188 protein-coding genes, 5 pseudogenes and 1 riboswitch (2 of these 194 only partly in view) are annotated in these 230,686 nt (G+C 71.9%); of the genes and pseudogenes, 92 read left to right on the top strand and 101 right to left on the bottom strand.

Annotated elements, in window-relative coordinates:
• The 11 genes and pseudogenes from BM290_RS08725 to BM290_RS08775 all read left to right on the top strand — a co-directional run.
• Positions 1 to 1,154, top strand: the 3' portion of a protein-coding gene (locus BM290_RS08725) for a carbohydrate-binding domain-containing protein (protein WP_093611852.1). Its footprint begins 688 nt before the window's first position; only the last 1,154 of its 1,842 coding nucleotides appear in the window; its start codon lies off the left edge, out of view; the stop codon is at positions 1,152 to 1,154.
• A gap of 174 nt (positions 1,155 to 1,328) precedes the next feature.
• Positions 1,329 to 2,222: a helix-turn-helix domain-containing protein gene (locus BM290_RS08730; RefSeq protein ID WP_239143230.1), complete on the top strand. Its 894-nt coding sequence runs from the start codon at positions 1,329 to 1,331 to the stop codon at positions 2,220 to 2,222.
• A gap of 63 nt (positions 2,223 to 2,285) precedes the next feature.
• A complete protein-coding gene (locus BM290_RS08735) occupies positions 2,286 to 3,239 on the top strand; it encodes a phosphodiester glycosidase family protein (RefSeq protein ID WP_093611856.1) in 954 nt (317 codons plus the stop codon).
• A 5-nt stretch (positions 3,240 to 3,244) separates the two neighbouring features.
• The gene (locus tag BM290_RS08740) at positions 3,245 to 4,309 is read left to right on the top strand and encodes a bifunctional glycosyltransferase family 2/GtrA family protein (protein WP_093612441.1); all 1,065 of its coding nucleotides are present in this window, start codon (positions 3,245 to 3,247) and stop codon (positions 4,307 to 4,309) included.
• A 13-nt stretch (positions 4,310 to 4,322) separates the two neighbouring features.
• Positions 4,323 to 5,792 (top strand): GGDEF domain-containing protein, encoded by a 1,470-nt coding sequence (locus BM290_RS08745; protein ID WP_093611858.1) that lies wholly within the window; start codon positions 4,323 to 4,325, stop codon positions 5,790 to 5,792.
• Positions 5,793 to 5,931: 139 nt separating this feature from the next.
• Positions 5,932 to 9,726, top strand: coding sequence for an AfsR/SARP family transcriptional regulator (locus BM290_RS49070; protein ID WP_218163285.1), 3,795 nt, complete (start codon positions 5,932 to 5,934; stop codon positions 9,724 to 9,726).
• A gap of 91 nt (positions 9,727 to 9,817) precedes the next feature.
• Positions 9,818 to 12,319 (top strand): ATP-binding protein, encoded by a 2,502-nt coding sequence (locus BM290_RS08755; protein ID WP_093611860.1) that lies wholly within the window; start codon positions 9,818 to 9,820, stop codon positions 12,317 to 12,319.
• Between the two features lie 49 nt (positions 12,320 to 12,368).
• Complete coding sequence (locus BM290_RS08760) at positions 12,369 to 12,908, top strand: carboxymuconolactone decarboxylase family protein (RefSeq protein WP_093611862.1); 540 nt, start codon at positions 12,369 to 12,371, stop codon at positions 12,906 to 12,908.
• Between the two features lie 55 nt (positions 12,909 to 12,963).
• Positions 12,964 to 13,911, top strand: a pseudogene (locus BM290_RS08765) (ATP-binding cassette domain-containing protein); the annotation flags it as partial.
• A 245-nt stretch (positions 13,912 to 14,156) separates the two neighbouring features.
• Positions 14,157 to 14,942, top strand: a complete 786-nt coding sequence (locus BM290_RS08770; protein WP_093611866.1) for an ABC transporter permease — start codon at positions 14,157 to 14,159, stop codon at positions 14,940 to 14,942.
• Positions 14,943 to 15,493: 551 nt separating this feature from the next.
• Complete coding sequence (locus tag BM290_RS08775; protein WP_143133670.1) at positions 15,494 to 15,904, top strand: peptidase associated/transthyretin-like domain-containing protein; 411 nt, start codon at positions 15,494 to 15,496, stop codon at positions 15,902 to 15,904.
• A gap of 165 nt (positions 15,905 to 16,069) precedes the next feature.
• Here the strand turns inward: BM290_RS08775 and BM290_RS08780 are convergent, their stop codons facing one another.
• Together BM290_RS08780 and BM290_RS08785 are read right to left on the bottom strand one after the other, a co-directional pair.
• The gene (locus BM290_RS08780) at positions 16,070 to 16,711 is read right to left on the bottom strand and encodes a response regulator transcription factor (RefSeq protein WP_093611870.1); all 642 of its coding nucleotides are present in this window, start codon (positions 16,709 to 16,711) and stop codon (positions 16,070 to 16,072) included.
• A complete protein-coding gene (locus tag BM290_RS08785; RefSeq protein ID WP_093612444.1) occupies positions 16,708 to 17,946 on the bottom strand; it encodes a sensor histidine kinase in 1,239 nt (412 codons plus the stop codon). The genes BM290_RS08780 and BM290_RS08785 overlap by 4 nt, the downstream gene beginning before the upstream one ends.
• Before the next feature lie 110 nt (positions 17,947 to 18,056).
• Between BM290_RS08785 and BM290_RS08790 the strand changes: the two genes are divergently transcribed.
• Entirely contained in the window at positions 18,057 to 18,812 is a 756-nt protein-coding gene (locus BM290_RS08790; RefSeq protein ID WP_093611872.1) for an ABC transporter ATP-binding protein, read from the top strand.
• Between the two features lie 893 nt (positions 18,813 to 19,705).
• Positions 19,706 to 21,190 (top strand): annotated as a pseudogene (locus BM290_RS51035) (ABC transporter permease); the annotation flags it as partial.
• A 282-nt stretch (positions 21,191 to 21,472) separates the two neighbouring features.
• Here the strand turns inward: BM290_RS51035 and BM290_RS08800 are convergent.
• The gene (locus BM290_RS08800) at positions 21,473 to 22,714 is read right to left on the bottom strand and encodes an EAL and HDOD domain-containing protein (RefSeq protein ID WP_239143226.1); all 1,242 of its coding nucleotides are present in this window, start codon (positions 22,712 to 22,714) and stop codon (positions 21,473 to 21,475) included.
• Between the two features lie 153 nt (positions 22,715 to 22,867).
• Here BM290_RS08800 and BM290_RS08805 point away from each other — a divergent pair, with 153 nt between their 5' ends.
• From BM290_RS08805 to BM290_RS08840, 8 genes are all read left to right on the top strand, one after another.
• Entirely contained in the window at positions 22,868 to 24,415 is a 1,548-nt protein-coding gene (locus BM290_RS08805; protein WP_093611878.1) for a long-chain-fatty-acid--CoA ligase, read from the top strand.
• A 137-nt stretch (positions 24,416 to 24,552) separates the two neighbouring features.
• Positions 24,553 to 25,830: a hypothetical protein gene (locus tag BM290_RS08810; RefSeq protein WP_239143225.1), complete on the top strand. Its 1,278-nt coding sequence runs from the start codon at positions 24,553 to 24,555 to the stop codon at positions 25,828 to 25,830.
• Positions 25,827 to 26,762: a glutamate ABC transporter substrate-binding protein gene (locus tag BM290_RS08815; RefSeq protein ID WP_239143224.1), complete on the top strand. Its 936-nt coding sequence runs from the start codon at positions 25,827 to 25,829 to the stop codon at positions 26,760 to 26,762. Before BM290_RS08810 ends, BM290_RS08815 begins: the two co-directional genes overlap by 4 nt.
• Entirely contained in the window at positions 26,759 to 27,961 is a 1,203-nt protein-coding gene (locus BM290_RS08820; RefSeq protein ID WP_093611884.1) for a hypothetical protein, read from the top strand. The genes BM290_RS08815 and BM290_RS08820 overlap by 4 nt, the downstream gene beginning before the upstream one ends.
• Positions 27,958 to 30,273 carry a serine/threonine-protein kinase gene (locus tag BM290_RS08825; protein WP_093611886.1) on the top strand — a complete coding sequence of 772 codons (2,316 nt, stop codon included), beginning with the start codon at positions 27,958 to 27,960 and terminating at the stop codon, positions 30,271 to 30,273. Before BM290_RS08820 ends, BM290_RS08825 begins: the two co-directional genes overlap by 4 nt.
• A 19-nt stretch (positions 30,274 to 30,292) precedes the next feature.
• Complete coding sequence (locus tag BM290_RS08830; protein ID WP_093611888.1) at positions 30,293 to 31,411, top strand: PP2C family protein-serine/threonine phosphatase; 1,119 nt, start codon at positions 30,293 to 30,295, stop codon at positions 31,409 to 31,411.
• 12 nt (positions 31,412 to 31,423) lie between these two features.
• Entirely contained in the window at positions 31,424 to 32,689 is a 1,266-nt protein-coding gene (locus tag BM290_RS08835) for a vWA domain-containing protein (protein WP_093611890.1), read from the top strand.
• A 2-nt stretch (positions 32,690 to 32,691) separates the two neighbouring features.
• Positions 32,692 to 33,345, top strand: a complete 654-nt coding sequence (locus BM290_RS08840; protein ID WP_239143229.1) for a double zinc ribbon and FHA domain-containing protein — start codon at positions 32,692 to 32,694, stop codon at positions 33,343 to 33,345.
• 17 nt (positions 33,346 to 33,362) lie between these two features.
• On the opposite strand, the gene BM290_RS08845 is transcribed toward BM290_RS08840, so the two are convergent.
• A complete protein-coding gene (locus BM290_RS08845) occupies positions 33,363 to 34,148 on the bottom strand; it encodes an inositol monophosphatase family protein (RefSeq protein ID WP_239143223.1) in 786 nt (261 codons plus the stop codon).
• Positions 34,149 to 34,275: 127 nt separating this feature from the next.
• Between BM290_RS08845 and BM290_RS08850 the strand changes: the two genes are divergently transcribed.
• From BM290_RS08850 to BM290_RS08860, 3 genes are read left to right on the top strand one after another with little or no spacing between them, the layout of a single operon-like run.
• Positions 34,276 to 36,000 (top strand): AMP-dependent synthetase/ligase, encoded by a 1,725-nt coding sequence (locus BM290_RS08850; protein ID WP_239143222.1) that lies wholly within the window; start codon positions 34,276 to 34,278, stop codon positions 35,998 to 36,000.
• Positions 36,001 to 36,009: 9 nt separating this feature from the next.
• Entirely contained in the window at positions 36,010 to 36,399 is a 390-nt protein-coding gene (locus BM290_RS08855; protein WP_093612450.1) for a VOC family protein, read from the top strand.
• Positions 36,400 to 36,432: 33 nt separating this feature from the next.
• Entirely contained in the window at positions 36,433 to 37,173 is a 741-nt protein-coding gene (locus tag BM290_RS08860) for a hypothetical protein (RefSeq protein ID WP_093611893.1), read from the top strand.
• A gap of 9 nt (positions 37,174 to 37,182) precedes the next feature.
• On the opposite strand, the gene BM290_RS08865 is transcribed toward BM290_RS08860, so the two are convergent.
• From BM290_RS08865 to BM290_RS08875, 3 genes are all read right to left on the bottom strand, one after another.
• A complete protein-coding gene (locus BM290_RS08865; protein WP_239143221.1) occupies positions 37,183 to 37,518 on the bottom strand; it encodes an STAS domain-containing protein in 336 nt (111 codons plus the stop codon).
• A gap of 191 nt (positions 37,519 to 37,709) precedes the next feature.
• Positions 37,710 to 38,543, bottom strand: coding sequence for an ATP-binding protein (locus tag BM290_RS08870; protein ID WP_093611896.1), 834 nt, complete (start codon positions 38,541 to 38,543; stop codon positions 37,710 to 37,712).
• A 544-nt stretch (positions 38,544 to 39,087) separates the two neighbouring features.
• The gene (locus BM290_RS08875) at positions 39,088 to 41,841 is read right to left on the bottom strand and encodes a DEAD/DEAH box helicase (RefSeq protein ID WP_093612452.1); all 2,754 of its coding nucleotides are present in this window, start codon (positions 41,839 to 41,841) and stop codon (positions 39,088 to 39,090) included.
• A gap of 80 nt (positions 41,842 to 41,921) precedes the next feature.
• Between BM290_RS08875 and BM290_RS08880 the strand changes: the two genes are divergently transcribed.
• Positions 41,922 to 42,665: an HAD family hydrolase gene (locus BM290_RS08880; protein WP_373871000.1), complete on the top strand. Its 744-nt coding sequence runs from the start codon at positions 41,922 to 41,924 to the stop codon at positions 42,663 to 42,665.
• A gap of 177 nt (positions 42,666 to 42,842) precedes the next feature.
• On the opposite strand, the gene BM290_RS08885 is transcribed toward BM290_RS08880, so the two are convergent.
• The 7 genes from BM290_RS08885 to BM290_RS08915 all read right to left on the bottom strand — a co-directional run bounded on the left by BM290_RS08885 (position 42,843) and on the right by BM290_RS08915 (position 47,770).
• Positions 42,843 to 43,034, bottom strand: coding sequence for a hypothetical protein (locus BM290_RS08885; protein ID WP_093611900.1), 192 nt, complete (start codon positions 43,032 to 43,034; stop codon positions 42,843 to 42,845).
• A gap of 41 nt (positions 43,035 to 43,075) precedes the next feature.
• Positions 43,076 to 43,975, bottom strand: a complete 900-nt coding sequence (locus tag BM290_RS08890; RefSeq protein WP_093611902.1) for a diacylglycerol kinase family protein — start codon at positions 43,973 to 43,975, stop codon at positions 43,076 to 43,078.
• Positions 43,976 to 43,986: 11 nt separating this feature from the next.
• The gene (tatC, locus tag BM290_RS08895; RefSeq protein WP_093611904.1) at positions 43,987 to 44,952 is read right to left on the bottom strand and encodes a twin-arginine translocase subunit TatC; all 966 of its coding nucleotides are present in this window, start codon (positions 44,950 to 44,952) and stop codon (positions 43,987 to 43,989) included.
• Between the two features lie 9 nt (positions 44,953 to 44,961).
• Complete coding sequence (gene tatA / locus BM290_RS08900; RefSeq protein ID WP_093611906.1) at positions 44,962 to 45,336, bottom strand: Sec-independent protein translocase subunit TatA; 375 nt, start codon at positions 45,334 to 45,336, stop codon at positions 44,962 to 44,964.
• Positions 45,337 to 45,467: 131 nt separating this feature from the next.
• On the bottom strand, positions 45,468 to 45,710 hold the full coding sequence (locus tag BM290_RS08905; RefSeq protein WP_093612454.1) for a hypothetical protein: 243 nt from the start codon (positions 45,708 to 45,710) through the stop codon (positions 45,468 to 45,470).
• 16 nt (positions 45,711 to 45,726) lie between these two features.
• A complete protein-coding gene (locus BM290_RS08910; RefSeq protein WP_093611908.1) occupies positions 45,727 to 46,719 on the bottom strand; it encodes a helix-turn-helix transcriptional regulator in 993 nt (330 codons plus the stop codon).
• Between the two features lie 61 nt (positions 46,720 to 46,780).
• Complete coding sequence (locus BM290_RS08915) at positions 46,781 to 47,770, bottom strand: helix-turn-helix transcriptional regulator (RefSeq protein ID WP_093612456.1); 990 nt, start codon at positions 47,768 to 47,770, stop codon at positions 46,781 to 46,783.
• A 67-nt stretch (positions 47,771 to 47,837) separates the two neighbouring features.
• Here BM290_RS08915 and BM290_RS08920 point away from each other — a divergent pair, with 67 nt between their 5' ends.
• Entirely contained in the window at positions 47,838 to 48,809 is a 972-nt protein-coding gene (locus tag BM290_RS08920; RefSeq protein WP_239143219.1) for a cation diffusion facilitator family transporter, read from the top strand.
• Positions 48,810 to 48,819: 10 nt separating this feature from the next.
• Positions 48,820 to 49,902 carry a DUF3866 family protein gene (locus BM290_RS08925; RefSeq protein WP_093611912.1) on the top strand — a complete coding sequence of 361 codons (1,083 nt, stop codon included), beginning with the start codon at positions 48,820 to 48,822 and terminating at the stop codon, positions 49,900 to 49,902.
• Here the strand turns inward: BM290_RS08925 and BM290_RS08930 are convergent.
• The 10 genes from BM290_RS08930 to arc form a co-directional block, all read right to left on the bottom strand.
• Entirely contained in the window at positions 49,878 to 51,356 is a 1,479-nt protein-coding gene (locus BM290_RS08930) for a GGDEF domain-containing protein (protein WP_239143218.1), read from the bottom strand. The genes BM290_RS08925 and BM290_RS08930 overlap by 25 nt on opposite strands.
• A gap of 115 nt (positions 51,357 to 51,471) precedes the next feature.
• On the bottom strand, positions 51,472 to 52,119 hold the full coding sequence (locus tag BM290_RS08935) for an O-methyltransferase (protein WP_093611914.1): 648 nt from the start codon (positions 52,117 to 52,119) through the stop codon (positions 51,472 to 51,474).
• A 56-nt stretch (positions 52,120 to 52,175) separates the two neighbouring features.
• Entirely contained in the window at positions 52,176 to 52,376 is a 201-nt protein-coding gene (locus BM290_RS08940) for a hypothetical protein (protein ID WP_093611916.1), read from the bottom strand.
• Positions 52,377 to 52,445: 69 nt separating this feature from the next.
• The gene (gene pafA / locus BM290_RS08945) at positions 52,446 to 53,804 is read right to left on the bottom strand and encodes a Pup--protein ligase (RefSeq protein WP_093611918.1); all 1,359 of its coding nucleotides are present in this window, start codon (positions 53,802 to 53,804) and stop codon (positions 52,446 to 52,448) included.
• Between the two features lie 106 nt (positions 53,805 to 53,910).
• Entirely contained in the window at positions 53,911 to 54,708 is a 798-nt protein-coding gene (gene prcA / locus BM290_RS08950; RefSeq protein WP_093611920.1) for a proteasome subunit alpha, read from the bottom strand.
• A gap of 30 nt (positions 54,709 to 54,738) precedes the next feature.
• Positions 54,739 to 55,578 carry a proteasome subunit beta gene (gene prcB, locus BM290_RS08955; RefSeq protein ID WP_093611922.1) on the bottom strand — a complete coding sequence of 280 codons (840 nt, stop codon included), beginning with the start codon at positions 55,576 to 55,578 and terminating at the stop codon, positions 54,739 to 54,741.
• Positions 55,579 to 55,721: 143 nt separating this feature from the next.
• A complete protein-coding gene (locus tag BM290_RS08960; protein ID WP_093611924.1) occupies positions 55,722 to 55,937 on the bottom strand; it encodes a ubiquitin-like protein Pup in 216 nt (71 codons plus the stop codon).
• 102 nt (positions 55,938 to 56,039) lie between these two features.
• Complete coding sequence (gene dop / locus BM290_RS08965) at positions 56,040 to 57,557, bottom strand: depupylase/deamidase Dop (RefSeq protein ID WP_093611926.1); 1,518 nt, start codon at positions 57,555 to 57,557, stop codon at positions 56,040 to 56,042.
• A 47-nt stretch (positions 57,558 to 57,604) separates the two neighbouring features.
• Positions 57,605 to 58,795 (bottom strand): acyltransferase family protein, encoded by a 1,191-nt coding sequence (locus tag BM290_RS08970; protein WP_093611928.1) that lies wholly within the window; start codon positions 58,793 to 58,795, stop codon positions 57,605 to 57,607.
• Between the two features lie 59 nt (positions 58,796 to 58,854).
• Positions 58,855 to 60,636: a proteasome ATPase gene (arc, locus tag BM290_RS08975; protein WP_093611930.1), complete on the bottom strand. Its 1,782-nt coding sequence runs from the start codon at positions 60,634 to 60,636 to the stop codon at positions 58,855 to 58,857.
• Between the two features lie 174 nt (positions 60,637 to 60,810).
• Here arc and BM290_RS08980 point away from each other — a divergent pair, with 174 nt between their 5' ends.
• Positions 60,811 to 61,104, top strand: coding sequence for a ferredoxin (locus BM290_RS08980; RefSeq protein WP_093611932.1), 294 nt, complete (start codon positions 60,811 to 60,813; stop codon positions 61,102 to 61,104).
• Positions 61,105 to 61,116: 12 nt separating this feature from the next.
• Here the strand turns inward: BM290_RS08980 and BM290_RS08985 are convergent, their stop codons facing one another.
• From BM290_RS08985 to BM290_RS08995, 3 genes are all read right to left on the bottom strand, one after another.
• Complete coding sequence (locus BM290_RS08985; protein ID WP_093611934.1) at positions 61,117 to 61,707, bottom strand: hypothetical protein; 591 nt, start codon at positions 61,705 to 61,707, stop codon at positions 61,117 to 61,119.
• Positions 61,708 to 61,801: 94 nt separating this feature from the next.
• Complete coding sequence (locus tag BM290_RS08990; RefSeq protein WP_093611936.1) at positions 61,802 to 62,737, bottom strand: tRNA (adenine-N1)-methyltransferase; 936 nt, start codon at positions 62,735 to 62,737, stop codon at positions 61,802 to 61,804.
• 10 nt (positions 62,738 to 62,747) lie between these two features.
• Entirely contained in the window at positions 62,748 to 63,851 is a 1,104-nt protein-coding gene (locus BM290_RS08995; protein ID WP_093611938.1) for a site-2 protease family protein, read from the bottom strand.
• 413 nt (positions 63,852 to 64,264) lie between these two features.
• On the opposite strand from BM290_RS08995, the pseudogene BM290_RS49590 reads away from it, so the two are divergent.
• The 3 genes and pseudogenes from BM290_RS49590 to BM290_RS09015 form a co-directional block, all read left to right on the top strand.
• Positions 64,265 to 64,543, top strand: a pseudogene (locus BM290_RS49590) (RecB family exonuclease); the annotation flags it as partial.
• 495 nt (positions 64,544 to 65,038) lie between these two features.
• A pseudogene (locus tag BM290_RS50925) lies at positions 65,039 to 65,680 on the top strand (RecB family exonuclease); the annotation flags it as partial.
• 504 nt (positions 65,681 to 66,184) lie between these two features.
• On the top strand, positions 66,185 to 66,892 hold the full coding sequence (locus BM290_RS09015) for a response regulator (RefSeq protein ID WP_239143217.1): 708 nt from the start codon (positions 66,185 to 66,187) through the stop codon (positions 66,890 to 66,892).
• Positions 66,893 to 67,567: 675 nt separating this feature from the next.
• Here BM290_RS09015 and BM290_RS09020 read toward each other — a convergent pair.
• The 5 genes from BM290_RS09020 to BM290_RS09040 all read right to left on the bottom strand — a co-directional run bounded on the left by BM290_RS09020 (position 67,568) and on the right by BM290_RS09040 (position 71,050).
• Positions 67,568 to 68,362, bottom strand: a complete 795-nt coding sequence (locus BM290_RS09020; RefSeq protein WP_093611944.1) for a DUF4097 family beta strand repeat-containing protein — start codon at positions 68,360 to 68,362, stop codon at positions 67,568 to 67,570.
• 229 nt (positions 68,363 to 68,591) lie between these two features.
• The gene (locus BM290_RS09025) at positions 68,592 to 69,059 is read right to left on the bottom strand and encodes a hypothetical protein (protein WP_093611946.1); all 468 of its coding nucleotides are present in this window, start codon (positions 69,057 to 69,059) and stop codon (positions 68,592 to 68,594) included.
• A 49-nt stretch (positions 69,060 to 69,108) separates the two neighbouring features.
• Entirely contained in the window at positions 69,109 to 69,744 is a 636-nt protein-coding gene (locus tag BM290_RS09030) for an HAD family hydrolase (RefSeq protein ID WP_093611948.1), read from the bottom strand.
• A 69-nt stretch (positions 69,745 to 69,813) separates the two neighbouring features.
• Positions 69,814 to 70,521 carry a neutral zinc metallopeptidase gene (locus BM290_RS09035; protein WP_093611950.1) on the bottom strand — a complete coding sequence of 236 codons (708 nt, stop codon included), beginning with the start codon at positions 70,519 to 70,521 and terminating at the stop codon, positions 69,814 to 69,816.
• A gap of 64 nt (positions 70,522 to 70,585) precedes the next feature.
• Positions 70,586 to 71,050 carry an RICIN domain-containing protein gene (locus tag BM290_RS09040; protein ID WP_143133671.1) on the bottom strand — a complete coding sequence of 155 codons (465 nt, stop codon included), beginning with the start codon at positions 71,048 to 71,050 and terminating at the stop codon, positions 70,586 to 70,588.
• 236 nt (positions 71,051 to 71,286) lie between these two features.
• Here BM290_RS09040 and BM290_RS09045 point away from each other — a divergent pair, with 236 nt between their 5' ends.
• The gene (locus tag BM290_RS09045; RefSeq protein ID WP_093611954.1) at positions 71,287 to 72,054 is read left to right on the top strand and encodes an ABC transporter ATP-binding protein; all 768 of its coding nucleotides are present in this window, start codon (positions 71,287 to 71,289) and stop codon (positions 72,052 to 72,054) included.
• Positions 72,054 to 74,588: an ABC transporter permease gene (locus BM290_RS09050; protein WP_093611956.1), complete on the top strand. Its 2,535-nt coding sequence runs from the start codon at positions 72,054 to 72,056 to the stop codon at positions 74,586 to 74,588. Before BM290_RS09045 ends, BM290_RS09050 begins: the two co-directional genes overlap by 1 nt.
• 577 nt (positions 74,589 to 75,165) lie before the next feature.
• On the opposite strand, the gene BM290_RS09060 is transcribed toward BM290_RS09050, so the two are convergent.
• From BM290_RS09060 to BM290_RS09070, 3 genes are all read right to left on the bottom strand, one after another.
• On the bottom strand, positions 75,166 to 75,606 hold the full coding sequence (locus BM290_RS09060) for an SRPBCC family protein (protein WP_093611958.1): 441 nt from the start codon (positions 75,604 to 75,606) through the stop codon (positions 75,166 to 75,168).
• Positions 75,603 to 75,932, bottom strand: coding sequence for an ArsR/SmtB family transcription factor (locus BM290_RS09065; protein ID WP_093611960.1), 330 nt, complete (start codon positions 75,930 to 75,932; stop codon positions 75,603 to 75,605). The genes BM290_RS09060 and BM290_RS09065 overlap by 4 nt, the downstream gene beginning before the upstream one ends.
• 62 nt (positions 75,933 to 75,994) lie before the next feature.
• A complete protein-coding gene (locus BM290_RS09070) occupies positions 75,995 to 76,549 on the bottom strand; it encodes a hypothetical protein (RefSeq protein ID WP_093611962.1) in 555 nt (184 codons plus the stop codon).
• Between the two features lie 124 nt (positions 76,550 to 76,673).
• Between BM290_RS09070 and BM290_RS09075 the strand changes: the two genes are divergently transcribed.
• On the top strand, positions 76,674 to 77,543 hold the full coding sequence (locus BM290_RS09075) for a PAC2 family protein (RefSeq protein WP_093611964.1): 870 nt from the start codon (positions 76,674 to 76,676) through the stop codon (positions 77,541 to 77,543).
• A gap of 50 nt (positions 77,544 to 77,593) precedes the next feature.
• Here BM290_RS09075 and BM290_RS09080 read toward each other — a convergent pair whose 3' ends face one another.
• The 3 genes from BM290_RS09080 to BM290_RS09090 all read right to left on the bottom strand — a co-directional run bounded on the left by BM290_RS09080 (position 77,594) and on the right by BM290_RS09090 (position 79,350).
• Positions 77,594 to 77,785: a DUF397 domain-containing protein gene (locus tag BM290_RS09080; protein WP_093611966.1), complete on the bottom strand. Its 192-nt coding sequence runs from the start codon at positions 77,783 to 77,785 to the stop codon at positions 77,594 to 77,596.
• Between the two features lie 23 nt (positions 77,786 to 77,808).
• Positions 77,809 to 78,732 carry a helix-turn-helix domain-containing protein gene (locus BM290_RS09085; protein ID WP_093611968.1) on the bottom strand — a complete coding sequence of 308 codons (924 nt, stop codon included), beginning with the start codon at positions 78,730 to 78,732 and terminating at the stop codon, positions 77,809 to 77,811.
• A gap of 111 nt (positions 78,733 to 78,843) precedes the next feature.
• A complete protein-coding gene (locus BM290_RS09090; RefSeq protein WP_342352042.1) occupies positions 78,844 to 79,350 on the bottom strand; it encodes a DUF6232 family protein in 507 nt (168 codons plus the stop codon).
• A 226-nt stretch (positions 79,351 to 79,576) separates the two neighbouring features.
• Here BM290_RS09090 and BM290_RS09095 point away from each other — a divergent pair, with 226 nt between their 5' ends.
• Positions 79,577 to 80,368 carry a GntR family transcriptional regulator gene (locus BM290_RS09095; protein ID WP_093611972.1) on the top strand — a complete coding sequence of 264 codons (792 nt, stop codon included), beginning with the start codon at positions 79,577 to 79,579 and terminating at the stop codon, positions 80,366 to 80,368.
• A 591-nt stretch (positions 80,369 to 80,959) separates the two neighbouring features.
• On the opposite strand, the gene BM290_RS09100 is transcribed toward BM290_RS09095, so the two are convergent.
• Entirely contained in the window at positions 80,960 to 82,327 is a 1,368-nt protein-coding gene (locus BM290_RS09100) for an alpha/beta fold hydrolase (RefSeq protein ID WP_093612460.1), read from the bottom strand.
• A 110-nt stretch (positions 82,328 to 82,437) separates the two neighbouring features.
• On the opposite strand from BM290_RS09100, the gene BM290_RS09105 reads away from it, so the two are divergent.
• Positions 82,438 to 83,604, top strand: coding sequence for a sensor histidine kinase (locus tag BM290_RS09105; RefSeq protein ID WP_093611974.1), 1,167 nt, complete (start codon positions 82,438 to 82,440; stop codon positions 83,602 to 83,604).
• Positions 83,605 to 83,891: 287 nt separating this feature from the next.
• Complete coding sequence (locus BM290_RS09110) at positions 83,892 to 84,548, top strand: response regulator (RefSeq protein ID WP_093611976.1); 657 nt, start codon at positions 83,892 to 83,894, stop codon at positions 84,546 to 84,548.
• Between the two features lie 460 nt (positions 84,549 to 85,008).
• Here BM290_RS09110 and BM290_RS09115 read toward each other — a convergent pair whose 3' ends face one another.
• From BM290_RS09115 to BM290_RS09140, 6 genes are all read right to left on the bottom strand, one after another.
• Positions 85,009 to 85,290 (bottom strand): hypothetical protein, encoded by a 282-nt coding sequence (locus BM290_RS09115; RefSeq protein ID WP_093611978.1) that lies wholly within the window; start codon positions 85,288 to 85,290, stop codon positions 85,009 to 85,011.
• A 221-nt stretch (positions 85,291 to 85,511) separates the two neighbouring features.
• Entirely contained in the window at positions 85,512 to 86,756 is a 1,245-nt protein-coding gene (gene mshC / locus BM290_RS09120) for a cysteine--1-D-myo-inosityl 2-amino-2-deoxy-alpha-D-glucopyranoside ligase (protein ID WP_093611980.1), read from the bottom strand.
• Between the two features lie 438 nt (positions 86,757 to 87,194).
• Entirely contained in the window at positions 87,195 to 88,010 is an 816-nt protein-coding gene (locus tag BM290_RS09125) for an SCO1664 family protein (protein ID WP_093611982.1), read from the bottom strand.
• On the bottom strand, positions 88,007 to 88,597 hold the full coding sequence (locus BM290_RS09130; protein ID WP_093611984.1) for a DUF3090 domain-containing protein: 591 nt from the start codon (positions 88,595 to 88,597) through the stop codon (positions 88,007 to 88,009). The genes BM290_RS09125 and BM290_RS09130 overlap by 4 nt, the downstream gene beginning before the upstream one ends.
• A 109-nt stretch (positions 88,598 to 88,706) precedes the next feature.
• Entirely contained in the window at positions 88,707 to 89,399 is a 693-nt protein-coding gene (locus tag BM290_RS09135; protein WP_093611986.1) for a histidine phosphatase family protein, read from the bottom strand.
• Complete coding sequence (locus BM290_RS09140) at positions 89,399 to 90,451, bottom strand: LLM class F420-dependent oxidoreductase (RefSeq protein WP_093611988.1); 1,053 nt, start codon at positions 90,449 to 90,451, stop codon at positions 89,399 to 89,401. Before BM290_RS09140 ends, BM290_RS09135 begins: the two co-directional genes overlap by 1 nt.
• Before the next feature lie 139 nt (positions 90,452 to 90,590).
• Here BM290_RS09140 and BM290_RS09145 point away from each other — a divergent pair, with 139 nt between their 5' ends.
• Both BM290_RS09145 and BM290_RS09150 read left to right on the top strand, forming a co-directional pair.
• Positions 90,591 to 91,589 (top strand): aldo/keto reductase, encoded by a 999-nt coding sequence (locus BM290_RS09145; RefSeq protein ID WP_093611990.1) that lies wholly within the window; start codon positions 90,591 to 90,593, stop codon positions 91,587 to 91,589.
• 52 nt (positions 91,590 to 91,641) lie between these two features.
• The gene (locus BM290_RS09150) at positions 91,642 to 91,833 is read left to right on the top strand and encodes a DUF5703 family protein (RefSeq protein WP_093611992.1); all 192 of its coding nucleotides are present in this window, start codon (positions 91,642 to 91,644) and stop codon (positions 91,831 to 91,833) included.
• A gap of 203 nt (positions 91,834 to 92,036) precedes the next feature.
• On the opposite strand, the gene BM290_RS09155 is transcribed toward BM290_RS09150, so the two are convergent.
• Both BM290_RS09155 and BM290_RS09160 read right to left on the bottom strand, forming a co-directional pair.
• Complete coding sequence (locus BM290_RS09155; RefSeq protein WP_093611994.1) at positions 92,037 to 92,717, bottom strand: hypothetical protein; 681 nt, start codon at positions 92,715 to 92,717, stop codon at positions 92,037 to 92,039.
• Between the two features lie 22 nt (positions 92,718 to 92,739).
• Positions 92,740 to 94,047 (bottom strand): M20/M25/M40 family metallo-hydrolase, encoded by a 1,308-nt coding sequence (locus BM290_RS09160; RefSeq protein ID WP_093611996.1) that lies wholly within the window; start codon positions 94,045 to 94,047, stop codon positions 92,740 to 92,742.
• An 81-nt stretch (positions 94,048 to 94,128) separates the two neighbouring features.
• Between BM290_RS09160 and BM290_RS09165 the strand changes: the two genes are divergently transcribed.
• Both BM290_RS09165 and BM290_RS09170 read left to right on the top strand, forming a co-directional pair.
• The gene (locus tag BM290_RS09165; protein ID WP_307837921.1) at positions 94,129 to 94,710 is read left to right on the top strand and encodes a hemerythrin domain-containing protein; all 582 of its coding nucleotides are present in this window, start codon (positions 94,129 to 94,131) and stop codon (positions 94,708 to 94,710) included.
• Between the two features lie 125 nt (positions 94,711 to 94,835).
• A complete protein-coding gene (locus tag BM290_RS09170) occupies positions 94,836 to 95,816 on the top strand; it encodes a LysR family transcriptional regulator (protein WP_093612000.1) in 981 nt (326 codons plus the stop codon).
• Positions 95,817 to 95,862: 46 nt separating this feature from the next.
• On the opposite strand, the gene BM290_RS09175 is transcribed toward BM290_RS09170, so the two are convergent.
• A complete protein-coding gene (locus tag BM290_RS09175) occupies positions 95,863 to 98,406 on the bottom strand; it encodes an ATP-dependent Clp protease ATP-binding subunit (RefSeq protein ID WP_093612002.1) in 2,544 nt (847 codons plus the stop codon).
• A gap of 358 nt (positions 98,407 to 98,764) precedes the next feature.
• On the opposite strand from BM290_RS09175, the gene BM290_RS09180 reads away from it, so the two are divergent.
• From BM290_RS09180 to BM290_RS09205, 5 genes are all read left to right on the top strand, one after another.
• On the top strand, positions 98,765 to 99,136 hold the full coding sequence (locus BM290_RS09180) for a hypothetical protein (RefSeq protein ID WP_093612462.1): 372 nt from the start codon (positions 98,765 to 98,767) through the stop codon (positions 99,134 to 99,136).
• 892 nt (positions 99,137 to 100,028) lie between these two features.
• Complete coding sequence (locus BM290_RS09185) at positions 100,029 to 100,289, top strand: hypothetical protein (RefSeq protein ID WP_093612004.1); 261 nt, start codon at positions 100,029 to 100,031, stop codon at positions 100,287 to 100,289.
• A gap of 4 nt (positions 100,290 to 100,293) precedes the next feature.
• Positions 100,294 to 101,214 carry a hypothetical protein gene (locus BM290_RS09190; RefSeq protein ID WP_093612006.1) on the top strand — a complete coding sequence of 307 codons (921 nt, stop codon included), beginning with the start codon at positions 100,294 to 100,296 and terminating at the stop codon, positions 101,212 to 101,214.
• A 474-nt stretch (positions 101,215 to 101,688) separates the two neighbouring features.
• The gene (locus BM290_RS09200) at positions 101,689 to 104,586 is read left to right on the top strand and encodes an FtsK/SpoIIIE domain-containing protein (RefSeq protein ID WP_093612008.1); all 2,898 of its coding nucleotides are present in this window, start codon (positions 101,689 to 101,691) and stop codon (positions 104,584 to 104,586) included.
• Positions 104,583 to 105,296 (top strand): hypothetical protein, encoded by a 714-nt coding sequence (locus tag BM290_RS09205; RefSeq protein WP_093612010.1) that lies wholly within the window; start codon positions 104,583 to 104,585, stop codon positions 105,294 to 105,296. Before BM290_RS09200 ends, BM290_RS09205 begins: the two co-directional genes overlap by 4 nt.
• Here BM290_RS09205 and BM290_RS48190 read toward each other — a convergent pair.
• A complete protein-coding gene (locus BM290_RS48190; protein WP_177319640.1) occupies positions 105,283 to 105,432 on the bottom strand; it encodes a hypothetical protein in 150 nt (49 codons plus the stop codon). The genes BM290_RS09205 and BM290_RS48190 overlap by 14 nt on opposite strands.
• Positions 105,433 to 105,463: 31 nt before the next feature.
• Between BM290_RS48190 and BM290_RS09210 the strand changes: the two genes are divergently transcribed.
• A complete protein-coding gene (locus BM290_RS09210) occupies positions 105,464 to 106,264 on the top strand; it encodes a DUF72 domain-containing protein (RefSeq protein WP_093612012.1) in 801 nt (266 codons plus the stop codon).
• A 94-nt stretch (positions 106,265 to 106,358) separates the two neighbouring features.
• Here the strand turns inward: BM290_RS09210 and BM290_RS09215 are convergent, their stop codons facing one another.
• The 4 genes from BM290_RS09215 to secA2 all read right to left on the bottom strand — a co-directional run bounded on the left by BM290_RS09215 (position 106,359) and on the right by secA2 (position 110,748).
• Positions 106,359 to 106,781, bottom strand: coding sequence for a TraR/DksA family transcriptional regulator (locus BM290_RS09215; RefSeq protein WP_093612014.1), 423 nt, complete (start codon positions 106,779 to 106,781; stop codon positions 106,359 to 106,361).
• 196 nt (positions 106,782 to 106,977) lie between these two features.
• Complete coding sequence (locus tag BM290_RS09220; protein WP_093612016.1) at positions 106,978 to 107,610, bottom strand: nucleoside/nucleotide kinase family protein; 633 nt, start codon at positions 107,608 to 107,610, stop codon at positions 106,978 to 106,980.
• Positions 107,611 to 107,613: 3 nt separating this feature from the next.
• Positions 107,614 to 108,180 (bottom strand): winged helix-turn-helix domain-containing protein, encoded by a 567-nt coding sequence (locus tag BM290_RS09225; protein ID WP_093612018.1) that lies wholly within the window; start codon positions 108,178 to 108,180, stop codon positions 107,614 to 107,616.
• A 276-nt stretch (positions 108,181 to 108,456) separates the two neighbouring features.
• Positions 108,457 to 110,748: an accessory Sec system translocase SecA2 gene (secA2, locus tag BM290_RS09230; RefSeq protein WP_093612020.1), complete on the bottom strand. Its 2,292-nt coding sequence runs from the start codon at positions 110,746 to 110,748 to the stop codon at positions 108,457 to 108,459.
• A 171-nt stretch (positions 110,749 to 110,919) separates the two neighbouring features.
• Here secA2 and BM290_RS09235 point away from each other — a divergent pair, with 171 nt between their 5' ends.
• The 4 genes from BM290_RS09235 to BM290_RS09250 are packed head-to-tail and all read left to right on the top strand — an operon-like array spanning position 110,920 to position 115,273.
• Positions 110,920 to 111,660 (top strand): ATP-binding protein, encoded by a 741-nt coding sequence (locus BM290_RS09235; RefSeq protein WP_093612022.1) that lies wholly within the window; start codon positions 110,920 to 110,922, stop codon positions 111,658 to 111,660.
• Positions 111,627 to 112,631 (top strand): chemotaxis protein CheB, encoded by a 1,005-nt coding sequence (locus BM290_RS09240; protein WP_239143215.1) that lies wholly within the window; start codon positions 111,627 to 111,629, stop codon positions 112,629 to 112,631. Before BM290_RS09235 ends, BM290_RS09240 begins: the two co-directional genes overlap by 34 nt.
• A 21-nt stretch (positions 112,632 to 112,652) precedes the next feature.
• Positions 112,653 to 114,491 (top strand): CheR family methyltransferase, encoded by a 1,839-nt coding sequence (locus BM290_RS09245; protein WP_093612024.1) that lies wholly within the window; start codon positions 112,653 to 112,655, stop codon positions 114,489 to 114,491.
• 53 nt (positions 114,492 to 114,544) lie between these two features.
• Positions 114,545 to 115,273: an ATP-binding protein gene (locus BM290_RS09250; RefSeq protein WP_093612026.1), complete on the top strand. Its 729-nt coding sequence runs from the start codon at positions 114,545 to 114,547 to the stop codon at positions 115,271 to 115,273.
• A gap of 26 nt (positions 115,274 to 115,299) precedes the next feature.
• On the opposite strand, the gene BM290_RS09255 is transcribed toward BM290_RS09250, so the two are convergent.
• Entirely contained in the window at positions 115,300 to 116,436 is a 1,137-nt protein-coding gene (locus BM290_RS09255) for a SigB/SigF/SigG family RNA polymerase sigma factor (protein ID WP_093612028.1), read from the bottom strand.
• A gap of 392 nt (positions 116,437 to 116,828) precedes the next feature.
• A complete protein-coding gene (locus BM290_RS09260) occupies positions 116,829 to 117,956 on the bottom strand; it encodes a hypothetical protein (RefSeq protein WP_177319641.1) in 1,128 nt (375 codons plus the stop codon).
• A 615-nt stretch (positions 117,957 to 118,571) separates the two neighbouring features.
• On the opposite strand from BM290_RS09260, the gene BM290_RS09270 reads away from it, so the two are divergent.
• From BM290_RS09270 to BM290_RS09285, 3 genes are all read left to right on the top strand, one after another.
• A complete protein-coding gene (locus tag BM290_RS09270; RefSeq protein ID WP_093612034.1) occupies positions 118,572 to 118,895 on the top strand; it encodes a hypothetical protein in 324 nt (107 codons plus the stop codon).
• Positions 118,896 to 122,263: 3,368 nt separating this feature from the next.
• A complete protein-coding gene (locus BM290_RS09280; protein WP_093612038.1) occupies positions 122,264 to 122,785 on the top strand; it encodes a hypothetical protein in 522 nt (173 codons plus the stop codon).
• Between the two features lie 178 nt (positions 122,786 to 122,963).
• Positions 122,964 to 124,448: a glutamate-cysteine ligase family protein gene (locus BM290_RS09285; protein WP_093612040.1), complete on the top strand. Its 1,485-nt coding sequence runs from the start codon at positions 122,964 to 122,966 to the stop codon at positions 124,446 to 124,448.
• Here BM290_RS09285 and BM290_RS09290 read toward each other — a convergent pair.
• The 6 genes from BM290_RS09290 to BM290_RS09315 all read right to left on the bottom strand — a co-directional run bounded on the left by BM290_RS09290 (position 124,385) and on the right by BM290_RS09315 (position 132,792).
• Positions 124,385 to 124,801 carry a cobalamin biosynthesis protein gene (locus tag BM290_RS09290; RefSeq protein ID WP_093612042.1) on the bottom strand — a complete coding sequence of 139 codons (417 nt, stop codon included), beginning with the start codon at positions 124,799 to 124,801 and terminating at the stop codon, positions 124,385 to 124,387. The two genes, BM290_RS09285 and BM290_RS09290, sit on opposite strands and share 64 nt — an antisense overlap.
• A complete protein-coding gene (locus tag BM290_RS09295; RefSeq protein WP_093612044.1) occupies positions 124,798 to 126,138 on the bottom strand; it encodes a cobyrinic acid a,c-diamide synthase CobB in 1,341 nt (446 codons plus the stop codon). The genes BM290_RS09290 and BM290_RS09295 overlap by 4 nt, the downstream gene beginning before the upstream one ends.
• On the bottom strand, positions 126,132 to 126,731 hold the full coding sequence (gene cobO / locus BM290_RS09300) for a cob(I)yrinic acid a,c-diamide adenosyltransferase (RefSeq protein WP_093612046.1): 600 nt from the start codon (positions 126,729 to 126,731) through the stop codon (positions 126,132 to 126,134). The genes BM290_RS09295 and cobO overlap by 7 nt, the downstream gene beginning before the upstream one ends.
• Positions 126,732 to 127,219: 488 nt before the next feature.
• Positions 127,220 to 129,520, bottom strand: coding sequence for a VWA domain-containing protein (locus BM290_RS09305; RefSeq protein WP_093612048.1), 2,301 nt, complete (start codon positions 129,518 to 129,520; stop codon positions 127,220 to 127,222).
• 33 nt (positions 129,521 to 129,553) lie between these two features.
• Positions 129,554 to 129,671, bottom strand: a riboswitch (cobalamin riboswitch).
• Between the two features lie 170 nt (positions 129,672 to 129,841).
• The gene (locus tag BM290_RS09310) at positions 129,842 to 131,398 is read right to left on the bottom strand and encodes a gluconokinase (protein ID WP_093612050.1); all 1,557 of its coding nucleotides are present in this window, start codon (positions 131,396 to 131,398) and stop codon (positions 129,842 to 129,844) included.
• Positions 131,399 to 131,508: 110 nt separating this feature from the next.
• Complete coding sequence (locus BM290_RS09315; protein ID WP_093612052.1) at positions 131,509 to 132,792, bottom strand: citrate synthase; 1,284 nt, start codon at positions 132,790 to 132,792, stop codon at positions 131,509 to 131,511.
• A gap of 173 nt (positions 132,793 to 132,965) precedes the next feature.
• Here BM290_RS09315 and BM290_RS09320 point away from each other — a divergent pair, with 173 nt between their 5' ends.
• Positions 132,966 to 133,775: a universal stress protein gene (locus tag BM290_RS09320; protein ID WP_093612054.1), complete on the top strand. Its 810-nt coding sequence runs from the start codon at positions 132,966 to 132,968 to the stop codon at positions 133,773 to 133,775.
• 29 nt (positions 133,776 to 133,804) lie between these two features.
• Positions 133,805 to 136,135 carry a putative bifunctional diguanylate cyclase/phosphodiesterase gene (locus tag BM290_RS09325; RefSeq protein WP_093612056.1) on the top strand — a complete coding sequence of 777 codons (2,331 nt, stop codon included), beginning with the start codon at positions 133,805 to 133,807 and terminating at the stop codon, positions 136,133 to 136,135.
• A 7-nt stretch (positions 136,136 to 136,142) separates the two neighbouring features.
• On the opposite strand, the gene BM290_RS09330 is transcribed toward BM290_RS09325, so the two are convergent.
• The gene (locus BM290_RS09330; RefSeq protein WP_093612058.1) at positions 136,143 to 136,784 is read right to left on the bottom strand and encodes a hypothetical protein; all 642 of its coding nucleotides are present in this window, start codon (positions 136,782 to 136,784) and stop codon (positions 136,143 to 136,145) included.
• A gap of 89 nt (positions 136,785 to 136,873) precedes the next feature.
• Here BM290_RS09330 and BM290_RS09335 point away from each other — a divergent pair, with 89 nt between their 5' ends.
• The 4 genes from BM290_RS09335 (at position 136,874) to BM290_RS09350 (ending at position 141,578) form a co-directional block, all read left to right on the top strand.
• Positions 136,874 to 137,647, top strand: a complete 774-nt coding sequence (locus tag BM290_RS09335; protein WP_093612060.1) for an exodeoxyribonuclease III — start codon at positions 136,874 to 136,876, stop codon at positions 137,645 to 137,647.
• Positions 137,648 to 137,711: 64 nt separating this feature from the next.
• Positions 137,712 to 139,364 (top strand): SpoIIE family protein phosphatase, encoded by a 1,653-nt coding sequence (locus BM290_RS09340; protein WP_093612062.1) that lies wholly within the window; start codon positions 137,712 to 137,714, stop codon positions 139,362 to 139,364.
• Between the two features lie 49 nt (positions 139,365 to 139,413).
• Complete coding sequence (locus BM290_RS09345) at positions 139,414 to 140,466, top strand: cobalamin B12-binding domain-containing protein (protein WP_093612064.1); 1,053 nt, start codon at positions 139,414 to 139,416, stop codon at positions 140,464 to 140,466.
• A gap of 869 nt (positions 140,467 to 141,335) precedes the next feature.
• Positions 141,336 to 141,578, top strand: coding sequence for a hypothetical protein (locus BM290_RS09350; RefSeq protein ID WP_093612066.1), 243 nt, complete (start codon positions 141,336 to 141,338; stop codon positions 141,576 to 141,578).
• Positions 141,579 to 141,703: 125 nt separating this feature from the next.
• On the opposite strand, the gene BM290_RS09355 is transcribed toward BM290_RS09350, so the two are convergent.
• From BM290_RS09355 to hrpA, 3 genes are all read right to left on the bottom strand, one after another.
• Positions 141,704 to 142,453, bottom strand: coding sequence for a LamG-like jellyroll fold domain-containing protein (locus BM290_RS09355; protein WP_093612068.1), 750 nt, complete (start codon positions 142,451 to 142,453; stop codon positions 141,704 to 141,706).
• A 65-nt stretch (positions 142,454 to 142,518) separates the two neighbouring features.
• The gene (locus BM290_RS09360) at positions 142,519 to 142,893 is read right to left on the bottom strand and encodes a DUF6401 family natural product biosynthesis protein (RefSeq protein WP_093612070.1); all 375 of its coding nucleotides are present in this window, start codon (positions 142,891 to 142,893) and stop codon (positions 142,519 to 142,521) included.
• An 81-nt stretch (positions 142,894 to 142,974) separates the two neighbouring features.
• The gene (gene hrpA, locus BM290_RS09365; RefSeq protein WP_093612072.1) at positions 142,975 to 146,877 is read right to left on the bottom strand and encodes an ATP-dependent RNA helicase HrpA; all 3,903 of its coding nucleotides are present in this window, start codon (positions 146,875 to 146,877) and stop codon (positions 142,975 to 142,977) included.
• Positions 146,878 to 147,004: 127 nt separating this feature from the next.
• On the opposite strand from hrpA, the gene BM290_RS09370 reads away from it, so the two are divergent.
• Positions 147,005 to 147,379, top strand: coding sequence for a response regulator (locus BM290_RS09370; RefSeq protein ID WP_093612074.1), 375 nt, complete (start codon positions 147,005 to 147,007; stop codon positions 147,377 to 147,379).
• A gap of 7 nt (positions 147,380 to 147,386) precedes the next feature.
• Here BM290_RS09370 and BM290_RS09375 read toward each other — a convergent pair whose 3' ends face one another.
• Together BM290_RS09375 and gsmA are read right to left on the bottom strand one after the other, a co-directional pair.
• Positions 147,387 to 149,729 carry an ATP-binding protein gene (locus tag BM290_RS09375; RefSeq protein ID WP_239143214.1) on the bottom strand — a complete coding sequence of 781 codons (2,343 nt, stop codon included), beginning with the start codon at positions 149,727 to 149,729 and terminating at the stop codon, positions 147,387 to 147,389.
• Between the two features lie 22 nt (positions 149,730 to 149,751).
• The gene (gene gsmA / locus BM290_RS09380; RefSeq protein ID WP_093612076.1) at positions 149,752 to 150,852 is read right to left on the bottom strand and encodes a sporangiospore maturation cell wall hydrolase GsmA; all 1,101 of its coding nucleotides are present in this window, start codon (positions 150,850 to 150,852) and stop codon (positions 149,752 to 149,754) included.
• Between the two features lie 179 nt (positions 150,853 to 151,031).
• Here gsmA and BM290_RS09385 point away from each other — a divergent pair, with 179 nt between their 5' ends.
• Both BM290_RS09385 and BM290_RS09390 read left to right on the top strand, forming a co-directional pair.
• Positions 151,032 to 151,946, top strand: a complete 915-nt coding sequence (locus tag BM290_RS09385) for a phosphatase PAP2 family protein (RefSeq protein ID WP_093612078.1) — start codon at positions 151,032 to 151,034, stop codon at positions 151,944 to 151,946.
• A 266-nt stretch (positions 151,947 to 152,212) separates the two neighbouring features.
• Positions 152,213 to 152,737 (top strand): YflT domain-containing protein, encoded by a 525-nt coding sequence (locus tag BM290_RS09390; RefSeq protein WP_093612468.1) that lies wholly within the window; start codon positions 152,213 to 152,215, stop codon positions 152,735 to 152,737.
• A gap of 250 nt (positions 152,738 to 152,987) precedes the next feature.
• Here BM290_RS09390 and BM290_RS09395 read toward each other — a convergent pair whose 3' ends face one another.
• Positions 152,988 to 153,779: a SigB/SigF/SigG family RNA polymerase sigma factor gene (locus BM290_RS09395; protein ID WP_093612080.1), complete on the bottom strand. Its 792-nt coding sequence runs from the start codon at positions 153,777 to 153,779 to the stop codon at positions 152,988 to 152,990.
• Between the two features lie 245 nt (positions 153,780 to 154,024).
• On the opposite strand from BM290_RS09395, the gene ppgK reads away from it, so the two are divergent.
• Complete coding sequence (gene ppgK / locus BM290_RS09400; RefSeq protein WP_093612082.1) at positions 154,025 to 154,828, top strand: polyphosphate--glucose phosphotransferase; 804 nt, start codon at positions 154,025 to 154,027, stop codon at positions 154,826 to 154,828.
• Positions 154,829 to 154,840: 12 nt separating this feature from the next.
• On the top strand, positions 154,841 to 155,305 hold the full coding sequence (locus tag BM290_RS09405; RefSeq protein ID WP_093612084.1) for a PPOX class F420-dependent oxidoreductase: 465 nt from the start codon (positions 154,841 to 154,843) through the stop codon (positions 155,303 to 155,305).
• Between the two features lie 151 nt (positions 155,306 to 155,456).
• Here BM290_RS09405 and BM290_RS09410 read toward each other — a convergent pair whose 3' ends face one another.
• Complete coding sequence (locus BM290_RS09410; protein WP_093612086.1) at positions 155,457 to 156,044, bottom strand: hypothetical protein; 588 nt, start codon at positions 156,042 to 156,044, stop codon at positions 155,457 to 155,459.
• Between the two features lie 452 nt (positions 156,045 to 156,496).
• On the opposite strand from BM290_RS09410, the gene BM290_RS09415 reads away from it, so the two are divergent.
• The 4 genes from BM290_RS09415 to glgB all read left to right on the top strand — a co-directional run bounded on the left by BM290_RS09415 (position 156,497) and on the right by glgB (position 163,789).
• A complete protein-coding gene (locus BM290_RS09415; RefSeq protein WP_093612470.1) occupies positions 156,497 to 158,461 on the top strand; it encodes an alpha-1,4-glucan--maltose-1-phosphate maltosyltransferase in 1,965 nt (654 codons plus the stop codon).
• 92 nt (positions 158,462 to 158,553) lie between these two features.
• Positions 158,554 to 160,311 carry a maltose alpha-D-glucosyltransferase gene (gene treS, locus BM290_RS09420; protein WP_093612088.1) on the top strand — a complete coding sequence of 586 codons (1,758 nt, stop codon included), beginning with the start codon at positions 158,554 to 158,556 and terminating at the stop codon, positions 160,309 to 160,311.
• The gene (locus BM290_RS09425) at positions 160,308 to 161,612 is read left to right on the top strand and encodes a maltokinase N-terminal cap-like domain-containing protein (RefSeq protein WP_093612090.1); all 1,305 of its coding nucleotides are present in this window, start codon (positions 160,308 to 160,310) and stop codon (positions 161,610 to 161,612) included. Before treS ends, BM290_RS09425 begins: the two co-directional genes overlap by 4 nt.
• Before the next feature lie 71 nt (positions 161,613 to 161,683).
• Positions 161,684 to 163,789, top strand: coding sequence for a 1,4-alpha-glucan branching protein GlgB (gene glgB / locus BM290_RS09430; protein WP_093612472.1), 2,106 nt, complete (start codon positions 161,684 to 161,686; stop codon positions 163,787 to 163,789).
• A gap of 140 nt (positions 163,790 to 163,929) precedes the next feature.
• Here the strand turns inward: glgB and BM290_RS09435 are convergent, their stop codons facing one another.
• On the bottom strand, positions 163,930 to 164,457 hold the full coding sequence (locus BM290_RS09435) for a GNAT family N-acetyltransferase (protein ID WP_093612474.1): 528 nt from the start codon (positions 164,455 to 164,457) through the stop codon (positions 163,930 to 163,932).
• A 48-nt stretch (positions 164,458 to 164,505) separates the two neighbouring features.
• Between BM290_RS09435 and BM290_RS09440 the strand changes: the two genes are divergently transcribed.
• Positions 164,506 to 164,898, top strand: a complete 393-nt coding sequence (locus tag BM290_RS09440) for an MmcQ/YjbR family DNA-binding protein (RefSeq protein ID WP_093612092.1) — start codon at positions 164,506 to 164,508, stop codon at positions 164,896 to 164,898.
• Positions 164,899 to 164,901: 3 nt separating this feature from the next.
• Here BM290_RS09440 and BM290_RS09445 read toward each other — a convergent pair whose 3' ends face one another.
• Complete coding sequence (locus BM290_RS09445; RefSeq protein WP_093612094.1) at positions 164,902 to 165,771, bottom strand: hypothetical protein; 870 nt, start codon at positions 165,769 to 165,771, stop codon at positions 164,902 to 164,904.
• 5 nt (positions 165,772 to 165,776) lie between these two features.
• Positions 165,777 to 166,496 (bottom strand): PP2C family protein-serine/threonine phosphatase, encoded by a 720-nt coding sequence (locus BM290_RS09450; RefSeq protein ID WP_093612096.1) that lies wholly within the window; start codon positions 166,494 to 166,496, stop codon positions 165,777 to 165,779.
• A gap of 422 nt (positions 166,497 to 166,918) precedes the next feature.
• Between BM290_RS09450 and BM290_RS09455 the strand changes: the two genes are divergently transcribed.
• Positions 166,919 to 169,294, top strand: a complete 2,376-nt coding sequence (locus BM290_RS09455; RefSeq protein WP_093612098.1) for a Tex family protein — start codon at positions 166,919 to 166,921, stop codon at positions 169,292 to 169,294.
• Positions 169,295 to 169,336: 42 nt separating this feature from the next.
• Here the strand turns inward: BM290_RS09455 and BM290_RS09460 are convergent, their stop codons facing one another.
• Positions 169,337 to 171,139, bottom strand: coding sequence for a serine/threonine protein kinase (locus tag BM290_RS09460; RefSeq protein WP_093612100.1), 1,803 nt, complete (start codon positions 171,137 to 171,139; stop codon positions 169,337 to 169,339).
• A 190-nt stretch (positions 171,140 to 171,329) separates the two neighbouring features.
• Here BM290_RS09460 and BM290_RS09465 point away from each other — a divergent pair, with 190 nt between their 5' ends.
• The gene (locus BM290_RS09465) at positions 171,330 to 171,578 is read left to right on the top strand and encodes a PspC domain-containing protein (RefSeq protein ID WP_093612102.1); all 249 of its coding nucleotides are present in this window, start codon (positions 171,330 to 171,332) and stop codon (positions 171,576 to 171,578) included.
• Here BM290_RS09465 and BM290_RS09470 read toward each other — a convergent pair.
• From BM290_RS09470 to BM290_RS09480, 3 genes are read right to left on the bottom strand one after another with little or no spacing between them, the layout of a single operon-like run.
• On the bottom strand, positions 171,575 to 172,156 hold the full coding sequence (locus BM290_RS09470; protein WP_093612104.1) for a TlpA family protein disulfide reductase: 582 nt from the start codon (positions 172,154 to 172,156) through the stop codon (positions 171,575 to 171,577). The two genes, BM290_RS09465 and BM290_RS09470, sit on opposite strands and share 4 nt — an antisense overlap.
• Positions 172,157 to 173,632, bottom strand: a complete 1,476-nt coding sequence (locus BM290_RS09475; protein WP_093612106.1) for an NADH-quinone oxidoreductase subunit NuoF family protein — start codon at positions 173,630 to 173,632, stop codon at positions 172,157 to 172,159.
• Positions 173,629 to 175,413 carry a translation initiation factor III gene (locus BM290_RS09480; protein ID WP_093612108.1) on the bottom strand — a complete coding sequence of 595 codons (1,785 nt, stop codon included), beginning with the start codon at positions 175,411 to 175,413 and terminating at the stop codon, positions 173,629 to 173,631. The genes BM290_RS09475 and BM290_RS09480 overlap by 4 nt, the downstream gene beginning before the upstream one ends.
• 382 nt (positions 175,414 to 175,795) lie before the next feature.
• On the opposite strand from BM290_RS09480, the gene BM290_RS09485 reads away from it, so the two are divergent.
• Both BM290_RS09485 and BM290_RS09490 read left to right on the top strand, forming a co-directional pair.
• Positions 175,796 to 176,596, top strand: coding sequence for a hypothetical protein (locus tag BM290_RS09485; RefSeq protein WP_093612111.1), 801 nt, complete (start codon positions 175,796 to 175,798; stop codon positions 176,594 to 176,596).
• A gap of 99 nt (positions 176,597 to 176,695) precedes the next feature.
• Positions 176,696 to 177,322, top strand: coding sequence for a DUF3455 domain-containing protein (locus tag BM290_RS09490; protein ID WP_093612113.1), 627 nt, complete (start codon positions 176,696 to 176,698; stop codon positions 177,320 to 177,322).
• Here BM290_RS09490 and BM290_RS09495 read toward each other — a convergent pair.
• The 3 genes from BM290_RS09495 to BM290_RS09505 all read right to left on the bottom strand — a co-directional run bounded on the left by BM290_RS09495 (position 177,298) and on the right by BM290_RS09505 (position 181,524).
• A complete protein-coding gene (locus BM290_RS09495) occupies positions 177,298 to 177,918 on the bottom strand; it encodes a hypothetical protein (protein WP_143133674.1) in 621 nt (206 codons plus the stop codon). The genes BM290_RS09490 and BM290_RS09495 overlap by 25 nt on opposite strands.
• Positions 177,919 to 178,006: 88 nt before the next feature.
• Complete coding sequence (locus BM290_RS09500; RefSeq protein WP_093612117.1) at positions 178,007 to 179,779, bottom strand: glycoside hydrolase family 6 protein; 1,773 nt, start codon at positions 179,777 to 179,779, stop codon at positions 178,007 to 178,009.
• Positions 179,780 to 180,852: 1,073 nt separating this feature from the next.
• Positions 180,853 to 181,524, bottom strand: a complete 672-nt coding sequence (locus BM290_RS09505; protein ID WP_093612119.1) for an HAD family hydrolase — start codon at positions 181,522 to 181,524, stop codon at positions 180,853 to 180,855.
• 97 nt (positions 181,525 to 181,621) lie between these two features.
• On the opposite strand from BM290_RS09505, the gene BM290_RS09510 reads away from it, so the two are divergent.
• Both BM290_RS09510 and BM290_RS09515 read left to right on the top strand, forming a co-directional pair.
• Entirely contained in the window at positions 181,622 to 183,145 is a 1,524-nt protein-coding gene (locus tag BM290_RS09510; protein WP_093612121.1) for a sensor domain-containing diguanylate cyclase, read from the top strand.
• A 243-nt stretch (positions 183,146 to 183,388) separates the two neighbouring features.
• Complete coding sequence (locus BM290_RS09515; RefSeq protein ID WP_143133675.1) at positions 183,389 to 184,168, top strand: hypothetical protein; 780 nt, start codon at positions 183,389 to 183,391, stop codon at positions 184,166 to 184,168.
• A 305-nt stretch (positions 184,169 to 184,473) separates the two neighbouring features.
• Here the strand turns inward: BM290_RS09515 and BM290_RS09520 are convergent, their stop codons facing one another.
• On the bottom strand, positions 184,474 to 185,616 hold the full coding sequence (locus BM290_RS09520; protein WP_093612125.1) for an acyl-CoA dehydrogenase family protein: 1,143 nt from the start codon (positions 185,614 to 185,616) through the stop codon (positions 184,474 to 184,476).
• Between the two features lie 45 nt (positions 185,617 to 185,661).
• Here BM290_RS09520 and BM290_RS09525 point away from each other — a divergent pair, with 45 nt between their 5' ends.
• The 3 genes from BM290_RS09525 to BM290_RS09535 all read left to right on the top strand — a co-directional run bounded on the left by BM290_RS09525 (position 185,662) and on the right by BM290_RS09535 (position 192,795).
• A complete protein-coding gene (locus tag BM290_RS09525; RefSeq protein WP_093612127.1) occupies positions 185,662 to 188,610 on the top strand; it encodes a glycine--tRNA ligase in 2,949 nt (982 codons plus the stop codon).
• A gap of 34 nt (positions 188,611 to 188,644) precedes the next feature.
• A complete protein-coding gene (locus tag BM290_RS09530; protein ID WP_093612129.1) occupies positions 188,645 to 191,488 on the top strand; it encodes a DUF7824 domain-containing protein in 2,844 nt (947 codons plus the stop codon).
• A gap of 203 nt (positions 191,489 to 191,691) precedes the next feature.
• Entirely contained in the window at positions 191,692 to 192,795 is a 1,104-nt protein-coding gene (locus BM290_RS09535; RefSeq protein ID WP_093612131.1) for a glycerophosphodiester phosphodiesterase, read from the top strand.
• Between the two features lie 660 nt (positions 192,796 to 193,455).
• Here BM290_RS09535 and BM290_RS09540 read toward each other — a convergent pair.
• The 4 genes from BM290_RS09540 to BM290_RS09555 all read right to left on the bottom strand — a co-directional run bounded on the left by BM290_RS09540 (position 193,456) and on the right by BM290_RS09555 (position 197,792).
• Positions 193,456 to 193,755 carry a hypothetical protein gene (locus BM290_RS09540; protein ID WP_093612133.1) on the bottom strand — a complete coding sequence of 100 codons (300 nt, stop codon included), beginning with the start codon at positions 193,753 to 193,755 and terminating at the stop codon, positions 193,456 to 193,458.
• 11 nt (positions 193,756 to 193,766) lie between these two features.
• Positions 193,767 to 194,993, bottom strand: coding sequence for an inorganic phosphate transporter (locus BM290_RS09545; protein ID WP_177319642.1), 1,227 nt, complete (start codon positions 194,991 to 194,993; stop codon positions 193,767 to 193,769).
• Positions 194,994 to 195,153: 160 nt separating this feature from the next.
• Positions 195,154 to 196,416: an aspartate aminotransferase family protein gene (locus BM290_RS09550; protein ID WP_093612476.1), complete on the bottom strand. Its 1,263-nt coding sequence runs from the start codon at positions 196,414 to 196,416 to the stop codon at positions 195,154 to 195,156.
• A gap of 29 nt (positions 196,417 to 196,445) precedes the next feature.
• On the bottom strand, positions 196,446 to 197,792 hold the full coding sequence (locus BM290_RS09555) for an aminotransferase class I/II-fold pyridoxal phosphate-dependent enzyme (RefSeq protein ID WP_093612137.1): 1,347 nt from the start codon (positions 197,790 to 197,792) through the stop codon (positions 196,446 to 196,448).
• 190 nt (positions 197,793 to 197,982) lie between these two features.
• Between BM290_RS09555 and BM290_RS09560 the strand changes: the two genes are divergently transcribed.
• Genes BM290_RS09560 through BM290_RS09590 form a run of 7 tightly spaced genes read left to right on the top strand, consistent with a single transcriptional unit; the run spans position 197,983 to position 204,720 of the window.
• A complete protein-coding gene (locus BM290_RS09560) occupies positions 197,983 to 198,825 on the top strand; it encodes a nitrilase-related carbon-nitrogen hydrolase (protein WP_093612139.1) in 843 nt (280 codons plus the stop codon).
• On the top strand, positions 198,822 to 200,222 hold the full coding sequence (gene hydA, locus BM290_RS09565) for a dihydropyrimidinase (protein ID WP_093612141.1): 1,401 nt from the start codon (positions 198,822 to 198,824) through the stop codon (positions 200,220 to 200,222). The genes BM290_RS09560 and hydA overlap by 4 nt, the downstream gene beginning before the upstream one ends.
• A gap of 13 nt (positions 200,223 to 200,235) precedes the next feature.
• On the top strand, positions 200,236 to 201,234 hold the full coding sequence (locus BM290_RS09570; protein WP_093612143.1) for a TIGR03842 family LLM class F420-dependent oxidoreductase: 999 nt from the start codon (positions 200,236 to 200,238) through the stop codon (positions 201,232 to 201,234).
• Positions 201,231 to 202,073, top strand: coding sequence for an ABC transporter permease (locus tag BM290_RS09575; RefSeq protein WP_093612145.1), 843 nt, complete (start codon positions 201,231 to 201,233; stop codon positions 202,071 to 202,073). The genes BM290_RS09570 and BM290_RS09575 overlap by 4 nt, the downstream gene beginning before the upstream one ends.
• A complete protein-coding gene (locus BM290_RS09580) occupies positions 202,070 to 202,828 on the top strand; it encodes an ABC transporter ATP-binding protein (protein ID WP_093612147.1) in 759 nt (252 codons plus the stop codon). Before BM290_RS09575 ends, BM290_RS09580 begins: the two co-directional genes overlap by 4 nt.
• A complete protein-coding gene (locus BM290_RS09585) occupies positions 202,825 to 203,580 on the top strand; it encodes an ABC transporter permease (protein WP_093612149.1) in 756 nt (251 codons plus the stop codon). Before BM290_RS09580 ends, BM290_RS09585 begins: the two co-directional genes overlap by 4 nt.
• Positions 203,581 to 203,589: 9 nt before the next feature.
• Positions 203,590 to 204,720 (top strand): ABC transporter substrate-binding protein, encoded by a 1,131-nt coding sequence (locus BM290_RS09590; protein ID WP_093612151.1) that lies wholly within the window; start codon positions 203,590 to 203,592, stop codon positions 204,718 to 204,720.
• A gap of 15 nt (positions 204,721 to 204,735) precedes the next feature.
• On the opposite strand, the gene BM290_RS09595 is transcribed toward BM290_RS09590, so the two are convergent.
• The 6 genes from BM290_RS09595 to BM290_RS48195 all read right to left on the bottom strand — a co-directional run bounded on the left by BM290_RS09595 (position 204,736) and on the right by BM290_RS48195 (position 211,822).
• Positions 204,736 to 205,512: a hypothetical protein gene (locus tag BM290_RS09595; RefSeq protein ID WP_093612153.1), complete on the bottom strand. Its 777-nt coding sequence runs from the start codon at positions 205,510 to 205,512 to the stop codon at positions 204,736 to 204,738.
• Between the two features lie 14 nt (positions 205,513 to 205,526).
• A complete protein-coding gene (locus BM290_RS09600; RefSeq protein ID WP_239143210.1) occupies positions 205,527 to 206,426 on the bottom strand; it encodes an SCO6745 family protein in 900 nt (299 codons plus the stop codon).
• Positions 206,414 to 206,926, bottom strand: a complete 513-nt coding sequence (locus BM290_RS09605) for a hypothetical protein (RefSeq protein ID WP_093612157.1) — start codon at positions 206,924 to 206,926, stop codon at positions 206,414 to 206,416. Before BM290_RS09605 ends, BM290_RS09600 begins: the two co-directional genes overlap by 13 nt.
• A gap of 20 nt (positions 206,927 to 206,946) precedes the next feature.
• Positions 206,947 to 209,229: a putative bifunctional diguanylate cyclase/phosphodiesterase gene (locus tag BM290_RS09610; protein ID WP_093612159.1), complete on the bottom strand. Its 2,283-nt coding sequence runs from the start codon at positions 209,227 to 209,229 to the stop codon at positions 206,947 to 206,949.
• The gene (locus tag BM290_RS09615) at positions 209,226 to 211,064 is read right to left on the bottom strand and encodes a diguanylate cyclase domain-containing protein (RefSeq protein ID WP_093612161.1); all 1,839 of its coding nucleotides are present in this window, start codon (positions 211,062 to 211,064) and stop codon (positions 209,226 to 209,228) included. The genes BM290_RS09610 and BM290_RS09615 overlap by 4 nt, the downstream gene beginning before the upstream one ends.
• 137 nt (positions 211,065 to 211,201) lie before the next feature.
• On the bottom strand, positions 211,202 to 211,822 hold the full coding sequence (locus BM290_RS48195; protein ID WP_177319643.1) for a hypothetical protein: 621 nt from the start codon (positions 211,820 to 211,822) through the stop codon (positions 211,202 to 211,204).
• A gap of 173 nt (positions 211,823 to 211,995) precedes the next feature.
• Here BM290_RS48195 and BM290_RS09630 point away from each other — a divergent pair, with 173 nt between their 5' ends.
• Positions 211,996 to 213,408: a serine/threonine-protein kinase gene (locus BM290_RS09630; protein WP_093612167.1), complete on the top strand. Its 1,413-nt coding sequence runs from the start codon at positions 211,996 to 211,998 to the stop codon at positions 213,406 to 213,408.
• Between the two features lie 699 nt (positions 213,409 to 214,107).
• Here the strand turns inward: BM290_RS09630 and BM290_RS09635 are convergent.
• Complete coding sequence (locus tag BM290_RS09635) at positions 214,108 to 215,118, bottom strand: LacI family DNA-binding transcriptional regulator (RefSeq protein WP_093612169.1); 1,011 nt, start codon at positions 215,116 to 215,118, stop codon at positions 214,108 to 214,110.
• Between the two features lie 91 nt (positions 215,119 to 215,209).
• On the opposite strand from BM290_RS09635, the gene BM290_RS09640 reads away from it, so the two are divergent.
• Genes BM290_RS09640 through BM290_RS09650 form a run of 3 tightly spaced genes read left to right on the top strand, consistent with a single transcriptional unit; the run spans position 215,210 to position 218,208 of the window.
• The gene (locus BM290_RS09640; RefSeq protein ID WP_093612171.1) at positions 215,210 to 216,193 is read left to right on the top strand and encodes a GlxA family transcriptional regulator; all 984 of its coding nucleotides are present in this window, start codon (positions 215,210 to 215,212) and stop codon (positions 216,191 to 216,193) included.
• A gap of 17 nt (positions 216,194 to 216,210) precedes the next feature.
• Positions 216,211 to 217,182, top strand: coding sequence for a type I glyceraldehyde-3-phosphate dehydrogenase (gap, locus tag BM290_RS09645; RefSeq protein WP_093612173.1), 972 nt, complete (start codon positions 216,211 to 216,213; stop codon positions 217,180 to 217,182).
• Positions 217,183 to 217,191: 9 nt separating this feature from the next.
• Complete coding sequence (locus tag BM290_RS09650; RefSeq protein WP_093612175.1) at positions 217,192 to 218,208, top strand: LacI family DNA-binding transcriptional regulator; 1,017 nt, start codon at positions 217,192 to 217,194, stop codon at positions 218,206 to 218,208.
• A gap of 608 nt (positions 218,209 to 218,816) precedes the next feature.
• Here BM290_RS09650 and BM290_RS49605 read toward each other — a convergent pair.
• Positions 218,817 to 219,119, bottom strand: coding sequence for a cupin domain-containing protein (locus BM290_RS49605; protein WP_239143216.1), 303 nt, complete (start codon positions 219,117 to 219,119; stop codon positions 218,817 to 218,819).
• Positions 219,120 to 219,179: 60 nt separating this feature from the next.
• A pseudogene (locus tag BM290_RS49610) lies at positions 219,180 to 219,383 on the bottom strand (helix-turn-helix domain-containing protein); the annotation flags it as partial.
• A 351-nt stretch (positions 219,384 to 219,734) separates the two neighbouring features.
• Here BM290_RS49610 and BM290_RS09660 point away from each other — a divergent pair.
• Complete coding sequence (locus tag BM290_RS09660; protein ID WP_203779026.1) at positions 219,735 to 220,532, top strand: class I SAM-dependent methyltransferase; 798 nt, start codon at positions 219,735 to 219,737, stop codon at positions 220,530 to 220,532.
• Between the two features lie 141 nt (positions 220,533 to 220,673).
• Here the strand turns inward: BM290_RS09660 and BM290_RS09665 are convergent, their stop codons facing one another.
• Positions 220,674 to 222,911: a polycystic kidney disease 1-like 3 gene (locus BM290_RS09665; protein WP_093612181.1), complete on the bottom strand. Its 2,238-nt coding sequence runs from the start codon at positions 222,909 to 222,911 to the stop codon at positions 220,674 to 220,676.
• Entirely contained in the window at positions 222,908 to 223,327 is a 420-nt protein-coding gene (locus BM290_RS09670) for a hypothetical protein (protein WP_093612183.1), read from the bottom strand. The genes BM290_RS09665 and BM290_RS09670 overlap by 4 nt, the downstream gene beginning before the upstream one ends.
• 255 nt (positions 223,328 to 223,582) lie before the next feature.
• Here BM290_RS09670 and BM290_RS09675 point away from each other — a divergent pair, with 255 nt between their 5' ends.
• Positions 223,583 to 224,227: a hypothetical protein gene (locus tag BM290_RS09675; protein WP_143133676.1), complete on the top strand. Its 645-nt coding sequence runs from the start codon at positions 223,583 to 223,585 to the stop codon at positions 224,225 to 224,227.
• Here the strand turns inward: BM290_RS09675 and BM290_RS09680 are convergent.
• From BM290_RS09680 to BM290_RS09705, 6 genes are all read right to left on the bottom strand, one after another.
• The gene (locus BM290_RS09680; protein ID WP_093612187.1) at positions 224,224 to 224,982 is read right to left on the bottom strand and encodes a DUF6584 family protein; all 759 of its coding nucleotides are present in this window, start codon (positions 224,980 to 224,982) and stop codon (positions 224,224 to 224,226) included. The genes BM290_RS09675 and BM290_RS09680 overlap by 4 nt on opposite strands.
• Before the next feature lie 198 nt (positions 224,983 to 225,180).
• Positions 225,181 to 226,422 carry a hypothetical protein gene (locus tag BM290_RS09685; protein ID WP_093612189.1) on the bottom strand — a complete coding sequence of 414 codons (1,242 nt, stop codon included), beginning with the start codon at positions 226,420 to 226,422 and terminating at the stop codon, positions 225,181 to 225,183.
• Positions 226,423 to 226,545: 123 nt separating this feature from the next.
• Positions 226,546 to 227,157 carry a fascin domain-containing protein gene (locus BM290_RS09690; RefSeq protein ID WP_093612191.1) on the bottom strand — a complete coding sequence of 204 codons (612 nt, stop codon included), beginning with the start codon at positions 227,155 to 227,157 and terminating at the stop codon, positions 226,546 to 226,548.
• Positions 227,158 to 227,294: 137 nt separating this feature from the next.
• On the bottom strand, positions 227,295 to 228,608 hold the full coding sequence (locus BM290_RS09695; RefSeq protein ID WP_093612193.1) for a pectate lyase family protein: 1,314 nt from the start codon (positions 228,606 to 228,608) through the stop codon (positions 227,295 to 227,297).
• Positions 228,609 to 228,819: 211 nt separating this feature from the next.
• On the bottom strand, positions 228,820 to 229,938 hold the full coding sequence (locus BM290_RS09700; protein WP_093612195.1) for a Gfo/Idh/MocA family protein: 1,119 nt from the start codon (positions 229,936 to 229,938) through the stop codon (positions 228,820 to 228,822).
• A gap of 174 nt (positions 229,939 to 230,112) precedes the next feature.
• Positions 230,113 to 230,686, bottom strand: partial view of a mannitol dehydrogenase family protein gene (locus BM290_RS09705; RefSeq protein WP_093612197.1) — the 3' end only. It continues 890 nt past the right edge of the window; only the last 574 of its 1,464 coding nucleotides appear in the window; its start codon lies beyond the right edge, outside the window — the gene reads right to left on this strand; it ends in the stop codon at positions 230,113 to 230,115.

A 230,686-nucleotide genomic window follows, 5' to 3' on the forward strand; every position in this document is an offset into this window, starting at 1 on the left:
CGGTCACCGGCGGGACGATCACGATCACCGCGGGCGGCGACGGCGTCAAGGCCGACAACACCGAGGACGCCGACTCCGGGTACGTGTCGGTGTCCGGCGGCACGATCACGGTGACCAGCGGGGGCGACGGCGTCGACGCGGCCACCGACATCGTGGTCACCGAGGGCACGCTCACCGTCGAGGCGGGGGGCGGGCACGGGACGAAGCCCACCGGCGACACCTCCGCCAAGGGCCTCAAGTCCGGGGTGATCACGGTTCTCGAGGGCGGCACGATCGCCGTCGACGCGTCCGACGACGCGGTGCACACCGACGGCGCGGTGCACTTCAACGGCGCGACGGTGACCGTGGCCAGTGGCGACGACGGGGTGCACGCCGAGGGCCAGCAGATCATCGACGGCGGGTCGCTCGAGGTGACCGCCGCGGTCGAGGGCCTGGAGGCGGCCGAGTTCGTCCTCAACGACGGCACGGTACGGGTGACCTCCAGCGACGACGGCATCAACGGCGCCGGCGGCACGAGCACCTCCGAGACCGCCGACCAGGGCGGCCAGCAGGGCGGTCAGCAGGGCGGCGGCTTCCCGGGCGGTGGCGGCGGGCCCGGCGGCGGCGGTGAGGAGGTCGGCGACTTCTCGGTGACGATCAACGGGGGCAGCCTGGTCATCGACTCCGACGGCGACGGGCTCGACTCCAACGGCGTCGCGTCGATCACCGGCGGCACGGTGGTGGTGAACGGACCGGAGGGCAACGGCAACGGGGCGCTCGACGTCAACGGCGCCTTCACCGTCAGCGGCGGCACGCTGCTCGCCGCGGGCAGCGCCGGCATGGTCGTCACCCCCGGCGCCGACTCGGCGCAGGGCTGGATCTCGGCGACGCTGGACAGCGCGATCGCGGCCGGCACCACGGTGCAGATCACCGATGCCGGCGGCGCCGTCGTCGCCACCTACGTGACCGGCAAGTCCGTGCAGAACATCACCTTCTCCTCGTCGAAGATCACCAGCGGTGAGACGTACACGATCAGCACCGGCGGGACCGCGACCGGGACGAGCACCGGCGGGCTGGCCGCCTCCGGGTCGCTCGGCTCGGCCACCGGGGTCGCCACGGTGACCGCCGGGCAGGCCCCGGCCGGCGGCGGCCAGGGCCGTCGCGGCGGCCGCTGACCACCCCTCCACCCCCCGGTGCGGCGCCCGGGACCGGCGACGGTCCCGGGCGCCGCTGTCGTGACCGGACCGTCGCTCTTCGAGTTGACCTCCAGCGCGGGACGGGCGCTTCCGTGAGTATGCTGATGCGGATCGCCATCCCAGGATCCACAGAGGACTCTCGAAGAGGTCCACGTGCCCGATGAAGTGCCCGACAACGACGACAACGGCTTCAGCCACAACAGCGGGGCGACGGTCCGCCGGCTACAGCTCGGCGGTCATCTGCGTGCCCTGCGACGGGCCAAGGGACTCACCCGTGACCAGGCCGGCTACACGATCCGGGCGAGCGAGTCGAAGATCAGCCGGATGGAGCTGGGTCGCGTCAGTTTCAAGGAACGTGACGTCACCGACCTGCTGAAACTCTACGGCGTGGAGGACCCGGCCGAGCACCGGCGGGTGCTGGCGATGATGCGCGAGGCCAACGCGCCCAGCTGGTGGCAGGCGTATGGGGACGTCCTGGACACCTGGTTCCAGAACTATCTGGACCTCGAGCAGGCGGCCGAGCTGATCCGCACCTACGAGATCCAGTTCGTGCCCGGCCTGCTGCAGACCGACGCGTATGCGCGGGCGGTGATCAGGCTCGGTCACGAGGACGGCGGGCCGGAGGAGATCACCCGGCGCGCCCAGCTGCGGATGGCCCGTAAGCAGGTGCTGCAGCGGCCGGACGCGCCCCGGCTGTGGGCGGTCCTCGACGAGGCGGTGCTGCGCCGGCCGATCGGCGGTCGTGACGTGCTCCGCGAGCAGATCGAGTATCTGCTGGAGATCTGCGAGTCGCCGCGGGTCCGGCTGCAGGTCATGCCGTTCGAGAAGGGCGGGCACGCGGCGGCCGGGCAGGCGTTCAGCATCCTGCGCTTCCCGCACGCGAAACTGCCGGACGTCGTCTACATCGAACACCTCACCAGCGGCCTCTACCTGGAGCGCCGGGAGGAGGTCGATCGGTATGCGGCGGCGATCGGCCGGCTGTTCATCGAGGCGGAGCTCCCCGCCCGTACACCGGAGATCCTTCGCGCGCACCTGGACCGGCTGTAACTCACGATTCACCCATGGGCCGGGCACAGGAGGTCCACAAGCTCCGCCGGTTGACTGCGATGCGTGACGACGAACCCCGTACCCCAGAAGCCCCGCCGGATCAGCCGCCGCGGTCTGCTCGCCGGCGGGCTGGGCCTGCTCGCGGCTGCCGGAGGCGGTAGCGCCTGGGCCCTCGACCGCTACGTCCTCGACCACGTGGAGGTGTCCGGCGCCTCCCAGCTGGCCGCACAGAACGTGGTCGCGGCCGAGGCGGACGGCACCGGCACAGCGACCGCCAGCAGTTACTCCAGCGACACCGCCACCATCGAGATCAAGAACGTGGTGACCGGTACGGGCAGCGACAAGGTCACCTACTACGTGGCCGACGTGCGGGTCACCGACGCGACGATCGTCCGGTCGGCGTTCGCCAACGACCAGTTCGGCGAGAACATCGTCGCGAACCCGTCGGCGATCGCCGCCTCGGTGCGGGCGGTCCTCGCGATCAACGGCGACTACTACGGGTTCCGGGACACCGGCATCGTGATCCGCAACGGGGTCAAGTTCCGTGACTCCGGCGCCCGGCAGGGGCTGGCGCTCTACGCCGACGGGTCGATGAGGCTCTACGACGAGACGACGACCGGCGCCGACCAGCTCATCGAGGACGGGGTGTGGAACACGCTGTCGTTCGGGCCGGGGCTCGTCCAGGACGGCAAGGCGATCTCCGGGATCGACCGGGTCGAGGTCGACACCAACTTCGGCAACCACTCGATCCAGGGCGAGCAGCCCCGCACCGGGATCGGCATCGTCGACACGAACCACCTGCTCTTCGTCGTCGTCGACGGGCGCAGCAAGGGCTACAGCCGGGGCGTCACGATGCCCGAGTTCGCGGAGATCTTCACCGGGCTCGGGGCGCAGGTCGCCTACAACCTCGACGGTGGCGGGAGCTCGGCGATGATCTTCCAGGACAAGCTCGTCAACAACCCGCTCGGCAAGGGCCAGGAGCGCGGCACCAGCGACATCCTCTACGTGGCCGGGTGACGGAGATGATCGTGCTGATCCCCGCATACCAGCCCGACGACCGGCTCGTCCACCTCGTGTCACGCCTGAGCCGCCATCGGATCCTCCTTGTCGACGACGGCTCCGGTCGACCGTACGCCCCGGTCTTCGAAAGGGCCCGCCTCGCCGGCGCCGAAGTGATCACCCTGCCGGCCAACCGCGGTAAGGGTTTCGCCCTGAAGACCGGCTTCGCGCACATCGCCGCCCACCATCCGGACGAGGACGTGGTCTGCGCCGACAGCGACGGGCAGCACCGGGTCGAGGACATCGAGGCGGTCGCCGCGCGGCTCAGCACCTCACCGGCCGCCATGGTGCTCGGGGTGCGCCGGTTCACCGGGCCGGTGCCGGCCCGCAGCCGGTTCGGCAACGCCGCCACCCGCGTCCTGTTCCGCATCATCACCGGGCTCGCGGTAACCGACACGCAGACCGGGCTGCGCGGCTATCCGGCCCGCATGCTGCGCTGGCTGGACCGGGTGCCCGGCGACCGTTTCGAGTACGAGCTGAAGCTGCTGCTGCGCGCCGCCCGCGAGCGGCTGCCCGTCGAGGAGGTCGAGATCGCCACCGTCTACCTCGACGGCAACAGCTCGTCACACTTCCGGCCGGTCATCGACTCGGCGCGGATCTACGGGCCGCTGCTCGCCTTCGCCGGGTCGTCGCTGCTCGCCTTCGCCGTCGACGCCGCGCTGCTCGCCGTCCTCGTCTCCCTGACCGGCCGGCTCGTCACGTCCGCGGTCACCGCCCGGCTGATCAGCGCCACCCTCAACTACACGGTCAACCGCACCGCCGTCTTCGGTGGCGGCGGCCGGATCCCGCACCGGCGGGCCGTGCCCCGCTACGCCGCCCTCGCCGTCGCGTCGCTCACCGCCAACGTGCTGCTGCTCGAATGGCTCACCACGGCGACCGGCTCGCTGGCCGTCGCCAAGGTCGTCACCGAACTGGCGCTGTTCCTCGCCGGATTCGCGGTCCAGCGGATCTTCGTCTTCGGCCGGCGAAACGTCGAGAGCGGCACCCCTATCGCACCCGAACGGCAGCCGGCGGGCACCCGGGGCTGAGCAATCTGGGCTCATGTACTCCCGTCGCGTGGCGGCCTGGCAGTTGTGCCTCGCCGCCGGCACCGTGCTCATCGGCGTCTACTTCCTGCTCGTCCATGCCGGACTCTGGCCCGGCGTTCAGGTGGCGCTCTACGTCAGCGCCAACGCCACCCTGGTCCTCGCCGCCCTCGCCACCGCCCGGCGGCACCCGTCGATGCGGGGCATCATGCTGCTGCTCGCCGGCTCCGCCGCGGCCGGGGTCACCGGGGACGTCCTGTTCTACTTCGACGCTCTGGTGCACGGCGAGCCGCCGTACCCCGGCATGCCCGACCTCTTCTACCTGCTCGCCTACCCGCTGATGGCGATCGGCCTGCTGCTGATCATCCGGCGGCGGACCCCCGGCTGGGACAGCGCCAGCATGATCGACGCGGCCATCGTCGCCATCGGCGCGGGGTACCTGGTCTTCCAGTTCCTGATCGTGCCGCTCGTCGACTTCGGCGACAAGTTCACCTCTCTGGTGTCGGTCGCCTACCCGGTCGGTGACCTGATGCTCGTCGTCGTCGGCGCACGGCTCATGCTCGGCGCCGGGCCGCGCACCGCCGCGCTGCGGTTCACCGGCGCCTACCTCGGGCTGGTGCTGGTCGCCGACGCCTTCTACGGCTACCAGACACAGACGGAGACCTACCAGGCCGGCAACTTCCTCGACGCGTTGTGGATGGGGGCCAGCTTCGCCTTCGCCGCCGGGCTCCTGCACCCGTCGGTGATCAAGATGATCAGCACGTCGAACACCGCGACCCCGGACGCCACCCCAGGCCGCCTCGCCGTCCTGGCGATCGCCGCGGTCACCGCGCCCACCTCGATCGTCATTCAGCACTACGCCGGCGGCCAGGAGCACGTGGTCGCCGCCGCGGTCGTCTGCAACCTGCTGTTCCTGCTGGTCATGCTCCGGATGGCCGGACTCGTCCAGGCCCAGCGGCACGCCGCCGTCACCGACGGGCTCACCGGCCTGCGCAGCCGCCGCTTCTTCGAACAGGCCCTCGGCAACCAGGGCGAACGGTCCGCCAAGAACGGCGTGCCGGTCAGCGTCCTGCTCCTCGACATCGACCACTTCAAGAGCGTCAACGACACGTACGGCCACAACGGCGGCGACCGCGTCCTCGTCGAGGTGACCCACCGCCTGCGCGAACTCGTCCGGCCCGGTGACGTGGTCGCCCGGTACGGTGGCGAGGAGTTCGCGGTCCTGCTCCCCGACACCAGCACCGAACAGGCCGGTGAGGTCGCCGAACGCATCCGCCGCGGTGTCAGCGCCGCCCCCATCGCCGTCGACGAGTCCCGCCTGCACACCGTCACCGTCTCCGTCGGCATCGCCGGCATGCCCGCCGCCGGGACCACGGAGGAGCTGGTGCTGGCAGCGGACCGGGCGCTGTACGCGGCGAAGAACGCCGGCCGCAACCGGGTCGCCAGCGCCACGGACGCGTCACCCGCCGTCCCGGTCGCTGCCTGACCCCGCGGCGTGCCCGGGATTCCTCTGAGGACGCGTCCGGTTCCTTCTCCGGGCCGCCTCCTCGGGCTGCTCCTCTTGCGGGCCGCCCTGGCCGTCCCAGGTTCTCGCCGGAGAAGGCCGAGGCGGCAGAATCGTCGGCATGCGGTTCGGCATCCTGGGTCCCGTCCGGGCGGAGCTGCCGGACGGGACCCCGATCCCGCTCGGCGGCCCCCGCCTGCGGGCGCTGCTCGCGATGCTGCTGCTCGACGCCGGCCGGCCGATCCCTGCCGACCGGCTCATCGACGGCCTCTACGGCGACGCGCCGCCCGCCGGGGCCGCCAACGCGCTCCAGTCGCAGGTGTCCCGGTTGCGGCAGTCGCTGCCGGTCGAGCTGGGACCGGGCGGGTACCGTCTGGCCACGGATCGCGACGACGTCGACGTCCACCGGTTCGTGGCGCTCGCCGCCGACGGGCGGCGAGCCCTGGCCTCCGGCGACCACGAGCGGGCGGTCACCGTTCTGCGGCAGGCGGCGGGCCTCTGGCGGGGAGAACCCCTCGTCGATGTACGCGACGCGCCCTTCGCCCAGGCCCAGGCCGCCCGCCTGACCGAGCTGAGACTGACCGCGCTGGAGGACCGCTACGCCGCCGAACTGGGCCGGCCCGCCCCGCTGCCACCCGAGGCGATCACCGAGCTCCGTGATCTGATCGCCGCGCACCCCCTCCGCGAACGCTTCCGAGCCCTGCTGATGCGGGCCCTCGTGGCGGCCGGTCGTCCGGCCGAGGCCCTCACCACGTTCGAGGACGCCCGCCGAACCCTGGCCGACGAACTCGGCGCCGACCCTTCCCCGGAACTGTCCGCCCTGCACACCGCCGTGCTCCGCGGTCACGCCGCTCCGGGGCGCACCACCGGTCAGGGCTTTCCCGGTCACGGCGTGCCCGGTCGGGGCGTTTCCGGTCACGGCGTTCCCCATGCGGACATTTCTGGCAGCGGGGACGGGTGGGACGGCTATCGGAGCGGCCCGGTGCGGCACGGTGTTCCCGCCCAGCTGACCAGCTTCGTCGGGCGGGACCGGGAGCTGGTCCGGGTCGCGGAGATGCTGCGTAGCCGTAGGCTGGTCACCCTGCACGGGCCCGGCGGTGCGGGGAAGACCCGTCTCGCCGCGGAGGCAGCGGCCCGGCACGACGGCGACGTCTGGTTCGTGGAGCTGGCCGGCGCCGGACCCGACGGGGTGCCGTCCGCCGTCCAGGCCGCGCTCGGCCTTCGCGACGTCCTGGTCAACCCGCCCCGGCAGTCCACCGCCGCGCCCGGCGTGGTCGACCGGCTGGTGGCCGCGCTCAGCGACCGTCAGCTCCTGCTCGTTCTCGACAACTGCGAACACGTCGTCGACGCGGCCGCCATTCTCGCGGCCCGCCTGCTGGCCGGAGCGCCCGGCCTGCGGATCCTCGCCACGAGCCGGGAGCCGCTCGGCATCACCGGCGAATCGTTGCTCCCGGTCGCCGGTCTGCCGGTCCCACCCGAGTCCCCGGCCGGTCCTCCCTCCGCGGCCACCGGCGACCGGGCCCCTTGGGCACCCGCCACGGATCCAATCCCCTCGGCGGGCATCACGTCTCCGGCCGCCTCGGGAGCCGCCACGAATCCGGCCGCTCCGGGAGCCGAGCCGAACACGGCCGGGCCGGGACCCGGACCCAACACGGCCGGGCCGGGACCCGGACCCAACACGGCCGGGCCGGGACCCGGACCCAACACGGCCGGGACGGGACCCGGGCCGAACACGGCCCCCTCGGCGGGGGCGGAGCTGGCGGGGTTTCCGGCGGTCCGGCTCTTTCTGGATCGGGCCTCGGACGTGATGCCTGGGTTCACGGTCACCGCGGGAAACGCCGACGCCATCCGTCGGCTGTGCCGGACCCTCGACGGGCTGCCGCTCGCCGTCGAACTCGCGGCGGCCCGCCTGCACGCGCTGCCGGTCACCGAGATCGCCGCACGGCTCGACGACCGGTTCCGGCTGCTGTCCGGGGGCAGCCGCACCGCCGCCGGACGGCACCGCTCCTTGCAGGCGGTCGTCGCCTGGAGCTGGGACCTGCTCACCGAACCGGAACGTGTGCTGGCCCGCCGGTTCACCGTGTTCACCGGCGGGGCCGGCCTCGACGCCGTCGAGCGGGTGTGCGGCGCCGGGCCGGATGCGGTCGTCGACGTGCTCGCCGGGCTGGTCGCGAAGTCGCTGATCGAACGGGACGGGGACCGCTATCGGATGCTGGAGACGATTCGGGCGTTCTGTGCGGAGCGTCTCGCCGAGTCCCGGGAGCAGGAGCGTATGCACCGGGTTCACGCGGAGTACTTTTTGGAGCTTGCGGCGCGGGCCGACCCGTACCTCCGCGGGTTTGATCAGATCGCCTGGCTGGACCGCCTCGACAACGACCGGGACAATCTGCACGCCGCGATTCGCCGCAGTGTCGCGCAAGGCGCGGCACCGACGGCGTTGCGGCTGGTCGCCGCGCTGTCCTTCTACTGGTGGCTGCGGGGGCTGCGCAGCGAGGCCGCGACGCTCGCCGATCTCACCCTGCGCGGGGCCGGCCCGGAGCCACCGGCCGGGCACGTCGAGGAGTACGTGCTGGGCGTGTTCACCGCCGCGCTCGGCAACGGTGACCGGACCGCCCGCCCCGCCGCGCGCTGGGCCGACTACATGCGGACGCTGACAGCGGCGCCCGCGCACCCGTTCCTGCTGTACCTGTCGGCGATGGCGGTCGGCCCGCCGGCCGGTGATCCGGCCGGGATCATGGAACTCAACCGCCGGCTCCGCGCCCAGATCGCGGGTGACCCGTGGAGCCAGGCGCTCGGCGGGATCGGCGCGGGCTGGATGGTGATGTTCTCCGGTTCGGACCCGGAGCTGGCCGGCCCGGAGTTCCGGTCGTCGCTCGACGGGTTCCGTGCTCTCGGCGACCGCTGGGGCACGATGCTCGCCCTCTCCGGCCTCGCCGAGCTGGCCGCGTGGCGTGGCGACCCGGCGGCGGCCATCGCCCCGACCGCAGAGGCCCTGGAACTGGCCCGGGAACTCGGCTCCACCATCGACGTGGCCGACCTGCTCCGTGGTCGCGCCCAGGCCCGGATGGACACCGGCGACATCGCGGGCGCGGCCGCCGATTTCACCCGTGTCGCCGAGCTGGCCCGTTCCGCCGGCGCCCCGGAGCTGGTGGCGGCGGCGTTGCTCGGTCTCGGTTCGCTGGCGTTGGCCCGGGTCGCGCCGGCTCCCGCCACGTCGTCCGCCCACACCGCTCCGCTCCCGGCCGCTTCCTCCCGCGGCGCCGGCTCGTCCCCGCCCACCCGGGCGCCCTCCTCCGCATCCGCCGACGCGGCCCGCTCGTCTGCCGCCGGCACCGGCTCCTTGCCGCCCGCGGAGGCGGAGCAGGGCACGGCCTTCCTTCCGCCCGCGGAGGCGGAGCAGGGCACGGCCTTCCTTCCGCCCGCGGGTGCGGAGCAGGGCACGGCAGCGCGCGGCGATGCCGGTCGGGAGGCCCTGGCCGAGGCGCTGCGGTACTGCCACGAAGCCCTCGCCGCCTGCCCCGCCGGCTGGTACAGCGCCGACGGGACCCGGATGACGATCCTGGTGATGCTGGGCCGGATCGCGGAACTCTCCGGGGATCGGGCCGCCGCTCAGGCGCGCTACCGGGAAGTGTTCACCGTGCGTGCCGGGATGCTCGGCTTCCAGGTGATGGCGGAGGCGCTCGACCGGCTCGCCGGGCTGGCCGTCACCGCGGGCGACCCGGATCGGGCCGCCCGCCTGCTCGGAGCCGGCACCGCCCTGGGTCTGCGCGCCGGCCCGGAGGCCTCCGAACCGGGCCGGACCGCCGCCTCGGCCGCCCGCGCCGTGCTCGGCCCGCACCGGTTCGCCGAAGCTCTGGCCCGAGGGGCGGGCCTCACTCCCGACGAGGCCGTCGACCTCTCCCTCGCCCCGTTCTGAGCGAAGCCGGATCGCCTGAGCCGAGGGCGGCCGGGAGCTGACAGACCTCGGCCGGGCGGGAGAGGGGGCGAGGCGTCGTACGATTCCGGCGATGGAGCTGTGGGAACGGGGCGATGCGCTGGCACAGCTGGACGAGCTGGTGCGGGAGAGCCGTCGTTCCGGGCGGGTGGCGCTCGTCGCCGGGGAAGCCGGGATCGGGAAGTCCACCCTGGTCGCCGCGTTCACGCGGCGTTGCGGGCCACGGGCGCGGGTGCTGCAGGGTGTGTGCGATCCGCTGGTGACTCCGCGTGCGCTGGGACCGGTGCACGACATCGGGCGGCAGGTCGGCGGCCGGCTGGCCGAACGGCTGGGTGCGGGCGCGGATCGGGGCGAGGTGCTGGCCGCCCTGCTCGACGAGTTGTCGGGGCCCCGCGCACGGCCGCTACCGGTCGTGATCGTCGAGGATGCGCACTGGGCCGATGAGGCGACGACGGACCTGCTGGTGTTCCTGTCGCGGCGGATCGGGCGGCTCGCGGCCATGCTCGTCGTGACGTTCCGCGATGACGAGGTGGGGCCGGAGCATCCGCTGCGGGTCGCGCTGGCGGCCATGCCACGGGAGGTGGTGCGCCGGATTCCGCTGCCGCCGCTGTCCGAGGCGTGTGTCGCCGAGCAGGCGGCTCACCTCGGCCGGGATGCCGCGGAACTGTTCCACCTCACCGGCGGCAATCCGCTCCTGGTGACGGAGCTGCTCGCCGCGACCCCGACGACGGCCGAGGCGTCCCGGGCCGGAACCCCTCCGGAGAGCGGGACCGAGGTGGGGCAGCGGAGCCCGGCAGCCGTTCAGGATCTGGTGCTCGCCCGGCTGCGGGGGCTGCCGGAACCGGCCCGGGCGCTGGCCCGCCTCGTCGCGGTGATCCCGACACGGGCCGAGGCCGCGATTCTCGGCGGGCGGCTGCGGGAGGTGCAGCAGTGTCTGGACTCGGGGGTGCTGACCCGGTCGGGGGACGGTGTCGCGTACCGGCATGAGCTTCTGCGCCGGGTCGTCGAGGAGTCGCTGTCGCCGGTGGCCCGGGTCGCGCTGCACCGGGAGGCGCTCGACCTGCTGGAACGTGCCGGTGACGTCGATCCGGCCCGGCTGGCCCATCATGCGCGGCCGGCCGGTGACAGGGCGGCGGTGCTGCGGCACGGCACTGCGGCGGCGGTGCGGGCCGCCGGGCAGGGCGCCCACCGCGAGGCCGCGGCCCATTACCGGGCGATGCTTGCGTACGTGTCCGGGCTGCCTCCCGCGGAGGGTGCGAAACTGCTGGAGGCGTACGCCGTACAGGCGTATCTGTCCGGTGTCGCCGCGGAGGGCCTGCCCGCCTGCCGTGACGCGCTGCGGGTGTGGCGTGGTCTCGGCGACCGGGAGCGGACCGGTGACTGCCTGCGGTGGATCTCCCGGCTGGCGTGGTGGAGCGGCCGCGGCGCGGAGGCCCGGGAGGCGGCGGCCGAGGCGGTGGCGGTGCTGGAGCCGGGACCGCCGGGCCGGCCGCTGGCGATGGCGTACAGCAACCGGTCGCAACTGCACATGCTGGCGTACGAGCCGGACGCCGCGGTGGAGTGGGGTGAGCGGGCCCGGAAGCTGGCGGCCGACCTCGGCGACACCGAGACGGAGCTGCACGCACGTGTCAACATGGCCAGCGCCCGCATGCTGTCGGGCGACCACGCCGCCGCCGGGCAGTTGCGTCACCTGCATCGCGAGGCGTCGGCGGCCGGCCTGACCGATCACGCCGCCCGCGCCCTGGTGAACCTGGCGTCCGCGCTGATCGAGCAGTCCACCACCACCGATGCGCCGGCCGCTGTGGAGGAGGCTCTCGGCTACGCCGTCGAGCACGATCTGGAAGGGTACGTCCAGTATCTGCTGGGTCTGCGGGCGATGATCCGGTTCGCAGCGTGGGACTGGGCGGGCGCCCTGACCGACGCCGAAGCCTCGCTCAGCCGGCCCAGCCGGGGCGGGGTCGCGGTGCTTCCGGCGCTGGTGGTGCGGGCCCGGATCCGGTCGGCGCGGGGTGACGACAGGGCCCTGGCCGACCTGGACACGGCGGCCGCGCACGCCTACGGCCTGGCCGAGCTGCAGTGGACGGCCCCGGTGGCGGCGGCCCGCTCGGAGTACTTCCGGCTGGCCGGGGACCGGGAGCGGGCGACGGCGGAGGCACTTCCGGTGTACGAGGAGGCGGTCGCTCGTGGGCACCGGTGGTTCGCCGCGGAACTGGATCGTCACCTCCGGCTGGCGGGGGACGCGCTGGTCTCCGTACCACCTGAGGTGTTGACCGCTCTTGATCGGGTTGAGGCTGTCCGGGCGGCGGCCTGGTTGCGGGCGGAACTGCGCCGGCAGGGGGTGACCGGGGTGCCGCGGGGGCCGCGCCCGGCGACCGCGGCCGACGAGGCGGGTCTGACGGCCCGGCAGGCGCAGGTGCTGGCGCTGCTCGCCGACGGGTTGTCGAATGCGGACATCGCGGCCCGGCTGACGCTGTCGGTGAAGACCGTCGAGCACCATGTCTCGGCCGTTCTCGCCAAACTCGGCGTGACCAGTCGCGGTCAGGCGGCGGCCGCGGCCCGACGACGCCCAAGTTAGGGGATTTCCCCCACGAGCGAGGGCCGGATCGCCGGTACGGTCGGCGCCCATGACGCTGCTGCAGACTCCGGAATCCTCGCCGCTCTACGACGCCGACCGGGAGCGGATGGGGTATGTCGCGAACTATTCGCGGGTGTTCGCGCTGGCCCCCGACGTGCAGGCGGGCTGGGCCGCTCTGTCGAAGTCGCTCCGGTCGGCCATGGATCCGCGCCGGTACCAGCTGGTGACGCTGGCCGCGGCCCGGCGGATCGGCTCACGGTACTGCTCGTTCGCGTTCGCCACCGCGTTGCGGGAGACATTCCTCGACGACGCCGGCCTGCTCGACGCGGTCACCGGCCGGTCCCGGCTGGCGGCCGTCGACGTGGCGGTCATGGAGTTCGCGGAGATCGTGGCCGGCGATCCGGCAGCCGTGACACCGGCCGACGTGGACCGGCTGCGGGAGCACGGCCTGTCCGAGACCGACATCTTCCACGTGATCGCGGCGGTCGCCGCCCGGCGGTTCTTCACCACCGTCCTCGCGGCGACCGGGACGACGCCGGACGACGTCTACGACGCGCTGGATCCGGAGCTGCGGAGGGCGCTGCCGTAGCCCGCCGTCAGCGCGCGGTGCGCGGCTCGTCAGCGGACACCGCCAGCCTGGGCGCATGACATCCACGATCGTGGCCCGCGGGCTGCGCAAACGGTATCGGGGCGGGCGGGGGACGACCGCTCTCGACGGGTTCGACCTGGAGGTTCCGGCCGGCATCGTCCACGGGCTGCTGGGGCCCAACGGGGCCGGGAAGACCACCGCCGTACGGGTCCTGTCGACCCTGCTCGGCTTCGACGCCGGCCGGGCGGAGGTGGCCGGCGCCGACGTGGCCCGGCAACCCGGCCTGGTCCGCGAGCGGATCGCCCTGACCGGCCAGTACGCGGCCGTCGACGAGTTGCTCAGCGGCCGGCAGAACCTGATCCTCTTCGGCCGGCTGCACCACCTGGGGCGTCGCGAGGCCCACCGGCGCGCCGACGAGTTGCTCGAACGGTTCGGGCTCACCGACGCCGCCGCCCGGTCCGCGAAGGATTACTCCGGCGGCATGCGGCGACGCCTCGACCTGGCGGCCGGCCTCCTGCGGCGGCCCCGGGTGCTGTTCCTCGACGAGCCGACCACCGGCCTCGACCCGCGCAGCCGCAACGAGGTGTGGGCCGCCGTCCGCGGCCTGGTCGCCGACGGGACCACGGTCCTGCTGACCACCCAGTACCTGGAGGAGGCCGACCAGCTGGCCGGCCTGATCTCGGTCGTCGACGCCGGCCGGGTCGTCGCCGAAGGCACCCCGGACCAGCTCAAGTCGGCACTCGGCGCCGACCGCCTGGAGGTCGTCGTCCGCGACGCCGCCCGCCTCACCGACGCGGCAGCGATCCTGGCCCGCATCACGGCTGCCGAACCGGTCGTCGACATCGACCGGCGGGGGTTGCGCGTACCCCTCCGGAACAACCGGGTGGAGACGCTGGCCGCAACCATCCGGGCCTTGCAGGAGGCCGGGATAACCGTCGCCGACATCGGCCTGCACCGGCCCACCCTCGACGAGGCCTTCCTCCAGCTGACCGCCCACCATCCCACCTCACCCTCCACAGCCGAAGCCGCTGCGGCCGCGTCTTCACCCACCGCCGCCGCCTCGCCCTCACTTACCGCCGCCGCCGCGTCTTCGCCCACCACCGCCGCCTCGCCCTCGCTTACCGCCGCCGCCGCCCCGCCCTCACCCACCGCTTCCGCCTCGCCCTCGCCCACCGCCGCCGGGTCTTCGCCCACCGCTTCCGCCTCGCCTTCGGTCGGGGCTCCCGTCTCGTCCTCGGAGGTGGGGGCATGAGGGCGGCACTCGCGGATGGCCGGGTGATGGCCGGGCGCTACCTGCGGCATGTGGTGCGGGCACCCGAGGAGATCGTCATCTATTTCAGCCTGCCGATCATGTTCGTGCTGGTGTTCGGATACGTGTTCGGCAGCGGCATGTCGGTGCCCGGCGGCGGCGGATACCGTGAGTTCCTGATCCCGGGCGTCTTCGTGATGACCATGCTGTACGGCATCGGCGCGACCGCCACCGGCATCGCCGTCGACGTGGGCCGCGGAGTGCTGGACCGGTTCCGTTCGATGCCGATGGCGAGATCCGCCCTGATCACCGGCCGGGTCACCGCCGACCTGGCCCGGGCCCTGCTGGAGACCGCGGTCCTGATGGTGTGCGGGCTGCTCGTCGGCTGGCGCTGGCACCAGGGCATCGGCACCGTACTGACCGCGATCGCCCTGCTCCTGCTGCTGCGCCTGGCCCTGAGCTGCGTCGGCGTGGCCCTGGGCCTGGCCACCCCGAACCCGGACACGGTCTCGATGATCGTCTTCCCGCTGGCGTTCCCGCTCAGCGCCGTCTCGAACGTCTTCGTAGCCCCCGAACTGATGCCCGGCTGGCTCGGTGCCGTCTCCGAGTGGAACCCGATCTCCGCAACCACCACAGCTCTGCGCGACCTGTTCGGCAACCCGGGCCTGGGCTCCGACTCCTGGCCGGCCGAACACGCGTTGCTGCTGGCCGTCGCCTGGCCGATCGCCCTGATCGCCGTCTTCGGCCCACTCTCGGTCCGCCTCTATCGCAGGCTGGGCCAGTGACCTCCGCGGTAGGAGCGGGGCCTGCAGACGCCGTTGCGGCCACCCCGCCATGGAATCGCCGGTGGCGCGGCGGGCGGCATGACGAGCGCCTGGGTTAACGCGCTGCAGGTGGGCGGGCGCGGCAACGCCCCGCCCACCCGCAGCGTTTCCGGGACACTCGGGTGGAAGCGTCCCGGGTGGGACCGCACTCCGGCCAGGCGGTCCGATCGACCACGCTCAGGGCGGCGAGCGTGGTCACGCCTTGCCAGGCAGTGTGCGCGTCTCGTGTTACGGAACGCCACCCCTGCCACAGCGGACAAATACCTCAAAAACCCACGAGATAGGCATTTCTCCTGCGAAGATCAACTCGTTGACGTGATCTACAGCGGGGGTTTGCCGTGCGCAACGAGGAGAGCCGGAGCACGCCGGTCATCAGCAGGCCGGTGCCGCGACCGGCCACCAGAGGGCCCCAACCGGCCCGCCTCGCTCTCGCCGAACCGGGCCGAACCGGCACCCTCCCCCTGGAACTCGTCCGCCGCGACATCGCCGGCGATCGCCCCGGCGTCCCGCTGATGCTGCGAATTCGTGTCCTCGACGCTTTCGACGCCACCCCCGTCGCCTCGGCCGTGGTGGACCTCCGCCACCGCGAACCCACCGGTGACGGCGAACTCCGCGGCGCCCAGGTCACCGACTCCGAAGGCTACGCCGAGTTCCGCACCGTCCACCCCGGCCGCGAACCAGGTCAGCCCGTCCACATCACCACCTCGGTCCATGTAGGCGGTTACCTGGCAGGCGGCCGAACCGTGACCTACTCCGGCTCCCTCTACATCCCGGAACAGATCGCAGGCCAGGTGGTCGCGGGCCTGCCTCCCGCGGAAGACCCCGAGCCCACCACCGGCGGTCCTCTCCACGTGGTCCCGCGGGACCGTTTCGACCTGGCCGCCGGCCTCTTGGCCACCGTCACGGTAACCGTCGGCAACTGACTCATCTCCCCCGCTCTCACGCCTTCACCACGCCAGCCTCAAGCAACCGGCCCATTTCTCGTCAGCGCCGACAGTCCGTCCCGTTTCCGATCAACTCCGTCCCGTTTCCGATCAACGTCGAAAGGCGCTCCACCCCCTCATTTCCGCGCCGGCCTGCCCCGGTGATCATCCGCGCAGGTAGGCCAGCACGGCACGAACCCTGCGATGGTCGTCGCTGTCGGGTGGGAGGTCGAGTTTGGCCAGCAGGCTGTTGATGTGTTTGGAGACCATCGCTTCGGTGACGACCAGTTCCCGCGCGATGCCAGGGTTCGAACGGCCCTCGGCCATCAGCGCCAGAACCTCGCGCTCCCGGCTCGTGAGCCGATGCAGCGGGTCGCGACGGCGGCCCAGCAACTGGCGAACCACCTCCGGGTCGACCACGGTCCGGCCGGCCGCCACGTCCTCGATCGCCTTCACGAACTCGGTGACCTCCCCGATGCGGTCCTTCAACAGGTAGCCGACGCCCGCCCCGTCATCGGAGTCGATCAGCTCAGCCGCGTAGGTCTGCTCGACATACTGACTGAGCACCAGGACCGGCAGCTTCGGGTCGGCCGTGCGCATCTCGATCGCCGCCTGCAAGCCCTCGTCGCTGAACCCGGGTGGCATCCGCACGTCGGTGACGACCACGTCCGGCCGGTGCTCGGCGACCGCCTCCCGCAGGGCGACGGCATCCCCGACAGCGGCGACCACCTCGTGACCGAACCGGCGCAGCATGCCGGCCACCCCCTCCCGGACGATCACGCCGTCCTCCGCGATGACCACCCTCATGCGACCGCCTCCGGAATCGGGATCTCCACGCGCAGCAGCGTAGGGCCACCGGCTGGGCTGGACAGGTTCACCGAGCCGTCGAGGACCGCCACCCGATCGGCGAGTCCCATCAGGCCGGAGCCGTTCGCCGGGTCGGCTCCGCCACGGCCGTCGTCACGGACCTGCACGATCAGCCGCTCGCCCGTCAGGTAGGCCTCGACGCCCGCCCGCTCGGCCCCGGCGTGCTTGGCGACGTTGGTGAGCGCCTCGGACACCACGAAGTAGGCGGTCACCTCGACGGCTGACGGCAGCCGCCCGGGCAGCCGCAGGTCGAGGTCGACGGGCAGCGGCGCGACGGAGGCGGCCTCCCCCACGGCCGCGGCCAGGCCACGGTCGGTCAGGATCTTCGGATGAACGCCCCGGATGAGCTCCCGTAGGTCGGTGAGCGCCTGTTTGGCCAACTGGTGAGCGGCCGCGAGCGGCTCGGCGCCGGGCGCACCGGCCGGGACCTCGAGACGCGCCATGCCGAGCTGCATGCTGAGCGCCACGAGCCGCTGCTGGGCGCCGTCGTGCAGGTCACGCTCGATGCGCCGGCGCTCCACCTCGAAGGCGTCGACGAGCCGCGCCCGGGACCGGGTCAGCTCGCGCAGGCGGGCGTCGTCGGGCGGGGTCAGCATGGCGCGGGCCATCGCGGCGCGGGCTCCGGCCCAGGCGATCACCGGATAGGCCAGGATGGGACCCAGCAGCAACCCGGCGAAGACAGCCGGCAAGGTGGAGGACAGCGGCTCGTCAGCGATGCTCCACGGCGCGCCGATCGAGATCGCCAGGGTGTAGGCGACACCGACGAGGACGAGCAGATCCATCCAGCTCAGCATCGCCGCCGCGAGCGCCGCATAGAACAGCTCCCGCCAGGTCGCCTCCTCCCGCAGCCGCAGGGTGACCCACGCGCGGAGGCCGGCCCGCGGCGGCGGAACATGCGGGTCGGGCAGCTCGTCACGGTCGACCAGCCGGAGCCGCCGCCGCTCGACGCGGGCCACCACGATGCCGGACAGCAGACACCCCACGTAACCGGCGACGCCGACCAGCACCGCGGCCAGCAGCGTGCCGACGACGAGCATGGCGACGACCGTCACGATGGTGGCGACGCCGAGCAGGGAGCCGCTCGCCAGGTAGGCGAGGGAGCGCCATGGCCAGGACGAACGCAACAGCGCGACCGGCCGCAGGGTGAGCGCCTCGAGCGCGTTGCGGGGTTGCATGTCCGGCACGCTACCGGCCGTACGCGCCGGTGTCGGTAGTGCTGGGTTTACCTTCGAATGTGGACTCCGCGTGACTGTGCCGGGCTCGCCGGAACGGTTTTCTGGTCGGCATGACGGATCACGGCACACCAGCTGTCGAGCTACGGGCAGCGACGAGGACGTATGGCACCGGCGAGCGCGCGGTCACCGCGCTGGACCGGGTGGACGCCCGGTTCGAGCCCGGCACCTTCACCGCGGTCATGGGCCCCTCCGGGTCCGGCAAGTCCACGCTGCTGCACTGCGCGGCCGGGCTCGACAGGCTGTCCGGCGGCGAGGTCGTCATCGACGGCGTCCCTGTCGGGAACCTGAGCGAGCGGGCGCTGACCCGCCTTCGCCGCAGTCGTGTCGGTTTCGTGTTCCAGGCGTTCAATCTGGTGCCGGCGTTGACCGCGGCGCAGAACGTGGCGTTGCCGCTGCGCCTGGCCGGTCGCCGTCCCGAGCCGGGCGCGGTGACGGCGATGCTGGCCGAGGTGGGTCTGGCCGGCCGCGAGCGCCACCGGCCGTCGGAGCTGTCCGGTGGCCAGCAGCAGCGGGTGGCGATCGCCCGTGCCCTGGTGTCCCGGCCGGCGGTGCTGTTCGCCGACGAGCCGACCGGCGCGCTGGACGCGGCGTCCGGCGCCGCGGTCCTGCGGCTGCTCCGTGCGGCGGTGGACCATCACCGTCAGACCATCGTCATGGTCACCCACGATCCGCTGGCCGCGGCCACCGCCGACCGGGTGCTCTTCCTGGCCGACGGCCGGGTGTTCGACGAGCTGCCCGGAGGCGCCGGCGCCGAGCGGATCGCCCTGCGCATCGCCCACGCACAGCACACGGTGGTGGCCCGATGACCGCGGCGTGGGCAATGGTCAGGCATCGATTCGCGAGTTTCGCCGGCACGTTCGTGGCGGTGTTCCTGGGAGTGGCCGTCGTCGCCGGGTCGGCGGCGCTCCACCTGAGTTCCCGGCCACAGGCCCCGGCCCGCTACGACGAGGCCCCGGTGCTGATCACGCCACCCGATCCGGGCACCGGCGACGACCGGGACCGCCAGTCCTGGACAGCGGAGCAGGCGGCCGCTCTGTCCACGCGTCTCGGCGAGCTGGAGGGTGTGACGGCGGCCGTCCCCGATCCGTGGTTCTACGTGCAGCGAGTTGAGGGCGGCCGTCCAGTGGGCGACCCCCAGACCGCCCTGCAGGACGGTCATGCGTGGTCGTCCGCCACCCTCGGCAGCTACCGGCTCACCGGCGGCCGTGCTCCCTCCGCCCCGGGTGAGGTCGTCCTCGGCACCGCGTCCCCAGCCGGCACCCCGCCCTCGCAGACCACGGCCGGCGGCACCCGGGCGTGGACTCCGGGCGGGGAACCGAAGACGGGCAACACGACAGGGCCTACCAGCGAATCCCCGGCCAGGCGGACCACCTTTGGTCAGCAGGCCGGGCCGGGTCGGGCGACTGCTTCGGGGACGGTGGAGGTGCTCACTTCGGCCGGGCCGGAGGAGTGGCGGGTCACGGGCACCGTCGACGGGCCCGGGTTCTACGTATCGGATCGGGAGGCGGCGAGACGTGCCTCCGGTGTGCGGGTGCTCGGTCTGACCGTGACCGGAGATCCTCAGCGGGTGGCCGACGCGGCCCGCGCCGTGGTCGGGGCGGCGGGAGTGGTGCGGTCCGGTGCGGAGCGGGACGCGCTGGAGCCGAATGCCGTCACGCGGATTCGGTGGATCGGCGCGCAGCTGCTGATCGCGCTGGTGATGCTGGGCGCGTTCGCGACCGTGTTCGTGGTGTCGTCGACGTGTGCGCTGAGCGCGGCTCAGCGGCGGCGCGAGTTGGGGCTGCTGCGCGCGGTCGGGGCGACGCCGGGGCAGGTCCGGCGGATGATGTATGGCGAGACGGCCCTGATCGCCCTGGTCGCCGGGCTGCTCGGGGCTCCGGCCGGCATGGTGGCCGCTCCGTTGCTGGCCGATCCGATGGTCAGGACCGGCCTGGAGCCCGCCGGTTTCACCGTGACGTGGCAGCCCGCGGCGTTCGCTGGGGCGGTGGTGCTGGGCCTGTTCGTGGCGCTGGCCGGGGTGACCGCCGCCGCGCGCCGGGCCAGCCGTATCTCGCCGCTGGACGCGCTCCGTGAGGCTGCTGCCGATCCGCGGTCGATGACCCCTGCCCGCTGGGTGGTGGGGCTGCTCTGCGGAGCAGCCGGCGCGGCGCTGCTGGCAGCGATGCCGTCACTGCCGCTGGAGACCCGCAGCAGCGCCGGGCTGGGCGCCGCGATGCTGCTGTTGTCCTCGGCCGCTCTGCTGTCGCCGGTGCTGATCGTGCCGCTGGTGCGGGTGGTGGCCCGGCCGTGGCGGAGCACCGCTACCGGGATGCTGGTCCGGGAGGGCACGCTGACCGGTGTTCGCCGGGTCGCGTCGACAGCGGCGCCGGTGCTGGCGACCGTCGGGCTGACGGTCTTGCTCGCCGGCACGGTCGCGACGATCGAGGTGGCCACCGGCATCGACGAGACGGCCCGGTATCCGGCGGGCAACGTGCTGGTGCCGGACGGCACGCCCGGGCTGTCGGCGGCCGCGGTCACCGCTCAGGGCGCCGAACCGGAGCTCACCACCCGGGTCCTGATCAGCCGCGGCGACCGGACGTCGGGCATGTCGGTGACCGGCCGCGGTGACGCCCTCATTCTGGACCGGATCAGCGCGGCACAACTGGGTGCGAGGGGCGGAGACACGGTCACGATCCGGTTCGCTGACGGGGTGGAGGCGAAGCTCCAGGTCGCCGGTGTGGAGGACGAGTCGAGTGTTCCGCGGTCTCTGGTCCGGCAGCATGATCCGGATGCTCTGACCGGCATGCTCGTGCTGACGAAGGAGGCGGTGGCGGTTCCGGGGGCTCGCAGTGTGCCGATCCACGAGTTCGTCATGGCGGAGATCGACGAGGAGGGGCAGTTGATCGACCTGTTCCTGCTGGCGCTGATCGGGCTCACGGCGGGATACACCGCCATCGCGGTCGGGAACACGCTGCTGATGGCCACCGCTGCCCGGCGGAGTGAGTTCCGGGCGCTGCGGCTCGCCGGAGCCGGGACCGGTCAGGTGCTGCGAGTGGTCACCGTGGAGGCGCTGCTCACGGTGGGAGTCGGCGCGATCCTCGGCGGGCTGGTCGCCGTCGTCTCACTGGCCGGCGTGCGGGCCGCCGTCGAGGACGAGATCGGCCGCGACATAACGCTCGTCGTTCCATGGGGCGCGACCGCGGCGGTCACCGTGTTGTGCGCGGGCCTCGCCGTGATCGCCACCGCGTTCCCCGTCCTCAAAACCGCACCCGCCAACTCGTGAGCCGTTCGACCTCGACGAGCCTGGGATCGACGGCATGTGACCGCGGTGGCTGAGGCCGGGGACAGGTCGACGTGGATAGACCCGACGCGGGCCGCCCGAAGCGAGGACCCGCAACGGGCAAGGATGGACAGCCCAGACGCGGGGCCTCCGGGCGTCGGCGGCGCTTGGCGGTCCGGGGCGAGGAGACCGGAACGGGCGGGGCGGTCAGACCAGGCGGGGGGCTGCCGGGCCTCGGCGGCGCTTGGCCGCTGGGGTTGGGGAGAAGCGGTGGGCGGCGGTGAGGGTTCGGGTGGACCAGCGCATCGCGTCCAGGGACAGGCCGGCCAGGTCGTCGGAGCCCCACTCGCCGTCCTCGTAGGCGCGGACGGCCCGCAGCACCTCGCCGAGGCGGCCCGTGCCGACGGTCACGGCGTCGGACACCTCGGTGGTGAGGGGCAGCTGTTCGGCCATGGCGGCGGTGGTCGTGCCCATCAAGCCGGCCATGCCGGTGACCAGGCCGGCCACGAAGGCCGCGCCCGGGTCGGCGCGGAAACGCGGGGCCAGGCTCTCGCACAGGCGGGCCTGGGCGAGCGCGGTGAGCAGCTGCTCCTCGGGGGCCTCGGCCACGTCGTCGACGACCATCAGGGTGGCCCACCGGCGGATCCGGTTGAGGCCGACCAGCATCACGGCCTGCCGGACCGACGAGATGCGGCTGACCACGCCGGCCGCGACCGAGTTGCTGACCCGCAGCACACGGAGGGCGAGAGCCGGGTCGCTGACGATGATCGAGGTGATCTTCTCGAGGGGGACGTCGGGGGACATGAGGGCGGCGACGAGTTCGAGCCGGCGCAGCCGGGACGGCGACAGGCTGGGGGTGCTGAGGACCTGGGGGCGGCTCAGCGCGTACCCCTGCCGCAACTCCATGCGGTAGCGGTCGGCGATGGCGACCTGTTCCTCGGTCTCCAGACGTTCGGCGACCAGCTCCAGGCCGGGGTATTCGCGGCAGGCCGCGACGATCTCGTCGAGGCGGCTCAGGTCGCCGTCGAGGAGGTCGAGTTTGACGTAGGACGCGAGACCGAGGAGCTGTTCGTGGCCGGAGCCCCAGACGAAGTCGTCGAGGGCGATCTTGTATCCGGCTTCGGAGAGGGCGGTGAGCCCGGCGATCACTTCGTCGTCGACGTAGACCGTCTCCAGCACCTCGAGCACCACCTGTTCGGGGCCGAACGGCAACGGGAGCCGCCCGGTCACGAACTCGCGGGTGAGGTTGATGAAGCACGGCCGGTTGCCGGCCACTTCGGCGATGCCGAACTCGGTGAACGCGTTCACCATGACGGCGCTGGTGGCGTATGTGTCCTGCCGCCCTGACGCGACGTCGTCCATACGGCCACGGAACAGCAGTTCGTAAGCCACGACGACGCCCTGGACGTCGAAGATCGGCTGACGCCCCACGTGTACCGCATCCAACACCGGGATTCCCACGCCGGTGCATTCGGCAGGCAAACAGCCGACCTAATGAAAGAGGGAAGGAAACAAAGACGAAACGGAGCCTTCCACCGGCGCGGGCGCGCATGTTGGGATGAGTCAGCCGTCATGAACCCCCGGTGAGAAGGATGTCACCCCATGCTCAACCTCTCCGTTCTCCTGGAGGACAGCGCCCGCAACCACCCGGAGCGCGCCGCCGTCGTGCTGGGCGCGCAGCGCCTGACGTACGCGCAGGTGAACGCCGCGGCGAACCAGGTGGCCGGGCTGCTGCGCTCGCGGGGCGTGCAGCCGGGTGACAAGGTGGCCCTGACCTGCCCGAACCTGCCGTACTTCCCGATCGTCTACTACGGCATCCTGAAGGCCGGCGCGGTCGTGGTGCCGCTGAACGTGCTGCTCAAGGGCCGTGAGATCGCGTATCACCTGCGGGATTCGGGCGCCCGGGCGTACTTCTGTTTCCAGGGCACGCCGGAGCTGCCGATGGGCGCCGAGGGGTTCGCCGGCTTCAACGACGTCGAGGCGGTCGAGCATTTCTTCCTGATCACCGCGGATCCGGCGGCGGCGTCGCCGATCGAGGGCGCGGAGACGCTGGGCGCGGGCCTCGCGGGGCAGCCGCCGGTGTTCGAGACGGTGCAGCGGGCCGAGACCGACGCCGCGGTGATCCTCTACACGAGCGGGACGACCGGCCAGGCCAAGGGCGCCGAGCTGTCGCACTCGAACCTGGTGCTGAACGCGCTGACCTGCAACCGGCTGTTCGGCACGCAGCCGGCCACCGACACGCATCTGCTGGTGCTGCCGCTGTTCCACTCGTTCGGCTCGACGGTGAACATGAACGCCGGTTTCTCGACGGCGTCGACGCTGGTGCTGCTGCCCCGTTTCGACCCGGACGCCGCTGTCGCGCTGCTGCAGAGCGAGAACGTGACCTTCTTCGCGGGTGTGCCGACGATGTACTGGGGTCTGCTCAACGCCCTGAAGGAGAGCGTGGACGTCGAGCGGATCGCGGCGAACATGCGCATCGCGGTCTCCGGCGGGTCGAGTTTGCCGGTGGAGATCATCAAGGCGGTCAAGGAGAGGTTCGGGGTCACCATCCTGGAGGGGTACGGGCTGTCCGAGACGTCCCCGGTGGCCACCTTCAGCGCTCCGGGCAGCGAGCCGCGTCCCGGGTCGATCGGCATCCCGATCTGGGGTGTCGAGGTGAAGCTGATCGACGGCGACTGGAACAGCATCGACAAGCCGGACGAGATCGGTGAGATCGCGATCCGTGGCCACAACATCTTCCGTGGCTACATCGGCCGGCCGGAGGCGACCGCCGAGGTGATGCGGGACGGCTGGTTCCGTACCGGTGATCTGGCCCGTCGTGACTCCGACGGCTGGTACTACATCGTCGACCGCGCCAAGGACATGATCATCCGGGGTGGCTTCAACGTCTACCCGCGGGAGATCGAGGAGGTCCTGCTGATGCACGAGGCGGTGTCGCTGAGCGCGGTGATCGGCGTCCCGCACGAGCAGCACGGCGAGGAGATCAAGGCGTTCGTGATCCTGAAGCCGGGCGCCACGGTCACCGAGGAGGAACTCGTGGCGTGGAGCCGGGAGCAGATGGCCGCCTACAAGTACCCTCGGATCGTCAAGATCGTCGAGTCTCTGCCCATGACGGCGACGGGCAAATTGCTCAAGCGCGAACTGAGTTGAGAAACCGGTGAACGAGGCGCCCGGCGGACGGTCCGCGGGGCGCCTCTTGCCGACGAGGGGCTTGCGCTCATGACGCACAGTGGACGTGCGATCCCATAGCGCAGACAGGCAGTTGGAACGGGGAGAGGCGACCCAGCGTGACAGCAGTTCAGGCGCCCCCACGCGCGGCGTTGACCCGCCTCGCCGGGCTGCGGCACACCTCGCCCGGCCGCCTTCAGCTGCTGCTCGCCGTCCTGCTCGTGCTCACCGCCCTGACCGGCCTGGTCACCGGCCTGACCGCGGCCTCGGCCGCCACCGGCACCGGTGATCTGCGGGATCGGGCCCAGCCGCTGCTCGCCGAGGCGGAGACGGTCTGGTCGTCGCTCGCCGACGCCGACGCCACCGCCGCGCAGGCGTTCATCACCGGCGGCCTGGAGCCGCCGAAGCTGACCGACCGCTACAACGAGAAGCTGGCCGATGCCGCGGCCGCCCTGACCTCGGCCGCCCGCCGGGTGCCGGAGGGCAGTGCGGGCGCCGAGGCGATCCGGTCGATCACGACCGGTCTCAGCGACTACACGGCGCTGGTCGCGACCGCCCGGGCGCTGAACCGGCAGGGCAAGCCGGTCGGCGCGTCCTACCTGTCGACCGCCTCGCAGCTCAACCGGGACACGTTACAGCCGCAGGCGCAGGCGCTGTTCCAGCAGGCGCAGCGGGAGGCGTCGGACGGCTACGCGGGGGCGCGCAGCTCCTGGTGGCTGATGCTGCTGCTGGTGCTGCTCATCGTGCTGGGTGTGGCGCTGATCGCGACGCAGGCGCATCTGAGCCGTACCACCCATCGCACGTTCAACGTGCCGCTGCTGACCGCCTCGGCGCTGACGGTGCTGCTGGCGGTGGTCTGTGCCGGGGTCTTCGCGCACCAGCGGGCCCGGCTGGACGGCGCGGACCGGGACGGTTCGGCCCCGGCCGAGGCGCTGGCCGAGAACCGGAACCTGGTGCTGCGGGAGCGGGCCGACGAGGCGCTCACCCTGGCCGCCCGGGCCGGGCGCGGCAAGCTGGAGGACGACTTCACGACGCTGCGGCAGCGGTTCTCGGTGACCGGGCCGGAGTTCGACGAGGTGGCCGGTCTGATGGCGAAGGCCGGCACCCAGCACGACGCCTACCTGGCGGTGCACGACGAGATCCGCCGGCTGGACGACAACGGCGACTACGAGGGCGCGGTACGCAAGGCGGTCAGCGAGGAGACCGCGGCGACGTTCGACGCGGTGACCAGGACCCTGAGCGACGCGCTGACCGATCGGCGGGCGGCGTTCGACGACCAGATCCGCTCGGCGGGCCGCGGGCTCGGCGTGCTGACGATCCTCGGCCCGCTGCTGGCGCTGGCGATCGGCGTGTGCGCGGCGCTGGGACTGCGAGCCCGGCTGGAGGAGTACCGGTGACCCGTACCCCCGTTGCCCTTGCCCTGTCGGTGATGCTCGCCGTGACCGGGCTGACCGCCTGCACCACCGCGGAGCCGCCGGCGAAGCCGCAGGTCAGCGTCGCGCCGTCGGCAAGCTCCGCGCCCGCGCCGGCGTCCCGGCCGTGCGACGACCCGCGGGCCAGCCTCCGGCCCGCGGCGGGACTGCAGATCTCGCCGGCCAGCTACATGCAGAAGATCAAGGAGCGGGGCCGGCTGATCGTCGGCACCAACCAGGGCACCGTGCTGTTCAGCTCGCGGGACCCGTTCACCGGCCGGATCGAGGGTTTCGACATCGACGTGGCACGGGAGGTCGCGCGGGCGATCTTCGGTGACCCGGACCGCCTGGAGCTGCGGATCGTCCCCAACGCCGAGCGGATGGACAAGGTCGAGGGCGGCACCGTCGACATGGTGGTCAGCACCATGACGGTCAACTGCGCCCGCCGGGAGCGGGTCGACTTCTCCACCGTCTACTACGAGGCCGGGCAGCGGCTGCTGGTCGGCAAGGACTCGCCGGTGCAGCGGATCGAGGACCTGGGCGACCGGCTGGTCTGCTCGGTCGCCGGCTCGACCTCGCTGGACAATCTGACGAAGGTGAGTCCGCCACCGAAGCTGGTCGTGCGGCCCGACTACGGTGCGTGCCTGGTCGCCTTCCAGCTGGGTGAGGCGGAGGCGGTCTCCACCGACGACACCATCCTCGCCGGGATGGCCGCGCAGGACCCGTACGCCAAGGTGGTCGGCCCGAGGTTCACCGAGGAGCCGTACGCGATCGCGATCGCCAAGACGCATCCGGAGTTCACCCAGTACGTCAACGCGGTGCTGGAGCGGATGCGCGCCGACGGCACCTGGGCGAAGATCTACAGCCGCTGGCTCGGTGGCAGCGCCCCGGCACCCCCCGCGGCACGGTACCGATGACGACGATGCACGCCGCCGAGACCGAGCTGGCGCGCCTGGAGAAGGCGGTCGCCGCGATCGCCGCGAACCTGGTCGAGCTGGACCAGAACCCGGACCGCCAGGAGCTGGGCCGGATCAAGCTGACCGGCCGGACCGCCACCGCCTGGGCCGACGCCGGTGACGCCCTGGCCCGGCTCTGGCAGGGACATCGCCAGCTGGGCGAGGTGATCGACCGGGCGCGGGCGCTGCGCTCGCAGCGCCGGATGAGCGACGCCGACCGGGCCGCCTTCCAGCAGGAGGTGCTGGGCAGCTCGATCACCCTCTCGACAGCGACGGTGCCGCTGGCGCAGCGCGGGCTCCTCGGCTCCGGCCAGGTGATCTCCACGTGCACGCCGGCGGAGCTGCTGGCCGCGATGGAGGCGGCGTTCGCGACCGCGGTCGCTGTCGTCACCAGCGCCGGCGAGGCGTGGCGGCGGGCGACGCCGGCCGCCGCCGAGGCCGCCGACGCGCTGCTGCACGTGCGGGACCTGACCCGGCAGACCGCGGGCGGGCTGGCCGCCGAGACCGATCGGCTGCTCGACGAGGCGGACCGGCTGCTGGGCGATCTCACCGGGACGCTGCTGTCGGATCCGCTCGGCGCGGACGTCTCCGGCCTGGAGCGGGTGCGGGCGCTGATCGCGCGGGCGGACGCGGAGCGGACCTCCGCGGCCGAGCTGCGGGCCTCGCTGTCGCAGCGGCTGCGCGACGCCCGGACCGTCGTCGCCGAGATCGAGGCGGCACAGACGTCCGCGGACGCGGCCCGCGAGGCGGTCGACGGGCGTTTCCCCCCAGACAAGATCATCGTGGTACGGGGTGCCGATCCCCGCCCCGAGCTGGCCGCGATCGACGCGCTGGCCGCCGCCGGGCACTGGGCGCTGATCAGCCCGCGCCTGTCGGCGTGGAACCGGCAGGCCAGGGAGCGGCTGGCGGCGCTGCGGTCGGCCCAGGCCCACCACACCGGGCTGCTCGCCGAGCGCAACGAGCTGCGCGGCCGCCTGGACGCCTTCCGGGCCAAGGCGCTGAGCCGGGGCCTCGACGAGGATCCGCAGCTCAGCCCGCTCGCCCAGACCGCACGTGACGTCCTGCACCAGGCGCCCTGTGATCTCGCCGCGGCACGGGCCGCCGTCGAGAGATACCAGGACGCGCTCTCCGCCACCATCGCCGCCCGGGAGGCCCGATGACCTGCCAGCGCCCCAACTGTTCCGGCACGATCGAGGACGGCTACTGCGACACCTGTGGCCTGGCCCCGGCCGCCGCACCGGCAGCCACGCCCGCCGCCGCGCCCGTGCCGGTCGCGGCCACGCCCGTCTCCGGCGGATGTGCCCGGGCCGGCTGCGACGGGACGATCGAGGACGGGTACTGCGACACGTGCGGGCTGGCCCCGGTCGCCGGCACGCCCGCCCCGGCGCCCACGCCCCGGCAGGGCACCGCCGCCTCCTCCCGCAGCAGCAGCGCGCTGTCCACCCGTACCCGGGGAAGTGGCCGGACGTCGTCGAGCTCCCGCACCGGGGCGTCGGCCCGGCGCTTCGGCGGCGGCCTGGTGGAAATCGCGCCGATCCGCACCGCGGATCCGGCGACCGCGGTGATGGCCGTCGCCGAGGTGCCGGAGTCGAAGCGGTACTGCGCCAAGTGCGGCAAGCCGGTCGGCCGGGCCCGCGGCGACCGCCCGGCCCGCTCGTCCGGCTTCTGCGCCAACTGCGGCGAGGCGTTCAACTTCACCCCGAAACTGGTCAAGGGCGACCTGGTGGCCGGGCAGTACGAGGTGGTCGGCCCGCTCGCGCACGGCGGCCTGGGCTGGGTCTACCTGGCCGTGGACAAGAACGTGTCGGACCGCTGGGTGGTGCTCAAGGGCCTGCTCAACTCCGGTGACGAGGACGCCCTGGCCGCCGCGGTGGCCGAGCGGCGGTTCCTGGCCGAGGTCGAGCACCCGAACATCGTCAAGATCTACAACTTCGTCGAGCACGACGGCGCCGGTTACATCGTGATGGAGTATGTCGGCGGCAAGTCGCTCAAGGACCTGCTCAAGGAGCGCCGCGGGGCCGGGGCGGCCGACCCGCTGCCGGTCGACCAGGCGCTCGCCTACGTCCTGGAGATCATGCCCGCCTTCGGCTACCTGCACGAGCGGGGCCTGATCTTCTGCGACTTCAAGCCGGACAACGTGATCCAGTCCGGCGACCAGATGCGGCTGATCGACCTGGGCGGCGTGGTGCACGTCGACGACCAGGACGCGGCGATCTACGGCACGGTCGGATACCAAGCGCCGGAGATGGCCACCGACGGGCCGTCACCGCAGTCCGACCTCTACACCATCGGCCGTACGCTGGCCGTGCTCACCACCGACTTCCGCGGTTACCAGAGCACGTTCGCGCACAGCCTGCCGGATCGTGGCGAGTTCGAGGTCTACCAGAAGCACGAGAGCTTCTACCGGCTGCTGCGGCAGGCCACGCACACCGACCCGGACCAGCGGTTCGCCGACGCCGCCGAGATGGCCGAGCAGATGCTGGGCGTGCTGCGCCAGGTGCTGGCCGCCGACGGCACCCCGCGGCCGGCGATCTCCCGGTTCTTCACCGGCGAGCTGCGCACCGATCTGCGTGACGACCGGCCGCGCCGGCAGGACCTGCCGACCCCGCTCGTCGACCTGAGCGACCCGGCGGCCGGCATGATCGCCTCGATCACCGCGGCCGACCCGAAGACGGTGCTGGCCCAGCTCGACGCCGCCCCGCAGGACTCGGCCGAGGTGGGGCTGCGGCGGATGCGGGCGCACATCGACCAGGGCGACGCCGAGGCCGCGGCCCGGGTCCGCGACGCGATGGAGCCGGACTGGCGGGTGGACTGGTACGACGGTCTGCTCGCGCTCGCCACCGAGGACTGGGCGCGTGCCCGGCAGCGGTTCGACGCGGTGTGGTCGGCGCTGCCCGGCGAGCTGGCCCCGCAGCTGGCGCTCGGGGTCACCGCCGAGCTGGCCGGCGACCCGGCCACCGCGTGCGGATACTACGACGTGGTCAGCCGCACCGATCCGGCGTACACGACGGCAGCGGCCGGGCTGGCGCGCTGCCGGATGGAGAGCGGGGACCGGGCCGGGGCGGTCGAGGCGTACAACCGGGTGCCGGGCACGTCGTCGGCGTACCCGATCTCGCAGATCGGCGCGATCCGGGCACTGGTCCGGTCGCACCGGGCCGCGGTCGTCGACGTGGACTCGCTGACCACCGCGGCCGGGCTGATCTCGCGGCTCGAGGTGGAGGCGGCGCAACTGGCCACCCTCCGGGCCGAACTGCTCGAGCAGGTGCTGCGTACTCTCGGCGGCGGCGCCAAGATCGCCGGGGCCGACCTGGCCACGGTGATCGGCGGCGAACCGGCGGAACGGCAGCCGGAACGAGACGTGCGGTTCGCGCTGGAGTCGGCGTACCGGGAGATGGCCCGGGCGACGCACGGCACGGAGAAGATCCGCCTGGTGGACCTGGCGAACGCGGTACGCCCGCGGACGCGTACGTGAGAGGGGCGGAACCGCGCTCATGACCCTGACGACCGACTGTGCCTCCTGTGAGGACGAGCTGGCCTCCGGCGCTACCTACTGTGAGGTGTGCGGGCGTAGGCTCGCGGAACCGCCCGTTCCCGAGGCCGCGGCCGGCCCCGCGGCGCCGGCCCGCAAGGACTGCGCGCGGTGCGGGGCGGCGGGCTCCGTGGGCGACGACGGGTACTGCGAGGAGTGCGGCATGATGGCCGGCCGATCCCGCGATCATCTGGAGGCCGACGGCGGCCCGGCCGGCGCGGCGGTGAGCGACCGCGGGCGGCGGCACCACCGCAACGAGGACGCCATGTGGCTGGCGGTCGGCGAGGACGCCGCCGACGTGGTGGTCTGCGACGGCGTGTCGGCGTCGTTCGACCCGGACGCCGCCTCCGACATCGCCGTCCGCGCCGCCGGGGAGCTGCTGGCCGGCGCCCGGCACCCGGACGTCCCGTTCGTCACCGACGGCACGGACGAGACCGTCGACCTGGACAGCCTGGAGCGTCCGGCGGGCGCGGTCGGGCTGGCCGGCGCGGTCGCGCACGCCATCACCGGCGCCGCCGCCGCTGTCGCGTCGCTCGCGCACACCGGCGACCCGCGCCGCGCCGCCGCCAACCCGGCCTGCACGATCGTGGCGGCCGCGGTGCGCGGGCCGCACGTCGGCTACGGCTGGGTCGGCGACAGCCGGGTCTACTGGCTCGGCCCGCAGGGCCCGGCCGAGCAGCTCACCGAGGACGACTCGTGGGCCACCCACGTCATCGCGCTGGGCGCCGACCCGGTGTCGGCGATGAACGACCCGAAGGCCCACGCCATCACCGCCTGGCTGGGCGCCGACGCCGGGCCGGTCCGGCCGCGGGTGCGCTCGTTCACCGCGACCGAGCCGGGGCACCTGCTGCTGTGCAGTGACGGCCTGTGGAACTACCTGGTCGACCCGGCCGAGCTCGGCAATCTGGTACGGGAATGCCTCACCGCCGCGAACAGCCTGCTCGGAGCAGCGCGGGCGATGGTCGCGTACGCGAACGCGGCCGGCGGCGCCGACAACATCACGGTCGCGGTGATCCCGGTCCGCCCGGCGGCCACCGTGCCCGAGCCGGAGACCATCGACCTCGACACCACCAACGCGTAAGGAGTCCCGAGAGTGTCCTACACCGCCGAGGCCTTCCAGAACGAGTACCTCGCCCTGGGCGCGAGTGAAGTCAACGCGATCGTGACCGTCACGTCGAGCGGTGGCGAGGGCGGCCGCCGTACCGGTGGCGCGACCGAGATCATCATCGTCGACGCGTCCGGCTCGATGCAGGCCGAGGGCCGGATCGGCGCCGCCCGCCAGGCCGCCAAGGCCGCCGTCGAGTGCATCGACGACGGTGTCCACTTCGCCATCATCGCCGGCGTCAGCACCGCCCAGCAGCTCTTCCCGGAGCCGGGCCGGCTGGCGGTCGCGTCGCCGCAGACCCGGGCCGCGGCCGCCGTCGCCATCGACCGGCTGCAGGCCAACGGCGGCACCGCGATGGGCGCGTGGCTGCTGCTGGCCGCGCAGCTGTTCGCGCAGCGGCCGGGCGACATCAAGCACGCCATCCTGCTCACCGACGGCGACAACGGCGAGCGGTACGGATACCTGGACAGCGTGCTGGACCAGATCAAGGAGCAGTTCATCTGCGACTGCCGGGGCGTCGGCGCGAACTGGAAGGTCGCCGAGCTGCGCAAGATCGCCGACCGGATGCTCGGCACCGTGGACATCGTGGCCAAGCCGATGGAGCTGACCGCCTCCTTCCAGCAGATGATCACCGCGGCGATGGGCAAGACCTCCGCCGACGTGCAGCTGAAGGTGTGGACGCCGGTCAACGCCTCGGTCCGGTTCGTCAAGCAGGTGGAGCCGCAGGTCGCCGACCTGACCGGCAAGCGGGTCGAGGACGGTCCGCGGGCCGGCCGCTATCCGCTCGGCTCGTGGGGCCAGGAGAGCCGCGACTACCACATCTGTGTCGACGTGCCGGCCGGCGGCTCCGGCGACGAGATGCTGGCCGCCCGGGTGCACATCATGGAGGGTGACACCGAGCACGCCCGCGCCCTGGTCCGGGCAGTGTGGACGGACGACACCGCGCTGTCCACCCGGATCAACCGGCAGGTCGCCCACTACACCGGGCAGGCCGAGCTGGCCGACGCGATCCAGGCCGGCCTGGCCGCCCGCGAGGCCGGCGACGACCGGACCGCGACCATCAAGTTCGGCCGGGCCGCGCAGCTCGCGCACGCCAGCGGCAACAAGGCGACCGAGGAGCTGCTGGCCAAGGTGGTGGAGATCGAGGACCCGGTGACCGGTACGGTCCGGTTGCGCCGCAAGGTGGCGGCCGAGGACGAGATGGCGCTGGACACCCGCTCGACCAAGACCGTGCGGGTGGGTCGCGGCCAGTGACGATGTACACCTGCCCGAAGGGTCACGCCTCGGCCGAGGGTGACTTCTGCGACACGTGCGGGACACGCATCGACGGCGCCGCCCCGGCCGCGCCGCTGCTGTCGGTGCCGGTCACCGAGCAGCCGGCCGCCCCGGTCAAGGAGAAGTGCCCCAACTGCGGCTATCCGCGCAGCGGCCCGTTCCGGTTCTGCGAGGACTGCGGGTACGACCACAGCACCGGCCGGGTCCCGCAGATCGATCCGCCGCCGGTGGTGGCGCCCGCCGGCCCGTGGACGGCGACCGTCGCCGCCGATCCGGACTACTTCGCGCTCAACGACATCCAGGGTGTGGCGTTCCCGGCCGGGTCGATCCCGCAGACGATCCCGCTGGCCCCGCCGCAGGTGCGGATCGGCCGGCGCAGTGCGTCGAAGGGCACCACGCCGGAGATCGACCTGGGCGCGGCCCCGTCCGACCCGGGCGTGTCGCACAACCACGCGCTGCTCACCTTCAGCACCGACGGGACGTGGCTGGTGTCCGACGTCGGCTCCTCGAACGGCACCTGGATCAACGACGAGGAGCAGCCGCTCGGCACCGGCCAGTCGCGCACCCTCAAGGACGGCGACCAGGTGCACGTCGGCGCCTGGACCACCATCACCCTGCACGCCCCGACTGTTTGACCGAGCACGGCCAGGGTCTAACTCAGCACGGCCAGGGCGGCGTCGCCGAGCTCCGCGCTGCGGCTGTAGAGCGACGCCCCCGGGCCGGGGGTGGTGCGCCCGTCGAGGCCGCGGTAGTCGCCACCGGCCTCGGTGACGATCAGCGACGTGGCCGCGAAGTCCCAGATCTTGCCGCTGGTCTGCACCGCCACGTCCAGGTCGCCGCGGGCCACGAGCAGGCCGGGATGCAGGGACCAGGGCCGCTCGGCGGCGGCGTCGATGAGCGCGGCGACGTCGGCCCGGTCCCAGTCGGGGACGACACCGAGCCGGCTGATCGACAGGTCGGGCGCGCCCCCACCGGCGACCGCGATCTTCTGCTCGCCGGTGATCCGGCCGTCGTGGATCTCGGCCTGCCGGGCGCCTCCACCGCGTACCGCCCAGAAGATCCGGCCCTGGGCGGGCAGCGCCGCGACGCCGACGGTGATCTCGCCGCGCTCCTCGAGGGCGATCAGCACCAGCCAGCGGTCGTCGCCCTCGACGAACAGGTGGGTGCCGTCGATGGGGTCGATGATCCACCGGCGGCCGCCGTCGCCGGCGGTCTCGCCGTGCTCCTCGCCGAGGATCGTGTCGCCGGGGCGGGCGCCGGTCAGCACCTCCCGGATCCGGTCCTCGACGGCCCGGTCGGCGGCGGTCACCACGCTGCCGTCCTGCTTCACCTCCCGGGGCAGCCCGGCGAGCGCCGCGAAGTGCCGCAGGCCCTCGGCGGCGCCGGCGAGCGCGGCCTCCTGGGCGAGTTCCAGATCGTCAAGAATGTAGTCGGCCACGCGTCCATCCTGCCCGCGCCGCCGCGCAGGGGTTGTCAGGTGACCGATAAGTTCATGAGAAATAAGCCCCGAGCCGTCCGGCAGGCTGCGCCGGCCGGTCGAGGCCCCCTGCCACCGAGGAGTCCGCGTGACCGAGTGCGCCGCGCCCGCGGCCGAGGAAGCCCTGCTCACCGAGTTGCGGCGGGACAGTCCGCCGTCGTTCGGCGCGATGTTCCTGGCGCGCTCCGGCCGTACCCCCGAGGATGTCGCCTATCGGAGGCCGGACCCGGCGGCCGGCGACGGATCGTGGGCGCCGCAGACCTGGGCCGACACCGCGCAAGCGGTCCGAGAGATCGCCGCCGCTCTGATCACGCTGGGCCTGCGCCCGCAGGAGCGGGTCGCGATCGTCTCCGCCACCCGAGTCGAGTGGATCGAGGCGGACTTCGCGGTGATGTGCGCGGGCGGCGCCACCACCACTGTCTACCCGTCGTCGTCGCCGGACGAGGTCGAGCACATCCTCACCGACTCGGGCAGCCGGTTCGCGTTCGTCGAGAACGCGTCGCACCTGGCCAAGGTCGCCCCGCACGTGGAGCGGGTGATCAGCTTCGACGAGCTCGGCGAGTTGCGTGCCCGCGGCCGGGAGGCCCTCGCCGCCGACCCGGAACTGGTCGACCGGGTCACCGCGGCGGTCCGGCCGGACGATCTGGCGACGCTGATCTACACGTCCGGCACCACCGGAAAGCCGAAGGGGGTGCGGATCACCCACGGCGCCTGGGTCTACCAGGGGCTGGCGATCCAGGCGATGGGCATCGTCCGGCCCGACGACGTCGGCTACCTTTGGCTGCCGCTGTCCCACGCGTTCGGCAAGGCGCTGCTGGCGTGCCAGCTGTCGGTCGGTTTCGAGTTCGCCGTCGACGGCGACGTGAGCCGGATCGTGCAGCGGCTCACCGAGGTCCGGCCGACCATCATGCCGGCGGTGCCGCGGATCTTCGAGAAGGTGTACGCGGGGGTGACCGCGGCCGTCGGCGGCGGGCTCAAGGGCCGGCTGTTCCGCTGGGCGGTCCGGGCCGGGCACCGCAACCCGCTGGCCGACCTGCTGCTGGCGAAGGTACGGGCCCGGTTCGGCGGCCGGATGCGCTACTTCATCTCTGGCGCGTCGGCCCTCTCCCCCGACATCGCGGCCTGGTTCGGCGCCATCGGGCTGCCGGTCGCCGAGGGCTACGGCCTCACCGAGTCGTGCGCCACCACGATCTTCAATCGGCCGGACGACCCGGAGTACGGCACCGTGGGCCGCCCGTTGCCGGGCACCCGGGTGCGGATCGCCGAGGACGGCGAGATCCTGCTGAGCGGCCCCGGGCTGATGAGCGGCTACCACCACCGCGACTCCGGCGACGTGCTGGTCGACGGCTGGTTGCACACCGGCGACATCGGCGAGATCACCGCGCGCGGCTCGCTGCGGGTCACCGACCGCAAGAAGGACCTGATCAAGACCTCGAACGGCAAGTACGTGGCCCCGCAGCTGATCGAGGCCCGGTTCAAGGCGCTGTGCCCGCTCGCCGGCCACGTGATCGTGCACGGCGACAACCGCAAGTACGTCACGGCGCTGATCGACCTGGATCCCGACGAGGCGGCGAAACGGCCCGGCTCGGACGACTATCCGGCGTTCGTGCGGTCCCCGGAGATCGTCGAGGAGGTCTCCCGCGCGGTGGACGAGCTGAACGCCGGCCTCAACTCGTGGGAGACGATCAAGAAGTTCGTGATCCTCGACCACCACCTCGACGTGGAGAGCGGCATCCTCACCCCGTCGATGAAGATCCGCCGCCGCGCCGCCGAGGACCGTTACCGGTCGCAATTGGACGGTCTCTATCAGTAGGGTGTGATCATGCATCGCAGCCGCCTCTTCGGCATCTTCATCGACACCCCGTCCGCCGAGACGCCCGCCGCCGCATCGTTCTGGGCCGGCGCCTTCGGGGCCACCGCCACGCCGGTGCCCGGCGAGGAGGAGTTCATCGCCCTGGTCGGCGCGCTGCCGGGGCTCGCCGTCGACGTGCAGTCGGTCGACGACGCGCCCCGATACCACGTCGACATGGAGACCGACGACGTGCCGGCCGAGACCGCGCGGCTGCTGGCCCTCGGCGCCACCATGGTCGCCGACCACGGCGGCCACAAGACACTGCGCGCCCCCGGCGGCCACCTGCTGTGCGTGGTGCCGGTGCAGAGCGACCAGCGCCTGTTCGAGACCACCGCGCGCACCTGGCCGCCGATCGATTAGGCTCACCGCCGCAATCGATCATGAAGGATCCTCATGAAGTGGTACCACGCTGCGCTGGTGACCGCCGCCGTCCTGGCCACCGCGGGTTGCAGCACCCCGGAGAGCCCCGCTCCGGCCGCACCGGCCCCGGCAACATCCCCACCGGCGCCCTCCCCCGGCCCGGCCGGCCCCAGCCCCCGCGAGCAGTTGCTCGCCGCCCTGGAGAAAACGAGGAACGCCACCTACCGGTTCACCACCGACGGCGAGGCGCCGGACGCCAAGAAGGTCACCGGCTCCGGCGTCCACGACCCGAAGGCCCGGCGGATCTCGGTGAAGTACACGCTGACCGGGACCGGATCCACGCAGCGGATCGTGATCGGCAGCGACCTCTACTCGCGCTCGGCGGACGGCGAGACCTGGGTCCACCTCGACCTCAAACGGATCAAGGCGGATTCGCCGTACGCGTACGACATGACCGACCCGACCGGCCTGTCCCGGTTCACCAAGGCGATCGACGAGGTGGCGAGCATCGGGCCGAACACGTATGGCGGGACCATCGACATCGACAGTGACCGTTTCCTGCCGGTGGGCACACCGGCCGTCTCGGTACTGGGCGGCGGCGGCGCCTTCACCGCCACCACCGACGCGGCCGGCTGGGTGACCTCGATCAAGGTGTCGCTGAAGGACGGCACGGACACCCTCGAGATGACCACCACGTTGAGCGCCCACGGCAAGGCGTCGGGCATCCGGAAGCCCGCGAGATCGGGCGAGGCGATGGACTTCTACTACGACTGAGGCGCCCGGTCAGACACCGTCGAAGAGGTCGGCGGCCCGGGTCGCCCGCAGCAGCCACCGCAGGTGCGGCTGCGGATCGTGCAGGTGACAGGTGGCCTGGCGGGACTCGGCCACCCGGCGGGCCGCCACCAGCATCCGCAGCCCCGCCGCGTCGCAGAAGTCCACCCCGGCCACGTCGATGTGAATCTGCCGGACCGGGTCGCTCAGCCCGATCAGGTCGTACAGCCGGGTCAGGTCGAAGAGCTGGCTCTGCAGGGCATCCACCGACATCGCGTCGAGACTGCCCCGCAAGGTGATCAGCAGACGGTCGCCGTCGCGTGCCCCGTCGATCCGCGTCGCGGTCACCAAAGCGCCACCTCCCGCCCGGAACGGTCGCCGTCGCGTGCCCCGTCGATCCGCGTCGCGGTCACCAAAGCGCCTCCTCCCGCCCGGAACGGTCACCGCCACGTGCCCCGCCGATCCGCGTCGCAGTCACCAAAGCGCCACCTCCCGCCCGGAACGGTCGCCATCGCGTACCCCGCCGATCCGCGTCGCAGTCACCAAAGCGCCTCCTCCGGGCGGGAACGGACGATGGCCCACACCAGTTTGCCGCCACGGGCCGGCAGCGCGCCCCACGACGAGGCCGCCGCGCTCACGATGCGCAAACCCAGCCCGCGGTCCGACAGCGACGGCCCGAGCGGCCCCGGCACCGGGTCACGCACCCGGGGCAGCACCGTGCCACCGTCGTAGACGGCCAGGTGCAGGGCGGCCCCGGCGCCGGCGCCACGCGACGACACGATCACCTCGATATCGGTACCCGCATGCTCGGCGGCATTCACCACCAGCTCGGAAATGACCAGTCTCGCCCGTTCACACAGATGACGCAGGCCCCAGCCGGCGCAGGCCTCGGTGACCAGCGAACGGGCCTGCACCGCCGCCGCCGAGTCGGGCGGCAGCGCCAGATGCATCCGGTCCGGCAGCGGATGCGCGCCGGCCAGGGCGGCCCGCGCCTGCGGCACCGACGCATACAGCACCAGCCAGTCCCGCGCCCCGAGACGCCGCAGCCGGCGGGCCAGCGGCGTGGCCGCCGGCACACAGACCGCGATCACGATCGGCGGCTCCATGGCCGCGCCCTGCGAGCAGGCGGTCAGCCACAGCGGGGCGCTCACCGCGTGCGGATCACGCAGATGATGCAGGTCGACGATCACGCCGGTGGGGTGCTCGGCCAGGCACTTGTCCAGCACCGTACGGGCCTGCGCGGACAACCGGCGATCCCAGCCGCCCCACACCGACAGCTCGATGACCGCGGTGTCCGCGTCGATGACCGCCAGCACGGACTCCGCCACCACGCCACCGGACCAGCCGATCAGATGCGGTGAGCCCGCGCTCATGTCCCCTACTTCCGGACCTCCGGTGTCTCGCGGTGCGCCGCGACAACAAATGAACCCCGCCAATGCCGCCGCCGCAATTCTTGAATCATGCCAATGACAGCGTCAACGGAGATTCACCATCCGCGACGATCGCCCGCACCCGGCGGCCCAGCCGTCGCACCCGGCCGCCGCCCTTTCGCGCGCCCGGACGCCCTTCCCACTCAACCGGGCCCTTCCGTCGCGCGCGGCGATCCCAGCCCGCGGCCGCCCACACCCCCGGGCGCCCACACCCCCGGCCGCCTCTCCCCCGCGCACGGCGATCCGACCCGCCGCCGCCCGCACCGTGGCCGCCCGCCAGCCGCCCCTAGCGCGCGGCGATCCGACCCACGGCCGCCCACACCCCCGGCCGCTTCTCCCCCGCGCGCGGCGATCCGACCCGCCGCCGCCCACACCGTGGCCGCCCGCCGGCCGCCCCTAGCGCGCGGCGATCCGACCCACGGCCGCCCACACCGTGGCCGCCCCTTCGCGGGCGGCCGGCGGGCGGCCGGTCATCGGTGTGCACCGGTCACAGAGCGCTCTGCAGGGCCAGCACCCCCCGGTTGACCGCGGTGATCGCCTTACGCGCCGTCTCCTTGACACTCGGCGACGCCGCCGACGCCTCCTTGATCTGGCCGAGCAGGTCGAGGACCTGCCGCGCCCAGCGAACGAAGTCACCGGCCGGCATGTCGGCGTCGTGGTGCCCGCTGGCCAGCACCCGGGCCAGCGGCTCGCCCCGCGCCCAGCGGAACATCGGCCAGACGAATCCGGGATCGGGCTCCCGCGTCAGCGACAGACCGTACTCACTCTCGTCGGCGGCGATCTCGCCCCACAGCTTGGCGCACGCGTCGACCGCGGCGCTGATCGGGCCCTTCGGCACCGACGCCCGGTCGTCGCCCTCACGCCGCGACTCGTAGAGCACCATCGACACGGCCGCGGCCAGCTCGTCGGGCGCCAGACCGTCCCACACGCCCTGGCGCAGGCACTCGGCGACCAGCAGATCGGCCTCCGACCAGATGCGCCCGAGCATCCGGCCGGCGTCGGTCACCTCGCCGTCGGCGGACAGGTAGCCGCGGGTGGTCAGCACCGCGCACACCTGGTCGAACGTCCGGGCCAGCGACCCGGTCCGCCCGGCCACCTTGGCGCGCAGCGTGTCGGTGTCACGCTCCAGCCGGTGCCGCCGCTCGGCCCAGCGGGCGTGATCCTCCCGCTCCGGGCACGCGTGGCACGGGTGCTGCCGCAACCGCACCTTGAGCAGGGCGACCTCGGCGTCCTCCCCGGGGTTGGCCCGGCTGCGGCCACTGCGGCGGCGGTCGGGATGACGGTCCAGGCCGGTGGCGCTCACCTGCGCGGCCAGATCACGGCGAGCGCCCGGCGAGCGGTGGTTGAAGTTGCGGGGCACCCGCACCCGGGCCAGCACCTCCACCTCGCCGCCGAAGTCGCCGGGACTGACCCGGCCGGCCCACCTGTCCTGGGTGAGCACCAGCGGCCTCGGCTCACCGAACCCGGCGGCCGACGGCTCCAGCACCACGGCCAGCCCGGCCCGGCGGCCCTGCGGCACCCGGATCACGTCACCGATCCGCAGTTTCTCCAGGGACGAGACGGCGGCCGACCGGCGCTGCTGGACGCCCTGGCGGGACAGGGCCTTCTCCCGGTCGGCGATGGCCACGCGGAGCCCGAAATACTCGTCGAAGTCGCCGTGGTGGCAGGCGGCGTCCGCACCATACGTCTGCATGGTCTCGACGTTGCGCTGCACCTGCCGGGCCAGGCCGACCACCGAGCGGTCCGCCTGGAACTGGGCGAACGACGACTCCAGCAGCTCCCGCGACTTCTCCGCGCCGACCGTGCCGACCAGGTTGACCGCCATGTTGTACGACGGCCGGAACGACGACCGCAGCGGATAGGTCCGCGTGGAGGCGAGCCCGGCCACGTGCCGCGGATCCACGTCGGGGCTCCACAGCACCACGGCGTGGCCCTCGACGTCGATGCCGCGGCGCCCGGCCCGGCCGGTGAGCTGCGTGTACTCCCCGGGGGTCAGGTCGACGTGGGCCTCGCCGTTGAACTTGACCAGCCGCTCCAGCACCACACAGCGGGCCGGCATGTTGATCCCCAGCGCCAGCGTCTCGGTCGCGAAGACCGCCTTGACCAGGCCCTTGACGAAACACTCCTCGACCGCCTCCTTGAAGGCGGGCAGCATGCCGGCGTGGTGGGCGGCGACGCCCCGCTCCAGGCCGTCGAGCCACTCCCAGTAGCCCAGCACCGACAGGTCGTCGGCGGGCAGGTGCGCCACCTTGGCCGACACGATGCGCCGGATCTCGGCCCGCTCGTCGGGGTCGGTGAGGCGCAGCCCGGCGTTGAGGCACTGCTGGACCGCGGCGTCGCACCCCGCGCGGCTGAAGATGAACAGGATCGCCGGGAGCAGCCCGGCCCGCTCCAGCCGGTCGACGACCTCGGCCCGGGGTGGCGGCTGCCAGCGCTTGCCCCGCCCGCCGCGCCAGCCGGAGGCGGCCCGGTCGGTGAACTCCATCCGCCGGTCCATCTCGCGGGTGTACCGCAGCAACTCGGGGTGGACGTCGTGTTTCTTCGCCGCGTCGGCGTCGTGGAACAGGTCGAACATCCGCCGCCCGACGAGCATGTGCTGCCAGAGCGGGACCGGCCGGTGCTCGCTGACCACCACCTCGGTCTGGCCGCGGACGGTGACCAGCCAGTCGGCGAACTCCTCGTAGTTGCTGACCGTCGCCGAGAGCGAGACCAGCGTGACCGACGCCGGCAGGTGGATGATCACCTCCTCCCAGACCGCGCCACGGAACCGGTCGGCGAGGTAGTGCACCTCGTCCATCACCACATACGCCAGATTGCGCAGCTGGTCGGAGCCGGAGTAGAGCATGTTGCGCAGCACCTCGGTGGTCATCACCACCACCGGGGCGTCACCGTTGATCGCGTTGTCGCCGGTGAGCAGGCCGACCTTGTCGGCGCCGTAGCGCGACACGAGGTCGTGGTATTTCTGATTGGACAGCGCCTTGATCGGGGTGGTGTAAAAGCACTTGCGCTCCCCGTCACGCAGCGCCAGATGCACCGCGAACTCGCCGACCACGGTCTTGCCGGCGCCGGTCGGGGCGCAGACCAGCACGCCGCTGCCCCGCTCCAGGACCTCGCACGCCTCCCGCTGGAAGTCGTCGAGGTCGAAGCCCACGTCGAGCATGAAATCTTCGAGCGCCGGATAGGTGGCGACCCGCGCCGCCCGCCGCTTGGATGCCGAATATTTCTCGGCGGGACTCGTCATGAACACCAGGCTAGTTCGTGGGTATGACAAAACGCAGCACGGTTATGGGGCCGTCAGCGACGCCGACACGGGTCGGTAAGGTGCACCACGTGCCGCATGCCTCGAATCCACCTGTCCCACCGGCGCGGCCTGTCGAGGCCGTCCTGTTCGACTTCCACGGCACGCTCGCTCAGGTGGAGGACGCGCTGGCCTGGGTCGTCGCCGCGGCCGCCGCCTGCGGCACCGAGCTCGACCGGGGCCGGGCCACCATTCTGGCCGACCGGCTGACCACCGCGGGCCGGGCCGGCGGGCCGCTGCCGCACCGGGTTCCCCCGCATCTGGCCGAGCACTGGGCCGACCGCGATCTGTATGCGCACAGCCACCGCGCCGCCTACACCGGACTGGCCGCGACCGTGCCGACCGACGTGGAGGGTCTGGCCGACGCGCTGTATGAGAGGCTGCTCGTGCCGGACGGCTGGGTGCCGTACCCCGATGCCGAGCCGACCCTGCGCAAGCTCCACGAGGCGGGCGTCAAGGTCGCCGTGGTCAGCAACATCGCGTTCGACATCCGGCCGCTGTTCGCCGCGTGGGGGCTGGACGGGCTGGTCGACGCGTTCGCGCTCAGCTACGAGGTCGGGCGGATCAAGCCGGACCCGGCGCTCTTCTGGCGCGCCTGCGGCATGCTCGGCGTGGACGCGGAGCGGGCGCTGATGGTCGGCGACACCCCGGCGGACGCGGGCGCGGTCAAGGCCGGCTGCGCCGCGTACATCGTGCCGGCCGCCGACGCCGGCAAACCGAACGGGCTGTCCGCGGTGCTGTCACTGGCCCTGTCCCACCAGGCGTGACACCAGGAACGTCCCACCGTGGACGAGCGGTCACCGGTGACAACCGGCACCTCCCGCGCCCGGGAAGCGGTCGGCCCGGGAAGCGGTCGGCCCCGGGAAGCGGTCGGCGCGGGAAGCGGTCGGCGCGGGAAGCGGTCGGCCCGGCAAGCGGTCGGCCCGGGGAGCGGTCGGCGCGGGTCAGGCGTAGCGGTCCAGGACGGTTCCGCGGCGGCCCTTGCGCCCGGCGGTCTCGGCGACCGCGGCCGGCGACTCGTCCTGGGTGTTCACGGCGGCCTCGGCGATCGCCTTGAAGGCGTCCTTGGCGCTGCCCAGCGCCGACGTGGCGTTACCGAAGAGCGAGGCGGCGCGGGGTCCGATCGAGTTCGTCATGCCCTCACGTTCGGCCCGTCCCCGGGAATCTGACCCGTCACTCAGCGGAGCAACCGAACCGCACCCGGCACACAGCTCACCTCGACGGGCAGCGGGCCGAGCCGCTCGCCGTCCGCGTACGCCACGATCCCCTCAGCCATGATCCGCACCTCACGCGCCCGCCGCACGGTGACCCGCGGATCACGCACGTGGGTCCCCCCGCGCAGCCGCGGCTTGAGCCGCATCAGATCGAGCCGGCCCAGCGGCGCCGCGAAGAGGACGTCGAGCAGCCCGTCGGCCGGGTCCGCGTCGGGCAGCATCCGCATCCCGCCGCCATAGCTCGCACAGTTACCCACCGCAACGATCTCCGCGGGGAAGGCGAGCTCCTCGCCGTCCAGCGTCAGCGTGTACCGCCGGGCCCGCAACCGGGCCAGCTCCAAGACTATCGCCAGGTCGTAGCGGCGCGGCCCGGTGGGCCGGCGCATCCGGTTGGCACGCTCGTTGACGAGCGCGTCGAATCCCGCGGCCATCACCGCGCAGAACCAGCGTCGCTCACCGTGAGCATCCACGGTCCGGGCGAGATCAAACCGGTGGGCACGGTCGTCCCGCAGCGCCACGGCGATCCCGGCTGCGGCCGCCAACGGATCAGGGGGTACGCCGACCGCGCTCGCGAAGTCGTTGCCGGTCCCGGCCGGCACCACCCCGAACCCGGCCGGCTGCCCGGCGACCGACTGCAGGGCCCGGTGCACCGTGCCGTCCCCGCCGACCGCCACGACGGCCGCCGCCCCGTCCGCAACCGCGGCATGACAGGCGGCCTCGGCTTCGATCCCGCTGCCGGCGGTGAGGATCCGCACAGCGTGCCCGGCCGTACCGAGGGCCTCCACGACCCCCGGAAGCAGACCGCGGTGCCGGCCGCGCCCCGCCGAGGGGTTGGCCAGCACCGCGATGAAGTCACTCACGATCCGGAATTAGATCAGGTCATGTCGTCGAACTTGCGCTCGATCGGCCTCGGCCGCTCCACGGGTGTCGGAGCGTCGATCGCCGTCGGACCGTCGATCGGGTCGGACGCGCCGACCGGCACCCGCTCCTCCGGCAACTCCGAGATCTCGTCGTCGTCGAGCCCGGCGTAGATCTCGGTGCCGCGGCCCTTGCGCTTGTCGTTGAGGAACGCCACCCCGACGGCGATGAAATACAGCAGGGTGAGGCAGGCTGCCAGCAAGGTCATGCCGAACGGCCCGGGGTCGGGAGTGGCGATCGCGGCGAACGCGAACGACAGGAAGATCACGGTCCGCCACCAGCTGAGCAGCCGGGGCGCGCTCACGACGCCGGTGAAGTTGAGCATGAGCAGGACCAGCGGGAACTCGAACGCCGCCCCAAAGATCATGATCATGCTGGTGACGAAACCGGTGTAGGAGGTGATCTCCAGCTGCGTCGTCTGGCCGAGGACACCGGCGGTCATGATGAATTCGAGGCTGTGCTTGATGACGAAGAAGGCCAGCGTCGCGCCACCGATGAACAGCGGTGCCGCGATCGCGACGAACACGTACGCCCATTTGCGCTCGTGCCGGTGCAGGCCGGGCGCGATGAACGCCCACAGCTGGTAGAGCCAGACCGGCGCGCCGACGATCAGACCGAGCCAGAGCGCGATCTTCAGCTTCAGGATCAGCTGGTCGGCCACACCCAGGATCAGCCAGTTGCACTGGCCCTGGCCGACCTTCCCCAGCGTCCATGACGTGTCGAGGCCACAGTAGGGCTCGGCGAGAAGGTCGAAGACCCGCTCGGAGAGGATGAAACCGACGATCAGGCCGGCCACGATGCCAAGAGACGCGAAGAACAGCCGGTTACGAAGCTCCCGAACGTGCTCGATGAGCGTCATGGAGCCGTCGGAAGCCTGCTGGAACTTGGTGGGTCCCTTTTTCTTACGCAGGCTCAGTGCCATCGGCCCGGGTCAGCGGTCGTTGGTGCGGTGCTGCACCGGGTCGACGAAGGGCTGCGCCGGCGGCGGCTGGTAACCCTGCGGGGCCGGCTGCTGGTAGCCCTGCGGCGCGGGCTGCTGGTAACCGGCCGGCGGCGGGGGCGCCTGCTGGTAGCCGGGCTGCTGGTAGGGCTGCTGGACCTCACCCTGCAGCGGGGTGCGGCTGTGCTGCGGCTCCGCCTTCTCCGCGACGTTGTTGTCGTCGTCGACGAGGCCCTTGGTCTCCGCCTTGATGATCCGCAGCGAACGGCCGAGGGAGCGCGCCGCGTCGGGCAGCCGCTTCGCGCCGAAGAGCAGGATCAGCACAACAACCAGGACGATGATGTGCCAAGGCTTGAGCACACTCATGGGATGACTCCAGTCGGTCGGATCAGGGTGCCGGTCCATCGTACGTGTGGATCCTGACGATTTTGCCGTGCGGATCCCTCAGGTTTCTTATGATCTTGGTAAGCCCGGGACAACAGGGCGGTAACTGCCCGTCACCTGCCGCGGCCCGCCTTGATCTCCTCGACCTTCGCCTGCGCGCGCTCCGCCCGCTCCTGAAGGCCCTGCACGGTCGTCTGCAGCCGCTCGGCGCTCTGCTGCAGCACGAGGGCCTCGTCGCGGCGGCGCTCCAGCTTGCGCGCGGCCCGGCGCAGCGCGGGCAGCCGCCCGATCACCCGGGACGCGGCGAAGATCAGGACGAACAGCGCGATCACCACCACGGCGATCCAGACCCACATCAGCACGCGGCCCACCCTATCGGCCCGCGACCGGGTCCGCTCCGAGCCCGGTCGGCGCGGCGTACTGGTCGAGGGCGGTGGCGGCCTGGGCCCGGATCCGGTCGAGCAGCTCCGGCGGGCCGATCACGGTGACGTCGCGGCCCTGCCCGGTGAGGAAGCGCTGCGCCCAGCCGAGGTCGGTGACCCGCATCGTGACCAGCCACTCGGTGCTGTCCTTGACGACCTCCTCGACCGGGTAGTACTCGGTGATCCACCGGCCGCCGCGACCCACCCGCAGGGTGACCAGCGGCAGCTCCGGGCCGGGGCGGAAGACGCCGCCGGTGACGTCGTGCGGCACCGCCTCGACCGGGGGCGCGGACGGCTCGTCGAGCTCGGTGAACCCGTCGATCCGGTCGATCCGGAAGAGCCGGGTCGCCTCGGCCCGGCGGCACCAGGCCTCCAGGTAGTTGAAGCCGCCGACCATCAGCATCCGCATCGGGTCGACGACCCGGTCGGTGGTCTCGTCGCGGGCCGCGGTGTAGTAGGTGAGCCGCAGCGCGTGGCCGGAGTCGACGGCCCCGCGGACGGCGGCCAGCTTCTTCTGGTTCGCCGGCAGCCGGACCGCCACCGGCGCGTCGGCCAGGTCGCCGGCCGCGCTCTCGATCTTGGCCAGCGCCCGCTCGATGGCGTCGCGGGTGCCGATGCCGGGTGTCTCGGCGAGCATCCGCAGCGCCACCACCAGGGCGAGCGCCTCGTCCGGGTTGAGCCGCAGCGGCTTGTCCATGCCGGCGTCGTGGCTGATCGTCACGTGGTCGCCGTCGATGGCCATGTCGATCAGGTCGCCGGGGCCGTAACCGGGCAGCCCGCACACCCAGAGCAGCTCCAGGTCCTCGCGCAGCTGCCGGTCGGTGACGCCCAGGTCGGCGGCCGCCTCGGAGATGAGGATGCCGGGCCGGGCCAGCAGGTAGGGCACCAGGTTGAGCAGGCGCCCGAGCCGGTCGCCGGACGGGGTCCGCACGGTGCTGCTCATGCCGCCACCTCCGCAGCGCTGTCGCGGCGCCGGGCAGCCGGCGGCCGGTGCGAGGAGCCGATCATGCCGTCACCGCCGGGACCTCGTGCCGCGTGATCAGTTCCTTGAGGTGCTGGATGACCGCGTCAAGCAGCTCGGGCGGCCCGTCGGCGCGGGCGTCCGGGCCATAGCCGGCGATGCGCGAGGCCAGCCAGTCCACATCGCCGTAGACGATGGTCAGCCGGTCGCCGTCCGGGCCGGGCACGACGTCGGCGGCGAGCCGGCGCAGCCCGGCGGCCCGGCCGTGGCGGACCGTGACGGTGGCCCGGCCGTTGCGGGCGATCGGGCCGGACGAGCGGGCCACGTGGCTGATCAGGTCGGCGCCGGCGGGCGGCTCGAAGGCGCCGCCGCGGCCGGTGGCGCGCACGTCGCCGACGATCCGGGACAGCCGGAAGCAGCGGGTCGCGTCGCGGTCGCGGTCGTGGCCCACCACATACCACCTACCGCGCCAGCAGACCACGCCCCACGGCTCCAGGCGCCGGGTGCTGGGCTCGTCGACCTCGGGCACCCGGTACTTGAAGGTGACCGCGCGGCGTTCCCGGGCGGCCGACGTGAGCGGCCCGAACGCGGGGTCGACGGTGACGACCGGCTCCACCCCGAGGGTGGCCTGCGGGTCGACCTCGACACCGGCGGCGCGGAGCTTGGCCAGGCCGGACGAGGCGGCGGCGGCCAGACCGGCGTGCTGCCACAGGCGGGCGGCGATGCCGACGGCTGCGGCCTCGTCCGGTTCGAGAAGGATGTCGGGCAACGCGTACTCGCGCTGGGCGATCCGGTAGCCGGGCTCCTGGTCGAAGATGCTGGCCGTCCCGGTCTCCAGCGGCACGCCCAGGTCACGCAGCTCGGCCTTGTCCCGCTCGAACTTGCGCTGGAACGCCTCGTGGTCGCGTGGGTCGGACGGATCGTGCTCGTAACCGGGCACGGTCGCGGCGATCTGCGCGGCGGTGAGGAACCGTCGTGTGGACAGGAGGCAGATGACCAGGTTCACCAGGCGCTCGGTGCGAGTGCGCGACACGGCCGCAACGCTAGCAGGCGCCCCGGGGCGACGGTTATCCGTCACGGCGCCGGGGAAGACCGCATTCGTGACCACCGCTGAAACCTCTGTTCCCGCGCCCGCCGAGCCCTCCGCCGAGTCGGAGAGCGTCGGCACCGTCCTCGTCGCCGGAGCCGCCAATCTGGCCATCTCGGTGGCGAAACTGGTCGCCGGCCTGCTCTCCGGGTCGGCCGCGATGCTGTCCGAGGCGGCCCACTCGCTCGCCGACACCGTCACCGAGGTGTTCCTCTACGTCGCGCTGCGGCGGGGCACCAAACCGGCCGACGAACAACACCCGTTCGGGTACGGCAAGGAGAGCTGGGTCTGGGCGTTCATCGCCGCGATCTTCACCTTCGTCGCGGGCGCCGGCTTCTCGATCTACCACGGCGTCATGACGATCATCGAGGGCGAGCACACCGGGAACTACCTGGCCTCGTACATCGTGCTGGCCGTCGCGTTCGCGGCCGAGAGCGTGTCGTTCGCCAAGGCGCTCAAGCAGGTCCGCGGCGCGGCGAAGCAGTGGAACACCACGGCCGGCGGCTACCTGCGGCACACCTCGGACACCACCGTGAAGGCGGTCTTCTTCGAGGACCTCGCGGCGCTGGCCGGCCTGGTGCTGGCCGCCGTGGGGCTGGGCCTGGCGCAGGTGACCGGCTCGGAGGTGTGGGACGGCGTCGCGTCGATCGTGATCGGCCTGCTGCTGCTCGTGGTGGCGGTGGTCCTGGGGCACAGCAACGCGTCGCTGCTGGTCGGGCAGGCGGTGCCGCAGCGGATGCACGACCGGATCGCCGCGGACCTGGCCGGCGTCGACGTGGTGACGGCGGTGCCGACGCTGTTCACCATGCGGATCGGGCCGGGCGAGATCCTGGTGGCGGCGAAGGTCGACTTCGCCGACGACGTGCCGGCCGGTGACATCGAGACGGCCTGTGACGAGGCGGAACGGCGGCTGCGCGACACCTATCCGGGCATCCGGTACGTGTTCCTGGACCCGACCAGGGGACACGGCGGCCAGAACGGATAGGGTCGCGGCCATGGTGCGATGGCGGTCCGGGACGGTGCGGTCGGTGCGGCGGAGCTGGCACGGCGCCGTCGAGCTGGACGTGACGACCGACGACGGGCCGTTGCGCGCGCTGGCCTACCCCGATCTGGTCGGTGCGCCGGAGCCCGGCGACCGGGTGCTGCTCAACGTGGGCGCGCTGGTGATGGGCCTGGGCACGGGTGGGTATGCGCTGGTGGTGGCGATCCCGGACCGGCTGCCCGCCGACCCGGCCGACGACGGGTCCACCCGCGACGCCGGTCACCTGGTGAAGGCGCGGTATACGCCGTTGCAGCCGATCCGGCTCGGTGTCGACGAGGAGGCGTCCCCCCATCGGGCGGTGCTGGCCACGGCCGAGTCGATCGAGGGCATGCCGGTGGTCACCGCCGACCTGCACTCGGCGTTGCCGGCGATCCTGGCCGGAGTCCACGCCGACCGGCCGGGCGCCCGGGTCGCCTATCTGATGACCGACGGCGGGGCGCTGCCGGCCTGGTTCTCCCGCACGCTCGACGGGCTGCGCGGGCATCTCGCCGGGACGGTCACCACCGGGCAGGCGTTCGGCGGCGACCTGGAGGCGAGCACCGTGCACACCGGGCTGCTGGCCGCCCGGCACGTGCTGCACGCCGACGTGACGATCGTGGCGCAGGGGCCGGGCAACCTCGGGACCGGGACGACCTGGGGTTTCTCCGGGGTGGCGCTGGGTGAGGCGGTCAACGCGATCGCGGTGCTCGGCGGGCGGCCGGTCGGGTCGTTGCGGATCTCCGACGGCGACGGGCGTGAGCGGCACCGCGGGGTGTCACATCACAGTCTTACGGCGTACGGAAAAGTCGCTCTCGTCCCCGCCGACCTGCCGGTCCCGGACGGCCTGCCGCAGCCGCTCGCCGCGGAGGTGGAGGCCGCGCTCGCGCCGCTCACCGCGCGGCACCGCCTCGTCCGCGTGCCCTCCGCGGGCCTGGACCGGGCGCTGCGCGACTGCCCGGTGCCGCTGTCGACGATGGGCCGCAAGCTGGACCAGGACCACGGCTACTTCCTGACGGCCGCGGCCGCCGGGCGTCACGCCGCGAGCCTGCTGGCCTGACCGGCTACCTCGACCCGGTTACGGCCGGCCGCCTTGGCCTCGTAGAGCGCCGCGTCGGCCCGTTTGAGCAGCTCGTCGGAGGTCTCGACGCCGTCCCAGACGGCCAGCCCGGCGGAGAAGGTCTGCCCGAGCGGGGTGGCGGCGAGGGCCCGGGCCATCGCCCGGCGGGCGTCCCCGACACCGGCGGCCGGCAGCAGCACCACGAACTCCTCGCCGCCGAACCGGGCGATCACGTCGACGTCGCGCAGGGTGGCGTGCCACGCCGCGCTGGCGGCCTTGAGCAGCTGGTCGCCGGCCGGGTGGCCGAAGGTGTCGTTGTAGCGCTTGAAGTGGTCGAGGTCGAGGATCGCCACGGCGACCGGCTCGCTGTTGCGGCGGGCCCGTTCCAGGGCGCGGGGCAGCTCGTCGTTCCAGGCGCGCCGGTTCGGCAGGCCGGTCAGCTCGTCCGAGCGGGCCAGCTCGCGCACCTGGCGGGCCTGTCGTTCGACGTGCCGGATGAGCAGCGCCATCCGTGCGACCACCAGCAGGAACAGCACCGCCGAGCAGGCCGCGATGCTCCAGCCGTCGGCCACCTCGCCGGACGCGGTCTGCGCGGCCAGCACCGCCGGGGCGATCAGCGACGCGCCGGCGAGCAGCGCCAGCAGGCCGATGCCGAGCCCCGCGGGGCGGGCGTCCGCCGGGGCCGCCACCTCACGGGCGCCGCGGTGCAGGCAGGCGACACCGAACAGGACGAACGCCACCAGGAACACCGATTCCAGGCCCCGCTGCACCCAGGGCAGCTCGAGGACCTCGCCGGTGACGCCCAGGTTGTCGAGCACCACCCAGGCGCAGTCGCCGACCAGGAAGGCGGTCAGCGAGCCGGTGATCCACCAGAACGGGGCGCCCCGGCTGCCACCACTGCGCAACAGCCGGCTGGTCATCGCGATCAGGAGAAGATCACCGATGGGGTACGCCACCTCGGTCGCGTGGGCGAGCCGGTCCATCGGGTCGCCCAGGTTCACCGGCGCGATCACGTACACCCAGGCGAGCAGGCCGAACCCGGTGGTGATGGTGGCTGCGTCGACGAGCGCCGGCCAGTCCGAGCGCGGGTCGCGCCGCCGGATCAGGACGGCCAGAGCGGCCGCGCACGCCGGGTAGAGGCCGAGGAAGAACGGGTCGGCCGGGGTCGGCAGGTCGACCAGCCCGTACCAGGCCTCGGAGACGGACGCGACAGCGATGCCGGTGGAGTTGCTGAACACGCCGGCCGCGAACAGCCACCACGGCAGCCGCTCCGGGCGGGGCAGCCGGTGGGCGCCGACCAGCAGCGCCGCGACGCCGGCCCAGCCGATCCCGACCTGCCAGCCGGTGAGCCACCACATCTCGTCCGGGAGGAACTGGTACGCGGCGATGGCGAGGGCCGCCATCGCCGCGAAGACCGTCGCCGGCCGTCCGGCCCGTACGCGCTGTTCCGACACGCCTACCAGGAGACGCCTCGGCGGGACCATCCCGGGTGACCGGCCGGGTGCGAACCGGTTGCCTCAGCCCGCCTCCGGACCAGGGGCGATGCCGGCCCAGGCCGGCATCGCCATCTCAGCCCCGCTTGCGGATGAGGGTGACGCCGTCGCGGACCGGCAGCATCACCGAGTCGACGCGCTCGTCGGTGACGATCCGGTCGTTGAGGCCGGCCACCGCCCGGTCGGACTCGTCGCGGGGGTCGAGGACCCGCCCGTCGCGCAGCACGTTGTCGAAGACCATCAGGCCGCCCGGCCGCAGCCGCGGCACCAGCGCGTCGTAGTAGTCGGGGTAGCCGGTCTTGTCGGCGTCCACGAACGCGAAGTCGATCAGCGGCTCCGCGGGCAGGGCACGCAGCGTGTCGAGCGCCGGCGCGATCCGCAGCTCGATCCGGTCGGTCAGCCCGGCTCGCTGCCAGTAGTCGCGAGCCATCGCGGTCCACTCGTCGGAGACGTCGCAGGCCAGCAGCCGGCCACCGGGCCGCAGCCCGCGGGCGATGCAGATCGAGGAGTAGCCGGTGAACGTGCCGACCTCGACGGCGTACTCGGCGCCGGTGAGCCGCACCAGCATGGTCAGCAGGGCGCCCTCGTCGTGCGAGACCTGCATGCCGGCGGCGCCCGGCAGCTTCGCCCAGGTCTCGGCGGCCAGGTCGCGCAGCACGTCGTCAGCGGGCGTGCAATGGGTGAGCAGGTAGTCGCCGACGGCGGGATCGATGATGTCAGCCATACCGGACAGCCTGCCGCAAACCCGGCGGCCGCGTCTGCCCCGTCGCGCAGCTGTGCTCAGGCGCTCAGGATCAGATAGGCCCAGCCGGCCACGAACAGCACGAGGATCAGCGCGAGCACCCAGGTGGGCACCCGATGGTTGCCCTCACGGTTCTCCTGGATCTCACGACGGATCTTGTCCCGGCGGCGGTCCAGCCGGTTGAGCCGCACCTCGGCCTCGGTGCGCTCGGTCGGTTCAGGCAGGTCAGGTGTCGTCATAGCCGGGCCAGCCTAGCTCGCCCGGGTGGCCGGCGCCCGCCCCGGTCGGGGTGGACGCCGGCGACCGCGTCACATGCTGGCGATCAGGCGCTCCACCCGCTCGTCGTAGGCCCGGAACGGGTCCTTGCAGAGCACGGTCCGTTGCGCCTGGTCGTTGAGCTTCAGGTGCACCCAGTCGACGGTGAAGTCGCGCCGCTTCTCCTGGGCGTGCTTGATGAACTCGCCGCGCAGCCGTGCCCGGGTGGTCTGCGGCGGCGTCTCCTTCGCCTCGAAGATCTGCAGGTCGTTGGCGATCCGGTCGACCTGCTTGCGCTTCTCCATCAGGGCGTAGAGGCCACGGCCACGGCGCACGTCGTGGTACGCCAGGTCGAGCTGGGCGATCCGCGGATGCGACATCGGGATCTCGTGCTTGGCCTGGTAACGCTCGATCAGCTTGTACTTCGAGACCCAGTCGATCTCGCGGGCCACCGGGTCGAGATTTTCCGACTCGATCGCGTTGAGCACCCGGCCCCACAGCTCGACGACCCGCTTGGCGACCGGGTCGCCACCGCGCCGCTCGACGAACTCGGTCGCCTTCGCCAGATACTCCTGCTGGATCTCCAGCGCGGAGACCTCCTTGTTGTTGGCGAGGCGGATCTTGCGGCGGCCGGTGACGTCGTGGCTGACCTCGCGGATCGCCCGGATCGGGTTTTCCAGGGTCAGGTCACGCATCACCACGCCGGCCTCGATCATCCGCAGCACGATGTCGGCGGAGCCCACCTTCAGCAGGGTGGTGACCTCGTTCATGTTCGAGTCGCCGACGATCACGTGCAGGCGCCGGTAGCGCTCGGCGTCGGCGTGCGGCTCGTCACGGGTGTTGATGATCGGCCGGGACCGGGTCGTGGCGCTGGAGACGCCCTCCCAGATGTGCTCGGCACGCTGCGACAGGCAGAACACCGCGCCCCGGGGCGTCTGCAGCACCTTGCCGGCCCCGCAGATCAGCTGGCGGGTCACCAGGAACGGGATGAGCACGTCGGCGAGCCGGCCGAACTCGCCGTGGCGGCTCACCAGATAGTTCTCATGGCAGCCGTACGAGTTGCCGGCGGAGTCGGTGTTGTTCTTGAAGAGGTAGATCTCCCCCGCGATGCCCTCGTCGTGCAGACGCTTCTCCGCGTCGACGAGAAGGCCCTCCAGGATCCGCTCGCCGGCCCGGTCGTGGGCGACCAGATCGGTGACGGAGTCGCACTCGGGGGTCGCGTACTCAGGGTGGGAACCGACATCGAGGTAGAGGCGGGCGCCGTTGCGAAGGAACACGTTGCTGCTGCGTCCCCAGGAGACCACTCGGCGGAACAGGTAGCGGGCCACCTCGTCGGGCGACAGCCGCCGCTGCCCCCGATAGGTGCACGTGACTCCGTACTCGGTCTCGAGGCCGAAAATTCGCCGTTCCATGTCAGAACACTACCGGCAGAAACCGGTTCAGCGGCACCCACAACCGGCCCTTTCCATGATTGCGGGGCGTGGCCGGCACGACCACGCCCCGCAATCGTCACGCGAACTACTTCTCGGTGTCCTCCGAGGCGGCCGACTCGGTCGGCTTGCCCTCGGCCGGAGCGGGCGGCGCCGCGTCCACCTCGCCGAGGTCGGCCTCGGACACCGCCTCGTGCCCGAGCAGGGTGGTCAGCGCGGCGCCCGAGATCCGCCGGAACGCCCGGCCCGGCCGCCGCCGGTCCAGCACGGCCACCTCGAGCTGCTTGTCGGTCAGCTGGCGGGGCTGCCCGTTCTCCCCGCCGACGCTGCCCAGCGCCTCGGACGCCAGGGCCAGCGCCACGGTCAGCTCGGCCGTCGCGTCGTGCCGCTCGCGCAGCACGTTGCCGATCGCCTCGGCCTGGCCGCCCATCGCCATGAAGCCCGGCTCGTCCATGACCGAGCCGTCGTAGGTGATCCGGTACAGCTCGTCGGACTCGGGCGAGGCGCCGACCTGCGCGACGCAGATCTCCACCTCATACGGCTTCTGCGTCTCGGAGAAGATCGCACCGAGCGTCTGGGTGTACGTGTTGGCCAGGGCCCGGGCGGTCACGTCGCGCCGGTCGTAGCTCAGGCCGACCATGTCCGCCATCCGCACGCCGCCGCGCCGCAGCGCCTCGAACTCGTTGTACCGCCCGACGGCCGCGAACGCGATCTTGTCGTAGATCTCGCTGATCTTGCGCAGGGTGGTGATGTTCTCGGCGACCAGCAGGATGCCGCCCTCGTAGGTGAGCACCACGGCCGACCGGCCGCGGGCGATGCCCTTGCGGGCGTATTCCGAACGGTCCCGCTGGACCTGCTCGGGTGATGCGTAGAACTGCATGGCCACGGGTGGCTACCTTCCTCTCGCCAGTGCGGGTCAGCCGCCCGGGTTCTCGTGACGGCCGGCGACGACCCGCTCGGCCACCGTGGTGATCTCTTCGTCGCTGAGCCGGTGCGTGCCGTTCGCCGTGGCGGTCATCACCACCGGGTAGATCTTGCGGATCACGTCCGGCCCGCCGGTCGCGGTGTCGTCGTCGGCCGCGTCGTACAGCGCCTCGACGGCCAGGGCGATCGCGTCCTCGGTGCTGACGCCGGCCCGGTAGCGCTTCTTCAGGGCCGCCTTGGCGAACAGCGAGCCCGAGCCGATCGCCTCGTAGCCGGTCTCCTCGTAGAGGCCGCCGGCCACGTCGAAGCTCCAGATCCGGCCGGGACCCACACCCTCGGCCGGGGACAGGTCGAACCCGGCGAACAACGGGACCACGGCCAGGCCCTGCATGGCCGCGCCCAGGTTGCCCCGCACCATCGCGGCCAGGCGGTTCGCCTTGCCGTCGAGCGAGAGCATGGCGCCCTCGATCTTCTCGTAGTGCTCCAGCTCGACCTGGAACAGGCGGATCAGCTCGATGCCGATGCCGGCCGTGCCGGCGATGCCGATCAGCGAATACGCGTCGGCCGGGTGCACCTTCTTGATGTCCCGGCTGGCGATCAGGTTGCCCATGGTCGCCCGGCGGTCACCGGCCATCACCACACCGTCGGCCGTCGCGATCGCGACGATCGTGGTGCCGTGCGGCGCGATGTCGGCGGACAGGCCGGGCGGCAGCGGCCGGCGGCCCGGGAGCAGCTCCGGGGCGGCCTGACTCAGGAACTGCGTGAAGGAGGACGTCGAAGTGCTGGTGAAGAAATCCGGTAGACGCCCGGATGGATCAAAGCCCGTCGCCACGTGGTTCCTTTCAGGTACGTGCAGTTGAGGCACACTATCCCGCCGGAGCGTGCGGGCGCGCTCAACATCATCGACATGTGGTGAGGAAATGGCGGACGCCGCCGAAACGGCGGCGTCCGGTCATTCAGAAACGGACAAAGACGTCACTGACCGCCCTTTTGGACATAGCCTCGGACGAACTCCTCAGCGTTCTCCTCCAGGACCGAGTCGATCTCATCGAGGAGATCGTCGACGTCCTCGGTGATCTCGGCGTGCCGTTCCGCTACCTCGGGATTGGCCTCGACGGTGACGTCCTCGATCTGCTGGTCGCTGGAGCCCTTGCTGCTCTGCGACTGACCACCTGTGTCTCGGGTTGCCATGGATGTCCCCCTTCTCAGCCGTCCCCGAAGTCCTGCAACATCGGGTTGGGAAAAACCTACCTCGCGCCTATGACGAAACGGCCCGCCGGAACGGGTGTTTTATTACCGGCTCGTGATCACCTCGAGCAGATCCTTCGCGCTCTCACACGTGTCGAACAGCGCGCCGACATGCTTCTTGGTACCGCGTTCCGGCTCCATCATGGGCACCCGGACCAGGGACTCCCGGCCCACGTCGAAGATCACCGAGTCCCAGCTGGCGGCGACCACCTCGGAGGCGTACTGCGCGAGGCAGCGGCCCCGGAAGTAGGCCCGGGTGTCCTCCGGCGGCTCGTACATGGCGCGCTGCGTGACGTCGGGGTCGAGCAGGGTCTTCATCGATCCACGGGCGACCAGGCGGTGGTAGAGGCCCTTCTCCGGCCGCACGTCGGAATACTGCAGGTCGACGAGCTGGAGCTTGGGCGACGACCAGCCCAGGTTCTCCCGCTCCCGGTAGCCCTCCAGCAGGCGCAGCTTGGCCACCCAGTCCAGGCTGTCGGAGAGCAGCATCGGGTCACGGCCGAGCTTGTCGAGCGCGTCCTCCCACCGGTCCAGCACGTCGGCGGTCTGCTCGTCGACGTCGGCGCCGAGCCGGTCGTCGACGAACTGGCGGGCCCGCTCGTAGTAGGCCCACTGCAGGTCCAGCGCGGTGAGCCGGCGGCCGTCACGCAGCCGCATCAGGTGCTTGAGCGCCGGGTCGTGGCTGACCGCCTTGAGCTCACTGACCGGGTCGGCGATGCCCAGCTCGCCGGTGAACACCTTCTCCTCGATCATGTTGAGGATCAGGGCGGTGGTGCCCACCTTGAGGTAGGTGGAGATCTCCGACAGGTTCGCGTCGCCGATGATCACGTGCAGACGACGATACTTGTCGGCGTCGGAGTGCGGCTCGTCACGGGTGTTGATGATCGGCCGCTTGAGGGTCGTCTCCAGCCCCACCTCGACCTCGAAGAAGTCGGCACGCGAGGAGATCTGGAAACCCGCGCCGCTGCCGTCCTGGCCGATGCCCACGCGACCGGCGCCACAGAAGATCTGCCGGGTCACGAAGAACGGCGTGAGGTGGGCGACGATGTCGGCGAACGCGGTCTGCCGGCGCATCAGGTAGTTCTCGTGCGCTCCGTACGACGCGCCCTTGTTGTCGGTGTTGTTCTTGTAGAGCTGAATCCGGTGGGCGCCCGGGATGGTGGCGGCGCGGCGCGAGGCCTCGGCCATCACCCGCTCGCCCGCCTTGTCCCACTTGACCACGTCGAGCGGGTTGGTCACCTCGGGCGTGCTGTACTCCGGGTGGGCGTGATCGACGTAGAGGCGGGCACCGTTGGTCAGTATCACGTTGGCCAGGCCGAGATCCTCGTCGGCGAGCGCCTCGGCCGGGTCGTAGGCGGCGCCGGAGTAGGTGAAGCCGCGGGCGTCACGCAGCGGCGACTCCTCCTCGTAGTCCCACCGGGCGCGGCCCTTGCTGCTGAGCTCGGGACGGGCGCCATAGGCGTTGACCACCTGGGACGACGTGACCATCGGATTGGCTCCGGGCTGACCGGGAACCGAAATGCCGTACTCGACCTCGGTCCCCATAATCCGTCGAACGCTCATGCGACCACCCTGTCCGCCACGAAGCTGCGCCTGCTCATGCATCGAGCCTAGACGCTTTCATATCGCTTTCCGAAGCTCCCCGTACGCGCGTCTGTACCTTGCGTGGCGATGTTGATCACGATGTCCCGCCGGGCGAGAGCCTGCGCGGGCCGTTCGATCCAGCGATGGCCTGCCCAGGCCACGGCCGGTGCGGCGATCAGGAAGGCGACCGCGGTGAGCACCGGGTCGGGGGTGCTCCAGCGGATCACCGCGAGCACCGGCAGGTGAAGCAGATAGAGCGAATAGCTGATCGCCCCCAGCCCCACGAGGACCTTCGGGAGCCGGCGGCCGCGCAGCAGGAAGGCGATCGCGAACGTTCCCGCGACCGCGGCCGCCACGCCCGGTGACGTCCGTACCGCCGTCCCCGCGGCGACCAGGCCGAGGACCACGACCGCCGCCGGGCGTGCGGTCTGCCGGTGCTGCGCCCGGTAGATCACCGTCCCGGCGAACATCACCGCGAGCATCTGCGTGGCCTGCGCCGACGACGCGCTGGTCACCTGGTCGGTGGCATGGCCGTTGAGAAGCGGCAGGGCGGTCGCGGCGATCCCGGCGGTCCCGGCCGCGAGGACGAGACGTCGCTTTCCGCTGAGGTACGCCCAGAGCACCGCCCCCAGCAGCACCACGGCCACCACCGCGGTGATCCGGCGGGCCACGACGCCCCCGCCGAGCAGATCGCCGGGCAACCGGGCCGCCGCCAGCACGGTGAGCCCGGCCGCCCACCAGGCGCTGTCCCGGTGCCGGCCCCATCCGAACAGCCCGGCCACGACGAGGTAGAAGACCATCTCGAAGGAGAGCGTCCAGAACGGGCGGAGCACACCACGGGTGCCGATCAGGTCCTGGAGCATGGTCATGTGCCCGAGGACGCTCGCCGTGGTCTCGCCGGTCAGCTGATCGGGCATGCGCATGATCCCGGCCGCGGCCAGACCGATGGTGATCAGGACAGCGGCCAGGTACGCCGGGTAGATCCGCAGCAGCCGGCCGATCCAGAAGCGCCGCAGATCGCCGTGCCGCTCCAGGGACATCGGGATGACGTAGCCGCTGACCAGGAAGAAGAGCAGGACGCCGTACTTGCCGAGGTCGACGACGGCGTAGATCCGCAGGTGCGGGTCCCGGCCGAGGACGACCGGGCTGAGATGGAAGACGGCGACGACGGTGGCGGCCCACCCGCGGAGGGCGTCGAGCCAGGCCAGACGGGTCATACGGGATGAACGAGAGCGGGGCCGGAGGGAAACCCTCCGGCCCCGATCGTGGACCGGTGTTACAGGTACTGACCGGTGTTGGTCGCGGTCTCGATGGACCGGCCGGCCTCGGCGCCCTTGCCACCGGAGACGAGCGTGCGGATGTAGACGATCCGCTCGCCCTTCTTGCCGGAGATCCGGGCCCAGTCGTCCGGGTTCGTGGTGTTCGGCAGGTCCTCGTTCTCCCGGAACTCGTCGACGCAGCTGTCGAGCAGGTGCTGCAGCCGGAGACCCTTCTTGCCGGAGGTGAGGAACTCCTTGATCGCCATCTTCTTGCCGCGGTCGACGATGTTCTGGATCATCGCGCCGGAGTTGAAGTCCTTGAAGTACAGGACCTCCTTGTCACCGTTGGCGTAGGTGACCTCCAGGAAGCGGTTCTCCTCGGTCTCCGTGTACATCCGGAGGACGACCGCCTCGATCATCGCGGCGACCGTCGCGTCCCGGTTGCCACCGTGCTCGGCGAGGTCGTCCCCGCTGAGCGGCAGGTCCGCCAGGATGTACTTGGCGAAGATGTCCTTCGCCGCCTCCGCGTCCGGGCGCTCGATCTTGATCTTCACGTCGAGCCGGCCGGGTCGCAGGATGGCCGGGTCGATCATGTCCTCCCGGTTGGAGGCGCCGATCACGATCACGTTCTCCAGGCCCTCGACACCGTCGATCTCGCTGAGCAGCTGAGGAACGATCGTGTTCTCCACGTCACTGGAGACACCCGAGCCACGGGTCCGGAAGATCGAGTCCATCTCGTCGAAGAACACGATCACCGGGGTGCCCTCGCCGGCCTTCTCCCGAGCCCGCTGGAAGACCAGGCGGATGTGCCGCTCGGTCTCACCCACGTACTTGTTGAGCAGCTCCGGGCCCTTGATGTTGAGGAAGTAGCTGGTGTGCTTCTCCTCGCCACGCCGCTCGGCGATCTTCTTGGCCAGCGAGTTGGCCACCGCCTTGGCGATCAGGGTCTTGCCACAGCCGGGCGGGCCGTAGAGCAGGATGCCCTTCGGCGGGCGCAGCTGGTGCTCCCGGAACAGGTCGGCGTGCAGGAACGGCAGCTCGACCGCGTCGCGGATCTGCTCGATCTGGGAGTGCAGGCCACCGATGTCGCTGTAGTCGACGTCGGGCACCTCCTCCAGGACCAGCTCCTCGACCTCGCTCTTCGGGATCCGCTCGTACGCATACGCCGAACGGGGCTCGATCATGAGCGAGTCACCGGCGCGCAGCTTGTCGATGTCGAGCGAGTCGGCGAGGAACACGATGCGCTCCTCGTCGGCGTGCGACATCACCAGCGCCCGGTCGCGGGGGCCGCCGGACGGGTTGTCCAGCACCTCCTTGAGCGAGACGACCTCGCCGGTGCGCTCGAAGCCGAACGCGTCGACGACGTTGAGAGCATCGTTCAGCAGGACTTCCTGTCCGCGCTGGAGCTCGTCGGCGGCGAGTGACGGTGAGACCGCCACCCGCAGCTTGCGGCCACCGGTGAACACGTCCACCGTGCCGTCCTCGTGTGCCGCCAGGAACACGCCGTAGCCGCTGGGCGGCTGGGCGAGCCGGTCAATCTCTTCCTTGAGAGTGACGATCTGGGCCCGGGCTTCCTTGAGGGTCGCCACGAGCCGCTCGTTGTTCTCGGTCACTCGGGCCAGCTGCGCCTGCGTTGCCGCGAGCCGTTCCTCGAGCTGCCGGACGTGTCGGGGGCTCTCCGTCAACTTCCGCCGAACCAGGGCGAGCTCTTCTTGCAAGAACGCGACCTGGCTGGAGAGATCGTTGACTTCCTTCTCCGCTCGCGCGGCGCGGGAGTCCGCTTCGTCGCTACGTGCCACGTCCCACCTCCCCGGGGGGCTCGAACGTTATGGCTCAACACTAGCCGTTCAGAAACCGTTTTTGACCCATGCAACACCCTCGTCACCGACTCTTGATCGATTGGTGCGACGGCGGCTGAGCCGGTCGGTCAGAGTTCGGGTACCGTCGGCCCCGACGGGTTGCGGGAGGTAGATGTGTCGGCTGACACTGATGAGCTGCGGGTCTGGATCGATCAGGATCTCTGTACCGGTGACGGACTCTGCGTTCAGTACGCCCCGGAAGTGTTCGAACTGGACATCGACGGCCTCGCCTATGTAAAAGACCACACCGGCGAGTTGCTGCAGGCTCCCGGCGTGCGCGCGGACGTGCCGCGGCAGCTGCTGCTCGAGGTCATCGACTCGGCCAAGGAGTGCCCCGGCGACTGCATCCACGTGGAGCGGGCCGCCGACGGGGTCGCCGTCGCCGGCCCGCTGAGCTCCGGTGAGTGAACCGGACTGAGTTCACAGGGTGGGACGGCCGACCAGGGACGCGACCACCCGGGAGAACTCCTCCAGCCGCGCTATCTGCCCGGCGCCGCCGTCGTCGAGCGTCTTGCCGAAACGCAGCGCGTCGTGCCGCAGCGGCGCCCGGCCCTCGTCCTCGCCCACCCCGGGCGGCGGGACCGCGTCGTCGACCGAGCTGAGCAGCAGGTAGACGTCGATGCTGTCGACCCGGGCCTGCCCGTTCGGCGTACGGGTGAGCCGCCGCCGGCAACCCACCTCGGTCACCGTCGACAGCGGCACCACCCGCAGCGACGACGTCATCGCCCCGACCGGGCCGTCACCGGGCGCCACGTCCTCGCCGTGCCACAGGACCAGCCGGCTGCCGTCACAGACGACGACCTCCTGCCACACCCCGTTGACCTCGTTGACGAAACGCTCCAGCGTGAAACACAGCACCTGCGCGCCCCGCAGGACCCCGAAGAGCGCCTCCAGGGCCACCTCGGGGTCACGCAGATAGGCCCGGGCGGCCGAGTCCAGATCGGGATAAGGCGACCAGTCGGGGAAGACCGCCGGCATCTCGTTGCTGCCGCCGAACGGTGGAGAACTCATCGCGCCGCCTTAGCTGCGAGCTCGCTCAACGCGCCCACTCCTGTCCTCCCGGGGCCTGGCCCCCACGGAACCTACCGGACGAAAGATACGGCGGTCACTCCCCCGCCGCTTCGACGGCCTGGGCCGCCAGAGCCGCCTGGGTGGCCTTGCGGATCGCGTACGCCTCGGCGCCCTTGCTGGGTTTGCGGCGCCGCGGCGGCGCGGTGACGCCGGGGGCGAGCTTGCGGGCCGACACCAGGAAGGCGGTGTGCGCGATCATCCGGTGGTCCGGCCGGACCGCGAGACCGTCCGCGTGCCAGTCCCGGACCAGCGACTCCCAGGCCCGCGGCTCGGTCCAGCCGCCCCGCTCGCGCAGCGCCTCGACCAGCTCGGACAGCTGCGGGGTGGTCGCCACGTAGCCGACGAACACGCCACCCGGGATGAGCGACCTCTCGACCATGTCGAGCGCCTCCCACGGGGTCAGCATGTCCAGGATGATCCGGTCGAAACCGGTGATCTCGTTGCCCGCCACGTCACCGTTGTGCAGGTGCCACGCCGGGTGCGGCCCGCCGAAGAACGCCTCCACGTTCTTCCGGGCGATCGCCGCGAAGTCGTCGCGCAGCTCGTAGCTGTGCACCTCGCCGGAGCTGCCGACGGCCCGCAGCAGCGAGCAGGTCAGCGCGCCCGAGCCGGCGCCCGCCTCGAGCACCTTCGCGCCGGGGAAGACGTCACCCATCGCGACGATCTGCGCCGCGTCCTTCGGGTAGATCACCTGCGCGCCGCGCGGCATCGACAGCACGTAGTCCGACAGCAGCGGGCGCAGCGCCAGGTAGGCGGTGCCGCTGGTGGCGGTGATGACGCTGCCGTCCGGCAGGCCGATCAGCTCGTCGTGCTGCAGAGCGCCGCGGTGCGTGTGGAACGCCTTGCCGGGCTCCAGCACGATCGTGTGCATCCGGCCCTTCGGGTCGGTGAGCTGAACGCGGTCGCCCTCCCGGAACGGCCCACGGTGCGCGGGGACGTCGTCGACGACGGTGGCTGGGGTAGTGGTCACTGCTCTTCTCTCAGGAGGTTGCTGGTTTTCGGCTCGCGCGCCGTGGTTCCAGCACGGCGGCCACGTCGGCGACCCGCAGGACACCCACGACATCCTCGCCTGCGGTCACCAGGTACTGCGCGCCAGGGTGGGCCTGCAGCGCGCGGACCACCTGCTCACCGGTGAGCCCGAGCGGCAGCGAGGTCAGCGCGTCGCGGGACCGGGCCACGCTCTCCACGCTCACCCAGGGCCGCCGGTCGACCGGAACCCGCTCGGCGGCGACCGGGTCGACCAGTGCGGTGAGGCTACCCGCCGAGTCGGCGACCGCCAGCACCACGTCCGGCCGGGGGTCCTCCGCGCGGCGACGCTGCGCCTCACCCAGCGGCGTCCCGGCCGGGACGGCGAGCACCGGCCGCACCAGCGCGCCGAGATCCACCAGCGGGAACCGCCCGGTCATCCGCCCCAGCCGGATCGACTGGCCCGCGCCCTGCCACAGGGTCAGCACCACCAGCAGCACGAACACCAGTCCCAAGCCGGTGATCACGTCGATCCGGTACAGCACCGTCGCCACCGCCGCGGTCAGCAGCGCCAGCGCCCGGCCCGACCAGCCGGCCGCCACCGTCGCCCGGTTCCGATCCTTCAGCACCGCCCACAACAGCGCCCGCAACGCCCGCCCACCGTCCAGCGGCAGACCCGGCAACACGTTGAAGAACGCCACCAGCACATTGCTCAACGCCAGCTGGAAGGCGATCTGCCCGGCCAGCGTGTGACCGGGCAGCGCCACCGCGGCGACCGTCGCCACCCCGCCGAGCAGCAGCGACACCGCCGGGCCGGCCAGCGACACCAGCGCGTCCACCCGCGGGGCGGGAGCGTCCCGGTCCATCTCCGTCCAGCCGCTCAGCAGCTCCAGAGTGATCCGGCGCACGCCGATGCCGAACCGGCGGGCGGTCAGCGCGTGCCCCAGCTCGTGCAACAGCACCGACCCCAGCAGACACCCCACAAACCCCAGGCCGACGAGGTACGCCCAGGGCTGCGCCAGATCGAGCTCGGTGCGCGCGTAGTTCCCGTACACCACGGTGACCAGCACCGCGAGCAGCAGCATCGACCCGTTCGCATACACCGGGATGCCCGCCACGTGCCCCACCGGCCGCCCGCCCCCACCCGGCGGCCCCGGCGGCGACCCGCCCTGCGGCCCCTGCGCCGCTCGGCTCTGCTCCACGCGATCGATGCTACGGACACGCCCGCCCGGGACCCACCCCGCGTTTTTCGTCGTACCCCTGGCCTAGCCTCTGTGACATGACGGCGCTCTCTCCCATGGCGGCCCAGCCGGTGTCCCCCACCCCGCAGCCGGTGCCCGCCCAGTCCGGCGGCTCTGCCTCGGCCGAGGGCCAGGCCACCTCCCCGGCGCCCTCCACCGAGGGCCAGGCCACCAGTCCGACGCCCTCCACCGAGGCCACCTCTCTGCCCCTTTCTGCGGGCGGGCAGGCCGCCGTTCCCGTCTCGCCCGCCGGCCGCGCGCGGCGTCCCGAGGCCCCGTCCGGCCCTTCGCTGTCACCTTCCCGGGCCGCCGACTTCAAGACCTGCCCGCTGCTGTTCCGTTTCCGCACCGTGGACAAGCTGCCCGAGACGCCGTCGGCCGACCAGATCCGCGGCACCCTGGTGCACGCCGTCCTGGAGCGCCTGTTCGACCTGCCCGCCGCCGACCGCACCCCGGAGGCGGCGGCCGCCCTGGTCACCCCCGAGTGGGAGCGCCTCCTGGAGCAGGAGCCCGAGCTGGCGGCCGTCTTCGCCACCGACCCACCAGCCAGGGGCCGCCCGGTCCGCACCACCCCTTCCGCCGAGTCGACCGGCGGGTCGGCCGCCGCGTCGTCCTCACCCGGTTCCTCGGCTCACGGTGACGCCTCCGGCGACCCTGCCGCCCCTTCGGCATCGGCCCTCACCCCCGGCGACACTGCCGCCCGTCCGGCATCAGACCTCGCCGCCGGCGACACTGCCGCCGATCCAGCGTCGGCCCCTAGCAGCAGCGCTGTCACCGATCCAGCGTCGGCCCGCGCCACCAGCGACACAGCCGCCAATCCGACGCCGGGCCTCCCCGCCAGCAGCACTGCCGCCGGCCCAACGCCGGGCCTCCCCGCCAGCAGCACTGCCGCCGGCCCAACGCCGGGCTTCACCACCGGCGACACTGCCGCCGGCCCGACATCGGGCCTCACCACCGGCGACACTGCCGCCGGTGCGGCGTCGGGTCTCGCCACCGGCGCCGGCCCTGCTGATGGGCTCATGCGTGATCCGGCCGCGATCGCGGCCGAGATCGACGCGACCGGGCAGGCGGCGCTGATCGACCTCCCGGCCGGCGCCGCCGAGGCGGCCCGGATCGCGGCTTTCCTGGCCGGCGCCCGTGACCTGCTCGCCGGTTATTTCGCCGTGGAGGACCCGCGCCGCCTGCAACCGGCCGAACGGGAGACCCTCATCTCCACGACGATCGGCGAGGACCTGCTGCTGCGCGGCTACATCGACCGCCTCGACGTCTCCCCGGCGGGCGATCTGCGAGTGGTCGACTACAAGACCGGCGGCGCGCCACGTGAGGCGTTCGAGGGGCGGGCCCTGTTTCAGCTGAAGTTCTACGCCCTGGTCCTGTGGCGCGCCCGCGGCGTGGTCCCCCGGGCGTTGCGGCTGCTCTACCTGAAGGACGCGGAAGCTCTCGACTACAGCCCCGAGGCGGGCGAGCTGGAACGCTTCGAACGCACGCTGATCGCCCTCTCCACAGCGATCGAGCGAGCGAAACGCGACCGCGACTTCCGCCCCAAGCCGAGCCGCCTGTGCGGCTGGTGCAGTCACCAGGCCCTGTGCCCCGAGTTCGGCGGCACTCCGCCCCCGTTCCCGGAATCCGTCTCGACCAGCGCTTTCACCCCTGACACCGAGCCGGACCGGGTGGGCGCCCTGCTACGGGACGATCCCCTTGGCTGACTCCGGCCCGCCCGCACACGCACAGCCAGTCGCCGCCCATCCGGCCACCGGCTGTGCTCTTGAGGACCCTCACCGAAGCGCGGACCGCACCCCGAGAGACCCTCACCGAGGAGCCGACCGCGCTCCCGATGACTCTCACCGAAGCACGGGCCGTACTCCGAGGGGTCCTCACCAAGGCGCGGGCCGCGCTCCGAATGACCCGGGCCGAAACGCGGGCCCTACTACGAGCGGTCCTCACCGAAGCACGGGCCGCGCTCCGAGGGGCGCTCACCGAAATGCCGACCGCGCTCCGAAGAGCCCTTACCGAAGAACGGGCCACGCTCCGAATGACTCGCGCCGGAGTGCGGGCCGTACTTTGGAGGAATCCCGTCGAGGCGCCGACCGCGCTCCGGAGACCTCTCGGCGAGGTGCACATCACGCTCCGGAGGACCCCCGCCGAAGTACGGATCGCGTTCCGGCGGGTCCTGACCGAGATGCGGGCCGGGCCGGGTGGAGAGTGATGAGGTGAGCGGGCCACTTCGGGTTCTGCTGGCGGATGCCGCTCCCCTGCAACGAGCCGGGCTGCGGACCGTGCTCACCGGTGGCCAGGCCGTCCCGCCGAAGGGGGACGGCCGCCCGGACACTCGGGAGATCGTCGTCGCCGGGGAGGCCGGTGACGGTGTTGAAGCCGTCGATCTGGCCCGCCGCCTGCTGCCTGATGTGCTGATCACCGATGTGACGCTGCCCCGCCTGGACGGTCTCGCTGTGGCCCGGGCCGTCTCCGAGTCCCGGCTCGCGGTGCGTGTCCTGATCCTGACCGGCCACGACAGCGACGACGAGGTGATCGCCGCGATCGTCGCCGGAGCCGCCGGCTATCTCTGCAAGGACGCCGCACACGACGAGCTGGTCGCCGCCGTGCACGCGGTGGCGGCGGGCGGAGCGGTGATCACCCCGCCGGTGCTGGCCCGCATGCTGAACCGCCTGGCCGGAACCCTGTCCGCCGGCACGGCCGACGTCGGCGCCAGGCTGTCCCCGCTGACCGGCCGGGAGCGCGAGGTCCTGATCCACGTGGCCCGGGGCCGCAGCAACAGCGAGATCGCAGCGACTCTCCGAGTCAGCGAGACCACAGTGAAAACCCATGTCGGGCACGTGCTCACCAAGCTGCGGCTGCGCGATCGCACCCAGGCCGTCGTCCTCGCCTACGAAACCGGCCTGATCCGTCCCGGCACCTGACCGATCGCCGCCCGAATGACGCCGGCTGGCCGACGTCTCAGCGCCACCCCTGCCGGCCACCACCCGAGTGAAGTCCGCTGAACCTACGTCTCAGCACCACTCCGCGCCGGCCACCCGTCCGTCGAGCAGGCTTGACCGACCTCTCAGCACCACACCACCTCGTGCCGGACCATCGCCCCGGGTGGAGCACTGACCGACGTCACCACACGGCGCCAATCGCCCCCGAGTGGAGCGGCTGACCCGACATCACCTCACGGTGCCAATCGCTGCCGAGTGGAGCGGCTGACCAACGTCACCCGATACCGGTCACCGCCCGAGCGGAGCCGCTGGCCAACGTCACCTCACGGTGCCACTCGCTGCCGAGTGGAGCGGCTGATCCGACGTCACCCGGTACCGCTCACCCCCGAGCAGAGCCGCTGGCCAACGTCACCTCACGGTGCCACTCGCTGCCGAATGGAGCGGCTGATCCGACGTCACCCGGTACCGGTCACCGCCCGAGCGGAGCACTGACCAACGTCACCTCACGGTGCCTGCCGCCGCCCCGGGTGGAGCCCGCTGAGATCTCACAACCGCCCCGTGTCGGCCACCGACCCGGCGGGGTCTGACGGGAGCGACGACCAGCCCGCGCCAGGCTGAACGCGACCCGGGCCGGAGGGCGCGGCGGGACCGGGCCGGTCAGGCCGCCCGCTGGATGTGGATGTCGCCGGAGGCGGTGCGGACCTTCAGTTCCAGGGTCGCTCCCGTCTGCGCGGTGGTGTCGCCGGGAGCGGCCAGGGTGTTGACGTTCCGGCCGGAGGAGGTGTTCAGGTCGAGCCAGACGCCGGTGCCGGGGGCCACACCCACACGGACATCCCCCGAGGAGGTACGGATCTTGGCCTGGCCCTGGCGCAGCCGGCGCACCTCGATCTCGCCGCTGGCGGTGGTGGCTTCGAGGAAGTCGCCGACGGAGCCGAGACGGATGTCGCCGCTCGACGTGCGGGCGGTGACGTCACCGGTGACGTCACCGATGGTCAGGTGGCCGGAGCTCGTCTTGAGGGCGACGGCGCCGCCGGCCCGGCCGACGGTCAGGTGGCCGCTGGCAGTGGTGATGCGGGCGTCGCCGTCGACGTTCTCGACTTCCGAGTCGCCGGAGGAGAGGTCCAGGTCGACGCGGGCGTAGCGGCCGGTGGCGTGAACCGCGGCGGCGGCGCTGCGGCCGGTCAGGGTGCTGCCTTCCGGCACCCGGATGCGGATGGCGAGGCTGTGGCCGCGCCGCCAGAGCGCTCCGCGCCGGTCGGGGACGTGCACCACCAGGGTGTCGTCCTCGAGCGCCACCTTGACCTGGGCGGCCAGGTCGCGGGCGGCGCTGCTGTCACGGATCGGGCTGATGTCGACCTGGATGGTCTCACCGTGCCCGGCTTCGACGTCGACCCGACCGCTGAGGGCACGGAGCGAGACGGTCACGGGTTCGGTGCGCGGGTACTCGTACATCTGAGGTCTCTCCTCGAAGAACGAAGGGTGCGGGCCCCGGAAACCGGGTGGATCGAAGGCCGGCCGGCGAGGCCCGGCGAAGGACGCCGGGACCGCAAACCGGGAGGAACCAGGAACAGGGCATCGAGACCCGGCGAAGTACGCCGGGACGGCAAACCGGAAGAACTCGCGAGCCGTCGGTGAGGACCGGCAAAAGCCGCGAACCGCCACACGGAAGGATTGAAGGCCGTCAGGCCTGGAAGAAGCCGGTGACCCGGCGGCTGCCCGGGCCCTTGGACCGCCCGGGATCGATGGCGCTGGTGACGGCCCGGACCAGCCACGCGTTGACGGAGATCCCTTCGGCGGCGGCGGTCTGCTCGACGTGCGTCTTGAGGCTTTCCGGCATGCGCAGGGTGAGCCGGGCCAGGTCGCCACCGGTGTCGGTGAAGGCGGGTGGTGACGGTGGCGTCTCGGGCTCGGCGCCGGTGACGACCAGGTCGGCCTCGCGGCCGCGGAGCCGGACCTCGACGACCGGCCCGCTGAGCCGGGTGGTGATCTCGGCGGCCGCGTCGGAGAGGGCTTCCAGCAGCGCCAGCCGGGCGGACGATTCGAGCGCGCCGCCGAGCAGGTCGGCGGCGCGGACGGTGTCCGGGCCGGCGGGCGCGGCGACGGCGGCGAGGTCGGCGCGGAGCCCTTCGAGGTACGGCGTCAGGTCCATGCCTTCACTATGACGTCATAGTGACGTCACTTTCAAGTGCCAAAAGACGTCAGAGTAGAAGACCGGCCAGGAACGCCGGGTCCACGCCGGCCAGCGTCGACCGCAGGTGGACCCCGTCGACCGGCGTCAGCTCCAGCTCGGCGGGGACCGCGAGCACCACCGCCCCGGCCGTGGACGCGCTGGCCACGCCGCTGGGCGAGTCCTCGATGGCCACGCAGGCACCGATCGGCACGCCGAGCAGCGCGGCCGCCGTCCGGTACGGCTCCGGGTCCGGTTTCGGCCGCTGGACCTCGTCGCCGCAGACGACGACGTCGAAATTCTCCGCGCCGAGGGTCCGGAGGGCGACCTCGACGAGCCGGCGCCCGGTGGACGTCACGAGCGCCGTCGGGATGCCGGCCGCGCGAACCGCGTGCAGCAGCTCCATCGCGCCGGGCCGCCAGACCAGGCCGTCGGCGAACAGCTCCTGGACGCGCACCGTCAGCCACTCCACGTCCGGCCGCTCGGGCCGGTCGGGCTGCCCGATCTCGTCGCGGAAGATCTGCATGCTGCGGGCCATGCTGGTGCCGACCATGGCGAGCCGGGCGGCCTCGGACAGGGCGCCACCGGCCAGCTCGGCGAGCTCACCCAGGGCCACGCCCCAGAGCCGCTCGCTGTCGACCAGCGTCCCGTCCATGTCGAAGAGCACAGCGGCAGGGTCCATGCGGCCCATTCTCCGGATCGGCAGACGGCGAGCCGAACGAATGTGACAGTGCCCTCAGATGCCGCAGGCCTCCAGGGACTGCTCGTACCCGTTGGCGAACGACTGGAAGCGCTGAGCGGGCGAACCGTGCGAGCCGGGAGCGAACCACGGCTGGTTCGGATCGTCACCGACCGCTTCGAGCCCGTCGGCCAGCTCCTGCGTGTCGCCCTCGTCCATGACCGACGGATTGGCCCGGACCATGTCGCCGATGTAGGCGCCGGCCATGCAGTCGGCCTGCAGCTCCTGCTCGATGGTGAACTCCTTGCGGATGCCGAGCCGGGCCTGGATCGCGTGGGCGTACTCGTGGCCGAGCAGGTAGTACACGAACGAGTCGCCGATCTGCCGGAACGCGCCGAACGCCCAGTTCACGTCGTAGGCGATGAAGTCCCCGGCGGAGCAGTACACCGCGTTGTTGCGGGGCAGCGGCTGGTCGGCACAGTCGACCTCGCCGTCCTTGCGGTACGCCAGAACGTCCCGGACCGGCTCGAACCCCGACCCGAGACGTTCCGACCAGTACCGTTCGGCACTCGCGACAGCGCCGCGCATGTCGTTGGCGAACTCCTCCGGCGTGTCGGTGCCCTCCAGTTCGGACGAGCTGGGCGACGGCGCGGGCGCGGACTGGCGGGACGGCGGCTGCTCGGCCACCGGCAGGCAACCAGCAGTGGCCAGAACTGCCGTCAGTGCGAGGAGACAGGTCCCGAGACGTACCGGTCGAATGCGCATCAGGGTCCTCCGAGGCGGGGTTATCAGGCTATGCCCGCCCCGCCACCGGAGCACACCATCGATGTCAGGGGTAGACCTCGCGCCACCTCATGTAGCGGTTGGCCATGTTGCAGCCGTTGGTGTAGAGATCCCCGGAAGCGTTCCCGTCGAGGCAGTATCCGGTGGCCACGTTCTGGAACACGCCGTACGACGAGGTGGTGCTGATGTCGCGCCACTGCTGGTACTGGTTACCGGCCCCGCACGGTCGCGTGTAGACCTCGCGGGCGGCGTTGCTGTCCAGGCACAGGTTGGTGGCCACGTTGCGGAAGATGCGCGGCCGCGGGAAGGCGCCGTTCCACCGCTGATAGAGGTTGGGCTGCCCGCAGCCGCGGGTGTACGCGTACTGGTTGGCGTTGCTGTCCAGGCACCGGTTGGTGCCCATGCTGACCCAGGTCATGTTCGCCTCGATCGCCGAGGCCGGTGTGGCGGACAGACCCAGGATGCCGCTCAGCACCGCCAGGATCATCGCTGATGTGACGAATCGTCGCACTTCGTTACCCCCGTGAAAGACATCGATGACCTTGGACACTAACAGTCGGCGGGCTCCGGGACAGGCCCTGTTCCGGGCCTCCGGACCGGGGCTTCCTCAGGGGCATCCCTGAGCCGCGGGTAAGTGCGCTCCTCAGGGATTTCTCCGCGTCGGCATCCCCCGCCGGGCGGACGCCGCGCGCCGCGTCCGCCGCAACACTGGGCCGGACGGATTGACGGACCACAGGGGGAGACACGGTGGCAGCGACGAATGCCGGCGGGCCGGTGGCGGCGCGCGCGGACGGCATCTGGAAGGTCTACGGCTCGGGCGAGGCCCGGGTGGCGGCGCTCCGGGGGGTCAGCGCCGAGTTCGGCCGGGGCCGGTTCACGGCCATCATGGGGCCGTCCGGCAGCGGGAAATCGACATTGATGCACTGCCTGGCCGGGCTCGACACGGTGAGCGAGGGCACCGTGCACATCGGCGGCACCGAGATCAGCACCCTCGGCGACAAAGCCCTGACCCGCCTGCGCCGCGACCGGATCGGCTTCATCTTCCAGCAGTTCAACCTGCTGCCGACGCTCAGCGCGGCGGAGAACATCCGGCTGCCGCTGGACATCGCCGGCCGCAAGGCCGACCCGCAGTGGTGGGACACGGTGATCGGCACGGTCGGCCTCAAGGACAGGCTGTCGCACCGGCCCAGCCAGCTCTCCGGCGGCCAGCAGCAGCGGGTGGCGTGCGCGCGGGCGCTGATGGGCCGCCCCGACGTGATCTTCGCCGACGAGCCGACCGGCAACCTCGACTCGCGGTCCGGCGCCGAGGTGCTGTCGTTCCTGCGGTCCAGTGTCCGCGAGCACGGGCAGACCATCGTGATGGTCACCCACGACCCGGTCGCGGCGAGCTACGCCGACCGGGTGGTGTTCCTGGCCGACGGGTCCATCGTCGACGAGCTGGCCGACCCGACCGCCGAGACGGTGCTCGACACCATGAAGCGGCTGGACGCCCCGTCCGACTCGGTGATGCTCTGATGCTCCGCGCGACCCTGAAGAGTCTGCTCGCCCGGAAACTGCGGCTGGTCCTGTCCGGCCTCGCGGTGATCCTCGGCGTGATGTTCGTGTCCGGCGCGCTGGTGCTCACCGACACGCTCAACCGTACCTTCGACTCGATCTTCTCCGACGTCTACGCCGCGACCGACGTCTCGGTCACCGCGAAACCCAAGGTCGAGGTCGCCGAGATGGACGGTGAGGAGGTCTCCGCGCCGCTTCCGGCGTCCGTCGTGGAGACGATCAAAACCCAGGAGGGGGTACGGTCGGCAACCGGCCGTGTCGATGCGGACGGAGCCCGCGTGATCGGGACCGACGGCAAGGTCCTCACCTCGTTCGGCCCACCCCGGATCGGTTCCAACTGGACCGGCACGGACGAGTTGATGGAGCTCCGTTCCGGCCGTGGCCCGGAGTCCCCGGACGAGATCGCCATGAACGCGACCACCGCGAAACTGGCCGGCTACACCGTCGGCGACCGTGTGCCGGTCCTCACCCAGCAGCCGAAGCGGGAGTTCACCCTGGTCGGGATCTGGGGTTACACCGGCGGCCGGGACAGCATCAGCGGCGTGCAGGAGGTCGCGTTCACCACCCCGGTGGCGCAGGAGCTGATGCTCGGCGAGAAGGACGTGTTCACCTCGGTGACGGTCGCCGCCGCCGACGGTGTCACCCCGGACCAGCTGCGTGACCGGCTCGTCCCGGCGCTCGGCGGCGCCTACGACGTGAAGACCGGCGACCAGCTGTCCGCGGAGAGCTCGGCGGACCTGAAGGAGGGCATGGGCTTCTTCAACCAGATCCTGCTGGGCTTCGCCGGGATCGCGCTGTTCGTCGGCATCTTCCTGATCCTCAACACGTTCTCGATCGTGGTCGCCCAGCGCACCCGTGAGCTGGCGCTGCTGCGGGCCATCGGCGCCTCCCGCCGCCAGGTGATCAACTCGGTGCTCGCCGAGGCCGTGGTGGTCGGCGTGATCGCCTCGGTGCTCGGGCTGCTCGCCGGGGTCGGCGCGGGCGCCGGTCTGGGCGCGCTGTTCAGCTCCATGAGCGGCGGGATGGATCTGGCCCCGATCGGGGTGCCGCTGTCCGCGGTGATCAGCTCGTTCACGGTCGGCATCCTGGTCACCGTGGTGGCCGCGGTGATGCCGGCGCTCCGGGCGTCACGGATCGCCCCGGTCGCCGCCATGCAGGACGTGGCCACCCCGGACCGCCCGCTCACCAAGCTCACCGTCGCCGGGACGGTCGTCACGGCGGCCGGCGCGTCGGCCCTGGGCACCGGCCTGTTCGTGGCGAGCGGGAACACCGCCCTCTACCTGATCCTCGGCGGTGTGCTGGTCACGTTCGTCGGTGTCGCCCTGCTCACCCCGCTGATCAGCCGGCCGGTGGTGGCGCTGCTGGGCCGGTTGTTCTCGTGGTCGGTCCCGGGCCGGCTGGGCCGGCTCAACTCGGGCCGCAACCCACGCCGCACCGCGATCACGGCGGCCGCCCTGATGGTCGGCATCGCCCTGGTCACCGGTGTGACGGTGGTGATGGACTCGGCGAAGAGCAGCCTCAAGGCGGAGGCCGCGCGCATCCTCAAGGCCCAGATCATGATCAGTGGCGATCAGGGTGGGCCACGGCCGCCGACCTACGATCCGGCCGTCGTCGACCGGGCCGCCGCGATCCCCGGGGTGCGGGCGGCCGCCGGCCTCTACAACGACCTGGTGGCGATCGGCGACGACCGGACGTATGTGGCGGCCACCGAGGACCTGTCCCGGCTCGCCGAGTCGTACGGCACCACGGCCGCGCGGCTGACCGCCGACCAGATCGCGGTGAGCGCGCCCGAGGCGTCCGAGCACGGCTGGCAGACCGGGTCGCGAGTGCCGATCCAGACGTCCCGGGGTGAGGCCCGCACGTACACGGTCGCCCTGGTGTTCCCGGAGAACGCACTGCCCGGCAGCATCATCCTCCCGTCCGAGGCGATCAAGGGCTTCGGCATCACCCAGCCGGTCCTCGGGTTCATCCGCCTCGACGACGGCGTCCCGGTGTCGGCGGTGCTGCCACAGGTCAAGGCGCTGGTCGCGGACAGTCCCGAGGTGTCCGCCACCGATCAGCAGACCTTCGTCGACAGCCAGGCGGCGGTCTTCGACCAGATCATCCTGATGATCCAGATCCTGCTGGGCCTGGCCATCCTTATCGCCGTCCTCGGCGTGGTCAACACCCTGGCCCTGTCCGTCCTGGAACGCACCCGCGAACTGGGCCTCCTCCGCGCCGTCGGCCTGGGCCGCGCCCAGACCATGCGCATGATCACCGTCGAGGCCGTGGTCATCGCGGTGTTCGGCGCCCTCCTCGGCGTCACGGTGGGCGCCGGCATGGGCAGCGCGGTGGCCCGAGCCCTGAAGGACGACGGCATCACCCAGATCGTCCTCCCCTGGGACCGGATGGCCACCTACCTGGCCTTGGCCGCTCTGGTCGGCGTCATCGCAGCCGTCGTCCCCGCAATCCGAGCAGCCCGCCTGAACGTCCTGAACGCCATAGCCCACGACTGACGCCCCTCCCGGGACCACTAGGGGGAACCCGGCCCCACTCACCCCGGCGCACTCGGCACACCCGGGAAGCCCGGGAAGCCCGACAAACCCGGGAAGCCCGGGAAGCCCGGGAAGCCCGGGAAGCGGGGAAGCCCGACGAGCGGGGAAGCCCGACGAGCGGGGAAGCCCGACAAGCCGGGGAAGCCCGACAAGCCGGGGAAGCCGCCCCGAGTGCGAGCCGACCCACCCACCACCTCGGCCCGCCCATCACACGGCCCAGCAGGCCTGGTGATTCAACCAATCGTGGCCCCGGCACGGCCGGGGCCACGATGCCCCCGTCACAGTTCGGTCCGACGGGCGAACAGCACTGGTGATCAGGTGGGAGCGCGTACGGGTGCGCCGCTGGGTGGCGGCGGGACCGTGGCGGGAAAGGGCGGCGGTGGGGTGGTGGGCGTCGCATATGCCCGGCGGGCGCCGGGCGGCCGGGAGTGGGCAGCGCCGTCGCCTCGTGGGGGCGAGAGGGGTAGGTCGGTGGGGCGGTTCCGTCCGTACCCCATAGGGATCGTCAACCCCCGCCGGGCGGTGAGCGGACCGCTCGTCAGGAGAGGATCTTGTCGAGTTTGGTGAAGCTGGAGCCCCAGCCTTCGCGGGCGCCGTCGGCCATCTCGGTGGGGAACGGGCTCTGCGTGACGACCAGGCGGGTGCGGCCGCCCTCCTCGTCGTGGAACTCGATGGTCAGGCGCAGCTTGTCGGCGCCGAAGTCGGGGATGTGGCTGACGTCCTCCTCGCCGACGAGCAGTTCGTTCTCGACGACTTCGACGAACGTCGCGTTCACCGGGGAGGACATCGCCGGATCGTCGTCGTTGACCATGGTGAAGACCTGTTTGCCGCCGGGGCGCACATCGAGTTCGACGGTGTCGCGCGGCACCGACCAGCCGACCGGCCCGAACCACGCGGCCAGCTGGTCGGGGTCGGTGAACGCCCGATACACCAGGTGGCGCGGGGCGTCGAAGATGCGGGTGATGACGAGATCGGTCACGAGTCGTCCTCCTGGAGGCGTTTGAGGTGGGCGTCGAGGCGGGTGAAGTTGTCGTCCCAGAACCGGCGATACCGCTCCATCCACGCGGTGGCCTCGCGCAGCGGCGCCGCCTCGAGACGACTGGACCGCCACTGCGCGGACCGGCTGCGGGAGATCAGGCCCGCGGCCTCCAGCACCTTCAGATGCCGGGAGATCGCCGGGAGGCTGATGTCGAACGGCTCGGCCAGCTCGGTCACGGTGGCCTCGCCCTCGGCGAGGCGGGCCAGGATCGCGCGGCGGGTGGGGTCGGCCAGCGCCGAGAAGATCACGCTGAGCCGGTCGGTCACTTCACTTAACTCCTTCGTTAATTAACGAACGAGTTAAAAGCTAACCGCGCCTCCGGCGTCTGTCAAACCTTGCTGGGGACGCGGCGGTGCAGCTCGGCGAGGAGGACCTCCGGTCCGGGTGACATCAGACCCACATCGATGATGTACGCGAACTCGCCGCCCCGTCGTCGCACCCGGGGCGGGCCACCCTTGCCGGGAAGCTCGGAGGCGTAGTCCTCGGCGATCGGGACGATCACCAACTCGGTGAACGGCCCCCGGCCGTGCAGGGCCACCGCGGCGATGCCGGACCACGGCAGGTGGATCGGGCGCCGGCCGGTCGCGGCGAAGTCGAGTCCGTGCACCGACGTGTGCAGCCAGCCGAGACGGCGCCAGACGGCCAGCATCAGGGCGGCCGCGACGACAGCCGGGACGATCAGGGTGAACTCGGCGAAGACCACGATGTCGGCGGGGCGCGGACGGTAGCCGGCGGCCACCCGTACCCCCAGGGTGATCAGCAGCATCGGCAACCAGGCGGCGGCCAGGACCCAGAGCGCCGTCACATAGAACATGCCGCGCGCCTGGAAGAAGCTGACGGTGTCGTCGGTGGGCCCGAGCACCTGATCCACATGGTCGGCCATATGACGATTATGCCCGTATAAATGCGACTTGGTGGGTGGTATCGATGATGAGGCTGATCGATGCCTCAGGTGGCCCGGCGCGGCCGCCGGGTAGGTTCCCGCGGCCGCACGTAGGCTGTGTTCCATGACTGAGTTCGACGGCCTTCCGCTGCTCCGATCCCCCGTGGCCATCGCCGCCTTCGAGGGGTGGAACGATGCGGCGGACGCTTCGACCGCGGCCGTGGAACACCTCGAGCAGGTCTGGGAAGCCCGCGAGGTCACCAGCATCGATCCCGAGGACTTCTACGACTTCCAGGTCAGCCGGCCCACCATCACCATGGCCGAGGGCGAGACGCGGAAGATCGAATGGCCCACCACCCGGTTCACCGTGGCCAGCCCGCCCGGCGCCGACCGTGACGTGGTCCTGATCCGCGGCATCGAGCCGAGCATGCGGTGGCGCACCTTCTGCGAGAACGTGCTGGAGATCTGCCACAGTCTCGAGGTCAACCGGATCGTGCTGCTCGGGGCGCTGCTGGCTGACGTGCCGTACACCCGGCCCCTGCCGATCAGCGGCACCGCCAGCGACCGCGACACCGCCGAGAAGTACAAGGTCGTGCCCACCCGCTACGACGGTCCGACCGGCATCGTCGGGGTGCTGCAGGAGGCGGCCACCCGCGCCGAGCTGGACGCGTTGTCGTTCTGGGTGCACGTGCCCCACTACGCCAACAACCCACCCTGCCCCAAGGCTACGCTGTCACTGCTCAGCCGCATCGAGGACGTGCTCGACCTGCCGGTGCCGATGGCCGACCTGGCCGAGCAGGCCGACGAGTGGGAGAAGCGGGTGCGCGCCGCCGCCGAGCAGGACGCGGAGCTCGGGGAGTATGTGCGGGAGCTGGAGGAGCGGGTCGGCGACGCGGGGATCCAGCCGCTCACCGGTGACGAGATCGCCAGCGAGTTCGAGAAGTACCTGCGGCGGCGCGGCGGCTCGGCGGGCCCGACGGCCGGCTCCTGGTAGGAGACGGAGGATCGGGCGGCCCCGCCGGGACGCCCGATCCGGACGAACCGCTAGGACGACTTCCCGATCGCCAGAACACGTTCCTGGAAACCGGTCCACTCCCGAAGAGTGAAGACGACCGGCGGCAACTCGGGGTTCTTGCTGTCACGCAACTTCACGAGATCGTCGACGTGCGCGATCTCCACACATGATCCAGAAGCACAGAAGGTGCTGCGCCGCCACGCCGTTGTGGTGTCTTCCATCTCAACCTCTCTCCACGGAAACCTCAGGACTCCTTGCCCTGATCTTGGCCGAGGGTCCTGGCTATCCGTGCTCTGAGGTCGAAAACCCGAGCCAAAACCAATGTTCTGCTCGCCTCCTCGTCGAGCGCCCGGCGCCAGAAACGGTCGAAGACGTCACGGTGGTAGGCGACCTCACCGGCATCCTCGACGATCTCGTCATGTAGATACGTCTCTCGATACAGCACGGCATCGTCGGGCTGATCGCTCAAGTCCAGGACGACGAAGGCCCCGAACGTCCCCATCAAGGTGCCGTTGTCCATCGGCAGCACACGAATGTGCATGTTAGGCCGCTGCGCCACCTCGGCGAGATACTCGAACTGGTCGGCGGTGATCGCCGGATCACCGACCACCCGCCACAGGGCCGACTCATCGAGCAGCAGCAGATAGTCCGGGCCACCGGGCCGCGTGATCATGCGCTCGCGCCGGGTCAGACGGACGTCACGCAGCACCCGGCGCGCGTCGTCACTGAGCATCCGGTCGAACCACGCCAGCGTCGCATCAACGACCGCCGAGGTCTGCAGATGCCCCGGCACCAGAGTGGACTGATACTCCCGGATCGAGGTCGCGGCCTGCTCGAACTGCAACAGCTGCAGAAGCCCCGGCGGCAGATGGTCGCGGTGCTCTGGGGCCGTCCAGTAACGCTCCCGGCGGGCGACCCGGGCCTGCTCGACCAGCTCGGTGATCAGCGCCTCGTCGGTGAGCTGATAGATGTCGACCAGGACGGCGCGCAGATCAGTGGGCGAGATCGTGACCTCGCCCAACTCGATCCGCTGCACCTTGGAAAGGGACCAGCCCAGCTTCTTGGCGACCTCGCTCTGGCTGAGACCGGTGCGCTCCCGGGCCGCGCGCAACGCCAACCGCACCCGCCGCCGCGACACTGCGGGAAGGTCGTCACGCGCGACCGACATTCAGCCCCCACCAACCCAAAAGCCGCTAATCACCCTTGATTGCGACACTGCAGAGTGCGGTATTGCTCAAGACCGCCGAAATATACCGCAGACCGTATGGTGAACCACCCGTCACGCCTCCGCGTATTCGAGCGATCTCACCAGCCCCCGGCAGAACCCGGCGAACTCCCTCTCGTCCCGCGACGAGAAGACCTCCACCACGGCGCCGCGGTACCCGGCTCGCACCTGCCACCAGCACGCGTTGCGCGGTCGCAGGCAGACCACCGCGCCGGCGCTCAGCGCCCCGGCGACCACGACCGTCAGGAGCATCGAAGCGGGACCCACCACGGGCACCGCCACCACGGCCGCCACCAGCGCCGAGACTCCGGCGATGTGCCGCCCGGCATCGTCCGCGCCGGGATCGAACCGGACGATGTGGACGTCGCTCATCTCGGCCACCATGAACAACCGGCGGTGCTCCCTGGACACCTCGACGACATGGTGAGTGATGACGGCGCGTGGACCTCGGTAGAAGACCGGCAATTCCCATCCCTCCTCTCGGGCTTGCACACCCTCGCGGGTTGCACACAGGAGGAGGACTGCATGAAGATGGCTTTTGACACGGCTCTCCTCCTCCACGGACGAGAGGCCTGGGCGGCGGCCAGCGGCTACTGGTCGCCGCCTCTTTGTGTGACCCCCACATCCCTTAACGTCAATTCAGTATGGGCCTGATCGCCCCTGTCCGCCAGATGCCTGACAGCCTTGTAGCTGATAGACGAATTCATTCACGGTCGGCCGGGCGTGTCGACTCGCTGACCTCTCACTTCCTGACGCATCCTAGGAACCTAGCTGGAAGGAGTCGGTCATGAGCATCAATCCGGGCGCCGCCGAGTTCCCGCATCGGCAGATCGCGGCCCAGCTGCGGGAACGCATCCGGCGCGGCGACTGGCAGCCGGGCGAACGGCTGCCGTCCATCCCCGCCATGGCGGAAATGTTCGGCGTCGCCAAACAGACCGTGCAGCGCACCGTCGACCAGCTGCGGGTCGAGGGCATCCTGATCACCAAACCCGGATCGGGTACGTACGTGCGCGGCACCCGCCGCCGCCTCAACCGCCTCTCCCGCGGCCGGTACGGCGCGCACCGTGGCTACCACGCCGATCTCGCCGCCCGATACCGCCAGCAGCTCACCGGCGTCGGCCGGGAAGCCGCGCCGCCCGAGGTGGCCGACGCCTTCGGGGTCCGCGACGGCACGGAGATGCTGGTCCGGCGGCATGTGGTGCGCACCGACGACGCCACCGTCGAGGTCGGCGCGTCGTGGTTCCGGGTCACCGACGCCAGCGGCACCTCACTGGAACGGCACGAAGCCTTCGGGCGGCCCCTCTACCAGGAGGCGGAGGAGGTGCTCGACCGCCGGTACACGTCGGCGACCGACACGATCAGCGCGCGCCAGCCGAGCCGGGAGGAAGCCGAGATCCTGCAGATCCGGCCGGACACGCCGGTGCTGCATCTGCTGCATGTCGCCTTCGACGAGACCCGCAAGCCGATCGAGGTGGCACAGGCCACGTGGCCGGGGCCGATGACGACGCTCACCGAGGAGTACCGCATTCCGGGGCCGACTCCTGATCCCGATCCGGATCCCGGTCTGGCGCTGGCCTGATCTCGGCGTTTCCCTGGCGGCCGGCCGGTCCCTTCCGGCCTGCCGCCACCGGTCGGTCGGCCGGTCCCTATCGGGCGGCCAGCCCCTGCCGGTCAGCCGGTCCCTGCCAGGCGGCCAGCCCCTGCCAGGCGGCCAGCCCCTGCCAGGCGGCCAGCCCCTGCCGGGCGGCCGGTCCCTGCCGGGCGGCCGGTCCCTGCCGGCCAGCCGGTCCCTGCCGGGCGGCCGGGCCCCTGTCGGCCAGCCAGCCCCTATCGGTCGGCCGATTTCTGTCGGGCGACCGGGACTCGAACGGGGCCGGCGCCCTCACGGTCGGCCCCGTATGGAGAACAACCTCGTGACTTGCCTATCGCCGCTGCTTCCCAAGGCTGGCCTCGTGCCGCTGGCCACTCGCGACTTATCCCTCGCCGCTCGCTTCTCTGGGCTGGTTCCCTCGTCCACGGCTACTCCTCTCACGCTTCGTCTCGCAGAGGGAGGCTTTCGCTCTCTGCGGTCGGCAGCCCTCTTGGTATAGGCCCTCTGCGGCCGAGTTTCGGCGGCCGGGTCCATTGCGCACCCCACTCGGGCGGGGTGTGGTCGGTGGCACGCCTCGGGTCAGGCCGGCACCAGGGCGGCCAGCGTCTCGATGAAGTGGCCCGGTTCCTCGGCCATCGGGCGGTGGCCCGCCTCCGGGAATGTCACGAGCCGTTTGTCGGGTGATCGCAACGCCGCATACCAGGACGCGAACGGCACGGCCAGGCCGCGCATCTCCCGTCCGCCCTGTACGAAATACGCCGGGATCAGCAGGTCCGGCACATCGCGGTGCAGGTCCACGTCCTGCAGGCGTGGGTAGAGAGCGTCCCAGGTGTCGAGCATCGTCGTCATGAAGTGCGCCTTCTGCAGGAGCGTGTATTCCTCGACGCCGAGGTCGAACGGTGGGGCCGGCAGCCCATAGGCCTGCGTGGCGTACAGCAGGAACGGCTCGTAGTCGTAGGCGCGGGGCCACGGTGGCGGGCCCTGCCGTTCCAGTTGCTCCACCAAGCCGGTCCGACCACCGGCCCGCGCCCAGGCCAGCACGTCGGTGTAGAACATCCGGTCCGAGTCGCGCAGGTTCACGGCCTGGCCGGTGCCGATGTAGGCGGTGTACCGCTCGGGGTGCCGCCGGGCGGCCAGGATCGCCGGGATCGATCCGCCGGAGTGGCCGAGCAGGACGATCCGGTCCCGGCCGAACCGCTGCCGCAGATGATCGGTGACGGTGAGGATGTCGGCGACCTCACCGTCCAGGCTGATCGTGGCGGATCTGCCCAGCGCGCCCGCCGACGCTCCCCCACCGCGCCGGTCCAGAGTGGCGACCACGAAGTGGTCCTCGAGACCCGCGAGACGGGTGCGCATGGTCCCGGTGTCCGAACCGCCGGGTGGTCCTGGGACATACAGCAGCACCGGCAGGCGTGGGGACCTGCCCCGGATCATCACCGCGAGGTCGCCGGCCCGGCTCAGCTCGGCGATTCCACCGGGCACGGCATCGGTACGGGCGGGCACCGCGACAGCGACCGCCAGTCCCACCGCCAGTGTCGTGGCCAGCCCTGTCACCACCCGGCCGGCGACCCGGCGCGCCCTGGTCCGGGCTGGGCGGCGGTGCCCGAACGCGGCGCCGATCGCCATCGGGAGCAGGGCCAGCAGACCGTGCATCCCGCGGCCGGTGAGCAGGACGAGGATCCCGATCGGGGTGGCGCGTGGCAGGTCCACGGACGGGCCGGACACCGCCGCCCGGGCCAGCTCCAGCACGGACACGTACACCACAGGGGTCAGGAGGATCGCCCACCGCGACCGCGCCGCCCACCCGGCCAGGACGCCGACGCCGGCGCTGATCACGACCGACCACAGAGCCTCCGCGCCGGTCAGCGGCCCGCGCGGCGTCCACAACGCGGCGATCACGCCCCAGGCGGCGGGTAGGAGGAGCGCGGCGATCCGGATCGGTGTCATGCCGGGAAGCTTGCGTCGCCGATGGTCGATGCCGCAGCGGCCGAAGGAATAGACCAGGAACATACTTTGGTAGCTGCCAGAAATACTTTAGTCAGACCTAACCTTGCCGCATGTTCTTCGCGCTCCTGGTGCCCGATCCCGGCTCGAGCCGGGCCAACTTCAGGGACCGGGTCGCCGACACCATCGCCGTCGTCCTCGCCCTGTTCTACGGCACGGTGATGATGATGCTCGGTGACGCGACCCGGCCCGGTGCGGTGCTCGTGTGGCAGGCCGATCTGGCGATCGGCGTGCTCGGCGCCGCCGCTCTGCTCGCCCGCCGCCGGCACCCTCTGGCCGTCACCGTGGGTTTGCTGCCACTCGGAGCGGTCTCGGTGACCGCTACCGGGCCGATCATCGTGGCGCTGTTCACTCTGGCGATCCGGCGCCGGCCACCGGTGCTGCTGCCGGCCGGCGTGGTCAACATCGGCACTGGCGCGGTCTACTTCCTGCTTCACGACAATCCGGCCTCCGGGCTGTGGATGGACCTGGTGGTGCGGTCGGTGATCACCGCGGCGGCACTGGGCTGGGGTCTGTTCGTGCAGGCCAACCGGCGGTTGACCACGTCGTTGCGAGATCATGCGGCGCGATTGGAGGCCGAGCAGACGCTCCGCGAGGAGAAGGCCCGGCTCACCGAGCGCGCCCGCATCGCCCGCGAGACCCACGACGTCCTGGCTCACCGGATGTCCCTGATCAGCCTGCACGCCGGGGCGCTGGAGGTGCGGGCCGCGGTCTCCCCGGAGGAGTTGTCGATCGCCGCCGGGGCGATCCGCAGCAGCGCGCACGAGGCGCTCGAGGAGTTGCGATCGGTGATCGGCGTGCCCAGCTCGCGGCCTGAGCCACCGCAGCCGGGCCTGGCCGACATGGGCGACCTGATCAGCAACGCCCGCGCCGCCGGCATGACGGTGGACTACGTCAACGGTGTGCCGGCCGACGGCCCGCCCGCACAGCTCGGCCGCACCGCGTACCGGATCGTTCAGGAGGGGCTGACGAACGCCCACCGGCACGGTTCGGGCCCGGCCGCCACCGTGCGGCTGGCAGGCGAGGCAGGCCGGGTCCTGCGCATCACGATCATCAACCCCCTTTCCGGTACGGCCCACGCGCGATCCCCTGGCCACGTCTCCGGCGGGCGCGGCCTGGTCGGCATCGGTGAGCGGGTCGCTCTCGCCGGCGGTCACGTCACCCACGGCCCGGTCCGCGACGCGTTCCACCTGGAGGCGGAGCTGCCATGGCCGGCGTGATCCCGTCCTCGACCTCCTCGCGCCCGGTTCCCGCCGGCCGCAGTCCTTCAGTGAGTGCCGGGCAGCCTTCGTCTCCGGGTCTCGCCTCGCATTCGGCTGCCCGGCCAGGATCGGGGCTGGGCTTTCAGTTCGGTGCCGGGCACGGCCCGCGGCCAGGTCCCGGAGCGGGTTCGCAGGCGGGCCCCGAGCAGGGACCGCTACCAGGTGTCGCGTCGGGCCTGCAATCACGTCCCGAGCTGAGCCTGCATTCGCGGGCCGGGCGGCGGGAGGACGACGGGGACGAGGGTGTGCGACCGATCCGGCTGGCGATCGTCGATGACGATCCGCTGGTTCGAGCGGGGCTCCGGATTCTGGTCGGCGGGTCGCCGGACATCGAGGTGGTGGCGGAGGCCGGGGACGGCGCGGAGGCGGTCGTGGCCGCTGATGCGCACTGGCCGGATGTGATTCTCATGGACATCCGGATGCCTCGGGTCGACGGGCTGGTCGCCACCCGCCGGATCCGGAGTCGCGGTGGGGCGCCCCAGGTCATCGTGCTGACCACGTTCGACGTCGACGAGTATGTCCTCGAGGCGTTGCGGGGCGGTGCCAGCGGATTCCTGCTGAAGGACACGCCGCCCCGGGAGATTCTGGCGGCGGTCCGGTCTGTTGCGGCGGGAGCCGGCACTCTGTCCCCGAGTGTCATCCGCCGGCTGATCGATCACGTCGCCGATCCCGCCGCCGGCACGCGCTGCGCTTCCGCCCGGGCTCGTCTGTCCGAACTCACCGATCGGGAACGCGAGGTCGCCGTCCTGGTCGGCCACGGCCGGTCCAACGCGGAGATCGCCGCCGACCTTCAGCTGAGCCTGCCGACGGTCAAAGGCCACGTGTCGCGCCTGCTGAGCAGACTCGACCTCAACAATCGTGTGCAGATCGCCCTGCTCGTCCACGATGCCGAACTGCTGTGACCGTTCAGCCGGAGCGGCGGAGGGCAGAGCAGAGGTGTAGCGGCGTGTATGGAGAGGGCACGGCGGCGGGGCGGAAAGGGCCCGGCCGAGGCGGGGGCGGAAGGGCACGGCGAGGCGGGGGCGGAAGGGCACGGCGAGGCGGGGGCGGAAAGGGCACGGCCGAGGCGGGCGGCGGGCGGGAGGGACAGGGCCAAGGTGGGGCGAAAAGGGCACAGCGGCGGGGCGGAGTGGGTGCAGTTGCGGCATTGGAGAGAGCGGAGCGGGCGGACCGGACGGCGCGAGCAGCGCGGACGGAGCCTGGTGCCACGAGGGTGACGCAAGCGAAGAAGTGGCCGAGGGGTGCGAGCGGACCGAGCGGTGCGGGAGTCAGAAACGACTGATGCCCGAGGCACCTGGAGCGCCCCGGGCATCAGTCGTTCACGGTTTCAGGCCATGTTGTGGATCGGCCCGTTCAGCCTCCTCAGAGGAGACCGCTGATCGGGCTGTCGACCAGCTTGCTGTCGATCAGGCCGACGTTGAGCAGGCCGTTCTGCTCGATGGACTTGTCCGAGTAGTAGTTGTCGCCACTGCCGCAGGCGTCGAAGTAGCCGAAGCCACAGTCGACGGATACGGACTGCACGTAGCCGTATTCGGCGGCGCAGCCACTGAAGCAGTCACCGTCGGCGGCTTGGGCGGGGGCGGCCAAGGCGACGGCAGCGCCGGTGGTCAGGAAGATGCCGCCTAGGTACAGAGCGCGACGCATGATGTTTCCCTTCAACGGTTGGTTGCTTGGGGAAAGTCTGGACCCCTTAAGTCCGTTTCGCGCGTATTTGAGAGGAACAAAACGCTATCTTTCACCATTTCGTGGTCTGATGACCCCAGATCATTCTTCCGGGCTAGGGTCTCGCGGGGATCTTCGTCCTCCGTGCAGGCAAACGCAGAAAACCCCCGCCCGGGACATCGGGCGGGGGCACTGTGGACTTCTTACAAACGCACTCCCAGCAGGGCGTCCACCGTCTTCACCAGCACGTCGGGGGCCTCTGCATCGTCGCCCGCGCCGGACAGGGCCGCGTCCACCCACGCGTCGACGACCGCCAGCGCCGCCGGCGCGTCCAGGTCGTTGGTGAGCGCCTCGCGCACCGCGCCGAGCAGGCCCGCGCCGGACGGGCCGGACGGGGCAGCCGCCGCCTCACGCCAGCGGGCCAGCCGCTGCTGGCCGGCCTTGAGCACGTCGTCGGTCCAGTCGCGGTCGGAGCGGTAGTGGCCGGCGAGCAGGCCGAGGCGCACCGCCATCGGGTCCACGCCGTCGCCGCGCAGCCGGGACACGAAGACCAGGTTGCCGCGGGACTTGGACATCTTCTCGCCGTCGAGGCCGATCATCCCGGCGTGCACGTAGTGCGAGGCGAACGGCTCGGCGCCGGTCAGGACCTCGGCGTGGGCGGCCGAGCACTCGTGATGCGGGTAGAGCAGGTCACTGCCGCCGCCCTGCACGTCGATCGTGTCGCCGAGCAGGTTCAGCGCGATGGTGGCGCACTCGATGTGCCAGCCGGGACGGCCGGGCCCGAGCTCGGCGCCGTCCCACACGGGCTCGCCGTCGCGGGCGCCGCGCCACAGCAGCGGGTCGAGCGGGTCGCGTTTGCCGGCGCGGTCCGGGTCGCCGCCGCGCTCGGCGGAGAGGACGAGCATCTCCGTACGGGACAGGCGTGACTCGTACCCGAATCGCGGCGCAGCCGTCAGGTCGAAGTAGACATCGCCGGTGCCGTCGTCGAGGCGGTATGCCGCACCGCGCTCCACCAGATCCTGGACGTGGGTGACGATCGACGGGATGGACTCGACCGCGCCGACGTAGTGGGCCGGCGGGATGATCCGCAGCGCCTCCATGTCCTCCCGGAAGAGAGCGGTCTCGCGCATGGCCAGGACCAGCCAGTCCTCGCCGTCGCGCTCGGCCCGCTCCAGCAGCGGATCGTCGATGTCCGTCACGTTCTGCACATAACGGACGTCGAGGCCCTGGTCGCGCCACATCCGGTTGACCAGGTCGAACGTGATCATCGTGGCGGCGTGGCCGAGGTGCGTCGCGTCATACGGCGTGATGCCGCAGACATACATCGAGGCGCTGCCGGAGGGGGCGCTGGGCTGCACCGACGCCCGCGCCGTGTCGTAGAGCCGCAGCGGGCCACGCCCCGGCGTGTCCGGGAGGGCAGGTACGTCGTGACCGGTCCAAGCATCCATGCTCGGAGCCTAAACGGCACCCCAGACCAAGAACCCGGGGCGTGAGCTAAACCTCAAGCTTCCCGCGGCGAGCAGGCCCGGCCGGGCAACCCGGACGGCCGGCTGGGCACTGCCCGACACCGGCCCCGGACCGGGATTTCCCGATCAGCCGCCAGGTGATGGCCGGACGGCCCCGGCCCGATCAAGATCGTTGGTCAGGGAATGGCCAGAAAGGCCCGAGAGAACGCTCGACGTCAGGCCAGGAACGGCCGGGCAGGCCCACCCCGAAGAGACAACTCAGGCCAGGAACCGCCAGGCAGACCCGACAGGAAGAGGTCAAGCCAGGAACGGCCGCACAGGCCCACCCCGAAGAGACAACTCAGGCCAGGAACGGCCGGACAGGGCTGGCAGCAAGAGACAGCTGGGAGCGGGGTTGGCCGGACAGACCGGCAAGGGGATCTAGATCGGTGGCCAGGGGATGGCCGGCCAGTCGGTCGGTGGCTTCGGGAAGCGGGCCGCCCGCAGCAACCGCTTGACCCGGAGGCCGACGTGCTGGACCTCGGAGATGGTCAGGTGCTCCTCGAGCTGCTCCCCGAGCGCCCCCGCCAACTGCTCCCGCAGGCGGGTGAGGACCTCACCGGCGTCGGCGGGCAGCGGCTTGCCGGTCCAGCCCCACAGGACCGTGCGCAACTTGTTCTCCACGTGGAAGCTGACCCCGTGGTCGACGCCGTGCACGCCGCCGCTCGCCGGGTAGAGCACGTGGCCGCCCTTGCGGTCGGCGTTGTTGATGACCGCGTCGAAGACGGCCAGGCGGGCCAGGCGGGGGTCGTCGGCGTGGGCCAGGGCGTAGGCGTCGCCGTCGTCGTCGCGGGCCGCCGCCACCGGGAACCAGCCGGAGGGCACGTCGTAGGCCGGGACGAAACCGATCAGCGCGCCGACCTGCTCGGGCTCGTCGATCCACAGCTGCAGAGCGCCCGGCCCGAGCGGCCCGTCACGCAGGATGGTGGGGGGCACCACATCCCACCCGGTGGCCCGGGACACCAGGTAGGCCGACACCTCCCGGCCGGCGAGGGTCCCGTCCGGGAAGTCCCACAGGGGGCGCTCGCCGCGGACCGGCTTGTAGACGCAGCGGCGGGTCAGCCCGTCGAGGGTGATCTCGGCGCGCAGGGTGGTGTTGGAGGCGTCGGCGAGCCGCCCCTCGATCTCGATCCGGCCCCGCTCCAGCAGCGCGAGCGCATCGGCCTCGGCAAGCACGTGCGTGGGCTCCGCTGTCACCGGTGGTAGCCGTTGTGCCGGGGGCAGAGGTGGCCGGCCGGGTCGAGCGGCTGGCCGCAGAGCGGGCACGGCGGGCGGCCGGCGGCCACCACGCGGCGGGCCCGGTCGATGAACGCGCGGGTCGCGTCGGGGGTCAGCCGCACCCGGAGCCGGTCGAGGTCGTCGTCGGGCTCGTCATCGTCGTCATCGTCGTCGTCGTCCTCGTCGCCGAGGGACTCGCCGATCAGGTCGGGCTCCGGCTCACCGGCCTCGATCGCCTCGATCACGACGGTGCTGGTGTCGACGTCGAACGCCAGGCCCAGGGTGCCGACCCGGAACTCCTCGTCGACCGGGGTGTCGAGGGGCTCGTTGTCGTGCACGGCCAGCAGTGGCTCTTCCGGCAGCGTGACGCCGAACCTCTTGCTGGCCTCGAGCAGGAGCTCCTCGAGCTTCTCGGCGAGCAGCGACACCTGGACCTTCTCCAGCGCCACGCTGATCACCCGGCCGCCACCGCGGGCCTGGAGATAGAAAGTGCGGTCCCCCGGCTCGCCCACCGTTCCGGCGACGAACCGCTCGGGCGGCTCGAAGGCATGCACTTGGTGGGTCATGCCGACAACCCTAACCATCCAAGCGGACGAGCGCGCGGGCCAAGGTCCCCGGTTCGCCGAGGGCGCAAAGGGGTGCACGCTGCGGCGATGCGTCGATCACGGAGCGTCGTCAGACACCGCCTCCGGCGCCACCACCGACCGCCGCGTCACTGTCCGCGGCCTTCTCCCGGCCGTCCGATTTCGGGGGTACGAGCGACGCCAGCTCACCGGTCTCGTTGACGCGCACCACGAACGGGCGGCCCGGCGTGTATCGAATGACCGTGATCGATGCCGGGTCGGCCACGATCCGCTGGAACTGGTCGAGGTGCAGCCCCAGCGCGTCGGCCACGATGGCCTTGATCACATCGCCGTGGCTGCACGCCAGCCAGACCGCCTCCGGCCCGTGCTCCTCGGTCACCCGGGCGTCCCAGGACCGGACCGCCGCCACCGCGCGCGCCGACATCGCGGCCATCGCCTCGCCGTTCGGGAAGACCACGGCGCTCGGGTGGTGCTGGACGACCGGCCACAACGGGTCCTTGGCCAGCTCCTTGAGCGGGCGGCCCTCCCAGTCGCCGTACCCGCACTCGATCAGCCCGTCCTCCAGGACCGGCTCGATGCCCGGGGTGGCCAGCTCCAGGGTCTGCCGGCAGCGGATCAGCGGGCTGCTCACCACCGTGGCCAGCGGCAGCTCCTTCAGCCGCTCGCCGGCCCGGGCGGCCTGCTCACGGCCGGTGTCGTCGAGCTCGACCGGCTGCCGGCCGGCCAGTCCGCCGGACGCGTTCGCGGTGGTCCGGCCGTGCCGGAGCAGCAGGACGGTGGCCACTAGCTCGCCACGCCCGACTCGGCGTACGCCTCGGCGACGATCCGCAGCGTGTCCAGGCCGCTCTTCAGGTCGCCGACGTACGGGCTGATCGACAGGGTCCCGACGCCGGCCTCCGCGTACTCCCGGATGCGTCTGACGACGTGCTCACGCGTACCGATGATGGAGGTCCTCTCGATGAAGTCCCGCGGCACCGCCGCGGCTGCCTCGGCCGGACGCCTGCTCAGATAGAGGTCCTGGACCAGTTTCGCCTCGTCGGCGTAGCCCATCCGGACCGCGATGCCGTTGTAGAAGTTCTGCTCGCGGCTGCCCATGCCGCCGACGTAGAGCGCCGCGTACGGCCGGACCACGTCGGCACACGCGTCCAGGTCGTCGCCGATCACCACGGGCGCCGAGGCGACCACGTCGAACCCGGACAGGTCCTTGCCCACCCGGGCCCGGCCGGCGGCGATCTGCGCCAGCTGGTCGCCGGCCGCGTCCGGGGCGACGAAGATGCCCAGCCAGCCGTCGGCGACCTCGCCGGCCAGCTCCAGGTTCTTCGGGCCGACCGCGGCCAGGTAGATCGGGATGTCCGAGCGCAGCGGGCGGAACCCGAGCTTCAGCGCCTTCCCCGCGCCGCCCGGCAACGGCAGCTGGTGGTGCTCGCCCTGGTACGACACCGGTTCGCGGGCCAGCGCCAGCTTCACCACGTCGACGTACTCCCGCGTACGCCCGAGGGGTTTGGCGAATCGCACACCGTGCCACCCCTCGGAGACCTGGGGCCCGGAGACGCCGAGGCCCAGCCGGAACCGGCCGCCGGAGAGCGTGTCGAGGGTGGCCGCGGTCATCGCGGTCATCGCCGGCGTGCGCGCCGGGATCTGCATGACGGCCGCGCCCAGGTCGATCCGCTCGGTCTGGCCGGCGATCCAGCCCAGCATGCTGACCGTGTCCGAGCCGTACGCCTCGGCCGCCCAGAGAACGGAGTAGCCGAGCCGGTCCGCCTCCCTGGCCATCGCGAGGTGATCGGCGGGCGTGCTCCACGCCGTCTGGTATCCGAGGCTGAGTCCGAGCCGCACGAGTGTGCCCTCCCGCAGATCATGAGCTGTCAAGGGCAAGCCTACTGATCCGTTCCATGACCGTTTCGGTCCGGTAACCGACCCACCCGGCTGAGGCTGTGGGATTTCCCTGAGCAGGGACTCTGAATAAGGTTCACTCATGCATCAGCGACCGCTCGGCCGAAGCGGGCTAGCGGTTTCGCGGCTCGCCCTCGGCACCATGACCTGGGGACGGGACACCGACCCCGACGACGCGGCGGACCAGCTGAAGATCTTCCTGGAGGCCGGCGGCACGCTGATCGACACCGCCGACGTGTACGGCGACGGCGACGCCGAGGCCGTGATCGGCTCCCTGCTCGACCATCTGGCGCCCCGTGACGAGATCGTCATCGCCACCAAGGCCGGGCTCACCCCGCACCGGTACCGTGCGCGCGACGCCTCCCGCGGCAACCTGCTGCGCTCCCTCGACGCGTCGCTGCGGCGGCTCGGCACCGACTACGTCGACCTGTGGCAGGTGCACGGCTACGACGCGCAGACCCCGTTCGAGGAGACGCTGGCCGCTCTCGATCAGGCGGTCGCCAGCGGCCGGGTCCGCTACGCCGGTGTGTCCAACTTCTCGGCCTGGCAGACCGCACGGGCCGCGACCTGGCAGTCGGCGTACCCCGGGCGGGCCCCGATCGTCGCCGCGCAGATGGAGTATTCGCTGCTCGAACGTGGCATCGAGCGGGAGATCCTGCCGGCCGCCGCGGCGCTCGGCTTCGGGGTGCTGGCCTGGTCGCCGCTGGGCAGGGGTGTGCTCACCGGCAAATACCGCAACGGGCGGCCGCTGGACTCGCGGGCGGCCTCCGAGCACATGGCGGGGTTCGTGCAGGCGTATCTGGAGCCGCGCAGCTCCAGCATCGTGGAGGCGGTCGTCACGGCCGCGGCCGGGCTCGGTGTGTCCCCGCTCGAGGTGGCGCTGGCCTGGATCCGTGACCGCCCCGGCATCTCGTCGGTGATCCTCGGCGCGCGGACGTCCGGGCAGTTGCAGGGCGCGCTGCGCAGCGAGCAGCTGACACTGCCGGCCGAGATCGCCTTCGCCCTGGACGACGTGTCGGCGATCGAGGTCGGATACCCCGAACGCGAGGGCGCCGGTTACCCGGACACCTACTTCGGCTGACACCTCACACAGGTCTGGTGCCCGATCCTCCGGCGGGCGCATATTAGATCGCATGGACTACGAATACGCGCCGCTGCGGTTGCCCTCAAATGTCGATCGGCTGACCGCGGCGGCGCAGCTCGCCATTCAGGCCGAGTTCTCCGGGTGGGAGCTGGCCCGGGTCCAGCTCTTCGCCGACGGCACGCGCAAGGTGATGCTCCGCCGCCGCCGCCAGGCAACCCCCCAGCCCGGCCTCAGCTACTGAACCCAGCAGCTCGACCGAGCCCAGCAGCTCGACCGAGCCCAGCAGGTCGACCGAGCCCAGCGGGGTTAAACCGCGGCCACCGGGCATCGCGCCCGCCGGCGTCGAGGGCTCCGAAAACGGCTAGCGAAGCGTGGCCGTTTTCGGCGCCCTCGACGCCGGCTAAAAGGGCGCGATGCAGCGAGCCGGAGGCGAAGCAATCAAACTCAGTGCTTGTGACCGGCGTGGTCGTGGTGGTCGTGCTCGTCCTCGTCCGGCAGGAACGGGTGCTCGTCGAGGCGGCCGACCAGCACGTCGGTGTCGACCGGGGCGAACGGGCCGGAGCCGTCGGCGTCGTCGAACGCCTCCAGGTCGAGCGGCTCGGCGACCTCGGTCACCGTGAGCAGGCCGTCGAGCGGCTCCAGCTCGGGCACGTCCAGCGAGGCCAGCGAGCCGTCGCCGGCCTGCAGCAGCTCCAGCACGGCCTCGCCGACCGACTCGACCGGGCCGGCGTCCTCGTCCTCCGGCACCGAGCTGCGCCGGGCGGTCTCGGCGACGCGCAGCAGCGCGGACACGCTGGGCACCCGGTAGTCACGGCGCTGACGGACCGAGACGACCTGCGGGTACGGGTCGGCGCCGGCCGCGCCACCGGCCTCGCTGATCTGGCCGAACCGGCGGTCCGCCTCGTCCGGGTCGATCGACTCGACGTCCCACGGCGTCACCTCGCCGAAGGCGTCGAGCAGCTTCTCGTCATACGCGAACGAGGCGTTGTTGAGGTCGACGTACGCCTGCCAGACGTCGTCGTCGTCGATGCGGCCGGCCGCCGCCTTGACGGCCGCGAGGTGCGCCCGCGCCGCCTCGATCACCCGGTCGAGGGCGACGTCGAGCTCGGCGTTCTGGTCAGTCATGGGATTGGGGGTCCTTCCGATTTCAGCTGTTTCGGAGCAAGCGGTCGAGCACACGCACGCCGAACTTTAGTCCCTCCACCGGAACTCGCTCGTCGATGCCGTGGAAGAGCGCACTGAAGTTGAGGTCCGGCGGGAGCCGCAGCGGCGCGAAGCCGAAGCACCGGATGCCGAGGGTGGAGAAGGCCTTGGCGTCGGTGCCACCGGACATCAGGTACGGCACGGTACGCGCCCCGGGGTCCTCGGCGCGCAGCGCGGCCCCCATCGCGTCGACCAGGTCCCCGTCGAAGGAGGTCTCCACGGCCGACTGCTGGTGCATGTGCTCGATCTCGATGTCCGGCCCGATCACGTCGCGCAGCTCGCGCAGGAAGGCGTCGGCGTGTCCGGGCAGGGTGCGGCAGTCGATGGTGGCCGACGCCTTGCCGGGGATGACGTTGTCCTTGTAGCCGGCCTCCAGACGGGTCGGGTTGGCGGTGTTGCGCAGGGTCGCGCCGATCAGGTTGGCGATCGGGCCCAGCTTGGCGACCGCGAGCTCCGGCTCGTCCGGGTCGAGCTCGATCCCCAGAGCGTCGCTGACCTGCTCGAGGAAGGCCCGCACGGTCGGCGTGAGGACGGTGGGGAAACGGTGCCGGCCGACCCGCGCGACGGCCTCGGTGAGGGTGGTGACCGCGTTGTCGTCGTGGATGAAGGAGCCGTGGCCGGGCCGGCCGGTGGCGTGCAGGCGCAGCCAGTCGAGCCCCTTCTCGGCGGTCTGCACGAGATAAAGACGAAGATCATCATTCACGGTGTACGAGTACCCGCCGACCTCGCCGATCGCCTCCGTGCACCCGTCGAACGCGTCGGGATGGTTCTGCACGAGCCACTGGGAGCCGTACTCCATGCCGGCCTCCTCGTCGGCGGTGTACGCCAGGACGATGTCGCGCGGCGGGACGTAGCCGGTGCGCCGCCACTCGCGGACGACGGCCAGCACCATGGCGTCGAAGTCCTTCATGTCGACGGCGCCGCGGCCCCACAGGTAGCCGTCCTTGATCTCGCCGCCGAACGGGTCGACCGACCACTCGCTCGGGTCGGCCGGGACGACGTCGAGGTGGCCGTGGACCAGCAGCGCGCCGCGGGAGGGGTCGGCGCCGGGGATCCGGGCGACCAGGTTGGCCCGTTTCGGCGCGGACTCCAGGAGACGGCTCTCGACGCCGACCTCGGCCAGCCGCTCGGCGACATACTCTGCGGCGGCCCGCTCGCCCACGGTGGTCCGCGGGTCGCCGGTGTTGGTGGTGTCGATGCGGAGCAGGTCGCGGCAGATGTCCACGACCTCGCTCTCGGCAGAAATCTCCATCCGCCCTTCTTATCAGCCGGATGTGACGGCCGGAGCCGGCCGGGTGTTTGATCGGATGGCCCCGGGGGGTACCTCGGGGCCGTGTCTGACGTGAATCTTCCCCCGCTGCCGCCGACCGGCGGCGAGATACCCGGGCGCAGCATCGTCGATGTGGTCGCCGCCCAGCACCGTGAGCTGCTCGGCCTGACCGAGCGCCTGACCGCCTCCCCGGACGACCCGGCCGTCGCGTCGGTGCTGGTCGCCACGCTGTCCCGGCACCTGTGCGCCGAGGAGCAGTACCTCTACCCGGCGGTCCGGACCGCGGTGCCCGGTGGCGAGCAGATCGCCGACCGGGAGCTGGCCGAGGATCAGGCCATCCTGGAGCGCCTGCGTGATCTGGAACGCACCGGCGACGGCCGCGACGATCTGGCCGAGGCGGTACGCCGCCACGTGGCGGCCGACGCCGAGGAGCTGCTGCCGCTGCTGGAGCAGATGGTGCCCTCGGAGGATCTGGTCCGGCTGGGCAATCGCTTCGAGACGGCCGAGGAGGCCGCGCCGACCCGCCCGCACCCGTCGACGCCGTCCACGCCGCCCTGGAACAAGGTGGTGGATCCGCTGGTGGGAGTGGCCGACAAGATTCGTGACGTGATCAGCTCGCGTGCCACATACGTACGCGATCTGTGACTAATAGCAGGTTACGGCCAGTAAGCGACGAACGTCCTGTTCGTTCATACGTTTGTCACAGGTTGCCGATCATTCCACGGCTCGTGGACTAGCGTTCGATCCCTTTCTAGTCCTAACGTCACGCTATGAACCTCGAGCTGCGGCATCTGAAGGTGGTCTGCGCCATCGCGGAGACCGGCAGCGTGACCAAGGCCGCGTCACAACTCGGCCTTGCCCAGCCTGCGCTCACCGCCCAACTTCAGCGGATAGAGCGCACACTGGGTGGCCCGCTGTTCGACCGTGACCGCCGGGGCGCACGTCCCACCGCCCTGGGTGAGCTGGTGCTGTCCCGCGCCAGAGTGCTGCTGCCCGCGATGAAGGGCCTGCAGGACGAAGCGGCCCGGCTGGCCGCCGGCGGCGATCACGACACGCTGAGCAGGTACCGGATCGGAGCGGTCGGCGGCCCCGTCGTCGCCCACCTGGTGCACCGTCTGTCGGCTGCCCAGCCGGAGGCGCAGATCTCCACCCACGCGTCCTACTACATCTCCGAGCTGTCCGGCATGGTGATGGCCGGCAAGCTGGACTACGCCCAGGTCGGCGTCTGCGGCGACGCGCTGCCGTCGGCGGAGTACGGGCTGGTCTGGCAGACCATCGGGATGGACGCCGTCTGTGTGCTGATGCCCGACGACCACCCGCAGGCCAAGAACCTGTCGGTCGATCTGGCGGAGCTGGCCGACGAGCAGTGGGTGGCCGGCGCCGGTGACGGCTGTTTCGGCGACTGTTTCGCCGCGGCCTGCGCCCGGGCCGGTTTCGCGCCACGCCGGGTCCTCGAGTCGGACGTGCGCAACTGTGTCGACATGGTCGAGCTGGGCCTGGCCATCGGCCTGTGCCAGCCCACGTTCCGCCCACCGGCGGGGCTGACCAGCCGGCCGTTGCGTGGCGCCCCGCTGCGCTGGCGGCTCGTCCTCGGCTGGCATCCGGACTCCCCGGCGGCCCGCAGCGCGCCCAAGCTGATGGATCACGCGCAAGAGGCGTACCAGGAGATCCTGGCCCGTAACGAGCACTACACGCAGTGGATGCAGACCCTCCCCGGCGCCGGCGGCAACAGCCACCTGGCCGCGGCCTGAAATGCGCGGAGGGGGCGCCGGAACGCCCCCTCCACAAAAACCCCGGTCATCGCGCCGCGGCGGTCATCTCCACGTCGAAGACGAGCGCGCCGTCCTGAGCGTCCACCCGGACCGTCCGGCCCGGCGCCAGATCGGCGGCCAGCAGCATCGTGGACAGCCGGTTGTCCAGCTCCCGCTGGATGGTCCGGCGCAACGGCCGCGCCCCGAACTCGGGCTGGTAACCGCGCTCGGCCAGCCAGTCCACCGCGGCCGGAGTGACCTCCAGCGTGACGTCCTGGGCGTGCAGCCGGCGGCGGGTCTCCGCCAGCATCATCTCGGTGATCCGGTGCAGCTGGTCGTCCTCCAGCTGCCGGAAGATGATGATCTCGTCGATCCGGTTGATGAACTCGGGCCGCAGCTGCTCCTTGAGCCGCCGGTCGAGCCGGTCCCGCAGCTCCGCGTCGGGTGAGCGCCCGTTCTCGGCGCCGGCGAAACCGACACTGCGGGTGCTCCCGTTGATCAGGTCGGAGCCCAGGTTGCTCGTCATGATCAGCACGGTGTTCTTGAAGCTGACCGTACGCCCCTGGCTGTCGGTGAGCCGCCCGTCGTCGAGCACCTGCAGCAGCATGTTGAAGACGTCCGGGTGGGCCTTCTCGATCTCGTCGAGGAGCACCACACTGTACGGACGCCGCCGCACCGCCTCGGTGAGCTGCCCCGCCTCGTCGTAGCCGACGTACCCGGGCGGCGCCCCGACCAGCCGCGACACGGTGTGCCGCTCCTGGAACTCGCTCATGTCGAGCCGGATCATCCGGTCCGCCTCGCCGAACAGCGCCTCCGCCAGCGACCGGGCCAGCTCCGTCTTGCCGACACCGGTCGGGCCCAGGAACAGGAAGCTGCCGACCGGGCGGTCCGGGTCACCGAGCCCGGCCCGGGACCGGCGCACCGCCTCGGCGACCGCGTTCACCGCGTCCTCCTGGCCGATCACGTGCTCGTGCAGGTGCTGCTCCAGCCGGAGGAGGCGGTCCCGCTCGGCCTCGGTCAGCTGGGCGACCGGGATGCCGGTGGTCCGGGACACCACCGCGGCGATCTCCTCCTCGGTCACCTGCGGCACCCCGTCCGCGGCCGAGCCGGGGCTCGCCAGCTGCGTCCGCAACGTGTTGATCTCGTCGCGCAGCGCCGACGCCTGCTCGTAGTGCTCCGCGGCCACGGCCTGGTCACGGTCCCGGGTCAGCTGCTCCAGACGGCGCTCCCGCTCCCGGCGGTCGGCGTCCGGCGTCTTCGTGCGCAGCCGGACCCGGGCCCCGGCCTGGTCGATCAGGTCGATCGCCTTGTCCGGCAGGTACCTGTCGGTGATGTAGCGATCGGACAGGACCGCTGCCGCGTCCAGGGCCGCGTCGGTGATCCGTACCTGATGATGGGCCTCGTAGTTGTCGCGGAGGCCACGCAGGATCGCCACCGTGTCCTCGACACTGGGCTCCCCCACCAGGACCGGCTGGAACCGCCGCGCCAGGGCCGCGTCCTTCTCGATGTTCTTGCGGTACTCGTCCAGGGTGGTCGCGCCGATCACCCGCAGCCGCCCGCGGGCCAGGGCCGGCTTGAGCATGTTGCCGGCGTCCATCCCGCCGCCCTCGCCGCCGCCACCGGCGCCGACCAGCGTGTGGATCTCGTCGAGGAAGACGATCAGGTCGTCACCGGACGCCTGGATCTCCTCGATCACCTTCTTCAGGCGCTCCTCGAAGTCGCCGCGGTACTTCGTGCCGGCCACCAGACCCGCCAGGTCAAGCTGGATCACCCGCTTGTCCTGCAGGGTCAGCGGCACCTCGCCGTCGACGATGCGCTGCGCCAGCCCCTCGACCACGGCGGTCTTGCCGACACCGGCCTCGCCGATCAGCACCGGATTGTTCTTGGTACGCCGGGACAGGATCTCGATCGCCTGCTCGATCTCGTCGGCCCGCCCGATCACCGGGTCGATCTCGCCACGCCGCGCCGACTCGGTCAGATCCACGCCGAACTGCTCCAGCGTCGGCGTCGGCGCGCTGCTCGGACGCGGCCCCGACGACGCGCCGGCGCTCGGCTTCGGCAGCTCACTGTGGTGCGGGATGCTGCGCGGGTCGACGATGCGCCCGGCCAGCAGCCGCCCGGCCGCCGAGTCGGTGTTCATGCCCAGCGCCATCAGGATGTGCTCCGGCCCGATGTACGAGGCGCCGACCGCCCGGGATATCTGCAGGCTGTCCAGCAGAGCGCGCTTGGCGGCCGGGGTCAGCGCGATGCTCTCCGGCAGATCCGGGGACGCCGCCGCGGGACGGCCCAGCTCGGCCAGCAACCGGTCCGGGTCGGCGCCGGCCCGGCGTACCGTCTCCTTCATCGGCTCCTGCTGCAGCACCGCCCACAGCAGGTGATCGGTGTCCAGGTCGGCGAGGGGCCGATCGCCGCCGGCGACCTCCGCGGCCCGGCGGGCCGCGTCGGCGAGCACCTGGCGGGCGTCGTTGCTCATGTATCTCGCGATGTCGAAACGCTGCGCCTGGCGGCGCGGCTCGGCCGCACCGAAGAAGCGCGCGAACAGGTCGTCCCACTGGCCGGGCCCCGCCGGCCCGAACGGTCCGATGCTCATCTGTCTCTCTTCTCCTGGTACCTCGGGCCAGGGGCTACCCGGCCGTGCGGGCGGCAAACGCGAGCCGTCCGGGTGTCAACAGCGCGTGAGACGCGCCGGCGATTCCCGAATCACGGAAAAAGTTGATACGACTACACTCAACTTCATGGCCGCGCCTTCCGATCCACCCTCCCTCACGCCGCTCTTCCAGGAGCCGGAACCGCCCGAGCCGCTCCCCCACCCCTCCATCCACACCGCCTCCGAACCGCCCTCGCGTTCCCGCCGCCCGCCCTCCAGCTCGTCGTCCTCCGACCACGCGCCCAGCCCCGGGCCGTCCCATCCGCCGCTCCCCGGTTCCCCGGACAAGACGGATGCCACGATCCCGGTGGTGATCGTCGACGGTGCGAACGTCGTCGGCTCGGTTCCGGACGGATGGTGGCGAGACCGGGCAGGCGCCGCGATCCGGCTCCGCGACAGCCTCGCGGCGGTCCCCGCCGCGGGCCTCCCCGACGTCCCGGCGCCGGTGGAGGTGGTCCTGGTGGTCGAGGGCAAGGCCCGCGACATCCCGCAGGATCCCGGCGGCGTGCGGATCGAGCGCGCGCCCGGCTCCGGCGACGACAAGATCGTTGATCTGGTACGCGAAACCGCCGCGACCCGCCGAACCATCGTCGTCACCGCGGACCGCGGCCTGCGAGATCGCGTCACCGTTCTGGGCGCCGAGGTCCGGGGCCCGTCCTCGGTCCCCCGCTGACTCCGCAACCCTCCACACCAGCCTCACGCCGAAGCGCCCCGAACCCGGCCGGCACCCGGCGCTGTCACCGGCTCATCGATACAGCGCCGCCCGCCGGCCGCAAAACCCCAGCCAGGTCCCACCGCTGTTTCAACCCGGACAGATACCGCACTGGACGCCGGCCGCGACCACTCGGCCAGCCACCACGGTTGCCTCGACCGGGTCGATACCGCACTGGACGCCGGCCGCCACGGCTGCCTCGACCAGGCCGATACCGCGCTGGACGCCGGCCGGCACGGTCGCCTCGGCCGCGTTGACACGCTGGTCGCCGCGGAGACCCGGCCGGCCACCACCGCTGTTTCGAGCGCAACGATGCGGCGGTGGCGGCTGACTGGGGAGTTCGGCCGGCCGCCGGGGCAGTATCGGGCGGGCCGGTGCAGCGTTGTGCGCCGGCTGGGGTGGTTCCGCCGGCCCATGCGGCCTCGGACCCGGCGTGAGGATGGGACCTGGGCGGCACGGTCGGCGGTGCGGCCGGCGGCGCGGCCGGCGGTGCGGCGCGGCCGGCGGTGCGGCGCGGCCGGCGGTGCGGCGCGGCCGGCGGTGCGGCGCGGCCGGCGGTGCGGCGCGGCCGGCGGTGGAGGGGCGGGGCGGGGACTCGGTGGGCTGACCCCCGGGGGAGGGCGTGTCGGTACACGCTGCGGTGACTCCGGGACGGCCCCGCGGGGCCCTGATGATCCACTGTGGAGGCTGGTCGGATACGATCTCACCAGGGAGATTCTCGGCTGCCGCGGCTGAAACCCTGTCGTGCCGGGCCTGGCAGGCTCTGATAAAACGGGGCGGGCGAGGACGGCCGGGCGGGAACCGGACGCTAGGCTGGAGTCGCAATGTAGACCCCGTTCAGGAGGCTGCCCGGGTGGCCAGTGTCGCCGAGCTCAGAGCTGCCGTGGAGGCCGCGCTACAGCAGGTCACCGAAGGGCAGCAGGCGATACAGGCAGCGCGGGAGAAGATCGGTGAGGCGCAGCAGAGCCTGGCCGCCGCGCTCGACGGGAGCGCCAACGACGCGGTCGGGGCGGCGCACGCCTCGCTGTCGCAGGCCGACCAGCAGCTCGAGGATTCGATGAGCGCCACCCTCGCCGCGGTCGAGCAGGCCCACACCTACACGGCGAGCCTCTGACGCGATGTCGCTTCTGCAGGAACTCGGCGCCCAGCTTCGCGCCACCGCCGACGACCTTCCCACCGGGCTGGTCGCCGCGGCGCTGGACAAGCTGCGCAGTGCCACCGATCTGCTCCGGTGGGTGCAGGAGGAGTCCAGCAAGGATCTCGGGGTGCTGCGTCTCGGCCACGCGACCGAGCATGCCGAGACGGCCGCCGCGGCGCTGCGGGCCACTCAGGACGCCGTCGAGGCGTACCTCATGGTGCTCGGTCTCTCCGGGACGCCCGGCGCCGCGCCGGGCCAGGAGTGGCGGACCGAGATGCGCCGGGAGGAGCGGCCGGAGCGCGCAGCGCGACCGGACGAGCCACGTCCGGAGAAGGTGGAGAGTCTCGGCCCGTGGTGGCAGCAGCGGGTGGCGCAGCTGACCGGGGAGGCTCCGCCCGGTGGCGCGGACCGGCCGCAGATGGGTGAGCAGGCCGACCCGTCGGATCTGCTGCGGCGGATCGCGGCGGGGGTGCGTGCGGGTGACCGGGCCCGGCTCGGGCGGGAGTTGCACGGGGTCAATGCGTCGACCGGCCTGGGGCTGTCCGCGGTGACCCCGCAACTGCTGCACCGGCTCGCCGGGGATCTGCTCGGGCACGAGCCGCGTCCGGAGGATGTGCCGCGGCTGCGGACGGCCGCGGAGGGCCGGGTGAAGGCGCTGCTGCCGGGCACCCAGCCGGATGTGCTGGAGACCCTGCTCGACCGGATCTGCCGGGTTCCGCTGCGTCAGCAGCAGGAGAAACGCGGCGACCGGCCGGCCGGGCACCCGGCCGACACGGCGGTCACCGCGAGCGTGCTGACCGGGGTGCTGCTGGCCCGCCTGGGGCGGGACGCCGGCTCGCTGGATCCGGACGCCCCGGAGCCGGTGCGCCCGCGCCCGGAGACAGCGGAGGACCGCCGGTGAGCCGCGCGGTCCGGCTTGCGCCACCGGCCTGGGACAGCGACGACCGCGCGGACTCAAAACGCAGCGCGACCCTGGACCGCAGCGTGACCCCGGAAAGCGACGCGGGCTCGGAACGCAGCCCGAACCCGGAACGCAGCCCGAACTCGGAACGCAGCCCGAACCCGGAACGCAGCCCGAACCCGGAACGCAGCCCGAACCCGGAACGCAGCGCGAACCCAGAACACAGCGCGAACCCGGAACACAGCGCGAACCCAGAACACAGCGCGAACCCGGAAAGCGACGCGGGCTCGGAAGGCACCGCGGGCTGGGAAGGCAGCGCGGGCTCGGAAGGCAGCGCGGGCTCGGAAGGTGACAGCCGCGGGGTCCGGAGGGGGACCAGGGCGGCCGTCAGTGGGTGTGCGTGGCGGGGCAGGGCCGGAGCGGTGCGGGGACGGGGCGAGAGTTCGATGACAACTGCGACGATGCCGGCGGGTCATGGCTGAATCCACCAAGAACCGGGTCATGGAGATCCGGGCCGGGCTGTCGCACGCGCTCGGCGCCGCGCAGGTCGCTCTGGAGCGGGCGCTGGAGGCCCGGGAGGCGGCTGAGGCGCGGTACCAGCGGATCGTGGCGGCGGCGACGGCCCGGCGGCGCAAGCTGGCCGCAGCCCGGGACGAGCGGATCCACGAGATCGAGTCGTGGCACGACACCGAGCTGGCGGCGCTGGCCGGTGCGGCGGCGGGCGCGGCGGACCGGGCGGCGCCCGGCGCGGCCGGCGAGCCGTGGCACAGCTGGGAGCCGACACCGCTGGACCGGGCCGCCGAGCTGCGGGTGGGACGGCTGATCCTGCCGGAGGCGCCGGTGCCGGCGCCGTCCCGGGCCGCGCGGCCACCCGCCGCCGGCCGGAACAGCGACCTAGAAAGCCGGAGCGGGGACCGAGAAGGCCGGAGCGGCGACCGGGAGAGCCGGAACAGCGACCGGGAAAGCCGGAGCGGCGACCGGGAGAACTGGTCCGGCGGGGCCTGGGCGGGCGCGCCCGGTGAGGTGACCGAGGCGTGGGCCGGCCCGGACAGCGAGCCACCGGAGAGCACGGCCGGGCCGGTGGTCGACGAGGCGCCGCCCGAGGTTCCGGCGCTGGTGCGGCTGCTGGATCACGGGCACATCGTGGTCGAGGGCGACCGGCGGGCCGGCGACGACGTGGTGGCCGCGCTGCTGCTGCGGGCGCTCGGCACGAGTGTGCCGGGGCAGGTGCAGATCATCGGGTACGACCCGGAGAACCTCGGTGGCGGACTGGCCGGGTTCGCGCCGCTGGCGACCGCGGGGGTGCTCACCTTCGTCGGGCCGGGCGCGCTGGACAAGCTGCTCGACGAGCTGGTCGGGCACGTCCGGCGGATCAACGAGACGGTGCTGGCGGGCGAGTTCTCGTCGGTGCGGGAGCTGCACGCGGCGACGAAGCGGCGGCCGGAGCCGTGGCGGGTGGCGGTGCTGCTCGGCGGCGGGGAGCTGTCCCGGCATCAGCGCACCCAGCTGGACCGGCTGTTGCGGACCGGGGCGGCGTGCGGGGTGCATCTGGTGATCCGCGGGCTGGCGGTGGAGCCGGGGCCGGGCATCGAGTTCGTGGTGGCGGCGCCGGGTGACGGGGCCCGCATCGAGAGTGCGGGCGATCTGCCCGTACGGCTGGATCCTGCTCCGACGTCTCTGCTGATGACCGCGACGTGCCGGCAGATCGCCGAGTCGGTGGCCGCCGGGCCGGCGCCGGTGGCGCTGGACAGCCTCCTGCCGGAGGCGGGGGCCGAGTGGCGGGAGAGTTCGGCCGCCGGGTTGACGGCGCCGCTCGGCGACAGCCCGCAGGGGCCGCGCGTGCAGGTGACGTTGAGTGACTACCCGCCGCATGCGTTGATCGCCGGGCCGTCCGGGACCGGCAAGACCAACTTCATCTACGCCTGGATGGGAGCGCTCGCCGCCCGCTACTCCCCCGACGAGCTGGCGTTCTACCTGCTCGACTTCAAGGAGGGGGTGTCGTTCGCCCGGTTCGCGCCGGGCCGGCGGGACCCGAGCTGGCTGCCGCACGTCCGGCTGGTCGGGGTGAACGTCAACACGGACCGTGAGTTCGGGCTGGCGCTGTTGCGGTTTTTGAGCGCCGAGCTGAAACGGCGGGCCGACGCCGCGAAGCAGCACGAGGTGACGAACCTGGCGGAGCTGCGCGCGGAGGATCCGGAGGGCGCGTGGCCGCGGATCGTGGCGGTGGTCGACGAGTTCCAGGTGCTGCTGGGCGGGCGCGACGCGGTCACCGGCGAGGCCGTGGACCTGCTGGAGGACCTGGCCCGGCGGGGCCGTTCGCAGGGCATCCATCTGGTGCTGGCCAGCCAGGACGTGTCGGGCATCGAGGCGCTGTGGGGCCGTCCCGCGCTGGTGGCCCAGTTCAGCCTGCGGATCGCCCTGCCCCGGGCGCGGCGGGTGCTGGCCGAGACGAACCCGGCCGCCGATTCGCTGCCCCGCTATCACGCGGTCGTCAACGCCGACTCGGGCGCGCCGGAGGCGAACCGGATCGTCCGGGTGCCGGCCGCCGGGGACCGGGAGCAGTGGAGCGCGCTGCAGCACCGGCTGTGGCGGCGGCGCCCGCCGGAGCTGGGCCCGCCGCGGCTGTTCGACGGTGACGTCGTCCCGCGGCTCGCGGACAGCCCCGATTACCGGGACCTGCGGGCCGGTGACTCGACGACGGCGCCGGTGATGCTGCTGGGGCAGACCATCGACGTGGCGGCCCGGTCGGCGCAGACGGTGCTGCGGCGGGCGCCGGGACGCAACCTGGCGGTGCTGGGCACCCGCACCGACGAGGCGTGCGCGATTCTGGCGACGGCGGGCCGCTCGCTGGCGGCGCAGTTCACCCCGGCCGGGGCCCGGTTCTCGGTGGTCTGCCTGGACCCGGACGCGCGGGCCGCGGCGGAGGCGCTGCACGCGCGGATCCCGGGCTCCGGGTTCTATCTGCCGGACGACGTGTCCTGGCTGCTGGAGGACGCCGCCGCGGAGGCCGCCGCGTCGTGGCCGGCGGACCGGCCGCATTTCATCCTGATCTACGCGGCGGACGCGTTGCCCGGCGGCAGGGAGGCGGCCGATCAGCTGCGGACCGTGCTGCGGCAGGGCCCGGAGCGGCGGCTGCACGTGCTGGGCTGGTGGCGCGGGGCCGGGCTGCTGCGTGACTCGCTCGGCGGGCACGCGTCGCGGACCGACCCGATCGGCGCGTGGGTGGCGCTGGATGTGCACGGCAGCGAGCTGTCGCCGTACTACCCGGGCCAGGGGGCGCCGAACTGGTACCCCCGGCCGTGGCGTGCCCTGCATTTCGACCGCTCGGTGCATCGTGGCGCCGAGGTGATCATCCCTTACGGAACAGCATGAGCGAACTGCAACCGGCCGACTTCGAGCGCGCCGACTACCGTACCGTCCTGCTTCGCCTGACCAGTCTGGACGCCAAGGCGGCCGGGCTGCGGGAGGAGGCGCGCCACTGGTATGCCGACCGGGTGGCCGCCGCCGACGTCGCCGTACAGGAGGCCGCCGGCCGGCTGGAGTCGGCCGAGCGGTCGGTCCGGGCCGCCCAGCGTGACCTGGAGGAGGTGGACGCGCGGGCGGCCGGCCTATGGTCGGACTTCGTGCACCGGGTCGGCCCGGTGGCGGAGCGGTTCGGGCGGACCCTGCCGCCGGCCAGCATCCCCCGGCAGCGTGGCGAGGACGCGCCGGACCGGGACGCCGAGGACTACCTCAAGGAGGTGGAGAACCGGGTGCGGTACACGCCGCCGGCCCGGCCGATCACCCTCGGCACGAAGATCCTCTTCGGGCTGCTGGGTTTCGCCGGCGGGGTTCTCGGGGTGATCGGCAACCTGATGGTCCGGCGGACCGGCGTGGCCGCGGGCGGCGACTGGCAGCAGGCGGCGCCGGTGGTGGCGCTGCTCGTCATGCTGCTCTTCCCGGTGCTGGCGGTGGTGACGGCGAAACTCATCGCCGACCGCCGGGATGCCCCGCTGGACACCTCGGCGGTCGTCACGGTGCTCGCCACCGGCCTGGTCACGGCCGGTCTGCTGGTCACGGCGGTGCTGGTCAGCGGGGGCTGAGGTCCTTCATCCGCTTCGCCTCGTCCTCGAGGGCGGCCGGGACACCGGGGCCGGTGTCGTCGCCGCCGTGGGCCTCGTCGTACTCGTAGTCGTCGGCTCGCTCGTCCTCGCGGGGATCGTCCGCTGCGTCGGTCATGAAATCGGTTGTACCCGGGTATGGCGTCGGAATGCTGAGAATCGGCACATCGGGGTGGCAGTACCGCGACTGGCGTCCGGAACGGGGCGCCGACGGCACCGGGTACCTGTATCCGGCGGGGCTGCCGCAGCGGGCCTGGCTGGAGCACTACGCGGCCCGGTTCGGTGTCGTGGAGGTCAACAACGCCTTCTACCGGCTGCCGGAGCGGGACACGTTCGCCCGGTGGCGGGATCAGACGCCGGACGGGTTCCGGTTCGCGGTGAAGATGAGCCGTTACCTGACGCACATCAAGCGGCTGCGGGAGCCGGCCGAGCCGGTGGCCCGTTTCCTGAGCCGGGCCGAGGCGCTCGGTGACAAGCTGGGCCCGGTGCTGCTGCAGCTGCCGCCGACGATGCGGTCCGACCTGGCGGCGCTCGACGCGACCCTGCGGGAGTTCCCGGAGACGGTACGCGTGGCCGTCGAGCCGCGCCACGCCAGCTGGTTCACCCCCGAATGCGAGGAGCTGCTGCGCCGGCGCCGTGCGGCCCTCTGCTGGGCGGATCGGTGCGGCCGGCCGGTGACTCCGCTGTGGCGGACCACCGATTTCGGTTACCTGCGCCTGCACGAGGGGGCGGCGAAACCGTGGCCGCGGTACGGACGGACGGCGCTGCGGTCGTGGCTCGATCGCAGCGACATACCGGAAATGCTTGTGTTCTTCAACAATGACCCGGGTGGCGCCGCCGTGATCGACGCCGGGGTGATGGCGGCGGAGGCCGGCCGTCGCGGGATCGCGATGGGGCCGGTCCCCCGGATTCGGCCCCGGCGGAATTCGCCGCCCACCACCGCCGGATAAACAATTGTTCAGTAATGAATATGTGGCGCGCGTCTCGCCGCACGCGCGCAATTGCGATAACCGGGCCCGTCCGGCGAGGCGGGCCCGGCGGGCGTCAGCTGGCCCGGCGCTCGCGCACCTGCTTGCAGTTGACACACGTGGTGGCCGACGGGAACACCTCGAGCCGCTCCACCGGAATCGGGTTGGAGCAACCCTCGCAGTTGCCGTACGTCCCCTCGTCGAGGCGCTGGAGCGCGTGCTCCGCCTGCGTGCGCCTGTCCAGCAGCGTCCTCAGCAGCGAGGTCGCGGCGTCGCGCTCGGCCGTCTTCGACCCACTGTCGGCCTGGTCGTCGCCGGCGGCGTCGCCGATCTCGACCAGCCGCAGCCGCGTGTTCTGGGCGACGGCCTCCTCGTACTCGCGGTCGAGCTCCTCGAACCGGCCCTGCAGGATCACCCGGATCTGCTCGAACTCCTCGGCCGAGCGCCCCTTGGCCGTGCTCGCGCCCTTACCCGCAACAACAGCTCCGTTGACGAGCATGCAGTCCCCCTGCCCTTCACTCAGCCCCGACCGGTGGCCATCCCCGGGTCACCCTCGTCCCGGCCGGCTCGGCATGGAGCCGGACGATACCCACCGCCGGAGATCCCAAACGGGACCCCCGCGAAAAAGTAACCGGAGCATAACTGTCGGTGTTCGAATCCGCCACGGACTCGGCACGCGGGTCTTGTGCCGAGCGTCACGGGCCGGTGACGACGAGCGCCGGGCGGCGCGGGTCATCAAGACGAACGACCACGTCAGCGAAGGTTTCCGGAGCCACCTCGCCGGTGTAGCGACGGTACGCCGGGAGGGTCCAGGCAAGATCATCCGGGGTACGCCGGGCCAGCGCCGCCGGGGACAGCTCAAGGTGGACGGAGAAGTCGAACGGCAGCCCCGAACCGAGCAGCAGAGGGCCGCTGACCAGCACGATCGCACCCGGCGGCAACTCCCGGTACGGCGCGCGGGCGGCCCGGTCGATGCGCGCGTCCCACAACCGCTCGAGGATGCGCCCGGAGCCATCCGGACCCGCCGGGGCCAGAACCTCCCGGATCAGCCCCGCTTCGTCGAACCAGCCGGTGTAGAAAGAGTCCGGGTTGGTCCGGCCGAACTCCAGCCGCAGCGACGCCGGGCGCAGGAAGTCGCTGGTGTCGACCCGGATCGCGGGACGGCCGCGCACCCGCAACGGGTCGACCAGGGCGTCCGCCAGACGGCGCGGATCAGCCGCGTCGGCGCCGTCCACGGCCACCCGTAGCCGGGTGTCGGATTCCCGACTCGCCAGCCGGTCGGCGAGGTATTCGACGAGCAGGGGGAAGGAGACCGGTCGTACCCGCATGGATCAATCGTGCGGCAGGATGCTGATCCGCGCGTCGTCGGCCAGCCGGTAGCCCACGCCGTAGACGGTGGTGATCAGCGGCAGGTGCCCGCCGAGCTTGAGCCGCAGCCGGCGCACGTGGACGTCGACGGTGCGCTCACCGGCCCGCTCGTAGCCCCAGACGGCGGCAAGGAGCTGGGCCCGGGTGAAGACCCGGCGCGGCCGCTCGGCAAGGTACTGCAGGAGGTCGAACTCCAGCCGCGTCAGCGGCAGCGCGTCGCCCTCCAGCAGCGCCTGCCGGGACGAGGTCAGCAGACGCACCTCCGGACCCTCCGGAGCCGTCTCGGCGAGCTCCTCGGCCGTCTCCGGCCCGGACTCCACGGCCTGCTCGACGGTGACCGTGCCCCGGCTCAGCTCGACCAGCTCCCGGACCGCGGCGAGCAGCCGGTGCGCCTGTGGGGACACCACGTCCCCGGTGAGCGGAATGGCGAGCGTCACGGTCAGCGCGGGCTCGGCGGGCCGCCGGGCGGAACTCCGGCCCGGTCCGGCAGAACGACGATCGGCACGCGGCGACAATGCGCTGACCGGCATTGATTCATCCCCCAGAATTTGCTGCAACAAGCGAATACGATTTTTCACTCTGCGTAAAGGCGCGACCGATATTTCCGGGCCGCCGGTGAGCGGGTCAAGTCGCCAACCACACTGTGGGAAAGACGTTCCATATTGTCGTGCGCGCCGCTAATTCATTCCGGGAACGCTTTCTGTCAGCGTCATTAAACATTGCCGAACGTCATGGGCCGAGAAGACAACCGGGGGTGCCGCCGTCAAGGCGACACCCCCGGGGGGAAAGGGTTTTCCGGTGTGAGATCAGCCGCCCGAGGTGAGGCGGCGGCCGACCGCGGCGATGAGCCGGTCGAGTTCGGACCCGAACGGGTTGTCGTGCACCAGATAGGTCCAGGTGGCGCTCGGCCGGACGATCTCGGCCCGGTCCGGCTGCCAGCCGTCCTCCAGGTCGACCTCCTCGAAGGTCTCGATCGTCTTGGTCTCGACCTGGGTGAGCAGCTCCTGGAAGGCCGGGACGGCGGACCGGTGGAACTCGTCCAGCGGGTCCAGCTTGCCCAGGGCGCGCAGGTGCACGCCCTCGCGGACCTCGGACAGGTACGCCAGGTGCTCCGCCCAGAGCCGGTCCAGGTGGTAGAGCGCGATCGCCCGCGCCGACTCGGACAGCACGTCCTCGTCGGTCTCCTTGGCCTTCTCCGCCGACTTCTCCAGCAGCATGATGGCGGCGACCTCGGAGGTCAGCAGCCGCTCCCGGCGCTCGGCCAGCAGCAGGCGCTGCTGCTCGATGACCACGCTGTAGCGCCAGGTGTTCTTGTGGATCTCGTGGTTGACGCCCTCGGCGACCCGCTGGGCGTGCTCCACCGCATACTCCACCTGGGAGTCGTGCACGACACCGTCGATGTCCATCCGCGGGGAGGCCGGGATGATGTCGCCGGCGTGCCGCTGGACCAGGTCGTCCTCGAGGCTCACGAAGAAAACCGAGCGGCCCGGGTCGCCCTGGCGGCCGGCGCGGCCACGCAGCTGGTCGTCGACGCGGCGGCTGTCGTGCCGGCCGGAGCCGATCACGTAGAGGCCGCCGAGCTCGACCACGGCGTCGCGGTCCTTCTCGTCGCTGCCGCCGAGGCGGATGTCGACGCCACGGCCGGCCATCTGGGTGGAGACGGTGACCGCGCCCAGCGCGCCGGCCTCGGCGATGATCGAGGCCTCCTCGGCGTCGTTCTTCGCGTTCAGCACGTTGGACGGGACGCCGGCGTCGGCGAGCTGGCGGGCCAGGCGCTCGGACGCCTTCACGTCCAGGGTGCCGATCAGCACCGGCCGGCCCGACTCGTGCGCGATCTTGATCTCCTCGACCAGGGCCTCGTCGCGCATGTCGTGCGCCGAGTAGATCCGGTCGACGTCGTCCTCACGGATGTTCGGGGTGTTCGGCGGGATGACCGCCACCTCGAGCTTGAAATACTCCCGGAGCTGCTCGCCGACGTGCACGGCGGTCGCCGTCATGCCGCAGACCGTCCGGTAGAGGGCGATGAACGCCTGCACGGTGATGGTGTCCAGCACCTCGCCCTCGGCGGTGGCGGACAGGCCTTCCTTGGCCTCCACGGCCGCCTGCAGACCGTCCGGCCAGCGGCGGCGCTGGGCGACCCGGCCGCGCATCTCGTCGATCAGCTCGACCCCGCCGTTACGGACGATGTAGTCGACGTCGCGGCGCAGCAGGGCGTGCGCGTGCAGCGCCACGTTCACCGCGGAGAGCTTCTCGACCTGGTCGTCCGCATACAGATCGATGCCGCCGAGCTGCTCCTCGACGTTCTTCAGGCCGTCCTCGGTGAAGGCCACCGAGCGGCCGTCCTCGGCCACCTCGTAGTCCTTGCCCTTGCGCAGTGTGCGCATCAGGGCGGCGGCCTCGTGCACCGGGTCGCTCTCCACCGAGGTGCTGCCGGCCAGCACCATCGGAACCCGGGCCTCGTCGATCAGGATCGAGTCGGCCTCGTCGACGATGCACGTGGCCAGGTCGCGCTGGACCCGGTCGGCGACGTCGGTGACCAGCTGGTCGCGCAGGTAGTCGAAGCCGGCCTCGCTCACCGAGACGTAGGTGACGTCGGCCGCGTACGCCTCGCGGCGCTCCTCCGGGGTCATCAGCTCGGTCACCGAGGCGACGGTCAGGCCGAGGAGCGTGTAGATCGGCTCCATCCACTCGGCGTCGCGCTTGGCCAGGTAGTCGTTGACGGTGAGGACGTGCACCGGGCCGTTGCCGAGGCGGGTGTGCCCATACGCCGCGATGGTCGCGGTGAGTGTCTTGCCCTCACCGGTGGCCATCTCGGCGACCCGCTTGTCGAGCAGCGCCATGGCGCCGAGCAGCTGCACGTCATACGGCCGCTGGCTGATCGCGCGCCGGGCCGCCTCCCGCCCGATCGCGCAGATCTCGACGTAGTCGGCGGCCTCGCGCGCGGCGTCGGTCAGGGCCGCGTCGTCAAGCTCCTGCAGAGCCTCCTCGCGCGCCTCGATCGCGCCGAGCCGCTTCGACAACGGGCCGAGGTCCACCGTCGTGCCCGGACGCTGGAGAAACTTGCGGAACCGGCTCTTCAGCCGCTGAGACACACCCATGGCGCGCAACGGTACTTCATTTTGCCCGATCTCAGGCGACAGACTCCCGGTGGACCGCCGGAAGGTTGGCGCCGGCGATCGGCCCGCCGACGTTTGCCCCGGCCGGGCGCCGGGCACCTGGTTGATCTGACGTCCGCCGGGCGTCCGCGCGGACCGCCGGAGGGAGGCGCATTGCCCAGCCAGCTCGTCTGCCGGCCGGAGCGGGATCTCCCGGTGGCCGTCCTGCGGGTCAGCGGCACCCTGGACCGCCAGACCGGTGGGGCGCTCGGCGCCGCGGTGCGCCGCAGTCTGGCCGGGCAGCCGGTGAAGGTGCTGCTCGACATGACCCGATTACGCGTCGGCGACCCGGTGGCCCTGGCCGGGCTGGGCGCCGTGGTCTGCCAGGCGGAGGAGTTCCCGGCGGTCCCGATCGTGGTGTGCGGCGCCGACCCGCGGACCCGCGACGCCCTGGCCGGTGACCGGGACTGCGCCGCGCTGGAGTACGCCGACGACTGCGACAAGGCGCTCGCCTCGGCCGAGGCCGAACCGGGCGACCCCACCGTCCGGGTACGCCTGCGCCCCGTCCCGGAGGCCTGCCGTCAGGTCCGGCACCTGGTCACCCAGGCCTGCGCCGCCTGGCAGCGGTCCGAGGCCACGGCCACCGCCACACTCGTCGCCACCGAGCTGGTGGCCAACGTCGTCCGGCACGCGCACACCACCATGGAGTTCACCGTCGGCCTGCGCGGCGGCCGGCTCACCGTGGCCGTCCGCGACGGCAGCCGTCTGATGCCCCGTGCCCTCGACCCGGCCGTCACCGACGCGGGCGGCCGCGGGCTGCGCCTGGTCCGCGAGCTGACCGACGCGTGGGGCGTGCTCCCGGTGACCGACGGCAAGGTGGTGTGGACGCAGCTCACCACCGGGGCGGCCGGGTGACCACCGAGCACCGTGACCTGGTCGCCGCCGGCGCGTCCGCCGGCGGGGTGGAGGCGCTGCGCGCGCTGGTCGCCGGGCTGCCGGCCGGCTACCCGGGCGCCGTCCTCGTGGTGCTGCACGTGCCCCGCGCCGCGCCGAGCGCGCTGCCCGCGATCCTGTCCCGCAGCGGCCCCCTCCCGGCCGCCCCGGCCCGCGACGGTGACCTCGTCCGCGGCGGCACCGTCTACGTGGCGCCCGCCGACCACCATCTGCTCCTGCTCGACGGGCACCTGCGGCTGAGCCGCGGCCCCGCCGAGAACGGGCACCGCCCCGGCATCGACCCGCTGTTCCGCTCGGTGGCCCGGGCCGCCGGCCGGCGGGCGATCGGCGTGGTGCTCTCCGGGGCCCGCGACGACGGCGCGGCCGGGCTCGCGGCGATCGCCTCCCGCGGCGGCACGACAGTGGTGCAGGACCCGGAGGACGCGCTGCACCCGTGGATGCCGCGGGCCGCGCTGGAGACGGTGGTGGCCGACCACATCGCCCCGGCCGCGGCGATCGGCCCGTTGCTGGCCGCGCTCACCGCGACCCCGCTGGCGCCGGGACCCGACCCCGGCCCCGACCCGCTGCTGGACTCGGAGGTCGCGATGTCCGAGCTGTTCCCGATGACCAGCGACCGGATCGGGACGCCCACCGGGTTCGGATGTCCCAGCTGCGGCGGCGGCCTGTTCCAGATCGAGGGGAAGCCGCTGCCGAGGTTCCGCTGCCGGGTCGGGCACGCCTGGTCGCCGGAGAGCCTCCTCGACGAGCAGGCCGAGGCCCTGGAGAGCGCGCTGTGGATGGCGTTGCGGGCGCTCAAGGAGAAGGCCGAGCTCAGCCGGCGGATGGCCGCGGGCGGGCGCGAGCGGTATCTGAGCGCCGCGGAGGACGCGGAGGCGGCGGCCGGCACACTCCGGGAGCTGATCGCCCGTCTCGGTGCCACGGCCGCGGGCTGACGTGCGGTAGCGTTCCGGTTCGTGCACGAGACCGACCCGCACTTCGAAGCCCTCCTGGTGTACCTCAAGGAGTCCCGGGGCTTCGACTTCACCGGCTACAAGCGGTCCAGCCTCATGCGGCGGGTCAACCGGCGGATGACCCAGGTGGACGCGGCCGGCTATCCGGAGTACCTGGACTTCCTGCAGGTCCACCCGGACGAGTTCACCGCGCTGTTCAACACCATCCTGATCAACGTGACGGCGTTCTTCCGCGACACCGACGCCTGGGAGTATCTGCGCGCCGAGGTGCTGGAACCGATGATCGAGGCCAAGCCGGCCGACTCGATGATCCGGATCTGGTCGGCCGGGTGCGCCTCCGGGCAGGAGGCGTACACACTGGCCATGGTCCTGGCGGAGATGCTCGGCATCGAGCAGTTCAAGGACCGGGTCAAGATCTACGCCACGGACGTCGACGAGGAGCAGCTCAACGAGGCCCGGCAGGCGTCGTACGGCGAACGCGAGATCCAGGACCTGGAGCCGGAGCTGGTCGAGCGCTACTTCGAGCAGCTCAACGGCCGGTACACGTTCCGCAAGGACCTGCGCCGCTCGGTCATCTTCGGCCGCAACGACCTCGTGCAGGACGCCCCGATCTCCCGGATCGACCTGCTCACCTGCCGCAACACGCTGATGTACTTCAACGCCGAGACCCAGGCCAAGATCCTCGGCCGGTTCCACTTCGCGCTCGCCGAGACCGGCGTGCTGTTCCTCGGCAAGGCCGAGATGCTGCTCAGCCACAGCAGCCTGTTCACCCCGATCGACCTGAAACGGCGCGTCTTCCGCCGGGTGCCGCGGCTCTACGCCCCGCCCGGGGTGGTCTTCGCCGATCCGCCGCCGACCGGGACGGGCGGCGTCACCGGCCTCGACGAGCTGCGCAACGAGGCGTTCGCGGCGAGCCCGCTGGCCCAGCTGGTGCTCACCTCCGACGGCCTGGTCGCGTGCTCGAACCGGCAGCTGGAGAAGCTGTTCGGGGTCTCCTCGCGGGACATCGGCCGGCCCTTCCGCGACCTGGACCTCTCCTACCGGCCGGTCGAGCTGCGCCGCTACATCGAGCAGACCCAGCTGGAGCGCCGCACCCTGCGGGTCACCGACGTCGAGTACCACCGCGGCACCGACGTCGTCCATCTGATGGTGCAGATCAGCCCGCTCAGCGGCGCCGACGGCAGCCTCCTCGGCGTCAACCTGATCTTCCACGACGTGACCGCGTCCCGGCGCCTGCAGGACGACCTGGAGCACGCCAATCAGCAGCTCGAGGCGGCGTACGAGGAGTTGCAGTCCACCAACGAGGAGCTGGAGACCACCAACGAGGAGCTCCAGTCGACGGTCGAGGAGCTGGAGACCACCAACGAGGAGCTCCAGTCGACGAACGAGGAGCTGGAGACGATGAACGAGGAGCTCCAGTCCACCAACGACGAGCTGCAGAGCATCAACGACCAGCTGCGGGTCAGCACGAGCCGGCTCGACGAGGCCAACGCCTTCCTCGAGACGGTCCTGACCAGCCTGCAGGCCGGCGTCGCCGTGGTCGACCCGGACCTGCGGATCCGGATGTGGAACAGGCACGCCGAGGACCTGTGGGGCCTGCGCTCCGGCGAGGTCATCGGCCAGCATTTCCTCAACCTCGACATCGGGCTGCCCATCGACCGGATCCGGCCGCTGGTACGCGGCGCGCTGGACGCCGGCGGCCGGTCCGGGGAGATCCGGCTCGACGCGGTCAACCGGCGCGGGCGGGCCATCACCGTCCGGGTGGCGTGCACGCCGCTGCGCAGCCGCGACGGTGGCCCGGGAGGGGGCGACGGGGCCATCATCGTGATGGAGACGGCCTGACGTTTACCACACCCCCGGCGGGGAAACCGCCTGTCCTGTCGAGAGGCGGTGCCATGGCGGTCCGGTGCGAGGTGAGCGGCGACGGCGGCAACCTGCTGGCGACGCTCTCCGGTGACCTGGTGCTGGCCGACAGCGCCGACCTCCGCGAGCAGCTGCTGAAATGCCTGGCGGAACAACCGGACGCGCTGCTCGTCGATCTGTCCGCGCTGCGGGTCGCCCAGCCGCTCGCGCTGTCGATCTTCCGGGTGGTGCTCCGGCAGGCCGCCCGCTGGCCCGGCACTCCGATCCTGTTCTGCGCGTCCGGCCGCGATACCCGGAAGCTGCTGACCACGGCCGCCAACCACACCCTGCCGCTCTACGCCAGCGTCGCAGCGGCGCTGGCCCACCTGCACGACGAGCGCCGGACGATGCCGTCGATCAGCGAGGAGCTGCTGCCCGTCGCCGGCTCCACCCGCCACGGCCGGGACATCGCCACCGAGGCCTGCATCCGCTGGGACCTTCCCGACCTCGTCGCGCCGGCCAGCCTCATCGTCACCGAGCTCGTCGCCAACGTCGTCGACCACGCGCACACGATGATGACGCTGCGTCTGTCGCTGCGACAGCGCTACCTCAACATCGCCGTGCGTGACGGCTCGTCGCACCCGCCCGTCCCGGCGCTCGGCGTGACACCCCAAGCCGCCAACGGGCGCGGGCTGCTGCTGGTCAACGAGCTGGCGTACCACTGGGGCCATCTGCCGTCGACCGGCGGCAAGGTGGTCTGGGCGGCGCTGCGCCGCCCTTGAGCGGCGCGGTCCGTCACCGTCCGCGATCAGGCCCGGCGCAACACTCCGGCAAGGCCCGACACTGCCAAGATCCTTGCGACGTACGGCTGAGCGCCCGCCACACCGAACTCGACACCCGCCCCGGCGGCTGCCTGAACGGCGTCCAGCAGCACCGCCACGCCCGCCGCGTCCACCAGCGGGACCGCCGCCAGGTCGACCAGCACCGCCGGCACGCCCTTGCCGTTTATCGCGTGCCGCAGCCCGATCCGCAGCCGGTCCGCGGTGTCCCGGTCGACCTCGCCACGCACCCGCACCACCAGCACGTCGCCGTCGCGGGCCACCGCCACCTGCATGCCCGACCGGCCGCCCCGCGGCTCGCCCTCCCAGTGCGGCGGATCGTCACTGAGCATCGCCTGACGCAGCCAGGTCAACGCCCGGCTCAGCAGCCGCGACACGTGCATCTGCGAGATGCCCAGCTCGTCGGCGATCTCCGCCTGCGTCCGGTTGCCGTAGAACCGCATCGCCAGCATCCGGCGCTCCCGGGCCGGCATGCGCAGCAGCAGCTCGGTGACGGTCAGCTTGTCGGTCACCGACTCCAGATCGGCGTCCACCCCGCCCAGCAGGTCACCGAACTCCATCGCCCCGTCCTCGGCGACCGGAGCGTTCAGCGAGGCCGGCGAGTAACCCGCGGCCGACTCCACCGCCTCCAGCACCGCCGCCTCCGGCACACCCAGACGGTCCGCCAGCTCCCCGGTCGTCGGGGTCCGCGCGAGAATGCTGGTCAGCAGCATCGAGGCGTGCCCGACCTCCAGGCTCAGATCCTGCACCCGGCGCGGCACGTGCACCCCCCAGGTCCGGTCCCGGAAGTGGCGCTTCAACTCGCCCGAGATGGTGATCACCGCATACGCCGTGAACGAGCCGCGCTCCGGATCGTACCGATCGATGGCTTTGACCAGCCCCAGCCGGGCGACCTGCTCGAGATCCTCCAGATACTCGCCGCGACCCCGATAACGACGGGCGAGCCGCCCCGCGAACGGCAGGCAGTACCGGATCAGCTCCTCCCGGGACACCTCCGCCTCCGCGGGCGTGGCGCCCTCCCGACCATCCGCATAGGCTAGCGCGGCCGCGTCGAGATCCTCCAGCATGCTTTCGGCCGGTTCCCCGACCTGACGTCGCGAGGGCATGTCACCCCTTCCGGAAGTGATCCGGGGCGGTCCCGGCCTTCCCGGCACCCGCCCCGCCATCGGAAGCTACTGCCCGTTCCGTACCCATCCCAAACCCATCCACCCGAACCGGTCACCTCTCGCTCCCGCCACCCGGCGCCGCGCCCGCCCCTCGGCAGCCCCGGCGAGCAGCCTTGACTGGAGCGGCACCGTCGAGGGTCTCCCGCAACCGGCCGTCGCACGCGGAGGACACGGGCGACGTCAGCCCAAAGCGCGACACGGTACGCCCGTCGCGGGCCTCGCCTTCGCGGTCGCCGTCACCCGGCACGCCCGTTCCGGAACCTTCCGCAAAGCGCGGCATTCCGGGCCACGCCGCTTCGGTGGTCCGCCGTCCGGGCGGAGTGGTGCGCTCCTTACTGCTGGGGGCGCCGGCCCGGTAGGCCGCTCGGTGCGGTCGACGGGTCGTCCTGGACCTCCGGGGCGGCGGCCGACGCGGCAGGGCGGGCCCCGCCCGGTCCCCCGCGGGAGGGGAGGCCGGAAGGCGCGTTCTGTTCGTCCGACGGGGCGCTGTCGGACCGGCGGGCCGCTGCCGGAGGCGCGTTGTGCTGACCCATGTCCGGGGCCTGCAACGGTGGCCGCGACGCCGCCTGCGGGGCGGAGTTGTGCTGGCCCATGTCCGGGGCTTCCAGGCGCGGCCTGGCGGCGGGAGGCTGGGCGGTGTTCGCCGAGGGCAGGGGTGCGTTGTGCTGACCCATGTCGGGAGCCTGCAGCGCAGGTCGTGCCGCCGCCTGCGGAGCGGAGTTGTGCTGCCCCATGTCCGGCGCCTGTAGCGGTGGACGCGACGCCGCCTGCGGGCCGGCGTTCTGCTGGCCCATGTCCGGAGCCTGCAACGGACGCGGCGCATTGTGCTGACCCATATCGGGGGCCTGCAACGGACGCGGCGCGTTCTGCTGACCCATATCGGGGGCCTGCAACGGACGCGGCGCATTGTGCTGACCCATATCGGGGGCCTGCAACGGACGCGGCGCATTCTGCTGACCCATGTCCGGCGCCTGCAACGGACGCGGCGCATTGTGCTGACCCATGTCCGGAGCCTGCAGCGGCGAACGAGCCGGCTGCTGACCGCCCTCCGCGTTGTGCTGGCCCATCTCCGGCGGCTGCAACGGCGGCAGGGAAATAGGTTTGAGCTGCGGCGCCTCCGCGGGTTCGGGGTCCGGGGCAGAGGCGCCTGGCTGCGGGGCCGGCATGGCCGGCGGCGGGAGCGCGTCTGCCTGATCCTGGGCGCCGGGTCGCGGGGCGGTTCCGAAGGTTCCGGCCATCGGCGGCGCGGCGGCCGGCTGCGGCGGCCGGGCCGAACGCGTGAAACGCGGCGCGTCGAGTGGGCTGTTCTGCTGGCTGTAGAGCGGCGGCCGCCGCATCAACTCGTCCACGTCGTCGGAGATCGGCGCGCCCGGAACGGGAATGCCGCCGAACCCGCCCGGACCCGACCCCGGAAGCGGCGAGGCTCCCGGTCCCGGCACCACCGGCACGGCCGGCATCATCCCGGTTCCCTCAAGACCACCAGGCGCTCCGTGCGAACCCCCGGCCGGACCGGCCCCACCGGGGAAACCACCCCCGAGAGCACTGCCGTTCTGCCCGGCCCCGGAACCACCGGGACCGGCAGCACCCGGACCAGCACTCCCAGGACCCGCAATGCCGTGCTGGGCACCGCCCGGACCAGCAATGCCCGGACCGGCGCCCCCGGGACCGGCAACACCCAGCCCCGCACCACCCGGACCAGCGATGCCAGAGCCGGCGCTACCCGGCCCGCCGTGGCCCGGAGCGGCGATGCCCTGTCCGGCGCCGCCTGGTGCGGCACCACCCGGACCAGCGATGCCTGGCCCGCCATGGCCCGGTCCGGCAGGACCCGGCATGGGGCCGCTCTGCGTTCCATGACCGAAACCGCCGTGGCCGACACTCGCCTGGCCTGACGAATGGTGTCCGAATTCGCCCAGTCCCGACACGCCCTGACCTGCTGCGCCTTGGCCGAATCCTTCCGGCCCCGTGTCACCCGGGCGCGGCATGCTCTGCCCGTAACCACCCTGGTCCGGGCCGTTCGAGCCGAGTCCCCCCTGGCCTGCCATTCCGAGGCCGGAGCCACCGGACCCGGGAGCACCATGGGCCGGGCCGACACCCCCAGGCCCCTGCGTCTCCTGACCCGGACCAGCCGGACGGAAACCACCAGGGCCCGCCACAACATGCCCTCGGTCACCGAAGCCGCCCTGGCCAGGAACTCCTTGACCCGGACCGGTCACATCGAAGCCGCCCTGGCCCTGCCCTTCCGCGCCCGGACCACCCTGGCCCGGACCACTCTGACCGTAGCCTCCCGCGCCCGGACCACCCTGGCCCGGACCACTCTGACCGTAACCACCCGCGCCCGGACCAACCTGCCCCGGACCATACCCGCCCGCACCCGGGCCACCCTGCCCCGGACCGCCTGAACCGTAACCACCCGCGCCCGGGCCACCATGGCCTTGACCACCCGGACCGTAACCACCCTGACCAGGGCCGCCGGCACCGTGACCGGCCTGGCCAGCACCGCCCGGACCGTAGCCGGCCAGACCCGACGAACCCTGGCCGAGCCCGCTGTCACCCTGGCCTTGGCTCGGAGCAGTCTGACCGAAAGTGCCCGGCGAAGGGACTCCCTGGCTGTAACCACCATGTCCGGTATCGCCCGGTAACCCGGCGTCCGGCCGCATGCCCGGCTGCCCGTACGGAGGGCTGGCACCAGGACCCGAGGAGGTGGTTCCGCTGTGGGTGGAGCCGGCCGGGAGACCGATCCCGGAGGCCGGACCGCCGCCGGGGCCACCGCCGGTTGCCGGGTCACCACCCGGGAACTGTCCGCCGGTGAAGGCACCGCCCTGAGGTCCTCCCCCGGGACCACCGCCGCCGTGAGCCGGAAAGCTCGCGCCGTCCCCGGGGCCGCCCTGCTGTCCTCCGGCCGGGTAGGAGCCGGGGACCGAAGCGACTCCCGCAGCGCTGCCCGGAACCGATGCGAATCCGGCGGCGCTACCCGGAACTGATGCCGTTCCCGAGAAGGACGCGGCTCCCGGATCGCCGGGGAACGACTCCGCACCCGATGACGCTCCGGGCAAGGGCGCGCTTCCGGACGGAGAGCCCGGATAGGGACCGCCCGGAGCCTGACCAGACCCACCGGGAGGAAGACCGGAGCCACCGGGAGGAAGACCAGAGCCACCGGGTGCAAGACCAGAGCCGCCCACGGTAGAGCCGAAACCACCCGGGGCGCTCGCATTCGCGCTGGGGCCACCCGGTGCTGCCGGTTCCGCGGGTGAAGGGCCGGGCTGTCCGGTTCCGGAGGCCGGGGCCGGGGCGCTCTTGCCCGGTGAGTTCAGGCCGAAGGGGCCGGCGGGGATTCCCGGTGGGGAATTGTCCGCGTCGGAAGCCGGGTAGCCGGGGCCGTGCGGCGACATGCCGGGATGGGCCGGTGCATTGCCGCTGGAGCCACTTTCGCCGAGGAGCCACGGTGGGCGGGAGCCCGGGGCCGGGCTGGGGCCGCCCATCTGCCAGGAGCCGGTCTCCTCGGTCGCCCAACTCGGCGCGGACGGGTCCCCGGCGGAGGGCCGCACACCGGACGGGTCCGCGGCGGAGGGCCGCATACCGGACGGGTCCGCGGCGGAGGGCCGCATACCGGACGGGTCCCCGGCGGAGGGCCGCACACCGGACGGGTCCCCGGCGGAGGGCCGCACACCGGACGGGTCGGACGACAGCCAGGGTCGGTGGCCCTCGGCGGCGCCCGCCTGGTTGTCGGTGGTGCGGCCCGCTCCCGGCGACGACCATCCGTCAGAAGGGCGTGGCCCCTGGTGCGGGCCGTCGTTCGGTGGCGGCGGCATCGGGCCGGGCGGTGGCGGCATGGGAACCGCTCCCCGCACCGGTCCGCCCGGGCCGGCCCCGGGAGATCCGGGAGCGAGTCCGGCCGGCCCGGCGGACACCGATCCGAAGGCAGAACCCGTTCCAGGAGCCTGGCCGCCCCCGTGGACAGGCCCCTCGGTTCCCGGTCCGAAGGTCGCGGGTCCTGCGGAGGCCGTCCGGGGCCCGGAGAAACCAGGCCCGGTAACGGCAGGCCCGCCGGGGGCAGATCCCCCGGAGCCGGGCCCGCCAGGGGCAGACCCGGCGAAGGCAGACCCGTCGGCCGCCGGCCCCGAGTAGACGGACCCGCCGGAGGCCGGCCCCGGAAGGGCTGCTCCCCCCGAAGTGGTCCCGGAGAAGGACGAGCCACCGGCTCCTGCCACACCGGACGCTGGCTCCGAAAGGCCGGATTCGCGAGAGCCAGGCGCAGGATAGGAAGACCCGCCGGAACCAGGCCCGGAGTAAGACCCGCCAGCAGCAGGCCCGGGGTAAGAGGACCCGCCGGAACCAGGATCGGAGTAAGACCCGCCGGAACCAGGCCCCGGGTAAGAGGACCCACCGGAACCAGGCCCCGGGTAAGAGGACCCACCAGAACCGGACCCGGAGTAAGAAGACCCACCAGAAGTTGGCCCGGAGTAGGAAGACCCGCCGGCGGCAGGTCCCCAATATGGAGGCTCGCCGGGAGCAGGCCCGGGGCCGGAGGGTCCGCCGGAAGCAGGGCCGGAGAGGATGGACCCGCCCGGCGCGGGGCCGGGGAAGGGCGATCCGGTCGAGTCGGGGGCGGGTCCGGACGGGGCGGAGCCGCCCGGATCAGAGCCCGGGAAGGCGCGCCCGGGAGAGGACGGCCCGAAGGCGGGGCCTTCCGCGCCGTAGGTCGTCCCGGCCCCGGGACCGCCCGGAATGCCCCCGAGAGGCGACTCGTACGAGGTGGACCCGCCCGGCCCGGACGAACCTGGTGACGCACCGAACGCGCCAGGTCCCCCAGAGCCCACCGAGGTGTCGCCCGCCGGCCCCAGCGGGGTCCGCCGGGGCGGAAGAGCCCTCGGCTCAGCCCCATGAGCGCTTCCAGGACCGCCCGGCTCAGGACCGACAGCAGCAGCTCTCCCCGGCGGGAAACCCCCTGGCTCGCCGCGGAGAGCAGCCGGCGGCCCGCCCGTCTCGGCGCCGGAGGGCATTCCCGGCGCGGAGGGAGCCGGCGCCGCGCCGAAGGGGCCGCCGCCAGGGGGCGTGCCCAATACAGCGGGACGGGGAACGGGTCCCTCGACGGACGGGCCGGTGGTAGCCGTACCGAAAGAAGGGTGGTGAGCCGCCGCCGGACCGGAGACGTCGAGCCCGGGGCCGCCGGCCGGAGGCGGTGGAGAAGCGACAGCGGATGTCTCGCCATATGGGGTCTCCTCGGCCACCCAGGGTGGTGGTGTCGGGGTGGCGGGCGGCATGAGGCCGGTGGTGGACGGTGTCCAGGCGGGGCGGGTCGCGGCGACCAGGCCGGAGGCTTCGGCCAGGCCGGCGGCGGCGAGGACCTCGGCGGCGGCCTGGGCGGTACGGCAGGGCAGCGGCTCGCCGCAGGCGGGACATTCGGTGATCCCGTCGTGGGGGCCGAGCCCGCCGCCGTGTGCCTCGACCATCTTGGTCGCGGTGCGGGCCAGCACACTTTCCGGTTTGACGTAAGTCGATGCCATCGCCCTGTCGCCCCCATCCCCGGCCTTGTCCACCTGCCGGGACGACACGATGGTCCCGCCGGTTGTCTCGGCTCTGCTCCAGTTCACCCCTTCGGGGGTACCTGGAGGGTGGATTTCCCCAGATCAGTGCGGATCCGGGGGCGGGTTGGCGGAAATCGGGACGGGCCGCCTGAGCGGGCGGTATGCAGTGAGAGGAAATTCACTCACGGTATTGAGACGTGTTCGCTCCGTAGCATGAAGGTACTTCCAGGAGGTGACCCCCCATGGACGACACCGAGCTGCACCGCGAGCGGATCCTCCGGCACGTAAGTCCGATCATCACCGGCCGCTTCGTCGGTTTCCAGACGTCCTACACCCGTGAGGTGCGCATCGGCCGGCCGGTCGCCCTCGCCGTCTTCCTGATGGCCGGCATCGCCCAGCTCATCGGCTCCCTGTTACGGATGACCCCGGCCCGCCGCACCCTCAAGGAGCTGCGCAAGGGCCCGGAGTTCCTGGTGACGCCGGTCCGGCTGCGCGACGACCTCGGGCAGATCTACGAGATCGAGATGCACGGGCAGCTGCCGCAGTCGGCGCTGCACCGCGGCGACCTGATCCAGGTGCGCACCGAGCCGCAGGCCGACCCGACCCTCCCGGTCCGGTTGCTGCAGGTGGTGAACCTGACGACGATGCAGCCGCTGACCCCGCGCATCCCCACCCAGTGGTCGCACATGGGCCCGGCGCTGCTGCTGCAGGCCGCCGTCGGCGTGACGATCTTCGGCGCCGTGATGGCCGTCTGGCTGGGATGATTTTCCGCCCGGCGGGGTACGAACCACGCCCATGGAAGATCGTTTGGACATCTGGCGAGAATGGACGGTCCGCACCGGGCGCTCCGCCATCGACAGCCGTCATCATGGCGTTGGGGGAGCGCGGCTACGGCGCCGCACGCTTCCCTGGCGTCTCTGACGGCTCGAAAGGTGGTGCGCGGTGGGCGAGAAAGTCGACCAGACCAATTTCACCCGCGAGGACCGGACCCGCTACCGGCAGAAGATCCGCCGTAGCCTCGACGTGTTCGCAACGATGCTGCGTGAGGCACGATTCGAGTTCGAACGTCCGCTGACCGGCATGGAGATCGAGCTCAACCTGATCGACGACCAGGCCGATCCGGCGATGCGCAACGCCGAGGTGCTGGGCGCGATCGCCGACCCGGACTTCCAGACCGAGCTCGGGCAGTTCAACATCGAGATCAACCTGCCACCACGGCGGCTGGCCGGTGACGACTTCGCCGAGCTGGAGCGTGGCCTGCGGTCCAGTCTCAACCAGGCGGAACGGCGTGCCCGGGCGGCCGGCGCGCACATGCTGACGATCGGCATCCTCCCGACGCTGCGGCGCGAGCACCTCACCGGCGAGGCGCTCACCGCGAACCCGCGCTACCAGCTGCTCAACGAGCAGATCTTCGCGGCGCGCGGCGAGGACCTGGACATCCGCATCGACGGGATCGACCGGCTGGCGGTCACCACCGACACGATCGCGCCGGAGGCGGCGTGCACCAGCACCCAGTTCCACCTGCAGGTGAGCCCGGCGCAGTTCGCCGCGTACTGGAACGCCTCGCAGATCGTCGCCGGCATCCAGGTGGCGCTCGGCGCGAACTCGCCGCTGCTGTTCGGCCGGGAGCTGTGGCGGGAGACCCGGATCCCGCTGTTCGAGCAGGCCACCGACACCCGGTCGGAGGAGATCAGGGCCCAGGGGGTACGCCCCCGCGTCTGGTTCGGGGAACGCTGGATCACCAGCGTCTTCGACCTGTTCGAGGAGAACGTCCGCTACTTCCCGGCGCTCCTGCCGATCTGTGACATCCACGATCCGGCCGAGATCCTGGAGCGGGGCGAGATCCCCGAGCTGAGCGAGCTGCGCCTGCACAACGGCACGGTGTACCGGTGGAACCGGCCGATCTACGCGGTCGTCAACGGCCGCCCCCACCTGCGGGTGGAGAACCGGGTGCTGCCGGCCGGGCCGACGGTCGCCGACACCATCGCCAACGCCGCGTTCTACTACGGCCTGGCGCGGACCCTGGCCGAGGCGGAGCGGCCGCTCTGGACGCAGATGAGCTTCCGGGCGGCCGAGGAGAACTTCCACAACTGCGCCCGGCACGGCATCGACGCGACGGTCTTCTGGCCCGGCCACGGCACGCTGCCGGTCACCGAGCTGGTGCTGCGCCGGCTGCTGCCGCAGGCGTCCGCCGGCCTCGACCGGTGGGGTGTCGCCCCGGCCCAGCGCGACCGGCTGCTCGGCATCATCGAGCAGCGCTGCCTACGGCACCGCAACGGCGCGGCGTGGCAGGTGGAGACGTTGCACGCGCTGGAGGACCAGGGGTACGACCGGGACCGCGCCCTGCACGAGATGGTCCGCCGTTACCTGCCGCTGATGCACGACAACATCCCGGTCCACGAGTGGCCGGCCGCCGCGAAGGGCTGACCGGCCAGCGCCACGGTCACCCCGTCCCGGACGGTCTTCGGCAGGATCAGCACCGCTCCGGGGCCGGCGGCCAGCAGCGCCGCGGCCTCGGCGACGCTGGGCGAGCCGGTCGCGGCGGCCACCCGCGCGCTCGGGTTCGGCACCGGGCGGGCGGCCAGCTGCTCCGGGGTGAGGCCGGTCAGCCGCCAGCCGAACTCGGCGGCCAGCTCCCGGACCCGTGACTCGGCCGCCCGCCGGTCCAGGGTGGCCAGCACCGCGACCCCGGCCGGTCCGGTCCCGGCCGCGGCCAGCACGGCCAGCACCGGCGCCCGCAGGGGGACCCCGCCGCGGGCGCCGAGGCCCAGCACGATCATCGTGCGGCCGCGGCGACCAGGTTGCGGGCCAGCGACGGCGTGCCCGCCCAGTGCAGGTGCAGGTAGGACGCGTGCACCGTGGGCGTGGCGAAGCCCTCCGGGTCGGCGCCGCGCCACGCCCAGGCCGCGCCGGCCGCCGGGGAGAGCAGCAGACCCGACCGCGGGTGGACCGTGGTGCGGTGGAACTCGTGCCCGGTGACGCGGGTGCCGGCCGGCGCGAGAGGGCTGTCCGACAGCGCCACCGCGTCCCGGTAGCCGAGGGTCAGCGACGGGGTCATCACCGCCTCCGCGTCGAGGACCCCGCACATCGGCTGCCCGTCGAGGGTGCGGCACAGCCAGAGCAGGCCGGCGCACTCGGCGGCGATGACACCCGTGAACCCGGCGACCTCGGCCCGCAACGCCGCGTTCGCGGAGAGGGCGACGGCGTGCACCTCGGGGAAGCCACCGCCGACGACCAGCGCCCGGGTCCCGTCCGGTAGGGAGGAATCGTGCAACGGGTCGAACGGGACGACCGTCGCTCCGGCCCCGGTCAGCAGCTCGGTCGTCTCGGCGTACGAGAACGAGAAAGCCGGACCACCGGCGACCGCGACCACCGGGCTCCCCGGCACCGGGTCCGCCGCGATCGGTGACCACGGCGCAGCCGTGAACGACGGCGCCGACCGGGCCACCGCGGCGACCGCGTCCAGATCGACCGACGTCGCGATCAGCGTGGCCAGGGCGTCCACCGAGGCCAGGGCTTCGGCGCGGCGTTCCGCGGCGGGGACCAGCCCGAGATGCCGGGACGGCGCGGCCACCGCGTCGGCCCGCCGCAGCGCGCCCAGCACCGGTGTGCCGACCTCCTCGCAGGCGTCGCGCAGGATCTGCTCGTGGCGGTCCGAGCCGACCCGGTTGAGGATCACCCCGGCCATCCGCACGTTGCCGAAACTGCGGAACCCGTGCACCAGCGCCGCGATCGACCGGCCCTGCGCGGCCGCGTCCACCACCATGATCACCGGGGCGTCGAGGAGTCCCGCGACCTGCGCCGTCGAACCGGTCTCGCCGGCGCCGGTCCGGCCGTCGTAGAGGCCCATCACGCCCTCGACGATCGCCAGGTCGGCGCCCGACGCCCCGTGCGCGAACAGCGGCCCGACCAGGTGCTCGCCGACCATCACCGGGTCCAGGTTGCGGCCCGGCCGGCCGGCGGCCAGCGCGTGATAGCCGGGGTCGATGTAGTCGGGGCCGACCTTGAACGGCGCCACCCGTACCCCGCGCCGCGCGAACGCCGCCAGCAGCCCGGTCGCCACCGTCGTCTTGCCGTGCCCGCTGGCCGGCGCGGCGATGACGATCCGGTTCACCATTCGATGCCCTGCTGTCCCTTGCGCCCGGCGTCCATCGGGTGCTTGACCTTGGTCATCTCGGTCACCAGGTCGGCCGCCGCGATCAGATCCGGGTGCGCGTCCCGCCCGGTGATCACCACGTGCTGGGTGCCCGGCCGGTTGGCGAGCGTCTCCACCACGTCGGCGACGTCCACCCAGCCCCATTTCATCGGATACGTGAACTCGTCCAGCACGTAGAACTTGAACGACTCCGCGGCCAGGTCCCGCTTGATCTGCGCCCACCCCTCGGCGGCTTCCGCGGCATGGTCCCGCTCGGTGCCGGCCCGCTGGATCCAGGACCAGCCCTCACCCATCTTGTGCCAGGTCACCGGGGTCGGCCCGGCCGCGCCGAGCGCCTTGAGCGCGGCCTCCTCCCCCACCTTCCACTTCTCCGACTTGACGAACTGGAACACGCCGATCGGCCACCCGGCGCTCCACGCCCGCAGCGCCATCCCGAACGCGGCCGTCGACTTCCCCTTGCCCGGCCCGGTGTGCACGGCGAACACCGCCTGCCGCCGCCGCTGCCGGGTCGTCAGCCCGTCGTCGGGCACGCTCGTCACTTTCCCCTGCGGCACAACCTCTCCTCCCTCACGGCCTCACGCCGCTCACCGTTCTCGGCCCCTCACAACCCCGCGGTGGTACGGGTCAGACGGTTCCGCCGAAGCCGGCCCGTTCCGTCCGGTCCGGTACACGCCCAAGGCGTAGCCCCCGCCGCTCCCGGCCCGTCGCCGGTCCTGCTCAAACCCCGGCCGGCTCGTCGCCGGTCCTGCTCAAACCTGGGGCCGGCCCGTCGCCGGTCCGGCTCGAACCCCGGCCGGCTCCCAAATCGGTCCGGCTCAAACCCGGCCGGCCTTCAGAGCTGTCCCGGGACGTCTTCGACAGCTCTGAGAACCAACCGGAACCGGCCCGCCGGCGACCCCGGCCGGGAACACCCGCCCCGACATCGACCGGGAGCGCTCCGGTCGTGGCAACCCGGCGGAGGCGCACCGCCCGCGGCGACCTGTTCGCGCCATCGGCCGCCCGCCCGCCGTGAGACCGGAGCGTGGCTGCGCACGGGATCCGATTACGCGGCTCGACGGTAGGCCCGATCCCTCGCGGGCGCACCGTCGGGCACGGTGTCCCGGCCGGGAACCGGGCCACGACGGACGGTCGCCGCTTCGAGGTGGTCGAGGGGCATGACGTCGGCGTTCAGGGCGGCGGCGAGTTTGCGGGCCAGGCCCAGGCGGATCGGGCCGGACTCGCAGTCGACGACCACGCTCGCCACCCCGGACAGGGCCGGGGCCAGGACCAGTGGGTCGGGGCCGCTGGTCGCCCGGCCGTCGGTGACGATGATCAGCAGAGGACGGCGGCGGGGGTCGCGGCGTCGTTCGGTGGCGATCGTGGCGGCGGCCGCCCGCAGTCCGGCGGCGAGCGGGGTCCGGCCGCCGGTGCGCAGCGCGGCGAGCCGCTGCACGCCGACCTCGTGGCTGGACGTGGGCGGCAGCACCACGTCGGCGTCGGCACCCCGGAACGTGATCATCCCGATCCGGTCGCGCCGCTGGTAGGCGTCCCGCAACAGCGACAGCACCGCCGTCTTGACCAGGGTCATCCGTTTGCGCGCGGCCATCGACCCGGAGGCGTCCACGACGAAGAGCACGAGGTTCGCCTCACGCCCCACATGAACCGACTCGCGCAGATCCCGCGGCAGCACCCGGATCCCCCGCATCCCGGTGTTCCGCGGCCCCACTCCCCCGGGAGCCGCGTTGCCGGCGACGAGGCGGGCCCGATCACCGGCGGCAACGCCTTCGGCGGCGCGGTCGAAACCAGCGCTGCCGGGAGGGACGGAGCCGAAACGGGTGCCGTCGAGAGGGGCACCGTCCAGAGGGGCACCGCCGAGAGGGGTGCTTTCGAGGGCGGCTCGGTCCAGGGCGGCTCGCAGGGTGGCGAAGAGGTGCGGGGCGCCGGTGAGTTTGCCCTGCGGGGGCCGGCTTCCGACGACCCGGCCGCGGCGCGCGAAGGCCGGGGAACGGCGGCCCGCGTGACCGCCCTCGCCTCGGGCGGTGATGCGTAGCGTGCGGGTCCGGTAGGCCGGGCCGGCGACCGCGAGCGCGCCCGCCGGGTGGGCCGGCGCCTCCTCGCCGCGTGCGGCGGCGCTGGGGTCGGCGGCGGGGGCGGTGGAGGGGTCGGCGGCCCGGGGACCCTGACCGACAGGTGGGGCGCCTGCGGGAGCAGCAGGTCCGGGGGACGCGTCGTCCGTACCCCCGGAATTTTCGGAAGGTCCGCCGCCGCCGTCTCGCGGACCGTCACCACCGCCTGGTCCTGCGGGGCCGGGATCCGGGTCGTCGTCGTCCTCGGGGTCGGCGGCTGCCTGGCGTTCGGCTTCGGCGAGGGCCTCGTCGAGTTTTTGTTCGTCGGTGCCGGGCGGGTCGAGCGGGTCGGTGCGGCGGCGGTGCGGGAGGGCGAGCCGGGCCGCGTCGGCGACGTCGCCGGCGGTGACCCGGTCGCGGCCGTGCCAGGCGGCGAGGGCGACCGCGCAGCGGGCCACGACGATGTCGGCGCGCATGCCGTCGACGCCGTAGGCGAGGCAGACCCGGGCGATGCGGTCGAGTTCGGCGTCGGGCAGCTGAACCGCCGGCAGCTGGGCGCGGGCGGCGGCGATCCGGGCGGCGTAGTCACGTTCGTGCGAGGCGAAGCGGGCGGCGAACGCGTCCGGGTCGGCCTCGTAGGCGAGCCGCCGCCGGACCACCTCGGCCCGCTGGGCCGCGTCGCGGGGCGCGGCGACCGTCACGACCAGGCCGAACCGGTCGACGAGCTGGGGGCGGGGCTCGCCCTCCTCGGGGTTCATCGTGCCGACGAGCAGGAACCGGGCGGCGTGTTTGACGGAGACGCCGTCGCGCTCGACGTGGGCGCGGCCCATCGCGGCGGCGTCGAGGAGCAGGTCGACGAGGTGGTCGGGGAGCAGGTTGACCTCGTCGACGTAGAGCACCCCGCGGTGGGCGGCGGCGAGCAGGCCCGGCTCGTACGCCTTCACGCCGTCGCTGAGGGCCCGCTGCAGGTCGAGGGTGCCGACGACCCGGTCCTCGGTGGCGCCGACGGGAAGCTCCACGAGGCTCGCGGGCCGCGCCGCCGACGGCCCGCCGGGCGTGTGCGGGCCGTCGGGGCAGCCGGGGTCGGGTGCTGCCGGGTCGCAGGCGAACCGGCAGCCGTGCACGACCTCCACCTGCGGCAACAGGCCGGCCAGGGCGCGGACCACGGTGCTCTTGGCGGTGCCTTTCTCGCCTCGGACGAGCACGCCGCCGACCGCCGGTGACACCGAGGTCAGCAGCAGGGCGAGGCGCAGGTCGTCGAGGCCCACCACGGCCGAGAACGGGTACGGAGTCGTCACCAATGTCCCTTCCGGCGGGTGTCCACGCCCGCGCGTCGGTTGTCGCGAGCGGCCGGAGTTCCTGGCTTCCGGACGCGAGGCCCGGTCACAGTGGCGGGACCGTCCCGGATTCGCACCGGGTTCCTCCGCTACCGCTCGCCGGTCACTCTTTCCTACCGGCCGGTGACCCGTCAACGCGGGCTCCGTCACGGCGGACTCCGTCACGACGGGCTCCGTCACGGCGGACTCCGTCACGACGGGGTCGCGCCGCCGGGGTCGTGGCGATGCCGGCGATCCGCTCGGGTGCGAGCAGGCGCACGAGGAGGCGACCAGCCGCGGTGATCAGCCGCCGACCGCCTTCTCGGTGCCGGGAAGGGGTTCGGGGGCCAGTTTGTCGAGCTCGGCGACCACGTCGAGGACGGCGAGGGCGGACTTCTCCACCAGGGGCCGCAGCCGCCGGTAGAGGTCGGCGTCGTCCGGGTCGGGGCGGACCGGCTCGCCGGTCGGCACCAGCGCGGCGGCCCGGTCCAGATCGGGCAGTTCGCCGATGGCGTGCCGGGCCAGCAGACAGGCGCCCAGCGCGGTGCCCTCGGGCACGTCGGCGACGGTCACCGGCAGGTCCAGGGCGGAGGCGAGGATGGTGACCCACAGTTTCGAGGCGGCGGCCCCGCCGGTGGCCCGGATCTCGGTGAGCGGGTGGCCCTCGCTCTCGAACGAGTCGCGGACCAGGGCGAGCTGCTGGCAGACGCCCTCGACGGCGGCGCGGACCAGGTGCGGGCGGCCGTGTTCGCGGCGCAGGCCGAGGTAGCCGCCGCGCAGGCCGGGCCGCCACCAGGGGGCGCGCTCGCCGAGCAGGTAGGGCAGGCAGAGCAGGCCCTCGCTGCCGGCGACGACCCCGGCGGCCTCCTCGAGCAGTTGCGCGTCGCGGTCGTCGGCGTCCTCGCCGGAGCCGTCGCCGGCGGGCAGGAACGTCTGGCCGGCCCAGCGGACCACCGAGCCGGCGTTGTTGACCGCGCCGCCGATCACCCAGCGGTCCTCGGTCAGGGCGTAGCAGAACAGGCGGCCGGCCTCGTCCCCGGCCGGGCCGCCGACGACGGTGCGCAACGCGCCGCTGGTGCCGAGCGACACCGCCCCGACGCCGGGCGGGGTGGCGCCGACACCGAGGTTGGCCAGCGGCCCGTCGGCGGCGCCGATGATCAGCGGCGTGCCGGCGTCGAGCCCCGTGGCGGCGGCGACGTCGGCGTGCAGCCGCAGCGCATGCGTGGTGGGCACGACCTCGGCGAGCTGCTCCGGGCGGACCCCGGCGATCTGCAGGGCCTCGTCGTCCCAGCGGCGGGAGTGGATGTCGTAGAGGCCGGTGCCGGAGGCGATCGACAGGTCGACGAGGAACGGCCCGCCGGTCAGCGCCGCGACGACCAGCTCCTTGACGCCGCCCCAGCGGGCGGTGCCACGCAGCGTGCCCGGGTCCTCCTCGGCCCACCAGGCGAGTTTGGTGAGCGGTGACATCGGGTGGACGGGGGTGCCGGTGCGAGCCTGGAGCGTACGGCCGTGGCCGTCGGCGACGATCCGCTCGCACTGGGCGGCGGCCCGGTTGTCGGCCCAGGTGACGACCGGGCCGAGCGGCTTGCCGGCGGCGTCCATCGGGACCAGCGCGTGCAGGAAGGAGCTGAGACCGATCGCGATCACCCGGTCGCCCTTGGCGCGGCACTCGGCGGCGACGTCGGTGAGCGCCGTGATCGCGGCGCCGGCGAGGGCGGCCGGGTCGAGCTCGGCGCGGCCCGGGCCGGGCACCGACAGGGGGTAGTGGACGCTGGTCAGGGCGCGGATCTCACCGTCGGGACCGGCCGCTATCCCCTTGGTCGAGGTGGTGCCGGTGTCGATGCCGATCACGACGTCCATGTGTCTCCTCCCGCGGTGCCGCCCGTCGTCACGAGCCTTTCATGCCCGATGGGGCACGAACGCGAACGCCCCACCGGTGTGACCGGCGGGGCGTTCGGCGAGGGTACGGATCAGCGCTGCTCGACCGGGACGAAGTCGCGCACCGGGGAGCCGGTGTAGATCTGCCGCGGACGGCCGATCTTGTTGGCCGGGTCGACCATCATCTCGCGGTACTGAGCGATCCAGCCGGGGAGCCGGCCGATGGCGAACAGGACCGTGAACATGTCGGTCGGGAATCCCATGGCCTTGTAGATGAGGCCGGTGTAGAAATCGACGTTCGGATACAGCTTGCGGGAGATGAAGTACTCGTCGGAGAGCGCGATCTCCTCGAGCTTGAATGCGATCTCCAGCAACGGGTCGGGCTTGTCGAGAGTCGACAGCATCTCCTGGGCCGCCTTCTTCACGATGGCGGCACGCGGGTCGTAGTTCTTGTAGACCCGGTGGCCGAAGCCCATGAGCTTGACGCCCTTTTCCTTGTTCTTCACGCGAGTGACGAACGAGTTGACGTCTCCGCCGTCCTTGCGGATCTGCTCGAGCATCTCGAGGACCGCCGCGTTGGCGCCGCCGTGCAGCGGGCCGGAGAGCGCGCCGATGCCGGCCGAGATGGAGGCGAACAGGTTGGCCTGCGAGGAGCCGACCAGGCGCACCGACGAGGTCGAGCAGTTCTGCTCGTGGTCGGCGTGCAGGATGAACAGCATGTCCAGGATCTTGGCGACCTTCGGGTCGACGTGGTACTGGACGGTCGGCAGCCCGAAGGTCAGGCGCAGGAAGTTCTCGACGTAGTCGAGCGAGTTGTCCGGGTACGGCAGCGGGTGGCCGATGGACTTCTTGTAGGTGTACGCCGCGATCGTCGGAAGTTTCGCCATCAGGCGGATCGCGGAGATGTCCACCTGCTCGGAATCGAGCGGGTCGAGCGCGTCCTGGTAGAAGGTGGACAGCGCGGTGACCGCGGACGAGAGCACCGACATCGGGTGCGCGTTACGCGGGAAGCTGGAGAAGAACGTGCGCATCTCCTCCTGCAGGAGGGTGTGCACACGGATCTTGTCCGCGAAGTCCTGCAGCTGCGCGGCGGTCGGCAGCTCGCCGTTCATCAGGAGGTAGGAGACCTCGAGGAACGTGCTCTTCTCGGCAAGCTGCTCGATCGGGTAACCCCGGTAGCGCAGAATGCCCTGGTCACCGTCGATGTAAGTGATCGCCGAGGTGGTCGACGCGGTGTTCACGAAACCCTGGTCCAGGGTGACGAAACCGGTCTCCTTCAGCAGAGCACTGACGTCGATGCCGCCCGGCCCGTCGACGGCCTTCCGGACCGCCATCGACAACTGACCACCAGGGTGGTCGAGCTTGACATCCGTCATGTATTTCCCTCACTTCACCGGCAGATGTCCCAAGGATTTTGCCGTTCACCGTAAACCCTCAACCTGAATGGGTCATCAGGTGGCCACCTGTTGAGGCATTGGTCACCAGTACGTATGGGTCGTTGCGCCATAGACAATGGTCGGTATATTGCGACTTCGTTACGGGAGGGCCCATGCAGATCCCGGATCAGGGACCCGTCGTCGTGGGGGTCGGCGACCCGGCGACCGACGCGGCCGCGGTCCGCCTCGCCGCACGGGAGGCGTGCTCCCGTGGACGGGTGTTGCAGGTCGTGCACGCTTTCACCGGGCCCGGCGACGCGGGGTGGGGCCAGGCCCGGCGGGCCGCCTCGCACCTGGTCGAGGAGGCGGTCTCCATCGCCAAGCGTTCCACACCCGGGGTCGACGCGCGGCCGCAACTGGTGGATGGCCCGCCCGGACGGGTCCTGCTGCGGACCAGCCGGGGCGCGGTGCTGGTGGTGATCGGCGGGCCGCTGGTCGAGGTGGTGGCGCGGGCCTGGTGCCCGGTGGCGGTGACCCGTGCCCAGCGGACGCCGTCCGGGCCGGTGGTGGCCGCCGTGGACGGCTCGCCGTACGCGACGCTTGCGCTGCGGTTCGCGATGGAGGCGGCCGGCCGGCGGGGCGGGTCCGTGTACGCGGTGCACGTGACCGAGCCGGAGCGGGAGGCCGAGGGCGAGCGGGTGCTCGACGAGGTGCTGGCCCGGGTGGCGGACGCGACGGCCGTACGCCGCCGGATCCTGATCGGGCACCCGGGGGCCGCCCTGGCCCGGGTGTCGCGCAAAGCCGGTCTGCTGGTGCTCGGGCCACGGGGTGAGCACGTGTCCGGGCGGCTCGGCACGGTGGCCGGGGAGGTGCTGCGACGGGCGGTCGGCCCGGCGGTCTTCGTGCACGGCGCGCGCCGCCCGGCAGCTTTCGTGAAGCCCGGTGACGACGTGCCCGTATTGCTACCGTTGACGCATACATAGGTCTTCGGGCTGTACGGGAGGAATGCCCGGTGCGATCGGTACTCCCGCCGGGAATCGCCCGCCGGCTCTGGCAGATCATGGCCGCGGTCGGGATCATCGCCACCACCCTGTACGTGCTCTTCCCCTCCACGTCCCTCGGTGACACCGCGTTCGCCCTGCTCGCCGTCACGGTGATGGCCGCCTGCGTGATCGGGCCGCTGCGCTGGGACGCCGAGCCGCCGTCGGCCTGGCGGGCGATGGCCGCCGCCGCCATCGTCTTCATGATCGGCGTGCTGATCCGCCCCACGGTCACCGAGATGGCCATGCCGTGGCCGCTGCTGGCCGACATCGCCACGTTCAGCGGTTACGTCCTGCTGGCCGTGTTCGTGCTGATCCTGCTCAAGCGCCGGGGCGGCCTGGACCGGCACGCGCTGCTGGACGGGCTGACCGTCTGCCTGTCGGCCGGCGTCGCCAGCGCGCTGCTGCTGGCCCTGCCCGCCGCCGAGGTCCCCGGCCGCGACGCGCTGCTCTCCGCGATCCAGGGCATGTACCCGCTGGCCGACGTGATGGTCGTGCTGCTGATGGTGAACCTCACCTTCACCGCGAAGCACTGGCCGGTCAGCCTGATCGCGCTGATCACCATGATGGCCGGCATGATCGCCGGCGACCTGGCCTACGCGATCGAGGGCGTGCACGGCAACGTCTACGCGTCGCCGCTGCTCAACGTGCCGTTCCTGCTCGCGTACACGGCACTCGGGGTGGCCGCGCTGCACCCCTCCGTGGTGGACATGGGCCGGGCCGCGAAACTGCCCGCCCAGGCCTGGTCGTGGCAGCGCCTGTCGCTGCTGCTGCCCGCGCTGGCCGTGCCGTTCGCCCTGCTGCCGACCCCGGTCGCGGAGACGATCACCGGCCGGGTCCTGATCGCGCTGGCCGGCGTCCTGTCGGTCGCGATGCTGCTGATCCGGGCCGTCTCCGCGGTCCGCGCCCAGGTCGCCGCCCAGCTGCGCTCCGAGCACCAGGCCACCCACGACCCGCTGACCGGGCTGCCGAACCGGCAGTCCATGTCGTCGGAGGTGGCCCGGCTGGTCACCGTGGCCGACCCGGAGGGCCACGACCGGATCTGGGTCTACATGCTCGACCTGGACGGCTTCAAGTGGGTCAACGACTCGTGGGGCCACGACACCGGCGACCAGCTGGTCATCGAGGTCGGGCGGCGGCTGCGCGCGGCGGTTCCGATCGAGATCCCGGTCGCCCGGGTCGGCGGCGACGAGTTCCTGCTCGGTTTCATCGGCGAGAAGGGCGGCGCGCTGCGGCTGGTCGACGACATCCGCGGCTGTTTCGCCCGGCCCTTCCCGGTCCGCGACCACGACGTGGTGATCAGCGCGTCGATCGGCATCTCGCACGCCGCCGCCGACCCGGTCAACGCCGCGGTCACCGCCGAGGCGCTGATGCGCGACGCCGACACCGCCATGTACCGGGCCAAGGGCGAGGGGCCCGGCCGGTCCACCATCTTCGACACCAGCATGCACGCCCAGGTCCGGGAGCGGATCGAGCTGGAGGTGGCGCTGCGGCAGGCCCTCGCCGACGAGCAGCTGTACGTCGCGTACCAGCCGCTGGTCCGCCTCGACACCGGCATCCCGGTCGGCGCCGAGGCGCTGGTCCGGTGGGTGCACCCGACCCGCGGCCCGATCCCGCCGATGACGTTCATCCCGATCGCCGAGGACGCCGGGCTGATCAACGCGATCGGCACGTGGGTGCGCAAGGAGGCGCTGCGCCAGCTGGGCGTGTGGCGCTCGGAGGGCAGCGTCACCGACGACTTCTACCTGTCGATCAACGTGTCGCCGCGCCAGCTGTCCGACCCGGAGCTGCCGCTGATCGTCTCCGGAGAGATGCTGCGGTACGGCGTACCCGCGCAGTGTGTGGCCCTGGAGATGACCGAGTCGGTGATGGTCGACGGGTCCAGCGTCACCTCCCGGGTCCTCTTCGAGCTGCGCGAACTCGGCGTGAAGCTGCTGGTCGACGACTTCGGCACCGGTTTCTCGGCGCTCGGCTACCTGCGCCGTTTCCCGGTCACCGGCGTCAAGATCGACAGGTCGTTCGTGACCGGGCTCGGCGTCAACCACGAGGACGACGAGATCGTCCGGGCGGTGGTGGCGATGAGCCACGCCCTCGGCCTCTCGGTGATCGCCGAGGGCGTGGAGACGCCGCTGCAGCGGGAGGCGCTGTGGTCGGTCGGGGTGGTCAACGGGCAGGGCTGGCTGTGGGGCGCGGCGGTGCCGGCGCCCGAGTTCGCCCAGCGCTGGCGGGACGCGATCGTCCGGTCGCCGCACCTGCCGGCGATCCTGTCGGACCCGTCGGGCCGGCACCGCCGGCCCGGCTGATCCCCGGTCAGACCCGGGCCACCCGGCGATCCTGGCCGCCGTCCGGCCGGCCCCGGTTGTATCCGGAACGGCGCTCCTCCCGCCGGAACGGGGCGTCGCTCTTCGGGAACTCGTACATCCAGAACGACTGGGCGTCCAGGCGGGTCGGCTGCGCCCGGCCGTACTCGGCGGCCCGGCTCAGGATCACCGCGATCATCCGGGGCAGCTGGTGGCGCTCCTCGTTGTACGAGCAGATGTCGAAGAACACCTTGCCGTCCACCTCGCCGATCGGCGCGTACATGGCCCGCTGCAACGCGACGAAGACACCCTGACCGCGGTGTCCCAGCGCGGAGCCGGCGAACAGGCAGTAGAACAGGCGGCGCTGCTCGTACAGCTCGGGGAAGTGGTATTTGAAATACTCCGCCGAGATCAGCGGGATCGACTCCAGCTCGTTGGTGAGCGTGCCCATGCCGATCACCGCGCCGTCCTCGTCGTCCAGCGCCATGTATTTGCCGATCCGTTTGTCGGCCATCACCTCGTCGAACTCGCTGCGGTACATGAGGTGCCGGTTGACCGCCAGATACTGCAGATCGCTGAAGCAGTCCTGGTAGAAGTCCCAGGACTCGTCCGACAACTCGGCCGGCAGCTCGGGCATGATCTCCAAGCGCATGTCGTCGCCCCCTCTCTCGCCGACAAACCTTTCACCGACCCCGGCCCCGCGCGGGCGACTCCGGCAATTCACCGGGTAAGAAAGCGGGTATGCGCTTCGCCACCTGGAACGTCAACTCGGTCAAGGCCCGGCTGCCCCGGCTGCTCGACTGGCTGGCCGGCACCGCCCCCGACGTCGTGTGCCTGCAGGAGACCAAGGTCACCGCGGACGGCTTCCCGGAGCGGGAGGTCGCCGAGCTGGGGTATGCGACGGCGGCGTACGGCCAGGGCCGCTGGAACGGGGTCGCCCTGCTCTCCCGGATCGGCCTCGACGACGTGCGCCGCGGGTTCGCCGGCGAGCCCGGATACCCCGACCCGGAGGCGCGGGCGATCAGCGCCCGGTGCGGCGGGATCCGGTTCATGTCGGTGTACGTGCCGAACGGGCGCACCCCCGACGACCCGCACTACACGTACAAGCTGCAGTGGCTGGCCGCCCTCCGCGACGCCCTGGTCCCCGATCTGAAGGCCGGCCCGCTGGTGGTGGCCGGCGACTACAACGTCGCGCCCACCGACGCCGACGTGTGGGACGTCACTCTCTTCGCCGCGTCCACCCACGTGACGCCGCCGGAACGGGCCGCGCTCGCCGCGATCCGGGACATCGGGCTGGCCGACATCCCGGCCCGGCCGCTCAAGGGCGACCACCCGTTCACGTACTGGGACTATCGTGCCGGCATGTTCCATCAGAACAAGGGCATGCGGATCGATCTGGTGTACGGCAGCGCCGACGTCACCGGGCGGGTGTCCGACGCCTACGTGGACCGCGAGGCCCGCAAGGGCAAAGGGCCCTCCGACCACGCCCCGATCGTGGTCGACCTGACCGATTGACAACGAAGGCACGTAGGCTGGGGTCGATTCCGGTTGGTCCGGCGAAGTGGGGAGGGAGGCGCGGATGACAGCACCGACACCGGCGGTCGTTCCGGCGCCCGCGCTCCTCACCGCCGTCTTCGAGGCCGCCTCCGAGGCGATGGTGCTGTGCGCCACGGCCGGTGACGTGGTGGTGATGGCCAATCAGGCGGCCCGCCGTCTGCTGACCGGCGCGCGCCCCGGCCGCCGCGTGGCCGCCCCGCTGCCCGCCGACGGCGCCGACTCGTTCCAGGCCGAGCACGAGGGCCGCCAGCTGTATGGGATGCGCCGCTCCGTCGACGACCAGCACTACGCGTGGTTCCTGCGGGACCGTACCGAGTCCGCCGCCCTGGAGGTGGAGCGTTCCCGGACCGCGTTCCTGGCCGAGGCGGGCCGCCGGCTGTCCGCGTCCCTGCACGTCCGCCGGACCGTCCGGACCACCGTCGAGCTGGCCGCCGCCCACCTGGCCGACGCCGCGATCGTGGTGCTGCCGCCGAGCCGGCGCCAGAGCGACTGGACCAGGCTGCTGCCCGGCCTGCCGGTCGAGGAGGGCACTCTCCGCGAGCCGCAGCTCGGCGAGGTGCCCGGCCTGGTCGAGGCGCTCGGCGGCTTCCCGCCGATCCCGAGCCGCTGGCTCGACCCGGCGCAGGCGCCCGCCTGGCTGGTTCCGGCCGGCTTCGGGCCGGTCGGCGCGCTGCTGGTGACGCCGCTGCCCGGCAACGCCGAGCCGGCCGGGGCGCTGATCCTGGCCCGCTGCGGCGCGGGCGCCGCGTTCACCGGCGAGGACGAGGCGCTGGCCCGGGTGTTCGCGGCCCGCGCCGGCGCGGCGATCGCGGCCGCCGTGCTCTACCGCGAGCAGGTCGACACCGCCGCCGTGCTGCAGGCCGACCTGCTGCCGCCGGAGCTGCCGCAGCCCGACGGCTTCGAGCTGTCCGGCTCCTACCAGGCCGCCGGTGACACCATGCGCGTCGGCGGCGACTTCTACGACGTGTTCGGCCCGGCCACCGCCGGCGGCGACACGATGATCGCCCTCGGCGACGTCTGCGGCACCGGCCCCGAGGCGGCCGTCCTCACCGGCAAGGTCCGCCAGACGCTGCGGGCGCTGGGCCTGGTGCAGAGCGAGCCGGCCGCCATGCTGACCGTGCTGAACGAGGCGTTGCTGCAGTCCGCCCGTCAGCCCCGGTTCGTGACCATGGTGGTCGGCTCGGTCCGGCGTGCCGATCACGGCCGGGTCCGGCTCGAGCTGGCCAGCGGCGGCCACCCCGCCCCGCTGGTGCTGCGCGCCGACGGCACCGTCGAGGAGGTCCCGACCAGCGGCACCCTGATCGGTGTCCTGCCCCGTACGGTGGTGCGGCCGGCCACCGTCGAGCTCGCGCCCGGCGAGCTTTGCCTGCTCTACAGCGACGGCCTCACCGAGGCGCGCGGCGGCCCGTCCGGCACCGAGCAGTTCGGCGAGGACCGGCTGCACCACGCGCTCGCCGAGTGCCGCGGCATGCCCGGCGCCGCCACCGTCGACCGGCTCCGCCAGCTGGTCGCCGACTGGGTCCGCGGCGGCGGCTCCGACGACATCGCGATGCTGGCGGTCCGTGCCCCGTCCCGTACCCCCCTGAGCCTGCGCGACGGCGGCGCCCCCACCCCGTCGCCGTATGTCGTCGCCGCCCGCCGCAGCGACCGCCGCCCCCGGACCACGCGCCCATGACCACCGTTCACCCACGCGCCCACGGCCTTCCCACCGCCGGAGGGCGGTCATGACCACCGCCGCCGGGACGCTCACGCCGATCACCCCGCGCATCGCCGACGCCTACCTCCATCTGGTCGCCGACGGTGACGAGATCGGCGCCACCGAGCTGGTCAGCGCCCTCCTCGCCGACGGCGTCCCCGCCCAGCGGATCATCGTCGACCTGATCGGCGGCGCCCAGCGGCGCGTCGGCGAGCTCTGGGCCGCCAACCGGTGGTCGGTCGCCCGCGAGCACGCCGCCACCGCCGTCGGCGAGCGCGCCCTGGCCGCCGTCGCCGCCCGCACCACCGTCCACGCCACCCGCGGCCGGATAGCCCTGGCCTGCGTCGACGGCGAATGGCACGGCCTGCCCGCCCGCATGCTCGCCGAGTTGCTGCGCCTCGACGGCTGGCGGGTCGACTTCCTCGGCGCCAGCGTCCCCGGCCGACACCTGATCGTCCACCTGCACCAGACCGGCCCCGACGCGGTGGCGCTGAGCTGTATGCTCCCCACCCGCCTCCCCCGGGCGCACGCCGCGATCACCGCCTGCCGCGCGGCCGGCCTCCCGGTGATCGCCGGCGGCCCCGGGTTCGGCCCCGGCGGCCGCTACGCCGAACGCCTCGGCGCCCAGGCCTGGGCCGCCACCGGCGAGGAGGCCGTGATCCGCCTCGCCACCGACTGGCCACCCCGCAACGTCACCGACCTGCCCCTCCCCGAGGACGAGGCCTTCCTCGGCGACGAGGAGTACACCCACCTGGCCCGGTGCCGCCCCCAGCTGATCGCGACCGCCATGGCCCGCCTGGCCACCGTCTACCCACCCGCCGGCGACTACGACGCGGCCCAGACCGAGTCCACCAGCGAGGACATGGGCCACATCGCCGACTTCCTGGCCGCCGCCCTCTACGTCGGCGAACCCGACATCTTCCTCGACTTCGTCACCTGGACCACCACGGTCCTCAGCTCCCGAGGCGTCCCCTCGACGGCCCTGCGCCAGGGCCTCATCCTGATCCGCGACCAACTGGTCGACTTCCCCGCGGCCACCGCGATGCTCAACGCGGCAGTGCGCTCCCTCCCCGGAAACTGAACCCGGCAGAGGTACGCTCCGCCCCTCCCCAACCGCACCCATCTCCTCCCCGGGCTACGCCGCGACGCCCGCCCGTCGTCCCGGCCCCAGCGCGCCCGCCGGGCTTATGCGCCCCAATCGGCCCAAAATCTCAGGTTCCACTCGTAACAGCGCTGGCGCCGACGGCCCACCCCGGCCAGGCCCCAGGGCGGCACCAAATCACCCGAAACAGCGCTGGCCGCTGGCCGCCCACCCCGGCCAGACCCCAGCGCGGCATGAAACCGGCGCTGCAACAGCACCGACGCCGGGCCGGGAGATCGGGCGCCTGATCGGTGGGGTGGCGGATCCGCCGGAGACGTTCGGTGGACCGGGAAACGGGGACGGATGCGGCGAGGCGGGGCGGGGGCGAGTGGTGGGTGGGGCTACGCCCGTGGGGCGCGCTTCGGTCGGGACGACGGGCGGGCGTCGCGTTGTAGTTCGGGCGGTGGTGGCTGCGGTTGGGGACGGGGGCGAGCGTACGAATAAATGGGTGGCGGCCGTGTGGGGGCCGGATTACCGTGAGCGTCATGCTGTGATGCCTTCCCGACCGCCGCCTGTCGCCCGCCGCACCCCGTGCCGGGCCGGGCCGCGTTGTTCTCCGCATGCCGATTCGGCCGGAGTGGGATGGTTGTGCGTTCTCCCCTTCCGGCTGTGGCACGTCCGGAGCTGTGTCCGGACCTACGGCTGATTCACCTGCCGCCCGCCTGCCGCCTGTGGCCGGGCGCGGCGGATGTCGTCCACCCGGGCGGCTCGAAGGGTTCGCCGTCGCTGAAGTGTGCATCAACACCGACCGCGCCGTTGACGGCCGGTCGCTTCCCGCTCCCGTGCGGGAGCCTCAAGGAGGTCGCCTTATGCCTGCCAAACCGTTTTCCGTGCACCTGAACCTCGACGAGATCGCGCAGCAGGACATCGCCGCGGCGTTGCGTCCGGTCACCGGTTCCGGTGGTGGGGACGATCAGCCGGGCGGTCCGGCCGCCGCCCACCACGGGGCGCGGGATGTCCGCCAGGCCGCCCGCGACCGTTCGGGCCGTGATCGCGCCGACCGGGCCGGCAACGCGTCCGGTGGCCGCTCCTACGCGTTCCGCCGCAGCTAGGCCGCGAAAACACAGAGCAACCTCGCATGGCCCGCCAGGAAGGGGGCCGTGGCGGCGCACGGCCGCAGATGACGACGATGCCCGGCACCGCGGGAATGCGGTGCCGGGCATCGGCGTCGTGGCGGTCAGCCCAACTGGACGTAGATGTCGTCGATCTGGCCGTGGTACATGTCGCTGTCCTTGGCGAAGTTCGGACCGCCGATGCGCAGCGGCATCGCGTTGTCGACGGCGACGGTCTCCGGGACTGCGGTCCGGCCGCCGGCGGTGCCGTCGACGGAGATGGCGAGGGTGCCGCCGGCGCGTTCGCAGACGATGCGGTGCCAGTTGCCGTCGGCGACCGAACCGGCGGACAGGACGGAGAACTTCTGGCCGGTGGTACGGGCGACGAGCACGCACTGGGCGCGCCCGCTACGGCCGGTGACCTGCATCTTCCACTGGCTCTGGGCGTCGGCGACGCCCTTCTGCATGACGTTGGCGTTGCCGTTGAGCTGGCCGGTGGTCAGCCGTACGCTGGCCGCCCATTTGAAGTTGCGGGTGCCCGGGTCGAGGTCGGCGTCGTCGGGCGCCTCGAGCAGGGCCTTGCCGCAGGTGGCCGCGTCGGCGGCGCAGATGCCGGGGAAGGCGGCGAACCGGTTGGTGCCTTCGCTGTTGATGGCGACCTGCCCGTTGGCGGAGCCGCGAATGGTGAGGGCGGCTCCGCGCCCGGAGAGGTCGGAGATCTTGCCGGCGTTGGCGCCGCCGTCGAAGTTGTAGCGGGCGACGATGGCCGGGCCGGCCGGGTCGTCTTCGGCAGGGTCGCCGGCCGCCAGCGCGGGAGAGCTGAACAGGGGCAGTGCGAGCAGTGCGGTCAGGGCCGAGAGCCTGAGGATCTTCATGGAAACAAGATGGACTATTGGGCGGTTTCGTGCACTATTCGCCCGAAAATGTAGATCTAACGGGGTCAGAGAAGTCCCTCGGACTCCGCGATGAGGCAGACCGCGGCCAGGCGCAGCAGCGGGAAACCGGCGGCCAGCCAGTCGGCGCCGGACATCGGGGCGAAGCCGGGGTCCGGCAGCGGACGGCCGATCCGGACGGCGCCGGCGGCGAGCGACCGGGCGTAGGCGGCGAGGCCCTCGGCGTCGAGGGAACGACCGGCGTCGCGGAGCGCGTCCCGGACCGCGGCGGCGTGCTGGTCGAGGCGGGCGAGCAGGGCGGGCTCGGCGAACGCGGCGGTGAGGCCGTCGACGCCGACCCGGGCCATCATCTCGTCGAGGTAGGCGCCGGCCGGACGGGCGGTGGCGACAGCGGCGGCGAAGGTGAGGCTCTCGTTCGTCATGCCGAGAAACCTAATGGGCGCCGTACGGCCACGACAGAGGCGTGACCGAACGGCACCGAGGGTGCACCGAGTAGCAACCGACTACAGCGGAAGAGCGTCCATGGCCTTGAATATGCGCTTGTCAGAGACGGTGTAGGCGGTCCCGAGAGCCTGTGCGAAGTAGTTGATCCGCAGCTCCTCGATCATCCAGCGGATCTCCCGCAATCCCTCCTCGGCGGGACCGTTCGCGGGTGCGGAGTTCCTCAGTTCGCGGTACTCCGCCTCGATCTCGTGAATCTGCGTGGTGAGCTGACGGTCGCGTCCGAGGCTGCCGCCGAGCCGGTCCAGCCGGTGCACGATGCCCTTGAGGTAGCGGGGCATCTGGTGCAACTGCCGCCACCCGGTCTCGGTCACGAACCCGGGATGGACCAGCCCCTTGAGCTGCTGCCGGATGTCGGCGAGGGCGGGCAGCATCGCCGGGTCCCGCAACGACTTGAGGCGCTGCTCGACGTCGTACGCCGTGGAGAGCACCGCCTGCACCTGGGTCACCACGTTGGCGACCGCGTCGACCAGGTCCTGCCGCACGGTGTCCCGCAGCGACGCGAACTCGACCGACGACCACACCGGTCCACCGGCCTCGGCGACGAGCCGGTCCACGGCGGCGCCCGCGCAGTCGTCGAGCAGATCGGCGATCGACCGGTACGGGTTGGCCCGCGACAGCTCCAGCTTGGCCCGGTTGTCGAGCCGCCCCTGCAGGAACCGGGCGGCCGGCGGCAGGGTGAGCATCAGCAGTCTCCGGGTGCCGGCGGCCATCGCGACCCGCTGCGACGCCTCGTCCTCGAAGACCCGGATCGCCACGCTGTCGCCCTCGTCGACCAGGGCCGGCCACACGTTGACCTGGTAGCCGCCACGCACCTGGGCGACCCGCCGGGGCAGCGCCCCGAAGTCGTTGGCGGTGATGCCACGTCGTTCCAGGTTGCCGGCCGCCTTGGAGATGGTGGCCTGCACCTTGGGCGCCAGTTGCCGGCGCAGCACGTCGAGGTCGCGGCCCTCGCCGACGGTCTCGCCGGCCTCGTTGACGACCCGGAAGTTCATCCGCAGGTGGTCGGGCACCTGGTCGGGCCGCCACGCGTCGCGCGGGACCACGGTGCCGGTGAGCCGCCGCAGCTCGTTGCCGATGGCGTCGGGCAGCGACCCGCGCCGGGCCGGCACCCGGTCGAGGACGGCCTCGGCCCAGTCCGGCGCGGGCACGAAGCTGGTCCGCAGGTGTTTGGGCAGGGCCCGGATCAGCGCGATCACGACCTCCTTGCGGAAGCCGGGCACCGACCAGCCGAAGTCGTCGGCGTCGATCTTGTTGATCAGCTCGAGCGCGACGGTCGCGGTGACGCCGTCGTGCGGGGTGTTGGGCTCGAACGTGTACGACAGCGGCATCCGGACGCCGTTGCTGATCCACGCGTCCGGGAAGGCCTGCGGATCGACCGTGTCCCGGCCCGCGTTGACCAGGTCGTCACGGGTGAAGGTGAGCAGGTCCGGGTCGTCGTGGCGCGCCTTCTTCCACCAGCCGTCGAAATGGCGCGCCGACACCACGTCCGCCGGTATCCGGGCGTCGTAGAGCGCATACACGGTCTCGTCGTCGACGGCGATGTCGCGGCGGCGGGCCCTGTTCTCGATCTCGGTGATGCGGTCGAGGAGCCGTTTGTTCTCGGCGAAGAACTTGTGGTGGGTGTCCCAGTCGCCCTCGACGAGCGCGTGCCGGATGAACAGCTCCCGGGACGCCACCGGGTCGACCCGGCCGAATCCGATGCGCCGCCGCGGCACGATCGGCAGGCCGTAGAGCGTGACCTTCTCGAACGCCATCACGGCGCCCATCTTGCGGTCCCAGTGCGGTTCGCTGTAGCTGCTCTTGACCAGGTGCGGCGCGAGTTTCTCGGCCCATTCCGGCTCGATCCGCGCATTGACCCGGCCCCACAGCCGGCTGGTCTCGACGAGTTCGGCGGACATCACCCAGCGGGGCTGTTTCTTGAACAGCGCCGAGCCGGGGAAGATGGCGAACTTGGCGCCCCGCGCGCCGATGTACTCGCGTTTCTCCTGGTCCTTCAGGCCGATGTGGCTGAGCAGCCCGGAGAGCAGGGCGGTGTGCACCGGCTGCGGCGCGACACCGGCCTCCCAATCCTCCTTCAGGGACAGATCGAGGGTACGGGCGACCTGCTTCAGCTGCGAGTAGATGTCCTGCCACTCCCGCACCCGCAGATAGTTCAGGAATTCGTTGCGGCACAGCCGGCGGAACTGGTTGCCGGACAGCTCCCGCTGTTTCTCCCGCAGGTAGCGCCACAGGTTGAGATAGCTGAAGAAGTCCGATTCCTTGTCGACGAACCGGGCGTGTTTCTCGTCGGCCTGCTGCTGTTTCTCGGCCGGGCGCTCGCGCGGATCCTGGATCGACAGGGCGCCGGCGATCACCATCACCTCGGCCAGCACCTCCTGCCGGTCCGCCTCGATCACCATCCGGGCCAGCCGCGGGTCGACCGGGAGCTGGGCGAGCTGCCGACCCATCGGGGTGAGCTTGCGGTCCTCCAGCGCGCCGAGCTCCTCCAGCAGCTTGATGCCGTCGGTGATGTTGCGCCGGTCCGGCGGGTCGATGAACGGGAACTTCTGCAGATCACCGAGGCCCAGATTGGTCATCTGGAGAATGACCGAGGCCAGGTTGGTACGCAGGATCTCCGGCTCGGTGAACTCCGGCCGCTGCTCGAAGTCCTCCTCGGAGTAGAGCCGGATGCAGATGCCGTCGGACGTACGCCCGCATCGGCCCTTTCTCTGATTGGCGCTGGCCTGGGAGACCGGCTCGATCGGCAGCCGCTGCACCTTGAGCCGATGGCTGTAGCGGCTGATCCGGGCGGTGCCGGGGTCGATCACGTATTTGATGCCGGGCACCGTCAGCGACGTCTCGGCGACGTTGGTGGCCAGCACGATCCGGCGCTCGCTGTGCCGCTCGAAGACCCGGTGCTGCTCGGCGGCGGAGAGCCGGCCGTAGAGCGGGACGATGTCGGTGTTGTAGAGGTTCTTCTTGGCGAGCGCGTCGGCGGTGTCGCGGATCTCCCGCTCGCCGGAGAAGAAGACCAGGATGTCGCCGTCGCGGGGCAGCTCGTCGACGGCGTCCGCGATGCCGTCGATCACGTCGCGCGGCTCCTCGGTGTCGTCCTCGGTGACCGTGATCAGCGGCCGGTACCGGACCTCCACCGGATAGGTGCGCCCGGACACCTCGATCACCGGGGCCGGTCTGCCCTCGGCCGAGGCGAAGTGCTGGGCGAACCGCTCGGTCTCGATGGTCGCCGACGTGATGATCAGCTTGAGGTCGGGCCGGCGCGGCAGCAGGTCCTTGAGATAGCCGAGGATGAAGTCGATGTTGAGGCTGCGCTCGTGGGCCTCGTCGATGATCAGCGTGTCGTAGCGGTACAGCATCCGGTCGGTCTGGATCTCGGCCAGCAGGATGCCGTCGGTCATCACCTTGACCATGGTGTCGTCGCTCACCTGGTCGGTGAACCGCACCTTGTAGCCGACGGTCGACCCGAGCGGCCGGTCCAGCTCCTCGGCGATCCGCTCCGCGACCGTCCGCGCGGCGATGCGCCGTGGCTGGGTGTGCCCGATCTGGCCGCGGACGCCCCGGCCCAGCTCCAGGCAGATCTTCGGGATCTGGGTGGTCTTGCCGGAGCCGGTCTCACCGGCCACCACGACGACCTGGTTGTCCCGGATGGCGGCGGCGATGTCGTCCTTGCGGGCGCTGACCGGCAGGCTCTCCGGGTACGTGATACGCGGCACCGACGCGAGGCGGCTCTCCAGCCGCAGACGGGCACGCTCGGTCTCGGCGGCGATCTCGGCGAGCGCCGCCGCACGGGCCTCCTCATCGCGGATGCGCCTGGTCCCGTCGAGGCGGCGCTGGAGCCGCCGCTGGTCACGGGGAAGCAGCTCGGAGATCTGGGCACGCAGGGTGGCGACAGGCGTTATCGACATGGCGGGCCAAGGATAGGCGCAAGCGGCCGGAAACGCCTGGTGATTAACACCGCCCCGTGTCCCGGGGCCACCGTCTCTCGATATATCGGATGACGCCGCACACGCAAACGACAGAACGGGGCCGACGGTGATCGTAGTCGCGGAGGACCACGACGACATCCGGTACGTGCTCAAACGCTCCCTGGAACGGGCCGGCCACCGGGTCGTGGCCGCTGCCGACGGGCGGACCGCGCTGGCGGCGATCCGCGAGCACCAGCCCGACCTGGTCGTCACCGACGTCGACATGCCGAACATGACCGGCCTCGATCTGTGCCGCGCGATCCGCGCCGACGACGCGCTGCGGCACATCCCGATCGTGGTCGCCAGCGGCTCGCTGATGCCCGGCGACAACCTGGCCGAGGACGCGGGGGCCTCGGCCACGCTGCTCAAACCGTTCGTCCCCGCGCAACTGCTGGCGCTGGTCACCCAGTTGCTGCCGCCGCGCGTGCCCTCCGACAGCTAGCCGGACCCTAGTCCTGCCGCTGCGGCTCCGGGACGGGGGCCCGCAGCCGGCCGGGTGTGCTCTCCCCCGCCGGCGCCGGGTCGTGCGGCACGGCGAGGCCGGGCAGGCGGGCCGCCTCCATCAGGGCGGCGCGCTCGGCCAGGGCGCGTTCCAGGGCTTCGCGGACGGCGTCGTCGTCCTGCTGCCCGCTGGTGTCGTCACCGTTCATGTCTCTGTCCTCCGTGATCTCGGCGGCGGGGAGGGTGAACCAGAAGCGCGTACCCCCGCCGGGGTTGTCCATGACGCCGATCTCTCCGCCGTGGCGCTCGACGATGCGCTGGCAGATGGTGAGGCCGAGGCCGGTCCCGGCGTAGCCGGCGGCCGCCTCGGTCCGGTGGAAGGTCTCGAAGACGTGCGGTTTGTCGGCGTCCGGGATGCCGATGCCGTCGTCGGCGATCTCGATCCGCACCCGGCCCGGCCCGGCCGGCCCGCCGGTCACGTCGACGCGGGGCGTGCCGCCGGGACGGACGTACTTGATGGCGTTGCCGATCAGGTTGTCCAGGACGTGCCGCAGCATCGCCGGATCGGCCTGCACCGGGGGCATCGGCTCCAGCGACCACCGCGGCGCCGGCCGGTCCGCGCCCAGCCCGGCGATCCGCTCCTCGAGCACCTCGCGGATCATCGGGGCCGGGTCGACGGCGACCGCCCGCAGCGGGGCGTCGCGGGCGGTGGTGTAGGCCAGCATCGTCTCGATCAGGGCGTCCATCCGATCGACCGCGTGCACGATCCGGCGCAGCCCGTCCCGGATCGCGGCGGACTCCGGCCACCCGTCCGGGACGTCCTCGACCACCAGTTCGGCGTGCCCGCGGATCAGCGCGAGCGGCGATTTCAGGTCGTGGGCCACCACGCCCGCGAAGATCGCCAGGTCGGACTCGTAGCGGCGCAGCTCGGTGATGTCCCGGCAGACCGCGACCGCCCCGTGCTCGCCGGCGCTCGGGTCCAGCGGCCGCCCGTCGATGCTGAGCAGCACCCCGTCCGGCCGGGCCGGGTTGCGGATGACCACCTCGACGCCGTCGGTCGGCTCGCCCCGCAACGCCCGGATCAGCGGCATCTCCTCCAGCGGGAACGGGGTCCGGCCGTCCGGGCGGTAGACGCCGTAGTGCTCCTGCCACTGCTCCGGGCCGTCCGGCCGCTGGGCCACCCCGAGCAGCCGCCGTGCCGCCGGGTTCTCCAGCAGCACCGCGCCCCGCGAGTCCACCACGCTGACCCCGTCGCTGATGGTCATCATGATCGCGCCGAGCAGCTCGGCCTGGCGGCGGCTGGCCGCCTCGGTCTCGCGCAGGTCGGCGGTGGCCGCGTCGACCTGCGCGCGGGCCCGGGCCCGGCCGGTCGCCAGCACGTGCACCAGCCAGGCCAGCAGGGCGGTCAGCACGAGGCCGCCACCCAGCGCCACGGCCGGCAGGTACCAACCGGCGCCGGCCAGTTGCCGGGAGTCGCCGCGGGTCTCCAGGATCCAGTTCTGCCCGGGGCCGACCTCGACGGCGCCGGTACGGGTCAGGTCGGGCTCGCCCTCGCCGGTCCACCGGGCGACGGTGTGCCGGGTCTGGTCCTCGTCGACCGAGATCAGCTCGCCGGAGATCGGCCCCAGCGGGCCGAGGATCTTGTCGAGGAAGGTGCCGCCGCGCAGGCCGGACGCCACCCAGCCGCGGAACTGCGGAGTGTTCTCCCGGGTCCAGACCGGGGCGGCGAAGATGAACGACTGCTGCTGCTCCGCGACCGGTCTCTGCCGGTCACGCATCAGGACGTACGCCTCCGACACGGTCAGCCGGTGCAGGTCCCGGGCGGTGCGCAGGGTGGTGGCCAGCGGCTCGACCGCGCCCGCGTCGGCGCCGGACCGCATGCCGTGCTCGTTCTCGTCGAGCTTGCGCACGAAGACGGCGAAGTAGTGCTCGTCGACGGCGGGGTCGGGACGAAAGGTCAGGCCCAGCGCGCCCCGCGACCGCCACCGCCGCTGCGCCTCGGCCAGGCCGTCGGTGGGCACCGCGACGACGAACGCCACCGGCGCCGCCCCGGGTAGTCCGGCGTCGACCAGCGGCCCGGTCGCGGTGTCGAAGTCCTCCCAGGTCAGCTCCGGGTCGTTGACGATCCCGGCGGCCAGGGTCTCGATCAGCTGGCGGTAGCGCTGCGTCTCGGTGCGGATCGCGGCGAGGGCGGTCTCGTGCCGCTTGTTCATCTCCCGGGCGGCGGTGTCCTGCTGGGCCGAGTAGAGGCCGGAGGCGGTCAGCGCGGTGGCGATCAGTCCGACCAGAAGCACGGAGACGGAGAGCAGCGGACCGGTGGCCCGCCGCGCTCCGTCCGTTCGTCGCCCCACCATACGGAGCGTAAGCCGCTGACTACTTCCAGGTGTCGTACCGGTACAAATCGTAGTTCGTCATGATCTTGGTGATCTTCGGGTAGTACTCCGGGTCGGTCGCGTATCCGGCCTTCCACACCGCCATGATGAACTTGTTCGCGTCCTTGGTGAACGCGAACGCCGGCGCGTACCGCTTGTTGTTGCGCAGGAAATGGCCGTGGTCGCGGAACGAGCGGCCCATCGAGGCGTAGGTGCGGAACGCGTCCGACGTCGCGAAACACTTCCCGGCCTTGTCGCACTCGGTCGTCTCGTAGACGTGGCAGCCGTTCGCGTGCGGGCCGAAGTAGCCGTTCTGGCACTTGATGCCGAAGTAGTTGCGGTCCACCGCGGACAGTCCGCTGCGCCCCCAGCCCGACTCCAGGATCGCCTGCGCGATGGTGACCGAGGCCGGCACCCCGTACTCCCGCCAGCCCTGCTGCGCCCCCGGCACGGCGGCCGCGATGAACTGCTCCGGCGTCAGCGCGGGCGCGACGGGCGCGGGCGCCGCCGGCGGGCAGGCCTTCACCGCCGGCGAGACCACGTAGGCGTGCGACACGTACTGCCCGTCGGTCAGCCGGTCCCAGAGGGTGGTGGTACGGACCGTTCCGGAGACCTTCGCGCCGGGCACCGCGCAGACGATCCGCACGGCCGAGCCGTCGGCGGCCTTACGGACCACCGAGTTGAGCGTCGACGGGCCGCTGCGCACGTTCACCGCGCCGTCCCGGGTCCGGATCTTCCCGGCGACGTACCCCCGGGAGCCCGCCTTCGCCGCACACGACGGGATCGTCCCCGACGTGCGGACATAGGCGTGCGAGATGTAGCGGCCGTCGGCCAGCCGGTCCCACTGGGCGGTGGTACGGACCTTCCCGCTCACCTTCTGCCCGGTCACCGCACAGTCCAGGGTGACGCGCCGGCCGTCCGCGAGCGTGCCCACCACGCTCGCGCTCCAGCTCGGCGCGGACCGTACCTTCAGCTCGCTGTTGACGTCGATCGTCGCGGAGGTCCCGGCCGCCTGCGCGGCAGCGGGTGAACCGGCCAGCCCGGCCCCGGCGGCGAGCACCAGCAGCGTGCCGGTGAGCAGTCGTCGGGTCGTGTGCCTCATGAAGACGTCCCCTTCGTTCCGGCAGCGCCGGAGATATCCGTCGGCATCGGATACGAAGGTCCGCCGCGGGCGTTGCGCCCACCGGGCCCGATCGGGTGCGCGCACGTTGCGGGCGTGCTTGGAAATCGGGCGTACGGGGAAAGGCGTGTCCGCATCGCCAGCCCGCCAGGAGGTCAGAGATGACGGCCGTCGCGTCCCGCCCGGTCACCACCGCAGAAGAAACCACCACGCGCCCGCCGGGAAGCACGTGGCACACCGTCACCCCGCTGCTCGTCGCGGTCCTGGCCGCGGGCGGGGCCTACGCCGTGCACCGGCTGTTCGTCGGCACGCCGCTGGGCCAGGCCATCGACACCGCGGCGCTACGGGGCGGCGACTTCCACCATCCGCAGGTCAGCGAGGTGCTCACCCGTACCCTCGACGCCACCCGCCTCGCCTCGCTGGCGCTGGTCTGCGTCCTGGCCGCCGCGTTCGGCGTGATCCGCCGCCGCCTGGACCTGGCGCTCGCGTCGGTGTTCGTGGTGGTCGCCGCCAACCTGATCACCCAGCAGCTGAAGGCGAACCTGGACCGGCCGCTGCTCGACGACTTCCCGGCCCCCAACTCGTGGCCCAGCGGCCACGCCACCGCCGCCGCGTCGGTCGCGTTCGTGCTGGTGCTGGTCTTCCCGCGGGCGCTGCGCGGCATGGTCGGCCTGGTCGGCGCCGGCTACGTGGCGATCGTCGCGGTGGCCACCGTCTGGGCCGAGTGGCACCGCCCCAGCGACGTCATCGCCGCCCTGCTGATCGTGCTGGCCTGCGGTGCCCTCGCCGTCTTCGGGGTACGCCTGCGCCGCACCGGCCCGTCCCGCCGCATCCACCTGCCGAACCGCCTGGTCATCGTCGCCCTGGCGGCCGCCGGCGCCCTCGCCACCGCGGCCGGCGTGTTCGGCATGGCCTCGGTGGCCCTCTCCGAGCGCGCCCTGCCCGACCTGGTGTCCGGGCGCTTCGCATTCCTCACCGGCACGGCCGGCATCGTGGCCGCCACGGCCGTGACCTTCATCGTCTGGGTCCGGCTGACCGCCGCGGAGCCCGCACCCCTTCAGGGAGGCACCAAATGACCACCTCACCCCACTCCTCCACCCCCTCCGACGCCCCCACCGCCGCCATCCCGGCGGCCGACTCCACCACCGCCGCCATCCCGACGGCTGACTTCCCGACCGCGCCGATCCCGCCGCAGCCGGGTCCGACCGGCTCCACCGCACCCGCCGGCCACGCTGTCCCGCCGGCCTCTCCGGCCTCGTCCGCCTCTCCGTCCCCGCAGGTCCACCCCGTCTCGCCGGACTCCCCTCCGGAAGCGGCCGACGCGTCCGTCACCGGCACTCCGGTGCCGCCCGGCCCCGCCGGCGCGGTCCCCTCGCTGCCCGCCCAGACGACCGGAACCACCCTGACCTCCGGCCCGACCGTCGTGGTCGGCACCTACCCGGACTACGCCCTCGCCCAGCAGGCCGTCGACCACCTGTCGGACAACAAGTTCCCGGTCGAGCGAACGTCGATCGTCGGCACCGATCTCCGCCTCGTCGAGAACGTCCTCGGCCGCCTCACCATCGGCCGGGCGGCCGGCGCGGGAGCGGCCAGCGGCGCCTGGTTCGGCCTGCTGATCGGCCTGTTCTTCGGCATCTTCAGCGACTCGAGCTGGTTGGCGGTCCTCTTCACCACGGTGATCATCGGCGCGGTCTGGGGCGCGATCTTCGGCGCCATCGCCCACGCCGCGACCGGCGGCCGCCGCGACTTCACCTCCCGAAGCTCCCTGCAGGCCGCCACCTACGAGGTCCACGCCGCCACCGAGGTGGCCGACGAGGCCCGAACCCTCCTGATCAGCCTCAACTGGCGGGCCAGCGGCGCAAAATAAACCAACGCAGAGGTACGGACGACCCAGCCCTCAACCGCACCACACCGTCGCGCAGCTCCCCCGCGACGTGATCCCGGCGCAGGACCGGCCCGCGCCCGCCGGGCCGAGTCCCGGCTCACCGTCACCCCTGAAACAGCCGTGGGTGCTGGCCGAGACAAACCGGCCAGCACCCGGCGACGTATCCCGGCCGGCGCTCGGGCTGTGGAACGGTGGCTGAGACAGCTCCGGGGCCGGCCGGTCGCGGCGTGGGTCAGTCGGTCAGTTCGCGGCGCAGCTTGGCCAAGGCCTTGGTCAGCAGGCGGGACACGTGCATCTGGGAGATGCCGATGTCGTCGGCGATCTGGCTCTGGGTCAGGTTGCCGTAGAAGCGGAGCGTCAGGATCCGCTGCTCGCGCTCGTCCAGGGTGGCCAGGGCGGGGCCGAGGGCGACCCGGGTCTCGGCGACCTCGAACTCGTGGTCCTCGCCACCCAGGGTGTCGCCCAGCTCGGTGGTGCCGTCGGCGCTGATCGGCGTGGACAGCGAGGTCGCGTTGTAGGCGCGGGCGCCCTCCAGGCCCTCCAGCACCTCTTCCTCGGTGATCCCGAGATGGGTGGCGATGTCCGGGACGGTCGGCGACCGGCCCAGCGAGTGCGTCAGGGTGGCGTTGGCCTCGGTGATGGCGAGGCGCAGCTCCTGGAGGCGGCGGGGGACGCGGACGGACCAGGTGCGGTCGCGGAAGTGGCGCTTGATCTCGCCGATGATGGTGGGGATGGCGTATCCGGCGAAGTCGACGCCGCGTTCGGGGTCGAACTTGTCGACGGCTTTGATGAGGCCGACGGTGGCGGTCTGGACGAGGTCGTCGGTGGGCTCGCCGCGGCCGGAGTAGCGGTGCGCGAGGTGGCGGGCGAGCGGCAGCCAGGCCTCGATCGCCCGGTCGCGGAGGCGGGAGCGCTGACGCCCGGCCGGTGTCGCGGCCATGGCGGCGAGCAGATCGGAGGCGCTCGCCGACTGCGACGCGACGGCCCCTACGGTATCGACGGTCGGTGATTCCAGCAGTGTCATGAGTGGTCCTCCATCTGACGGGCAGAGAGCCGTGCCCGCACGCGGCGACCGTTCTGAAGTGCAACGCTAGCCGAGAAGGCCACCGATGCCTAGCCGAAAGTATGAGTGACATTACGTGAACCCAGATATCACGCTGCGAATTCATCCTATGGTGTCCGCCCGGCGGGTACCGGGAGACGCTGGATTCGATGTCGGCCCCACGTGGTACACAGCAACAGCGAACGAAACCTGAAGAAGGAAGACGGATGACCATCCTCGGCATCGACATCGGCGGCTCCGGCGTGAAAGGGGCGCCGGTCGACCCGGCCGGCGGCGAGTTGCTCGCCGAGCGGTTCCGTGTGCCCACCCCGCAGCCGGCCGACGTGACAAGCGTCGTGGAGGCGGTCGCTGAGGTGGCCGCCCAGTTCGACGGGTTCGACAGCATCGGCGTCACGTTCCCGGGCGTGGTCGTCGACGGGGTGACCCGCAGCGCGGCCAACGTCGACAAGTCGTGGCTCGACGCGCCCGCCGCCCGCCTGTTCACCGAGCGCCTCGGCAAGCCGGTGACGGTGCTCAACGACGCCGACGCGGCCGGGGTGGCCGAGGTCGCGTTCGGCGCGGGGCGCGACCAGTCCGGGCTGATCATGATGCTGACCTTCGGCACCGGCATCGGCAGCGCCCTGTTCCTGGACGGGGTGCTCCTGCCCAACACCGAGCTCGGCCATCTGGAGCTGGACGGCGGCGACGCGGAGCTGCTCGCCTCCGACCGCGCCCGGGAGAGCGAGGACCTGAGCTGGGAGCAGTGGGCGGCCCGGGTCGAGCGCTACCTGCGTCACGTGGAGATGCTGCTCTCCCCGCGCCTGTTCATCGTCGGCGGTGGCGTCAGCAAGAAGTCGGAGAAGTTCTTCCCGCTGCTCGACATCCGTACCCCGATCGTCCCGGCGACACTGCTCAACAACGCCGGGATCATCGGCGCCGCGATCGCCGCCGGTCAGGCGGCCGCCGGCCCGGGCGGTCAGCATCCGGGCGCGATCCCGGTCGACGCCGCAGCGCCGGCCGCGCACGCCTGAGAGGAGTCCGTCATGGCACGCACCATCGCGACGAACAACCGGGTCGCTCGCGACGAGCTGATCGAGTTCCTGCGTCCGCGGCACCGCGCGATCCTGCTCACCACCCGTAAGGACGGGCGCCCGCAGTCGTCGCCGAACACGTGCGGCGTCGACGCCGAGGGCCGGATCGTGATCTCCAGCTATCCGGAGCGGGCCAAGGTGGCGAACATCCGCCGCGACCCCCGGGTGACCCTCACCGTCCTGTCCGACGAGTGGAACGGCCCGTGGGTCCAGGTCGACGGCGTCGCCGAGGTCATCGACCTGCCCGACGCGGTCGAGCCGCTCGTCGAGTATTTCCGGTGCATCTCCGGCGAGCACCCGAACTGGGACGAGTATCGCCAGGCGATGCGTGACCAGGGTAAATGCCTGATCCGGGTGACCGTCGAGTCGTGGGGCCCGATCGCCACGGGCGGCTTCCCGGCCCGGCTGGCCGACTGACGCCGTACCCCGGGGAGAGACAGAGAGAGGCCGCAAGGCCGGCGCCCAGGAGGACAGGGAGGCGCCGGCCTTGCGGCCTTCGGACCCTCCCGTTTCCGGCGGGACCGGGCGGTCGCGTGTTTCACCCGGCCCCCGGGAGGGGGTGCTGAATTCAGGCCGCCAGGGGGGTGCGGTCCTGCTCAGCGTCGAGGAGATAGAGGAGCGTGTCGCGGTGCATGGCCGCGATCGGCTCGAGAAGGTCGGGGTGCCGCAGCAGGGCCGCGGCGTCCCGGTCGCGGGCGTCGGGCTGCAGCAGGCGGCGGAACTCGGCGGGCAGCCCGGTGGTGGCGGTACGCCGGGCGTGCGGCCGGGGCCGCTGGTCGGGGACCGGCATGGCGGCGATGACCGCGTCGACGCCGCGGCGGGCCAGCAGCGGGTCGGCGAGCAGGCAGGCCGCCCAGCTGACGACCACCTCGTCGACCCAGGTGCGCCAGCCCTCGCCGTCGGCGTACTCGTCGTCGGGCTCGCTGCCGGCTTTCCAGTCGAGGACGGCGGAGCCGCCGGGACCGGCGATCGCGACCAGCGCGGCGTCGATCTCGGTCGGGTAACGCAGCCAGGCGGCGACCGTGATGGCCTGCCGGGCCTGCAGCTCGGCGAGCGTGTGCGCCACCGTGTTGGACTCGCCGCCCGGGTAGGCCCGCGCCAGCCAGTGGGTGCTGGCGGCGATCACCGGGGACAGTGCGGTGGACGGTCCGGCCACGTTCGATCTCCTCCCTTCGCGCGCTTGCCGGGTCGTCGGCTCGCGTCGAGGGTTAACTCGGTGGCTCGGGGACGCTCTTGAGCCGGGTTCCTCGATGGCAACGCAGCGCAACCGACGCACTCCCGTGGTCATGGCACGCGGGGGCCGTACGGCCTCGGGGGTCGTCGACCGGTGGCGGGGCGAACCGTGAGCGGACCGCGCCGGTGAGACCGGCGAGATGGCCGCGGCGCGGCCGGAGAAGATGAACGCCTGTTGCGGACAGGTGAAATTGTCGTGTTCTCCGGCGGCGGAGGGCCGCGTCCGGATGCGCCGCGGGGTGGGCCCTCCGGTAGGTTGGACGCAGCGGCGATCGGCCGTTTCAAAAACTCCACTGCGGAGAAGTCATAGAGACGCCGGCGGTGGTTTTCCCGGTCGCCGAGTCCTCCTGCGCCCCTCTGACTACGGTGGAGATCATGACCGGTCGCTTCCCCATCGAAGACGTGACACCGGCTGTTTCCGGTGGCCGCTATCCCGCGAAGGCGGTGGTCGGCGAGCTCGTCCCGGTCTCGGCGGTGTCCTATCGCGAAGGTCACCACGCGCTCGGCGTGAATGTGGTATGGCGTGGACCCGACGGGGAGACCAAGCCGTTCACCCGGATGACGCCGGGCGAGCCGGGCCTGGATCAGTGGCACGCCGCGATCCGGCCGGACTCGATGGGCCGGTGGACGTTCACCGTGGAGGCGTTCGACGATCCGTACCGGACGTGGCGCGACGCCGTGGTGAAGAAGATCGGCGCCGGCCAGGGCTCCGAGGACCTGGCGAACGACCTCGTCGAGGGCGCCGAGGTGCTCGACCTGGCCACCAAGATCGTTCCCGCCGAGCACGAGGACCGGGTCCGGGACGCGGCGGCGGCGCTGCGCGACGACCAGCGCTCGCTGTTCGCCCGGGTGACCCCGGCCCTCGACCTGGAGGAGCTGCTCTGGCACAACCCGGTGCGCAACCTGGTCACCACGACCCGGTCGTTCGTCATCTGGGTGGACCGCAAGCGCGCCCTCTACTCGGCGTGGTATGAGTTCTTCCCGCGCTCGGAGGGCGCCGAGATCGGGCCGGACGCGACGCCGATCAGGCACGGCACCTTCGCCACCGCCGCGGAGCGCCTGCCGGCCGTCGCGGAGATGGGCTTCAACGTCGTCTACCTGCCGCCGATCCACCCGATCGGCAAGATCAACCGCAAGGGCCGCAACAACACGCTGGTGGCCCGCCCGGAGGACGTGGGCTCGCCGTGGGCGATCGGCTCCGACGAGGGCGGCCACGACGCGATCCACCCGCAGCTGGGCACGCTCGAGGATTTCAAGGCCTTCATCGCGCGCACCGAGGAGCTCGGCATGGAGGTCGCCATGGACCTCGCGCTGCAGGCCGCCCCGGACCACCCGTGGGTCAAGGAGTTCCCGCAGTTCTTCACGACGAAGCCCGACGGCACCATCGCGTACGCCGAGAATCCTCCCAAGAAGTATCAGGACATCTACCCGATCAACTGGGACAACGACTACCGCACGCTGCGCGACGAGGTCTACCGCGTGGTCATGCACTGGGTGAACGCCGGCATCAAGATCTTCCGGGTGGACAACCCGCACACCAAGGCGATCAACTTCTGGCAGTGGCTGATCCCCAAGGTCAAGGAGACCGACCCGGACGTGCTGTTCCTGGCCGAGGCGTTCACCCGGCCCGCGATGATGAACGGGCTGGGCCGGATCGGGTTCACCCAGTCGTACACGTACTTCACCTGGCGCAACTCGGCCCACGAGATGCGGCAGTACATGCAGGAGCTGCTGACCTCGATCGACTGGATGCGGCCGAACTTCTGGCCGAACACGCCGGACATCCTGCACGAGTCGCTGCAGCACGGCGGGCCGCCGATGTTCAAGATCCGCGCGGTGCTGGCCTCGATGCTGACCCCGTCGTGGGGCCTCTACTCGGGGTACGAGCTGTTCGAGCACGTGGCGCGGCCGGGCGCCGAGGAGTACATCGACAACGAGAAGTTCGAGCTGAAGCCGCGGGACTGGGCGGCCGCCGAGCGGGCCGGGCGGTCCCTCGCGCCGTACCTGACCAAGCTGAACCGCACCCGCGAGGAGAACCCGGCGCTGCACTGGCTGCGCAACCTGCGGTTCCACGAGGTCGACAACGGCGCGCTGCTCTGTTTCTCCAAGCGTGACCCGGACACCGGCAACACGGTGCTGGTGATCTGCTCGTTCGACAGCAGCAACGTGCAGTGGGGCAACACCACGCTGGACATGCCGGCGCTGGGCCTGGACTGGCACGACCGTTTCACGGTGGTCGACCAGATCACCGGCGCCACCTACGAGTGGGGGCAGTACAACGCGGTCCGGATCGACCCGTTCGTCGAGCCGGCGCACATCTTCGTCGTCAAGACGGGATAGGGCAGGCATCGTCGCCGCCGGGCGGTGGCGTGCATCGTCGCCGCCCCGACGGGGTAGGCATCTTCGTCGTCAAGGCGGGGTAGGGGGAGCAGATGGAGCTGTCGAGCGAGCACGACCCGGCCGAGGGTAGCCACAACGAGGGCGGGGTGGTCGAGCATCCGACCTCCGACGACTTCGGGCACGCCCGCGCGCTTCCGGCGGACCGGACCTGGTTCCAGCGGGCCGTGTTCTACGAGGTGCTGGTCCGGGCGTTCTACGACTCGGGCTCCGACGGCGGCGGCGACCTGCGCGGCCTGATCGAGCGGCTCGACTACCTGCAGTGGCTGGGTGTCGACTGTCTCTGGCTGCCGCCGTTCTACGACTCGCCGCTGCGGGACGGCGGCTACGACATCCGCGACTTCTACAAGGTGCTGCCCGAGTTCGGCACCGTCGAGGACTTCGTGGCCCTGCTGGACGCAGCGCACAAGCGCGGCATCCGGGTGATCACCGACCTGGTGATGAACCACACGTCCGACTCGCACCCGTGGTTCCAGGCGTCCCGGCACGACCCCGACGGGCCGTACGGCGACTTCTACGTCTGGAACGACACCAGCGAGAAGTACCAGGACGCGCGGATCATCTTCGTCGACACCGAGGAGTCGAACTGGACGTTCGACCCGGTCCGGCGGCAGTTCTACTGGCACCGGTTCTTCTCGCACCAGCCGGATCTCAACTACGAGAACCCGAAGGTGCAGGAGGCGATGCTGGACGTGCTGCGGTTCTGGCTCGACCTGGGCATCGACGGGTTCCGGCTGGACGCGGTCCCCTACCTCTTCGAGGAGGAGGGCACCAACTGTGAGAACCTGCCGGCCACCCACGCCTTCCTCAAGCACTGCCGCAAGGTGATCGACGACGAGTTCCCGGGCCGCGTGCTGCTGGCCGAGGCAAACCAGTGGCCCGCCGACGTGGTGGAGTACTTCGGCGACGCCCGCTCCGGTGGCGACGAGTGCCACATGGCGTTCCACTTCCCGCTGATGCCACGGATCTTCATGGCCGTACGCCGGGAGTCGCGTTTCCCGATCTCGGAGATCCTGGCCCAGACGCCGGCCATCCCGGACAACTGCCAGTGGGGCATCTTCCTGCGGAACCACGACGAGCTGACGCTCGAGATGGTGACCGACGAGGAACGCGACTACATGTACTCCGAGTACGCCAAGGATCCGCGGATGAAGGCGAACGTCGGCATCCGCCGGCGGCTCGCTCCCCTGCTGGAGAACGACCGCAACCAGATCGAGCTGTTCACCGCCCTGCTGCTGTCGCTGCCCGGCTCGCCGGTGCTCTACTACGGCGACGAGATCGGGATGGGCGACAACATCTGGCTCGGCGACCGCGACGGCGTGCGGACCCCGATGCAGTGGACCCCGGACCGCAACGCGGGTTTCTCCACGGCCACGCCGGGCCGCCTCTACCTTCCGGTCAATCAGGATCCGGTGTACGGCTACCAGGCGGTCAACGTGGAGGCCCAGCGGGACAGCGCGACCTCCCTGCTGAACTGGACGCGCACCATGCTCGCCGTCCGCCGCCGGCACGAGGCGTTCGCCGTCGGCACGTTCCGCGAGCTGGGCGGCTCCAACCCGTCGGTTCTCGCCTATCTGCGCGAACACGGCGACGACGTGGTGCTGTGCGTCAACAACCTGTCACGCTTCCCGCAACCGATCGAGTTGAATCTGCAGCACTGGAACGGATACACCCCGGTGGAGCTGACCGGGCACGTCAACTTCCCCCGGATAGGCCAGCTGCCGTACCTGTTGACGCTTCCGGGGCACGGGTTCTACTGGTTCCAGTTGTGCGGGTCGGAGGAGAAGCAATGACGCTGCCTTTCGCCGAGTGGTTACCGAAACAGCGCTGGTACGCCGGCCGCAGCCGAGTCCTGTCCTCGGTCAAGGAGGCGTCGGCCACGCAGCTCGGCGAGGATCTGGAGCTGGTCCTCGTCGACGCCGAATACACCGACGGCAGCTCCGAGCGCTATCAGATCCTGGTCGGCTGGGGCGCCGGGCCGATCCCCGAATACAGCCAGGTGGCGACGATCGGGACCACCGACGACGGCCGGGTGGGCTACGACGCCCTCTACGACCCGGCGGCGGCCCGCCACCTGCTCGGGCTGGTCGAGCGGTCGGAGCTGGCCGGCGACGTCACCTTCGAGAAGGAGCCCGGCGTCACGCTGCCGCTGGAGGCCTGGCCGCGGGTGTTCGACGCGGAGCAGAGCAACACCAGCGTGATCTTCGACCAGGACGCGATCCTCAAGGTCTTCCGCCGGGTCACCTGCGGGGTCAACCCGGACATCGAGCTGAACCGGGTGCTCGGCCGGGCCGGCAACTCGCACGTGGCCCGGCTGCTCGGATCGTTCCAGGCGGGCGACGACTGCTCGCTCGGCATGGTCACCGAGTACGCGGTCAACTCCGCCGAGGGCTGGGCCATGGCCACCGCCTCGGCCCGTGACCTGTTCGCCGACGCCGCGTACGCCGCGGACGAGGTCGGCGGCGACTTCCAGGGCGAGTCGTACCGGCTGGGCGAGGCGGTCGCCTCGGTCCACCGGACTCTCGCCGAGCAGCTCGGCACCGGGCCGGCCCCGTTCCCGCTGGACGCGGTGCTGGCCCGGCTGCGGACCGCCGCCGCCGCGGTGCCCGAGCTGCAGCAGCACGTCCCCGCGATCACCGACCGGTTCAGTGCCCTCACCGGCGAACAGGTCGAGGTCCAGCGCATCCACGGCGACCTGCACCTCGGGCAGGTGCTGCGCACCCCGGAGAGCTGGCTGCTGATCGATTTCGAGGGCGAGCCCGGCCAGCCGCTGGACGAGCGGCGGCTGCCCGACTCGCCGCTGCGCGACGTGGCCGGGGTGCTGCGCTCCTACGAATACGCGGCCTACCAGCTGCTGGTCGATCAGGACGACGACGAGCCCCTGGCGGCACGGGCCCGGGAGTGGGTGGACCGCAACCGGGCGGCGTTCTGCGACGGGTACACGCACGTGGCGGGCATCGACCCGCGTGATCAGGCGGCGCTGCTGGCGGCGTACGAACTCGACAAGGCGGTCTACGAGGCCGCCTACGAAGCCCGGCACCGGCCCGGCTGGCTGCGGATCCCCCTGCGGTCGATAGCCAGGCTCGTCGGATGAACCCCGGAGGGCACCCGAAAACCATGATCGGTCAGACCACCACCTCACGGCTCGCCGCCGACAAACGCGCCATGGACAGCGTGATCGCCGGGGACTCGCACGACCCGCACGGCGTCCTCGGCGCTCACCCGCACGGCGGCCGCACCGTCATCCGCACCCTGCGCAAGGGCGCCACCGCGGTGGCCGTCCTGCACGAGGGCGAGCGGTACGAGGCGACCCAGGTGCACCCGGACGGGATCTTCGCGGCCGAGCTGCCCGGGACCGTGCTCGACTACCGGATCGACGTCGACGGGACGCAGTGCGACGACCCGTACCGTCACGTGCCCACCCTGGGCGAACTCGACCTGCACCTGATCGGCGAGGGCCGGCACGAGAAGCTGTGGAAGGTGCTCGGGGCGCAGCCGCGGGGCGCCGGCGTCGGCTTCGCGGTGTGGGCGCCGAGCGCGCGCGGTGTGCAGGTGATCGGCGACTTCGCCGGCTGGGGGCCGTACGACGGGTGGCCGATGCGCTCGCTCGGCTCCAGCGGTGTCTGGGAGCTGTACGTGCCGGGCGCCCACATCGGCACCAAGTACAAGTTCAAGATCCTCGGCCGGGACGGGGTGTGGCGCGAGCACGCCGACCCGCTGGCCCAGCACACCGAGGTCCCGCCGGCCACCGCGTCGGTCGTCCACCAGTCGTCGTACCAGTGGCACGACGAGCAGTGGATGCGCGAGCGGTCCGCCAAGTCGTGGCACCAGGAGCCGATCAGCGTCTACGAGGTGCACCTCGGCTCCTGGCGGCCCGGCCTCACCTACACCGAGCTGGCCGACCAGCTCGTCGAGTACGTCGTCGACACCGGTTTCACCCATGTCGAGCTGATGCCGGTGATGGAGCACCCGTTCGGCGGCTCATGGGGTTATCAGGTCACCGGCTACTACGCGCCGACCTCCCGCTTCGGCTCGCCCGACGAGTTCCGGCACCTGGTCGACAAGCTGCACCAGGCCGGCATCGGCGTGATCCTGGACTGGGTGCCCGCCCACTTCCCGAAGGACGAGTGGGCGCTCGCCCGATTCGACGGCACTCCGCTCTACGAGCACGGCGACTGGCGGCGCGGCGAGCACCCCGACTGGGGCACCTACGTCTTCGACTTCGGCCGCAAGGAGGTCCGCAACTTCCTGGTCGCCAACGCGCTCTACTGGTGCGAGGAGTTCCACGCCGACGGCCTGCGCGTCGACGCCGTCGCCTCGATGCTCTACCTGGACTACTCCCGCAAGGACGGCGAGTGGACCCCCAACCAGTACGGCGGCCGGGAGAACCTGGACGCGATCAGCTTCCTGCAGGAGATGAACGCGACCGTCTACAAGCACCACCCGGGGGTCATGACGATCGCCGAGGAGTCCACCGCGTGGCCGGGCGTCACCCGCCCCACCCACCTCGGCGGTCTCGGCTTCGGCTTCAAATGGAACATGGGCTGGATGAACGACACCCTCTCCTACATGGAGAAGGAGCCGATCCACCGGCAGTGGCACCACCACCAGATGACCTTCGCCACCGTCTACGCCTGGAGTGAGAACTACACGCTGCCGATCAGCCACGACGAGGTGGTGCACGGCAAGGGCTCCCTGACCGGCAAGATGCCCGGCGACCTGTGGCAGAAACTGGCGAACACCCGCGCGCTGCTCGGTTTCATGTGGGCCTTCACCGGCAAGCAGCTGCTCTTCATGGGCGCCGAGATGGGCGACCTCGCCGAGTGGAACGAGGGCCGCGGGCTGGACTGGACGCTCCTCGACGATCCGCAGTTCGGCGGGATCCGCGGCCTGGTCAAGGACCTGAACCGGGTGTACCGGGAGACGCCGGCCCTGTGGACGCAGGACACCAGCCCCTCCGGTTTCCGGTGGATCACCAGCGAGGACTCGCAGCACAACACCTTCTCCTTCGTCCGGTTCGCACCGAACGGCGACACCCTGGTGTGCGTGGTCAACTTCGCCGCCATCCCGCACGAGGGTTACCGCATCGGGCTGCCCCGCCCCGGCCGCTGGACCGAGGTGATCAACACCGACAGCGAGCTCTACGGCGGCTCGGGCGTCGGCAACCTGGGCCAGGTCGAGGCGGAGAAGATCGCCTGGCACGGCTTCGACGCCTCGGTGAGTCTGCGGGTGCCCCCGCTGGGCGCCGTCTGGCTGCGCCACGAGGCCTGACGACCGATCACCCCCGGCTGTGCAGGAACAACGCGCGCAGCCGGGGAACCGGTGCCTCGCTCCAAGCCGGTTTCCGCGGATCGGAGCGGAGCCCGACGTCCCGGGCGATCACCCCGCGGCGGACGCGGATCGCTTCGCCGTCAGCCGGGCCACTCGGTGGCGAGCAGCCCGTACAGCAGGTCGTCGGTCCATTCGCCCTTGATGAACGTCTGCTGACGCAGCAGGCCCTCACGCCGGAAACCGAGCCGCTCCATCAGCGCCGCCGACCGCGTGTTCCGCGCGTCGCACTCCCCCGTGACCTTGTGCAGCCCCTGCACGCGGAACAACCGGTCCAGCACGGCGGCCACGGCCTCGGTCGCAAAGCCCTTCCCCTGGTACGCCGAAGCCAGCGTGAACCCGATCTCCCCCTGGAGCAGGTTGTCGTGGAGCAGCACATACACGTCCCCGATCAGCCGCTGCTCCGGCGCGTGCTCGATCGCATACTGGAACCGGCCCGGCTCGGTGGGTGAACTGGCCGCGAAGTTGCGCACGGCGACCTCCGCCCGCTCGAGCGGGAAGGGCGCGTCCCACGACTGGTACCGCGCCACGTCGGGGTCGGACCGGTAGGCCGCCAGCACCGGCGCGTCGGACGCCCGGAAACGCCGCAGGATCAGCCGCTCGGTCGTCATCAGCACGGGCCCGAGAATATGTCACACCCACGGCGCAGAATGCGGGGCATGGAGTCGACGACCGAGCGGATCCGCGCCATCTGCCTGCGCCTGCCCGAGGCGGCCGAGCGGCTCAGCCACGGAGCGCCCGCCTTCTTCGTCCGCGACCGCAAGCAGTTCGTGATGCTGTGGGCCGACGGCCACCACGACGACGAGTTCCCCCATCTGTGGTGCGCGGCCCCGCCGGGCGCCCAGGCCGAGCTGATCGCCGCCGATTCGGCGCGCTTCTTCCGGCCACCCTATGTGGGCCATCGCGGCTGGGTCGGCGTCCGCCTCGACCGCGACCCCGACTGGACGGAGATCGCCGAGCTGTGCGTCGACGCCTTCCGCGCCGTCGCCCCGAGGACGCTGCTCGCGCGCCTCGACGAGAATGCCCTCCGCGATTTTCTCGAGCTGCCCTGACACTCAGGAGCCGGCCGGCGGGACACCGCAGTTGCGGCGCAGCATCGTGTCGAGGGATTTGCGGTCGTCGTCGTCGACCGGGACGGTGGTGTAAAGCTGCTTGCCACCGTCGAGGGAGATCCGGACCGGGAATTCGTAGGGCTTCTTGACCTCGGCGAAGGCGTGCATGTCACAGCGCGACGGCGATGCCGTGAAGGGCAGCGTGGCGACCGGCGCGGCGGCGGTCACCTCGGCCAGCGGGGTGGCGGTGGGGTAGGTGAGGCGGTACATCACGTTGCCGTCGAGGGTGTGCAGCCGGGCCGTGCCGGTGGCTGCGGCGGTCCGCTCGACGACGAGGCTGCCCCGTACGCCCTCGGCGCCCAGGTCGGTCCAGTCGCCGAAGCGCAGCGTCACGCTCTTGCGGACGGTCTCGGCGGCGCAGTCGTCGGCGAGCAGCCGGTTCAGCAGCTCGTTGGGGTGCGGCAGGGCCAGCCGGATCCGCTGGGTGCGGGTGTCGCCGTCGGCCCGCGCCACGACGGTCACCGAGGAGGCCTCAGCGGCCGGTGCGCAGCCTCCCGTGCCGTAGGGCACTGTCACGTCCACCCGGAGCCCGTTCGGCGGCAGGAGAGCCGGTGTGTCGACGGCCGCCTCGCCCTCGAAGGACGGCAGGTCCGGCTCGACCCGGGAGATCCACACCGGCACCGCGCCGTCGTTGTACAGGGCGATGCCGAGCTGCCGGGCCACCTCGTCCTGCCGCCACTGCTCGGCGGTGGCCCGCAGTTTCAGCTCGGGCAGCGGCGGCTCCGCGGTGCCGGCGCCGGAGTCGCACGCGGCCAGGACGGTGAGCAGGGTGGCGGCCGCCACCCCGGCGAGGAGGTGGCGGGCCCTGATCATCGCCGTCAGGCCTCGACGACGTCGGCGACGATGACCGTGACGTTGTCCGGCGCCCCGTTCTCCAGGGTGCGGTTGACCAGCTCGGCCGCGCAGCTCTTGCGGTCGGCGACCTCGCGCAGCGTCCGGGCGATGACGGTGTCCTCGACGTAGTCGGAGAGCCCGTCGCTGCACAGCAGGTACCGGTCGCCGAGGCGGGCCGGGATCATCCGGCCCGCCGGGCGGAACGGGCCGCCCTGCACGGCCTGGGTGACCAGCGCCCGCTGCGGGTGCCGGCGGGCGTCGTCGGGGGTGAGCACGCCCTGGTCGACGAGGGCCTGCACATACGTGTCGTCGCGGGTGAGCTGCTGGAAGTCGCCGTCGCGCAGCAGGTAGCAGCGGGAGTCGCCGACGTTGAGGGCGGCCAGGCGGTCGCCGGAGAGCAGCAGGGCGGTCACCGTCGTACCCATGCCGTCGCGGGCGTCGTCCTCCGCGACGGAGGCCTCGATCCGCTGGTTGGCGGTCTGCAGGGCGGTGATCAGATCCTGGAGCGGCTCGCCGTTGTCCGGAGCGGTGTCGACGACGCTCAGGCTCTGCACCAGGATGTCGCTCGCCAGCTCACCGGCGGGCAGCCCGCCCATGCCGTCCGCCACCACGAAGAGTCGATTACCGACGAAGACGGCGTCTTCGTTGTTGGACCGGACCAGGCCCTGATCAGTGGCGGCGACCGCCCGGACAGCAAGCGTCATGTGACAACTGTGCCAAAGGCCAATTCCGTTGTCTCTAGTACCTCCTACCAAGTGTCGGCGGATCCCTGGTATGCCACCGCGGGGCCGCTCCGGCCGATGATCTCTCCCGGAGGTACGACGGCGCAGGTCACGGGCCGGATGGCGGCGTCCCGGGCCGGTCCGGCGGCGGCGCGCGGCGTGCGCTGCCACGGCCGGCGGGCTTCGCGCCACCGTGACACGCCGGTCAAGACCGACGTGACATTCCCGACAACGGGGTACGGGTGGGCTCTCTCGGGCGGTTCACGGCGGGTTCCGGACGTCCCTCGCAAGCGGTACCCGTGGCGCCTCCGGCGGGCGGCCCGGGACGCGGGGAGACGGTCGCGCGCGGGTGACAGTCCGGGGTGGCGCGACACGGCGGGGCGGGCTCGGTAACAATCGTCGACGTGACGACAGCTATCCATCAGCGCATCGCCTCGGAGCTCGGGGTACGGGAAGGGCAGGTCACCGCCGCGGTCGAGCTGCTCGACGGCGGGGCCACGGTGCCGTTCATCGCCCGCTACCGCAAGGAGGTGACCGGCACTCTCGACGACGCCCAGCTGCGCACGCTCGAGGAGCGCCTGGGCTACCTGCGGGAGCTGGAGGACCGGCGGGCCGCGGTGCTGGAGTCGATCCGCTCCCAGGGCAAGCTCGATGACGCCCTTGAGCAGCAGATCCTCGAGGCCGACACGAAAGCCCGGCTGGAGGACATCTACCTCCCGTTCAAGCCGAAACGGCGTACCAAGGCCATGATCGCCCGTGAGGCGGGCCTGGAGCCGCTCGCCGACGGTCTGCTGGGCGACCCCACGGTCGACCCGAAAGCGGCCGCAGCGGCGTTCGTGGACCCGGAGAAGGGGGTCGCCGATCCGCAGGCCGCCCTGGACGGGGCGCGGGCGATCCTGATCGAGCGGTTCGCGGAGGACGCCGACCTGATCGGTGAGCTCCGTGAGCAGATGTGGACGCGGGGGCGCCTGGTCGCCAAGGTGCGCGACGGCAAGCAGACCGACGGGGCGAAGTTCTCCGACTACTTCGACTTCGCCGAGCCGTACTCGAAGCTGCCCTCGCACCGCATCCTGGCGATGCTGCGCGGTGAGAAGGAGGACGTCCTCGACCTCACCATGGAGCCGCACCCGGAGGAGGACGAGGGCTACTTCGAGGGCCGCATCGCCGGGCGCAACGGGATCAGCGACCAGGGCCGGGCCGGTGACAAGTGGCTGGTCGACACGGTCCGCTGGGCGTGGCGCACCCGGATCCTCATCCACCTCGGCGCCGACCTGCGGGTCCGGCTGCGGGAGGCGGCCGAGGACGAGGCGGTCCGCGTGTTCGCCGCCAACCTGCGTGACCTGCTGCTCGCGGCGCCCGCCGGGACCCGTACCACGATGGGTCTGGATCCCGGTTTCCGCACCGGGGTGAAGGTCGCCGTGGTGGACGCGACCGGCAAGGTGGTCGCGACCGACACGATCTACCCGCACGTCCCGCAGAACAAGTGGGACGAGTCGATCCACCGGCTGGCCGCGCTGGCCTCCAAGCACAAGGTCGAGCTGATCGCGATCGGCAACGGCACCGCGTCGCGGGAGACCGACAAGCTGGCCACCGAGCTGATCAAGAAGCACCCCGAGGCCAAGCTGACCAAGGTCGTCGTGTCCGAGGCGGGCGCGTCGGTCTACTCGGCGTCGGCGTACGCCTCGCAGGAGCTGCCCGGCCTGGACGTGTCGCTGCGCGGCGCGGTGTCGATCGCCCGCCGCCTGCAGGACCCGCTGGCCGAGCTGGTGAAGATCGACCCGAAGTCGATCGGTGTCGGCCAGTACCAGCACGACCTGTCCGAGGTGAAGCTGGCCCGCTCCCTGGACGCGGTGGTCGAGGACTGTGTGAACGGCGTCGGCGTGGACATCAACACCGCCTCCGCGCCGCTGCTGACCCGGGTCTCCGGGATCACCGCGGGCCTCGCCGAGAACATCGTGCTGCACCGCGACCAGAACGGCCCGTTCAAGAACCGCAAGGAGATCAAGAACGTGGCCCGGCTCGGGCCGAAGGCGTTCGAGCAGTGCGCCGGCTTCCTCCGGATCCGTGACGGCGAGGACCCGCTCGACTTCTCCAGCGTGCACCCCGAGTCGTACCCCCTGGTCCGGACCATCGCGGCGGACGCCGGATCGGACGTGAAGACGCTGATCGGCAACAGCCCGCTGCTGAAGGGCATCCGGCCGGACAAGTTCGTCACCGACACCGTCGGCCTGCCGACCATCACCGACATCCTCAAGGAGCTGGAGAAGCCGGGCCGTGACCCGCGGCCGGCGTTCACCACGGCCACCTTCGCCGAGGGCGTCGAGAAGATCGCCGACCTGAAACCGGGCATGATCCTGGAGGGCCAGGTGACGAACGTGGCCGCGTTCGGCGCGTTCGTCGACATCGGCGTGCACCAGGACGGCCTGGTCCACGTGTCGGCGCTGTCGGAGAAGTTCGTGCAGGACCCGCGCGAGGTGGTCAAGTCGGGTGACGTGGTGAAGGTCCGCGTCCTGGAGGTCGACCCGGTCCGCAAGCGGATCTCGCTGACCATGCGCCTGAGCGACGAGCCGAACCGGGGCCGCCAGCCACGGGAGGACCGTGGCCAGGGCGGCGGCCAGGGCGGCCAGCGCGGCGGCGGGCAGCGCCAGGGCGGCGGCGGGCAGGGCGGTCAGCGCCAGCCCCGTCAGGGCGGCCAGCGGGGCGGCCAGGGCGGCGGGAACAGCTTCGGCAACAGCGCGATGGCCGACGCGCTGCGCCGGGCCGGGCTGACCCGGGACTGACGTCGTACCGATGCGGCCCGGGCAGCGCGCCCGGGCCGCGCGTCAGCTCAGATCCCAGATCTTGATGTCGGTGTAGGCCACCTCGTACGGCCCGGTCTCCGGCGCGTCGCGCTCGTTGTAGACGCCGAGCAGCACCCGCCCCTCCTGGAGCTCCGGCTCGGTCAGCGGGGCGGTGTCGATCAGCGCGCCGTCCCGGTACACCTCGACCCGGTCGCCCCTGGCGATCAGCCCGATCCGGGTGCCGGGACCGTTCAGCGGGATCGGCGCGTCCCCCAGCGGGATCGTCTTGTGCACGGTGATCTTGCCGTCGCCGGCCTTGTTGTGCAGGCCGATGTAGATGTTGCGCTCGCAGATCCGTGCCTGGTAACCGACCTGGCCGTTGTTGCGGAACCAGATCGCCGCGCAGCTGTCCGGGGTGTCCAGCCGGACCGACACCTCGACGTGCATGTCGGCCGGGATCTCGTCGAGCGGCCCCCGGCACTTGTAGGTGCCGGCCTGCTCCCGGCGGGCCACCAGCGCGTTGTCGAAGTAGCAGGTGGCCTGCTCCTCCGGGTAGTCCTTGGCGGTCCACAGCGACGGACGGCGCAGGCTGTCCTGCAGGCGCGGCAGCCCGGCCGGAGCGGAGGCGGTGGCCGACGGCGCGGGCGACACGGTGTCGCCGCCGGCCCGGCTCCGGTCCTCGTTGCGCAGCTCCAGCGCCACCAGGACCGCGCCGGCCACCAGGGCCGTCACGAAGACCGCGAGCAGCGCCGGCATCGCCCAGCGGCGGCCCTGCCGGGGCACGGCCGGCGACGGACCGGCCACGGTGTCGGCCGGCGGCGCGGAGATCGGCACCGTGACGATCGAGTTCTCGTCGTAGCCGACCATCCCGGGCGGGATGGCCAGGGTCGGCAGGCTCACCGACGGGTCGCCGGCCACCCCGGTGACCGCCTGTGCCTCGACCGCGGCGGCCCGCAGATCGGGCTGGTCGGCGAAGGCCGCGGCGGTGGCGGCCGGCCGCTGCTTGCCGGAGATCAGCAGGTCGAGCAGCTCCCGGGAGCTGGGCCGGTTCGCCGGATCCTTCTCCAGGGAGTGCGCCACCAGGTCGCGCAGCGGGCCGCTGAGCCCGTCGAGCCGGGGCGGCTGGGTGAGGATGCGGGCTGCCATGGCCGGCGGCGAGTCGGCGAAGAACGGGGTCTGGCCGGTCCCCGCATACGCCACCACACTGCCCCAGGCGAACACGTCCGCGGCCGGCGTGAGCGGGGTGTCCTCGTCCGAGGAGAAGCGCTCCGGCGCCATGTACGCCACCGTGCCGACCATCTGATCGGTACGCGTGTTGGCGCTGGTCGCCTCCATGGCCCGGGCGATCCCGAAGTCGATCACCTTGGGGCTGCCCGGCGCGAGCAGCACGTTGCGCGGTTTGAGGTCGCGGTGGATCACCCCGGCGCCGTGGATGGCGGTCAGCGCGGTCGCCACCCCGATCGCCACGCCGTGCAGGTTGGCGCTGGTCAGCGGCCCGCGCTGCTCGACCACGTCGGCGAGGGTGGGTCCGTCCACATACTCGACGACGAGGTAGGGCGACTCGTGGTCGGGGTCGGCGTCGAGCACCTCGGCGGTGCAGAACGGCGGCACCTGCCGGGCCCGGTTGACCTCGCTGCGGAAGCGGCGCCGGAACTCGTCGTCGTGGGCCAGGTCGGCGCGCACCATCTTGACCGCGACCAGGACCCCGGCGTTGGTACGGCCCAGGTAGACCGTGCCCATCCCGCCCTCGCCGAGACGGCCGATCAGCTGATAGTCGCCGAGGGTCTGCGGGTCGCCGAGGCGCAGCGGTTGCGTCCGCTCACCCGGCCCTGCGCCGTCGACCATTCCGCTGCCCCCCGGAGCGCCCCCTTACGTATGCGCTCGCACTGTATAGGGCCGTGTCTCTCCCCCGACAGGTGGCGGGCTCATGGAGATCCCCGATACAAGGATCCGGGCCATGCCCGATGCGGATAGCCCCCGTGTGGCGACACCATGGAGTCATCGATTCACCACCAGTGAAGGCAGGGATCCCCTCATGAACGCCGTGCACGACTCGCTCGCCCGCCAGGGCCTGGTCCGCCCGCTGGACGGCCGGATGATCGCCGGCGTGTGCGCTGGCCTCGGCCGCCGCTTCGGCCTCGACCCGTGGATCGCCCGGATGCTGTTCGTGCTGATCCTCTTCGTCATCCCGGGCAGCCAGATCCTCGTCTACCCGATCGCCTGGATCCTAATGCCGTCGGAGAAGCCGGCCTGGCAGGCCCCCACCACCCCGACCACGTTCTAGGCGGTCAGCTCCTTGACCTTCTCGGTCAGCTGCAGGTCGTCGAGGTAGCCCTTGTAGGCCACCTTGCCGGTGCGGTCGAGCATCACGTACCAGCTCTGCTGGACGATGCCGAACCGCTTCCACAGCTTGCCGGCCTTGTCGTTGAGGTGCGGCATCTTGGCGAGCTGGAAGTCGGCGACGAAGTCGTCCATCTCCGGCACGCTGCCGAGGCTCGCGATGCCGAGGATGCCGAGGCGGTCCGCGTACTCGTCATGGATGTCGGACAGCGACTGCGCCTCGCTGGCGCAGGTCGCGCACCACGGCGCCCAGAACCAGAGGATGGCCGGCTTGCCGGCCATCGACGCGGCGTCGAACCTCTTGCCGTCCAGCGTGGTCCCGCTGAAGGTCAGCGTCTTCGGGACGGTCACCGCTTCCGCGGTGGCCGCCCCGGAGGCCGGAGGCGCGGCAGCGACCGGGGACGGTCCGGTCGCCGGCGCCTCCGGGGACGCGTCCGGCGTGGTCCCGCACCCGGCTGCCGCGAGCACGGCGGTCAGGGCCAGGGGCAACAGCAGCCGGGGTACGCGGGACCCGCTCGTCATCTACTTGGCCGGTGTCGGCTCGGTGAGCCGCAGCGCGAGCGCCGGGCACACGTTGACCGCCTTGCGGGCGCCGTCCTCGAGCCACGGCGGCAGCGGCGTCTGCGGGAACGCCGGGAAGCCGTTGTGGTCGAGCCGGATGATCTCCGGGGCGACCGCCGAGCACAGGCCGTGCCCGTCGCAGCGCGACCAGTCCAGGGCCAGCTTCCGGGCGCCCTTCTCGGCCGTGTAGGGCAGCGGCAGGATGCCACGGACCTGCTTGCCGCAGCCCTCGCCGTTGGCGTGCGCCCGGACGTCCTCGTGGAAGACCTCCAGCGCGGACAGGGCGAAGCGGGACGAGCCGTCCGGGTGGCTGCACGCGCCACGGCCCTTGACCATGCCGGCCGCCTGCCGCACCTGCTCGACCGCGTTGCCGCCGAGCGACACCAGGGTGACCGCGCGGGCCAGGTCGGGCAGGCCGATCCGGCACGGGCCGCACTGACCGGCCGACTCGCCGGCCAGATACTGCACGACCTGGGCGACCTCGCCGACCGGGCAGGTCTTCGAGCCGATCGGGATGAGCATGCCGGCGCCCAGGGTGCCGCCGACCTTCGCGAACCCCTTACGGGAGATGGTGATGGTCTTGGCCTGCTCGGCGCTGACCCACTTGCCGTGGTAACCGCCGACCAGCAGGCCCGGGCCCAGGTCGGCGCCGCACATCTCGAGCACCTCCATGAGCGGGGTGCCGGTGGGCGCCTCGACCACGGCAGGGGCGGTGGCGGAGCCGCCGACGGTCAGCATGACCGTGCCGGGCTCCTCCGGGATGCCGACCGAGTTGTACTCCCACGGTCCGAGCCGGGCCGCGATCGCCAGCTGCGAGTACGTCTCCGCGTTCGACAGCAGGGTGGGCAGGCCCATCACGCCGTTGTCGCTGGACCGGACCTTGCGGCCGGGCGGGATGTGCGCCTCGCCGTTGATGCCGCGGACCAGCGCGCCGCCCTCACCGGAGATGAACCGGTGCGGCACCACGACGATCCGGGTCGGGCAGGGCATCTTCCGCTCGGCCAGGGCCGCGGCGAGCGAGTTCTGGCCGACCCCGTCGTCGGCGACGCCGATGACGATCTCCTCCGCGTCCAGGGCGGCGGCGGCCAGCGCCGCGCCGTCCAGGATCAGGTGCGGGCCACGGGTCAGGACCGCCTTGTCCTTCCAGGACGGCGGCTCACCCTCGGTGGCGTTGACCACGATCACCGGGGGCAGGTCCTGGCGGCGGCAGGAGTCGACCACCGCGCGGACCTTGCGGGCGAACGGGAAGCCGGCGCCGCCGCGGCCGCGCAGCTCGATGCGGTCGGCGAGGCCGATCAGCTCACCGGAGGAGAGCGCCGCGAACCCGCCGTGCACCTCCTGGTGGGCCAGGAGGTCGAGACGGCCGTACTCGTCGAACCCCGCGGTGATGCGGGGCGTGCCGATGGCCGTGACCGGTGGAACCTGTGCCGTGCTCAATTCGCGTCCCTCGAGTCACCGCGGAGCTGGGAGAAGTAGCCGTCGTCGGCATCGTCGCGGCCCCGGCGGCCACCACGGCCGCCTTCGTCGCGGCGGCTCCGGCGGGAGCCGCTGTCCACCAGGGTGGGGGTGTCGTCGGCCGGGTACGCCGGTCCGTCCGCGAAGTCGACGAACTCGCTGCGGCTGCGGCGGGCCGGCGGCTCCTCGTAGCGTGGCTCGTCGTAGCGCTCGCTGCGGGTCCGAGGGGCGGGCTCGTCCTCGTAGCGGGCGCCGCGGGAGCGCGGGGCGTCCTCGTACTCGTCCTCGGCACGACGGCGGCCACGGGGACGCTCGTCGTACTCCGGCTCGCGGCGCCGGGCCCGGGGGGCGGGCTCGTCGTCCTCGAAGCGGCGCATCCGCGCGCCGGTGGACTCCATGTCGTCACGCCGCATCCGTGCGCCGGTGGACTCCATGTCGTCGCGGAGCATCCGGGCGCCGGTGACGTCGAGGTCGTCCCGGCGCATGCGCGTGCCGGTCGACTCGACGTCGTCCCGGCGGCGCGAGCGCGGGGCCGGCTCGTCGTCCTCGAAACGGCGGCCACGTCCACGGCCGTCGTCGTACATCTCGGAGCGGCCGCCACGGGAGCGCGGGGCGGGCTCCTCCTCGTACCGGTAGCGCTCCTCCTCGAGGTCACGCCGCGACATCCGGGTCGAGGTGTCGTAGCGCTCGTCGTCCTCGACGGCGCGGCGCTGCCGGGGCGCGGGCGCCTCCAGCTCGGGCCGGCGGCGGGGCGGGTAGTCGTCCTCGACCGGCGCCGGGGCCGGGCTGACCGGACGGGCCGCGGGCGCCGGGCTGACCGGACGGGCGGCCTGCGGGGCGGACGGCTGGTTCCAGGCCGGCACGGACGGGCCAGCGGCCGGGCCTCCGGTCGGCTGGTTCCAGGCCGGCGGCGCCATCGTGGCCGGCTCGGCGCCGGCCGGGGCGAGCAGGTCGACGGCCGGCTGGCGGGACGGGCGGCGGATCGGCGCCGACGCGGTGGGCACCAGCGCGCCGGTCTCCTGCGACTTGACCGCGCCGACACCGGCCGGCGAGGCGAAGTCCTTGCGCCGGTTGAGGCTGACGCTCAGGCGCACCGCGAGGCCGACGACGACGCCGAGGACGCACACGATGTAGCTGACGGTGACCCAGGTGGCGGCGGCACGGCCGGCGGAGAGGCCGTGCATGAGGGCGATCGGCCAGATCAGGTACGAGATGGCGTGGATGCCACGCCACATCCAGGGCCGGCCGCGGCCGATGAACCGGGCACGGGCGATACCGGACCAGAGGACCAGGATCATGATCCAGCCGGCGATCGGGCCGAGTCCGACGTACCACTTGTTGAGCCCCTGGGTGAGGAAGGGGATCACGATGTCGATGACGCCGATGTAGTCCTTGGCGAACTTCGTCCAGACGTGCAGGACGAGCGCGCCGACCGCGATCACACCGGTGGTGCGGTGCACGGACTGCAGCAGCACACGCTGGCGGACGCTGAGGACCAGCCGGTCCGTGGCGACCAGGCCGACCATGATGGTGATCGACAGCGACACCAGGCTGATGACCCCGACGTAGTAGTCGAGGTAGGAGAAGAAGTAGATGTATCCGACGCGACCCGGAGCGGTCATCATCGCGACGGCCCAGACAGCGACCACGATGCTCAGGATGAGCAGGGCCACTGCTGCCTTCGACGCCGGACGGGTGCCGGTGGATCCGACGTCTACCGCCACTCGGGCGGCGGGTGCCTTGGTGTTCTTCGAGCGGGCCATGGACTCCTCGTTTTCCTTGGTGCGGTCACGTCCCGTGGGCGGTGGGACGCCGGCGTCCGTGGGGAACGCCCCGCGCTCAAGCGCTGTTGCTGGACCCGGCCCTCGGCGGTGCTTTCCCCTGCGTGCTCCGGTCCGTGTCCTCCCCGGATTACGTGCCGGGGGCGGGTTCGGATGAACGCTCGCTCAAAATTTTGTGTAGCCGGGCAGCTACGGTCCGCGCAGGCCCGCTGAGCTGCACGAATAACAGAAACGTTGCCCGCCTAAGGAAAAAATAAGGATCTCGGCGAGGGTGACGCGGGCCACCCGGTGAACCATTCTCTCCCGGCGGGCGAACTAAGTAGTGATGGCGAATCGAGGGCATGCCCTGGGAAGGGGGACCGTCATGCGTCACCGGATCACCGCGCTCGCCGGCGCGGTCGTCGCGGGCGCGGTGCTGAGCACGTCGTTCGGGGCCACACCGGCCGTCGCCGACGTGCCGGGATTCAGCGTGCGGGTGACGGCGCCGGACACGTTCACCGCGGCCCGGCCCGCGGAGACGGTGACCGCGGTCGTCACCTCGGAGAGCCGCCGGTGCCGCAAGGTCCGCTGGGTGCTCGTGGTCCGCTCGGAGGTGGACCCCGGCCAGCTGCGGGTGACCCGCGTCGAGGAGGACGGCGAGTTCGACACGAGCGTCAGCCGGGACGGCGACACCACCACGATCATCGACGAGGCGCTCGACCCGGGCACGCTGTGCCGGGGCCGGACGGTGACCGGCCGCTGGCAGATCTCCTTCGACGGCCCGGACGGCGGTGACGCGCGGTTCGAGGCGCAGGCCTTCGACGAGCGGGAGACGCTGCTCAGCACCACCGGCGTGTCGTCGACGGTGCGTGGCCAGCGGGTCGCGAGCCCGTCGCCGGAGCCGTCCGAGACGCAGGGCGACGACGAGGACGAGGACGCCGCCGGGGGCGCCGGCGACGACACCGGCAACGCCGCGGCGCCGCCGATCGCCCCGGATCCGGGCGACGCCGAGACCGCCCTGGTCTCCCAGGACACGTCACTGCTCGGGCCCGGCCTGGTCGTCGGCGGCATCTGCGTGTTCCTCGGCGTTCTGCTGCTGATCCGGCTGCGCGCGCGATCCCGGGAGGTCCGGGTCGAGGAGCAGGCCCTGCCGACCGGCTTCTACGGCATGCCACCGCGCCGATAGGAGCACTTCCTCCGGGTGAATCCCCGCGGGACCGGCCGGGAAGTGACGCTGCGCCGTTTAGCGTGATGGCGCAGCGTCACCGTCCATAGGGGAGGCCCCGTGGCCCAGCGCCCGTCTGCCGTACGCCCTCTCGCCCAGCGTCCCGCCCGGATCGCCGCCGCGTTCGGCGCCCTGGCCGTCGTGTCGGTGGCCGTTCCGGCCGGTGTCTCGTTCGCCGGCACCGACCGCGTCCCGGCCGCCCCGCCGGCGCCCGCCGCGCCGGACGGCGGATACGGTGTCGACCCGCGGATCCCGGACGAGCTGGCCCCGCCGCCCGGCCACGTGCTGCACGCCGTCCTCAAGGCTCGCGGCGTGCAGATCTACGAGTGCCGTTCGGGCGCCTGGACGCCGCGGGAGCCGGCCGCCTCGCTCACCGGCGTCACGGTGCGCCCGGTGAAGCGGGTGAGCGCCCTCCACTTCCGCGGCCCGAGCTGGCAGTCGGACCAGGACGGCTCGCTGCTGGAGGGCGACCCGGAAGGTGTCGTCCGGGTGGCGTCCGAGCACCCGGGCAGCCTCCAGCAGCTGCGCGTCCGGGCGAAGGCCACCAGCGGGACCGGCACGTTCGCCAAGGTCACCTGGATCCAGCGGATCGACACGGTCGGCGGGGCGGCCCCGGCGGGCGCCTGTGCCGGCGGGACGGCGTCGGCACCGTACCGCGCTGTCTATCGGTTCTTCGTCGCGGCCTGACCGAGGAACTCCCGGGCCGCCTCGACCAGCGCCTCCGGATCGTCGGCGTGGAAGCGCACGGCGCTCGCGGGCCGCCCCTTCGCCTTGCGCACCGGGAGCACGAGGGGCTCGGTGAGCCGGACGTCGACGCTGGTCTGGCTCGCCATGCCGAGGGAGAGCACGCCGTCCTCGAGCTGGGTCTGGCCGCCCGGTGGCATCGACCGGCGGCGCACCTCGATCGCGGCGATCCGGTCCCAGCCGATGACCACGTCGAGGGTGAGGCCGTTGCGGATGCGCAGCCCCGACGGGCCGGTCAGGTGCGGGTGCACGACGATGCTGGCGTAGAGCCCGAACATCCAGATCAGGCCGTAGATCCCGAGGCCGAGCAGCACGTTCGCGAGCGGCTCCCAGGGGACGATCAGCTCCAGGATCGGGATCTCGATCGCGGAGACGACCAGGAACGCGACGAGGATCATCCGGACCGCGCCGATGTACGCGAAGCGCCTGGCCCCCGGCTCGACCGGGACGGGCCGCCGCAGGATCCAGCGGAACAGCGCCGCCCAGAGCCGCAGCTCGTAGACGACCACGAATCTCGCGAGTCCCCACACCTTCGTCACGACTGCCACGGTAGGTCACGATGCACTCGTATTGCAATAGCACTGCCGGCCGGTGCGAGGCACCGGCCGGCAGCTCCTGCGGGTTCGCTCAGAGAGCGGGGTACGCGTTCGCCATCAGCTGCGCGAACTGGGCGGGGAACCAGGCGCCCGAGATCGGGGCGTCGGGCAGCGCGCCGGACATGCTGTTGCCGTTACGGGCGTTACCGGTGTAGGCCGGGTCGCACATCTGGTCGAAGCCCTTGCCCTCGTTGTTCGGGATGAGCTTGCTGGAGCCGTCCGACTCGCCCGGCGGCTTCACCCAGACGTAGGCGTCGATACCGGCGGCCGGGGCCGCGGTGGGACGCTCGCCGAGACCGGCGCCGGACTGGTTGCACCAGTTGCCGGCGTGGATCCGGCGGTCGATGCGCGACTCGTTGACGAAGGTGTCGACGTTGGTGCTGCTGCTCGGACCGGACGGCCGGGCCGAACCGCCCCAGCCGTTGCGGGAGGTGTCGATCAGCATGCCGATGCCGGAGTCGAAGCCGACCGAGATCAGCTTGGCCCGGAAGGCCTGCGCGAAGGACAGCTCGTCGACGTACTGGTTCCAGTCCACCCACTTCGACTGACGCACCGTGGTGCCACCGACCGTGGTGCCGACCGTGAAGTTGGTCTCCTTCAGGGCCGAGTAGTTGGCCGTGTTGGTGATGAAGCCGTGCACGTTCTTCACGTTGCCGGACGCCTGAGCGGCCTGCAGCATGATGTCGGCGGTGGGGCCGAAGTTCGTGTCCCAGCCGATCCAGCCGTGGTGGGCGGCGTCCACGTAGTTGTAGGTGTTGCCGAGCGCGCCGAGCTTGTTCAGGGCGTAGCCGATGCCCTGGACGTACCCGCCGTTGGCCTTCATCGTGTCGCAGGTCGCCGTGGCGCCCGCGGCGCTGCCGACGTTCGTGACCAGGTTCGGCAGCGAGTCGATCTCCACGATGTTGATGATGCGGAGGTTCTTGTACTTCGCGTCGGCCTGGATCGCGGCGATCGGGTCGATGTAGTCGGTCTTGTACTTCGGCAGGTCGTTCGGGCCGAGCTCACCGTTGGAGGCGAGCGCCGAGCAGTCCCGGCCGGGCAGGTTGTAGATGACGAACTGGATGTAGCCGGCGCCCTGCGCCAGAGCCGCGTCCAGGTGGGCGCGCATGCCCATCGCGCCGTTCGAGCTGCTGTCCGTGCTGCCGTTGATCGCGGCGATCCGGTCCATCCACACCGCTGTCGGGTTGTTCGACACCCGGCTGCCGCCGGACACCGACTCCGCCTTGGCCTTCCACTCGGGGTTCACGTAACCCTTGACCCCGACATACGGGTTGTCCACCCGGACGCCCGGCGTCACCGAGGTCGACGGCGAGGGGGACGTCGACGTGGACGGCGAGGTGGAGGTGGACGGGGACGTCGAGTTGGACGGCGACGGCGAGGTGGTTCCGCCGTTGCAGACGACGCCGTTGAGCGAGAACGACGCCGGAGCGGTGTTCGTGCCCGAGTAGTTGGCGTTGAAGCCGAAGTTCGCGGTGGCGTTGGTGCCCAGCGACGCCGACCAGCTCGGGTTGGCGGCCGTGACGGCCGTCCCGGACTGGGTGATGGTGGCGCTCCAGCCCTGGGTGATCTGCTGGTTGCCCGGCCAGGTCCAGGTCAGCCGCCAGCCACCGGAGATCGGGTCGCCGAGGTTGGTGACGGTGACGTTGCCGGTGAAGCCGGTGCTCCACGAGTTCGCCGAATAGGAAACGCTGCAACCGGCAGCGGCGCTCGCGCTGGTCGCCACGGCGACGGCGCCGCCTGCGGCGACGACGCCCACGGCAGCGGCTGCCGTCAGTGCGCGAGCGCGGGTGGGGATGGGTCTCATGAGGGCTCCTCGAGACGGGGACGGCGTGGGAGCACGCCGGGGAACGGTCGGCAACACATCGGTGGGGATCGTTGGCCGATATGGACAGCATTCCATGGGAGCGCTCCCAGCGCAATCATTCCGAAACAGGAGGGCAACCGACAGTTCACGACGCGCCATCGTGGCCGGTCACGGCCCGGATGGCACATGACGAACCGGGCCGTCGCCCCCGGCCGGCGGCGACTTCACCGCCTTCTTCGACCACCGCGACTTCCGGGTCACCGGCTCACGGGCGGCCGCCGAGGAGGTGACATCGGCGACCTTTCTGACCGCTTGGCAGAGGCGCGTCCCGTCGGCGGCTCACCGTCGCCGTGGCCGCCCGCCACCGCGGGCCACCGTGCCCACGCCCAACAGCGCTCCCTGCACCGCCCGGCGCAGCTGCCTGCTCCGCGTCCCGATCGCCGCCACGGTCATCAGGCCCGGCTACGGATGCGGCCGGCCGCCTGGACGACGAGGACTGCATCCGGGTGCCGCACGCGGCCGCATCCAGGCACTGCACGCGGCCGCATCCAGGCACTGCACGCGGCGGCACCCGGGTGCCGCGCGGAGCGGCCCGGCCCCTGCCCCAGACGGATCCGGGGAGCCGGAGCCTGCCGCACTTCCCGGCGACTGTCACCGACCTCGCGGTCGCGGTTTGGCACGGCGACCGGACCACTGCTGCCACCCTCACCAAAGGAGGCACACCTAGCCCGCGAACGGATCGCCTACGGAGTTCTCGGGGCGGAGACCTGACCGAAGCCACTCTTCGACGGACCCGCGAGTGCTGGGCCGCCGCCGACGGGACGGTCGCCTCCCGGGGCGACATCCCCTACGAGGACGGCCCGCCGATTCCGGCCACCGCAGACAACCGGCCCGCGGAATCCCAAAACGCTGACGCGAGGTCGAACTCTGTCCGCACGCCCTGGGCAGTACCCGGCCGACCGCGGGCTCCGGCCGCCGAGAACTGTCGGCCCGTGGAATCCTAAAATCCCTGACGCCGGGTCGAGCACTTGCTGCAAGCCTCACGGACAGCGCTCGACGGACCGGCGGCGACGTCATCCGGAGTGGCGCTCTTCGAGTCGGGTCAGAAGGGACGTCAGGGTCGTTTCGGTCGCGGCCCGGAGCCGGAGCGTTGCCTGCACGAAACGGGCGTTGTGGGCGTACAAATTGGGAATGGCGACGCACCGCAACCCGGCAGCCACCGCGGCCGAAACGCCGTGCGGGGTATCCTCGAAGGCCACCGCCGCCTCCGGCGGGAGGCCGAGACGGTCGAGGGCCAACCGGTAGACCGCCGGGTCCGGCTTGGGCGCCGCGACCTCATCGCCGCAGGCCAGGACCTCGAAGCGGGCCAGATCGCCAGTGCGCGCCAGATGCCCGGCGACCCACTCGTGCTGCGAGCTGCTCGCCACCGCCAGCCGCAACCCCAGGCCTTCGGCCTCACCCAGCCAGGCGTCCAGGCCGGCGGTCAGGCCCATGGTGCGATGTCTTTCCTTGCGGTACGCCGTACGCCGCGCGTGGCTGGCGGCGCGATCGAAGCCCGGCCCGACCGTGGCCGCCAGAAGCGCATACCGCTCGTCGGTGGTATCGCCGCCGTGATCGGCGAAGAACGACGACTCGTCCAGTTCGTGCCCGTGGCGTCGCCATTCGGCTCGCCAACTGTCCAGCAGAGTGGTCTCAGTGTCCATCAGCAGACCGTCGAAGTCGAAGATCAACGCCTTGATCGCCATCGGAAGATTATGAATGGCACCCGAGCGCACCCGATTTGCGACCTGTCACTGGCCGTTCGTGGCTCAACCGGGACCCCGTAGTGCCGACCCTAGGGCCATGAGCGTGGGCAGCGAGATGCACACAGCCGGTCCCGGGTTGGAAGGGGCCGGCGAGGACATGACGCCGGACCGGCAGGGGCTGATTTTGGCCGAGCTGGTGGCGTTCATGACGAAAGACACCCCGTCGGTGCAGCATGTGCTGGACCTGACGGCGCCGCACCTGACGGAGATCGCGGGGCTGACCGCGGCCACCGTCTTCGAGCTCGACTCGGAGACCGGCATGATGACCGTCAGCGCGCGGGTCGGCGAGCCCGGCCGGCGCGACCAGCTGGTCGCCGGCAAGGTGTTCCGCACGCCGGCCGGTGGCAAGCCCGTCGTGAACGGCGAGCAGATGGCGATCCGCCTGCGTATCGGCGGGCAGACCGTCGGCGTGCTGCTGCTGACCGGCACCAACCTCGCCGAGCTGCAGCAGGAGACCATCTCGACGATGGCCCTGCATTTCGCGACCACCCTGCAGGGGCTGGCCGCCGAGAAGCAGCGCCAGTTCGTCGCGCACAGCAGCGCCACCATCCGGGAGCTGTTCGAGCAGGGCATGTCGGCCGGCAACGTGGAGACCGCCGCCGAGCTGCTGGCCCGCTCGTGCGCCACCGCGTTCCGCACCGAACACGCCGCGATGCACCTGATCGACGGTGAGGGGCGGATCCGGTACGTGCACGGGGTCGGCTTCTCCGACGACATCCACCGGGCGCTCACCGACAACCTGCTCGGCAAGCCGGCCGCCGAATCGCCGGTCTGGCGCAACAGCGCCGAGAAGGGCGAGCCGATGCTGGTGGCCGACGCCAGCACCGCGAAGGTACGGTCGGGCGGGCTCACCCAGACGATCGGGCTGCAGTCCTTCATCGCGATGCCGCTGCTCTCCGCTCAGGGGCCGGTCGGCATGGTGATGTGCGGCGACTCCAGCGGTACCCGCGACTGGACCGCCCAGGACCGTATCCTCGCCCAGCAGCTCGCCGTCGAGGGCACCTTGATCATGGACAGCGCCCGGATGCGGCAGGCCGCCGAGGTGCACATGAACGAGCTGACCAAGCAGGCGTTCCACGACTCGCTGACCGGGCTGCCCAACCGCAAGATGCTCCTCGACCGGGCCACCACGGCCGTCGACATCGCCGCCGCCACCGGCACCCGGATGGCGCTGCTGCTGCTCGACCTCAACGGGTTCAAGCAGGTCAACGACACCGTTGGCCACCACGCCGGCGACGTGCTCCTGCAGCTGGTGGCCAAGCGGCTGCAGGGCGTCGTCCGCCGGCCCGACCTGGTCGCCCGTCTCGGCGGCGACGAGTTCTCGGTGCTGCTCACCGGCGATCCGGACGAGAGGGCGGCGATCGGGGTCGGCGACCGTATCTGCGAACGGCTCCGGGAGCCGTTCGACATCGAGGGCGAGCCGGTGCGGATCGGCGCCAGCATCGGGGTCGCTCTCTTCCCCGACCACGGCACCGAGTTCTCGGTTCTCATGCGCGAGGCCGACGCCTACATGTACCAGGCGAAACGCGGAGGCGGCGGGGTCCGCCTGGCCGGCAGCTGAACGAGGGCCGTCCCCGGGCGCTCCCCCGTCGTCACCCCGGATCTCGCCGGCACCGGCCCGACCGCGCACCGTTTCCGCGCGGTCGGGCCGGTGCCGGCTTTTCCGGGCGCTGCTCCCCCGCTGCCCGCCGGCCCGTCCGTCGCGGGGACTCGCCGCCAACCCCATAGAAGCAGCGAAAGGCCCTTCTCGGACTGGTAGTTTTCGGGATGAAACGTACCGAAACAACTCCACGGGGAGGACACGGTGAGCAGTACACGCTTGCTCACGGTCGGCGCCGCGATGGTCGCCGCGATGGCCGGCTCGACACCGGCCGCGGCCGCACCACCACCGCCGCCGGAGCTTCTGACAACCATGCAGTTCACGGCCGGCCCGGACGAGGTCGCGCCGGGCGGGAAGGTCGTTCTTAGCGGCCAGGCCGGGATAGAGGGCCGGAGCACCGGCAACGCCGGCCGGGTGGAGTTCTCCTTCCGCAAGAAGGGGACCACCGAGGAGGTCAGCGTCGGCGCCACCGACGCCGGCAGCTCCGGCAAGTTCCGGTTCACGACGAAGGCCACGGTCAGCGGCGAATACGTCGCCCACTACCGGCACCGGACCCGGGACATCACCGCTGACGGCACCGACTCGCTGAACGTCTACGTCGACCGGCCGGTGGACCGGTTCCTCTACTCGTGGACGGCTCAGGCGCTCTCCTGCCTGCCGACGTGCGTCGCCCAGGGCCCGGACCAGTTCGTCACCACCGGCCCGATCAAGGTCAAGCTGACCCGCGAGTGCCTGCGCCCGAACTCGGGCGGCCGCATCGGATTCACCGCTGATCCCGCGAACACCTACACGGCGGGCGCCCCCGGCTGGCGCGATTTCCCCAACGGCGAGGGCCCGACCGACTTCGAACTGAACCCGGGAATCACCCGCGGCCACTTCTACCTGGAATGGACCAGCGGGCCGGCGGCCGACGCCAAGGAACTCACCTCGTGCAATCTCGCTTTCAGCGCCACGCAGCAGCAGACCGAACGCCAATACATCTGACCATCGGCACGGTGGCCGCCCTACGTGCTCCACGGGCGGCCACCGGTTGTTCACCGGTGAATCGTTCCGGGCGCTCATCGCTGCCGTGCCCGCCGGCGCCGGTCCCGGCCGTGGCGCCCGCGGGCACCGCTCCCGGCCGCCGCGCCCGCCGGCGCCGCTCCCAGCCGCCGCGCCCAGCCGCCGCGCCCGCCGGCGCCGCTCCCAACCGCCGCGCCCGACGCCCGACGCCGCCGTCGATGGCCTCGGCCTCGGCGTCACCCCGGCGCCCACGCCCTCCGTGCGGTCACCCCGGACCGGCGGCCGGCTCACACGAACGCTCCGTGACCTGTGATGGCCCGGCCCACGATCAGGGAGTTGATCTCGCGGGTGCCCTCGTAGGAGTACAGGGCCTCGGCGTCGGCCACGAAACGGCCGATGTCGTAGTCGAGGACGATGCCGTTGCCGGCCAGGAGCTCGCGGGCCCAGCCGACGACCTCGCGCATCCGGGTGGTGCAGTAGGCCTTGGCCAGGGCCGAGTGCTCGTCCTTGTAGACGCCGGCATCCTGCAGCTGAGCCAGGCGCACGCACATCCCCAGGGAGGCGGTCACGTTGCCGGCCATCCGCACCAGCAGGTCCTGGACCAGCTGAAATTGCGCGATCGGGCGGCCGAACTGCTTGCGCTCCCCGGCGTAGGCCAACGCGATCTCGTAGGCGGCGATCATCAGGCCGACCGCCTGCCAGGCCACGCCCGCCCGGGTCGCCCGCAGCACCCGCGCGGTGTCCTTGAAGGACCGGCCCAGCTGCAGCCGGTCGGACTCCGGGACGCGGACCCCGGACAGCTCGATGTCCGCGTTCTGCACGATCCGCAGGGCGATCTTGTTCTCGATCTTGACGGCGGTGAAGCCCGGCGTGTCCTTCTCCACCACGAAACCCTTGACCTGATCGTCGGCCTCGTCGCGGGCCCACACCACGATCAGATCGGCGAAGGTGGCGTTGCCGATCCAGCGTTTACGGCCGTTGAGCACCCAGGTGTCGCCCTCGCGCCGGGCGGTGGTGCGCAGCCCGGCGGCGACGTCCGAGCCGCCGGTCGGCTCGGTCAGCGCGAACGCCCCGACCCGGTCGAACGACGCCATCGACGGGAGCCAGCGCTCCTTCTGTTCCGGGGAGCCGCACTCCTGGATGCTGCCCATCGCGAGACCGGCGTGCACCCCGTAGAAGGTGGCCATCGACGCGTCGGCACGGCCCATCTCCAGTGCCAGCCAGCCGTCCACCAGCGACGAGCGCTCCACACCGGCCAGACCGAGCCCGGCGAACTGCTTGATCAGGTGAGACGGGAACTCGGCCCGTGCCCAGTATTCATTGGCGATCGGCACGACCTCCGCCGAGAGGAACTCGCGAACCCGGTGGACGGTCGCGGCCTCCTCATCCGTTAGGAGGTCCTGAAAGGCGTAAAGATCTCCGACGAGCATATTTGCGTACCTACCCCCGTGTGGGCACACCTAGACTTCGGACCCATGCTCACCATGCAGGACGCGCTGACCCGGTTGACCGCGTATTGGACAGATCAGGGCTGCCTGATGGTCCAGCCGATGAACACCGAGGTCGGCGCCGGAACTCTCAACCCGGCGACGCTCCTGCGGGTGCTCGGGCCGGAGCCGTGGCGGGTCGTTTACGCCGAGCCCTCGGTCCGGCCCGACGACTCCCGTTACGGCGAGAACCCGAACCGGCTGCAGACCCACACCCAGCTCCAGGTGATCCTCAAGCCCGACCCCGGCAACCCGCAGGAGCTCTACCTCGGCAGCCTCGCCGCACTCGGCATCGACGTGGCCGCCCACGACGTCCGTTTCGTCGAGGACAACTGGGCCGCCCCCGCCGTCGGCGCGTGGGGTCTGGGCTGGGAGGTCTGGCTGGACGGGCTGGAGATCACCCAGTTCACCTATTTCCAGCAGGTAGGCGGCGTCAACCTCGATCCGGTGAGTGTGGAGATCACCTACGGCATCGAGCGGATCATCATGGCGCTGCAGGAGAAGACCCACTTCAAGGAGATCGAGTACGCCCCGGGCGTCAGTTACGGCGAGGTCTTCGGCCAGTCCGAATACGAGATGTCGCGTTACTACCTCGACGACGCCGACATCGACGCCAATCGCCGGCTGCTGGAGCTCTACGCCGCTGAGGCCCAGCGTCTGATCGACATCGGCCTCCCGGTGCCCGCACACTCCTACGTGCTGAAATGCTCGCAGACCTTCAACGTCCTCGACTCCCGCGGCGCGGTCTCCACCGCCGATCGGGCCGCCGAGTTCGCCCGGATGCGACGGCTGGCCGGTGACGTCGCCCGGCTCTGGATCGACCGCCGCACCGAACTGGGCCTGCCGCTCGGCACCGTCGACCCGCTCGCGCCGGCCCGCCCGGCAGCCACCGTCCAGACCGGGGCGGAGGAACGCGCCCTGGTCTTCGAGATCGGCACCGAGGAACTGCCGCCGGCCGAGGCCCGATCCGCCCGGGACCAGGTCGCACGGCTGCTCACCGAGGGGCTCGCGGGCACCCGGCTCGGGCACGGCGACATCCGTGTCTTCGGGACGCCGCGCCGGATCATCGCCGTGGTCGCGGCGGTCGCGGCGCGCGAGGAGGATCACGTCCGCACGGTCAAGGGGCCCAAGGCGCAGCAGGCCTACGGCGCGGACGGCGAACCGACGAAGGCGCTCGAAGGATTCGTCCGCGGGCAGGGCGCCACTCTCGCCGAGGTGGAGACGGAAGATCTCGGTGGCGTACCCCATGTGGTTGTCCGGAAGCAGGAAGCCGGGCGCGCGGCGCCGGCCGTGCTCGCCACCGTGCTCGCGCAGGTCGTCACCGGTCTGCGCGCGGCCAAGAACATGCGGTGGAACGACCCGAAACTCGCCTTCAGCCGACCGGTCCGCTGGCTGACCGCCCTCTGGGGCGACGATGTGGTGCCGGTGGCCGTCTCCACGCTCGCCGCCGGGCGCCGGACCCGGCTGCTGCGCACGGCCGAGCCGCCGGTCGCCGACATCGCGTCGGCCGAGACGCTCCTCGAGACGCTCGGTGTGAACGGCATCGTCGCCGACCCCGAGGACCGCCGTGAGCTGATCGTCATCGGCGCCCAGGATCTCGTCTACCCCGACGGGAGGATCGACGTGAAGGGCGAGGCCGCGCTCATCGACCAGATCACCGACCTGGTCGAACAGCCGCTGCCGCTGCTCGGCACGTTTGACGAGAGCTATCTGTCGCTGCCGGACGCGGTGCTCACCACGGTGATGCGCAAACACCAGCGTTACCTGCCGGTGCGGGACGAGAACGGCGCGCTGCTCCCCCTTTTCGTCACCGTGGCGAACGGCCCGGTCGACGTGGAACTGGTGCGCGCCGGCAACGAAGGGGTGCTGCGAGCCCGTTACGAGGACGCGGCCTTCTTCTATCGCGCGGACCGCGAGAAGTCGCTCGCGGAGATGAAAGCCCACCTGGACCGCCTCACCTTCACCGACAAACTCGGCTCGATGGCTGATCGGGCCCGCCGGATCGAGGCCCTTGCTCTCTCTATCGCCGAGCACCTCGGAATTGGTTCACCTGTTCTAAAACGGGCCGCTGAGCTGGTCAAATTCGACCTCGGCTCGCAGCTGGTGACGGAGATGACGAGCCTGGCCGGGGTGATGGCCCGCGACTACGCGCTGCACGCCGGCGAGGACCGGCCGGTGGCGCAGGCCGTCTACGAGGCCGAGCTGCCCCGCAACACCGGTGACGCGCTGCCGGCCTCGGTGCCCGGGGCCGTGCTGTCGCTCGCCGACAGGCTCGATCTGGTGGCCGGTCTGGCCGCGACGGTCGGGCTGCCGACCGGGTCGAGTGACCCGTTCGCGGTACGGCGGGCGGTGCTGGGGCTGCTCGCGGTGCACCGGGCGACACCCGCGCTGGCGGCGTTCGACCTCTTCGACGGGCTGGCGCTGGCGGCGCAGCCGGTGCCGGTGCCCGAGGAGGTCCTCGCGGGCAGCCGGGACTTCCTGGCCCGCCGGCTGGAGCAACTGCTCGTCGAGGAGGGACAGCCGGTCGACCGGGTACGCGCGGTCCTGCCCCACGCCGGCCGGCCCGCCCTGGTCGACGTGCTGCTCGCCCAGCTGGCCACCGCGGTGACGGACCCGGGGTTCCGGGCGGTCGCGGCGGCCATCCAGCGGGCCCGGCGGATCGTTCCGGCGGGGACCGTGGCCGGCTACGACCCGGCAGTCCTCAAGGAGCCCGCCGAGGTGGCCCTGCACGAGGCGGTGGCGTCGGTCACCGGTTTCTCCGACGTGACCGGGTTCGTGACCGCGGTCCGGCCGCTCGTCGACCCGGTCGGCCGGTTCTTCGACGAGGTGTTCGTGATGGACGAGGACCCGGTGCTGCGGGCCGCCCGGCTGGGTCTGCTGGCGACCGTCCGCGATCTCGGCACCGGGCTGCTCGACTGGGACCACCTGCGGATGTGAGCTAAATGTCGTACCCCGCTCCTAAGGTGACCCCATGCCTCTCACCTGGGACGGGCTCGACGAGCCGTTTCGCCGGACCGACAGCGCGGCTCTGACGGCGCTCCTGCTCGACACGACCGAGCAGGAGCGGCTGGCGTTCGCCGGCGAGGTGGAGCGGCGTGTCCGCAGTGGATCGGGCGAGTGGTGGGCCCGGTCGTACAGTCCGGCGGGCCTCTTCGCGCTCCTGGTGATCGCCTGCGTGCCCACCGCCGCGCGGGCCGCCGCCCTGCTGCAGCGCCGAGGCATGCGGAGCTGGCGCGACATCGTGGCCGGCGACTTCCTCCGGATCATCCGGGCCCGGCGTCTGCCCTGGGCCGGTGACCTCGGCGTCCGGCTGGCCCGCGGGCTGCCCCGCGACGCGTGGGGCGACGACTGGCGGTTCGTCGAGACGCTGCTGCTCGAGGGCGATGCCGACCCACCGGTCACCGAGGGTGTGGTCCACGGCTGGGTGGAGGCTGTCCGGGAGCACTCGTGGAGCGTGCCGCTCACCGACGCGCTCCGGGGCAGCCCGTGGCTCGACCTGCTGCTGCCGTCGGTGTTCGAGATCGACGGGCTCGGCAGCGAGTTGCCGTCGGCCGACTTCGACAACCGGGAGACGTCGTTCCCGGCGGCGATCGCGCGGCTGGTCGCCGAAGGGCGGCTGGAGCGCCGGGCCATCGTCGACGCGACCACGGGCCGGCTGGCCCGGGGTGACCGGCCGGGGGCGCTGCGGCCGTTCACGCTGCTGCACGAGGCCCTCGCGCCGACTCCCGACGAGCTGTCCCGGCACACGGGGAGCTATGCCCGGCTGGCCGGTGACGCGCCGTCCCCGGTCGCCCGGCTGGCCCTGGCCGCGCTGCGCACACTCGGTGAGCAGGGTCGCCTGGAGATCTCGTCGGTGATCGAGGCGGGCGACGGGCTGCTCGCCCGCAAGGAGAAGGTGCTGGTCAAGGCGGCGCTGAGCTGGCTCGACGAGATCGCCCGCCGCTCGCCGGAGCATGCGGGCGAGATCCTGGCGACGGTTGCGGCAGCGTTCGACCATCAGTCGCTGGACATCCAGGAGCGGGCGATCGCTGTCGCCACCCGCCATCTGGCGTACGCGCCGGCCGATGTAGCAGCCCGCGTGGTCGCGAGCGGCCGGCCGGACCCGCTGCCGCAGGATGTCGACAGGCCCGGCGTCCCGGCACCGGCGTCATCGCCGGACCGACCGGAACCAGCGCTCCTGGTGGGTCTGCCGAGGCCCGCGACGCTCCGGGAACGGCCGGAACCGGCGGCGCACTCCGGTCCGCCGAGGTCTGCGACGCCCCGGGAACGGCCGGAACCGGCGGCGCACTCCGGTCCGCCGAGGTCTGCGACGCCCCGGGAACGGCCGGAGCCGGCGGCGCAGCCAGGTCCGCCGAGGTCTGCGACGCCCCGGGTGCAGCCGGGACCGGAGCCGATGGGCCGGTCGGGCCGGTGGCCCGCGACGGAGCGGTCGGCGCCGGCGGCGATGCCGGTGGGGATCGGGAGCGCCGTGGAGCTGGCGGAGGAGGTGGCCGCGCTCATCCAGGACCCGGCCGCCGTGCGGTGGGAGCGGATCCTGGCCGCGCTGGTCACGCTTCCGTCCGAGGGTTTCACGGTGGCGCTGGCGCCGGTGCTCGACCGGCATCCCGGTGTCTTCAGCGACCGGTGGGGACGTTTTCCGTTCCTGGGGGAGGTGATCGCCGCCCGGATCGGCCGGGAGCGTAGCCACATCATGCGGGAACGGCTCCGGAACGCCGTCCGGCGGGATCTCATCGGCACCGGGTCGACCCGGTCGCTCGTCGGCACGCCGTCCGGCATCCTCACGCTCCGGGTGGCGGAGGCAGCCTGGCAGGTCGTTCCGGCGCCGGTTCCGGTGCTGCTCGCCACCCCGACCGACGTCACCGGCAGCATCGACGCCGGTGTTCTGGTCGACCGGCTCGCCCGGTATGAGGAGGCCGGCGCCGATCCGTGGCAGCTCGACCTGCAGCAGGCGATGGTCCGGGTCAGCCGCGACGTCGACCCGGAGGTGCTCGCGCGGGCCGAGACGATGACGAGTCCGTCCGGCAAGGTCGTGGCCGGATGGTTGCGGGCCGGCGGGATGCCCGATCCGGTCAGCTCCCGTTTCGAGCAGCACAGCCGTGACTCCGCCGGTCAGGTCGTCGGCCGCCGGGTCGTCGCCGCGCTGGAGTCGGGCCGGGCCGGCGGTGACCGGATCGTCCTCGAGGACGCGCTGGTCGACATCACGCTACGGTCCCGCCCGGAGTACTACGTGAACACCGGCTTCCAGGCGGACGTCCTCGCGATGGTGCTGCCACATCACCGGGAGGCGGTCGCGGCGTGGGCGCTCACCGACCTGGCGGCGCTGGCCGATCAGGACGGTCGCGACGCGAGCCTGCTGCCCCTGATCGCCGACCTGAGCGGGCCGATCGGGCCAGCGACCACGCTTGCCCTGGCGTACGGTCTGGCCGCCCGTCACGAGGCCGACCGGATCGCGGCCGTCGACGCCTTCCTGGGCTTCGCCGCGGGTCCCGAGCCGTTCGCCGCCGCGCTCGGCGCCGAGCTGGGTGATCTGGCCGCCGACGGCACGATCAAGCTGGCCCGGGTGGCGCCCGCCCTGCGGGACGCCCACCAGGCGGGGGCGTCCGCCGTCGTCTGGCAGGTGCTCCGGGCCGCGCTGCCACCACTGCTGCCGGTCCTGCCCCGCGGGCTGCCCGACCTGCTCGAGCTCGGCACCCGTGCCGCCTCGGCCGTCGGCGCCCACGACACGGTGCCCGGCTTGGCCGCTGTGGCCGCGCGAGGCGGCGGGACACGCCTGGTGCGCGAGGCGAAACGCCTCCTGGCGACGCTCACCCGTTGAAGCCCGGGAGGACGAGATCAGGAGCGGGTGGCGGTGGCGTACGGCTCCACGATGGTGTGCCGCACCGGCCTGGCCGGGAACGACCATTGACCCCTCGTTCGCGGAAACGCCATGGGATCGTCGCCTGGGGGTCGGTTCGGTCGCGTCGACTCTGTGCGGACGTCCGGTGATGGTCGCCGGATCCGAGCATTCTGGAGGAAGACGTGGCAGATCGCCGTCAGGTGCTGCGCTTCGGCGCTGTCGCCGCCGCTGCTCCGGCGCTGGCCGGGGCCGCTTCCGCGCCCGCCTGGGCCGGCGGGCACGAGCACGGCGGGGCCCGGACCAAGCCGCTCGTGGTAGGTCACCGTGGCGCCTCCGGTTACCGGCCCGAGCACACTCTCGCGTCGTACGAGCTGGCCGCGCGACTGGGCGCCGACTACCTGGAGCCCGATCTGGTGATCACCAAGGACGGTGTCCTGGTGTGCCGGCACGAGCCGGAGATCGGTGGCACCACCGATGTCGCGTCGCGGCCCGAGTTCGCCGCCCGCAAACGGACCGTGGTGCTCGACGGGGTCAGCATCACCGGCTGGTGGACGCAGGATTTCACCCTCGCCGAGCTGAAGACGCTGCGTGCCACCGAGCGGATCCCGGCGATCCGGCAGCGGAACACGGTGTACGACGGCTACTTCCAGGTGCCGACCTTCCAGGAGATGCTCGACCTGCGCAAGCGGCTCTCCAAGGAGCTGGGTCGCGACCTGGGTGTGTTCCCGGAGACGAAGCACCCGACCTTCTTCCGGAGCATCGGACTCGAACTGGAGAAGCCGCTGGTCCGGACGCTGCGCCGCAACGGTCTCGACAAGCGGGGCGCCAAGGTGTTCATCCAGTCGTTCGAGGCGGCGAACCTGCGCGACCTCGCCGACGACCACCGCGTCGAGGTGCCGCTGGTCTTCCTGAGCAGCGCGGCGGGGACGCCGTTCAACGATCCCCGGCCGTACGCGGACTACCTGACCCCGGCCGGGCTCAAGGAGCTGTCGGAGTTCATCGACGGGATCGGCCCGGACAAGGGGCAGATCATCCCGCGCAAGGCGGACGGGACCCTGGGCGTTCCGACGTCCCTGGTCGCCGACGCTCACGCTGCGGGGATCAAGGTGATTCCGTACACGTTCCGGGCGGAGAACTCGTTCCTGCCCGCCGAGCTGCGGGTCGGCGCCGACGCCGCGGCCTACGGCAAGGCGATCGACGAGCAGGTGACGTTCCTGCGCACCGGCATCGACGGCCTGTTCACCGACAACCCGGACATCGGCGTTCTGGCCCGCTCACTGGTCTGATCGGCGCCGGCCCGTCCCGCTCGTGGGGAGCGGGCGGGCCGGCATCGATCCTGACCGAGGCGGCAGGCAACGGGCGGCGGGCGGCTCGACGGCTGGCGGGCGGCTCGACGGCTGGCGGGCGGCGGGGGGCTGGCGGCTGGCGGGCGGCGGGGGGCTGGCGGGCGACTGGCGGGCGGCTGGCGGCTGGCGGGCGGCTGGCGGCTGGCGGGCGGCGGGCGGCGGATTGCGGCGCGGGGCGCGCGGCAAGCAACGCGACGGCCGGCGGGCGACCGGCGACGAGCGACCGGCAGCGGGCAACAAGCGGCGGGCGACCGGCAGCGGGCAACAAGCGGCGGGCGACCGGCAGCGGGCAACAAGCGGCGGGCGACCGGCAGCGGGCAACAAGCGGGGGGCAACGGTGGCCGGCGCCCACAAGACAAGCGGGCGGCGCCCACAAGACAAGCGGGGACGGCGCCCACAAGACAAGCGGGGACGGCGCCCACAAGGCCGGCGGTTGAACGGCGACCAGCGGCTTTCGCCCGTGAGGCGCGCTGTCGGGCGGGACCACCGCCCCCGTCGCGCGGTAGGCCCGGAACAGCGTCATTGCGCTGGTGGGAGGCGTAGCCCGTACCGAAACAAAAGACCCGGCACCCACCAGGGGCGCCGGGCCGTTGCGCGGACCTACTTCGCGATGAGCGTCGGGTAGACGTGGGAGAAGTCGAGCTTGTAGCCGAATCCGCTGGCCACGATGAAGGTGAGGCCGAGCAGGACGCCGACGACGACCACCGCGAACAGGGCGTACCCGAGGACGGTGCCGAGGGGCCGGGACGGGCCGGGGGTGTCGCTGACCGTGGTGGCTCCGGCGCCCCAGGCCAGGGACCGGATGCCGAGGGCGAAGAGGATGGGCAGGCCCGCGCCGAGTGCGAGGCCGGCGAGGAGGACCTGCCAGGCGCCGTCGAGGGCGAATCCGAGGTTGTGCATGATCGGCCCTTTCAGTTCGCCGCGACGGCGGGGACGGGGGTGGCGACGGGGGCGGTCTGGGCGTCCCAGTCGTCGTTGACGTTCTCGTGGTCGACGCGGCCGGTGCGGGAGCGCAGGTACATGCCGCCGGAGGCGAGGGCCAGCAGGGTGACGACGACGAGGGCGCCGGCCATGCCGCCGACGGTGTCGCCGATCCAGTACATGACCGCGCCGACCAGGCCGGCGGCGGGCAGGGTGATCAGCCAGGCGAGGACCATGCGGCCGGCGACGGCCCAGCGGACGGTGGCGCCGGGGCGGCCGAGGCCGGAGCCGATGACCGAGCCGGTGGCGACGTGGGTGGTGGAGAGCGCGAAGCCGAGGTGGCTGGAGGCCAGGATGACGGCGGCGGCGCCGGACTGCGCTGCGGTGCCCTGCGGCGGGACGATGTCGGTGATGCCCTTGCCGAGGGTCCGGATGATGCGCCAGCCGCCGAGGTAGGTGCCGAGCGCGATGGCGAGGGCCGCGGAGACCTTCACCCAGAGCGGGATGTTCTCCAGGTCGCTCCAGTGGCCGCTGGCGATCAGGGCGAGCGTGATGACGCCCATGGTCTTCTGCGCGTCGTTGGTGCCGTGCGCGAGGGAGACCAGGGAGGCGCTGCCGATCTGGCCCCAGCGGAAGCCGTTCTCGGTGAAGCGGGCCGCGACCCCGGTGGTGATCTTGAAGATGATCCAGGTGCCGGCCGCGGCGACGACGCCCGCGATGAGCGGTGAGATCACGGCGGGCAGGAGCACCTTGCCGACGACGCCGTCGAGTTTCGAGCCGTCGCCGTTCCAGTTGACGCCGGCCACACCCAGGCCGGCGAGGGTGGCGCCGACCAGGCCGCCGAAGAGGGCATGGGAGGAGCTGGACGGCAGGCCGAAGAGCCAGGTCGCCAGGTTCCAGACGATGCCACCGACGAGGCCGGCCAGGATGATCAGCAACAGGGTGCCGCCGCCGTCGGCGAGAAGCTCCGCCTTGGGTGCGCCGGTCTTGTCCTGGATCTTGACCACGGCGTTGGTGACGGTCAGCGCGACCTCTACCGAGAGGAACGCGCCGACGAGGTTCAGCACACCGGACAGGGCGACGGCGGTCTTGGGCCGTAGCGCCTTGGTCGCGATGGAGGTCGCCATCGCGTTGGCGGTGTCATGGAACCCGTTGGTGAAATCGAAGGCCAGGGCCGTGATGACCACCAGCGCCAAGATCACGGATGTTTCTGTCACGCCGTGATCGTGACCGACGTGGACGCCCACTGCCATAGGCAGAACGGGACATGTACAAGGTTCCGCCCGCGTTAACCTCCCGTTTCCCAAACATCAACGCAGTGTAATCGAATTGCTACTCAGAGTAGTCGTCAACAAATAGCAGATGAACAGCAAACACCTAGAAAACACTCTCCCCGTCGGCAACGGCGATCGCATCGGCCAAAACGGTCAGACCCTCGCGCGCCTCCTCCTCGGTGAGGGTCAGCGGGGGCCCGATCCGGAGCACGTTGCCGTGCAGTCCGCCCTTGCCGACCAGTAGCCCACCGGCCCGGCAGAGGTCGAAGACGCGCAGCGTGGCGCCCGGATCGGGTTCGGTCGTGCCGGGGCGGACGAACTCGATGCCGATCATCAGGCCCCGGCCGCGGACCTGGCCGACGATCGCGTGGTCGAGGGCCCGCAGGCCGTCCAGCAGGATCGTGCCGACCCGCCGCGCGTTGCCCTGCAGGTCGTGGTCGAGCACGTAGTCGAGGACCGCGTTGCCGGCCGCCGCGCTGATCGGGTTGCCGCCGAAGGTGGAGAAGCTGATCGCCGGCACCGCGTTCATCACCGTGGCGCTGCCGACCACCCCGCCGAGAGCGAACCCGTTGCCGATCCCCTTGGCGAACGTGATCAGGTCCGGGACGACGTCGTGCGCCTGGTAACCCCAGAAATGGTCGCCGGTACGACCCCAGCCGGTCTGCACCTCGTCGGCGATGAGCAGGATCCCGTGCTCGCCGAGGACCTTGCGGTACGCCCCGAGCAGCCCGTCCGGCCCGGCCACGAACCCGCCCACCCCCTGGATCGGCTCGGCGATCAGCGCGGCCACGTCCCCGGCGGTGACCGTGGCGAGAACCTCCCGCAGGTCGTCGACGGCCGCCTCGATCAGGTCGGCGTCGGAGAGCCGGGCCATCCGCCCGCGCAGCCGGTCGGCCGACGCCAGCCAGTTGACGGTGAACGGGCTCAGCGAACTCGACGACCAGGTGCGGTGCCCGGTGATCGCCATGGTCCCGAAGGTGCGGCCGTGGTAGCTGTTCTTGATCGCCAGGATCTGGTTGGAGCGCCGTACGTTGGTGGCCATGAGCAGGGCGGACTCGTTGGCCTCGGTGCCCGAGTTGGTGAAGAACACCCGGGCGTCCGGGATGCCGGAGAGCCGGGCGATCTTCTCGGCCAGCTCGACCTGCTGCCGGATCAGGTAGAGCGTGGACGTGTGCGCGACGCCGGTGCCGATCTGCCGGCGGACCGCGTCGCTGATCTCGGCCACGTCGTAGCCGATCATCGTGGTCAGCACGCCACCGAAGAAGTCGAGGTAGGTGCGGCCGTCGGCGGCGGTCACCCGGCGCCCGCTGCCGGAGACGATCTCCAGCGCGTCGTCGCCGTAGTAGACCGGCATCCAGTTCGGCATGACGGCGCGGTGCCGGTCGAGCAGCTCGCTCACGGGGTTCTCCTTCGAATGTTCGGAACGGTCGCGATTGCCAGCACGTCGGCCAGCTCGTCGTGGCCGCCGGCGACCAGGCCGGCGGTGATGCGGAGGTGGTCGCTGTCCAGCGGGGTGACGCAGAACGGAGCGCCGGGCGCGGCAGCGACACCGTGGGCGGCCAGCGCCACCATGGCGTTCTGCTGATCGGAAACGGCCATCCAGAGGTTGATCCCGTCGGCCGCGGTGGCCGTCACCCCGCGGGCGCGCAGCGCGGTCAGCAGGGCGGAACGGCGCGCGGCATAGGCGTCCCGGGCGGCCGCGACGCGCGCCACGGCCTGCGGGTCGGTCAGCAGATCAAGGAGTACGCCCTGAAGCAGCCGGCTGGACCAGCCGGGCCCGAGCAGGCGCCGGTCGGCGAGCGCGTCGAGCACGTGCGCCGGGCCGCCGACCGCCGCCAGCCGCAGGTCCGGCCCGTGGCTCTTGGAGAACCCGCTCACGTGCACGGTGCGTTCGGGCAGGTAGCGGCCGATGCTGACGGGCGGGGCGGTGGCTATCGCGCCGGCGTGGTCGTCCTCGACCACCAGCAGATGCGGCGCGTCGAGGAGGACGTTCGCCAGTAGCGCCGCGCGGGACTCGTCCATGCTGGTACCGGTGGGGTTGTGGGCACGCGGCTGAAGGAAGAGAGCGACCGCCCGGTAGTCACGGAGGGCCTGCCGCAGGGCGTCCGGGACGAGGCCGGCCGAGTCCATCGGCACCCCGACGACGGTGGCGCCGAGGGCCTGGAGCAGATCGAGCAGCGGCGGGAAGGCCGGGTTCTCGACGAGCACGTGGTCGCCGTACCGCAGGACGGCGCCGGCCACCCGGTCGAGGGCGTCCATCGCGCCGTCGACGACGGTCAGCCTCTCCGGCGGGTACGGCCACCGCTCCCGCAAGAGCGCTTCGAGATCCGGCAGCACCGGGGCGTCGAGGTAGCTGCCGGCCCATCGCCCGTCCCCGATCCGCCGTAGCGCCGGGGCCAGGTCGGGCAGCAGCTCCGGGTCGGGCACGCCGGTGGACAGGTCCTGCGGCAGGTCCACCCGAGCGCCGCTGAGCTGGGCGTACCGCAGCCGGGCCCGGGGTGGCAGCGGCCCGGACACGAAGGTGCCGGACCGTCCCCGGGTCTGGATCGCTCCGGCCAGGATCAGATTGCGCCACGCCTCGCTGACCGTCGTCGGGCTCACCCCGAGCGAGCCCGCGACCAGCCGGACGGTGGGCAGGCGTGCGCCGGCGGGCAGGTGGCCGGACGTGATCAACCGGCTCACCGCCGCCGCAATGCCGCGGGCGCTTCTGTCCTGAACCGCCCCGGTGATCAGGGTCAGCAAATTATCGTCTCCGAAACATTCCGTAACGTACGGGCAATTGTTCGCCTCAATCTGTGTCGTTAGTGTCCTACGGCATCCGGGCCTTCCAGGCAAGCCCTGGCGCTGACCCTATAACTAGGAGTAAACACACGATCACAGGCGCTTCCCGGCGCACTGCGCGTGCGTAGAAGATCAAAAGAGAGGGGCCGCAATGACGACCGGAGTCGTCCGCGCCGCCCTCGTCCAGACCACCTGGACGGGCGACAAGGAATCGATGATCAAGGCACACGAGGACTACGCTCGTGAGGCCGCCGCCCAGGGGGCGAAGGTGATCTGCTTCCAGGAGCTGTTCTACGGCCCGTACTTCTGCCAGGTGCAGGACGCCGCCTACTACGAGTACGCCGAGTCGATCCCCGGCCCGACGACCGAGCGTTTCCAGGCGCTCGCCGCCGAACTGGGAATGGTCATGGTCCTGCCGATGTATGAGCAGGAGCAGCCCGGAGTCCTTTACAACACAGCGGCGGTGGTCGATGCCGACGGCAGATATCTCGGCAAATACCGGAAGAACCACATCCCGCAGGTGAAGGGTTTCTGGGAGAAGTTCTACTTCCGTCCGGGAAACCTGGGTTATCCGGTTTTCGACACCGCGGTCGGCAGGGTGGGCGTTTACATCTGCTACGACCGGCACTTCCCGGAGGGCTGGCGCGCGCTCGGCCTCAACGGGGCGCAGATCGTGTTCAACCCGTCGGCCACGAGCCGCGGCCTCTCGTCGTATCTGTGGCAGCTGGAGCAGCCGGCCAGCGCCGTGGCCAACGAGTACTTCATCGGCGCGATCAACCGGGTCGGCGTCGAGGACCTCGGTGACAACGACTTCTACGGGCAGACGTACTTCGTCGACCCGGAGGGGAAGTTCGTCGGCGAGGTCGCGGACACCCACCTCCCCGAGCTGATCGTCCGCGACCTGGACCTGAGCCTGCTCGGCACGGTCCGCGACCGGTGGCAGTTCTACCGCGATCGCCGGCCCGACAGCTACGACGGGCTGGTGGCGCCGTGAGCCTGCTGATCAAGGGCGGGACGGTCGTCGGGCCGACCGGGCCGATCACCGCGGACGTGCTGGTCGACGGCGAGACGATCGCCGCGATCTACGCGCCCGGGCAGGCCCCCGACGGACCTGAGGTCCTCGACGCCACCGGGAAGTACGTGATCCCCGGCGCCGTCGACGCGCACACCCACATGGAGCTGCCGTTCGGCGGCACCCACGCCAGCGATACCTTCGACACCGGCACCAGGGCGGCGGCGATCGGCGGCACCACCACGATCATCGACTTCGCGGTGCAGCGGTACGGCGAGGTGGTCCAGGACGGGCTGGCCGCCTGGCACGGCAAGGCCGACGGCAACTGCCACATCGACTACGCCTTCCACCAGATCCTCGGCGGCGTCGACGACGAGTCCCTCAAGGCGATGGACCACCTGGTGAGCAACGAGGGCATCACCAGCTTCAAGCTGTTCATGGCGTACCCGGGCGTCTTCTACTCCGACGACGGCCAGATCCTGCGCGCGATGCAGAAGGCGCGCGACAACGGCGCCATGATCATGATGCACGCGGAGAACGGCCCGGCCATCGACGTGCTGGTCAAGCAGGCCCTCGAACGCGGCGAGACGGACCCGATCCACCACGGCCTGACCCGGCCGCAGGAGCTGGAGGCGGAGGCCACCAGCCGGGCGATCTGGCTGGCCAGCGTGGCGGCCGACTGTCCGTTGTACATCGTGCACCTGTCCGCGTCGAAGGCCCTCGAACAGGTCCGCAATGCCCGTGACCTGGGTAAGAACGTCTTCGCCGAGACCTGCCCGCAGTATCTGTACCTGACGCTGGAGGACCAGCTCGGCGCGCCGGGATTCGAGGGCGCCAAGTGGGTCTGCTCGACGCCGCTGCGGAGCAAGCACGAGACGCATCGCGCCGACCTGTGGCAGGGGCTGCGTACCAACGATCTGTCCGTGGTCTCGACCGACCACTGCCCGTTCTGCTTCAAGGACCAGAAGGAGCTGGGCCTCGGCGACTTCTCGAAGATCCCCAACGGGATCGGCAGCGTCGAGCACCGGGTGGACCTGCTCTACCAGGGTGTCGTCGACGGGAAGTTGTCGCTGGGCCGCTGGGTGGAGACGATCGCGACCACCCCGGCGCGGATGTTCGGCCTCTACCCGAGAAAGGGGATCATCGCCCCCGGCTCGGACGCCGACATCGTGCTCTACGACCCGGCCGGGCGCACCCGGATCAGCGTCGAGACCCACCACATGAACATGGACCACTCCGCCTGGGAGGGCTGGGAGATCGACGGCAAGGTCGACACGGTCCTGTCCCGCGGCGAGGTGATCGCGTCCGGTGGCGAGTACACCGGGCGGGCCGGCCGCGGCCGGTACCTCAAACGCGGCCTCAGCGACTACCTGATCTAGAAAGGGGTGGATCTTGGACATCGGTGTGGTGCTACAGAACGATCCACCCGCGCTGGAGGTCGTCGAGTGGGCGAAGAAGGCCGAGGCGGCCGGCTTCAGCCACTTCTGGACCTTCGACTCGCACGTGCTGTGGCAGGAGCCGTTCGTCGTCTACTCGGCGATCCTGGCCGCGACCGAGCGGATCGTCGTCGGCCCGATGGTGACCAACCCGGGCACCCGGGACTGGACGGTCATCGCCTCGACCTTCGCGACCCTCAACGAGATGTACGGCAACCGGACCGTCTGCGGGATCGGGCGCGGCGACTCGGCGCTGCGCGTGCTCGGCCTCACCCCGCAGACCCTCGGCCAGCTCCGCGAGAGCGTCCTGGCGATCAAGGGCCTCGGCAACGGGCAGAAGGTCACGGTCCGCGGCCAGGAGCTGCAGCTGGCCTGGGCGGCCGGCAGCCGCCTGGAGGTCTGGGTGGCCGCGTACGGCCCGAAGGCCCTGGCCGTCACCGGCGAGGTGGGTGACGGATACATCCTGCAGCTCGCCGACCCGGACATCGCCGAATGGATGATCAAGGCGGTCCGGAAGGCGGCCTCCGACCAGGGACGCGACCCGGACGCCATCAAGTTCTGCGTGGCCGCGCCCGCTTACGTCGGCGACGACCTGGCACACCAGCGGGAGCAGACGCGCTGGTTCGGCGGCATGGTCGGCAACCACATCGCCGACATCGTGGCCCGTTACGGCGGCGACGGCGGTGCGGTGCCGCAGGCCCTCACCGACTACATCAAGGCCCGGCAGGGGTACGACTACAGCGAGCACGGCCGGGCCGGCAACAGTCACACCACCTTCGTGCCGGACGAGATCGTGGACCGGTTCTGCGTCCTCGGCCCCGTGCAGAGCCACGTCAAGAAGCTGCAGGAACTGCGCGAACTCGGCGTCGACCAGTTCTCCGTCTACCTGCAGCACGACGGCAAGGAGTCGACGCTGGCCGCCTACGGCGAGCACATCATCCCGGCGTTCTCGTGAGGCGCGTCCTCTCGGTGATCGCCGGACTGATCGCGGCCGCCCTGCTCTGGGAGGGGTACAAGGCGGCCGGCGATCCCGAGGGGACGGTGCTGTTCGGCGTGCGGGTGCTCCCGCGCGCCGACGACCTCTCCATGCCACACCTGTGGACGATCCTCGGGCGGCTGACCGACCCGGAGATGACCGGTGGCCGGCCGGTGTGGATCGTGGTGCTCGACGCGTGCCTGTTCACCCTCGGGATCACGGCGGCCGGGTTCCTGGCCGGAACACTGATCGGGCTCGTCCTCGCGGCCGCCATGCAACGGTTCCGGATCGTCGAGCGCGGGCTCCTGCCGTACGTCATCCTCTCCCAGACCGTGCCGCTGGTGGCGCTCGCGCCGCTGATCGCCGGCTGGGGCGGCACGCTGATGCCGCCCTGGGCGAGCGTGTCGGTGATCGCCGCCTACCTGGCGTTCTTCCCGGTCGCGGTGGGCATGTTGCGCGGGCTCCAGTCGCCGTCGGCGGCCGGCGCCGAACTGATGCGCAGCTACGCCGCGGGCTGGTGGCGCACGCTGGTGAAACTCCGGTTCCCGGCGGCGCTGCCCTACCTCTTCCCGGCGCTGCGCCTGGCCGGGGCGGCCGCCGTGGTCGGCGCGGTGGTGGGCGAGATCTCGACCGGCACGCGCGGCGGCATCGGCCGCCTGATCATCGAGTACTCGCGGGAGGCCACCAGCGATCCCGCCAAGGTCTACACGGCGATGCTCGGCGCGGCCCTGCTGGGCCTGCTCGTCGCCGGCGCCGTCTCCCTACTCGAACTGCCGCTGATGCGGCACCGGCGCCACGTGGAGGTGGTGACCCTATGACCGCCGTGGTGGTCTCCGGTCTGACCAAGGTCTTCAACCAGGGACGTGGCGACGAGGTGCTCGCCCTGTCCGAGGTGGACCTGACCGTCGGCGACGGCGAGTTCGTGTCGCTGATCGGCCCGTCCGGCTGCGGCAAGAGCACCCTGCTGCGGCTGATCGCCGACCTGATCGAGCCGACCGCCGGAACGGTCACCGTGGCCGACCGGCCGGCCGCCCAGGCCCGCCGCGAGCAGGAGTACGGCATCGCCTTCCAGCAGGCCGGCCTCTTCGAGTGGCGGACCGTGCGCCGCAACGTCGAGTTGCCCCTCGAACTGCGCGGCGTGTCCAAGGCCGAGCGGCGGGCCAAGGCCGACCGGATGCTGGAGCTGGTCGGGCTGGCCGACTTCGCCGGGCACTATCCGGGTCAGCTCTCCGGCGGCATGCAGCAGCGGGTGGCGATCGCCCGGGCCCTCGCGGTCCAGCCGCCGCTGCTGCTGATGGACGAGCCGTTCGGGGCGCTCGACGAGATGACCCGGGAACGCCTCCAGTCGGAGCTGCTGAGCATCTGCGCGAAGACCGGCACCAGCACGGTCTTCGTCACCCACTCGATCTCCGAGGCGGTGTTCCTCTCCGACCGGGTGGTCGTCATGTCCGCCCGGCCCGGCCGGATCACCGCGTCGATCGAGGTGAAACTCCCGTCCCGGGACGAGGCGGGACGGCAGGCGCCGGTCTACTTCGAGAAGATCACCGAGGTACGACAGGCGCTGAGAGCATGAGACGAGTGCTCCCGCCGGTGCTCTTCGGTCTTCTCGCCCTGGTCCTGTGGGAGGTCTTCGTGACCGCCGGGCGGGTCGCCCCGTTCATCCTCCCGGCCCCGTCGGCGATCGGGGCGCAGATCGTCGAGCAGAAGCAGAACATCTGGGACGCGGCCCTGGCCAGCGGCGCCAACGCGCTCGTGGGCCTGATCGGCGGAACCCTGCTGGCGGTGCTGGCGGCGCTGGCCGCGAGCCGGTCACGGTTCCTCGGCGAGGTGTCGATCCCGTTCGCGGCGGTGGTCAACGCGCTGCCGATCATCGCGCTCGCCCCGATCCTCAACAACATGTTCGAGTCGACCAGCAGCGTCCCCCGCCGCCTGGTCACCGGCATCGTGGTGTTCTTCCCGGTCTTCCTCAACCTGCTGCGCGGGCTGCGCGAGGTGAGCCCGGTCCATCAGGAGCTGATGCGCACGTACGCCGCCTCGGGCTGGACCTTCGCCCGGAAGGTGCGGCTGCCCGGCGCGCTCCCCCACCTCTTCACCGGCCTGCGGCAGGCGTCGTCGCTGGCCGTGATCGCCGCGGTCGTCGCCGAGTACTTCGGCGGGCTGCAGGACGGGCTCGGCGCGCGGATCACCTCCGCCGCGGCGTTCACCGCCTATCCCCGTGCCTGGGCCTTCGTGGCCGGCGCCTGCCTCCTCGGACTCACCTTCTACCTGGTCACGCTCCTGCTGGAGCGCCTGGCCACGCCTTGGAAACAACGTTTGATCAGTTAGGGGTACGCGTTGAAGCTCTCCCGGATAGTCCTTGCCTCCCTCCTGGCCCTCACCGCCTGCGGCACCGCCGACACGCCCAGCACCCCCGCCCCCGGCGCGAGCGGCGCCCTCACCCCGATCAAGCTGCAGCTGCAGTGGTTCTACCAGGCCCAGTTCGCCGGCTACATCGCCGCCGTGGACCAGGGCTTCTACAAAGAGCAGGGGCTCGACGTCGAGCTGCTCGAAGGCGGTGTCGACATCGTCCCGCAGACGGTGCTCGCCACCGGCAAGGCCGACTACGCGATCGCCTGGGTGCCCAAGGCCCTCGCCTCCCGGGAGCAGGGCGCCGGGATCACCGACGTCGGGCAGATCTTCGCCCGCTCCGGCACCTACCAGGTCGCCTGGAAGGACAGCGGCATCACCAAGGCCGCCGACCTCAAGGGCAAGAAGGTCGGCAACTGGGGCTTCGGCAACGAGTTCGAGCTGTTCGCCGGCATGACCAAGGCCGGGCTCGACCCGAGCAAGGACGTCACCCTGGTGCAGCAGCAGTTCGACATGCAGGCGCTGCTGAAGAAGGAGATCGACGCCGCCCAGGCGATGAGCTACAACGAGTACGCCCAGCTGCTGGAGGCGAAGAACCCGGCGACCGGGCAGCTCTACACCGCCGACGACTTCGCGATCATCGACTGGAAGACCGAGGGGTCGTCGATGCTGCAGGACGCGGTGTGGGCGAACACCGAGAAGCTGAACGACCCGAACTACCAGGCGCAGACGGTGAAGTTCCTGACCGCCACGATCAAGGGGTGGGCGTACTGCCGGGACAACCCCGAGAAGTGCCGTGACCTGGTCGTCGCCAAGGGCTCCAAGCTGGGCAAGAGCCACCAGCTGTGGCAGATGAACGAGGTCAACAAGCTGGTCTGGCCGGCCGCCGGCGCCGGGATCGGCGTGATCGACGAGGCGGCCTGGAAACAGACCGTGGAGATCTCGCAGACCACGAAGAACCAGACCGGTGACACGGTCCTGAAAGCCGCCCCGGAGGGCCCGGCCTACACGAACGACTACATCAACCAGGCGATCGCGCAGGCCAAGGCCGCGGGTGTGGACGTGACCGGCTCGGCGTTCCAGCCGGCCACGGTGACGCTCACCGAGGGCGGCGCCTGAGCCGGCCGGCCCGGGTCACACCGGGATGAGACGTGCCGCGAGGGCGACCGCCGTCAGGTCGCCCTTGCGGAGTTTCTCGGCGGCGTCCATCTCGCCCAGGCCCTCCAGCCGGACGGCCGAGGCGTCGATCAGCGCGTCCTCCCCGGCCAGCAGGCGGCGGGCGATCCGCGACTGGGCCGGGGTCAGCTCCGCGTACGCACAGCGGTCCAGCGCCTCGACGGTCTCTTTGTCGAGATGTCCATCCATCGCCCGCTCGGTGACGATCGTGATGAGCCAGCTCGGCCACCAGCTGTACTTGCCGACGACCAGGCCGGAGTGCATCGCCGCGGCCGGCTGGTGCCCGGCGGCGAGCATCTTGACCGCCAGGTCCGCGTCGAACCGCTCCAGCCGCATCGCGCCGACGAAGATCCGCAGGACCTGCTGGGTCTTGATGAACTCCTCGCACGCGTGGGCGGCCTCGCCGAAGCGGCCCTCGAGCAGGTGGCACAGCGCGTGCGCCTCGACGAGGGAGAACCCGTCGCCGGAGCGCTCCTCGAGCCGCGTCACCGTCTCGATGAGCCGCTCGGTGCTCTTGCGTGCCCGGTCCGCCAACTCGTCCGCCTGCGGTTTGTTGAGGTGCCGCACCACGACGTCGGTGGCGATCTCCGCCTCCCGCCGCAGCAGCGGCGAGCTTATCTTCGGGGTGATCAGGTCACCCAACCCCTCGGTCAGGTACGCGGTGTCGAACCGCTCGGAGGCCTCTTGGAACTGCGTCCACCAGGACGCCGGGTGTCTCCGCTGATGTTGTGTCACGCACCAAGAGTGACCTACTGATTACCCTCCGGCAAATGATTCGGCCGAGAGGAATGCGTGATCAGACTCATCGGGTTGAGTAGGCCACCCTTGACGACGGCGCGGCTCAGCGGCCGGGTCAGCTCGGCCAGCCGCCGGCACCCGTCCTCGCCGATCGCCCGATAGGCCACCTCGGCCACCTGGTCGGTCCGGTCCTCGACGTGGGCCCGCAGCGCCACCCCGGCCTCGGTCAGCTTCCCGCCCGCGTCGAGCAGGCCGCTGCGGCGCAGATCGTCCTCGGCCTGCGCCCACTGCTCGTCGCTCCAGCCCCGGCTGCCGCGCAGGAAGCCGGCCGGCGACGCGCCGCTGGCCTCGTGCATCACGATCGCGTCCAAGCCGCTGATCCCGTTCGCCAGCAGCGCCGCCACGTGCCCGTCGCCGCGGAACTCGCGCAGCAGCGTCTGGGCGTGGAAGAGCACCAGGTGCGGGCGGTCCGGCCAGGGCAGAGCGGCGTGCGCGGCGAACAGCGGGCGGCCGTGCGGCAGGGTGGCCGCCTTCTCCGCCGCCCGGCGCGCCAGACCGGCCGCCTCGGCGACCTCCGGGCCGGTCACGACCTCGGCGCCCAGCCCGCGGGTCAGAGCGGCGTCAGCGGCCTCCAGACGGGCCGCCAGAACCTGCTGCGGCGACGCCTTGGACCAGACCGCCGGCAGGGCGCGGGCCACCCGGGCCGGGTTGAAGTTGTAGAAGGTGGCGGCGACGACCTCCGGGCCCACCGGGCCGAACGCGGCGCCCCGGGAGGCGAAGTAGCCGTCCATCGGGCGGATGCCGAACCTCGCGTACCGCTCCGGCGCCTCCGGCACGAAGTAGATCATCGCGTGCAGCGGCTCGGTGACCCGCCAGGCGAGACGGTACGGGCTCTCGGTCACATCTCCCACGGCAGCTCCTCGGCGTGGACGTCGTCTCCGGAGGGGACGGCCCCGGAGTGGCGCGGCGGAGGTGGCGCCGCCGACACGGTATGCCAGCGGCCGGCCCGGCGCGACGCCTCACGGACCACCAGGTGCACCGGCAGCGGGGGCGGCGGGAACGGGCCGGTCCCCCACCGCACCCAGATCGCGACCCGGCCCGCGGCGGCCTCGGCCAGCAGCTTGTCGACGGTCCGCTGACGATCGGTCCGGTCGATCTCGATCGCCAGCGGCGGGCTGCCCGGCCGGGCGCAGGCCACGTCGATGACCGAGTTGCCCCGCAGCGGCGGCGGCAGCGGGAAGACACTGGGCGCACGACGGTACACCCGCCAGCCCTGCCACTGCGCCCACCGCGTCACCGAGTCGGCGATCCGCGTGGCGGCGTCACCCTCCGGCAGGTCGGCGAACGTCAGCTGGCCCAGCCACTCGGTGAGCGACCGGGCGGTCTCGGTTCCGTCGTCGGCCACGCTCATCGCCGTACGATATCGGGGAATTAAGCCGCCGCCTTCACGCGCCGTGCCGCGAGGAGCTCGGTCAGCTGCCCGGGCGGCATCGGCCGCCCCAGGTGATAGCCCTGACCGACGTGGTATCCGAGCCGCAGCAGCCGGTCGGCCTGCTCCTGGCTCTCGATGCCCTCGGCGACGGTGTCCAGGCCCAGCGCGTCGGCGAGCTGCGCCACCGCCCGGGCCACCGCCTGCCGGGCGTCCGCCGCCGGGGTGTCCGGCTCGTCGAGCTCGATGCCGTCGACGAACGACTTGTCCAGCTTGACGATCGCCGCCGGGAAGGCGCGCAGCAGGCTCAGCGACGACTCGCCGGTGCCGAAGTCGTCGAGCGCCAGCCGCACCCCCATGTCGTGCAGCTCGTGCAGCACCTGGGAGACGTGCTGGCCACGCAGCACCGCCGACTCGGTCAGCTCCAGGACCAGCCGGTTCGCAGGCAGCCCGGAGTCGGCGAGCGCGGCCGCCACGTCGGCGACGAAGTCCGGGTCGTGCAGCTGCCGCACCGACACGTTCGGCGCCGCCTTGTCCAGCACGTCCGGGCCGAACTCGGCGATCCACGCGGCCGCCTGCCGGCACGTCTCGCGCAGCACCCAGCGGCCCAGCGGCACGATCAGCCCGGTCCGCTCGGCGGCCGGGATGAAATCGGCCGGCGACACCAGGCCGCGCTCCGGGTGCTCCCAGCGCACCAGCGCCTCCACCCCGACGATCTCGCCGTCGCCGAGCGACACGATCGGCTGGTAGACGATCCGGAACTCGCCGGCGTCCAGGGCGCGCCGCAGGTCGCCGCCGAGCCGGGCGTGCGCCGACGCCGGGCGTTCCATGCCCCAGGCGTAGCGGACCCAGTTGGCCCGGCCGCGTTCCTTCGCCGCGTAGAGGGCGGCGTCGGCCTGGCGCAGCACGTCACTGACCGAGGTGTTCGGCGGGGCCGTCGCCAGCCCGGCGCTGAACTTCACCAGCAGCCGCTGCTCACTGATCGGCGCCGCGGTGGCGTCGGCGATCCGCCGGGCCACCTCCTCACCCATCACACCCGGCGGGACCAGCACCGCGAACTCGTCGCCGGCCAGCCGGGCCACCTCGGCGCCGTCGCCGGCCGCGTCCCGCAGCACCCGCGCGAACGCCATCAGCAGACCGTCGCCGGCGTCGTGGCCGAGCGAGTCGTTCACCGTCTTGAACTCGTCCAGGTCGGCCAGCAGCACGGTCGCCGGGCCGGTCTCCAGGGCACGGTCCAGGGCGTACCGGAACAGGGCGCGGTTGGCCAGGCCGGTCAGCGGGTCGTGCGTCGCCTCGTGCCGCAGCAGCGCCTCCGACTCCTGCTTCTCCCGCAGCAGCCGGGCGTTCTCCCGGTGCACCACGAACTGCCGCAGCGCCACCAGGGCGGTCACCACGACCGCGGCCAGCACCACGACCCGGCCCTCCCAGACGCCCGGCGCCCAGTGCCACGGCCGGATCAGCACGTCGGCGACCGGCACGTCGACGGCCAGCACCGCCAGGTACGGCAGCCACACACTGCCCCCGCCGGTACGCGCCGGAGCACCGTCGGCGGCCAGCTGACGGCGTGCGCCCAGAGCGATCAGCAGGCCGCAGACCGGCATGCACACCGCCTGGCCGGGCAGGATCCCGTGATAGCCGCCGAGCACCGCGAGCAGCGCCACCCCGGCCGCCATCAGTCCCGTCGAGGCGACCAGCCGCATCGCCCGGCGGTCCACCGGGCCGCCCGCGATGTACGACACCTTGGTGATCGCCCCGGCCGCGAACAGGCAGGCCAGCAGCAGCACCACCAGCGCCGAGGGGGTCCACGGGTCGGGCGCCCAGAACATCGGGGAGATGCCGAAGTGCCACAGCACGGTCGAGCAGCCGAGGAACGCGATGGTCCGGTCCAGCCACTGCTTGCCACGTTCGTACCAGCTCGACACGCCGACCGGGACCTGGGCCACGCCCCACATGGCGACGAGCACCCCGGCGCCGATCAGGCCGGCGCCCAGCGGGGGCATCGCCGGCAGCTCCGGCGCGGTCCGCACCGCGTCCGCCAGCAGCACCCCGAACCCGGCCGCGAACAGGTAGCAGCAGATCTCCAGCAGCAGCCAGAACCGCCGGCCGGCCGGCGCCGGCGTCATCCGGCGGCGCAGCGAGTGCGCCGCCAGCCCGCCCACGGCCATCGACAGCGGCATGAACACGTAGCCGATCGCCACCGGGCCCGGCCGGAAGGCCGTCCAGAGGATGAACCAGACGGTGCCGAGCAGGCAGATCAGCCCGGCCGACACGACGTGCCGCCTCATGACGTCAACGTCCGGCTGCGCTGCTTCTCCTCGTACATCAGCAGGTCGGCGGTGTTGAGCAGGTGGTCGCCGCCGCCCGCCGGGCCGGTCGCGATGCCGATGCTCGCGCCCACCGTCAGCTCCCGTCCGCCGATAGCGGTGGGCACGCCGAGCCCGGCCCGGATCCGCCGCGCCATCCGCTCCGCCGCCGGCCGGTCGCCGCCGGTCAGCACCGCGAACTCGTCGCCGCCCAGCCGGGCCGGCACGTCGTGCGGGCCGGTGCAGTCGCGCAGCAGGTCCGCCACGTGCCGCAGCACGGCGTCGCCGGTCGCGTGCCCGTACGTGTCGTTGATGCCCTTGAAGCCGTTGAGGTCGATCAACAGCACCGTGGCGTCGCCCGGGCACGCGTCCATCGCCCCGGTGAACCCGCGCCGGTTCGCCAGCCCGGTCAGATCGTCGTGCCCGGCCTGGTAGCGCAGCCGCTCGTGCAGCTCCCGCGACTCGGTGACGTCCCGCGAGTTGCACACGATGCCGCCGATGCCGGGCTCGTCGAGCAGGTTCACCGCGACCACCTCCAGCCAGCGCCACGACCCGTCGGCGTGCTGGTAGCGGCCCTGGAAGGTCATCTCGGCGCCCGGCGTCGCATAGAGCTCGGCCAGCTCGGCGTCGAGCCGCGCGCGGTCGTCGCGGTGCAGGGTGTCCAGCGAGCAGCGGCCCAGGACGTCCGCCACCGGGAAACCGAGGATCCGCTCGACCGCCGGGCTCACATAGGTCAGCGCGCCGGACTCCTCGGCGATCGAGATGATCTCCGAGGAGTGCTCCAGCAATGACGTCAGACGCTGCTCCCGCTGCCGGATCTGGCCCACCAGGGAGTCGTTCTCGGCCAGCGCCAGCACCTGACGGGCGATCACCACGCCCACGTTGACCAGCAGGCCGGCCAGCGCGCCCCACGCCGACACGCCGAGCCCCCGGGTGGCCAGCACGAAGACCAGGGCAACGGCACAGACCAGGGTTCCGGTGTACGGCAGGACGCTGTACCGCCGGCGGCGGCTGAACCACTCGCGCCCGTCGAGACCGTCCACCCCGTGCCGTTCCTGCAGCCGCGGCCCGGCCAGCACCAGGAAGCATGGGAGGAGGATCGACGCCATCTGCACACCGGTGTCCGGCACACTGCCGCTGGGCAGCAGCACGCTCGACACGGCCAGACCGATCGGCGCGAGCACCATCGGGACGGCGGCGACCCGGCTCATCGGGGCCACCCCGGTCAGCCCCGACCGGATCGCCACGAAGATCGCGCAGAGCACCACGCCGCAGCCGAACAGCGCCAGGAAGAACGCCCCCGGGCCGGCCCCGGCCATTCCCGGCCGGGTCATCAGGCACCACGCCACCACCGCCGACGCGGACATCAGGATCGTGGTGTCCAGCAGCAGCCGGGTCTGCTCGCGGCGGGACCGGCTCACCCTGCGCTGGGGCAGCAGGAGGCCGGCCATCATCACCACGACGCCGAGCATCATCGTCGCCGACTGCACCGGGTGGAACCCGATCTGCTGGATGCCCGGATCGGCGAGGGTGGTCCACAGGTCCACCACGTCGCCGGTGCAGAACAGCAGGCCACCCACGCCGACCGCGGCCCAGAAACGGCGCGCGTGCGGCGGCATGCCCGGGACCCGGCAGACCCGGCGCGACAGCCAGAACAGCGCGAGGTCGAGGATCGGGGTGACGATCCCGCCGGCGATCATCTGGGCGCGGGGCGTCCCCACGTCCAGCAGGAGGCCGCCGACCACGATCACGGCGGACACGGCCACCGTGATCAGCACCGGATCGCGCCACGAGCCGCCGCGTACCGCTGGTGGCATGCCACTCTCCGTCCTGGTCCGGTCCCTCCCCGCCAGCAATCGGCCGGAGGGCGCCCGGTCTTAGTCCTTCAACGCCGGCGACCGGCACGCCCCGGCTTGTCATGGCGGGTGGGGCGTACCGGTCGCCGGTGGTCTCGTCAGTCGTCCTCGGACTCGGACGGCGAGGGCGACCCGGTGGGCTCCGACGGCTCCACCGAGTGGGACGGCTCCACCGACTCCGACGGCTCGACGGACTCGGACGGCTCGACCGACTCGGACGGCTCGACCGACTCGGACGGCGTCGGGGTGGGCGTCTCGGTGGGCGGCACGGAGACGGACGGGGTGGGCGCCGGAGCCGGCTTCACCTTCCCGGCCGCCTGGACCTTGACGGCGGTGTAGGTGGCGCCCGACCGTATGCCGGTCACCGACACCCGCAGGCCGGTGGCAAGAGCCTCCAGCTTCACCTTCTTGCCGTTCAGCACGATCCGCGCGTTCGACGCGACGGTCAGGGTCACGGTCTTGCCGCGTACGTCCTTGGTGCCGCTGCGGGCGGCGACGGTGAGCGTCCCGGCGGCCGCGTCGACGGCGGTGACCGTTCCGCTCGCCTGGAACGGCGCCTTCTTCTCCGGCTTCGCCGGCTTGGCGGGCTTCGACGGCTTCTTGGCCGCCTGCACAGCCGGAACCGGGCTCTGGGCATAGGCGGCCACGCCGGTCACAGCGGTCGGGACGACGACCGCCACGGCCAGAGCGACGGCTGCGGCACTACGGCGCATACGCATTCGGGAGAACTCCTCAACTCGGGGGTGATGCCATCCTCGGCGGCTCCGGGTTCAGCCGGGTGCGTCCTCGGTTGCGGATCAGTTGCACCGGTTTTCTCACGGACGGTGAGATGCGCCGCGCCCCGCGAATGCGGGAGTTGACATGCTGTGCCGTACTGGGCGAATGTCCTGGGATGCACGAAGTTTGGCCGGACTCGGGAGTGCTGCTCGCCTCGCGATACCGCCTCGTCACGCTCCTCGAGACCGGTGGCATGGCGCAGGTCTGGCGGGCCACCGACGAGCTGCTGGACCGGCCGGTCGCGGTCAAGTTGCCGGCCGGGGACACCCGGGCCGCGCACATGGCCTGGCGGGAGGCGCGGCTCGCGGCCCGGCTCTCCCACCCGGGCATCGCCGCCGTCCACGACTACCGTGAGGCGGTCCGCCCGGACGGATCGGTCGCGCCGTTCGTGGTGATGGAGCTGCTCAGCGGCGAGACCGTCGCGGCCCGGCTGTGCGACGCCGACGGGCCGGTGCCGTGGGGCGAGGCCGTGTCGATCGGGGCGGCCGTCGCCGAGGCGCTGGCCGCCGCGCACGCCGCCGGGGTGGTGCACCGCGACATCAAGCCCGGCAACGTGATGCTGTGCCCCGGCGGGGTCAAACTCCTCGACTTCGGGATCAGCGCGGCCGCCGGCGAGGCCGACGACGACGACACCGGTGTCAGTTTCGGCACCCCCGCCTACGCCGCGCCGGAACGGCTCGACGGCAAACCCGCCGAACCCGCCACCGATCTGTACGGGCTGGGCGTGCTGTTGTTCGAGATGGTGACCGGCGATCCGCCGTACGACGTCAACACCTGGGAGGAGCTGGCCGCCGCGCAGGCGCACGGCCCCACCCCGCTGCCGGAGACCCTGCCGGCCCGGCTGCGCGAGCTGATCCTCGGCTGCCTCGACGAGAACCCGAGCCGCCGCCCCACCGCCGCCCAGGCCCGCCGTGTCCTTACCCGCCTCGTCCCGTCGGCCCCGGCCCGGCTCACAATCCCACTGCCCAAGCCACCCCCGACCGGCCACGCCAAGGTGCTGCCCGCCCAGCCCCGGGTCACCTCCGCCGGCGCCCGGCGGGTCGCCTTCGGCGCGGCCCTGGCCGGCGTCGCTGCCATCTTCGTGGCGGTCCTCTACGCCGCCAACGCCCCCGCCGACCCGACCGACCTGGCCCAGCCACCCGCCGCGTCCCCCACCACGGCCGGCGCCGGGTCGCCGGCCCCCAAGGAGGCGGTCGAGCCGACCAGCCCCGCCGCCCCGCCGCCGTCCCCACCCGAGCCCACCAGGATCACCCCCACCAACCCGATCCTGACCGTCGAGGCAGCCCTGACCCGAGTCCAGAACACCATCGACGAGGGCCAGCAGCAGGGCGAGATCCGCGCCGACGTGGCCCTCGACTTCCAGAACCTCCTCCGCCTCATCGACCCGGGTGACGACAACGTCACCGACCAGGTCGACCAGTTGCTCGACAAGGTCCGCCAGCGCCTCAACGAGCGAGCCCTGAGCCCGGCCCAGGCCGCCCTGCTACGCCAGCGCCTGACCGAACTCCGCACCGCCTCCACCCCCTGACCTCCTTCACCCCCGCTCCTCTCCTACCTGCGCCCCGGGTCACCCCCGCTCAGACATCTCTTCTCCCCCGGTCCCGCCAGGTCTCCCCCGCCGGGCCAATTCCCACCCGCAGCGGTACGGCCACACCTCCCCAACCGCCCCTACCCGTCCCGCCGCTTCCCGCGACACCGAAGCCGCTCAAGGCTCCAGCGCGCCCGCCGGGCATATGCGGTGCCCACGGCCCGAACAAACCCGGTCCACAGACGCACTCAACCGACGAGCCCCACCCACGCTCTCCGGAAGCCGTCCGTCCGAGCCGAGCCACACGCCGCCGGCTCAAGACGAGCCTCGTCCGAAGGCAGCCGCCACACCCCCTCCGCAGACCACGAGCGAGAGTTCGGCGCGCGCCGTCCAGCCGTCGCGATCAGGACCCCCACGACGACGTTCCCCGGCCAGCACGCAGGGCTCCATCAATGCCCCCGGAAACAACGCCGGACGCCGGCCACGAGAACACAGCCGACAAGCAACGTCGCATCCGGACCCCGGAAACGGCGCTGGGCTCCGGCCACGGAACACGGCCGATGGGCAGCGCTGCGACCAGGGCACGGAAAAGGCGGTGGGCAGCGGCTTTCGCCCGAAAGGCGCGGTGATGGGCGGGACCCACCGCCTGCGTCGCGGTGTGGCCACGGGAACCGGCGTGGCCGTACGAGAAAGGAAGGGTTAAGCGGAACCACGCAGGATCAGGCGGGTGGGCAGGACCGTCTCGAAGTCGGACGGCTCATCGCCGTCGATCTTGGCGAGGAGCAGGCGGACCATCTCCTGGCCCATCTGTTCGATCGGCTGGTAGACGCTGGTCAGCGGCGGGTCGGTGTGGCGGGCCACGACGGAGTCGTCGAAGCCGACGACGGCGACGTCCTGGGGGACGCGGCGGCCGGCGCGGCGCAGCACCCGCAACGCTCCGGCGGCCATCATGTCGGAGGCGGCGAAGACGGCGTCGATCTGCGGGTACTGCTGGAGGAGCCACTCCATGGCGGCGGCGCCGGAGAGCTCGCCGAAGTCGCCGCGGGCGGCCGGGCCCTCGCCGACGACGTCGCGGTAGCCGTCGTAGCGGGCGATGCCGACGGCCATGTCGAGCGGGCCGGTGATCGTGGCGATGCAGCGGCGGCCCTGGTCGCGGAGGTAGGTGGCGGCGGCGCGGGCGCCGGCCCGGTTGTCGGCGTCGACGAAGCTGACCGGCTCCGGATGATACGGCCGACCGGCCCGCACGGTGGGCACGCCGCGCTCCTCGAGCATGGCCGGGAGCGGGTCGTCGCCGTGCAGGGAGAGCAGCAGCGCGCCGTCGACGTGCTGGCGGGTGAGGTAGCCTTCGAGCTGGCGGCGCTCCTCGGGGGCCTGCGCGATCATGAGGACCATCTGCAGGTTGCGGGCGACCAGCACCGACGAGATCGACTGCACGATCCGGCCGAAGAAGGGCTCGGCGAAGAACCGCTCGCCCGACTCGAAGATCACGAGCGCTATCGAATCGGTTCGCTGAGTGACCAGCGCGCGCGCCGCCCGGTTCGGGACGTAGCCCAGGGCGTCGATCGCCTCCTGGACGGCTTCCCGCGCTTTGGGACTGACCTGAGCCGACCCGTTCACGACCCGGGACACGGTGCCACGGCCGACACCGGCCCTGGCTGCCACTTCTTCCAGAGTCGGCCGCCCGGTGGAGCGGCTCCGATCTTGATTCATCGCTGAACCGTCCTTTCCGCGACCGACCCACGGTACACGTGCGGCCTGCGGCTTTCCAGGGTGGTGGCGGCGCTGCGGCAGAGTTGTCAGGGTGAGACCTCACCGCATCGCGGTCCTGGTGCTGCCGGGCGCCGCCCCTCTGGACGTCGGCATCAGCGCGCAGCTCTTCGCTCCGAGGCATGGGCTGCCCTACGAGTTACGGCACTGTTCGCTGGCGGCCGGGCCGGTCAAGGGGCGGGACGGGCTGGGCTTCGTGGTCGAGTACGGCCCGGAGGCGCTCGACGACGCGGACACCGTGATCGTGCCCGGCTACAACACTCCGCTGCAGCCGCTCGACCAGCGGATCCTCGACGGCCTGCGGGACGCGGCGTTCCGGGGGACGCGGATGGTGTCGATCTGCACGGGCGCGTTCGCGCTGGCCGCGGCGGGGATCCTGGACGGCCGGCGGGCGACGACGCACTGGTCGATGGCGCCGGTGCTGGCCCGGGAGTATCCGAAGGTCACCGTCGATCCGGGGGTGCTGTTCGTCGACGAGGGGCAGGTGCTGTCGTCGGCGGGGGTGGCGGCCGGCATCGACCTGTGCCTGCACCTGATCCGGCGTGACCACGGGGTGCAGGCGTCGAACAATGTGGCGCGGCGGATCGTGGCCGCCCCGTACCGCAGTGGTGGCCAGTCGCAGTTCGTTCCCCGTACCGTGCCGGAGCCGTTGGGTGAGGTGTTCGCCGCGACGAGGGAGTGGGCGCTGCACCGGCTGGGCGAGCCGATCGGGGTGGCCGACCTGGCCCGGCACGCGGGGGTGTCGACGCGCACGTTCGGCCGGCGGTTCGTGGAGGACACCGGGTACACGCCGATGCACTGGATCCTGCGAGCACGCATCGACATGGCTCGTGAGCTCCTGGAGTGTTCCGTGCTGAGCATCGAGCAGATCGCCGCCGAGACCGGCCTGGGCACCGGCGCGAACCTGCGGATGCACTTCCAGCGGATCCTGGACATGACGCCGACCGAGTACCGGAAGGCGTTTGGCGGAAAACTTGCGGGATCCGGCGCTGCACCGTCTGCCGCTCGTTCCACCTAGGCCGAAGAATTAGCCGCATGAGAGCTGCTATCAACGGCTTCGGCCGCATCGGGCGAAATGTCCTCCGCGCCGCCGCGGGCCGGGACGACGACCTCGAGATCGTCGCCATCAACGACCTGACCGACGCCCGGACTCTCGCGCACCTGCTCCGCTACGACAGCACGCTGGGCCGCTTCCCGGGAACCGTCGAGGCGGCGGACGACCACCTGATCGTCAACGGTCACAAGATCGCCGTGACAGCCGAGCGCGACCCCGCGAAGCTGCCCTGGCAGGACATCGACGTCGCGATCGAGTCGACCGGCCGCTTCACCGCCGGCGCGGGCGTCCACGTCACCCGGAAGGTCCTGGTCACCGCCCCGGCGAAGGGCGCCGACGTGACCATCGCCTACGGGCTCAACCACGACGCTTACGACCCGGGCCGCCACCGCGTCGTCTCCAACGCATCGTGCACCACCAACGCGCTGGCCCCGGTCGCGTCGGTGCTCGACGACCTGGCCGGCATCGAGGCCGGCTCGATGACCACGGTGCACGCCTACACGCAGGAGCAGAACCTGCAGGACGGCCCGCACCGCGACCTGCGCCGGGCCCGGGCCGCCGGCGTCAACATCGCCCCCACGACGACCGGCGCGGCCACCGCGATCGGCGCGGTCCTGCCCCGCCTCGACGGGAAGCTGTCCGGCTACTCGGTGCGGGTGCCCGTCCCGGTCGGCTCGCTAGTCGAACTGAACGCCCTGGTCAGCCGGGACGTCACGGTCCAGGAGATCAACGCGGCGTTCGAGACTGCGGCGGCCGGACCGCTGCGCGGCGTACTGGAGTTCTCCATCGACCCCCTCGTCTCGTCGGACATCACCGGCAACCCGGCGTCGTCGATCTTCGACTCGCTGCTGACCGCCGCGAACGGCCGTCTGGTCAAGGTCGTGGCCTGGTACGACAACGAATGGGGCTTCGCGAACCGGGTCGTCGACACATTGACGCTCCTGGCCCGTTAACCTGTGCGGATGGCGGTCACCCTGGCGGATGTTGCCCGGCTCGCCGGGGTCTCCCCGGCGACCGTCTCCCGCGTCATCAACGACAGTGCGAAAAAGGTCAACGAGGACCTGCGGGAGCGTGTCCTCGCGGCGGTGCGGCAGTTGCACTACGTGCCCAACGCGCACGCGCAGAATGTGGCGCGCCCCCGCAAGTCCGCGGTCGGCGTGATCGTCCACGACGTCTCCGACCCGTACTTCGCCGAGATCACCCGCGGTCTGCAACGGCAGGCCGGGGCACACGACCGGCTCCTGGTGATCTGCAACAGCTACCGGGAGCCGGAGCGCGAGCTGGCGTATGTGGGGTTGCTGCGCGCCCAGCAGGTGCACGCGCTGATCCTGGCCGGGTCCGGCTATCACGACGACGAGTTCACCGAGCGGCTCAACGGGGAGCTCGAGGCGTACCAGCAGGCCGGCGGCCGGGTCGCCGTGATCGGCCGGCACCGTCTCGTCGGCACCGCGGTCCTGCCCGGCAACGAGGCCGGCGCCCACCAACTCGGCCTGCGCATCCTCGAACTCGGCCACCGCGAGATCGGCGTGATCGCCGGCCCGCGCTACCTGACCACGACGACCGACCGGCTCACCGGCTTCCGCCGCGCGTTCGCCGACACCGGCGTCGAGCTGCCGACGTCCCGCCTGATCTATTCCGACTTCACCCGCGACGGTGGCGCCGCCGCGGCCGGCACCCTGATGGACGCCCAGCCCGGCCTCACCGCGCTGATCACCCTCAACGACTCGATGGCGGTCGGCGCGATGGCCACTCTCCGTGAGCGCGGCATCCGCGTCCCCGACGACGTCTCGGTCACCGGTTTCGACGACATGCCGATCGCCCGCGACGTCACCCCCGCCTTGACGACGGTCCGGTTGCCGCTGGTCGAGATGGGCGAACGAGCGATGGCCCTGGCCCTCGACGACGACCACATCCCACACGCCGAGCCCGCCGACGCCACGATCGCCTGGCGCGCGTCGTGCGTGCCGCCGCCACGCTGACCCGCCGCCGGCGCCTCCCGACGCCCGACCCACCGTGACGGGCCGCAAGGCCGCCGGTCCGCCGCCCGACGCCCAGCCGCCTCACCGTGACGGGCCGCCGGTTCGCATCCCGACGCCCGGCCCACCTCACCCGATGCCGCGGGCTTCCCGCGTATCCGTCTTTCTTTTCGGTACGAGCCACGCCTGCACGGGTCCACGCAAGAGGCATCCTCACCGCCCCGGGTCAAGCACCATGCCCCTCTCACACACCCGGTCGTAGCCGTCCCCCGCCTTTCCGTGGTCCGACGATCTTCCCATCGGGCGTCGCGGCAGTCGCCCCCGCCAGCCGTCGACGGATCGCGCTCGCCGACAACCGTCAAGACGATCGCCTCGCCCCCGCGGCATCGATGGATCGCGCTCACCATCAGACGCCACGACAATCGCCCGCCAGGCGTCCGTGAATCACGCTCCCCATCGGGCGTCGCGACAAACGCCCCCGCCAGGCGTCCGTGAATCACGCTCCCCATCGGGCGTCGCGACAAGGGCCCCCGCCAGGCGTCCGTGGATCACGCTCGCCACCAGGCGTCGCGACGATTGCCCCGCCAGCCGTCGACCGATCGCGCTCGCCGTCAGGCGTCGACGTGGTTGCGCTCGCCATCCGGATCGAACACCGCGATCACCTCGGCCGGCCCACCCCGCGCCCCGAACGCGTGCGGCGTCATCGTGGAGAAGGACGCCGCCTCTCCTTCGTGCACGAGCACCTCCCGTTCGCCGAGCAGCAGCTCGATCGTCCCCGACAGCACCGTGAACCAGTCCCGCCCCGGATGCACCCGCTGATCCTCGGGCCGCCGTGACGCCGGCCGGACGACCCGGATCCGCGCGACGGTGAGCCCGTTACGCCCGTCGTCCCCGCTGAGCACCCAGGTGGTCATCCCCCGCTCCGGATGGTGATGCGGCTTGATGACGACAGCATCTCCCGCCGTCTCGACAAGCTGATCAAGGCTGGCCCCGAGCGCCCGCGCGATGGCCGTTAGCTGGTCGAGCCCGATCCGCCGATGCCCCGTCTCGATCCGGCTCAACGTCGACGGACTGAGAAAGCACCGCCCCGCCAGCTCATCGAGGGACCACCCTTTGGCGATCCGAAGCCCTCGAATCCGGGCCCGGACAATCGCATCCACCTCAGCGTCTTGCGTCATACGCAAGATTGTATGCGTCAGCCGCAATCAAGTCCTACAGTCGATCCCATGGCAAACGCGAACCACCCCGACGCCCCACACCCCCGGCCCCACGCCCCCATCCCCTCGGCTCACGGCGAGGGCCGCGGCCATGGCGAGCGTCACGATCACGGCGACGGCCACGATGGCGGGCACGGACACGGCGAGGGACATGGGCCCAGCAAAGGCCGAGCACAGAGCAGCGGCAACGGGCACGGTGGCAGCCATGAACACGCTGACGGTCACGGACACGGCGGCCAGGGACACGCTGGCGGCCACGAGCACGGCGGCGGGCACGGGCACGATGGCGGGCACGGCGACGGCCTTCAAGAGATGCTGGACCTGGACGCCGAGGTGGCCGCCGGTCAGCTGGCCGAGCTGACCACCCGTATCGCCGACCTCGCCGCCGGCCACCCGGTCCGCGACGTCCTGGACATCGGCGCAGGCACCGGAACCGGAACGTTCGCCCTGCTCCGCCGTTTCCCCGAAGCATCGGTGACCGCGATCGACACCTCCGACGAGATGCTGCGGCACCTGCAGGACAGCGCCACCCGCCATGGCCTGGCCGACCGGATCCGCCCGCTCCGCGCCGACCTCGACGAGGCATGGCCCGCCACCGGCCAGGCTGATCTGGTGTGGGCTTCGTCGTCGATGCACCACATGGCCGACCCGGATCGGGTGCTCCGCGACATCCACGCCACCCTGCGCCCCGGCGGTTTGCTGACGGTGATCGAGATGGAGCAGATGCCCCGCTTCCTCCCCGACGACCTGGGTTTCGGCCGTCCCGGCATGGAGGCCCGCTGCCATGTCCTGCTCGACCGGGCCCGCGCCGAGCACCTGCCGCACATCGGTTCGGACTGGCCGTCCCGCCTGACCGCCGCCGGTTTCACGATCAGGGAGTCCCGTGAGGTGACCGTCGGCCTGCAGTCCCCACTTCCGGAGACCGCGATCCGCTACGCCTACGCAACCCTGGGCCGCATCCGCTCCCGCCTGGCCGACGACCTGTCCCCCGAGGACCGTTCCACCCTGGACGCGCTCCTGGCCAAGGACAGCCCGAACGCCCTGCACACCCGCTCCGACCTCCAGGTCCTGAGCACCCGGGCCGTCTGGATCGCCACCCGCCCCGAGTAGTCCTCACCCGAACCGGCTCCCCGAGCTGCCGAAAGCCCACCGAACAGCCCTGACACCGGCCCGCCCGCAACACAACCCGGGACATGGCCGGCTCTCAGGGCTGCCGGAAGGCTCCGGGACAGCGCTGGGAGCAGGCTGGGCTCAGGCGGTGGCGGTCTCGGCGGCTCGCTCCTCGATGATGGACTTGATGCGGTCGGCCTGGACCCGGCTCTTGATGCCGGTCACGGCCTGCACCTTGTAGCGGCTCAACCGGCCGGTGCTGCGCAGGTGCTCGAAGAGCTCGGCGCCGTGCATCTCCAGCAGATCCTCGTCGCTGGCGGGGCGGACGCTCTGCGGGCGGGGCAGCAGTTCGGCCCAGGGCTGGGCGCTGCCGGGTGCGCTCATGCCGCTGAGCGCGAGCACGTAGTCGCCGATGAACCGCCGGATCGTCGCCTCGTCGAGCCGGGGCGCGCTGGGTGCGAGCAGGTCGGCGAGTTCTTCGGGGTCGAGGGGGGTGCCGTCGCCGAGCTCCTCCTCGAGGGCGGTGCGCAGGTCGAGGAGCGCCTTGTGCCAGGCGTCCGAGTCGACCGGGGCCAGCGCCGGCGACGGCAGGAAGTCGCGCCACGGGTACGCCGACTCGACGTGCTCGCCGTCCAGCTCGCTGATGTACTCGTTGATGAACGTGCGGACCACGCCCTCACCGAGCTCCTGCACGCGCGGGGCGAGCTTGCGGGCGAGCTCGGTCCGTCGCATGTAGTTCATCTCGGGCAGGTCGTCGGCGGTGATCTCCTCGGCGACCATCTTGCTGAGCCGGTCGACGGCGAGCCGCCACCAGGGTGATCCGGCGATGCTGACGGCCGGCCGCGCCCCGGTCGGTGTGGCCGCCCAGGCCGGCGTGGCAGCGGGCGCGGGAACAACAGCCGGCACGGGAGCGGCCGCCGAAACGGTAGCGGCCGGCGACACGGGAGAAGCCGCCGATACCGGAGCCGCCGATACCGGAGCGGCCGATACGGGAGCCGCCGATGCGGGACCGGCGGGGGCGGCGGCCGGCAGCGATGGGACGGGAGCCGGCCCGGCCGCGCCGTCGCGGGTCACCCCACGCTGCGCCGGGATGGGCAGGACGCCTCCACCGGCCGCGATGGTCCGCTCGACGACGGTGGCACGCCCGGGAACGGCAGGAGCGGGCGCGCCGTTCGCGCCGGACCGCCCATTGACGGCGACCGGCTCGTTAGCGCCCGCCGGCCCGGCCGCATCGGCAGTCCCCGAACCGACGGTGACGGGCTCCGCCGCCCCGCTCGCGACCTCGGGATCGGCGACGGCCGCCGCCGGCTGAACGAACTGAACCGGCTCCACGAATTGAACGGCCTGACCGGACGGAGACGCGGGCACGGACGCGGCCGGAGAAGAAGGAGAAGCAGAGGGGGAAGCCGGCCCGGCGATCGAAGCAGTCAGCGGTGCCGACGGGACGGTCGCGGCGGATGTGGACGCTCCGCCGTCGGCGAGCGACCTTTCCGGGTCGGCCGGCGTGGTGAGCCCGGCCAGGACGGCGGCGGCCGGTGTCTCCGCCGGCGCCGGGGTCCGGACCGGCACGGCGATCCGCACCGCCCCCGGCACCAGCAGGTCCATCACGCGCTGGATCCGGGCGAGCTGCTCGATGACCTCGTCGACGACGGGCTCACCGGCGGTGCGCGCGTCCTTGAGGAGACGGTTGCGCCACCACGGCTTCGGGAACCGGCCGGCGCTGACCCGGTGGTAGTTGACGACCATCCGCCGGACCTGACGGTCGGCCGCCATCCGTACCAGATCGGGGTCGTCGTCGGGGATGAGCCAACCCCAGCGCTCCGCGAGGCGGCGCGGACTGTAGGCGAAGCGCCCTCGCCGCACCCGCTGCCCGGCGGCGGTCAGCGCCGCCCACCACATCAGGAAGATCATGCAGGGTACGGCCAGACGCAGCAGTTTCTCGGTGAAGGTGACCGCGTTGCTGGCCACGATGACACCGGAGAGTCCCGCGATGAGGGCCGCGATCCACAGCATCGGCCCGGGGTGGCCGGGCGTGACGACGGTGCCGTCCGGCGCATAGGTGGAGGTGCGGCGATACTGCTCGGCGGCGAGCGACGTGGCGGTGAGGAAGCAGATCTCGAACACCGCGAACACCAGCACCGCGAAGATCTTCGGCAGCTTGAGCTGGTCGATCGCGATGACCCACATGCCCTCGGCGTTGAGCAGCAGAGCCAGGTTCATGCTGAAGGCCAGCGCGATCGGCCGCAGCGGCTTCTGGGATCGCCTGGCCCAGATCGCGAAGCTGATCAGGAGCACGACGCCGAGGAGGCCGCCGGCCAGCAGGACGAGGGCGGCATAGTCCTGCCAGAAGCCGGCGACCAGGTCGTTGAGCTGCTTCACGAGGTGACGCCTTTCGAAGCCGGGAGGAACTCGTCGAGCGCCGCAGCGATCAGCGCGGAGCGGTTGCCGGTAGTGTGCCGTGCCGCCAGGTCGTCGATCACGGCGAGGTTGGCCGGATGGGGCCGGAGGGACACCTGCACCCGGTCCTCGCGGTGCCGGCGGCGGCCGGACCGCTGGCTGATGAAGATGCCGTCGGTCTCGTCGGCGGGCTCACCGGCGCCGCCGACCACCTCGGCGAGCCGGGTGTGGGTGGCGTTGAGCGCGTCGAACACCAGCTGGGTGTGTGAGCGGCCGGTGTCGGCGGCCAGCTCGCGCAGCCGGGAGCGCACACCGACGGGCAGGTAGACGATCACGCTGCCGCCGGACCGGACGGCTCCACTGTCGCCGTCGGTGATCGTGTGTGTGCTCGCTGGCACGGCTGGTCCTCCCCTGTGTCGGCCGGTGTCGGCGGGCTTTCTACCACGTCCGCGTTACGGACTCGACCTGCCACGCGCGAGAGGTCTTCGCGATCTTCACGAGCGAGCCATGAGGCTATCCGATCGTGCTATCCGTTCGCGATCGCCGCGGGCCCCGGGTGGCGGCCGTCTCTCCGGCCCGGCCCGGGTGGCGAAGATCCATTCCTCCCCCTACGGTCGGAATCGATCGGTCGTACGCGGGGGAAGGTTCCGAAGGTGATGGTCTGGACGTGGGCGGCCGTCGCCGTCGCGGCTGTCGTGATCATCCTGACGAGTGTGGCGGCGGTGGCGGTGTGGCAGCGGCCGTCCCGGGCGCCGGCGGTGCCGGGTGAGGTGCAGGAGCTGCTGGCCGATGTGGACGCGGTGCGTGCCGCCGCCGACCGGGCCGCCGCCGAGGCCGACGAGGCGCGCCGCCGGGCCGAGCTGGCCGCCGGCGCACGTGATCAGGCGGAGGACCGGTTCCTGGAGGCGCAGTGGGAGGCCCGGGTCGCCACCGTCGACGAGACACATCTGCTGGTGCAGCGGGCGGCGCTCGCGGCGTATCGGCGGGGTGAGCTGTCGGTGGAGCAGCTGAACGGGATCTGGCACTCGGCCGGCCCACCGGCGGCGCTGCTCGACGACGGCCGGGTGCGGGATGCCCGCCGGGCGTATGAGGCGGCCGTCGCGGAGACGGTTCAGGTCCGCGAGCAGGCGCATGTGGCGTCGGTCGCCGCCGAGGTGCTGGTGGAGGAGGTGTGGAATGCGGAGTTCGACGCCGTCGAGGCCTGGGAGGCGCAGGAGGCGGCCCGTCCCACCCTGGACAAGCTGTTCGTCGACACCCCGTCACCGGCCCCGGGTGACCACGCCGACCGGCAGGGTTAGAGGAACCATCGGACGACGGTGACCACGCCGATCACCGCGAAGGCCACCAGCAGCAGGAAGATGACGGCGACGGTCGCCCCGTTGTCGTCGACCGGGGGCTGCGACGCCCGGCGCGCCGGAGCAGCGGGAACGGGATCCGGCGCGGGCGCGACCCAGGGAGCGGGCGGCCCGGCCGACAAAGGCCGGCCGGGCAACGGCGCATCGGACAACGGCGCGTCGGGCAAAGGCGCGTCGGGCAAAGGCGCGTCGGACAAAGGCACAGCGGGCAGAGGTGCGTCGGACAGACGCACGGCAGGCAGAGGTGCGTCGGACAGACGCACGGCAGGCAGAGGTGCGTCGGACAACGGCCCGGCGGGCGGAGGTGCTGCCGGTGAGGGTGACGGCGTGCTGGGAGGCGGCGCGGCCGGTGAGGCGGCCCGGTCGGTCAGCTCCGCGAAACGGGCAGCGGCGAGGCGGCCCAGACCACGGGGCTGCTCGCCCCGCAGGATGAGCGCCCGCAGCTGGTCCGGCGCGGAGCGGTAGTAGGCCTTGTCGAACGCCGCGAGTTCGGCCGGGGTGACGTCCTCGGTGAGGTAGCCCCAACGTCCGGCCTCGGCGAGGTTTCCGGTGCGGCGGTGCACAGCGGCGAGCCGCGCCCGCAGCCCGAGATCGTAGGGGTCGGCGGCGATGAGGCTGTTCAGCCGCTGGGCGGCGAGATGGGTGTGGCCGCGATCGAGGTCGGCGTCCACTTTGGCCAGGACATCGGACTTCGCCATGCCGCCGATTCTGGCGGGCACGCGCCACCCGGCAGAAGCAAGCCCTACCGGAAGCAAAGCCCTACCGGAAGCAGGGCACGGCGAGAGCAGGGCACGGCGAGAGCAGGGCACGGCGAGAGCAGAAAACCACCGAATACCGAACGGCCCGGCTGCCATGGCAACCGGGCCGTTCCGAGGATCACCCGAGGTGGTACGGGTTCACTTGTTCAGGTTGCAGGCGGACAGGCCCTCGGCGTTCAGGTCCGGCTTGGCGGCGTTGCGGCCGATCGCCGTCTCCATCCGGTTGATCGTGGCGAAGCGCTTGTCCTTCAGCGGGCCGAGGATGGCGTTGTTGATGAAGTTCACGCCACCCTGGAAGGCCGTGCTCTTGATCCGGGCGTTGGCCTCGTTGATCTGGGTCTGCAGCAGGGCCTGGTTGCGGTCGATCTCGGCCTGCGCCTGCGCCGGGATCGCCACGTTGATCACGACGTCCGGGCAGTCCACCTGCGCGGTGCCGTCGTTGATGCCGACGTTGCCGGTGTTGCGGCTGGCGGCCTGCTGGTTGTTTCCGGCGTTGCCGTTGTTGCCCGCGTTGCCGTTGTTCGCCGGGGCCTGCGTGGTCGGGGCCGCGGTCGGCTCGGCCGCGGCGCCGCCGCCACCGGCGTTGAGCGAGCAGGTCGACAGGCCTTCGGCGTTCAGGTTCGGCTTGGCGGCGTTGCGGCCGATCGCCGTCTCCATACGGTTGATGGTGGCGAAGCGCTTGTCCTTCAGCGGGCCGAGGATCGCGTTCTGCACGAAGTTCTTGCCGCCCTGGCCGACCGAGCTCTTGAGGCGGGCGTTGGCCTCGTTGATCTGGGTCTGCAGCAGGGCCAGGTTGCGGTCGATCTCGGCCTGCGCCTGCGCCGGGATCGCCACGTTGATGACGACGTCGGGGCAGACGATCGTGCCGACGTTGCCGACCGCGGCGGCGCCGGCCGACACCGCGGCGGCGGGCACGTTGGCCGGCTCCGGCGAGGCGTTGCCGCCGCCGTTGGCGTTGAGGCTGCAGCCGGACAGGCCCTCGGCGTTCAGGTTCGGCTTCGCGATGGTCCGGCCGATCGCCGTCTCCATCCGGTTGATCGTGGCGAAGCGCTTGTCCTTCAGCGGGCCGAGGATCGCGTTCTGGATGAAGTTCGCGCCACCCTGACCCTGGGTGTTGGCGATCCGGGTGTTCGCCTCCTGGATCTGGGTGTTCAGCAGCTGCAGGTTGCGGGCGATCTCGGCCTGCGCCTGGGCCGGCACGGCACCCAGCTTGTCGGCGACCGTCGGGCAGTTCACCGTGGGAACGCCGTTCTCGGCCGCTGCCGCCACACCCAGTCCGACGCTGACCACGGCCACCGCGACACCCGCCACACCGACCACACGCCAGCGTCGGATGTTGGATCCCCCGGCGTTGCCCCGGTAGCTCTGGTACCGCTTCATCTGCGTGCCTTCCTCTTGGACCACCTTCTCGCCGGTCCATACGGGAACGCTCCCAGGGGCGGATCACCCTTGATCGGAATAAAGGAAAACTTAAGGTTCAGGCTCTTCCTCTTTAAAGGAACCTCACCATGCGAACGTCTCCTCGGCGCTCACGCTGGTGGCGCGCGCGCGCAGGACGCCGTACAACCTGCCGGTGAAGGTGGTCTCGGCGGCGACCCATCGCTTGGTGTCTCTGGTGTAGAACGAGAACTGGCCGCCGGGCGCGCTGTTGGAGTAGTAGCGCTCCCAGCCACCGACCTTGTCGGCCTGGGCGCGCAGCATCCCGTAACGGGCGCCGGCGTAGTCCAGCTCCGCGGAGACGAAGTCGTTGTTGGCCTGGGCGCGGATCCGGGTGACGCCGGTGCCGGCGTCCCGGCAGACGATGAACTTCTCCCACTTGCCGGGTGTCGCCGCCCGGGCCCGCAGCGCGCCGTAGTCGCCGCCGTCCCAGCCGATCTCCGCGGAGACGTAGCGACCGTTGGCGATGGATTTGATCGTGAGGTCGTGCCAGCACGGCACCTCGGCCGCCCCGGTGGCCGCCGCGACGTCGCGGCGCATCCGCTCCAGCACGGGCGAGCCGGCGCCGGGTGGGGTGAGGATCGCCGTGGAACCGGACGCACCGGCCGGTTCGGCCAGACTGGCGAGAAGAAGGATTCCGACCGGGACCGCCGCCAGGCGGCGGACAGCTGATTTCATGAGAACCACTCCGCAAATACGGAAATGTCGGGAATAGGCGTCAGCGTAGTCGAGGGGAACTCGCTGGTCCGGGGCATTCCCGAATCCGTGCGGAAACCGATTCCCGGCCCGTCACCGACGGGCCGGGAATCAGCGACTCAGCACCGGCCCGCGCCGGCGCCCTTGTTGACCAGCGCCGGGACGTCGGCGGTCGGGGTGACCGGCCCGGCCCGCAGCACGGGCGTCCAGCCCGCGTCGGTGCCCAGGTCCGGGTCGTGGGTGGCATTGTGCTCGGCGACCAGGTTCACCGCCCGCACCGGGCCGGTGCCGACCCGGGTCAGCGTGCCGATCTCGGTGATGGCCGTGCCGCCCCAGTCGTAGACCGCGTCGTCGAGGGCGATGTCCGCACTGCGCAGCAGGAAGTTGTTCTCGGCGTAAATGGCCGAGTAGACCCCCACCCCCCACGAGTACGAATAGGTGTCCTCGTCGGTCTGGTAGTAGTAGTTGTTGTAGACGTCGACCTGACCGAAACGCACCCGGGGAACGCGTTGCCCGACGTTCGCGAATTTGTTGTGGTGCAGGGTGACGCGCAGTTTCCCGACATCCGCGCCGACCGTGTTGGTCGAGCCGATCAGCATCGTCTTGTCGTGTTCCTGGAAGACATTCCAGGAGGCGGTGACGAAATCGGAGGCCCGGATGATGTCGAGCGCGCCATCGTGCACCTGATAGGGCCGGCCCAGATGGAGCGGCTGATTCGCGTCGTCGTTGTCGCCGTCGCTGAACGTGTTGTGGTCCGCCCACACGTGCGTCGCCCCGGTCAGGGTCACCAGGTCGTAGGCGGAATTCCAGTTCCCGAGCGAACCGTCGGTCGGATCCCAGGCCGGGAAACAGTCGGCCGCGTCCTCGAACCGCACGTTGCGCACGATCACGTTGTCCACGTTCTGGATCAGCAGGTTGCCGCCGACCAGCCGCGCGTTGGGCAGGCCGTAGACGGTGGTGTTGGGACCCACCTTGAGCTGGACCCGGGCCGCCTGATTACGCGCCGAACGGACCCGCGCCTCCTCCAACGGCCCGGTCGGCCGGGTGGCACGGCCCCACACCGCCGGATCATAGGCGGCGAGATAACCGTCCAGGGTGTAGGCCGGATCCGCGTAGTCGGCACACGTCAGCGGATTACCGGCGTCATCCTCATTGGCTCGGATGGTGCCTTTGATCAGCACGATACGGGGTGTCGGATCGGTGCCGCCGGCCAACGCGGCCGCCAATTCGGCACGATTGCTCACGACGAACACGTGCGCGTCGTCGGCCGCGGCGCCACCGGTGGTTCCGGTGGTGGAGGCGGCCCACCCGTCATTCGCGGGAAGGACCTCCCGCGCCCCGGCCGGCGTTTTCACGGCGGCCGCGGAGGCGGGGACAGTGGCGACACCGGCGGCGAGGACGAGGCCGATGGTCGCGGCGAGAGCGGTACGCACGGCCTACCCGGCCGTTTCCCGGTCCGGCAGAACAATCCTTGACATCAAAACCCTTTCTCTCCATGACGAAAACCCTTTCTGGTACGGAAGGAACAGCCCACGACCGCAGAACGGCCCCTCCCGTCGCTCCCCCGCGACGCCCGCGGCACACCGGGCCGGCCCGCGAGCGCCGGGCCGAATGCGGTGGCCGGGGCCGCGACCCGCGGGTCCCCTACCGGACGGGCACCCCGCCGATCGGGACCCGGTGCACGGGTCGCGCCCACGGCACGCCGGCCTCGGAGGGCAGCCGCCCCGTATCGGCCACCTCCCGGACCAGCGAGTCGATGCCCGCGACGACCGAGCCACCCCCGTCCGGGTGCGGGGTCAGCCAGCGCGGGCCGATCTCCTCCGGCACGGGCGAGGCCACGATCGCCTCGGCCACCGCCGTGAACCCCGCGGTCCGGCCGAGCGGCGCCAGCAGCGGCGTCGCCGGGTCCCGCCGGTGGTCGAGCAGGTTCTCCAGCAGGCCGATCCGCCCGGGGACGTGGCGGAACCCCGGCTCGCCGGGCAGTCGCAGGCGGTCGGTCGGGTATTCCAGGACGGCCTCGCCGACCCGGATCTCACCCGCGATGAAGACCGGAGAGGCGAGCGTCACCGCCACCGTGATCCGGCGGCCGTCCGCGCCGGTCAGCCGTACGAACGTGGTGTCGTCGGTCTCGATCGCCCGGGTCCGGTAGCGCTCCAGCTCCATGGTCACCGGCCGGAACTCGTCGCCGGCGATCACCAGGGCCTGCATGAGCGCGTGCGCGAACGGGTTGACCAGCGCGCCGTCGAGCACCGGCCGCCCGTCGACCAGCCGTTTCCCGGCCCACGGCGCCCGCTCGTAGTACGTGTCCGGCCGCCACCAGGCCCCGGTCACCCCGAGATCGCCGGCGGGCGCCGCCGCACACAGCTCGGCCAGCGCCACCGAGCCCAGCGCCTGGAAGCCGATCTGCAGGATCCGCCCGCTGGACGCCGCCGCCTCGGCCAGTTTCTCGTGCTCGGCCAGCGACATCACCGGCGGCTTCTCCAGCAGCAGGTCCGCGCCGGCCGCGAACACGTCGAGCGCGATGGCCAGATGCGTGTGCGGTGGTGTGCAGATGACCACGACGTCGGGCCGCGCGACCGAGAGCAGCTCGACATGGTCGGTGAAGAACGGCACCCCGTCCAGCGGCGCGTCCGGGTGAGCCGGAACCGGCTGCCGGTCACCGAGGCCGGCCACCTCGATCCGGCCCTCACCGGCGAGCCGTTGCAGCACCCGGCGGTGCGACAGCCCGTGCCCGCCCGCCCCGATCAGCGCGACCCTAGTCATGCTGTGCCCGCCTTTGGCATGCCCTCCCGGCCCTCGCCTGCGGCGTTCCGGGTCAGTGCGGCCGATTGCCGCTCGGTGCAGTCGGTCATGCCGTGCCCGCCTTTGGCATGCCCTCCCGGCCCTCGCCCGCGGCGTTCCGGGTCAGTGCGGCCGATTGCCGCTCGGTGCAGTCGGTCATGCCGTAAGACCTCGGACGGTCGCCTCGACACCGTGCCGTTCGAGTTCGCCGTACCACCGGATCAGCTCGTGGCGCAGGACGTCGTCGGAGGCCAGGTGGGGCGGGAAGATCTCGGGCAGGGCGAGCAGCGCGCCGACCACGCCGGGCGCGGTGTCCGGTGCGGCGGCGAGCGCCTCGCGGATCCGGTCCGCCAAGGGGTCGTCCAGGTGCAGGGGGGCGCCGCTGTCGGCGTACCCCCTCGCGAAGCGCATCCATGCGGCCAGGACGAGGATCGCCCAACCGGGAGTGTCGCCGGTCCTGCGCCGGTCGGCGACGGTGCCGAGCAGCCGGTGCGGCAGTTTCTGGCTGCCGTCCATCGCCACCTGCAGGTTGCGGTGGCCCAGCTCGCGGTTGGCGAACCGGCCGAGGGCGGTCTCGCCGTAACCGATGACGGTGACGCCCTCGGGCGGCTCGATCGTCGGCGCGACGTCCTCGGCGACGAACCGGCGCAGCACCGCCGGCAGGCCGGGGATCTCCAGGGAGTCGGCGATCAGCTCGCGGCCCGCCAGTGCCCCGAGATAAGCGCATGCC

Origin of the sequence: Actinoplanes philippinensis, assembly GCF_900113015.1 — a bacterium.
In the GTDB taxonomy this organism is placed as follows: Bacteria; Actinomycetota; Actinomycetes; order Mycobacteriales; family Micromonosporaceae; genus Actinoplanes; species Actinoplanes philippinensis.

Excerpts from the sequence above, each read along its gene's own strand:
- BM290_RS09215 (WP_093612014.1), bottom strand. The coding sequence starts at position 106,781 with ATGCTCGTCAACGGAGCTGTTGTTGCGGGTAAGGGCGCGAGCACGGCC.
- BM290_RS08790 (WP_093611872.1), top strand. The coding sequence starts at position 18,057 with ATGACGGATCACGGCACACCAGCTGTCGAGCTACGGGCAGCGACGAGG.
- BM290_RS09460 (WP_093612100.1), bottom strand. The coding sequence starts at position 171,139 with ATGGTCGACGGCGCAGGGCCGGGTGAGCGGACGCAACCGCTGCGCCTC.
- BM290_RS09480 (WP_093612108.1), bottom strand. The coding sequence starts at position 175,413 with ATGGCCCGCTCGAAGAACACCAAGGCACCCGCCGCCCGAGTGGCGGTA.
- BM290_RS09525 (WP_093612127.1), top strand. The coding sequence starts at position 185,662 with ATGCTCACCATGCAGGACGCGCTGACCCGGTTGACCGCGTATTGGACA.
- BM290_RS09485 (WP_093612111.1), top strand. The coding sequence starts at position 175,796 with ATGCGTCACCGGATCACCGCGCTCGCCGGCGCGGTCGTCGCGGGCGCG.
- BM290_RS09340 (WP_093612062.1), top strand. The coding sequence starts at position 137,712 with ATGACAGCACCGACACCGGCGGTCGTTCCGGCGCCCGCGCTCCTCACC.
- BM290_RS08910 (WP_093611908.1), bottom strand. The coding sequence starts at position 46,719 with ATGAGCAGCACCGTGCGGACCCCGTCCGGCGACCGGCTCGGGCGCCTG.
- BM290_RS09280 (WP_093612038.1), top strand. The coding sequence starts at position 122,264 with ATGGACGACACCGAGCTGCACCGCGAGCGGATCCTCCGGCACGTAAGT.
- BM290_RS09505 (WP_093612119.1), bottom strand. The coding sequence starts at position 181,524 with ATGGCGATCAAGGCGTTGATCTTCGACTTCGACGGTCTGCTGATGGAC.
- BM290_RS08740 (WP_093612441.1), top strand. The coding sequence starts at position 3,245 with ATGATCGTGCTGATCCCCGCATACCAGCCCGACGACCGGCTCGTCCAC.
- BM290_RS09100 (WP_093612460.1), bottom strand. The coding sequence starts at position 82,327 with ATGACACCGATCCGGATCGCCGCGCTCCTCCTACCCGCCGCCTGGGGC.
- BM290_RS09250 (WP_093612026.1), top strand. The coding sequence starts at position 114,545 with ATGGCGGTCCGGTGCGAGGTGAGCGGCGACGGCGGCAACCTGCTGGCG.
- BM290_RS09210 (WP_093612012.1), top strand. The coding sequence starts at position 105,464 with ATGCTGAGAATCGGCACATCGGGGTGGCAGTACCGCGACTGGCGTCCG.
- BM290_RS09115 (WP_093611978.1), bottom strand. The coding sequence starts at position 85,290 with ATGCGTCGCGCTCTGTACCTAGGCGGCATCTTCCTGACCACCGGCGCT.
- BM290_RS09350 (WP_093612066.1), top strand. The coding sequence starts at position 141,336 with ATGCCTGCCAAACCGTTTTCCGTGCACCTGAACCTCGACGAGATCGCG.
- BM290_RS09395 (WP_093612080.1), bottom strand. The coding sequence starts at position 153,779 with ATGACACTGCTGGAATCACCGACCGTCGATACCGTAGGGGCCGTCGCG.
- BM290_RS09635 (WP_093612169.1), bottom strand. The coding sequence starts at position 215,118 with ATGAATCAAGATCGGAGCCGCTCCACCGGGCGGCCGACTCTGGAAGAA.
- BM290_RS09225 (WP_093612018.1), bottom strand. The coding sequence starts at position 108,180 with ATGCCGGTCAGCGCATTGTCGCCGCGTGCCGATCGTCGTTCTGCCGGA.
- dop (WP_093611926.1), bottom strand. The coding sequence starts at position 57,557 with ATGAGCGTTCGACGGATTATGGGGACCGAGGTCGAGTACGGCATTTCG.
- BM290_RS48190 (WP_177319640.1), bottom strand. The coding sequence starts at position 105,432 with ATGACCGACGCAGCGGACGATCCCCGCGAGGACGAGCGAGCCGACGAC.
- BM290_RS09050 (WP_093611956.1), top strand. The coding sequence starts at position 72,054 with ATGCTCCGCGCGACCCTGAAGAGTCTGCTCGCCCGGAAACTGCGGCTG.
- BM290_RS09690 (WP_093612191.1), bottom strand. The coding sequence starts at position 227,157 with ATGAAATCAGCTGTCCGCCGCCTGGCGGCGGTCCCGGTCGGAATCCTT.
- BM290_RS09385 (WP_093612078.1), top strand. The coding sequence starts at position 151,032 with ATGACGGCCGTCGCGTCCCGCCCGGTCACCACCGCAGAAGAAACCACC.
- BM290_RS09700 (WP_093612195.1), bottom strand. The coding sequence starts at position 229,938 with ATGACTAGGGTCGCGCTGATCGGGGCGGGCGGGCACGGGCTGTCGCAC.
- BM290_RS09550 (WP_093612476.1), bottom strand. The coding sequence starts at position 196,416 with ATGCCGAACTGGATGCCGGTCTACTACGGCGACGACGCGCTGGAGATC.
- glgB (WP_093612472.1), top strand. The coding sequence starts at position 161,684 with ATGGACAGCGTGATCGCCGGGGACTCGCACGACCCGCACGGCGTCCTC.
- BM290_RS09075 (WP_093611964.1), top strand. The coding sequence starts at position 76,674 with ATGACTGAGTTCGACGGCCTTCCGCTGCTCCGATCCCCCGTGGCCATC.
- BM290_RS08985 (WP_093611934.1), bottom strand. The coding sequence starts at position 61,707 with ATGAGTTCTCCACCGTTCGGCGGCAGCAACGAGATGCCGGCGGTCTTC.
- BM290_RS09425 (WP_093612090.1), top strand. The coding sequence starts at position 160,308 with ATGACGCTGCCTTTCGCCGAGTGGTTACCGAAACAGCGCTGGTACGCC.
- BM290_RS09450 (WP_093612096.1), bottom strand. The coding sequence starts at position 166,496 with ATGACGCTTGCTGTCCGGGCGGTCGCCGCCACTGATCAGGGCCTGGTC.
- BM290_RS48195 (WP_177319643.1), bottom strand. The coding sequence starts at position 211,822 with ATGCGTATGCGCCGTAGTGCCGCAGCCGTCGCTCTGGCCGTGGCGGTC.
- BM290_RS49605 (WP_239143216.1), bottom strand. The coding sequence starts at position 219,119 with ATGACCACCTGGGTGCTCAGCGGGGACGACGGGCGTAACGGGCTCACC.
- BM290_RS09025 (WP_093611946.1), bottom strand. The coding sequence starts at position 69,059 with ATGGACCTGACGCCGTACCTCGAAGGGCTCCGCGCCGACCTCGCCGCC.
- BM290_RS09070 (WP_093611962.1), bottom strand. The coding sequence starts at position 76,549 with ATGGCCGACCATGTGGATCAGGTGCTCGGGCCCACCGACGACACCGTC.
- mshC (WP_093611980.1), bottom strand. The coding sequence starts at position 86,756 with ATGGATGCTTGGACCGGTCACGACGTACCTGCCCTCCCGGACACGCCG.
- BM290_RS08755 (WP_093611860.1), top strand. The coding sequence starts at position 9,818 with ATGGAGCTGTGGGAACGGGGCGATGCGCTGGCACAGCTGGACGAGCTG.
- pafA (WP_093611918.1), bottom strand. The coding sequence starts at position 53,804 with ATGGAACGGCGAATTTTCGGCCTCGAGACCGAGTACGGAGTCACGTGC.
- BM290_RS49070 (WP_218163285.1), top strand. The coding sequence starts at position 5,932 with ATGCGGTTCGGCATCCTGGGTCCCGTCCGGGCGGAGCTGCCGGACGGG.
- BM290_RS09585 (WP_093612149.1), top strand. The coding sequence starts at position 202,825 with ATGAGACGAGTGCTCCCGCCGGTGCTCTTCGGTCTTCTCGCCCTGGTC.
- BM290_RS08840 (WP_239143229.1), top strand. The coding sequence starts at position 32,692 with ATGTACACCTGCCCGAAGGGTCACGCCTCGGCCGAGGGTGACTTCTGC.
- BM290_RS09530 (WP_093612129.1), top strand. The coding sequence starts at position 188,645 with ATGCCTCTCACCTGGGACGGGCTCGACGAGCCGTTTCGCCGGACCGAC.
- BM290_RS08780 (WP_093611870.1), bottom strand. The coding sequence starts at position 16,711 with ATGAGGGTGGTCATCGCGGAGGACGGCGTGATCGTCCGGGAGGGGGTG.
- BM290_RS09445 (WP_093612094.1), bottom strand. The coding sequence starts at position 165,771 with ATGATCAGGGCCCGCCACCTCCTCGCCGGGGTGGCGGCCGCCACCCTG.
- BM290_RS08745 (WP_093611858.1), top strand. The coding sequence starts at position 4,323 with ATGTACTCCCGTCGCGTGGCGGCCTGGCAGTTGTGCCTCGCCGCCGGC.
- BM290_RS09330 (WP_093612058.1), bottom strand. The coding sequence starts at position 136,784 with ATGCGCTTGGAGATCATGCCCGAGCTGCCGGCCGAGTTGTCGGACGAG.
- BM290_RS08785 (WP_093612444.1), bottom strand. The coding sequence starts at position 17,946 with ATGCAACCCCGCAACGCGCTCGAGGCGCTCACCCTGCGGCCGGTCGCG.
- BM290_RS09105 (WP_093611974.1), top strand. The coding sequence starts at position 82,438 with ATGTTCTTCGCGCTCCTGGTGCCCGATCCCGGCTCGAGCCGGGCCAAC.
- BM290_RS09160 (WP_093611996.1), bottom strand. The coding sequence starts at position 94,047 with ATGGAGATTTCTGCCGAGAGCGAGGTCGTGGACATCTGCCGCGACCTG.
- BM290_RS09360 (WP_093612070.1), bottom strand. The coding sequence starts at position 142,893 with ATGACGAACGAGAGCCTCACCTTCGCCGCCGCTGTCGCCACCGCCCGT.
- BM290_RS09615 (WP_093612161.1), bottom strand. The coding sequence starts at position 211,064 with ATGCCACCAGCGGTACGCGGCGGCTCGTGGCGCGATCCGGTGCTGATC.
- BM290_RS09345 (WP_093612064.1), top strand. The coding sequence starts at position 139,414 with ATGACCACCGCCGCCGGGACGCTCACGCCGATCACCCCGCGCATCGCC.
- BM290_RS08825 (WP_093611886.1), top strand. The coding sequence starts at position 27,958 with ATGACCTGCCAGCGCCCCAACTGTTCCGGCACGATCGAGGACGGCTAC.
- BM290_RS09080 (WP_093611966.1), bottom strand. The coding sequence starts at position 77,785 with ATGGAAGACACCACAACGGCGTGGCGGCGCAGCACCTTCTGTGCTTCT.
- BM290_RS09035 (WP_093611950.1), bottom strand. The coding sequence starts at position 70,521 with ATGCGCATTCGACCGGTACGTCTCGGGACCTGTCTCCTCGCACTGACG.
- gsmA (WP_093612076.1), bottom strand. The coding sequence starts at position 150,852 with ATGAGGCACACGACCCGACGACTGCTCACCGGCACGCTGCTGGTGCTC.
- BM290_RS09310 (WP_093612050.1), bottom strand. The coding sequence starts at position 131,398 with ATGGACGTCGTGATCGGCATCGACACCGGCACCACCTCGACCAAGGGG.
- BM290_RS09095 (WP_093611972.1), top strand. The coding sequence starts at position 79,577 with ATGAGCATCAATCCGGGCGCCGCCGAGTTCCCGCATCGGCAGATCGCG.
- BM290_RS08970 (WP_093611928.1), bottom strand. The coding sequence starts at position 58,795 with ATGACCCGTCTGGCCTGGCTCGACGCCCTCCGCGGGTGGGCCGCCACC.
- BM290_RS09470 (WP_093612104.1), bottom strand. The coding sequence starts at position 172,156 with ATGACGAGCGGGTCCCGCGTACCCCGGCTGCTGTTGCCCCTGGCCCTG.
- BM290_RS09200 (WP_093612008.1), top strand. The coding sequence starts at position 101,689 with ATGGCTGAATCCACCAAGAACCGGGTCATGGAGATCCGGGCCGGGCTG.
- BM290_RS08875 (WP_093612452.1), bottom strand. The coding sequence starts at position 41,841 with ATGACGAGTCCCGCCGAGAAATATTCGGCATCCAAGCGGCGGGCGGCG.
- BM290_RS08855 (WP_093612450.1), top strand. The coding sequence starts at position 36,010 with ATGCATCGCAGCCGCCTCTTCGGCATCTTCATCGACACCCCGTCCGCC.
- BM290_RS09440 (WP_093612092.1), top strand. The coding sequence starts at position 164,506 with ATGGAGTCGACGACCGAGCGGATCCGCGCCATCTGCCTGCGCCTGCCC.
- secA2 (WP_093612020.1), bottom strand. The coding sequence starts at position 110,748 with ATGGGTGTGTCTCAGCGGCTGAAGAGCCGGTTCCGCAAGTTTCTCCAG.
- BM290_RS09500 (WP_093612117.1), bottom strand. The coding sequence starts at position 179,779 with ATGAGACCCATCCCCACCCGCGCTCGCGCACTGACGGCAGCCGCTGCC.
- BM290_RS09660 (WP_203779026.1), top strand. The coding sequence starts at position 219,735 with ATGCTGGACCTGGACGCCGAGGTGGCCGCCGGTCAGCTGGCCGAGCTG.
- BM290_RS09170 (WP_093612000.1), top strand. The coding sequence starts at position 94,836 with ATGAACCTCGAGCTGCGGCATCTGAAGGTGGTCTGCGCCATCGCGGAG.
- BM290_RS09150 (WP_093611992.1), top strand. The coding sequence starts at position 91,642 with ATGGACTACGAATACGCGCCGCTGCGGTTGCCCTCAAATGTCGATCGG.
- BM290_RS09355 (WP_093612068.1), bottom strand. The coding sequence starts at position 142,453 with ATGAAGATCCTCAGGCTCTCGGCCCTGACCGCACTGCTCGCACTGCCC.
- BM290_RS09175 (WP_093612002.1), bottom strand. The coding sequence starts at position 98,406 with ATGAGCATCGGACCGTTCGGGCCGGCGGGGCCCGGCCAGTGGGACGAC.
- BM290_RS09205 (WP_093612010.1), top strand. The coding sequence starts at position 104,583 with ATGAGCGAACTGCAACCGGCCGACTTCGAGCGCGCCGACTACCGTACC.
- BM290_RS09580 (WP_093612147.1), top strand. The coding sequence starts at position 202,070 with ATGACCGCCGTGGTGGTCTCCGGTCTGACCAAGGTCTTCAACCAGGGA.
- BM290_RS08770 (WP_093611866.1), top strand. The coding sequence starts at position 14,157 with ATGAGGGCGGCACTCGCGGATGGCCGGGTGATGGCCGGGCGCTACCTG.
- BM290_RS08940 (WP_093611916.1), bottom strand. The coding sequence starts at position 52,376 with ATGACGACACCTGACCTGCCTGAACCGACCGAGCGCACCGAGGCCGAG.
- BM290_RS09610 (WP_093612159.1), bottom strand. The coding sequence starts at position 209,229 with ATGAGGCGGCACGTCGTGTCGGCCGGGCTGATCTGCCTGCTCGGCACC.
- BM290_RS09320 (WP_093612054.1), top strand. The coding sequence starts at position 132,966 with ATGCAGATCCCGGATCAGGGACCCGTCGTCGTGGGGGTCGGCGACCCG.
- BM290_RS09540 (WP_093612133.1), bottom strand. The coding sequence starts at position 193,755 with ATGCACAACCTCGGATTCGCCCTCGACGGCGCCTGGCAGGTCCTCCTC.
- BM290_RS09290 (WP_093612042.1), bottom strand. The coding sequence starts at position 124,801 with ATGATCGTGCTGGGCCTCGGCGCCCGCGGCGGGGTCCCCCTGCGGGCG.
- BM290_RS09020 (WP_093611944.1), bottom strand. The coding sequence starts at position 68,362 with ATGTACGAGTACCCGCGCACCGAACCCGTGACCGTCTCGCTCCGTGCC.
- BM290_RS09405 (WP_093612084.1), top strand. The coding sequence starts at position 154,841 with ATGGCACGCACCATCGCGACGAACAACCGGGTCGCTCGCGACGAGCTG.
- BM290_RS09685 (WP_093612189.1), bottom strand. The coding sequence starts at position 226,422 with ATGAAGCGGTACCAGAGCTACCGGGGCAACGCCGGGGGATCCAACATC.
- BM290_RS09335 (WP_093612060.1), top strand. The coding sequence starts at position 136,874 with ATGCGCTTCGCCACCTGGAACGTCAACTCGGTCAAGGCCCGGCTGCCC.
- BM290_RS09270 (WP_093612034.1), top strand. The coding sequence starts at position 118,572 with ATGGGCCGGGCCGACACCCCCAGGCCCCTGCGTCTCCTGACCCGGACC.
- BM290_RS09190 (WP_093612006.1), top strand. The coding sequence starts at position 100,294 with ATGTCGCTTCTGCAGGAACTCGGCGCCCAGCTTCGCGCCACCGCCGAC.
- BM290_RS09295 (WP_093612044.1), bottom strand. The coding sequence starts at position 126,138 with ATGGTGAACCGGATCGTCATCGCCGCGCCGGCCAGCGGGCACGGCAAG.
- BM290_RS09630 (WP_093612167.1), top strand. The coding sequence starts at position 211,996 with ATGCACGAAGTTTGGCCGGACTCGGGAGTGCTGCTCGCCTCGCGATAC.
- BM290_RS08775 (WP_143133670.1), top strand. The coding sequence starts at position 15,494 with ATGCTGCGAATTCGTGTCCTCGACGCTTTCGACGCCACCCCCGTCGCC.
- BM290_RS09520 (WP_093612125.1), bottom strand. The coding sequence starts at position 185,616 with ATGCTCGTCGGAGATCTTTACGCCTTTCAGGACCTCCTAACGGATGAG.
- BM290_RS09435 (WP_093612474.1), bottom strand. The coding sequence starts at position 164,457 with ATGACGACCGAGCGGCTGATCCTGCGGCGTTTCCGGGCGTCCGACGCG.
- BM290_RS09085 (WP_093611968.1), bottom strand. The coding sequence starts at position 78,732 with ATGTCGGTCGCGCGTGACGACCTTCCCGCAGTGTCGCGGCGGCGGGTG.
- BM290_RS09560 (WP_093612139.1), top strand. The coding sequence starts at position 197,983 with ATGACGACCGGAGTCGTCCGCGCCGCCCTCGTCCAGACCACCTGGACG.
- BM290_RS08760 (WP_093611862.1), top strand. The coding sequence starts at position 12,369 with ATGACGCTGCTGCAGACTCCGGAATCCTCGCCGCTCTACGACGCCGAC.
- BM290_RS09220 (WP_093612016.1), bottom strand. The coding sequence starts at position 107,610 with ATGCGGGTACGACCGGTCTCCTTCCCCCTGCTCGTCGAATACCTCGCC.
- BM290_RS08805 (WP_093611878.1), top strand. The coding sequence starts at position 22,868 with ATGCTCAACCTCTCCGTTCTCCTGGAGGACAGCGCCCGCAACCACCCG.
- gap (WP_093612173.1), top strand. The coding sequence starts at position 216,211 with ATGAGAGCTGCTATCAACGGCTTCGGCCGCATCGGGCGAAATGTCCTC.
- tatC (WP_093611904.1), bottom strand. The coding sequence starts at position 44,952 with ATGGCACTGAGCCTGCGTAAGAAAAAGGGACCCACCAAGTTCCAGCAG.
- ppgK (WP_093612082.1), top strand. The coding sequence starts at position 154,025 with ATGACCATCCTCGGCATCGACATCGGCGGCTCCGGCGTGAAAGGGGCG.
- BM290_RS08820 (WP_093611884.1), top strand. The coding sequence starts at position 26,759 with ATGACGACGATGCACGCCGCCGAGACCGAGCTGGCGCGCCTGGAGAAG.
- BM290_RS09680 (WP_093612187.1), bottom strand. The coding sequence starts at position 224,982 with ATGGCGAAGTCCGATGTCCTGGCCAAAGTGGACGCCGACCTCGATCGC.
- BM290_RS09130 (WP_093611984.1), bottom strand. The coding sequence starts at position 88,597 with ATGACCCACCAAGTGCATGCCTTCGAGCCGCCCGAGCGGTTCGTCGCC.
- BM290_RS08925 (WP_093611912.1), top strand. The coding sequence starts at position 48,820 with ATGGTGCGATGGCGGTCCGGGACGGTGCGGTCGGTGCGGCGGAGCTGG.
- BM290_RS08830 (WP_093611888.1), top strand. The coding sequence starts at position 30,293 with ATGACCCTGACGACCGACTGTGCCTCCTGTGAGGACGAGCTGGCCTCC.
- BM290_RS08960 (WP_093611924.1), bottom strand. The coding sequence starts at position 55,937 with ATGGCAACCCGAGACACAGGTGGTCAGTCGCAGAGCAGCAAGGGCTCC.
- BM290_RS08885 (WP_093611900.1), bottom strand. The coding sequence starts at position 43,034 with ATGACGAACTCGATCGGACCCCGCGCCGCCTCGCTCTTCGGTAACGCC.
- BM290_RS08870 (WP_093611896.1), bottom strand. The coding sequence starts at position 38,543 with ATGAGCGCGGGCTCACCGCATCTGATCGGCTGGTCCGGTGGCGTGGTG.
- hrpA (WP_093612072.1), bottom strand. The coding sequence starts at position 146,877 with ATGTCGATAACGCCTGTCGCCACCCTGCGTGCCCAGATCTCCGAGCTG.
- BM290_RS09510 (WP_093612121.1), top strand. The coding sequence starts at position 181,622 with ATGAGCGTGGGCAGCGAGATGCACACAGCCGGTCCCGGGTTGGAAGGG.
- tatA (WP_093611906.1), bottom strand. The coding sequence starts at position 45,336 with ATGAGTGTGCTCAAGCCTTGGCACATCATCGTCCTGGTTGTTGTGCTG.
- BM290_RS09605 (WP_093612157.1), bottom strand. The coding sequence starts at position 206,926 with ATGAGCGTGGCCGACGACGGAACCGAGACCGCCCGGTCGCTCACCGAG.
- BM290_RS08860 (WP_093611893.1), top strand. The coding sequence starts at position 36,433 with ATGAAGTGGTACCACGCTGCGCTGGTGACCGCCGCCGTCCTGGCCACC.
- BM290_RS09315 (WP_093612052.1), bottom strand. The coding sequence starts at position 132,792 with ATGACGGATGTCAAGCTCGACCACCCTGGTGGTCAGTTGTCGATGGCG.
- BM290_RS09255 (WP_093612028.1), bottom strand. The coding sequence starts at position 116,436 with ATGCCCTCGCGACGTCAGGTCGGGGAACCGGCCGAAAGCATGCTGGAG.
- BM290_RS08905 (WP_093612454.1), bottom strand. The coding sequence starts at position 45,710 with ATGTGGGTCTGGATCGCCGTGGTGGTGATCGCGCTGTTCGTCCTGATC.
- BM290_RS09260 (WP_177319641.1), bottom strand. The coding sequence starts at position 117,956 with ATGATGCCGGCCGTGCCGGTGGTGCCGGGACCGGGAGCCTCGCCGCTT.
- BM290_RS08935 (WP_093611914.1), bottom strand. The coding sequence starts at position 52,119 with ATGGCTGACATCATCGATCCCGCCGTCGGCGACTACCTGCTCACCCAT.
- BM290_RS09465 (WP_093612102.1), top strand. The coding sequence starts at position 171,330 with ATGAACGCCGTGCACGACTCGCTCGCCCGCCAGGGCCTGGTCCGCCCG.
- BM290_RS09415 (WP_093612470.1), top strand. The coding sequence starts at position 156,497 with ATGACCGGTCGCTTCCCCATCGAAGACGTGACACCGGCTGTTTCCGGT.
- BM290_RS09650 (WP_093612175.1), top strand. The coding sequence starts at position 217,192 with ATGGCGGTCACCCTGGCGGATGTTGCCCGGCTCGCCGGGGTCTCCCCG.
- treS (WP_093612088.1), top strand. The coding sequence starts at position 158,554 with ATGGAGCTGTCGAGCGAGCACGACCCGGCCGAGGGTAGCCACAACGAG.
- BM290_RS09155 (WP_093611994.1), bottom strand. The coding sequence starts at position 92,717 with ATGACTGACCAGAACGCCGAGCTCGACGTCGCCCTCGACCGGGTGATC.
- BM290_RS09145 (WP_093611990.1), top strand. The coding sequence starts at position 90,591 with ATGCATCAGCGACCGCTCGGCCGAAGCGGGCTAGCGGTTTCGCGGCTC.